The following is a 228,192-nucleotide window of genomic DNA, read 5'->3' on the forward strand; positions in this document are numbered from 1 at the left end:
GGCTCGTGCAGTTCGCTCTGGAAGAGCCAGCCCGCCAGCTTCTCGCCGACTTCGAGGAGGCCGTCGGCAGTTTTGAGGGGGTGGAGGAGTTGCCCGGCCTCGTCGGGGTCGAGGGCGTCGTCGAGGCTGGCGGTCCAGCCGCAGTCGAGGGCGACGATGCCGTCTCCGTGCCAGGCGACCTGGAGTTCGTACTCCCTGCTCGCGTTGTGCACGGTGATCGACTCGGGCCGATCACCGCCGTAACCGAGGGCCTTGAGGACAGCGGTGTGCCAGGTGGTGATGTGCTGGGCCCACTCGCCCGTGGGGTCGTCGTAGGTACTGCCGAGTTCTTCCTGCTGGGCGCGGGAGGTCAGGAAGGGGCGCACAGTGGCCAGGTACTCACCGCGGAGGCGGGGGAGGAGTTCGCGCGGGGTGGGCTGTGGGTCGTGGGCGTCGGTCTCGCGGCTGGTCCACAGGGTTAACAGGCCCTCGTCGGCCGCCTTGTTCTTCTTGAGGGTGTTCTCCAGCTCCTCGCTGAAGTAGTGCGCGGATAGGTATTCGCCGCGGTTGGCGAAGGAGTCGTAGGTGTAGCTCATCGTGCGGACTCCTCGGCGTGCGCGGTGGACACGGTGCTGGTGTGGAGGGGGTCGAGGACGCCGAGGACTCGCAGCATCGGGTCGCCGTCGGTCCGCAGACGGCGTACGAGGTCGCGGCGGCGCGCGGCGGTGTCGTACACCTGCTGGATGCGGCGCTGCTGGTTGCCGACGGCGATCAGGGCGCCCTGCTCCCAGACCTGCACCCGGTCCTCGTACGGGGCCAGGTACGAGTCGACCTGTTTGTCGTAGTCGGCGCGGCGCTCGCACAGATGGGTCTCGGCCGCGTCGACGGCCGAGGGGACGAGCGCCTGGAGGAGGCCGGGGTCGACCGGCTGGGCGCGGCCAGCCATGGCGGGGCCCACACCGCAGGCGGCGAGGAACGCGGAGTCCATGCGCCACACGCGAGGAACGGCCGCTGCGAGGCCGGTGACGGCCATCCACTCCACGACCGTCGGTTTGCCCGCCGCGTTGGAGTAGACGCCCTGAAGGAGGTAGACCGGGCCGGTGAGGGCCTCCGGCAGGGCTGCGTCGATCCGTTTGGCCTTGGCGGTGTCGGGCTGGTGGGCGAGGACGAACGCCTCGTCGTACCGGAGCTTGGCGAGGACCTTGTCCGTCACCCAGTCGAGGACCGGGTGGATGTCGGAGACGTACGAGACATTGGGCCACTGCGAGGTGGGCTGGTCGGTCTTGCCCTGCTTGGCGTTGCGGGCGGCTTCCAGGCGGTCGGCGGCGTACTGCTTGTCGAAGGTGATGCGCAGCGTGCCGTCGTACTTGGGTGTCGTGAGGATCTTCTCCTGCTCCAGGTACGACTTCGGCAGCTCGCGGAAGCGGTACTGCAGGTCGTCGGGCGGAGTGAACTCGATGCGGCCGTTGGCCGTCTCCGGCTTCCAGTCGAGGGCCTCGCGGTCGGCCTGGGGGTAGATGAGGTCCACCGCGGCGTGGAAGTACGCCTTGGTGCCGGCGAAGACGTGGGGCACGTCGGCCTCGGGTACCGCGGCCGTGCCGAGCGTGGCAGGGGCGGCCGTAGGGTCGGCGAGCCGGGCGTTGGCGCCGGCGAGGAGTCCCGCGAGGACCCCGCCGGACTCCTGCTGGGACTGCTTGATGGAACGCTCGACCGTGCTGCCCTTGATGAGGTCGCGGGTGAGGCGGTCCTCTTCCTTCTTGTCGTTGTAGAGGCCGGTGACGGCCTCGGCGCTGCCCTCGCCGGTCTCGATCTCGTGCGCCTGGGCCTCGCGGCGCAGCAGACGGGTGCCGACGAGCCGGTCGTCGAGCGTGAGCATCTCGCCGCTCTCCTCGTCACGCCGCCAGGGCACGTCGGCGGTGAGGGTGAGGGCACGGAACTCGGGGCTGACCGCCTGCCCGTAGCGGTCGATACGTCCGTTGCGCTGCTCGATGCGGATGAGGGACCAGGGCAGGTCGTAGTGGACGAGGTCGTGGCACTGGTGGTGCAGGTTGACGCCCTCGGAGGCGATGTCACCGGTGAACAGCAGCCGCACCGGCTCCTCGCGCCGGCCGAAGCGGTCGACGATCTCCTGCTGTTGCTGCTCGTTGGTGGTGTCGCCGTGCATGACCTCGACAGCGCCGTCGTACGCCTTCCAGGGGCGTGTTGCGTCGGGCTTGGCCTGGTTCTTCTTCTTGAAACCGAGCCGGGCCGGGACTTCCCGGGCCAGCCAGTCCAAGGTGTGGACCCGCTCGGAGAAGATCACGACGCGGCGCTCGGAGTGCGGGCCGACGCGAAGCTTGTCCTTCAGCGTGCGGACGAGCGCGTCGAGCTTGGCGGAGTCCTCGTCGGTGAGGTCGGCGACCAGTGACTCCAGCTCGGCGAGGGCTCTGCCCTCGGCCGCCAGGGCGGCGCGGCGCTCGGGGGAGTCCGCCTTCTTGCCGTCCTTGCCCTTCACCATGCCGCTCTTGGGGTTGTCCAGGTAGGTGCGGCGGGCGGCGAGGGATTTCCGCAGGGCGACGTGGGAGGAGAGGAAGGCCTTCAGGAAGTTGTAGCCGACCAGCGGATCGGCACAGACCGACGAACGGTTCGGGTCTCCCGGGGTCCACTCGCTCGCGAGTTTCTCCAGGACGGCGATTTCCTTCCGCGTCGCCGGAGCCGGCACCGGCAGGGAGCAGCCGCGCTCGGCCCAGGGCTTGCCCTTGAGGCCGTCGCGCACCTCGCGGTCGGTCTTGGTACGCCTGATGTAGAGGTGATCGAGGTCGGCGACCTTGTAGTTCTTGGGGTCGGCGATCGCCGCCGGATCGAGCATCCGGATCAGCTCGGCGAAGGATTCGGCGTCACCGTTGTGCGGAGTCGCGGACGCCAGGATCAGCGCATCGGTCTGCTCGGCGAGGCGGCGGGCCAGGCGGTTGTTGCGGGTGCCCTTGTTGACGAGGTTGTGCGACTCGTCGATGACCACCGCGTCCCAGGTGATGTTCTCCAGATGGTGGGAGTACGTCGCAGACTTGAGGGTGTCGACGGAGACGATGACACGCTTGAAGTGGGCGAACGGGTTCCGGCCGGACGGGATCTCCTGCTGGATGCGCTGGATGCCGGTGGAGTCCAGGCGCACCAGCGGCAGGGCGAAGCGGGTCCACAGCTCGCGCTGGAACTGCTCCAGCACATGCGCGGGCGTGACCACGAGGATGCGCTCGCCGCGCCCGCGCCGTATCAACTCCGAGAGCGTGACGCCGATCTCCAGCGTCTTGCCCAGACCGACCACGTCGGCGATCAGCAGCCGGGGCTGCGGGTTGCGCATGGACAGCGCCAGCTCGGCGGGGCGTAGCTGATGCTTCTGCCGGTCCATGAGGAAGGAGTCGGCGAGCGCGATGCCGTGCTCGGTCTGCGGCAGCGCGGTCTTGCGGATGACGGCCTCCAGGTAGAGGCGGGCCTTGGCGTGCTTGGAGGTGTCGTCGGGCACGAGCCGGGTCTTGCGCGGATCGAGTACGTCGATCTGGTCGAGACCGGAGTAGAACACCGCGTCTGTACCGCGGACGAACGAGGAAACCCCGCTGACCTCGACCATGAGTCCGTCACGAGACTCCGCGACGGACTTCACGAGCCACTGCTCGTCGCGGATGCGTACCTGGGCGCCGGGGGCGAAGGCCGGCCGCGCACCGGCTGGGGACGCAGCCCGTGTTGTGTCGGCATCGCGCGACTCAGGAACCTCGGGCTGTATCGCCGCGGTCACGTGGTGCTCCTCCGTGGAATGTGTACTCGTGATGTGTGGTGTGCTGGTACCCGCCCTTGTCCGCCCCGGACTGACACCGCCGGCGAAGAGAGGGAAGAGGAGGTCAGCGCTTCGACCAGGTGAGCGCCGGTCCCATCGCGTAGCGCTTGCGCAACTCGTCGGCGACCCGCCGCGAAGCGGGAGGACGGCCCCTTTGCGGTGCGGGTTCAGCCGGGCTTCCGGTTCCGGGCAGAGGCTCCGGCACGAGCACGGGTGGGGGCGAATTCTCCACGTCGCTCTCGATACCGCTCTCGGCCGGGCAGTTCGGATCGGATTCACCGTCGGGCGGCGGGACGGGGATGCCCCCCGCCGGGGACGCCGACTCTTCGCGCAGCAGCCTTTCGAGCGAGTCGAGTCGGTCCAGCATCGGTGTGTCAGGCTGGGGCAGCACCATCGTGGGATGGTCCTTCGGCGTCGTCTCCTGGATCAGAGCGCACCGTGCCCGGGCCGGACTAGTGCCCAGCAGACGCATCAGATCGGCACACTGCCGGGTCACCTCCTCCAGGGAGGGGCGGTCCTCCGCCTTGTGCGCCAGCATGGCCGTCACGATGGGGGTCAGTTCAGCGGGCAGCCCGGACAGATCGGGGCCGATCTCGGCGTTGACGACCTGCGCGGCGACCGCCTCCCACCGGGCGCCGTCGTACGGGTAGTGTCCGGTCGCCGCGTACAGAAGCACGGTGCCCAGGCCGTACACGTCAGCCGCCTTTGTCACATCCACCTCACCCAGGGCCTGTTCAGGTGGCATGCAGCGCACGGTGCCGATGACCACACCGGCCTGTGTGAGCGATGCATTGGACGCCCCGACGAAGGCACCGAGGCCGAAGTCGATGATCACCGGACCGAAGTCGCCGAGGACGACGTTCTGTGACTTCAGGTCGCGGTGGACCAGGCCCGCGGCGTGCACGGCGGCGAGCCCCTCGGCCAGCAGCGCGCCGAGGCTCGCCACCAGTGGTGTGGACAGCGGGCCCTGGCTCTTCACGACGTCGGCGAGCGGGCGGCCGGGGACGTAGTCCATGGCCAGCCAGGGCTGCTCGGCGAACGGATCCGCGTCGATGAAACGGGCCACACGGCCCGTGCCCGAGATCGTGCGCGCGATCGTCGCCTCGCGTTCGAAACGGGCGCGCGTGTGCGGATCCGTGCGGTCGGGCCGGATCACCTTCACGGCGACCGGTTCACCCGCGACGGAGTAGGCGAGGTACACCTCCCCCATCCCGCCCGCACCAAGCTGCCGCTCGACGAGATACGGACCGATACGTAACGGCAGAGCCGCGCCGTTCACCGCACACCCCCATGACTCGCGCAACGACTGCGCGATCGGTAAATCCTACTTACCGATCGGCACGCAATGGGAGGGGGTGATCACATTGCGTCAGACCAACTCGACGAACCCCGCCCAAGCGTCAAGCGACACCGTAAGAACGGGCCCGGTGACGTCCTTGGAGTCCCAGACGAGCACGGCGGTCGTAGTGGTCGCGACATCTGCGCACTGACCGCCCTCGGCACCGCTGTAGCTGCTCTTGAACAGGCGAGGCCGGGCGTGACTGTCGAGGACTCGGCGTTAGCCGCTGTCGGGCGTCTCTCCTGGTCGAGACGAGGACCAAGAGAAACGCCCGTGCGCTCAGGCAGCGTCCCGGCGCTCCCAGCGGTCCCGGAACCACGCCAAAGTCCCGGCGAGCAGCTCGCGGTTGCGGTCCTTCTCCAGCAGGGAGAGGCGGAAGCTCGGGTGCAGCTCCAGTCTGCCCTCCGGGATGTCGACGCCCTCCAGTTCGTTGAGGCGCGTGAGGAGTTCGAGGCGTAGGCCGCGGTCGGTGAAGGGTTCCCGCGCGGCGAGGTACTGGAACACCACCTGTGCTGTGCCACCCCGCCCGCCGCCCGGATAGAGCGTCAGTGGCCAGATGCCCCGGCCCGGCGCGCCCGCCTCCCCGAGCATGAGGAAGGCACTTGTCGTGACCTGGCCCGCTCCGTGTCCGATCCAGCCGCCGAGTTCCTCCCAGCTGGCCAAGAGTGCGCGTACCGCCTCGACCGTCTCGGGGGAGTCGTCCGCTGTGAGTTGGCGGAAGAACCGGTTGGCGCGTGTCTCCTCGTCCTGGTTGCTCGGCACGCTCTGTGAGGTGTCAGCACCCTCGGTCCGGTCGTCGTCCTCGGCGACGAGCAGGGCGAGGTCGTCGGCGGTGAGGCGCTGGGCCGGATCGGCGGCCCCGGTCACCGTGAACGCGACGCCGGCGGCGGACAGAAGGGAACGGACGTCGCCTTCCTCGTCCTCGGAGGTCCAGTTGAAACCCGCGGAGACCTTGCCTTCGGAGGTGAGCACCCGGTATAGGTTGGCCACCTCCGGTGTGCTTGCCAGGTGGTTGCCCACCGCCTGGGCGCCGGAGCCGAGGAACGCGGCGAGATCGCCGTAGGACGTCCAAGTGCCGTGGGGGAGTGCCGCGAGCACCTGGTGGGCCAGGTGCCAGTCCCGGCTGCGCTCCGCGCGTCCGACTCCGCGCAGAGGGGCTGGCCACAACGCGGCCGCACGGCCGGCGAGTTCGTCGGCACGGGCGAGGATCTCCTTCGCGCCCCAGCGTTCGGTTCCGGCGATGCGGCGGTTCATCTCCAGGTGGCTGCCCTGCAGCAGGCCCTGCTTGCGCTCGAAGGGGTGTTTCGACAGTTCCGAGTTGACCGCGGTGAGCGTCAGGTTCCCGAGGGTGTGCTGCAACCGGGAGTGCAAGTCCTTTGCGTTCTCCCCGTCGGTCACGTCCTCGCCCAGCATGCGCAGCCACTCGTCGCCGGGCGACTGCGGCATGACGTGCTCGATGGTGAGCTGCGCGGCGGCGAAGTCCACCGGCTCGGGATGCTCGTAGCTCTCCTCCAGCCGCTGCAGCACCATCTTGCGCTGCGGTGGGCGCCCGAACTGATAGAAAGGCGCCTTCTGGATCTTCTCGCGCAGTTCGTTGTCGTCGGGCCAGAACCGGTTGTCGGCGGAGAGCAGTTGGTGCAACCCGTCGGCGACGGGCATGTCGAGCGGTAGCTGCCCTGGGACGGCCTGGAAGATCCTGTTGAGATTGTTCGGCGGCACTCGACAGATCATCCGGCGCACCAGGAAGCTCTCGACGTACGACATCGCACGGGCCGTGTCCGAGGAGTCGAGCTCCCCGCGCTCGCGCCGGTCGAGCAGCAGCATCAGCGCGGGGTAGGTGGCCTGGGCCTGCCAGGTGTCCAGGCGGTGCAGATGGGCGCGGACCGCTGCGTCCGGCTCCTCCTCGGGGTGGAGCAGGCGGCGGAAGAGAGCGGCACGGCGGTGCAACTCCCTGATGTACGCGTCGATTTCCTCCTCGCTCGCCCCGCCGCGCTCGAAGCGCTGCTGCTGGGCCGCGTACAGGTCCTGGCGGCGCACCCGGTCGTCGCCGTCGAGGACCAGCTGAAGCCACATGAGCTGTTCCAGCTCTTCGTTGCTCAGGCTGTCCTGCAGCGGCAGCCAGTAGGACTCGTAGACATGCTCACCGCGGGTGTGCAGCTTCATGAACAGGTAGTTGCGCAGCAGGTCCGCCTGACTGAGCTTGAGCCCGGTGTTGTTGAGCGACTCGAAGATGCGGTGCACGTTGTCGCCGCGCTCGGCGGTCACCGCCACCAGCGTCAGCCGGGAGGTGATGGCCTGCTCGATGCGGAACACGTCCTGCGGGGCGGCAGGATCGGCTGCCTCGACCAGCTTGCGGCGGAAGTAGGTGTAGGCCGCGGCGACACCGCCACCGGCGGCCTGTTCCGTGAGCGGGCCCCGGACGTGAGCGGCGAACTGTGGCCGGTCCGCCTGAGTGGGCAGCAGCCGGAAGTGGTCGCTGCCGGTCTTCCACTTGTTGATCAGATATTGCTCGTCGATGCGCTCGGCCTCGTCCGGCTCGGCGTCCCTGATGTGATCGCGGATTGCGGCCAGAGCGAGCGAGAGCGTGGTCAGCCTCTGCTGGCCGTCGACGACGAGCCAGCGGGGGAACGTCGCATCGTTCTGCGGCGACGGCGCCAGCACGACGGACCCCAGAAAGTGGGTGTTCGCCTTCTCCCCGCGCTCGATCAGCTCGGCCTGCTCCAGGACATCGCTCCACAACTGTCTGAGCTGCTTCTCTGTCCAGGAGTACGTCCGTTGATAGAGCGGCACCTGGTACTGCTGGGCCCTCCCCTGAACGAGATCGGCGAACAGCGTCTCCTTCGCCTGCATCGTTGCCCCCCCTTGGCAGTTGAAGCGATCGTGGCACGTGGGAACGACCATAGGGCCTCCCGCTGACGGCCCCAGCGCTCGTCCACGTGCGCGCACCACAGCGCGTAGCGCCGTGCTAATACCGGAAGACAGGCGTGAGGCGCTCTGGCTGCTTGCCGAGGGGCCTTGCCCTCGATGACAGCTACCGGGACCTGGCCCCCATCTGCCAGAAAACGACAGTCGGTCTGGGCACGGGGGAAGACATGGGCCGGGGACGACCTGGCCGCAGCCGTCATCCGCACCTGGAACGTATCGTGCTTGTCACCGGCCCCGACGAATTAGCCGACATCCTGGCCAAGCCCTTCGCCGCCTAGGGAATCCTCCTCCCCCCCCAGCGGCGCATTGCCTACCGGCCCAGATACGCCGGGCCCGCCCAGGTCGCCGGCGAACTCGGTACCGGCAAGACGGTTGTCGCCTTGCACCGAGTCAAGCATCTGCTGGAGCGGGTGCCCGACACGCAGGTACCTCTCACTACCTGCCCCGGAGTCCTGGCCGGCTCCTTGCAGAGCAGCCTTGTCTTGCTGCTCGACCACGACCGGACCTGCTTGCCCGCGTCGAACGTCAACCACCGTTGGCCGCCACACTCATCAATACCCCGACTGCTAACGTGAGTTGACCGGGATAGAGGGACGCCTGACTAGCCTGCAACTGCTGGGGGTGCCCAGGAAGTTTGCAGGCTGCGGTGAATGTGTCCCCGGCGTAAAGTCCGATATGTCTGCCATGTGGGCTCTGACCTGGACTCATGGTCTGGCCGGGGCCCTTCTTGTGTGATTGCACCCCCTCTGTCTCCCACCCCACGCCCCAGTGGCTTGCACCCCGAGAGTCGGCCCCGCTCTTGGTGCGCAATGAGCAAGCGCACCGGCAGTTGAGTGATTGACGTAAGTCCGGGCGACTCTGTAATCTCAAGGTGAGTTTGCTTTGAAAACAAACTGTTCTGGAGGGTCTCCATGCCAGTTCCTCAGCACATCGACAGCCAGGCCGCCGGGCGGCAGTTGCTCGTCGGGCATCGGGAACTGCGCGCGCAGCTCTCGGCGTTGCGGGCCGCGCTCGATGAGGAGGGCGGGCTTGAGGCGGCCGGGAGCGGGACCGGGATCGTCGACGGGGCTTCCCTCGTGCAGCAGTTACGAGCCCGCTGCCTCGAGTACTGCCTTGGGCTGCATCATCACCACACCATGGAGGACGGCGCCTTTCCCGTCTTTGAGCAGCGTTATCCCGAGATCGCCCCCGTCATTGAGCGGTTGAGGGAAGAGCATCGGCAGGTGGCCGCTGGGCTCGACCGGCTCACCAAGCTCCTGGACAGCGACGACGGGCAGGACCTGACCTGGCTGCGGGCGGAGTTGGAGCGGACCGTGGCCGGCATCGAGGAGCATTTCGTCTACGAGGAGACGTATCTGCTTCCCGCCCTGGGGGTGACCCCGCCCGGCTCCACTTCCTAGGACGGCGCCGCGCCCGACCCACCTCGTAGGACAGTGTTGGACCCGGTCCATCTCCTCGGACGGCGCCGCACCACGGTCCGGTACCGTCCCCACCTCGTACGACGCCCCCGCCCCACCGTCCGGTACCGTGGCGGATCTGGAGGTCGAAGCGATGTCAGAGGAGCCGGAGCCGGACGCGGGTAGCCGTCTCAGCGCCGAGGAGGCGGTTCGGGCGATGTTGGTCACCCTGCCTCGGCTGGTCTCCCGTGCCAAGCGCGCCCCCGTGCCCGAGCAGTTGCGCTCGTTGCGGCTGGCGCCCCGGCATCTCTCCCTGCTGTCTTGCCTCATTTTCGACGGGCCCACGTCCGTCAAGGACCTCGCCGCTCGGCTGGAGGTCGCGCCGACCACGGTCAGTCTGATGGTCAGTGACCTGCAGCGCGAGGGCGTCGTGGAGCGTCGTTCCGATCCCGACGACCGTCGACGCAGCATCGTCTCGCTCACCGAGGACCCCGGCACCCGCGAGGCCATCGACGCCTGGCTGGCCAGCGGGGCCAGGGCCTGGCGCAAGGTCTTCGACGACCTCAGTCCGCAGGAGCGCGCGACATTTGTGCATGCCATCCAGCGCTACGAGGAAGCCGTCGCCGAAGCACCCTGAACGCCCTGGATGTTCTGAGCGCCCTGAAATCCCTGAACGGGGTCGGCCGCCATCGGAAACCTCGCCTTCCGCAGGCGGAACAGTGCCGCCGTGTACGGCCCCACCCCCCGCAGTGCCACCCGCGCCAGGTCCTCCGGAGTGTCCACGTCCCGCCTGATGCCGCAGTCGCTCGGGATGTCGATGGGGAATGCGCCGAGTGAGGCGTGTCGGTGTGCGGAGTCGGGGCCGAAGGCGGGAGCCAGGCCGGAGGTGGTGAGGGCGGTCAGGACCGTGGTTCCCTCGCCGGTGTGGTCGGGGACGAAGGCACGCTGGTGGTGACGGGCCTCCCGCAGGACGTGCTCCAGTTCGCGCGGACGCAGGCCCGGCAGGTCGGCGGTGAGTACTGCCACCGGCCCCTCGGGGCCCACCGAGCGGCACTTGGCGGCCCCCAGGCGTATGGCGTCGTTGAGGTCGGGATCGGGTGCGTCCGGGCAGACCAGAGCGCCCAGCGTGCGGGCCTGCGAGGCGGCCAGTGGATCGGCCGTCACCACCACGACCGTACGGACGCCTTCGGTGTTCCGTACGGCCCAGAGTGTGTCCAGGAAGAAGGCGTGGGCCAGTTCTTGGCGCCACGGTCCCAGCCCCGCCGCGAGCCGGCTCTTGGCCCTGCTGAACGACTTGACCGGGAGCACCACCGACCACACGTGCTCAGCCCTGCGTCCGGGCGCGCACCACGAGGTCGTCCCGCTCGATGACCCGGGACCGGCTGCGCAGCACACCGGACACCCGGACCAGGGTGTCCCGGACGAAGCAGGTCGGCTCCACCAGGACGGCACCCTGCGCGGAAGTGACCGTGACCGTCGCGTAGTAGCTGGTGGACACCGTGCCGTCGTCGGCCTCCTCGACCGTCATCATGTCGAACCAGTGCCGGGGCTGTGCGCCGTCGAACCTGCCCGCCGCCGCCCGCGCGCCCGCCTCGATCGCCTCGGGGCCGGTCAGTACGGTGCCGCCCGCGAGACGGAACTCCGCCTCCGCGACGAACGTGGCGGCGAAACCGCCGAAGTCGTCCCCGTCCATGCGGTGCATCTGCCGGGCGTAGAACTGTGTCACCTCCACGTACAGCTCGGGGGAGGGGAACTTGGGAGCGTTCGTCGTCGTCGCGTCAGTGGTCGTCGTCTCGTCAGTCGTCATGGTGGCGATGCTGAGGGCGCCTACTGGAGCCGGGATCGAGCGGCGGCGGAGCCGACGGCGTCCCTCCCGCCGTCCCTCCTTGCGCCCCGCCTGCCGTCGAGCCGGTCTCCAGCACCTGTCGAGTGCGACCGCACAGAGTTGCGGCATGGCTGAATTCACCATCACCGAGTTCCAGAGCGTCGTGAACGACTGCTTCGACGGAGCCACCAGTGAGGAGATCAAGGATTCCACGCTGCACACCGAGTTCACCGACCTCGGTTTCGACTCGCTCACCGTGTACGAGATCGTGACCCGCATCCAGGACGACTTCAAGGTCAGCGTGCCCGACGAACAGCTCGACGAACTCACCACCCCCGCCGCCCTCATCCAGTACGTCCAAGGTCAGCTCACCGCTGTGTGATCCCGCTGTTCCCCCAGCCGGTGCAACGCCTCGGCGAAGACCCTCGCGTCGGCCGGGCCACCGGCGTCCCGGCCGACGGCCAGCAGGGGGACCACCTCGCTGGCGCCGTCCCGCACCGCGGGGTGGTGCCGGGCGGGGGCGCTCAGGCTCCGGTCCGCGGAGCCGTCGAGCAGCAGCAGCCCCGGCCGCCTCCCCAAGGTGTCCAGCAGTTCCCGCAGGGCCGGCCAGTACCGCACCGGGGCGGCCAACTGCCCGCCCCAGAAGTGCGGATCCCGTGCTTGCGCCGCGGTCAACGCGACCCCGGTGCGGGTCGACACCACGGTGCCGGCGGCCGCCGCCCTGGGAGCACGCGGTCCGAAACCCGCCAGCGCCTCACCGAAGCGCAGCGCGGCCCCTTCCATGGCAGGGCTGTGGAATGCGTGCCCCGAGCGCAGCGTGCGCACCAGGATCCCGCGGTCCCGCAGCCGTTGCTCGACGGCGGCCAGCGCCTCCCGGGGGCCCGCAAGCACCGTCTGCCGCGGCCCGTTGACGGCGGCGACCGCCACCCCACCGCCGAAACCGCCGGGTTCTGCGGCGGTGACGGCCAACCCGTCGCCGGAAGCGCCGGGTTCTGCGGCGGTGACGGCCAACCCGTCGCCGAAACCGCCGGGTTCCGCGGCGGCGACCGCCAACCCCTCACCGGAACCGCCGAGTTCCGCGGCGACGACCACCCCGCCGGCGGAACCCTCAAGCTCTCCATAGCCCCCGAGCTCTCCGGGGCTCCCAAGCTCGCCGTAACCCCCGAGCTCTCCGGTCAGCTCCTCCACCGGCATCGCCACCGCGAGCATCCCGCCGTGCCCCGCACCCGTACCCGTACCCGTATCCGTCCCCTCCAGCGCCCGGGAGCGCGCCGCGGCCAGCGCGCCGATGTCCGCCGGGTCGAAGACGCCCACCAGGCAGGCCGCCGCCAGCTCGCCCACGCTGTGGCCGAGCAGCAGCGCGGGAGGTTCCGCCGCCGTGCCCACCGCACGTCCCAGGGCGTGGCCCACAGCGAGCAGCAGCGGCTGCGCCACCGCCGACTCGTCCAGTTCCGGGTTGGGCGCGGGGCGCAGCCACGCCGACCGCAGCCGTTCCCCCGTCGTGCCGAGCCGGCCGAAGAACTCGTCCATGGGCGCGGTGAACTCCTCCCGCGCGCCGTACAGTCCGGCGGCCATGCGTTCCCGCTGCGCACCCTGTCCGGGCAGCAGCAGCACACTTCGACGGCGCTCCACGGGACCTCCCTCACCTCGGCCCCCGGCACCTCCGGCGGGCGGGCCGAGCCTGTCCGACCCGTCTCGACCTGGAGTGGACCACCGCTGGACCGGCGAGACGGGGCCGCCAGTCGAATTCGAGCCGTGGTCAAGGGGTTGCGCCGACAGTCGAAGACAGCCGAACGAGGGGCAGGACAGTGAACCGAAGTGTCGCAATCACCGGGATAGGCGTTGTCGCGCCGGGTGGGGTGGGCAAGAAGGCGTTCTGGGATCTCCTGGTCTCGGGCCGTACCGCCACCCGCACCATCTCCTTCTTCGACCCCTCCCGCTTCCGCTCCCAGGTCGCCGCCGAAGTCGACTTCGATCCGCAGCGGTCCGGGCTCAGCCCGCGGGAGGCGAGGCGGCTGGACCGGGCCGCACAGTTCGCCGTCGTCAGCGCCAAGGAGTGCATGGCGGACAGCGGCCTCGAATTCGTGGAACTCGATCCGCACCGCACCGGGGTGAGCGTCGGCAGCGCGGTCGGCGGCACCACCGGACTGGAACGCGAGTACCTCGTCCTCAGCGACAGCGGCCGGCTGTGGGAGGTGGACAGCGACTATGTCTCGCCCCACCTCTTCGACGCCTTCGTGCCCAGTTCCCTGGCGGCCGAGGTGGCCTGGACCGTGGGCGCCGAAGGGCCCGCCACGGTCGTCTCCACCGGCTGCACCTCCGGTCTTGACTCCGTGGGCTACGCGCGTGACCTCATCGCCGAGGGCACCGTCGACGTCATGATCGCCGGGGCGGCCGACACCCCGATCTCGCCGATCGCCGTCTCCTGCTTCGACGCGATCAAGGCCACCACGCCCCGCAACGACGACCCCGAGCACGCCTCCCGGCCCTTCGACCGCACCCGCAACGGCTTCGTACTCGCCGAGGGCGCCGCGATGTTCGTCCTGGAGGAGCTGGAGCACGCCCGGGCCCGGGGCGCGCATGTCTACGGGGTGATCGGCGGCTATGCCACCCGCTGCAACGCGTACCACATGACGGGTCTGCGGCCGGACGGCCACGAGATGGCCGAGGCCATCCGGCACTCACTGGACCAGGCGCGGCTCAACCCCGATCTCGTCGACTACGTCAACGCGCACGGTTCGGGCACCAAGCAGAACGACCGGCACGAGACGGCCGCCTTCAAGGAGACCCTCGGGCAGCACGCCTACGAGGTGCCGATCAGCTCCATCAAGTCCATGGTCGGGCACTCACTGGGCGCCATCGGTTCCATCGAGATCGCCGCCTGCGCGCTGGCCATGGAGAACGGCGCCGTTCCCCCCACGGCCAACCTTCACGAGCCCGATCCCGAATGCGACCTGGACTACGTACCGAACGAGGCCCGGGAGCACGGCGTGGACGCCGTCCTCAGCGTGGGCAGCGGCTTCGGCGGCTTCCAGTCCGCCATGGTCATCACCCGAGAGGAAACCACGCGATGACACTGGCCACTCCCGAAGCCCAGGAGACCCCTGAGCGCACCGGGCGGCCGACCGCCGTCATCACCGGCATCGGCGTCGCCGCCCCCAACGGCCTGGGCACCGAGCAGTGGTGGCAGTCCACACTGAGCGGCACGAGCGGCATCGGGCCGGTCGTCGACTACGACGCCTCCCGCTACCCGTCCCGGCTGGTCGGACGGATCGCGGGGTTCGAGGCTGCCGAGCACATCCCGGGACGGCTGCTGCCGCAGACCGACCGGGTGACCCGGCTGGCCCTCGTCGCGGGAGCCGAGGCACTGGCCGACGCCGACGCCAACCCCGCCGAACTGGCGGAACAGGACGGATACGGCGAGTACGGCTGCGGCGTGGTCACCTCCAACGCCACCGGTGGATTCGAGTTCACCCACCGGGAGATCCGCAAGCTGTGGACCCAGGGCCCGCAGCAGGTCAGCGTCTACGAGTCCTTCGCCTGGTTCTACGCGGTCAACACCGGCCAGCTCTCCATCCGCCACAAACTGCGCGGACCCAGTGGCGTCCTCGTCTCCGAACAGGCGGGCGGCCTCGATGCCATCGGCCAGTCCCGCCGTACGCTCGGGCAGGGCGTCAAGCTCTCGCTGACCGGCGGCATGGACTCCTCCCTCGACCCCTGGGGGCTGGTCTCCCACCTCGCGAGCGGCCGGCTCTCCCGCTCCGACGACCCCGCCACCGCCTACCTGCCCTTCGACACCCGCGCCGCCGGTCAAGTGCCGGGCGAGGGGGGCGCGATGCTCGTACTCGAGGAGGAGACGGCGGCTCGCGCGCGCGGCGCCCGGGTGTACGGCGAGATCGCCGGGTACGCGGCCACCTTCTCGCCCCGGCCGGGCTCCGGACGGCCTCCCGGTCTCGAACGCGCCGCACGGCTCGCCCTCGCCGACGGCGGGCTGGGCGTCGAGGACGTGGACGTGGTCTTCGCCGACGCCGCGGGACTGCCCACCGCCGACGACGAAGAGGCCGCGGCACTGCGCGCACTCTTCGGCCCCTACGGTGTGCCGGTCACCGCCCCCAAGACCCTCACCGGCCGGCTGTTCGGCGGCGGGGCCCCGCTCGACGTGGCCGCTGCCCTGCTCGCCCTGCGCGACGGTGTCATCCCGCCCACCACGGGCATCGACCGCCCCGTTCCCGAGCACCGGCTCGACCTGGTGCGCGCCACACCCCGCCAGGCGCCGCTGCGCACCGCACTGGTGCTGGCGCGGGGCCACGGCGGCTTCAACGCCGCGGTCGTGGTCCGTTCACCCGAGACCGCCTGACCTCACCCCACCTGGAACCTCACCCCCACCCCCATCCGATTCCGTATGCGAGGAGTTCATCTCATGACCATCACCCTCGACGACCTGGTCCTCGTGCTCACCGAGTGCGCCGGCGCCGACGACGACGTCACGCTCAACGGCCAGAACCTGGACCTGCCCTTCACCGACCTCGGCTACGACTCGCTGGCGCTGCTGGAGACGGCGGCCCTGATGAAGCACCGGTTCGGGGTCGAGCTCACCGACGAGGAGGTCACCGGGATAGAGACGCCCCGGGAGTTCCTCGACCGGGTCAACCACGCTGCGGCCCAGGCCGCCTGAGAGAACGGGCCCGACACCATGGAGCAGGAACAGGCCCCCCGGGGCACTGCCGTCGTCACCGGAGCGACCCGGGGCATCGGACGGTCCGTCGCGGCCTCCCTGGGCGCGCTCGGACACCCCGTCTACCTCTGCGCCCGGGACGAGGAAGCCCTCACCCAGACCGTCAAGGAGCTCCAGGAGAGCGGTGTGACGGCCGACGGAACCGTGTGCGACGTGACCTCGGCGGACAGTGTGCAGCGGTTCGTCCAGGCCGCCGTCGACCGGTTCGGTCCCGTGGAGGTCCTGGTGAACAACGCCGGGCGCAGCGGCGGCGGCGTCACCGCGGAGATCCCCGACGAGCTCTGGTTCGACGTCATCAACACCAACCTCAACAGCGTCTTCCTGGTCACCAAGCAGGTGCTGACCACCGGCCGGATGCGTGAGCTGAAGCGCGCCAGGATCGTCAGCATCGCCTCCACGGGCGGCAAGCAGGGCGTCGTGTTCGGGGCTCCCTACTCGGCCTCCAAGCACGGCGTGGTCGGGTTCACCAAGGCCCTCGGTCTTGAGCTGGCCAAGAGCGGAATCACCGTCAACGCGGTCTGCCCCGGCTATGTGGAGACGCCCATGGCGGGCAACGTGCGCCAGCACTACGCCCGTATCTGGAACACCACCGAGGACGAGGTCCTGGAGCGGTTCAACGCCAAGATCCCCCTCGGCCGCTACACCGACCCCGACGAGGTCGCCGCCATGGTGGCGTATCTGGTCTCGGACGCGGCGGCGGCCGTCACCGCGCAGGCGATCAACGTCTGCGGCGGTCTCGGAAACTACTGAGCCGCCCCGCACATCACTGAGATCTCGCACATCACTGAGATTGAGGAGAACGACCGCGTGGACACGGAGACGCACGAGAGGACCGCGGACAGCCCCACCCGCAGCGCCGAGCACGTGACCGAGCTGGCCGCGTCGGCCCGCCGCGCCTACGCGCTCATCGAGGACGTCGGCCGCTGGCCGCTGCTCTTCGCGCCCTGCATCTGGTCCCAGGAACTGGAACGCACCGGCGACATCCAGCGCATCAGGCTCTGGGCGGTGGTCGGCAACGGGGTGCGCAGCTGGACCTCGCGGCGGGTGCTCGACCCGGCGGGCAACCGGATCGACTTCGCACAGGAGACCCCGGCCGCGCCGCTCACGGAGATGTCGGGCCACTGGCGGTTCCAGGACGCCTCGCCGGGCAGCCCCGGGCGGCTGGAATTGGGGCACCGGTGGACGACCGAAGGCGATCCGGGCGCGGCCGACCGCATCGCCGCCGCGCTGGACTCCAACAGCACCGTCGAGATCGGGGCGCTCCGGTCCTGGGCGGAACGCCCCGAGGAGCCGGACGAGTTGATCCTGACCTTCAGCGACGACGAGCTCATAGCCGCGCCGGCCGCGGAGGTCTACGACTTCCTGTACCGCGCCGATCTGTGGCCGGAGCGGCTGCCGCACGTGGCCGGGCTCGACCTGGAGACAGTCCCGGCGGAGGCCGCCACCGCGGGCGCGGAGGTGCAGACGATGGACATGGAGACCTCCGCCGCGGACGGCAGCAAGCACACCACCCAGTCGGTGCGGCTGTGCTTCGAGGGCGAGCGGATCGTCTACAAGCAGACCACCCCGCCGCGCGGACTGCTGGCCCACTCCGGGGAGTGGCTCTTCAGCAGCGGTCCCGAGGGCACCCTGGTCACCGCCCGGCACACGGTGGCCCTTGATCCTGCCGCGGTGGAGAGCGTCTTCGGACCGGGCACCACCATCGCCGAGGCACTCGTCAAGGCCCGGGACATCATCGGCGCCAACAGCCGGGGCACCCTTCGGACGGCCCGGAGCCATCTCGGTCAGGGGGCCGCCGAGTGAGTGGTCGTACTGTGACCGGGGCCCGGACCGCCACCCCGGGAAGGCTGGAAGAGCTGGCGGACGGTGTGTTCGCGTACATCCAGCCCGACGGCGGCTGGTGCGTCAGCAACGCGGGCATCCTGCTGGAACCGGGGCGGGGCGGTGGACCCGTCCTGGTCGACACGGCCGCCACCCAGGGGCGGGCCCGCGCCATGCGGACCGCCCTCGCCGGGCTCACGCCCGAGTCCCCGCGGTTGATCGTCAACACCCACTTCCACGGCGACCACACCTTCGGCAACGCCGTACTGGCGGGCCCGGGCACCGTCGTCGTCGCGCACGAGCGCACCCGTACGGAGATGGCGGCAGCCGGACTCGGTCTGACCGCGCTGTGGCCCGACGTCGAGTGGGGCGGCATCGAGTTGATGCTGCCCGACCTGACGTACCGCCAGGGGCTCACCCTCCACCAGGGGGAGCGCCGGATCGAGCTGATCCATCCGGGCCCCGCGCACACCACCAACGACACGCTGGTGTGGCTGCCCGAGGAGCGCGTGCTGTTCGCCGGCGACGTGGTGCTTCCCGGCTGTACGCCGTTCGTGCTGATGGGATCCGTCGCGGGTTCCCTCGCCACCCTGGAACTCCTGCGGAAGCTGGACCCGCGGACCGTCGTCGGCGGCCACGGCCCCGTCAGCGGCCCCGAGGCGCTGACACAGACCGAGGAGTACTTCCACTGGCTGACGGAGCTTGCCGCCAAGGGCAGGGCGGCGGGGCTCACCCCCCTCCAGCTCGCCCGCGAGACGGGGCCCGGTCCGTACGGCGACCTGCGCGATCCCGAGCGGTTGGTGGCCAACCTGCACCGGGCCTACTCGGAACTGGCCGGCGAAGAACTCGGCAGCGCCCTCGACGTCGTGTCGGTCTTCGGCGAGATGGTCGAGTACAACGGCGGTGTACTTCCCCTCTCACACGCCTGAGAGCCGTCTTCTCTCCCACGTCTGAGAGCCGTCCTGGCAGCACAACTCGGCGCGGCGGTGGTGGAGTTCACCACCGCCGCGCCGGCGTGCCCCACATCCCGCCTGAACTGCCGTGACAGAGCCGGCCGGCCCCGTCTCCCGGGGCCGGCCGGCTCTGTCCGTGCTCCGTGGCCGCTACCGCGCGGCTGCCGGACCGCCGGTCTCCGTGGTCCACAGGCGTCCCTCGGCGTAGGCGAGCGCCGCCGATTCGAACTGGAGGGCCACGTGGGTGGCCGAGGTGTTGACGTCCCGCCAGTAACGCTGCAGCGGGGCGCTCTCCCCGTAGCCCGTGGTGCCGCCGTTCGCCGCGAGCCGGTTGACCGCGGAGGCCAGCATCCGCACCGACAGGGCGGTGTCGCGCAGATTGCGCCGGGTCTGCTCGGGAGTCACCTCAGCGCCCAGGTCGGCGACTTGCGCGCACCGCTCCAGCAGCAGTCGCGCGGCGTCCGTCTCCCCGGCCGAGTGGGCCAGCACACCGGCGAGCGCCTCGCGGCTGGGGCCCGGCGCCTGGGGCCGCAGGACCGCGCTGCGCGCCTTGACCACCGCGTACGCCGACCACTGGGCGAGCGCGCCCTCGGCGGCTCCCAGCAGCGGCCCGGCGAACGAGAGACCGTTGGCAGCTTCCAGCGGCACGGTGTGACAGGGCGCCGTGGACGCCGTGGGGCGGCCCGTCAGCAGGTCGGCGCGGGCGAAGGAGCGCCGCTCGGGAACGAACACACCGGAGGCGACCACCGTGTGGCTGCCGGTGGCCCGCATACCGACGCTCTCCCAGCTCTCCACGACCTCCACCTCGTCCCGGGGAACCGCGAAGACCCGGGGCCCGGCCCCGTCGGGCAGCGTGGCGCACAGCAGCAGCCAGTCCGCGTACGCCACGGCGCTGATGTAGGGCCAGCGCCCGGACACCGTCCAGCCGCCGGCCGCGGGGGCGGCCTGTCCGAAGGGGGAGAGGGAGCCGACGACGAGCGCGTCGGGCCCCTGCGCCCACACCTCCCGGTAGCCCTCGGCGGGCAGATACGCCGCCATCCGGCCCAGGTTGGCGGCCAGCGAGGCGCACCAGGCGGTGGCGGGACAGGCGGCGCCGACCCGCGCCACCGCCTCGGTGAGTTCCGCGAAGGTGCCCTCGGCGCCGCCGCACTCCCGGGGTACGAAGTGCCGGGCGAAGCCGGCCTCGACCAGCAGTTTGACCACGTCGGGGTCGAGCTTGCGGGCCTCCTCGGCCCCTCGCGCGGATTCGGCGGCCTGTTGGGCCAGTTCCTCGGTGTCCAGCATCCTTGCGCCTCCCATGGACCGCGTCGTGCGGGGAAGCAGCCGTGGGCATGGACGTCGCGCTCTAGGGCGTGTTGCGAAAGTCCCGCCTGCCTGGCGACGCCTGGCACGCACTCTCGCCGCACCGGGCGGAAGGCCAAGTACGTCCAGTACGAGGCCTTCCGCCCGGCACGCCGAGAGCACGCACCAGACGCCGCCAGGCCCGTCCTCCGGACGGACGGCGGGACTTTCGCAACACGCCCTAGGCGGCCATGCCGTCAGCGGCGTGCGTTCGCGCACCCGTCGTCCGCCACGGTCCCGGCCTCCGCTGGAAGGCGGCTGGAGGTCGGCTCGACAGCGGCCGTCGTCACCGCTCCCGGCTCCAGCGTGCTGCGCAGGAGCTGGTCGAAGCCGGCCTTGATGCGCTCCGGCGAGAAGCCCCTGACCCGGCTCTGGTGGTCGATCAGGCTGGGCGCGAAGGGGGCCAGCAGCGCGTCCGCCAGAAAGTCCGCGTCGGCGTCCGGGCGCAGCTCGGCGATCAGCCGGCCGGCATGCGCGTGCTGGAAGTCGTAGGAGGCACTGAGGTAGCGCGCGGGCGGCGAACTGGACTCGGCGAGCAGCAGCAGTTCCCGCTGCCCGACGGAGAGGTCGACGAGCGCGTGCAGGAAGGCACGCAGCCGGTCGGCGGCGTCGGCCTGCGGCCCCAAGGGGGGCGGGCCCTCCACCACCCGGGCGCGGAACAGCTGATGCTGTTCCTCCAGGAGGGCGAAGACCAGTCCGGCGCGGTCGCCGAAGCGGCGGTAGACCGTGCCCACGCCCACGTCCGCCACCCGGGCCACCTCGTCGAGGGAGAGCCGCTCCGCTGCTCCGGCGGCCACCAGACGGGCGGCCGCGGCCAGGATCTTCTGTCGGTTGCGCACCGCGTCGGCGCGTTCGGATGGGGCTGCGGCCATGGCCGTGAGCATAGTTCGCCCTTCTCCAGTGGCGTACGAGGTCGTTGCTTGCGATACGGAAGTCTCTCCGCTTAGGCTCGGCGCGCGTATCGATATGGAGAAACCTCCGTTTGTCTCGCCGAGAGGAAGTCCCCGTGGCTGCTGACCAGTTCGACCCCGCGCCCACCACCCCCGCCGAAGGAGACCCGGGCAGTTACAACCTCCCGGTCATGCAGGAGTTCCGGCAGAACGGCGGCAAGGTCGGCGGCCCCTTCGAGGGCGGTTCGCTCATCCTGCTCACCACCAAGGGGGCGAAGTCCGGCGTGGTGCGTACGGTGCCCACGCTCTTCTTCGCCCAGGCCGACGGCAGCCTGCTGATATTCGGCAGCAACGGCGGCGCGGACACCCACCCCGCCTGGTTCCACAACATCAAGGTGAATCCCCGGGTGACCGTCGAGACCGGTGAGGAGACCTACTCGGCCGTCGCGACCGAGGTGCCGGCCGGGAGCGAGGAGCGCGACCGCCTCTTCGCCGAGGCCGCCGCCGAGGTGCAGGCCTTCGCCGCCTACCAGGCCCAGACCGAGCGGAAGATCCCCCTGGTCATACTGAGCCGGAAGGACTGAGCCGTGCGCTACACGCTTCTCGGCAGGACCGGGGTCCGGATCTCCCGGCTGGCGCTGGGCACCATGACCTTCGGCGACGACTGGAAACTCCCCGAGGCGACGCGCGCGCGGATCTTCGACCAGTACGCCGAGGCCGGCGGCAACTTCATCGACACGGCCGACGAGTACGGCGACGGATCGGCGGAGACGACGCTCGGCAAGCTGCTCGCCGGGCGCCGTGACCAGTTCGTCCTCAGCACCAAGTACACGATGCAGACGCGGCCGGGTGACCTGAACTCCGCGGGCAACCACCGGAAGAACCTGGTGCGTTCCCTGGAGGCGAGCCTGCGCCGGCTCGGCACCGACCACCTGGACATGCTGTGGGTGCACGCCCGCGACACCCTCACCCCGGTGCCCGAGGTGATGCGGGCGCTGGACGACCAGGTGCGCGCGGGCAAGGTGCTCTACGTCGGTGTGTCGGACTGGCCCGCGTGGGAGGTGGCCCAGGCCAACACCCTGGCCGAACTGCGTGACTGGTCGCCCTTCGCGGGACTGCAGATCAGGTACAACCTGCTGGAGCGCACCGTCGAGCGTGAACTCCTCCCGATGGCCCACGCCTTCGACCTGCCGGTGTTCGCCTGGGGCCCGCTGGCCGACGGGCGGCTCACCGGCAAGTACCTGCGGTCCGAGGAGGGCCGGCTGGACCACGTGGCCTGGGGGCAGGGCGGCACAGGACCCGGCGACGACGTAGTGGAGGAGACCGTACGGGTCGCCGAGGCCGCCGGAGTCAGCCCCGCCCAGGTGGCGCTGGCCTGGCTGCTGTCCCGGCCCGGAAACGTGGTGCCGATCCTCGGCGCCACGAAGCCCGAGCAGCTCGCCGACAACCTGGGCGCCGTCGAAGCCGTGCTGGAGGACGACTGGCTGGCGGGCCTGGAACGGGTCAGCCGTGTGGAGCCGGGCTTCCCGCACGACTTCCTGCGCTTCCCGGCCATGCGGGACGCCATCTACGGCGACCGCTGGCAGCAGGTCGACGACCTGCGGACGACCGCGCGACGGGTACCGGCCGACGACCGGTACGGGGCGGCCTGAGCGCTCTACCGGAAGTGCGGTGCCTGAACCAACAGTGCGGCGGAGAGAACAGTGCGGCGGAGCGGCCAACCGGCCCGCTCCGCCGCACTGTTGTGTCACCGCACAGGCCCCGGGAGGGCTACGCGTCCTTCACGTTCACGGTCTCCGACAGATTCACCTTGGCGACGATCTGCTCCACCTTCACCCGGACCACGACGCCGTTGGGGATGGTGAACCGCTCGGAGAACTCCTCCTCGCGCCGCTTGCCGTGGTACCGGCCACCGATCCGGGCGGTCCAGGCGCGCAGTTCGTCGATGTCCTCGCTGAGCGTCGCCCGCCCGCGCACCAGCACGAACGAGAACGGCGGACGCTCGTCGTCCCACAGCATCGCGATCCTGCCGTCCCGCTGCAGGGAGCGGCCCTTCACGCTGTCCTTCTGGCACGTGTAGATGATGTCGTCGCCGTCCATGATGACTCCCACCGGGACGACATGGGGACTGCCGTCCTTGCGGACCACCGAGGCCTTCGCGGTCCTGGGCGGATCGGCCATGATGAACTCCCGCCACCAACCCTCGGGCGCGTCCACGTAGTTGGGCATCAGTGCGTCTCCTTCTCCTGCTGTTCCGCCGTCTCGTCGGACGCCGTGCTGTCGGACTCTGTGCTGTCGAACCCTGAGTTGTCGGACGCCGTGCTGCCGGATCCCGTGCTGTCGCCCGCGATGCGGTCGCCCGCGATGCCGTCGGGCCTCGCGCGCCGCCAGGTGAGCACGCGTTCCGGCGCGCGACCCCCCACCGGTGTCACGGCCGTGCCGCGCAGCGACAGCGTTTCGCCGTCGAGCGTGACGCGGCGTATCTGTTCGGTGCCCGCCATCCGCGGATGGGCGCTGACCTGGACCCGGTGCGTCATCCGGTCCCCGGCCAGCCGCCACTGCCCCGAATAGCCCATGTAGGTCTCCAGGGCCGGGGCCTCACCGGTCTTCATCATGCTCACCGCGACATGACCGTCCGCGGTGTAGATCAGCAGCCCGGCCGGCGCCTCGCCCAACGGCCCCGCCACCGTGCCCCCGTCCTCGCCCACCTCCGTGTACGAGGCCAGCCGCCACACTCCGACGACCTCCTCAGGCGTCACCGCGAGCGCCTGCTGGTCACGCGGTAGGAGCCGAGCCGCACGGCCGCGCCCTGTCCGAAGAGCCGCCCGGCGTCGGTGCTGTCCTCGTCTGCGAAGGTCTGCTCCTGCGGCGCACCGACCGAGGGCCGGTAGTACGTGGTGTGCTTGCGCGCGGAGAGCCGTACGAGGCCCTTGTCGGTGGGCCAGGACGCGTCCAGCAGGGTCAGCAGGCCCAGCCCGGCGTTGAGCTGCCGCGGCTTGACCAGTGTCTCCTCGCCGCCCTCGTCCAGGGTCGCGGTGGACCGGTCGAGCCGGTGCCCGATGCGGTCCACCCGGAAGTGCTCCTCGCCGTCGATCAGCCAGCGCACCACCCCGGCCGCGCGGTCGTAGGCGATGCCGAAGTCGTGGCTGTCGCCGGGCCGCCGCGCCACCAGCGGCACGGTGTGCGCGAACGAGGCGTAGTCGCCCAACTGGCCGCGCAGGAAGGTGGGGCGCCCGTACCAGGCGTAGATCCGCTTGTTGGTGACCACGAAGTCGAAGGAGACGGAGGTCTCCGGGTCGGTGGTCAGCATCATCGCGGAGGACAACCGCAGATCGTCCTCCGGATCCCGCACCGCGTCCCCGAAGGGGTGGCCCGCGGTGCCGTAGGTCCGGCCGGAGAGCCGCGTCTCGAAGAGGAGCTCGTAGCCCTCGTGGGCGTCGAAACCAGGGTGGCCGCTGGAAGCGGTGTGACTGGTGTACGCGATGAACTTGGCATGGTCCCCGGAGCCGGGCATGCCGACCGGGTTCTCGGCGGGGATGGTCTGCGTGAACGCCGGCTCCCCGGTCACGGGGTGACTGCCGCGTGCCCGCACGGACAGTTCACCCCGGCGGGTGGTGACGATGCCGTCGTCGGCACGGTAGGGGCCGCCCGCCACGTGGAACCACCGGGCGCCCTCGCCCTCGGTGCGGAACCCCTCGGCGAAGTCGTCCCAGACCATCCGGTAACCACGGTTGCCCGGTTTGGCGGTGGAGGTCCCCGGCGTCGTCATGACGGTGCCCAGTGCCGCGGCGGCGAGCAGCAGGCCGTGCCGGGAGACGAACGTTCTGCGCGGCATCGGAACCGCTCCTTTCCTCGGGGTGTCCAGGGGTGCGTCTGTGCTTGTGCCTGTACGCGGGGTGCGGGGCGTGCGGGGCGCGTTCACCGGTGTCCGTCCAGTACGGCGGTGACCGCCGCGGGGAAGGAGTCCACGACCGTGTCCGCTCCCGCCCGCATCAGTTCGTCGGGGCCGGACACGCCGTACGAGACACCGATCACCGTCATGCCGGCGGCGCGCCCCATCTCGGCGTCGGGCACCCCGTCACCGATCACCACGCAGTGCTCCGGCGCGATCCCGAGCCCCTTGGCGACATGCAGGGCCATGTCGGGGTGCGGCTTGCCGCGCTCGACACTGTCGTCGCCCGCGATGACCGTCAGCCGGGTGTCCAGACCGGTGAGTTCGGCGATGGCGCGCGCGGCCTTCTCGACCTTCGAGGTCGCCATGGCCAGCCGGAAACCGGCGGCGGACAGCCGGTCCAACCCGTCGAGGACCCCGGGATACAGCAGCCGCGGGCCGGCCGCCCGCACATGCGCGCCGAACCGCCGCCCGTACTCCTCGGTCGCCTCGGCCACCCGCGGGTCCTCCACGGGAACGCCCAGCAGCCCGGCGAGAGAGGCGGGCAGCGGCCGACCGACCGTGGAGAGGATCGCCCCTCGGGACACCGCCGTGCCCATCGCCGCCAGGACCTCGGCGGTGATGGTGGCGATGGCGGCGGGGGTGTCCGCGAGCGTGCCGTCGAGGTCGAGGATCACCCCACGGTCCACCGCGGCGGTGGCGCCGGTCACCGCTCCGCCTGTACGGCGCTCAGGGCGGCGGAGAACTCTCCCGCGACCCGGGCGGTGCTGAGCAGCAGGGAGCGGCCGGCCTTGGGCAGCATGCCGCCGGAGGCCCTGGCGAGCGCCTTCATCAGGTACGGGCTGACCGCGTTGCCGACGATGCCCTCCTGGTCGCACTGGGCGAGGGCCTCGGTGATGGCGGCCTCGACGACCGCCTCGTCCACCGCGTCCTGCTCGTCGATGGGAGTGGTGAGCAGCACCGTGCCGGGTCCGTTGACCTGCCAGTGCGCCTCGGCGGCGCGCGCGGCGGTGTGCAGATCGTCCATGCGGGTCACGGGCACGTCGGCCTCGCGCACCACGAAGGCCGCGAGCCTGTCGGTGCGGTACCCGTACACGGGGACACCGGCCGTCTCCAGGTACTCGGCGGTCAGCCGGTGATCCAGGATGCTCTTCGCGCCGCCGGAGACCACGGTCATCTTCGTCCGGCGGAACTGGAGCAGGTCGGGGGAGATGTCGAGGGTGTCCTCGCCCCTGCGGTGCACACCGCCGATGCCCGCCGTGGTGAAGACCTGGATGCCGGCCCGCTCGGCGATCACGATGGTGCCGGCCACCGTCGTCGCCCCGAGGCCGCCGCCGGCCAGCGCGCCGCCGATGTCCCGCGCGCTGATCTTCGGAATGCCCTTGGTGGAGGCGAAGCGTTCGATGAGGGAGTCGGTCAGACCGACGACGAGCTTCCCGCCGGCGATCCCGATGGTGGCGGGTACGGCCCCGGCGCCCCGTACCGCCTTCTCGATCAGTGAGGCGGTCTCGGACGAGGGGTCGGTGGTGATGAGCGAGGACTCCAGCGCCACCACCGGACGCCGTTCCGCGAGCGCGGCGGCGATCTCGTCGCTGACCTCTAGCAGCTGGTCGGGCTGTCGTTCCATGTCCGGGGTGTCCTTCCTGAGGTGCGGGAACTGACTCGCCAGGCCACCCTCCCCGCCCCCGCTGGAGCCCCGGTCGAGGAGCTGTCGAAGCTCCGGCCGCAGCGGTCCTCAAGAGAAACTCCGGTGCCTTCCGGCACGGTCGCGGAACCGGAAACCGCTGAAACAGGGGGTAGTTGTGGCAAGGGGAACGATGAGACACAAGGTTGCGTACGCCGTGGTGGCCGCGGCGGCCGTGGTGGCGCTCCTGCCCGCCACCGCGCAGTCCGCGCCGACGGAATCGCAGGCACGGCCGGGCGGCGGGACCGTCCTGTTCCAGGACACCTACGGCAACGGCTTCACCACCGGCGAGAACGGCAACTGGCTGCTCCAGGGCGATGCGGAGTGGCCGACCGGGGACGCCGTCGTCACCACGCCGGGCGGCGTGCTCAACGTGGTGCCCACCGGCGTCAACCCGAAGACGGGCGACCCGGCCTACGCGCGCAGCACGGGACCGGACGGCGGCGCGGACTCGGACGACCACATCAAGTGGATCGCCTTCCCCAACCGGTTCACCGCCGAGAACGTCCCGGGCTTCGAGGTGCCGGACACCGGCTCCATCAGCTGCGTGCACAAGGTGGCGGGCCGGACCTTCGGCACCGAGAACCCGTTCGGGAGCACCGTCAAGGACCCGGCCTCCGACATCAGGCTCGCCTCGATCGCGCTGATCACCGCCGACTTCGAGTCCCGGGCGATCGCCGACTTCTCGGTCACGAACGACACCGTCTACGCCATCTACGAGCGCCTGCCGAGCGACACGGAGGACTACGCCTCGTACGGCTACGCGATCCCGCTGGCCAGGACGGAGCCGGGGGCGATGCACGAACTGGAGGTCCGGCTGGACCAGAGCGGCAAGCGAGTGACCTGGTTCGTGGACGGCCGGCAGAAGCTCCAGACCGACAAGATCGGCACGCGCGCCTTCGACCGCAAGTACATGACGCTCGACCACGGCGGCAAGGAGGAGCGGGTCGAGCTCGACCAGATGACCTGCGGCATGGGGCTGGGCAGTCTGCTGGACGGGGCCAAGCCGGGCGCGGCCGACGGCGGGGCGCTGGTGCGGCTCAAGCACAAGGACGGCTTCTACTTCGATCCGCGGCGCGGCGAGCCGGTGGAGCAGAAGTTCCTCGACCCCGACAGCAAGGTCGAGAACCGGCTCTTCGGCCAGGGCTCCGAGATCAGGGCGGACTGGACGAAGGTGATCCGCAGGCCCTGACCCGGGGAGCGGATCACCTGACACGACGAGCGGGGCCGTCAGTACTGCGACGGCCCCGCTCGTCGTGCGCGCGACCGGTTCTCACCGGCGCGCAGGGTTCAACACCCTGCTTCGAACCGCGCGTTACCGCAGTTCGAGGGCGAGATCGCGCTCCACATAGGTGCTTCGCGGTTTGTCCAGGCCTCCGCCCAGGACCTGCTGGTGCAGCCGCTGTATCCGGTCGGACGGCTCGACGCCCAGTTCGCCGACGAGCGCCGAGCGCAGTTGCTGATAGACGTCCAGGGCTCGCCAGGTATGTCCGGAACGGCACAGGGCGATCATCAGCTGCGCATGGAAGCTCTCGTGCATCGGATGCTGGGCGACCAGCATCCGCAGCTCACCGAGGAGTTCGGCGTGCCTGCCGAGCCGCAGATCGGCCTCGATCCGCAGTTCGAGCGCCCGCGCCCTGGCCTCCTCGATGCCGAGGATCTCGGTGTCCAGGACATGCCCCGTCGGTACGTCGATGAGGGCCGAGCCGTGCCACAGGCTCAGAGCCCGGCCGAGCACGTCGGCGGCCAGGCCGGCCTCGCCCCTCTCCAGTGCGGCGCTCCCCTCAGCCGTGAGCCGTTGGAACGTTCCGACATCGCTGCTGTGCACCGGTTCGGACAACAGGTATCCGCCGAACCGCGTGGACAGTACGTCCTTCGCCGTCGGTCGTCGGACGTCCGGCCGGGCTGCGCTGATCCTGCGGCGGAGTTGAAGGATGTAGGTCTGCAAGGTGGTCTGTGCGCTCCGGGGTATTCGGTCACCCCAGATCTCCTCCATGAGAACCGGTACGGGAACGATCCGTCCGGCTCGCAGTGCGAGGAGTGCCAGAATCTGCCGAGGCTTGCCCGCGCTAGGCACGATCGATGTGCCGTCCAGACGGATGTCGAGCGGTCCCAAAACTTCGATTTCCATATCCAGGCCCCCTGTCGGAAAATTCCAATTGGGAGCCTCGCAGAGGACTTCGGATCGACATAGTGAATCCGCCATGGCTGTGCCTATGAATTCCTCATACCCGGCGGGGGTGATCGGCACGGGGAGAAAAGGTGGGGCGAGAACAAGCCAATATTGTGCGACGCCGTGCAGGGCGACACACCCAGGGGATGTGAATTCTGGCACACCCCCGGTGGGGCGGGCAACCTTATGTAACGCGCATTTATCGACCTGTTGGCCGGAATGTAAAAGCCCCGGCCCGGGAGACGGGTGCGGGGCTTTCTGCGGCGCTCGGTGCGGTTCAGGGCCGGCGCGGGCGCCGTGCGCGGTTCAGGACCGGCGGCAGTCCACATGGCTGATCTGTTTCCACGGCTGGCCCTCGAAGCGGATGAAGGCGTCGTCGGTGAACCGGTCCTGGTTGACCACCCGGAACTCGTCCTTGCTGTCCGCGTGTCCGCCGGGCGTGATGTACGGACCCTGGAAGCGCAGCATGCCGCGCTTCCAGCCGGCGGAGGACGCGGTTCCGGTGTTGCCCCAGGTGTCCCAGTAGAAGGAGGTGTACTGGTTGTCGATCGTGTTCAGGCCGAACACCCAACGCCCCTCGAAGGCGGGGCTCTTGAGGTGCATCTCGTAGAACTTGCCCTCCAGGGTCTTCTTGGTGTCCCAGTTGAGGGTGACCGTGGTGGGCTCTTCGAGGGTGAGGTCGGTGTACGCGCAGGTGTAGTCGCCGAGCAGGAAGTCGAGTTCCGTCATGGAGACCGCCTTCGCCGACCCTCTGGCGTCCTGCTGGGCCCCGGCGGGCGCCGAGCCGATCAGCGGGAGCACGAGCACGCCGACGAGTGTCGCGAGGCCGCCCCGGGCGAGGCGCCGCGAAGATGTGGAGAGCATGGGCACGTTCCTTTCCTGAAGGTCCCGAGGTCCCGAAGGCCCTCGGGGTTTCGGAGGTCCTGTGCCGCACACTGTGGTCCGTGATGATCGAGGATCGGTCGAGGGAATCCGGGGCGGACATGCCGGTGCCCCCGCCGCGATCGATCGCGGCGGGGGCACCCCTGACGAGGGCGGGGGTCCCTCTCAGGGGGCGACGCGCGCCTTCGTCCCGGCCTCTGGGGGCAGGGCCGTGCCGGCGGCGGCCGTCGCGTGGTGGTGGTCGGAGTCGGTATCGTCCGCGTCGACGTCGCTCACGTCGACCCGTCCCGGCGGCAGTACGAGGGCGAGCAGTCCGGCCAGTGTGTAGAGGCCGACGACTGTCAGTAGGCCGACGACCGCCGAGTCGGTGGGCGAGTGCCGGTCCTCCAGCAGCGTGAAGTAGACGGTGCCCACGATCGCGACACCGGTGGCCACGCCGATCTGGATGGACGTGTTGATCAGCGAGGACGCGGCGCCCGAGGAGGACTTGGGCATCTGGGCCAGCACGATGGTGAGCAGCGTCCCCGCGACCATGGCGAGGCCGATACCGGAGACGATCATGCCGGGTGCCAGGTGCCACCACTCCAGCGAGCCCGACCAGTGGTCGACGGTCCAGGTGATGACCCCCATGCCCACGGCCATGACCGCGCAGCCGAGGAGCACCACCCGGCGTCCGAGCGGCATCAGTTGAGGGGCCACGGCCGAGCCGATGCCCACACCCACGGTGAACGTCACCAGCGCCACCGCGGTGCGGATGGGGGAGTACCCCTCGCCCGTCTGGAGGTGGACCGTGAGGACCAGTTGGTAGGCCATTCCGCAGAAGAACAGGATGGCGACGAGCAGGCCGCCGAGCGAGCTGCGGTGGTGCAGCAGCGCCGGGTCGATGATCGGTGACTCGCCGCGGGCGATCACTTGGTGCTCGTAGCGGATGAACAGCCACAGGATCACCGGGCAGGCGATCATCAGGGCGAAGGTCCACCAGGGCCAGTCCAGTTCGCGTCCCTGTACGAGCGGGAAGAGCAGGCTGATCAGGCCCACGGTCGCGATCAGGGTGCCGCGGATGTCGAAGCTCTCCCGGGTCTCCACGCGCGACTCGCGGGTGAGGATGGCGGCGGCGACCAGCGCGGCCAGTCCGACGGGAACGTTGACGTAGAAGACCGGCCGCCATCCCAGGCCGAAGAGGTCGGCCTCCAGCAGGACGCCGCCCAGCAGGGGGCCGCCGATGCCGCCGACGGCCAGCGACATGCCGTACAGGGACATCGCCTTCGGGCGCTCGGACTTGGGGAAGTCCACCTGGAGCATCGCCAGGACCTGCGGCACCATCAGCGCGGCCGCGGCGCCCTGGAGGATCCGGGAGGCGATGAGCATCTCCGGGTTGGCCGCCGCGCCCGCCAGCGCCGAGGTGACGACGAAGGCGCCGAGACCGATGAGGTAGATCCGCCGGCGTCCGAGCTGGTCGCCGAGGCGGGCACCGGTGATCATGGCGGCGGCGAAGGCCAGTGTGTACCCCGCCACCGACCATTCCAGCTGGGCGGAGGAGGCGTCCAGGTCCTCCTGGACGGCGGGCAGGGCCACGTTGAGAACGGTGTTGTCCACCATGTCCATGAACACCGCGAACAGGGTGACGGCCAGCGTCGCCCAGCGCTTCGGGCTGTACTGCGCCGGGGGCGCCGTATCAGCTTGTTCTTCCACCGTCATGGGACGGCCCTTCCGGTAGGCTCGGGAGCAGTAAGGGAAGCAAGACAAATCTGTTTTGCTTTCAAAGCAAAGCTATTGCGGGGGCTGTGTCATGTCAAGCGATGGTCGGCAGGGGGCAGGGCTGAGCGTCGACAACGGGGTCCGGACGCTCCTGCTCCTCATGCCGCGTGTCGTCGCACGAACCAAGCGCACGCCGGTGCCTCAGCAGTTGGAGGAGTACAACCTCGCTCCGCGCCATCTGTCCCTGCTGGCCTACCTGTTCTTCGACGGGCCGCTCGCTGTCAGCGAGCTGGCCACCCGGCTGGAGTTGGTCCCGGCCACGGTCAGCCTGCTCGTCGGGGAGCTGAACCGGTACGGGGTGGTGGACCGCAAGGAGGACGAGGCCGACCGTCGCCGCAAGATCGTCAGCATCGCCGAGCCGTACCGGGAAGCGGTGCGCAGCTGGCTGGAGAACGGCGTGAACGCCTGGCGGGCAGCACTCGAACCACTGAGCCCGGCCGAACGGCAGACCTTCATCGACACCCTGCGCGTGTACGAGCGTGAGCTCATGGGCGCGCAGGAGCGACAGGCGGTCGCTGCCACCGCAGACTGATCGACGTCCGCAGGCGCGCGCCGTGGCGTGCCTCTCGCGGAAACGGCCCGCCGAAGGGCGGGCCGGCCACATCCGTGATGTGACGGTTGTTCGCACGCCCTCGTGAACGACTGCGGGGGTCGGTCCATGTATGCGCAGGGGGAAAGCTACGTGGTCTACGCAAAGAATCGACTCCACGACTACGACTACGACAACCACTACGAATCCGATGACCGTGAATCGGGAATCGGTGTGGAATTAGGCGCGACCGGGCTGAGACTGGCCCTGTTCATCACTGGCGCGGTCCAGTTGGGCTATGCGCTGATGGCAATCCTGAATCTGCTGAAATGGCACCACGAGTCCTTGAGTCTCGTGGGCGCCGTGCTGATACTGATCGCATTCTTCGGGCTGCAGCTATTTCACTGCAATCCCTATGCCGTTCATCTCAGGGCCAGAGTCGGACCCTGGACGCTGGTGCTGCAGGCCGCGCTGGCCTATACGCCGTTCCCCATGTTCGGCGTGCTGTGGGGCGGCTTCGGCGGATTTCTCTCGGGGGCCGTGCTGGTCGTGCTCCGGGGCTCGCCGCTCGCCTGGGTCCTCTTCGTCCTCAACGCCTCCGCCGTGCTCGCGCTCGCCCTCTCCACGTTCGCCCTCGCCGCGTCGGCCTATCTGACGCTCGCCACCGTCGTCATCGGGCTGATGGTCTACGGGCTGACCCGGCTGAGCGACATCGTCGTCGACCAGTACCGGCTGCGTCATCGGACGGCCTGGGCCGCGGTCTCCGGGGAGCGGCTCCGCTTCGCCCGCGACCTGCACGACCTGCTCGGCTACAGCCTCTCCGCCATCACGCTGAAAAGTGAACTGACGCTGCGGAAGGTGGGAGTCGACGACGAGCGCGCCCGCAAGGAACTGGTCGAGACGCTGAACATCGCACGGCAGGCGCTGGCCGACGTCCGGGCCGTCGCCCGTGGCTCCCGGAACATGTCCGTCACGGCGGAGCTGCGCTCGGTGTCCGGAGTGCTCAACGCGGCGGACGTGGAGACCACCATCGAGGGCGAGCCCGGCGACATCGACCCGGGCGCCGGCTCGATACTGGCCATAGTGCTCAGGGAGGCCGTCACCAACCTGCTGCGCCACAGCGCGGCCAGACACTGCCGCATCGAGTTCGGCGAGGCCGACGGACAGCTGTGGCTGGCGATCTCCAACGACGGTGTCGAGGCCGGGGCGTCACGCACCGAGGCCGGCCGCCGCAGCGGTGGCCTCGACAATCTCGCCGACCGGCTGAGTGCCGTCGGCGGCGGGCTGACCGTCACCACCGAGTGGGGCTGGTTCCATCTGCGCGCCGCACTCCCGGCCGGGCCCGCCGGACCTCCGGCCCGTACCGGGCGACAGCCCACACATCACCATGCGTGCTGACATGCGAGGTGGTCAGATGACACCGTTGTCCCTTGCGATCCGGACCGCGTCGACCCGGTTACGGGCACCCAGCTTGTGGACGATCGTCGTGAGGTAGTTGCGCACCGTGCCGACACTCAGGTGCAGTTCCTTCGCGATGACTCGTACGTCCTCGCCCGCGGCGGCCAGGCGCAGTACGTCCACCTCGCGTGGCGTCAGCTGCTGCGCCGGGCCGTCCCAGGCCATCAGGGCGAGTTGCGGATCTATGACCCGCTGACCCGCCGCCACCTTGCGTATCGCCTGGGCCAGTTCGCTCGGCAGCGCGTCCTTGAGCACGTATCCGTCCACCTGGGCGGCGAGTGCACGGCGGAGCGCCGCCGGATTGCCGAGGCTCGTGATGATGAGGACCCGGCAGGAGGGGAGACAGGAACGGAGCTTCGCGGCGGCCGTCAGCCCGTCGGTACCGGGCAGATCGACATCGATGACGGCGACGTCGGGCCGGTGTTCCAGCGCGGTGGGAAGAATGTCGTTCCCATTGCCCACCTCCGCCACGACGCTGAGGTCCTGTTCCAGTCCCAGCAACGCCACCAGTGCCCCGCGAAGCATGGGCACGTCCTCGGCGATGATCAGCCGTATCACGAGCCGTTTCCCCCTAGTTTATTGTTCAGCTTTCACTCGCTCGTCAGCGGCTCGAAGCGGTGGTAATGGGCTGGCAATCGCTTTCTTCTCCGCCTGCGGCCCCGTTGCTCCGGATCGCCCTCCGAAGGGCCCGGCGCCGCTGGAGGATCTCGGCCCACGGGCCGGTGATCATGTGTGCAGCCTGCGGTTTCCTGCGCGAAGGGACGACGCCGTCGTCCGGTTCGGCATACGGTGCGACGGCGAGAGTGTCCAGTTCGGTGTGCACGTAATCCCCCGGGGTCGAACGAGTTTCAACACCGCCGATTCCAGCCGCTCTTTACCTTTTCAGGCGTCCGGAAAGCAAATCGATCAACCGGTCATCGGCCATCCAGTCTCCGCCATCGTAGTGTGAAATCTCTTGCGAATGGCGGATTCCTCCTGCGTTCTCAATGCGTGGGTCATGGTGAAAAGGGCCACGCTGCGGACAGTTGCGCAGAAGTCGTCCGCCCGCCGCGGCTCACCGCCGTCATCCGCGCCCTGAGTCGATCTCAAGGGCTTCTCCACCGTCCCCGTCGACGCTGGGCGCGAAGAACGTATCCGTTCACGGATGCCGCAGCCGATACGGAGGAGAGGGCGATGACACGGACCGTCCTGACAGCCGGGACCCGCCACAGCGCGCTTCTCGGGATCGGCGGCTACCGGCCGCGCCGGGTGGTCGGCAACGCCGAGATCTGCCGGCTCATCGATTCGACCGAGGAGTGGATCGAGACCCGCAGCGGCATCGTCGAACGCCGTTTCGCGGACCACGACGAGACCCTGCCGATGATGGCCGCCACGGCGGCGGAGAAGGCCCTGGCACAGGCCGGAACCACGCCCGCCGAACTCGATCTCGTGCTGGTGGCCAGCATGTCCAACCTGGTGCAGACCCCGCCGCTCGCCGTGCGCGTGGCACACGAGTTGGGCGCGGGCGCCGCCGCGGGCGTCGATCTGTCCGCCGCCTGCGCCGGCTTCTGCCACGCGCTGGCCATGGCCTCCGACGCGGTCCGCGCGGGCAGCGCCCGCCGGGTGCTGGTCGTCGGCGCCGAACGCATGACGGACATCGTGGAACCCACCGACCGCACCATCTCCTTCCTCTTCGCGGACGGCGCGGGTGCGGTCGTCGTCGGCGACTCCGACACACCGGGGATCGGCCCGGTCGTACGGCGTGCGGACGGCGCCCACAGCGAGGCGCTGAGGATGACCGCCCCCTGGGCCACGGCCGAAGGGGCCGCCCCCGAACGGCCATGGATGCGCATGGACGGCCGCCGGGTCTTCCGCTGGGCCATGGACGAGGTGGCCCCCGCCCTGGCCCGGACGGTCGGCGAGGCCGGGCTGACGCCGGCCGAGCTCGGCGCCTTCGTCCCCCACCAGGCCAATCTCCGCATGATCGAGCTGATGTCGGAGCGGCTCGGACTCACCGGCGCCACCGCCGTCTCCCGCGACGTGGTGCGCTCCGGGAACACCTCCGCGGCGTCCATACCGCTCGCCCTGGAGGCGCTGCTCGCCTCCCAGGAGGCCTCCACCGGGGACACCGCGCTCCTCGTGGGCTTCGGAGCCGGCCTCAACTTCGCCTCCCAGGTGGTGGTTCTGCCGTGAACCGCACCGATCGGCGGGCCGTCGCCGACGTCGAGCCCACTCAGGTCCGTGAGGGGTTCAGGGCTGCCATGGCCCAGCTCGCCGGCGGAGTCGTCGTCGTCACCACCGAGGACGCCGACGGCCGCCCGTACGGATTCACCGCCACCTCGTTCTGCTCCGTATCCATGGATCCGGCACTGGTCCTGGTCTGCCTCGCCGAGACCTCCAGCTCCTACGAGGCCTTCATGGACTGCCGGGGTTTCGCGGTCAGTCTGCTGAGCCAGGAGCAGAGGACCCTCGCCACCCGTTTCGCCACCACGGGCGCCGACAAGTTCCACGCCGAGGACACCGTGACCACCCCGCGCCTGCTCCCTGCCGTGGAGGGTGCGCTCGCCGTCCTGGACTGCGACGTACACGCCCGCCACCCCGCGGGCGATCACACCATCCTGGTGGGCGCCGTACGCCATGTCCTCCCCGGCCGGGGCGAACCGCTGGTCTACCACGACCGGGCCTTCCAGCAGCTGCGCCACCCCGAACACCCCCGCCTGCCGCGTCCCTGACCGGTCATCGGCCGGGCCCGCTCAAGCCGGCCGCACCAGCCCCATGTCGTAGGCGAAGATCACCGCCTGGACCCGGTCCCGGGCCCCGATCTTCGCGAGGATATGGCTGACGTGGGATTTGACCGTGGACTCGGCCAGCGAGAAGCGGGCGGCGATCTCGGCGTTGGACCAGCCCGTGGCGATGGCCGTCAGAACCTCGCGTTCACGGACCGTGAGGGCGGTCAACTGGCGTTCCTGGGCGGGGGTGTGGCCGGGGAGGTGGGCGGAGAAGGCGTCGATCAGTTTGCGGGTCAGGCCGGGGGCGATGACCGCGTCGCCGGAGGCCACGGCCCGGATGCCCGCCGTCAGTTCGTCGGGGAGAGCGTCCTTGAGGAGGAAGCCGCTGGCTCCCGCGCGCAGGGCCGCGTAGGCGTATTCGTCGAGGTCGAAGGTGGTGAGGACCAGGACGCGCGAGCGGCCGCCCGACTCCACGATGCGGCGGGTGGCCTCGATGCCGTCCATGCCCGGCATGCGGACGTCCATCAGGACGACGTCGGGGCGTAGTTCGGCCGTCATACGGACAGCCTCGGCGCCGTGGGTGGCCTCGCCGACCACCGTCAGGTCGGGGTGCTGCTCCAGGAGCATGCTGAAGCCGAGGCGTTGCAGGGCCTGGTCGTCGACGATGAGGACAGTCGTCATGCGGGACGCTTCTCCGTGGGTGCCGTGTGTGCCGTGGTGGTGGTCAGGAAGTGGGCCTTCACCGTCCAGCCGCCGTGGGTGTTGGGGCCCGCGGTGACGCTTCCCCCGTACAGGGCGGCCCGTTCGCGCATGCCCACCAGGCCGCGGCCCTCGTCCTGCGGGTCGGGGGAGTGCGGGGTGCGGGCGGGGCCGGCGTCCTCGACCGTGGCGTGTACGGACGTGCCGTCCGTCGTGAGGGTGACGTGGACCGTCGTGTCGGGCGCCGCGTGTTTGAGGGTGTTCGTCAGGGACTCCTGGACCACGCGGTAGACGGCCAGTTGGAGGCCGGGGGCGAGACCGGTGAGGGCGCCCTGCGTGTGCAGGGTGACGGTGGGGCCGGCGCCGCGGACGCGTTCGATGAGGTGGTCGAGGTCGGCGAGGCCCGGTTGAGGGGCGAGAGGCGGGCCGTGGTGCGGGTGTCCCGTGCCGGGCGTCGGGGTGTCCTCCGTGGTGTCGCGTTCCTCGCCGATGACGGCCAGGAGGCGGCGCAGTTCGGCCAGGGCGCCGCGGCCGCTGTCGGCGATGATGCGCAGGGTCTCGGCGCCCCGCTTCGGTTTCGCCTCGGTGAGCCCGGCGGCGCCGCCCGCGAGGCCGACGATCACGGCGAGGGTGTGGCCGAGGATGTCGTGCATCTCCCGGGCGACACGGGCGCGTTCGGCCGCGGCGGCGAGGCGGGCCCGCTGGTCGCGCTCCACCTCCAGGCGGACGGCGCGTTCGTGCAGGGCCCGGATGTACGCGTTCATGACCCGGCCGACCAGGCCCGCAGCGGCGACCGCCATCACGAGGGCCGACTGCACGATCGCCAGCACCGGCGTCTGCAGGAACTGCTCGTTCGGCTGTTCGGCGCCGCGGACGACGACCGCCACGGTCGTCTGAGCGACGGCGATCGCCAGACAGACCGTCAGCTGGGCGGGTCTGACGCTGCGGCCCACATTGAGCAGTGCCACGATCCGTGCGCTCTCCGCGCCCGTGTCGGCGTCCAGGCTGAGGGCCACCGCGGAGACGGCGGAGGTGAGGGCGAAGACCAGGACGGGGCGCTGCTGCCGCCACAGCAGTGGGACACAGAACGCGACGATCAGCACCAGCACCGTCGGTACGGCGGCTCCGATGCCGTTCGCCGCGTTCCGCAGGGCCGGGAGACCGAGACCGGCGCAGAGCAGCGGCACCACCCAGCGCCTGAACCCCGGGTGGTCCAGGTCCGCCTGCCTCGTCCGGATGAGCCACTTCATGACCGCGACGTCCGAGCCCCGGTTCGTCCCGTCCAGCAGGGTCTCCGGCGCGATGGAAGGAGCCGATGGCCCGGGCCCGGGAGCGGTTGGTGCGGTCACGTCCTGACGGCCTCTCGTTGTGCGGGGGCCGCCCGCCGGTCCCCGGGGGAGTGGGACCGGCGGGCAGTGCCGGTGGGCAGGGCCGGTGCGGGCCGTACGCCCTGCTGGGATCGTACGGCCGACGGGCTCGGCCCCGGCCGGTGCGGACAGTTGAGTCGGGGCAGGTGGCGAGAGCCGGGCCGCGGCCGGTGGCGACCGGCTCGGCTCTCGCCGACTCGCCTACGCGGGCGGTTCGGCCCTGGCCCTTGCGTGCGGGCCGGTTCAGCCCTTGCCGGTGTGGACCGGCTCGGGGATCTCCTCGCCCTCGCCCCTGCCCCCGGTCCTCTCGGTGTCCTTCTCCAGCAGGTGCCGCAGCTTCTCGCCCTCCACGTCCACGTTGGGCAGTATCCGGTCCAGCCGGCCGGGCAGTGCCCAGGCGCGGCGGCCGAGCAGGGCCATGACCGCGGGGACGATGGTCATCCGTACGACGAAGGCGTCGAAGAACACGGCGGCGGCGAGGCCCAGGCCGATCGACTTGATCAGCGCGGTGTCACTGAAGAGGAACCCGGCGAACACGGAGATCATGATGACCGCGGCGGCCGTGACGACACGGGCCCCGTGCCGGAAGCCGGCGATCACCGCTTCCCGCGGCTCGGCCCCGTGGACGTACTCCTCCCGCATCCGGGTGACGAGGAAGACCTGGTAGTCCATGGCGAGTCCGAACACCACGCCGACCATGAAGATCGGCAGCACGCTCACGATCGGGCCGGTCTGGTCGACGCCGAAGACGTCCGCGAGCCAGCCCCACTGGAAGACGGCGACGACGACACCGAGCGTGGCGAGGACGCTGAGCAGGAAGCCGGCGGCGGCCTTGAGCGGGACGAGGATCGAGCGGAACACCAGCATCAGCAGGATCAGCGCGAGGCCGACGACCACGCACAGATACGGGATCAGGGCGTCGTTGAGCTTGCCGGAGATGTCGATGTTGAGGGCGGTGGTGCCGGTGACCATCAGCTCGGCGCCGGTGTCGTCGTGCAGGGCGGCGCCCCGGTCGCGGATGTCGGACACGAGGCCGACCGTGTCCTCGCTGGTGGGGGAGGAGCCGGGGACGGCACGGATCAGGGCCACGTCACCGGTCTCGTTGAACGACGCGGGGCTGACGGAGGCGACGTCGGGCAGGTCGCCGAGCAGGGTCACCGCGTCCTGGGCGGCGGCCTTCGGGTCGTCGCTGCCGCGGGCGTCGACGACCACGGTCAGCGGCCCGTTGTAGCCGGGCCCGAAGCCGTCGGTGATGGTGTCGTAGGCGCTGCGCTGGGTGCTGCCGGGGGTGGCCGTCGCGTCGCTGGGCATGCCGAGTTGCAGCGACAGGGCCGGGACGGCGAGCAGGAGCAGACCGGCCACCGAGACTCCGAGGACCTTCACCGGGTTGCGCAGGACGAACCGCGACCAGCGCACGCCCATCGGTTCGCGCTCGCCCTGCTCGATCGCCCGCATACGGCGCGTCTTGAGCTTTCCGGTCGAGATCCGCGTACCGGCGAAACCGAGCATCGCGGGCAGCAGGGTGAGTGCGATGACCACGGCGACGACGACCGCGAACGCGGCGCCGAGACCGATGTCGGAGAGGATCTTGATGCCGATGACGCTGAGTCCGGCCAGCGCGATGACCACCGTCAGTCCGGCGAACACCACCGCCGATCCCGCGGTGCCCAGAGCGCGCCCCGCGGCCTCCTCGGGCTCGTGGCCCTCCGACAGCTCGCCGCGGTAGCGCGACACGATGAACAGGGCGTAGTCGATGGCCACCGCGAGGCCCAGCATCAGCGCCAGCGTGCTGGTGCTGGAGCTCAGGTCGATGAACGAGCCCGCCACGGTGATCCCGCAGATCGCCGCGAGGACGCCGAAGAGCGCGGTCAGCAGGGGCAGTCCGGCCGCGACCAGCGAGCCGAAGGTGATGACCATGACCAGGGCGGCGATCACGATGCCGATCAGCTCGGCCGCGCTCTGGTGGGACTCCTCGGTGACGGCCGTTCCGCCCATGCTGACCGCGAGACCGGCCCGTTCACCCTGTTCGGCGACGTGCTCCAGGTCGGCCCGGGCGGCGTCGGTGATGTCGGCCTGGGCGACCTTGTACGTCACCTGGGCGTAGGCGACGGAGCCGTCCTTGCTGACGGTGCCGCCGGTGTAGGGGTCGGCGACGCTCGCCACCTGGGACGCCGACTTGAGGTCGGCGACCAGCGACTCGACCTCGGCCTTGTGCGCCGCGGACGTCAGCTTCTGTCCGTCGGGTGCCTCGAACACCACGCGTGCCGTGGCCCCGTCGGCCGAGGCCTGCGGGAACTCCTTCTCCAGGAGGTCCAGCGCCTTCTGGGACTGGGTGCCGGGGATGGCGAAGGTGTCCGACGTACTGGAGGACACACCGGCCGCGCCTATGCCGACGGCGGCCAGGACCGCGATCCACAGCATCAGGACGAGCCGTCGTCGCCTGAACGAGAACCGGCCGAGCCGGTAGAGGAAGGTGGCCACGGAATTACTCCCAGCAGAGTCGTCGTCGAGACGGAGAAGAGGGCCTGCGCGACCCGTGTCTCACGCTAGGAAGGGAATCCCGCACACCTGCGGCACCGGAGATGCGATAACGGCGGGGCGGAGTAGTACCGCGGTACTACTCCGCCCTCATCCCGGGGAACACGCGCCTCGGAGCACGCCTAGCCGGCCGCCGGGGATCCCGGCCGTTCGGTCTCCCAGCCGGCCGCCGCCGCGATGCCGATGAGCAGCGGCCAGAGGGCGGCGCCCATCTCCTCGGGGGTGCCGGGGCAGTCGTGGCGCAGCCAGTCGACGACGCTGCCGAGCACGGCTCCCGCCACGAACGCGGCCGCGGGATCGTGCGGGGTGGACCCGGCGGCCACCGGGTCGTCGGCGAGGGGGGAGGGGCGTACGGCCCCGTCGGCGGGGACGGACGCCTCGTACGGGCCGGTGTCCTGGGCCGGGCTCCGGCTGATGTGGGCGGTCACCGTCATGCGCTGGAGCAGGTGGTTGATGACCCGCGCGCTGCCGTCGTCGCCGAGCAGGGCCCGGTAGAGGGGGGCGTGTTCCGCCACGTGCGCGAAGAGGTCCGGCAGGGGGTTGTCCGGGGGGCCGCCGTCGGGGGTGGCCGGCGGGACCGCCGCGGGGCTGGCCGCCACCAGCTCGTCGAAGACCGTCGTGCACGCGGCGGCGGCCAGGTCGTGCACGTCCGTGTAGTGCTCGTAGAACGTCGACCGGTTGACCCCCGCGCGCTTGGTGATGTCCGAGACCGAGATCTGGCTGAGGTCCCGCTCGGCGATGAGTTCGCGCAGGGCGGTCTCCAGGGCGGAGCGGGAACGGCGGGTGCGGGGATCCATGGGACGTGCGGGCATGGTGCGAGCGTATCCTTTCCGCCACTTGTCGGTTAACCAACATATGATGGATAGTGGCGGGGGTCCACCGAACGGAGCCGTCATGTCCTTTCTCGCCCGGCCGGCGACGGCCTCCCTGGCCGCCAGGGCGATGCAGCGTCTCACCGCCCTGGCGGACCGGCGTATCGCGTCCTCCCTGTTCGGCCGCTATCCGGAGTACCCGAGGAACACGCGTGAGCTGACGGTCCCGACCTCGGCCGGCCCGGCTCGCGCGGTCGTGTACCTGCCCGACGCCACCACCACGGACACCGACGCCGCCCCCGGCTCGACCCCGGACTTGGCCCCGCCCGTGCACGTCAACTTCCACGGCGGCGGCTACGTCCTGCCGCCGATCGAACTCGACGACCCCCTGTGCCGTTTCCTCGCCGCGGAAGCGGGCGTCGCGGTGGTCAACGTGGACTACGCCGTCGCTCCCCAGCACCCGTTTCCCGCCCCGCCCCATCAGGCGTACGAGATCGTCCGATGGGTCGCAGGGCACGGTGCGGAGCACGGCTGGGACGGCGACCGGCTCACCGTGGGCGGCCAGAGCGCGGGCGGCGGACTCGCGGCGGCGGTGGCCCGCCAGGCCCTGGAGGCCGGGCTCGACGGGGCCCCGACCATCGCGCTCCAAGTCCTCCACTATCCGCCCCTCGACCTCGCGACCCACGCCCGCGACAAGCGCGCCGCCATCGCCAAGCCGGTGCTCCGGCCCTGGATGGCGGACGTCTTCGACTCCGCGTACGTGCCGGACCCGCGGCGGCGCACCGACCGCCTGGTCTCGCCCGCCCATCCCTCGGACACCGCGGACCTCACGGGCATCGCCCCGGCCTTCGTCGTCACCGCGGAGTACGACCTGCTGCGCGCGGAGGGCGTCCGGTACGCCGAGCGGCTGCGCGGGGCCGGTGCGCTGCTCGACCACTACGACGTCCCCGGAGCCGACCACGGTTACGACCAGAAGGACGCCGAAACGGCCAGGAGCGTGTACGCCCTGATCGCCGCGCACGTACGCCGGGCCACGACCCCCGGGCCCGGGAACACCCCGAGGGAGAACCAGCCATGAGCACCAGCACAGGACTGTCGGGCAAGTCGGTCGTCGTCACCGGCGCCGGGTCCGGCATCGGCCGCGCCGCCGCCCTGCGCTTCGCGGCGGAGGGCGCCCGTGTCGTCCTCGCCGACCTCAACGCCGAAGGTGCCAAGGAGGCCGCCGAGGAGATCGTCGCGGCGGGCGGCACCGCGGTCACCGTGGTCGGGGACCTCGGCGAGCAGCGGACCGTCGACCAGGTCGTCGCCACCGCCGTGGACACCTTCGGCGGCATCGACGTACTCGTCAACAACGCGGGAATCATGGACAGGATGTCCGCCGCGGGGGAGACGGACGACGACGAGTGGGAGCGCGTCCTGCGGATCAACCTCACCGCGCCGTTCCTGCTCACCCGCGCCGCGCTGCCCCACCTCCTCGCGAACGGCAAGGGCGCGATCGTGTTCACCGCCTCCGAGGCGTCCCTGCGCGGCAGCGCCGCCGGCGCCGCGTACACCGCCTCGAAGCACGGCGTCGCCGGTCTGACCAAGTCGCTCGCCGTGATGTACCGGGACAAGGGCGTACGGACCAATGCCATCGCGCCGGGCGGCACGGTGACGGGCATCCAGGTCCAGGCGGACAAGGATGCCCTCGGTCCGTCCGTGATCATGGGCCACATGGGCAATGTCGGCCGTACGGCGAGCGCCGACGAGCAGGCGGCGGCCATCGTCTTCCTCGCCTCGGACGCCGCCAGCAACATCAACGGCGTGATCCTGCCGGTCGACAACGGCTGGGCCGCCGTCTGAGGGTCAGCCGAGGGGGTTGTCCCCGTTCCGCAGGGTCGTCAGGACGGGCTCGTACATTCGGGACTTGATGGTGCCGAGGGTCGGGCCGGCCTTGGCCACCTGGGCCCGGGCGATTTCCACGGCGGTCGAGCGTACGGCGTCCTCGGGCACCGCGCGGTCGACGAGGGCGGCGGCGAGGGCGTCGCCGCCCCCGTAGCGGCGGGCCGTGGTCATGGCCTCGTGTGCGGTCTGCGGGGTCAGCCGGGACTGGATCAGCGCGGACATGCCCGGTGTGAAGGGGATGTTGATGTCGGCCTCGGGCAGACACCAGAAACCGCGGTCGGCGCGCATCACACGGAAGTCGTGGGCCAGCGAGAACATCGCACCGGCCGCGAAGGTGTGCCCCTGGAGGGCGGCCACCGTGATCACGGGCAGGGACAGCATCCGCGCGAACAGCTCCTGGACGCCGGCGACGTACTCCTGTTGCTGGTCGGCGTGCGCGAACAGCCAGTCCAGGTCGAGGCCGCTGGAGTAGAACTTGCCGGTCGCGGCGGTCACCAGGGCGCGCGGCCCCTCCGCCTTCTCCACCTCGTCCAGGGCGGAGTCGACCGAGGCGATCCAGTCGGGGTGGAAGCGGTTCTCGCCGTCCCCGAGGTCGAGTACGAAGACGTCGTCCTGGCGGTCGAGCATGGGCATGATGACTCCCTCGTGAGGTTACCTATCGGTAACTTATGCCCGTGAGGGTGAACGCGCAACGGTCCGAGGGGAACGTGCAACGGTCCGCGCGTCACGCAGTGGCCGGTTTCGGTCTCCCGCTGTGGGAGCGCTTCCACGACAGTCATGACCATGCCATGCGGCCGGCCCCGTCGCATGGTGTCGCTCCACCACGCCATCACTCCATCGCGACCTCCCCACGAGCCGCGATCCGGAAGGGACGGACATGTCCGCCACTGGCAGCAGCAACACCGTGAGGAGACCGTCGCGTTCGGGGCTCGCAGTGCTCTTCGGGGCGCTCGTCTCCCTGCTCGCGACCCTGCTTCTCGGCGCCCCGGGGGCCTCGGCCCGCCCGGAGCCGACCACGTCCGGGGCGACGACCCGCGCGGCCGCGCCCGCCGCGGTACCGGCCGCCGCCCCCGACGCGGTGCCCGCCGCCGCGCTCACCGAGGTCACCGGCTTCGGCGCCAACCCCAGCAACCTGCAGATGTACCTGTACGTGCCGGACAGCGTCACCGCGAACCCCGCGGTCGTGGTGGCCGTCCACTACTGCACGGGTTCCGGCCCGGCGATGTACTCCGGAACCGAGTACGCCTCGCTCGCCGACCGCTACGGGTTCATCGTCGTCTACCCGTCGGTCACCCGCGCCAGCAAGTGCTTCGACGTCTCCTCGCCGCAGGCGCTGAGGCGGGGCGGCGGCAGCGACCCCGTCGGCATCAAGTCGATGGTCGACTGGGTGACCCGCACCTACTCCGCGGACACCGGCCGGATCTTCGCCACCGGCATCTCCTCCGGCGCGATGATGACGAACGTCCTGCTGGGCGACTACCCCGACGTGTTCGCGGCGGGCGCCGCGTTCTCGGGCGTACCGTTCGGCTGTTTCGCCACCACCGACGGATCCGAGTGGAACAGCGCGTGCTCCGGCGGAACCGTGATCCGCACCCCGCAGGAGTGGGGCAACCTGGTCCGCGCCGCCTACCCGGGCTACACCGGTCCCCGGCCGCGCATGCAGCTGTGGCACGGCACCGAGGACGACGTCCTGCGCTACCCCAACTTCGGGGAGGAGATCAAGCAGTGGACCGATGTGCTGGGTGCCGGCCAGACCCCGGCCGCCACGGACTCGCCCCAGTCCGGCTGGACCCGCACCCGGTACGGCTCCACCGGTGACCGGGCTCCCGTCGAGGCCATCAGCCTCCAGGGTGTCGGCCACAACCTGTACGCGTACGGCATGGCGGCCCGGGTGCTCACGTTCTTCGGTCTGGACAGCTCGGGCCCCGGGCCCGGGCCCCAGCCGGGCGCCTGCAAGGTGACCGTCACGACCAACGCGTGGAGTACGGGACTGACCGGCTCCGTGACGATCACCAACACCGGCACCGCCCCTATCGAGGGCTGGAAGCTGGCCTTCACCCTGCCCTCCGGGCAGACCATCACCAACGGCTGGGGCGCCACGTACGCCCCGGCGAGCGGGGCGGTGACCGCCGCCAACGCCACGTACAACGGCACGATCGCGCCGAACGCGAGCGTCGGCATCGGCTATCAGGCGAATCACGGCGGCAACAGCGGGGCTCCGACCGCGTTCACTCTCAACGGGACGGCGTGCTCCGTGAGTTGACGGACAGAGCGTCAGCAGCCAGTTGTTCGTGACGTTCCGTCACATCCTGGCGGTCGGAGGTGTGTCCTCGGCCGCCAGGAACCCCGTCCGCCGCTCCGGAGGAGTTCACCGTGCCCGCGAAACCGTCCACGCCGAGAAGAGTCCCGTTCGCCCGTCTGGTCACCCGTCTGCTCACCCCCTTCGTCCTCGTCCTCGCCCTCGTCGTGACCTCGTCCGCAGTGGTCGCGCTGGTCGCCCCGGTCGAGGAGACCCGGGCCACGGAAGGGGACGCCGGCCGCCCGGCGGTGTCGTCCGCCGCCCGGTACTGGGTCAACACCTGGACCGCGATGCCGCAGCTCACCGAGCCGGGCAATATGCCGCCCCCGCCGTTCACCGAGGACCGTGCCGTCCTGACCGACACGACCCTGCGGCAGACCGTTCGCGTCTCGACCGGGGGCGAGCGTGTGCGGCTGCGCTTCTCCAACGCCTTCGGCGACACCGCGCTGCCGCTGACGGCGGTGACCGTGGCGCTCCCGCGCGACGGACGGGCCGGGGTCGCCGCGATCGAGCCCGGCACCCTGCGGCGGGTGACGTTCGGCGGGCGTGGGTTCGCGACCGTGCCCTCCGGAGCCCAAGTCGTCTCGGACGCACTGGACTTCGACCTCCGGTCGGGCTCCAACCTGACCGTCACCGCCTACCTCGCCGAGGGCCAGCCCTCCCTCGCGCTCACCTCGCACCCGGGATCACGCACCACCTCGTACCTCCAGAAGGCCGACCGCACAAGGGACTTGGACCTGCCGGAGGCGACTCCCGTCAACCACTGGTATCTGCTCAGCGACGTCGAGGTGCTCTCAGGACATGGCACGGCGGCGGTCGCCGTCCTGGGCGACTCCCTCACGGACGGCCGCGGTTCCACCACCAACGGGAACAACCGCTGGCCGGACCGGTTCCTGGACCGGCTGCACGCCCGGCCCGCGACCTCGGACGTCGCGGTGCTCAACCAGGCCGCCGGCGGCAACCGCGTCCTCAACGACGGCCTCGGCCCCAACGTCCTCGCCCGCCTCGACCGTGACGTCCTGTCCCGCAGCGGTGTCTCCTGGCTGGTCGTCTTCGAGGGGGTCAACGACATCGGCACCGCCGCGGCCACGCAGGCCGCCCAGCGCAGCGTCACCGCCGAACTGACCGCCGCGTACGAGCAGATCGTGGTCCGCGCGCACGCTCAGGGCATCCGGGTGTACGGCGTCACGCTGACGCCGTTCGGCGGCAACGCCATGTACGACGACCCCGACGGGCACCGTGAGTCGGCCCGGCAGGCGGTCAACTCCTGGATCCGTACGAGCGGGACGTTCGACGCGGTCATCGACTTCGACCGTGCCGTCCGTGACCCGCGGGACCCGCGCCGGCTGCTGTCCACCCTGCACGACGGGGACTGGCTGCACCTCAACCCGGAGGGCTATCGGGCGCTGGCCGCGGCCGTCCCCCTGCGGCTCTTCCAGCAGGTTCCCGCGAGGCCCGATATCGGTTGACGGTTCAAGTGGAATGACCTACGGTCCAGCTTGAAGGTTCAAGTTAATGATGAGGCAAGTCAAGGTGCGTCAGGCTGGCCCCGTACGGAACGCGGCTCGAACCGGGCCGCCAATTCATCACCGTCCCACCGGAGTTGAGAAATGACCGAACGTGCCGACCGGATCATCGGTGCCCTGCGCAGCGGACACGACTACCTCACCACCGTCGTGCACGGCGGCCTTGCCGCCGCCGACCTCGACCGGCCCTCCGGGGCGTCGGAGTGGACCGTCGCCCAGGTGCTCAGCCACCTCGGCAGCGGTGCGGAGATAGGCCTGGCCGTCCTGGAGGGCTCGCTGAGCGGCGCCGGGCCCAAGGACATGGACTTCAACAAGTCCGTGTGGGCGCGCTGGGACGCGATGTCCCCGGCCGAGCAGGCCGCGGGGTTCGTCACCTCCAACGAGGCGCTGGTGCGCGCCTATGAGGACCTCGACGCGCAGACGCGCCAGGACCTGCGGATCGACCTCGGATTCCTGCCCGCACCCGTGGACGTGGCCACCGCCGCGGGCATGCGGCTCAGCGAGTTCGCCAACCACTCGTGGGACGTGGAGGTCGCCTTCGACCGGACCGTGGGCCTGGCGCGGGCGGCGACCGAGCCGCTCCTCGACCAGGTCGGCATGCTCATAGGCTTCCTCGGCAAGGCCGACGCCCTCGACGGCCGGCACGTCCGCGTCGCCGTCCGCACCACGTCCCCCGAGCGCTCGTTCGGGCTCGACCTGGGCGACGCGGTCGCGCTCACCGACGAACCGGCCGAGCCCGACGCCGTGCTCAGCGCGCCTGCCGAGTGGTGGCTGCGGCTCGTCACGGGCCGCCACGCGCCCGCGAACACGCCCAACGGTGTGGCCGTCACCGGGGACGGCCTGACCCTGGACGACCTCCGCCGGGTGTTCCCCGGCTTCTGACGGTACCGACCGTACGTATGCCGTGAGATGAAGGGCTGTGGCCGAAGGGGTGTTCCCCGTGGCCGCGGCCCTTCGTGGGTCCTTGGTCCTTCGGCGGTCCGCCACTCCTGCTGCTCCGGCTGCTTCCGCCAATCCGGCTGCCCCCGCTACTCCGGCTTCTCGGCGCCGTGCCCCTCGGCCGCCGGGAACGGGTGCGCAGGCAGCAGATCGTGCAGTTGCGCGTACCGCTGGGCGCAGGCCGTCCGGGCGATGGCCTCGGAGACGGCGTCGGCCAGGGGGCGCGAGGCCTCGCTCAGCAGACGGCGGGCCTTGTCCGTGAGTGTCACCTCGATGCCGCGCCGGTCGCCGCAGGCCGAGTTCTTGCTGATCAGCCCCGCGTGCTGCAGACAGGCGACCTGATAGGTCAGCCGCGTCTTCGGGCGCCCCAGCAGCTCCGCGATCCGCGTCATCCGCAGGCTGGAGCCGGGCTGGTCGGCCAGCAGGCACAGCACCAGGAACTCGTCGTGCGAGATCCCCATGGCGTCCTTGACCCGCGAACGCAGCGACTGCTCGATCGCCCCGGCCGCGGCCAGCAGACGCATCCAGGCCCGCAGCTCGGCCGGGAGCAGCCCGGCGTCGTCCGCCGACAGCCCGTCTCCGCCCGACAGCCCGTCTCCGCCCGACAGCCCGTCTCCGCCCGTCGGCTCGTGTTCGGGCTGGTCGGCGAGGGCGGAGGAGTCGGCCATAGTCACCAAGTCTACCCGTTGTTCAATTTTGGATAATCGGCTAGCGTGGGGTCATCCAAATTTGGATTACTGAGTCGATCGTTCGAAACCGTCAGGAGAAGTCCCATGACCGTCGCCGTAGAAACCGGCCTGTGGCAGCTCGACCCCGCCCGCACCACCGTCGCGATCAAGCACAGGACGATGTGGGGCATGGTCAACGTGAAGGGCGTCTTCGCCGGGGTCACCGGCGAGGGCGAGGTCCAGCCCGACGGCAGCGCCCGCGGCACGATCACCCTGGACGCGGCCTCCCTGGACACCAAGAACCGCAAGCGCGACGAGCACCTGCACGGCAGCGACTTCTTCGACGCCGACCGGCACCCCTCCCTCGTCTTCGCCGTCCGCAACGCGACGGTCCGCCAGGACGACACCGTCGAGATATCCGGTCAGCTGACCGCCCGTGGCATCAGCCGCCCCCAGACCGTCACCGCCCGCGTCACCGGCGCGACCGCCTCCGCGGTCACGCTCACCGCGGAGTTCACCGTGGACCGCGAGCAGTTCGGCATGGGCTGGAACCAGCTGGGCATGATCCGCGGCCTGACCACCGTGACGGCGACGCTCGCCTTCACGCGTACGTCCGCGTAGGCGAATTCGCGTACGTCGGCGTAGGCGGCGCGAGCAGGGCTTGCGAGGGCTGGGTCAGGGCCTGGACGGGGCTTGCGGGGCGGGCCGATCACTTGAACCGTCACGTTAAAGTGGCGGCCATGGAGACCCCGCAGGAGCCTCGCCGGCTGACCGACGGCGAGAAGGAGGCCTGGCACGCGCTGGCCGGCGTGCTGGTCAGGCTGCCGGGCGCGCTCGACGCGCAACTGCAGCGCGACGCCGGGGTCAGCCACGTCGAGTACCAGGTGATGGCGATGCTCTCCGAGGCCCCGGAGCGCACGATGCGGATGAGCGAGGTCGCCGGCTACACGGGCACCTCGCTGTCCCGCCTCTCCCATCTGGTCAAGCGGCTGGAGAAGAGCGACTGGGTGCGCCGTACGCCCGATCCCGCCGACGGCCGCTACACCCTCGCCACTCTCACGGACACGGGCCGGGAGAAGGTCGTCGCGACGGCACCCGGGCACGCGGAGGCCGTGAGCCGCTACGTCTTCGAGCCCCTGACCCTGGCCCAGCAGCGGCAGTTGCGCGACATCGGCCGCCGTATCTGGGGGACCGTCGCACCGGACGACCACTGCCTGCCGCCGAGCTGACGCCCGCGAGGCCGCGCTACGCGACGGCGGTCCCTTCGAGCTCGACCAGCTGACCCGGGATCGCCAGCCGTGTCACCCCGAGCATCGTGGTCGTCGGCGCCACCCGGGCGGCGCCCAACCGCGCCGCCAGCACGCCGTAGTGCTGGAACAGCAGGTCGACGTCGGTCGTGTAGACGTTGAGCCGGACGAGGTTCGCGAGAGACATGCCTGCCTCGCCGAGTACGGCCTCCAGGTTGCCGATGCTCAGCGCCAACTGCGCCGCCATGTCGCCCTCGTGCTGGGGTTTGCCGTCCTCGCTCATCGCGGTCTGGCCCGAGATGTACAGGGTCCGGGTGTGCCCGGAGACGACCTCGCCCTGGTTGAACCCCATCTCCACCGACCACGTCACCGGGTTGATCGCCGTTCGTTCCACCGTCACATCGGCTGCCACGTCAGCTCCATTCGATTCATGGGGAGTACGTCATGGGAGTACGTCATGGGAGTACGTAAGGCCCTTGGCTCGGTGGCCGCAGGCTTCGATGTCGTGCTTCGGATGTCGTGCTTGCGACGTCGTGTTGACGAGCCTCGCAACAAATCACGACACCCTCAGTCATGTATTCGATAGTGTTCTCGTATGCGCGCCGACCGGCTGGTCTCCCTGGTGTTGCTGCTGCGTCAGCGCGGTCGGCTGACCGCGGACACGCTGGCCCGCGAGCTGGAGGTGTCCACCCGTACCGTGCTGCGTGACATCGAGGCACTGTCCGCGGCCGGCGTCCCGGTCTACGCGGAACGCGGCAGGCACGGCGGGTTCGCGCTGCTGCCCGGTTTCCGGACCGAGCTCACCGGGCTGAACCACGACGAGGCCCTCGCCCTGCTGACCGCCGGATCGGGGCGCGGCGAGCAGGCGTTCGGCCTCGGCTCGGCGCTCGCCTCGGCCATTCGGAAGGTGGTCGACGCGCTGCCGGAAAGCCACCGGGTCACCGCGAGCGACGCGGCCCGGCGATTTCTCGTGGATCCGGAGACCGACCTGCTCGCACGCCGGCTGGTCACCGAGGAGGTACCGGGCGCCACCATGATCGAGGTCCGGCGCGCGGTGCTCGCCGGACACAAGCTGCGTATCCACTACGCGGCCACGGGCCGGCCGCCTCAGTGGCGCACGGTGGACCCGATCGGCCTGGTCACCGCACGCGACCGGGCCTACCTGCTGGCCACGAGATCCGGCGAGGACCGCACGTACCGGCTGTCGCGGGTGTTGGCCGCCGAGGAACTCCCCGAACCGGCACAGCGACCGAACCGGGTCGACCTGGACCGGATCTGGCGGGAGCGTTCCGCGCGGTTTCTCTCCGGCAGCGACCACATCACCGTGCTGGTACGGGTGAACCCGGAGCGGCGGGAGGAACTGCTGGACACCGCGCTGGCCGTCCGCGCGGAGGAACCCGACGCGGACGGCCGGCTGCGGCTGGAGGTGACCTTCCAGGACTCACGGCACGCCGAATGGGCGCTGTGGCAGCTGGGCATGGACGCGGAGGCCCTGGCCCCGCAGTCGTTGCGCACCACCCTGTGCGACCGGGCCGCCGCGATTGCCGCCCTCTACGGAGACTCGTCGTCCTGAGACCGGCGCTCCCCAACGACCGCACGGCGTACGGCGTTTCCCGCGCCTCCCGCGATTCCTGCGTCTCCCGTGTGGAGCGTCACGGGTTCAGCGAGCGGTCCGTCACGCGCGCCAGGTGCGCGGCGAACACCTCGCGAGTCTCCGGCGTCAGCGTCCGCAGGGCCACCGCGGCCGTGATGATCACGTCGCACAGCTCGGACTGGACGTCGTCCCAGGTGTGGGAGACGCCCTTGCGCGGGTTCTGCCCGGTGGCGCCGATCACCGCCTCGGCGACCTCGCCGACCTCCTCCGACAGTTTCAACATCCGCAGGAGCAGGGCCTCTTGGGGCGGTCGGGCCGGCTGGGAGCTCGCCAGCCGGTCCTGGATACGGTCGATGGACTCCCAGAGATCCTCGTCGCTCATGACGAGCAGATTGTCATGAGTCGGGGTGCGCCGGGGCGGGTGCCCATGACGGTCCACGTGCTCAGTGGTCTCGAATGGTCCTAGGCGCTGTACGACATGCTGTCCTCGCCGAACAACTCCCCCTGCTCGCCCTCCTTCTCGCTCCGCAGCCGCTTGTTGCGGAGCCCCACCACGGCCAGCGTCGCGGCCGCCGTGCCCGCGAGGGCGACCGGCACCATCCAGCCGCGGTCGACCGCGTGGCCGAGCGCGTGGTCGAGGGAGAGCCGGCCGGGGCCCGTGACGGCGAGGCCCGCCGCCGCGAGACCCAGGGACGCGGCGTGCTCGTAGCCGCCGCTCTGGTTGAAGAAGCCGTTCGGGGCCTGCACCGCCGACGCGCCCGCCATCGCCCCGGCCGCGGCGGCGCCGGCCGCCGGGGTCGCGAGGCCCAGCGCGAGGAGCGTGCCGCCGCCCGCCTCCGCCAGGCCCGCCGCGGTCGCGCTCGCCCTGCCGGGCGCGTACCCCACGGACTCCATGAACTGGCCGGTCCCGGAGAGCCCGCCCCCGCCGAACCAGCCGAAGAGCTTCTGTGTCCCGTGCGCCGCGAGCACCCCGCCGGTGCCGAGGCGGAGCAGCAGCAGTCCCAGGTCGCGTCGGTCGAAAGAGGTCACGGTTCTCGTCACTCCTCGGATGTCCCGGCTGGCGTCCCGACCGGCGTCCCAGTCGGCCGTTCTCACGCGAACGGCCCCTTTTGTCTCGTACGCCGCCTGCCCACCGTCGCACCGAACAGTCGCCCGGGTCCCGGCCCGCGCCGCCGTTCGGGTGGCGGGGGCGGCCGGGCGGTGTGAGTCTGACGTCCATGACGATTCAGGTAGCCAAGCTGAGCAACCCGGCCGTCCGGGACTTCGTCAGCGCCGTGAACGCCCATGACCGGGACGCCTTCCGGGCCGTCCTCACGCCCGACGCGACGATGTCCGACGACGGCTCGGACCGCGACCTCGACGAATGGACCGAGCGGGAGATCTTCGACTCCCACGGCCATATGGAGGTCGACAACGAGTCGGACGGCGGCCTCGCCCTCCTCGCCCGTTACAGCAACGACGCCTGGGGCGAGATGAGGACGCGGTGGAGCTTCACCGTCGACGGAGGCGGCAGGATCTCCCGCTTCGAGACCGGCCAGGCGTAACGACCGCCGCGGTTCGCCGTCGCGGTCCTGCCTCCGACCGCGATTCCTGCCCCGCCGTCCTGCCCTCGCGTGTGCTCCAACTCCTGGCGTCCACGGGCATGGAGAGCAGCGGGCGATCCGCCGCGCCCTCGACCGCGGCGTCACCTTCTTCGACACGGCGGCCCGGGCTTCGACGACGCTCTCGTCCCGAATGGTGGGCAGCCGTTCCGTGGCCCGGGTCGCAATCCCGCGGTCCCACGCGGAATCCCCCCACCCGAGCCGCCGGAACGGCTGCCGCCTCCCCCCAGAGGTGTGGCACGGAAGCCCTGTGCTCCAAGTGTGAAGTTCTGGTGGAGGAGTGTCGAGCATAGGCCCGTAACCGGCCGAGATACCGCGGAGGTATCCCCTCCGTTTGTGCAGATTGACTCACGGGATGGGACTGAGGGGCTGGTCCTGCGCCCCGCAAGGGGCGCGGGGAACTGCGCGACCAGCCACACGCGACCCGCACCATCCGTCCAGCCGGCGGCAGGCTATCCCCGCCCCACAAACGGCATCGCGGTAGCGAGAACCGTCGCGAACTGTACATTCGCCTCAAGCGGCAACGCCGCCATGTGCCGCACCGTGCGAGCCACGTCCGCCACATCCATCACCGGCTCGGGTGCCACCTCCCCGTTCGCCTGCAGCGCCCCCGTCTGCATCCGCTCGGTCATGTCCGTCGCCGCGTTGCCGATGTCGATCTGCCCGCAGGCGATCCGGTAAGGCCGCCCGTCCAGCGACAGCGACTTCGTGAGGCCGGTCAGCGCGTGCTTGGTCGCCGTGTACGCGGCCGACCGCGGGCGCGGCGTGTGCGCCGAGATCGAGCCGTTGTTGATGATCCGGCCGCCCTGCGGATCCTGCTCCTTCATCTGCCGGTACGCCGCCTGCGCGCACAGGAACGCCCCGTCGAGGTTGGTGCCGACCACGTGCCGCCAGGCCTCGTACGGCAGTTCCTCGAACGGCACTCCGCCGGGACCGAAGGTGCCCGCGTTGTTGAAGAGGAAGTCGAGCCGCCCGAAGCGGTCCCGTACGGCGGTGAAGAGCGCGGCCACCTCGTCGGGCCGCGAGACATCGGTGCGTACGCACAAGGACGTGACGTCCTCCGCGGCCGGCTGTCCCGCGCGTGCCGTCTCCGCGAGCGCCGCCGTCTCCTCCAGGCGCTCCGCGCGGCGGCCCGCGAGCGCCACCGACCAGCCGGTGCGAAGCAGTTCAACGGCCACGGCCCGGCCGATCCCCGAGCCGGCTCCCGTCACGATCGCGATCTTCGTTCCCATGGCGTTCATGGCCCAGCAGCGTACGTGAGGACAGGCGATCTTCCGCCACACGAATCTCATCTGTCCGACATCTGACTGGTGTGTACGTGACAGTCCGACGTCGAATCTGATCACTCCAATACCTAGTACAACAACAGTCAGGGGAGGGCCAGATGACACTCGCAGGCCACCAGCAACAGTCGCAGCACGCCCCCGAACTCCGCGCCGCAGCCCGTCACCTCGGACGCCGCCGTTTCCTCACGGTCACCGGCGCGGCCGCCGCGCTCGCCTTCGCCACCAACCTGCCGACCGCGGGCGTGGCGGGTGCCGCGGAACTCGACGCGGCGAAGATCACCGAGAACCCCTTCACGCTAGGTGTCGCCTCCGGTGACCCGCAGGCCGCCTCCGTGCTGCTGTGGACCCGGCTCGCGCCCGCCCCCTTCCAGGCCGACTCCGGTCTCCCGTCGCAACGCGTCACCGTCCGCTGGGAGTTGGCGCGCGACGAACGATTCCGACACATCGTCAGACGTGGTGCGGCCGTCGCCCACCCCGAGTTCCACCACTCCGTACACGTCGAGGTCGGCCACCTCGACTCCGACCGGGTCTTCTACTACCGCTTCCGCGTGGGCAGTTGGGTCAGCGAGACCGGCCGTACGCGCACCGCGCCCTCGTCCCGCTCGAGCGTCTCCGAACTGACGCTGGCCGTGGTCTCCTGCCAGGCGTACCACGACGGGTACTTCACCCCGTTCGGCCATCTCGCCGAGGACGACGTCGACGTGGTCTTCCACGTCGGCGACTACCTGTACGAGTACGCGGTCAACTCCGTGGGCGGCGTCCGCAATTACACCGACCGCGTGCTGCCCGACATATTCAACCGGGAGACGATCACGCTGGAGGACTACCGGCTGCGGTACGCCCTCTACAAGACCGACCCCGACCTGCGGGCCGTGCACGCCGCGCACCCCTTCGTCGTCACCTGGGACGACCACGAGACCGAGAACAACTACGCGGACGACATCCCCGAGAACGACGTGCCGCCGGAGGAGTTCCTGCTGCGCCGCGCCGCCGCGTACCGCTCGTACTGGGAGAACCTGCCGCTGCGCCACCCGCAGCGGCCCGAGGGCGCCGACATGCGGCTCTACCGCCGTCTGAACTGGGGCAGGCTCGCGCAGTTCGACATCCTCGACACCCGGCAGTACCGCACCGACCAGGCGAACGGCGACGGCTGGAAGACGCCCACCCCCGAGTCGGAGGCCGAGTCGCAGACCCTGCCGGGGCTCGCCCAGGAGCGGTGGCTCATTGACGGCTGGAAGCGGTCGAACGCGCTGTGGAACGTCGTTCCGCAGCAGGTCGTCTTCGCCCGCCGCAACCACGCCACCGCTGGCAACACCACCCTCAGCATGGACGCCTGGGACGGCTACCCCGCCTCCCGTCGGCGTCTCCTCGCGGGTGCCGAGGCGGCCGGTGTGGAGAACCTGATGGTGCTCACCGGTGACGTCCATGTGTCGTACGCCTTCGACATCAAGCGGGACTTCGCCGACCCGGGGTCGCGGACTCTGGGTACGGAGGTTGTCGCCACGTCGGTCAGCAGTGGGCAGAACGGGGCCGCCCGGCCCGCCAACTGGGCGGGTTATCTTGCCGCCAACCCGCACATGAAGCACTACAACGGGCATCGGGGGTATTCGACGGTTCGCCTCGGGCGGGAGTCGGCCCGGGTGGACTTCAAGACGGTGGCTGCCGTGACCACGCCTGGGGCTGCGATCACGACCGCCGCGTCGTTTGTTACCGAGGTGGGGGATCAGGGGCTGAAGCCGGCGTAGCGCCTTCGGCGGGAGGGGGGAACTGCGCGGGTTGTTCGTCGGCTGCGGGCTATCCGTGGCTGGTCGCGCAGTTCCCCGCGCCCCTGAAAGACTGCGCAGTTCCCCGCGCCCCTAAAGGGGCGCCACCTCGCCCGGATACGTGACGCCGACGCGGTCCCTTGCCGCGTCGAGCGTTCGCATTACTGCCAAGGTGCCGTCGAGGGGGACCAGAGGGGACTCGGTTTCGCCGGTCCGGAGGCAGCGCATGACCTCGATGGCCTCGTGTTTGAGGCTGGCCTGGGTTCCGTCTGCCGCGCTCGCGGTGAACTCCTGCGGGTCGCGGCCGTCGCGGTGCAGTACGAAGCGGTCGGCGTGGAAGAAGCCGGACGGGATGTCGATACGGCCCTCGGAACCGGTGACCGAGGCGGAGGTCGACGTGCCGCCGACGAGAGAGCAGTGCAACGAAGCGAGAGCACCGCTCTCCCAAGAGAGCAGCATCCCCGTCTGGAGATCGACGCTCTCGTCGGAGAGCACCGCTCTCGCCATCACCTCCGAGGGCTCACCGAGCAGCAGGTGCGCGAACGACACCGGATAGACACCCAGGTCGAGCAGCGCGCCACCGCCCTGCGCCGGATCGCGCAGCCGGTGGGTGGGAGGGAAGGGCCCCGACAGACCGAAGTCCGCCTGCACCGTGCGGACCTCGCCGATCGCCCCCTCGTCGACCAGCGCCTTCAGTTTCCGGATCAGCGGGTTGCAGTACATCCACATGGCCTCCATCAGGAAGCTCCCGCGCTCCTTCGCGAGGCCGACCAGCTCCTCCGCCTCGCGCGCGTTCAGCGTGAACGCCTTCTCGCACAGCACGTTCCGGCCCGCCTCGAGACAGAGCCCGGCCGCCGCCCGGTGCGCCGAGTGCGGAGTCGCGACGTACACGACATCCACGTCCTCGTCCGCCGCGAGGCTCTCCCAGTCGCCGTACGCCCGGGGGATCCCGAACCGCTCCGCGAACGCCTTCGCGGACTCCTCGGTGCGCGACGCCACCGCGACCACCTCGGCGTCCGGCAGATCGATCAGATCCGCCGTGAACGCCCCGGCGATCCCACCGGTCGCCAGCACGCCCCACCGCACACGTTCTCCCGCCATCCCAACCCCTCGCTCCGTGAGCACGATCACCCGATGGCCGACGACCCGAACCCGAACGTGGTCGACGACCCGAACATCACCGACGACTCGAACGCGATGGTCTCGACCACCTGTACGAGCTGAGAGCATAGGTGGCGTATTCCACAAACAGGGAGGGGCGCATGTCCGAGCGTGGCCGCACCACGCGGGACCAGGACGGCCCGGAGGGGCACATACCGAGCGCGGCCGTCACCGAGACGGTCACCGACGCGGTCACCGAGGAGACGGCGACCGCCGCTGCGGCGGCACCGGTACCGCCGCCGGAGGCCCGCCGTTCCGTGGGACTCCTGGTCACGCTCGTCCTCGGCGGCCTCACCGCCGTACCGCCGCTGTCCATCGACATGTACCTCCCGGCGCTCCCGGAGGTCACCGACGCGCTCCACGCGTCCGCGGCCACCGTGCAGCTGACCCTCACCGCGTGCCTCGCCGGCATGGCCCTCGGGCAGCTGGTCGTCGGCCCGATGAGCGACAAGTGGGGGCGCAGACGGCCGCTCATCGCCGGACTGCTCGTCTACGTCGTCGCCACCGCCGTGTGCGCGTTCGCCCCCACCATCGAACTCCTCGTCGCCTTCCGGCTGCTCCAGGGCCTCGCGGGCGCCGCCGGAATCGTGATCGCACGCGCCGTCGTACGCGACCTCTACGACGGCGTCGACATGGCCCGGTTCTTCTCCACGCTCATGCTGATCTCCGGGGTCGCGCCGATCATCGCGCCGCTCATCGGCGGACAGGTGCTGCGGATCACCGACTGGCGGGGCGTCTTCTACATCCTGACCGCCGTCGGGATCGTGCTGACCGTCGTCGTCTGGCGGACGCTGCCCGAGACCCTCGCGCCCGAGCACCGCCACAGCGGCGGCACCGTCGAGGCGCTGCGCACCATGCGCGGCCTGCTCGCCGACCGCGTCTTCACCGGCTACATGCTCACGGGCGGCTTCGCCTTCGCGGCGCTCTTCGCGTACATATCCGCGTCGCCGTTCGTGATCCAGGAGATCTACGGCGCCTCCCCGCAGACCTACAGCATCCTCTTCGGCGTCAACTCCATCGGCCTCGTGGCCGTCGGCCAGATCAACGGCAAGCTCCTCGTCGGCCGGGTCAGTCTCGACAAGGTCCTCGCGGTCGGCCTCGGGATCATCACCACCGCCTCGGCGGCGCTGCTGCTGATGTCGAGCGGGGTCTTCGGCGAGGTGGGCCTCGTCCCGATCGCCGTCGGCCTCTTCGTCCTGATGTCCGCGATGACCCTGTGCATGCCCAACACCAACGCGCTCGCCCTCATGCGCACCCGGCACGCCGCGGGCTCCGCGTCCGCGCTGCTCGGCACCTCCTCCTTCCTCGTCGGCGCGCTCGCCACACCCCTCGTGGGCATCGCCGGGGAACACACCGCGGTCCCGATGGCCGTCGTCCAGTTGGCGTGTTCACTGGTCGCCGTCGGCTGCTTCGTGGGACTGTGCCGTCCCTGGCGGAGACAGGCGGACGTGAAGGGTGGGGGTTCCCCCGCTCGAGCGCAGCCGAGAGTGGGGGAGGAGAGCTGAGCGCACCGAGACTGCGCCTCGGCACACCGGAACGTGCCGGGCTCGACCCCGACGAACTCGACCGTCTCGTACGAGAGTTCCGGCGGCTCACCGACGGGGACCGGCCCTGGGCCCCGGGCGCCGTACTGGTCGCCGGACGCGGGCCCGTGATCGCCGTCGAGGAGGCGGCGGGCTGGGCTGTGCGGTACTCCGCGTACGACGAGGTCACCGACACGGGCGTCGAGCTGCCCCGCGAGGCCCGCGTCCCGATGACCGCGGACACCGTCTTCGACCTGGCCTCCCTCACCAAGCTCTTCACGAGCGTGGCCGCCGTGCAGCAGCTGGAGCGCGGCACGCTCGGCATCGACGCGCGCGTCGGGGCGTATCTGCCGGACTTCACCGCGGCCGCCGAGTACGGCATCACCGTGCGGCACCTGCTCACCCACACCTCCGGACTGCGGCCCGAACTCCCGCTGTACGACTGCCGGGACGACAGGGCCCGGCTCGCCCTGCTGCGCGCCGAGGAGCCACTGACCGCGCCCGGTGGCCCGTACGCCTACTCGGACCTCAACATGCTGCTGCTCCAGCACGTCCTCGAACGGATCACCCGGCGCCGGCTGAACGTCCTCGTCCGGGACGGCATCACCCGGCCGCTCGGAATGACGGCCACCGGGTTCGGACCCCGCCCGGACGCGGCCGCCACCGAGGACCAGCGGCGACCGTGGGCCAAGGCGGACCGGGGCATGCTGCGGGGCGAGGTCCACGACGAGAACGCCTGGGCGCTGGGCGGAATCGCGGGCCACGCGGGCCTCTTCTCGACGGCGGGCGACCTGGCGGTCTTCTGCCGCACGCTGCTGGCGGGCGGCTCGTACGGCACCGCCCGCATCCTCGGTCCCGACTACGTCGAACTCCTCCTCTCCCCGCCCGGCCTCGGCTTCGCCCTCGACCAGCCCTGGTTCATGGGCGGGCTGGCCGGCCACGGCGCCGCGGGCCACACGGGCTTCACGGGTACGTCGCTGGTCCTGGACCCGTCGACGGACACGTTCCTGGTGCTCCTGGCGAACACGGTCCACCCGCGCCGCCGGCCCCCGGACAGCGGCCCCCGAGCGGCAGCGGCGACACGACTGGCACGGGCGGTCCGAGGTGCGTGAGCGGCGCGCCGGTTTGTGAGCGGTGCTCTCGATTGCGGGCGCTGTTCCGGTTTGTGAGCGGCGCTTCCGGCTGCCGGTGCCGAGCATGATGTGAGCGGTGCTCTCGTCTGAGAGCACCGCTCACCCGTCCCACGTCCGCACCCCTCGTAGAATTCCCCCGTGACCGCCCCCGTTTCCCCAGCCGAGACCCTGCGTGTGGCCCTGGCGGGGCTGCTCGACGGGCTGCCGACGAAGGCGGCCGCGCAGGCCGTCGAGCGGCTGATCGTGAACTACCGGGGGACCACCCCGACCGACGCCCCGATCCTGCGCGACCGCGCGGACGTGGCCGCGTACGCCGCGTACCGGATGCCCGCGACCTTCGAGGCCGTACGCGCCGCGCTGGACGCCTTCGCGGACGTCGTGCCCGAGTGGACGCCGGGCGGCCATGTGGACGTGGGCGGCGGGACGGGCGCGGCGACCTGGGCCGTCAACGCCACCTGGCCCGAGGAGCGGCCGGTGACCGTGCTCGACTGGGCCGAACCCGCGCTCGCCCTCGGCCGTGAACTCGCCTCGCGGAACCCGCTGTTGAAGTCCGCCGAGTGGCACCGCTCTCGTATCGGAGCGGCGCTCACCATCGAGAGCACTGATCTCGTCACGGTGTCGTACGTCCTCGGCGAGCTCACCGAGCAGGCCCGCACCGAAGTCGTGGACGCCGCAGCCACCGCCGCCCAGGCCGTCGTGATCATCGAACCCGGCACACCGGACGGCTACACCCGCGTCATCGAGGCCCGCGACCGTCTCGTCGGCGCCGGCTTCCACATCGCCGCGCCCTGTCCGCACAGCGCGGCCTGCCCGATCGTCCCCGGCAAGGACTGGTGCCACTTCTCGGCCCGGGTCAGCCGTTCCTCGCTGCACCGGCAGGTCAAGGGCGGCTCACTGGCGTACGAGGACGAGAAGTTCAGCTATGTCGCCGCCACCCGCTTCCCGGTGACCCCGGCCGCCTCCCGGGTCGTACGGCGGCCGCAGATCCGCAAGGGACAGGTGCTCCTCGACCTGTGCGAGACCGAGGAGCAACTGCGCCGCTCAACCGTGACCAAGCGCCACGGCCTCCTCTACAAGGCGGCCCGCGACGCGGACTGGGGCGACGCCTGGCCGCCCCCGTCCTCCGCCCCGGATGAGGGCGAGAGCTCAGACACGTAGCTCCTGCGTGCAGCACTTCACGCTGCCGCCGCCCTTGAGGAGTTCGCTGAGGTCCATGCCGATGGGTTCGTACCCCCGTTCCCTGAGCGGGTCGAAGAGGCCGGTCGCGGACTGCGGAAGCAGCACGTGCAGACCGTCGGAGACGGCGTTCAGACCGAGCGCCGCCGCGTCGTCGTCGCCCGCGAGGAGCGCGTCCGGGAAGAGCCGGCGCAGCACCTCGCGGCTGCCGGGGGAGAAGGCCGGCGGGTGGTACATGACCTGGTCCGTCGCGTCGTCGAGTACGGCGAGGGCCGTGTCCAGGTGGTAGTAGCGGGGGTCGACCAGGTCGAGCCCGATCACCGGCCGCCCGAAGAACTCCTGCGCCTCGCCGTGCGACAGCGGGCTGGCCCGGAAGCCGCGTCCGGCGAGAACGTACGAGGCGGTGACGGCGAAGTCGCCCTCGCCCTCGTTGATGTGGACCGGTTCGTGGACCCGGTCGAAGCCGCTCGCGCGGAACCAGTCCAGGTGGGCCTCGGCCTCCGCCTCCCGCTCGCGGAAGGCGAACCGCGCGCCCAGGACCCGGCCGTCGACCACCGTCGCGCCGTTCGCCGCGAACACCATGTCCGGCAGGCCGCGGCGGGGGGTGAGTTCCTCGACGGTGTGGCCGAGGGCGCGGTAGCGGTCGCGGAGGTCTTCCCACTGGGCGACGGCGAGGGGGACGTCGACCGGCTTGGCGGGGTCCATCCACGGGTTGATGGAGTAGGTGACCTCGAAGTGTGCGGGTGGGCACATCAGGTAGCGCCGGGGTGTGGCGCGGCGGGGAGGCTGCAAGGAGGGCTCCTTACGGGTACCGCGGGGGCAGTTGGAGCCCATGGTGCGCCGCGAGCGGGCGTCCCGGCGGGAGCCGAACGGGTTGTTTCTCGCCCCTGGGGGCTGCGCCCCCAGACCCCCGTATCGCGCTGCCGCGCTCGTCCTCAAACGCCGGACGGGCTGGGAGGTATCTGCGGGTTCGTTGTGGCTGGTCGCGCAGTTCCCCGCGCCCCTGGGTATCTCAGCCCCTCCGGCGTTTGAGGAGCGGGGGTTCGGGGGCCGGCCCCCGAGTAGGGACGGGAATGGGTAGGGGCGGCGGGGGCGAGAATTGTCGTTCGGCGAGACGGAGCGTCTTGTCGGGCTGGTAAATTGGGGCGTATGGCTCACACGTCCGACCAGCCCCCGCAGAAGCCCGCCCCCGACTCAAGCCGCCGCAGCGAGAAGTCACGGCGGGCGATCTACGACGCCGCCCTCGCGCTCGTGACCGAGGTCGGCTACCCCAAGACCACCATCGAGGGCATCGCCGCCCGCGCGGGCGTCGGCAAGCAGACGATCTACCGCTGGTGGTCGTCGAAGGCGGACGTCCTGCTGGAGGCGTTCATCGACCTGAGCGCCCAGGCGGCGGAGGCCGCCGCCCGGCCGGAGGTCATCGGAGAGGGGGCGGAGTACGAGATCCCCGACACCGGCGACCTGGAAGCCGACCTCAAGCTGGTGCTGAGGTCCACGGTCGACGAACTGCTCGACCCCACCTTCGAGGCCCCGTCACGAGCCCTGGCGGCAGAGGGCGTAGTCAACGAACAGGTCGGCCGGGAGTTCGTCGGCAAGCTCCTCGAACCCCAGCTCCAGCTGTATGTGAAGCGCCTGCGCGCCGCCCAGGAGCAGGGCGCCGTACGCGCCGACATCGACCCGCGCATCGCCCTGGAACTCTTCGTCTCGCCGCTCGCCCAGCGCTGGCTCCAGTACACGGGCCCCATCACGTACGAGTACACGGACAAGCTCGTCGAGTACGCCCTCTACGGCCTCGCGCCACGCGGCCCCGCCGCCCGCTGACCTCCCGCCCGGCGGCCCTCCGCCCGCGCCAGCCGTCCCGGCGCGTCCGTGATGATCCCGTCGCAGCCGAGCGCGAGGGCGCGGTCGCGCTCGGCAGGGGTCACCACGGTGTGCGCCCACACACGGGGAATGCCGGACCTGACCGCCCGTACGAGATCGCGGTCGCGGGCCCTGTGGTCCACGTCCAGGACGTCCACGAACGACCGCCACCGCTCGGGCCGGTCCGTACGCATCTGCCGTGCCGACCGCCACAACTGCGAGACCAGGCCCATGCGGTGGGCCCGCCACGCCAGCGCCGGGTGGTTGGAGTTGACCAGCACGGAGCGGGTCAGACCGCGTGACCTGATCATCGCGGCGAGGGCAGGCAGGCTCCGCGGGTCCTTGGCCTCCAGCATCAGCACCACCCGTCCGCCGAAACGGTCCAGCACCTCGGCGAGCGTCGGCGGCCGCTCGGAACGCCAGCTCCCCGGCAGCTCGTCCTCGGGGCGGAGCCGGACCCCCTCCCAGTCCCGCCGGTCGAGCGCGTCCACCGGGCCGCCCGTATAGGTCGTGCGGTTCAGGGTCGCGTCGTGCATGACCACCACGGTCCCGTCGCGCAGCATCCGGGTGTCCAGGTCGAGCACCTGGGCCGTACCGCGCTCGTACGCGGCCATGAGGCCCGACATGCTGTTCTCCGGCACCTCCCGGGCGCCGCCGCGGTGCGCGGTGTGGACGATGCGGGGGAGCGCGGACACCGTCAGCGGGCCGGCGCCCCATTCCAGCGGGGTGATCGCACCGCCCTGTCCCACGAGGGCCAGCGACGTGAGACCCGCGATACCCGTCAGCGCAGTCCGTGTGACCATGCCGACACCGTAGGCGGGCAAATCGTCTCAAAGTATGCAATGACACTCGATGGATGACCCGGTCGGGCATCGTCCCGCCTACCCCGGATGTGGGCTCCGGCCCCCCGTGACGCAGGATGGTGGGACCATAGGGCATGCTGTCCGCACAACAGCCAGGGCGAGGGGATCGATGAGCGCAGAGATGGGCCGCCGCTCGGGCGGGCAGGGCAGGATCTCCCAGTGGCTGCGTGGCCGACGGCCTCGTACGGACTCCGGGGACGACTCCTCGAGTCGTGAGGAACTGCTGCTTGCCGCCGCCGGAGCCGGGCTGCCGCTCGCGCCCGCCGCCCATCCCTCCGCCTACCGATGTTCCTGTGACCGTGTCGGGTGTCCCACCCCCGCGCGGCACCCCGTGTCGTTCGCCTGGCAGACACAGTCCACGACCGACCGGGCGCAGATCGAGCGGTGGGCCCGGCATCAACCGCTGGCCAACTTCATCACCGCGACCGGCATGGTGCACGACGTGCTGGACGTTCCGCTGGAGGCGGGGCAGGAGGCGCTGGAGCGGTTGCTCGCGCTCGGGGTCGAGGTCGGGCCCGTCGCGGTGTCCGGGGGTGACCGGATGCTCTTCTTCACCGCCACGCGTGGTACGCCCGAGGACGAGGACGAGTGGTGGCCGTGCGAGCTGGACTGTCATCCGGAGACGATGGATGAGCATCCGGGGTTGCGGTGGCACTGCCGTGGGTCCTATGTGCTGGTGCCTCCGGCTCGGTTGCCGGGGGAGTTGAGTGTGGAGTGGGTGCGGGGGCCGGAGCACGGGCTGCCGGATCCTTTGTCGTTGCTCGAGGTGCTTACCGATGAGTGTGCTCGGTATGCGGGGGTTGAGCGGGATCATGTTGCGGCGTGGCCCCTTCGGGGCTGACGCCCCGTACCCCTCGTCTCGCATTTTCTTTGTCCGCGGGCCAGTGGGGGCTGGTCGCGCAGTTCCCCGCGCCCCTGAAGGCCTAAAGACTGCGCAGTTCCCCGCGCCCCTGAAAGCCAAAGGATTGCGCAGTTCCCCGCGCCCCTGAAGGGGCGCCCCCCCTACTCCCCCTTCGCCGCCGTCAGGCCCTGGATTCTGCCCAGGAATTCCACCTGTTGGTTCGCCGCGTCCTTGGCGGGGTCCAGGACTGCCTGGTTGGAGATGGATTCGAGGGTGAGGGACTGCTTTGGTTCGCCGGTCATGAGGGCCTTGACGTCGGCGTTGGTGACGTTGATGGGGACACCCTGGGCCGCTGTCTGCTTCTGGTAGTGGCGGGTGGTGAAGAAGACGAGGGCGCCGCCCGTGGTGGTGCGCAGGGCCACCGGGGCGTAGTCGCCGGAGGCCAGGGGCTCGTCGATGTACTGCTGGGCGAGGCCGGGGCGGCTCGCGCTCTTCGTGCGGTCGGAGCGCCACTTCGTGGTGTGGGTGCCCGCGGCGAAGGTGTCCCCGCCGTCCTTGAGGTAGGTCGCGTAGTCCTGGGGCAGGTCCCCGGGCGCGACCGCCAGGTCCGCCGCGGTCGCCGTGACCGGTTCCGCCCAGCCGTCCTGGTCCTTCTTGAAGTCCGGCACCTCTACGGCGGCGACGATCGTCAGATACGACACCTGCCACACGTCGTCGGCGTCGCCCCGAGTGAACACCAGCAGCCAACGGTCCTCGCCGCGGCCCTTGTTGGCCTTCGAGTCGGTGACGAACCAGCGCGGCCAGCCCGCCTTCTTCGGGATCGTGAACTCGGTGTCGCTCAGCTGCAGCGGCACGTAGTCGGGGTTGCCGCCCGGCTGGTTCTTGCCGCCGGCCTTCAACTTCGCGCCGTCGATGTCCCCGAGAGCACCGGTGACCCGGTCCGCGTCCAGGGACGGGTCGTTGGCGCCGTTGGCCTCGTTGTAGGCGGCCGTGAAGTCCTTCAGTGCACGCGCGGCCTCGGTCTTCGTGGCCCCGGGGAGGATCTCCCGTTCCCCGTGCACCACCACGCACCCGCTCGCCGTCACCGACAGCACGGTCACCGATGCCGCCGTCAGCGCGCTCCGGCCGAGCCTGCGTGGCCTATGAGGGCCGTGATCCCTGCGCATGGGTACCGTCACCGTCACATTCCCCTTTCCCGGAGGGGAACCCTACCGGGGCCTGTCGGCGCGTGGGTGGGGGGATCACGTAGTGCTGCGGCACCGTGATCCAGTATGCGAAGTACTCCGGGGATTTGTCGGGTGCGCGTTCGTCGTGGCCGGTCGCGCCCGCGCGGCGGAGCCGCACATGTCACAGCCCCGTGCCCCTACGGGGCGCGGACCGGCGCGGGTGTCTTCGGTCGTGCCTCGCCGGACCGGGAAGGGGCCAGGAAGAAGGCGAGGGTCGGTACCAAGTACAGGGACCACACGACGACTTGGAGGACCGTCGGATCGGGCTGGAAGTTGAAGACGCCCTTGAGGAGCGTGCCGTACCAGCTGTCCGGCGGGATGGTCTCGCTGATGTCGAAGGCCTTGTTCGTCAGACCCGGCAGGAAGTCGGCCTCCTGGAGGTCGTGGAAGCCGTACGCGAGAACGCCCGCGGCCACCACGACCAGCATGGCGCCGGTCCAGGTGAAGAACTTGGCGAGGTTGATGCGCAGGGCGCCCCGGTAGAAGAGGTAACCGAGCACGACCGCGGTCGCGATGCCCAGCAGCACGCCGATCAGCGGGCCCTCGGTGCCGTCGCTGGAGGCGCGTACGGACGTCCAGACGAACAGGGACGTCTCCAGGCCCTCGCGACCCACGGCCAGGAACGCGGTCGCGACCAGCGCGCCTGTGCCCATCTGCAGGGCCGCGTCCAGCCTGCCGTGCAGATCGGCCTTCAGATGGCGGGCCGTACGCCGCATCCAGAAGACCATCCACGTGACCAGGCCGACCGCGACGATCGACAGCGAGCCGCCGAGCGCCTCCTGCGCCTCGAACGTCAGCTCCTGGGAGCCGAATTCGAGCGCGCAACCGAAGCCGAGGGCGAGACCCACCGCGACGGCGATGCCGATCCAGATCGGCTTCAGGGCGTCCCGCCGCTCCGTCTTCACCAGATACGCGATGAGGATGCAGACGACGAGGCTGGCCTCCAGGCCCTCGCGCAGGCCGATCAGATAGTTCGCGAACACGGCCTACGCCTCCTTGGAGTTCGTGGAGCTCTGGGAAACCTTCGAGTCCTTCGAGAACAGCGCCCGGCCCCACCAGTCGTCCTTGTCGCGGACGCCCGGCGGGACCGCGAAGACCGCCGAACCCACGTGCTGGATGTACTCGTTGAGCGCGTCGGCCGCCAGGCTCCGCTGCACCGGGATGAAGCCCTTGCGCACGTCCCGCTGGTACGCGAGGAAGAACAGCCCCGCGTCCAGGCGGCCGAGGCCGTCGGTGCCGTCGGTGAAGGAGTAGCCGCGGCGCAGGAGCGTGGCCCCGGCGTTGGTGTCGGGGTGCGCGAGCCGTACGTGCGCGTCGGGCTTCATCGCCTTCAGGAACGGCTTGTCCCGCTCCTTGGCCTTCCCGACCGGAGCGCCCTCGCCCTTGTCACGGCCGAAGATGTCCTCCTGCTCCTGGAGGGAAGTACGGTCCCAGGTCTCGATGTTCATGCGGATGCGCCGGGCCACGAGATACGAGCCGCCGACCATCCATGCCGGGCCGTCCTTCTCCTCGACCCACACGAACTTCTTCAGCCGGTCCGTCTCCGTGCCCGCGATGTTGCGGGTGCCGTCCTTGAACCCCATGAGGTTACGAGGGGTCTGGGCCTCCGGAGTCGTCGACGACGTCTTGCCGAAGCCCAGTTGGGACCAGCGGATGACGACCTTGCCGAAGCCGATCCTGGCGAGGTTGCGGATCGCGTGCACCGCGACCTGCGGATCGTCCGCGCACGCCTGTACGCACAGGTCGCCGCCACTGCGGTTCCCGTCGAGGTTGTCGCCCGCGAACTTCGGCAGCTCGACCAGGGCTTCGGGCCGCCGGTCCGCGAGGTCGAACCTGTCGAACAGGGACGGGCCGAAGCCGATCGTCAGGGTCAGCCGCGACGGTTTGAGGCCCAGCGCCTCCCCGGTGTCGTCCGGCGGCGCTTCCGCCAGACCGCCGTACGCGCCCTCGCCGACCGCGTGCCCGGCGGTCATCCGCCGCGCGGCCTCGGTCCAGTCCTTCAGCAGTTGGACGAACGCGGCCCGGTCCGTCGTCTTCACGTCGAACGCGGCGAAGTGCAGCCGGTCCTGCACCGGGGTGGCGATGCCCGCCTGGTTCGTGCCGTGGAAGGCGATCGCGGCGCCCGACGCGGCGGCGGTCGGTTCCGCGTCGTCGCCGTTGCGGGCCATCGCCACCGCACCGCCGGCCGCGGCGGCCCCGAGCGCGAGCCCGGCACCGCCCCAGCCGATCAGTGAACGCCGCGACGGAGCACGGGAGTCGGCGCCCCGCGTCCCGCCGGTCTCCGCACCTTCCCCTGCACTCGTCGTATCGGTCGTGTTCGTCGTGTTCGTGGTGTCCGTCATGGCGCCAGGCCCCTCTTACGTCACGTCCTACTTCACGACGGCGGCGGCGAGCTTGGACAGCGGCTCCGCGAGCGCGTTCACCGCGTCGGAGAGCTCCTTGCGGTCGGCCTTGCCAACCTTGTCGTACGACGTGAAGACGTAGGAGGTCTTGTCCTCGCGGTACTTGTCGAGCAGCGTGTTCAGCGCCGCGAACTGCGTGTCGAGCTCCTTGGTCAGCGCCGCGTCGTTCTCCGAGGCGACCGGCTTCAGCAGCTCGTACGACTTCTCCGCACCCTCGACGTTGGCCTTGAAGTCGACGAGGTCGGTGTGCGAGTAGCGCTCCTCCTCGCCGGTGACCTTGCCGGTGGCGACCTCGTCGAGGAGCTCCTTGGCGCCGTTGGCCATCGAGGTCGGGGTGATCTCGGCCTTGCCGACCCGCTTCTGCCAGTCGGTGAGGTCGGTGATCAGCTGGTCGGCGAGCTCGGAGTCGCGGTCGGTGAGCTTCTTGTCCTGCCAGAGCGAGCGCTCCAGGCGGTGCCAGCCGGTCCAGTCCTTCTCCAGGTCCTGGCCCTCCTCCAGACCGTCCTCGCGCAGGTCGACCTTCGGGTCGATGTCACCGAAGGACTCGGCGACCGGCTCGGTCCGCTCCCAGCCGATGCGCGAGTCGGCGTACGCCTTCTTCGCGGCCTCGATGTCGCCGTCCTTGACCGCCTGTGCGAAGACCTTCGCCTTGGGCAGGGTCTCGTCGGCCTGCTCCTGCGCGTACTCGCGGTAGGAGGCGACCGCCGCGTCCAGACGCGGGTCACGCTTGGCGACCTTGCCGGAGCCGGTGGCCGTGACGTCCTGACGGATGCCCTTGCCCTTCATGCCCGGCTTGCAGGCGATCCGGTAGTCGCCCTCCTTCACCTCGGCGGTGACCTTCTGCTTGGTGCCGGGGCCGATGTTCTCGCGCTCGGTGACGATCCGGTCGTCCGGGAAGAGGAGATAGACCTCGGTGACCTTGGAGCCCTTGTTCTCGACGTCTATCTGGATGTGCCCGGCGGGGAACTTGGTCTTCGACACCTCGCACTTGGAGTCCGTGGCGGTCACCTTGACGACGCGGTCGTCGCCGCCCGAGGCATCGCTCTTCTCGGTGCAGCCCGTGACAGCGGCCAGCGCCGCCGCGGTCGCGGCGGCGGTGACGACGGAGAGTCGGACGGCTCGCATACAGGCTCCAAGAGGGTCACAGGGGAGGCACAGATTCTCGGTGAGGCTGCCCTAACTTATCTGAGGCTTACCTGACCGAAAGCTGCCCGTCCAGTGATTCAGCTCTCATTGGTGTTGTATGGCCACGGCCTGATCACGGCGGCTCAATACACCCCCCACGAAACGGTCAAAGACCGGTCAAGAACCCCTCACCGGGGCCACCAGGACCTCGCCGGTGCGTGGATGCGGGAACACCTCGACCGGCTGTTGGTAGACGTCCGAAAGTAGTCGGTCGGTGAAGATCTCGGCCGGCCGTCCGTCGGCCACCGCACGCCCGGCGCGCAGGATCACGACCCGGTGCGCGTAGGCCGCCGCGAGCCCCAGATCGTGCAACACCACGACCACCGCGTCCCCGGCGTGCGCCCTTGCGCGGCAGACCCGGAGCACCAGTTCCTGGTGGCGCAGGTCCAGGGCGGCGGTCGGTTCGTCGAGCAGCAGCAGCCGGGTGCGCTGGGCGAGCACCCGCGCGAGCGCCACCCGGGCCCGCTCACCGCCGCTGAGCGCCGAGAAGGGCCGCCCCGCGAAGTCCGTGACCTCGGTCGCCGCCATGGCCGCGGCCACCGCAGCGTCGTCTGTTTCCTCTGCGTACTCCTCGGCCTGTCCGGCCCAGGGCGCCCGGCCCATCCGTACGACCTCCTCGACCGTGAACGGGAAGGAGAGCGCGGCGGACTGGGGGAGCACCGCCCGGCGCAGGGCCAGTTCCTGCGCCGACCAGTCGGACGCCGGGCGACCGTCGACGCGTACGACTCCCGCGGCGGCCGGGAGGTCGGCGGCGAGCGCGCCCAACAGGGTGGACTTTCCCGCCCCGTTGGGCCCGACCAGGGCCAGCACCTCGCCCGCGCGGGCCATGACGTCCACGCCGGACAGCACCTCGCGGCCACCGAGCCGGACGTGCAGGGCCTCGGCCTCGGCGAGTACGTCGCCTGGGTGCACGGGGCCGGGAGGCGCGGGCCTCGTGCCGATCAGTCCGAGCAGCTTCACGCCCAGCCTCCTTGCCTGCGACGGGTCCTGCGCAGCAGCCAGAAGAAGAACGGGCTGCCGAAGAGCGCGGTGAGCACCCCGAGCGGCAGCTCGGCGGGCTCCACGACGGTACGGGCCGCGAGGTCGCCCGCGAGCAGGACCACCGCACCGCCGAGCGCGCTGCCGGGGATGAGGAAACGGTGGCCGGGACCGGCCGCCATGCGCAGCAGATGCGGGATGACGAGCCCGACGAAGCCGATGACACCGGAGACGCTCACGGCCGCGGCCGTCAGCAGCGCGACGACCAGGATCAGCACGACCCGCAGCCGCTCGACGTCCACGCCCAGATGCCGGGCCGGTCGCTCGCCGAGGGACAGCAGGTCCAACTTCCGTGCGTAGAAGGGCGCCACGGCCAGCCCGAGCGCCGCGCACGGCAGCACCGCGAGCACCTTCGGCCAGGTGGCCTGGGAGAGCGAGCCGAGCTGCCAGAAGGTGATCTGGTTCACCGCCGCGGTGTCCGCGAGGAAGACGAACAGACCGATCAGCGCGCCCGCGAAGGCGTTCACCGCGATACCGGTGAGGATCAGCGTCACGACCTCCGTACGGCCGCCCGAGCGGGACATCGAGTACACCAGCAGGGCCGTGCCGAGACCCGCCACGAAGGCGAAGGCCGGCAGGGTCCAGTTGCCGAGGAAGTTCAGGCCGAGCGAGATCGCGGCGACCGCGCCGACCGCCGCGCCCAACGAGACGCCGATGACGCTCGGTTCGGCGAGCGGATTGCCGAACACGCCCTGCATCAGCGCGCCCGCGCAGCCCAGCGAGGCGCCGACGAGCAGTGCGAGCACGATCCGCGGGAAGCGCACGTTCCAGAGCACCGACTCGGGGACCCGGTCGAGTTCGCCGCCGCCGAGTCCGGCGCGGTGCGCGATGGACGACAGGACGTCACCGGGGGATATGTCGTACGCGCCGAGCCCTGCGGAGGCAAGGGTGAGAAGGCCGAGGAGGACGGCCAGTCCGACGGTGAGCAGCCAAGGGGCGCCGCGACGGGGCCCGGCGGATCGTTCACGGGCGGGCGACGACGCCTCCGGAGCCGCGTCCGCCGTCCCTGAATCGGGGGCGGCGCCCTTGTCGGTCACGGTCACTTCGCGTCCCCGTACAGCTGGTCGACCAGGGACTTCATTACCTCGTCCGTGCGGGGCCCGTAGTTGAGCAGGACGCCGTCCTCGATCGAGACGACCCGGCGCTCCATTCCGGCGGGGGTCTGCGCGACACCGGGAATCTTGACGAGACCGTCGATGCCGCCGACGGATTCGAGGCCCTTGGACATGACGAGGATCGCGTCGGGGGCGGCCTTCGCGAGGGCTTCCGTGGTGATGGTGGTGAAGTCCTTCTCCAGACCCGACTCGGCGCCGCCGTCCACCGCTCCCGCCGCTTCGAGCAGCGAGGTGGCCCCGGAGTCCTTGCCGCCGATCAGATAGACGGAGGCGCTGCCCCGGAGATAGAGGAAGGCGACGCGTGGCCTGTCGGTCTCCTTCGGAATGTCCTTGCGCACGGCGGCGATCCGCTCCTCGGAGCGCTTCGCGAGCTCCTTGCCCGCGGCCGGTACGCCGAGGGCGCGGGCCACCGTGTTGATCCGCGGACCCACGTCCTCCAGGCCCTTCGCAGGGTCGACGACGAGCACGGGGATTCCCGCGTCACGGATCTGGTCCATCGCCTCGTCGGGCCCTGTGGTGGTCTCGGCGAGCACGAGATCGGGCTTGAGGGACAGGACGCTCTCCGCGGAGACGTCGTGGTTGCGGGTGACCACCGGCAGCTTCTCCGCCTGCGCGAAGGTGGCGGTGATGTCACGGGCGACGACCCGGTCCCCGAGCCCCAGCGTGAACACGATCTCGCTGAGACTCCCGGACAGCGGAACAATCCGCTCGCCGTCCCTGACAGTGACCTTCCTGCCGTCGGACGAGCGCACGGTGACCGGGAGTTGAGGGGTCGGAGTGTCCGCCAGCGGCTCGACCCGGTCGGCGGCGACCTCGGCCTTGGCGGCCGGCTCCCTCTCGGCCGAGCCGCCGTCGTCGGAGGCACAGCCAGCGGTCGCCGTGAGTGCGAGCACCGCCAGCAGTGCACCTGCCACTCGTGTACGCATGCGTCGCACGGTCGCGTAGTTCCCTTCGGTCGGATCGGTCTGCGGTTCATCGGTGGGGCAGGGTGCCCCGTCCCACCAGGGGCGCGGGGAACTGCGCGACCAGCCCCCACGGTCCGCAGCCGAAGAAAGACCCGCAGCCCCCTCTTCTGTCTCATCCGACGCTTCCCGCATCGGAAAACTTAGCTTAGGTTAGCCTTACCTTTCTCGCCAGAACCGCCCCGGATCCGGCCAGATCCCGCCCGTCCCGGAGGACCTCCATGCCCTCGCGCCCGCCCCTGCGCACCTACGTGACCCTGCTCTGCGCAGCAGTACTCGTGGCACTGCTCCCGGCCGGTCAAGCCCAGGCGGCCGCCCGCACCGTGCAGGGCGGCCGCCTGGACTGGGGCATCAAATCCTCCTTCCAGAGCTACGTCACCGGCCCGATAGCGAACGGCAGTTTCTCCCTCACGGGCGGCGCCGCCACGGTCGGCGGCAGCCAGTTCCGCTTCCACTCGGCGACCGGCACGTACGACGGCGACTCGGGCGCCTTCAACGCCGGCTTCTCCGGCGGTGTCCACTTCCTCGGGCACAAGAAGGACGACGGCACGTATCAGCTCGACCTCACGATCAGCCGCCCGACCGTCCGGCTCGCCGGCAACGGCGGCACCCTCTACGTCGACGTCATCAGCAAGGCGAAGGGCACCGGGGCGGTCACGACGTCCTCGCAGGTGCCCTTCGCCTCCCTCTCCCTGGGCGGCATCGACATGAAGGGCGGCGGCAACGCGGTCCAGTTGAACAACCTGCCCGCCACCCTGACCGCCCAGGGCGCCAAGTCCTTCGCCGGTTACTACACGGCCGGCACCGCCCTCGACCCGGTCAGCCTCTCGGCCGACGTCAAGGCCGCGGCGGCCACCGAGCCGTCGCGCACGCCGTCCCCCTCGCCGTCCAAGTCCAAGGCGAAGAAGGAGACTTCAGGCCGGATCGAGAACGGCGCCGTCGACTGGGGCGTGCGCCGGACCTTCCGCGAGTACGTCACCGGGTCCATCGCCAAGGGCGAGTGGAAGCTCACCGACGGAGCCGAGGACGGCGGCGCGCTCTTCCGCTTCCCCGAGGGCTCGGGCACCTACGACGAGAAGAAGCAGACCCTCGACGCGACCTTCACCGGAGCCGTCCGCTTCACCGGCGAACAGGGCCTCGACCTGAAGCTCGGCGCGCTCCGGGCCAAGGTCACGGACGACGGAAAGGGCACGCTCTACGCCGACGTCACCAGCGCGGGCGGTACGGGCAGTGCGGCCAAGGCGAACGGTACGGAGAAGAAGGTCCCCCTGGTCACCTTCACAGCCGAGGACTTCAAGCCCAAGGACGGCCTCGCCCGGCTGACCGAGGCGCCCACGAAGCTCACCGCCGACGGCGCCGAGGCCTTCGGCGGGATGTACAAGGCGGGCACGGAGATGGACCCGGTCTCCCTCGCCGTCGCCCTGACCGACAGCGCCGAACTGCCCGCCCTGCCCGATCTGGGCAGCGCGGAGTCGGCCACCCCCGAAGCCGCGGCCGCCGAGCAGAAGACGGCCGAACCCAAGTCCGAGGCCACCGCGAGCGATTCGGACGTCCCCGTCCTGCCCATCGGCCTCGCGGCGGCTTCCCTGATCGCGGTGGCCGCGGCTTTCGTGATCATCCGCAGGCGTCGTGCACAGCCCGCCGCCGACGCACCCGAAGCGAACTGAACTTCCCAGCCCAGTCCGCCGGTTGAGCGGACTCCCACACACTGAACCGAGGAGACCCACGACCATGGCCGCCAACCGTCGCCGCCCCATAGCCCTCGCCGCAGCCTGCGCGACCGCCGTCACGCTCGGCGCCACCGCGCTCGCCGCGACGTCCGCGTCCGCCGCCGAAGTACCGCTCAAGGGCTACGAGTTGACCTGGGGCATCAAGCAGTCGTACCGCACGTACGTGACCGGGATGGCGGCCGGCAGCTTCACGCCCGAGGGCGGCGCCACGCAGGCCAAGGACAACGGCGCGTTCACCTTCGTCAACGGCACCGGGACCTACGACTCCGAGGCCCACACCGTGGCGCTCGGCTTCCAGGGCGGTCTGAAGATCGCTTCCAAGCTGCACGGCTTCGAACTCGCCCTGTCCGACGTGAAGTTCGACAGCAAGGCGGCGAGAGTCACCGCGGACGTGACGAAGAGCGGCACGACCCAGCAGGACGTGCCGCTCGCCGAGGTCACCGTCACCCGCACGATGACGGACATGGCGACCAAGCTGACCAAGGAGGCGGGTGACGTCTTCGGCAGCGCCGGCTACACCGGCGCGGCCGGCGACCCCCTGACGGTGGTGGAGAAGAAGACCGAGTCGCCGTCCCCGACGCCCTCGGGCTCGACGACCCCCTCGCCCACCCCTTCCACGACACCGTCCACCACGCCCTCGGGTACCCCGTCCACCACCCCGTCGCAGACCACGAGCCCGACGTCCTCGTCCACCGAGGCCGCCACCAAGGGCGACATCACGGACGGCACCCTCGGCTGGGGCGTCAAGCAGTCCTTCCGTACGTATGTGGTGGACGGTGTGGCGAAGGGCAGGATCACCGTCTCCGGCGGTGCCTCGCAGGCATCCGGCAACGGGATCTTCACCTTCCCCGACGCCACCGGCACCTACGACACGGACGAGGACACCCTCAAGGCCTCCTTCAAGGGCTCGGTCAACTTCAAGGGCCATGAGACGAACGGCACTTACGGCCTCGACCTCACCCTCAGCGACCTCAAGGCGGAGGTCGACGGCGGCTCCGGCAAGCTGACCGCCGACGTCGACAGCCTCGGCAAGAAGTCCGCCGACGTGACCCTCGCCGAGCTCAAGCCCAAGTCGGCCGACCTGACGGCCAAGAACGACGTCATCACCCTCGACGACGTCACCACCACCCTCACCAAGGCCGGCGCGGAGGCCTTCGGAGGCTTCTACCAGGCCGGCGCCGAACTCGACCCGGTAGACCTCTCCGTGGCCCTGTCCGAGGACGCCGAACTCCCGGACCCGGACCCGACGTCGTCCAACGGCGGGACGGGCGGCACGACCGGCGGAACCACCGGTGGCACCACCGGCGGCGCGGGCACGACCGGCTCCACCACGGGCGGTGTGACGGGCGGCCTCGCCTCCACCGGCTCCGACGTCCCGGTCGGCGCCCTGGGCGCGGCGGCCGCGGCGACGGTCGCGGCGGGCGCGGGCGTGGTGTTCGCGGTACGCCGCCGCCGCGCGACGGGCGCCACCCAGGCCTGACCCGAACCGACCGCATCCGGCCGCCGTCCCCGTCGACAGGGGCCGGCGGCCGGATGCGTACGTACGACTCCCGTGGTGCTTGAATGCCCGCGTGACTGATTACGACGTGCTGCGGGTCTTCTGCGGACCGCGCGGTGAGTACGGCAACGAACTCGGGGTCGTGCGGGACGGTTCCGTACTGCCGGAGCAGGACGAACGGCAGGCGTTCGCGGCCAAACTCGGGTTCAGCGAGACGGTGTTCGTGGACGACCCCGAGCGCGGGGTCATCGACATCTACACACCCAGTGTGCGGCTGCCCTTCGCCGGATACCCCTGCGTCGGCGCGGCCTGGCTGCTCGACGTACCCGAACTCGTCACGCCCGCGGGCGTGGTGGGCACCCGCCTCGACGGCGAGTTCAGCTGGATCGAGGCCCGCCCGGAGTGGCCGGAGCCGCGCACACTCCGCCGGTACGACACGGCGGCCGAGGTCGACGCGCTGGAGGTGCCCCCACCAGGGGACTGGCTGTACGCCTGGGCCTGGGAGGACGAGGCGGCCGGCCGCATCCGTGCCCGGGGCTTCCCCGGCCGAGGCGACGGCATAAACGAGGACGAGGCCACAGGCTCCGCGGCCCTCCAACTGACAGCCCAACTGGGCCGAGCCCTGAACATCGTCCAGGGCACCGGCTCCCAACTCCTCACAGCCCCCCAGCCGGAGGGCTGGGTGGAACTGGGCGGCAGAGTCTTCCTGGAGCACTGAGAAGAGAGGCCGCGCCCCTGGCTTTTTGCCTTTAGGGGCGCGGGGAACTGCGCGACAAGCCCCCACCGGCCCGCACCCAACGATCAACGCACCCAGCGGAGCGCTCACGCGCTGATGCGGAACTCTTCCCCCAAAGCAACAAAGACCGCGATATTGAGCGCGAACGCCCTCTTGCACTCGGCAATGATCCGCTGCTTCTCCAGATCATCCACCGCCACACCATCGAGCAGCTCGCGATACTCCCGCTTGAACGCGGCAGGGTTCCCGATGTCCTCGAACACATAGAACCGCACCCCGTCCCCCTTGCGCGCGAAGCCCCACGTCTGCTCGGCCTTGCTCCGCAGGACCTGGCCACCGGAGAGGTCGCCGAGGTAACGGGTGTAGTGATGCGCCACGTACCCACCGGGCCACGTGCGCGCGCACTCGGTGATCCGTGCCGTGTACTCCTCGGTCGCGGGCAGCGCGGTGACACCCTCGCGCCAGTCCGGGCCCCGCAGATGCGCGAGGTCCCGCTCCAGCGCGGCCACCCGCACCAGCTCGGGGCGCATGAACGGCCCGGCCACGGGATCGCCGGCGAGCTCGCGCCCGCCTTCCTCCAGCGCCCGGTAGACGAACCACAGCTGCTCGGTGTAGCGCGTGTACGCGTCCACGCCCAGCCTGCCGCCCAGCAACTCGCTCATGAACGTCGAGTCGTGCGCCTGCCCGTGCTGCTCGTGAGACGCGGTACGGATGAGCGTCGAGAACGGTGTGCTCGACGAGTTCATGAAGACCTCCGGGGCCGAAGGGGGACGAGAGCCGGGCCCATCTTGTATGGTTAGGCTTACCTAAGTCAACAGGTTTCCCGACGTCCTGTCGGTAAAACCGTACCCCGGATCCCCACCCGATCCACATAAAAAAGCCGCCCCTCTGTACGAGCGGGCGGCTTGGTGTGGAACTCGGTAGGGAAAAGGGCGGTTACGGCAGGGTCAGCACCTCGGCCCCGCTGTCCGTGACGACCAGCGTGTGCTCGAACTGAGCGGTCCGCCTCCGGTCCTTCGTCACGACGGTCCACCCGTCGTCCCACATGTCGTACTCGTGCGTCCCCAGCGTCAGCATCGGCTCGATCGTGAACGTCATCCCCGGCTGGATCAGGGTCGTCGCGTGCGGGCTGTCGTAGTGCGGGATGATCAGCCCCGAGTGGAACGACGAGTTGATGCCGTGCCCGGTGAAGTCCCGCACGACCCCGTACCCGAACCGCTTCGCGTACGACTCGATGACCCGGCCGATGATGTTGATCTGCCGGCCGGGCTTGACGGCCTTGATGGCACGGTCGAGGGACTCACGGGTCCGCTCGACGAGCAGCCGCGACTCCTCGTCCACGTCACCGACGAGGTACGTGGCGTTGTTGTCGCCGTGCACACCGCCGATGTACGCCGTCACGTCGAGGTTGATGATGTCGCCGTCCCGCAGGACCGTGGAGTCCGGGATGCCGTGACAGATGACCTCGTTCACGGAGGTGCACAGGGACTTCGGGAAGCCGCGGTAGCCGAGCGTGGACGGGTACGCGCCGTGGTCGCACATGTAGTCGTGGGCGACCCGGTCCAGCTCGTCCGTGGTGACGCCGGGCGCGATGAGCTTCGCGGCCTCGGCCATCGCCCGGGCGGCGATCCGCCCCGCGACACGCATCGCCTCGACCGTCTCCGGGGTCTGGACCTCCCCTCCGGTGTACGGCGTGGGCGCGGGCTTGCCCACGTACTCGGGACGCCTGATGTTTCCCGGCACGGGACGGGTGGGAGAAAGCTCCCCTGGTACGAGCAGCGACTGGCCAGACATGCCAGCGAGTCTAACCAGCGGGTGGTGGGGGACGATGTCCCTGGCGAAAGGAGCCTCAGCCATGGCCCTGTTCAAGAAGCGGACCGTCGGGAAGCCGGGCGAGTGGTACTACTGCCTGGAGCACAAGAAGGTCGAAGAGGGGCCCGACTGCCCGGGCAAGGACCGGTTCGGCCCGTACGCGTCTCGCGGCGAGGCCGAGCACGCGATGGAGATCGCCCGAGAGCGCAACCTCGAATGGGAGAACGACCCCCGCTGGCACGACTCCGCCGCGCGGGGCACGGACGACGACTGACGGCTCCGCCGGAGGGGTCGTCATGAACCTGCGGGTCCGTCGTGGCTGATCGCGCAGTTCCCCGCGCCCCCAAAGGCAAAAGCAGGGGCGCGGCCCCGCTTTCAGGGGCGCGGGGAACTGCGCGACAAGCCCCCACCGGCCCGCAGCCTACGAACCGGCCGAAACCTTCCCCCGCGCCTCCTTCATCCGCACCGCGTGCTCGTTCGTCCGGACGTCGTACGTCATCAGCTTCGGCAGGCACAACGCGAGCGCCCCCACCGCGGCCACGCACAGCAGACCCCCGGCCCACACGGACCCCCGCACACCGATCCACGCGGCCATGCCGCCGGCCCGTACCTGTCCCAGCTGGGGCCCGACCGAGTACGAGAGCAGCTCGATGCCCGCCAGCCGCCCCCGCAGCTCGTCCGGGATCGTCTGGTTCCACATCGCCGCGCGGAAAATCCCGCTGACCATGTCGAAACACCCGCCGAGCGTCAGGCACAGCAGGACCAGCCACACATCGTGAACGGCCCCCGCGGCCACCATCGCGAGCCCCCAGAACACGGCCGCCAGCACCACCATCCGCCCGTGCCTGTGCACCCGGGAGGCCCACCCGCTCGTCAGGCTCACCAGCAGCGCCCCGGCGGGCAGGGCCGCGTACATCAGGCCCAGCGACCACTCCGCGTCCAGCTCGTCCGCGAGGAAGGGCAGCACGGCCAGCGGGAACGCGAAGAACATGGCGGCCAGGTCGATGGCGTACGTACCCAGCAGCTCCTTGCGGCTCCACGCGTACTGCGCGCCCTCCAGGATCGACCGCAGTGACGGCTTCGCGGCCTCGTGGGAGGCAGGCGACGAGGCGAGGCCCACGGCGAGCGCGACCGACACCACGAAGGTCGCCAGGTCCGCTGCATAGGCCCAGCCGAGCCCGGCGTAGGCCACGACGAGCCCCGCGACCGCAGGGCCCGCGACCCCGCCGACCGTCCACCGCAACGAGTTGAGCGCGGCGGCCGCGGGCAGGTGCTCGTGCCGCACGATGCGCGGCGTGAGCGCGTCCAGGGCGGGCCGCTGGACGGCGACGAGCGAGGAGGAGAGCGCGGCGACGGCGTACAACGGCCACACCAGGGGATCCGGCAGCAGCGCGTTGACCAGCAGCACGGCACTCAGCAGTCCCTGCCCCACCTCCGTCCAGAGGATCAGCTTCCGTTTGTCCAGGGCGTCGGCGAGCGCTCCGCCGTACAGCCCGAACACGATCAGCGGGACGAGTTCCACCGCGCCGATCGCGCCGACGGCCACCACGGAACCGGTCAGATCCTTCATCTGCACCGGCAGCGCGACGAAGGTCAGGAAGCTGCCGAAGTTGGTGACGAGCCCGGCCACCCACAGCCGCCGGAAGTCGGCGGAGGTCCGCCACGGCGCCAGATCGGGCAGCAGCGCGCGCAGGCGCGAGGGCGCCGGGCCGGGGGCGGATTCGGGGGTGTCGCAATCGGGTTCCGTCACGAGGTGCCATGGTCCGGCGCGGCCCCGACGGGGACAACCGATTTTCCACCGCGGAGGACCTTCGGGCCGCCGACGAGCAGCTCACCGGCAGGGTGGCACCGACGAGCAGCTCACCGGCACGGCGGCACCGGCGAGCAGGTGACCTTTACAGCGGCACCGGCGCGTACGTCACCACCGTGCCGGCGGCGGAGACGTCAACTGGTCCGCCAGCCGTGACAGCCGGTCCCGCAGGCGCCGCCTGCCCCGCGGGGACGGCAGAGAGTTCTCCCCGGCCGCCGCGCTCACCAGGTGCTGCACGGTGTCCAGGTCGAGGTCCGGCTCCGACGGCACGGCGAGCGCCTCGTGTGCCATCGCGTGCAGTTCACGGTCGCCGCAGTCCAGCGCGAGGACCGTCGCACCGGCCCGGCGGGCGTCGTGGACCCGTTCCAGGAGCGGGGCGCCGGGCGCGTCCGGCGCCACGACGAGGAGCGTCTCGCCCCGCCGGGCCGCCTCGATCCGGCCGAGTCCGACGGCCAGCTGGGCCGGATCCCCGGGCCGCGCCCCGTGCCGTACGAGCGTCGGCGTCAGCTCCGGGGTGCCCGACCAGGCGGCCTCGTCCACGAGGTGCGCGGCCAGGTGCCAGGGTTCGTACTCCGCCGTCCCCACCAGCAGCAGTCCGCCCCCGTGCGGCAGCACGGAGGACCGCAGCGCTCCCGCGAACCGCCGCGTGGCACCCGGCCACTCGGTTCCGGCGAGCACTTCGCGCAACAGGGCGACCCGTACGGCATCCATGCGCACGCATCCTGCCGCAACCGGCCACTCGTCAGGTGGAGTTCACCATGAATTCGCCCGGGGTGGGCAGAGTGTCCGTCCGAGTCGGTAAGGGAGGGTTCCATGGCCAGTACTGAGACATCCGTGCCGTTCCGGGCGGGACAGGAGGGCTACGCGAGCTTCCGCATCCCGGCCGTGGTCGCCACCGGCGGGGGCACCCTGCTGGCCTTCTGCGAGGGCCGGGTCGGCTCCCGCGACGACTTCGGGAACATCGACATCGTGCTGAAGCGCTCCACGGACGGCGGCCTCACCTGGGGCCCGCTCCAGGTCGCCGCCAAGAACGGCGACGCGCTCTCCGGGAACCCGGCCCCCGTCGTCCTCGACACCGGCCGCGTCCTGCTCGTCCACCTCCGCAACGCCGCCCTCGCCACCGAGGACGCCATCCGCCGAGGCAAGGTGAGCGCCGCCGACGGACGCCGCGTCTGGGTCCAGCACAGCGACGACGAGGGTCTCACCTGGTCGAGCCCGAAGGAGATCACCAAGCAGACGAAGAAGGACACCTGGCGGTGGTACGCCACCACCCCGGGCCACGCCGTCCGGTTGAGCACCGGCCGGGTCGTCGTCCCCGCCAACCACTCCCTCCCGCCGGCCGGCAAGGACACCGGCACCGAGGGCAAGTACAACGGCGGGCACTGTCTACTGAGCGACGACGGCGGCGAGACCTGGCGCATCGGGTACGTCGACGACAACACCGACAACTACATCAACGTGAACGAGACCACCGCCACCGAACTCCCCGACGGACGCGTCTACTTCAACACCCGCACCGACTCCACCGCCCCCGGCACCCGCGCCGACGCCTACTCGCGGGACGGCGGCCAGAGCCTGGTCAAGCCCTTCCGGCCGCAGGCAGGCCTCACCGGACCGGTTGTCGAGGGCAGCGTGCTCCAGCTCCGCGATCCGGACGTCCTGCTTTACTCCGGGCCCGCCGACCCCGGGTTCCGCGCCCTCATGACGATCCGCGCCAGCACCGACGACGGCGTCACCTGGCGGCCCGCGCACACCGTGGACGGGCTGCCCGCCGGGTACTCCGATCTCGTCCGCGTCGACGACGACACCGTCGGACTCCTCTACGAGACGGGCGACTTCGGCGCGTACGAGACCATCGTGTTCCGCAGGGTGCCAGTGACGGGGCTCACCTGACCGCCGCGGACGCGAATCGCGCACGTAAAGTCGGCCCATGACCTCTACTGACAGTGCACAGAAGGCGCCCGCGAAGGACCCCTGGGACCTTCCCGACGTGTCCGGGCTCGTCGTCGGCGTACTCGGCGGCACCGGTCCGCAGGGCAAGGGCCTCGCCTACCGGCTGGCGCGGGCCGGCCAGAAGGTGATCATCGGTTCACGGGCCGCTGAGCGCGCGCAGGCCGCCGCCGACGAGCTCGGCCACGGCGTCGAGGGCGCCGACAACGCCGAGACCGCCCGCCGCAGCGACATCGTGATCGTCGCCGTGCCGTGGGACGGACACGGCAAGACGCTGGAGTCGCTGCGCGAGGAGCTGGCCGGCAAGCTCGTCGTCGACTGCGTCAACCCGCTCGGATTCGACAAGAAGGGCGCGTATGCGCTGAAGCCCGAGGAGGGCAGCGCGGCCGAGCAGGCCGCCGCCCTGCTGCCGGACTCGCGGGTCACGGCCGCCTTCCACCATCTCTCCGCGGTCCTCCTCCAGGACCCGGAGATCGAGGAGATCGACACCGACGTCATGGTCCTCGGCGAGGAGCGCGCGGACGTCGAGATCGTCCAGGCGCTGGCCGGCCGCATCCCCGGCATGCGCGGGGTCTTCTCCGGACGGCTGCGCAACGCCCACCAGGTCGAGGCGCTGGTGGCGAACCTGATCTCGGTGAACCGCCGGTACAAGGCCCACGCGGGTCTGCGGGTGACCGACGTGTAGTTCGGGCGGCGCGTTCCGGACGGAGCGCGTGCGGACGGGCTCCGGACGTGGGGGACACTGGACGCAGCAGTGTCCCCCCGACCGGACCGTGTCCCTTCGACGGGACCTGCCCTTCGACGGGACCGGCAGCAACGACAGGAACCGACAGGAGCCGCACCCCATGTCCCGACTCGCCCTCTACGCCCTCGTCGTCTGCCTGCTGGCCACCGCCGCGGCCGTCGTCTCCTTCGTCCAGGGCAGCTGGCTGGGGATCGTGTGGGTGCTGCTCGCGGGGCTCTCGTCCAACATGACCTGGTACTACCTGCGCCGGGACAGGGCGCGCCGCCAGTCGCCGACCGTCACGGGCTGACCGAGCAGTACTGGTTGGTGTCCGTCCAGAAGCGGTAGAGGTTCTGCCCGCAGTACGTCTGGAACTCGTCGATGTTCAGGCTGCGCAGCAGCGCGTCGATCACGTCGAAGAACACACCGTTCACCGCCGGGATCCACAGGATGGCGATCACGAGGAGCAGCCCGAAGGGCGCGAGGGGCTCCACCTGGCGGCGGATGTTGTGCGACAGCCAGGGCTCGATCATGCCGTAGCCGTCCAGGCCCGGCACCGGCAGGAAGTTCAGGAGCGCGGCCGTGACCTGGAGCAGCGCGAGGAAGGCGAGGGCGAACTGGAAGTCGGCCGGTACGCCGTCCAGCGCGTCCAGCCAGAACGGGGCCGTGCAGACCACCGCGAACAGCACGTTCGTCAGCGGGCCCGCCGCCGAGATCAGACTGTGCTTCCAGCGGCCCTGGATCCGGTTCCGCTCGATCCAGACCGCGCCGCCCGGCAGACCGATACCGCCCATCATCACGAAGATGACGGGCAGCACGATGCTCAGCAGCGCGTGGGTGTATTTGAGAGGGTTGAGGGTCAAATACCCTTTCGCGCCGATCGAGATGTCGCCGCTGTGCAGGGCCGTGCGCGCGTGTGCGTACTCGTGCAGGCAGAGAGAGACGATCCACGCCGCCGTCACGAACAGGAAGACGGCCACGCCCGGCTGCTCGGCGAAGCCCGTCCAGGTGGCCCATCCCGTCACCGCGGTGACGGCCACGATCCCGAGGAAGACGGGGCTGATCCGCCGGTCGCTGTGGCGGGTGGTGGCGGTGGTCATGGGGTCGGGCTCCCTGGGGTTCGCTCAGCGGGCTTCATGCTGAGGGGCGTGCCCGACCGTACCGGGCGTATGCCGAAAACGTCTCGCGATCGCCTGTGAGTTCCGGAGAGGGTGGACCCATGAGGTCGTGGCAGGTGTTCCACGCGGGCAGGCGGGCGCAGTGCGAACCCGTACCCGGGGAGCGGTCGCCGCGTCTGTCCGATACCTGGGCCAAGTGGTCCGGACTGCCACAAACCCGTACATCGGAGGGCGCCGCGGAGACCGGTGTCCTCCTCACGATCTACATCCCGGGCGCCACTCCGCAGGAACCCCGCGACCCGTGCTGAGACCACCGGAGACAATGGACCCCGTGCGCTACCGCATTCTCGGCACCACCCAGGCACTCCGCGGGGACGGCACCCCCGTCCCGGTCGGCGGGGCGCGGCTGCGTGCCCTGCTGACCGTGCTCGCCCTGCGGCCGGGACGGACCGTGCCCGCGGCCGTACTGGTCGACGAGGTGTGGGGCGCCGATCCGCCCGCCGACGCCACCGGCGCGCTGCAGGCCCTGGTGGGCCGGCTGCGCAGGGCGCTCGGCGCGGACGCGATCGCCTCCGCCGAGGGCGGCTACCGGCTGTGCGCGGCGGCCGACGACATCGACCTGCACCGCTTCGAGCGGCTCGCCGGGGAGGGCGTCCGCGCGCTCGCCGACGGCGACCCCGGCAAGGCGGCCGTCGTCCTCGACGACGCCCTCGCGCTCTGGCGCGGCCCCGCCCTCGCCGACCTCCCGGACCGCACCGCCGAGTCCTCCCGCTGGGAGACCCGCCGCCTCGACGCCCACCGTGCCCGCCTCACCGCGGCCCTCGCCCTCGGCCAGGCCGAGCAGTACCTCCCCGACCTCACCGCCCTCAGCGACGAACACCCCCTGGACGAGCCCCTCCAGGTCCTGCGCCTGCGCGCCCTGCGCGACGCGGGCCGCACCGCGGAGGCACTGGCGGGCTACGAATCCGTACGACAGCTCCTCGCCGACCGGCTCGGCACCGACCCGGGACCCGAACTGCGTTCGCTGCACGGGGAGTTGCTGCGGGGGGAAGCGAGTGAGAACGGACACCGGCCGACGTCGTACGAGCAGCCGCCCGAGCCGGATGCCCTGTCCGGCACCCGCGACCGCGGCCTCGGCAACCTCCGCGCGCGGCTCACCTCCTTCGTCGGTCGGCACACCGACCTGGAGACCATCCGCGGCGACCTCGGATCCGCCCGCCTCGTCACACTGCTCGGGCCCGGCGGGGCCGGCAAGACCCGGCTGTCCCAGGAGGCCGCCGAGAGCATCGCCGCGTCCGTGCCCGACGGGGTGTGGCTGGCCGAACTCGCGCCCGTCGACGCCCCGGAGGCCGTACCCGAGGCCGTGCTCACCGCGGTCGGAGCGCGGGAGACCGTGCTGCGCGGCGCCGGTGCCGAGGAGATGCGGGCCGTCACCGACCGGCACGACGACCCGCTCGTCCGGCTCACCGAGCACTGCGCCAACCGCCGCATGCTGATCGTCCTCGACAACTGCGAACACGTCGTGGACGCCGCGGCCCGCCTCGTCGAACAGCTCCTGGAACGCTGCCCCGGACTGACCGTACTGGCCACGAGCCGCGAACCCCTCGGCGTACCGGGGGAGTTGCTGCGGCCGGTGGAACCGCTGCCCGAGCCCTACGCGCTGAAACTGCTCGCCGACCGGGGCGCCGCAGCGCGGCCCGGCTTCCGTGTCGAGGACGACCCGGAGGCGGCCGCCGAGATCTGCCGGCGGCTCGACGGACTGCCGCTGGCCATCGAACTGGCCGCCGCCCGGCTGCGGATGCTCACCCCGCGGCAGATCGCCGACCGCCTCGACAACCGCTTCCGCCTCCTCACCTCCGGCAGCCGTACGGTCCTGCCGCGCCAGCAGACACTCCGTGCCGTCGTCGACTGGTCCTGGGACCTCCTCGACGAGGGCGAACGGGACGTGCTGCGGCGGCTGTCCGTCTTCGCCGGCGGCTGCGACCTCGCCGCCGCCGAGGCCGTCTGCGGACCCGCCGCCCTGGAACTGCTCGGCTCGCTCGTCGACAAGTCCCTTGTCGTCGCGGCCCCTTCCCCGCTGGGCGGGGCCGACGGCGAGATGCGCTACCGGCTCCTGGAGACCGTCGCCGAGTACGCCGGGCAGCGGCTCGACGAGTCCGGCGAGCGCCCCGCCGCCGAGCGCGCCCACCTCACGTACTACCGCGAACTCGCCCGCACCACCGACCCGGAGCTGCGCGGCCCCGGCCAGCGCGCGGCCATCGAACTGCTCCAGATCGAGGGCGAGAACACGCGCGCCGCACTTCAGCACGCCGTCGCCGCCCGCGACGAACAGGAGGCGCTCTGCCTCGTCCTGTCCCTCGCCTGGTACTGGCAGATCCGCGACCTGCGCACGGCGGCACGCAACTGGTCCCGCGAGATCATGGCGCTCGGCCCCGACCCGTTCGCACCGCCCGCCGAGCCCGCCGTCCCGCTCTACGAACCGTGCACCGCGACTCCGCCACCGATGCGTCCGGAGGTCCTCGCCGAGGCCCGGCGCGGTGTCCACCTCCTCCATCTCGCGTGTATGGACCTGGAGTTGCAGACCTGGCAGACCCCGGAGGCCGAGGCCAAGCTGCTGGCCATCACCCAGGCCTACCGTCCCGGGCTCCCACAGGTCTGCCGCAACCCCGGCTATCTCTGGTTCTACGCCGTGATGCTGACCGGCGACATGGACCGGCTGCGCGAGGTCATCGACGCGAGCGTCGCCACCTGCCGGGAGCTCGGCTACCAGTGGGAACTGGCCGGGGCCCTGCACATGCGCGCCAACATCCTGGCCAACCGCGCCGACTGGGCCGGTGACGCGACCCGTGACGCGGACGAGTCGCTGGAGATCTTCGTCCGCATCGGGGACGGCTGGGGCGCCGCCGAGGCGCTCTCCGCACGGGGTGAGGCCCGTGAACGCAAGGGCGAGTACCAACTCGCCGCGACGGACTACAGAGCGGCCATCACCCACGCCGAACGCCTCGGTGCCCGCGCCCAGACGGCCATACTCACCACCCGCCTCGGCAGCGTGCTCATCGACTCGGGGGAGGCCGAGCGGGGCGAGCGGCTGCTCCGCGACGTCCTGGAACAGGGCTACGGAGCGCGCAACGAGGCGATGCCCGCGGCCCGGCTCTTCCTCGCGATGTGGCTCGGCCGCAGCGGCCGGCTCGCCGAGGCCCGCGCCCAGATGGACCGGATGCGCGAGGAGTTCGCCGCCGTCCACTTCGTGGTCTTCGACGCGTACGTGCTCGGGGTGGAGGCCTGGCTGGACGCCGTGGACGGGCTGTACGAGAGGGCGGTGACGGGGGCGCGGGGTGCCCTGCAGCGGGGGCAGGACCCGCTGAGCCTCATGATCTCGCCGAACATGATGTCGGCGCATCTGGCCACCGCAGCCCTCGCGCTGTCCGGCGCCGACGGCGGACAACGGGTCAGGGACGCCGCCCGCTGCCTCGGCGCCGCCGACGGGCTGCTGCCCAACGGCCACTTCCGGTCCGCGATCGAACGCCATGTGCGGGAGCGCGCCGAGAAGGTCGTGCGCGCCGCCCTCGACGACGAGACGTACGAGACCGCGTACGCGGAGGGCGGCGGCCTCTCCGTCGAAGAGGCCGCCGCCCTGGTCTGACGACGCGGATCGTGGACGTGCCGTGGTCCGCACGAACGTGAACGTCAGCTCTTGGTACGGAACTTGTGGATCGCGACCGGCGCCATCACGGCGGTGATCGCCACCGACCAGCCGAGGGTCACCCACAGATCGTGCGCGACCGGGCCGCCCACCATCAGTCCGCGGGCCGCGTCGGCGAGCGTGGACAGCGGGTTGTAGTCGGTGAACGCCTGCAGCCAGCCGGGCATGGACGCCGTCGGGGCGAAGATCGACGAGCCGAACTGCAGCGGGAACAGCACGAGGAATCCCATCGCCTGCACGGACTGTGCGTTCTTCAGGATCACGCCCAGGGTGAGGAACACCCACATGATCGACGAGGCGAACACCGCGGCCAGGCCGACGGCCGCGAACAGACCGGGCCAGCTGTTGATGTCGAACCCGACCAGTACGGCGACGATCATCAGCACGGTCGTCGCGAACAGCATGCGCACGAGTTCCACGGAGACCTTCGCGAACAGCACCGAGCCGCGCCCGATCGGCAGGGACCGGAAGCGGTCCATGACACCGGAGTTGAAGTCCTGGCTGAAGCCGGTGCCGACGCCCTGGGACAGCGTCATGCTCATCATCGCGATCATGCCGGGGATCACGTACTGCACGTACCCGTCCTGGCCGCCGCCCAGGGCCTGCCCGATCGAGCCGCCGAAGACGTACACGAACAGCAGGGTGAAGACGACCGGCATCAGCAGCGCGTCGAACATCGACTCGGGGTCCTGCCGGATCCACAGCAGGTTGCGGCGGACGAGGGCGCCGGTGTGGCGCAGATGACCGCGCAGCGGGATCCGGCCGTCCGCCTTGACGTCGGCGGCGGAAAGGTCGGCGGTGGAAAGAGTGGTGGCGCTCATACGGCGACCTCCTCGAGGTCGGGGGCGGGCGTCGCGTCCTGCGGGGCACTGGCGCGGTGACCGGTGAGGGACAGGAACACCTCGTCCAGGCTGGGCAGTTCGGTGGTGACGGAGGAGAGCGTGATGCCGCGCGCGATGACCGCGCCGACCACGGCGGTCAGCTGCTCGTCGCTGAGGATCGGGACCAGGACGGCACCGCGTTCGGTGTCCACGGTGCTGGCGGCGAGGCCGGTCAGGCCCAGCTCGTCGAGCGCGGCGGCCAGCGGCCGCAGCTGCAGCGGATCGACCGGGCGGACCCGCAGGGTACGGCCGCCGACCTTCGCCTTCAGCTCCTCGATGGCGCCGCCCGCGATGACCTTGCCGTGGTCCACGACGGTCAGCTCGGAGGCGAGCTGCTCGGCCTCCTCCATGTACTGGGTGGTGAGCAGCACGGTGACACCGTCGCCGACCATGCGCTTGATCTCGGTCCACACCTCGTTGCGGGTGCGCGGGTCGAGACCGGTGGTGGGCTCGTCGAGGAAGAGCACGGAGGGCTGCCCGATCATCGACGCGGCCAGGTCCAGGCGCCGCCGCATGCCTCCGGAGTACGTGCTCGCCGGCCGCTTGGCCGCGTCGGTGAGCGAGAAGCGCTCAAGCAGTTCGTCGGCGCGGGCGCGGGCGTCCTTGCGCGGCAGGTCGAGGAGACGGCCGATCATGTAGAGGTTCTCCCAGCCCGGGAGCTTCTCGTCGACGGAGGCGTACTGACCGGTGAGACCGATCACACGGCGCAGCTGCCGCGGCTGCCGTATGACGTCGTAGCCGGCGACGCTCGCCGCGCCGGAGTCGGGGGAGAGGAGGGTGGACAGGATGCGTACGAGGGTGGTCTTGCCGGCGCCGTTCGGTCCGAGCACACCCATCACGGTGCCCTCGCGGACGTCCAGGTCCACGCCGTCCAGTGCCTTGGTCTCGCCGTAGTGCTTGACCAGCCCCCGTACGGAGACGGCGGCGTTTCCGCCGCTGGGGTTCTTGTCGATTCGCGTCATGCCGCAAAGGTGTCAGCCGCCACCGACAAACCACCGACATCCCACCGACAGCCGCTCGGTCCGATGTCGGGTGCGGGTCGGTGGGGGTTGCTCGCGCAGTTCCCCGCGCCCCTTAAAGGCCGCAGTCGAACAACGTGCCCCCCCCGCGGAGCAAAAAGGCAGCCCGCCGACGGGGGAAGATCGGCGGGCTGCCTGGTGCCGCAGTGGACTAGTGGACGGAGTGCTCCTCCTGAGGGAACGTTCCGCCGACGACGTCGTCGGCGAAGGCCTTCGCCGCGTCGCCCATGACCTCACGCAGATTGGCGTACTGCTTCACGAACCGAGGCATCTTGCCCCCGGTCAGCCCGAGCATGTCCGTCCAGACGAGAACCTGCGCGTCGGTGTCCGGCCCCGCCCCGATCCCCACGGTGGGGATGTGCAGCGTCCGGGTCACCTCGGCGGCCAGCTCCGCGGGAACCAGTTCGAGGACGACCGCGAACGCACCCGCGTCCTGGATCGCCTTGGCGTCCCGCAGCAACTGCTGGGCGGCCTCCTCGCCGCGCCCCTGGACGCGGTACCCCATGGAGTTCACGGACTGGGGGGTGAGACCGATGTGCGCCATCACCGGGATACCGGACTCCACGAGCAGCTCGATCTGCCGGTGGGACCGCTCACCGCCCTCCAGCTTCACCGCCCCGACCCCGGCCTCCTTCACCAGCCGGGTCGCCGAGCGCAGCGCCTGCACCGGACCCTCCTGGTAGGACCCGAAGGGCAGGTCGCCGACGATCAGGGCGCGCGAGGTGCCCCGTACGACGGCCGCCGAGAGCATGGTCATCTCGTCGAGGGTGACGGGCACGGTCGACTCGTACCCGAGGTGGCAGTTGCCCGCCGAGTCGCCGACGAGCATGACCGGGATGCCGGCCTCGTCGAAGACGGACGCGGTCATCGCGTCGTACGCCGTGAGCATCGGCCACTTCTCGCCGCGCTCCTTGGCGGTGGTGATGTCGCGGACGGTGATGCGGCGTGTGCCCTTGCCTCCGTACAGCGCCCTACTGCTGCTGTCGGTGGTCGCCCGGGCAGCCGAAAGCTGCGTCATTGCAACGGCTCCTTCTGTCATCTCGAAGCGCCCTCACGGCGTCTCCGGATCCCCTCCATGGTGGCACCTCGTGCCAGGGAACGGCTAGAGGGGGCACCTCGCTCCCCCCGGCGGGGGCACCCCGCTCCCCATGGCCCCGTAAGGTCTCGGTAAAGGGTTTCAAATACGAGACGGTCTCGTATCGAATGTCTTCTAGGCTTTTCGGTATGACAACTCCCGCCGTCCCAGCCCCCCGCATACCGGAAGCCGTGCACCGGCGCCGCTGGGCGATCCTCGGCGTCCTGATGCTGAGCCTGCTGATCGTCGTCCTGGACAACTCGATCCTGAACGTCGCGATCAAGACCATCTCGACGCCCGCCCCGACCGGTCTGGGGGCAACCCAGAGCGAGCTGGAATGGGCCATCAACGCCTACACCCTCGTCTTCGCGGGCCTGCTCTTCTCCGCGGGCCTCCTCGGTGACCGGCTCGGACGCAAGAAGGTCCTGCTCGGCGGGCTCTTCGTCTTCGGTGTCGGCTCGGCGCTCGCGGCCTCCTCCGGGACGCCGGTCGAGCTCATCTCGTTCCGCGCGGTGATGGGCCTCGGCGCCGCCTTTGTGATGCCTGCCACCCTCGCGGTCCTCATGAACGTCTTCGAGCGCGACGAGCAGCCGAAGGCCATCGGTATCTGGGCGGGCGGCGTCGGCCTCGCCATCGCCATCGGCCCCATCACCGGAGGCGTACTCCTCGACCACTTCTGGTGGGGATCCGTCTTCCTGATCAACGTGCCGATCGTGATCCTCGCGCTGGGCCTGATGGTGTGGCTCGTCCCCGACTCCCGCGACCCGAAGCCGGGCCGGATCGACCCGGTGGGTGTGGTGCTGTCCGTCATCGGACTCGTCCTGCTCGTCTACGGCATCATCAAGGGCGGCCAGCTCGCCGACTTCACGGACCCCACGGTCCTCGCGACCATCGGCGCCGGACTCGCCGTACTCGTCGGCTTCGTGGTGTTCGAGAAGCGCAGCAGCCACCCGTCGATCGACGTCACGTACTTCAAGGACAAGGTCTTCTCGGCGGCGATCAGCGCCATCGCGCTCGTGTTCTTCGCGCTGATGGGCGTCACCTTCTTCGCCGTCTTCTACACCCAGAGCGTGCGCGGCTACTCGCCCCTGCAGACCGGCCTGCTGATGCTGCCGCTGGCCGTCGCGCAGCTCGTCTTCGCGCCGCGCGCCCGGCTGGTCGTGGACCGCTTCGGCAACAAGGCCACCACCACCGGCGGCATGCTCCTCATCGCCGCCATGCTGGCCGCGTTCGCCGTGCTGGAGGCGGACACGCCGATCTGGATCCTCGAGGTCATCTTCTTCCTCATGGGCACCGGCATGGCGCACATCATGACGCCCACCAGCGTCGTGATCATGCAGGCCCTGCCCCGCGAGAAGGCGGGCTCCGCCTCCGCGCTCAGCAACACGTTCCGGCAGGTCGGCGGCGCCCTCGGCATCGCCGTACTCGGCTCGGTCCTGTCCGCCGCGTACCGCTCGGGCATCGAGGACAAGCTGCCCGCCGCGGCCCGGCACAGCGCGGGCGAGTCCATCGAGGCGACGCTCGGCTTCGCCGCGAAGCTCGGCCCCAAGGGGGAGGCCCTCGTCGGCCCGGCCAACGACGCCTTCCTGCACGCGATGCATGTCACGGCCCTGTGCGGCGCGGGTGTCGCCCTCGTCGGCGCCGTGGTCGTGGGCCTGTTCCTGCCCGGCCGCACACCGGCCCCGGAGGAGAAGGAGGCCGAACTGGTGGGCGCGGACAACTGAGCCGACCTACCCGATTGGGCCGACCGAGCCGACTGCGTCGACCGAGCTGTACGGCAAGGATCCGGTCGCCCGGGGCGGTGAGTGATCGAACTCCCCGCGCACCGGGGAGAATCAGCGGGGCCGCCTGCCCGAGCACGGGCGGCGCAACAGCGGGACGGACAGAGCGGAGCGAGGACGTGGGCGGCGCGGAGCAGGAGGCGGGGGCGGCCGGCGGGAGCGGACCCGCCAGAGGGCGCCCGCGCAGCGAGGCCGTCGAGCACGCGATCGTCGAGGGCGTCATGAAGCTGCTGGAGGACGGCGTCCCGCTCGCGGACATCTCCATCGAGCGGGTCGCCCGTATCGCCGGTGTGGGAAAGGCCACCATCTACCGGCGCTGGAGCGGGCGCGAGGAACTCTTCTGCGACGTGCTGCGCACCGCCGAACCGCCCGACCCCGAACTGCCCGGCGTCTCCATGCGCGAGGACCTCGTCATCCTGCTCGAATCACTGCGGCAGCGGGGTCTGGCCAACCGCTCGTCGGCGATCATGCACAACGTCCACGCGCAGATGAAGAGCAGCCCCAAGCTGTGGAAGGTCTACCACTCGGCCGTCATCGAACCGCGCCGGCGCATGACGTTCGACGTGCTGCGCCGCGGTCAACTGAACGGCGAACTCCGTGCGGACGTCGACGTGGAGCTGGCCAACGACCTCTTCGTGGGGCCCATGCTCGTACGCGCCGTCCTGCGACCGGACGCCGGACTGGAGGAGGGGCTGCCCGAGCGGATCGTCGACACGGTGCTGGCGGGGCTGGGGGTCGCGCGACGCTGAGTGCTGCTCGGCGACGGGTTTCGGTGCGGCTGACGGAGCGGGTTCCGATGTGGGTTCCAACCCCAGTGAGAATATGCGCGTTTCGTCACAGAGCGCGCCTGTCGGGCGCGCAACCGGAACTGCTCACGTCGACTCTTTCGTCCTCGTGCCCGTACGGCCGTCATGGCACGGCGAGAACAAACGCGATCATCCCCTAGGGTCTTATCCGCAGGGATGGTGTGCACGGCACTTGGTGAGGCGACGGTATGGCGCAGGCGTACAAGACGGAGACGGGCAGCGGTGACCAGGGGTCCGACCGCAGAGAACCCCGGCTTCGGCGCCTGCTCTCCACCCTCCGCAACGACCGGGGCATCTGGCGCCGGGGCATCGTCCTCGCCGCGTTCGCCCTCGTACTCGCCCTGGTCATGGGGCTGCACGCGCGGATCCCGAACACCATCGGCAACCTCGGCAGTCTCACGGAGACGTTCCTGCCCTGGCTGGCCGTCCTCATCCCGGTGCTGTTCGTCCTCGCGCTGGTCCGCAGGTCCGCGACCGCGCTGATCGCCGTACTGCTGCCGGCGGTCGTCTGGCTCAACCTCTTCGGCGGACTGCTCGCCGACCGGACCGGCAGTGGCGGAAATCTCACGGTCGCCACGCACAACGTCAACGCCGAGAATCCGGACCCGGCCGGTACGGCCCGTGACGTGGCCGCGTCCGGCGCCGACGTGGTCGCCCTGGAGGAGCTGACGGCCTCGGCGGTGCCGGTGTACGAGCAGGCGCTGGACTCGACGTACAAGTACCACTCCGTGCAGGGCACGGTCGGCCTGTGGAGCAAGTACTCGCTGAGCGAGTCCCGGCCGGTCGACATCAAGCTCGGCTGGACGCGGGCGATGCGGGCCACCGTCACCGCGCCGGAGGGGAAGCTCGCGGTGTACGTGGCCCATCTCCCCTCCGTGCGGGTCAAGATGGAGGCCGGGTTCACCGCGCGCCAGCGCGACAAGAGCGCCGACGCGCTCGGTGAGGCCATCGCCGACGAGAAGCTTCCGCAGGTCGCTCTGCTCGGTGACCTCAACGGCACGATGAACGACCGCGCGCTGAACGGCGTCACCTCGCAGATGCGCTCCACGCAGGGCGCGGCGGGCAGTGGGTTCGGGTTCAGCTGGCCCGCGTCGTTCCCGATGGCCCGGATCGACCAGATCATGGTCAAGGGCGTCGAGCCGGTCACCTCCTGGACGCTCCCGGAGACGGGCAGTGACCATCTTCCGATCGCTGCCCGCGTGAAGCTTTCGGCAACCGGCTCGTAACCCCTGGGAATACTGGGCCTGGGACGCTTTGTTCCGTAGGTGAACATAAGCTGTACGGAACTCCGCTCACCCTTTGAAAGGCCCCCTCATGCCCCTGGCCCTGCTCGCCCTAGCCGTGGGCGCCTTCGGCATCGGCACCACCGAGTTCGTGATGATGGGGCTGCTGCCCGATGTCGCGGACGACCTGGGTATCTCGATCCCCACCGCGGGACACCTGGTCTCGGCGTACGCGATCGGTGTCGTCGTCGGCGCCCCGCTGCTCGCCGCGGTGACCGCCCGAATGTCCCGCCGCAAGGTCCTGATCGGCCTCATGGTGCTGTTCGTCGTGGGCAACACGCTCTCGGCCTTCGCGCCCGACCATCACTCCCTGCTTGCCGCCCGGTTCCTCAGTGGTCTGCCGCACGGCGCGTTCTTCGGTGTCGGGGCCGTTGTCGCCACCGGGATGGTCGCCCCTGAGCGCAAGGCTCGTGCGGTCTCTCTGATGTTCCTCGGTCTGACCGTCGCGAACATCGCGGGTGTGCCTGCCGCGACGCTCGTGGGGCAGAACTTTGGCTGGCGTGCCACGTTCCTGGGTGTCAGTGTGATCGGCCTTGTGGCCATTGCGTCCTTGGCGCTGGTGTTGCCGCGTGACGAGTCTCATGCCCCTGCGGTTGGGCTGCGGGGGGAGTTGGCCGCGCTCAAGTCGTTGCCGGTGTGGCTGGCTCTTGGTACGACCGTTGCGGGCTTCGGTGCGCTTTTCTCGGCGTACAGCTACATCACGCCGATGCTTACGGACTCCGCCGGGTATGCCGACTCCAGTGTGACTCTGCTGCTTGCGCTGTTCGGGGTGGGCGCGACCATCGGGAACCTGGTGGGTGGTCGGCTGGCTGATCGGTCCATGCGGGGGACGTTGTTCGGTGGGCTGGTCGCCCTCGTGGCGGTGCTGGCGCTCTTTCCGGTCCTCATGGGCGCGGCGTGGAGTGCGGCCCTGGCTGTGGTCCTGCTCGGAGTTGCTGCGTTCGTCACCAGTTCACCGCTTCTGCTGATGGTCATGGAGAAGGCGTCGTCGGCGCCGTCGTTGGCCTCGTCCGCGAATCAGGCCGCGTTCAACCTTGCCAATGCGGGTGGTGCGTGGATCGGCGGGCTCACGTTGGCGGCGGGCTTCGGTACGACGTCGCCTGCGCTGGCGGGTGCGGCTCTGGCGGTGCTGGGTCTGGGTGTGGCGGTGGTCGCGTATGTGGTGGACCGGCGCCGGGGCACGGTCAGTGTTGGACGTGTCGTCGCTGGGGGCGTTCCGCGGCATGTGGAGACGCCCGCCCATCGGTGACCTCCGGTGGTTGTCTGCGGGTGCGTGGGGGCTGGTCGCGCCGTTCCTCGCGCCCCTTGGGTTCGTGGTGGGGCGGGGACGCGCCGGGACATCCGAGCTTGCTCTGTTGGAAGTCGGGTGGGCCCGGAAACGCGGCGCTCGCACGTCCCGACACGTCCCCTCACGTCTCGGGTCGGGTGCCGGTCCGACGCCCGACGTCCCTGAAAGCGGGGCAGCACCCCCGGGATTTGTCTTTCTTGCTTGGGGGGCGGTAGCCCCTGCTCTTAAGGGGCGCGGGGAACGGCGCGCCCAGCCCCCGCCGGGCCTGCAGCCGACATACGACGCTGAGCCCCGCTCACCTCAGGGGCGCGGGGAACTGCGCGATCGGCCCCCGCCGGGCCTGCAGCCGACATACGACATTGAGCCCCGCTCACCTCAGGGGCGCGGGGAACTGCGCGATCGGCCCCCGCCGACCTACAGCCGACATACGACACTGAGCCCCGCTCACCTCAGGGGCGCGGGGAACTGCGCGATCGGCCCCCACTCGCCCGCAGTCGACGGACATGCGAAACAAGCTCCCCGCCCCGATCATGGGCACCAATGATCAAGCTCCGCCCGACCACAGCCGTCCTCCTGGCCCTCGGCGCGCTCACCTACACCGCCTGGGCACTTGAGGTCGTCCTGGCGACAGACCTCGCCCCCGCCCACACCTACGTGAGCGAACTGGCCGCCCGGAACCAGCCCCACGGCACCCTGTTCCGCACGACGGACCTGCTCGCCGGCACCCTGGCAGGGGCCGCAGGCCTGCTGGAGCTGTTACGGCTGCCCTCCCCAGGGCGGTGGACAAGAGCAGGCTGGGCCGCGCTCGTCCTCTTCGGCGCCGCCACAGCCGTGGACTCCCGCCTGCCACTGAGCTGCGCGCCCACGGCTGATCCGGTGTGCGCCGCACAGGAGCGCGCGGGCCTGCTCCCGGCGGCCCATTCCGCGCACTCCGTGAGCAGTACGGTCGCCCTGTGCGGCATCCTCGTCGCCATGCTGGCCCTCACCCTCACCGCCCGCCGGTACACGCCCCGGGCGCCCCTCGCCCGCTCAGGCCCCGCCCTGGTGACGCTCGAACTGGCCGCCACTGCCTGGACGCTGGCCGCCATCGCCGCGCTGGAGGCGGGCCACGACGGCTGGGGCCTGGGCGTCGCCCAGCGCCTTCAGGTGGGCGTCATCGCTGTGTGGCTGACCTTCCTCGCCGTCTCGCTGCCGCGCCCCACGACACCCGGCGTACGGCTTCGGATCCCGGACGTATACGACAGCCACCGCACCCCGTCCGGTCCTGGAGACGCCCGCCCATGACCTTCGTACGCGTCTTTGGAGTGCCTCACCACATCCGTGTCGACGGCACCGGGCCCGTGTGCCTTCTCAGCGCCGGGCTGGGGATGGCGTGGTTCGACTGGGATCCCGTGGTTCCGCTGCTCGCCCCGTACCGTACGGTCGTCCGCTTTGATCGGCCGGGGCTCGGGCTCAGCGGCCACGCGCGCGCGTGGCCCACGCTCACCGGTGAGGCGGAGCGCATCGCGCGCGTGCTCGACGCGGCCGGGACCGGTGTGCCCGCGACCGTGGTGGGGCACTCGCTCGCCGGGTTCCACTGCGAGGCGTTCGCCCGGCTGTTTCCGGAGCGGACGGCCGGGCTCGTGCTCGTCGACTCCAGCGTCGAGGAGGCGCCCCGGGGCAGGAGGGTCCCCGAGTTCTCGGACGCGTGCACGCGGGTGGGCGGCACGTTGCTGGCCGCCGCGGGTGTTCCGCGCCTCTTGGGGCCCTTCCTGCGGCGCACCGCGGTTCGCGTCGGGCGGCACAGTGGTGGTGATCCGGCCCCGGGCGACCTCGTTCGCCGCGCCTACTCCACCAGCCGTTTTCTGCATGCCGTCGTCGCCGAGAACGCTCGCTATCGGGATCAGGCCGTCGAACTGGCCTCCCTGCGGGGACGGGTTCCGCTCGACGCGCCCGTCACGGTGCTTGCCGCGTACGAAGGTGGTTCGCGGGGGTGGCTCGATCGGCAGCGAGTTCTTGCCGAGCGGCTCGGCGGTACGTTGCGTGTGTCCGCGCCCGCCGGTCATCTCGTGATGCTCGACCGGCCCCAGGACGTCGCGGACGCGATTCTGGAGACATGAGCGCGCCCGTCCCTCGCCGAGAAGACGGCTGGCGAGGGACGGGCTTTCAACATGTGGGAAAAGCGTCAGTGGTGGTATGACGTCACATAGCCGGGGGCCGGTGAACCCACCCCGGTGACGTCGTCGTAGCCGCGCACTGCCTTCAGCGAGCTGTCCTTGCCCAGGCTGCGGACGGAGGTCAGCAGGCCCTCCGACGCGTCGAACGAGTTGACGAAGTCGACGCGCGCCACCGCGAGGTCTCGGCCCGTCGGGCGGTCCGTGACGTCGTGGTAGAGCTTCGAGCCGTACCGGTCGTAGATCGCCGGGTTGGCGAAACCGATCGGGTGGCCGCCGCGCTGCTGCTGGGCGAGCGCCTGGATGCCCGCGATGACCGGCGAGGCGAGCGAGGTGCCGCCGATGCGGTACTCGTCGTACTTCTGCGTTCCGTCCGGGAAGGTCTGCGTCTGGCCGACCAGGAACCCGGTGTTGGGGTCGGCGATCGCGGAGATGTCCGGCACCGTTCGCATCGCCTGGTTGCCGTGAGCCTTCGAGAGGGTGGATGGGACCACGCCTCGCTGGTAGAACGGCTGCTTCACCGTTGCGCTGGTGCCGCCGCCCGCGCCGGAGGTGTACGCGCCGGGGAAGTCCGTCCAGCTCTTGCCGTCGTCCGACAGTGTGGCCCTGAACGTGCCCCAGCCGGTCTCCCACTTGTACGTGTCGCCCTTGCCGACGGCCAGCGAGGTGCCGCCGACCGCCGTCACCCACGCCGAGTTGGCCGGGGTGTCGACCTGCTTCGTACCGGTGTGCGCGACCTCGTCGCCGTTGTCGCCGGACGAGAAGTAGAAGCCGATGCCCTCGATCGCGCCCAGCTGGAAGACCTGGTCGTAGGCGGCCGCGAGGTCCGGCGTCTGGTTGGCCTCGATGTCGCCCCACGAGTTGGAGACGATGTCGGCCAGATGCCCGTCGACGATCTTGCCCAGGGAGTCGAGCAGATCGTCGTCGTAGCAGGACTCGGCGCCCACATAGATGATGTCGGATGCCGGCGCTACGGCGTGCACGGCCTCGACGTCCAGGGTCTCCTCGCCGTACCAGCCCGCCGCGCCGCACTCCTCGGTCCGCGTGTACTGGGTCGGCAGCACCTGGCTCAACTGCCCGCCGCCGTACGCCGCGTCGCCGTGCTTCGCCGCGTACGTGGCCGCGTCCGCCGCGATGGTCGGCGAGGCGTACGCGTCCGTGATCGCCACGGTCACGCCCTTGCCGGTCGCCCGGCCCGCCCCGTAGGCCGCCCGCAACTGCTTGCCCGTGTAGCCCTTCACGGCGTACGGGATCTTCGTGCCGTACGCCTTCGGGAGCGTCGTCGCGGTCTTCGAGCCGTAGTACGAGGAGAACGGCCCGGCGTTGTGGAACACGGCGTCCGGCGGCGGCAGCGTGTCGGAGTGGTTCGCCTTGTGCGGGGCGTTGTCCAGGCCGGTGACCGTGAGGACCGCGCCGTTCAGGCCCGCGGGCGCCGAGGCGGTCTTGGCGGGTGCCCGGTATGTCTTCTTGCCCTTGGCGTAGTTGTGCAGCTGGGTGCCGAACGCCTTCTCCGCGTCGGCCACTTCACCCGTCACCGAGAGGTAGTGCCGGGTGGTGTCCGTGACGGTCAGTCCCGCCGACTTCAACCAGGCGGTCACCTCGGCCACTTGGGCCTTGGTCGCGCCGAAGCGGGCCTCGGCCTGCCGCGCGCTCAGGTACTTCCCGTACGAGGGCGACGACGGGTCGGATACGGCCTTGGCGTAGGCGCTCAGGCCCGCCGCGTCCCGGCCGGCGAGGTAGACCCGGGCCGAGACCCGGGAGGCGTCCGCCGTGGCTCCCTTGTCCGCCTGGGCGGTGGCCCACAGCGGTTTGGTGCCCTGGAGCGTGTCACGGCCGTCCGGGTCGGTCGACGCATGGGCGGCGGGTATGCCGAGTGCCAGCGCGCCGGCGAGCAGAGGCAGTGTCGCCGCCATGCTCACACCGGCACGCACCGCGGCTCGGTTGGATCTCATGGAGAACCCCCTAATGGATCTCTGGATGGGGGTCACTCTTGCGATGAACCGTTCATGCCAGGGGAATGGCGGGGACATGGCTGGGCCAAGAAGCGCCCAAGGAACCGTATGTGCAAAGGATTTGGGGCGCGATGCCCGACATAAAGCGGGTCGCGCCCCCGGTGCCCCTGGAGCCACGGGTGCGGCTTGCGGGGAATTGCCCCGCTCGGCCCGGCGGCTTCGCGCCGGGGTCAGGCGAGCGGCTTCGCGCCGCGCTTCTTCAGCAGGTCGGTGATGAGTCGCATCTCCGACTCCTGGGCCTGGACCATTCCCTGCGCGAGCCGTCGCTCGACGCCGACCTTGCACCGCTCCACACAGCCCTTGGCCATGTGCACCCCGCCCATGTGGTGGGCGTACATGAGTTGCAGATAGCGGATCTCGGCGGCCTTGCCGTCGAGCTTGCCCAGCGACTCCATCTGGGCGGTCGTCGCCATGCCCGGCATCAGCGAGCCGTCCCCGGCGGACGGCATGCCGCTCATGTCCATCCATGACATGGGTTCGTCGGCCGACACCTTGGGCAGCTCCCACAGGTCCAGCCAGCCGAGCATCATGCCGCGCTGGTTGGCCTGCGTCTGCGCGATGTCGTACGCGAGACGGCGTACCTCTTCGTCCTTGGTGCGGTCGCGGACGATGTACGACATCTCGACGGCCTGCTGGTGGTGCACCGCCATGTCACGCGCGAAGCCGGCGTCCGCGGAGTCGGCCGCCGGGGCCTTCATGCCGGAGTCGTCGCCGTCGGCGACCGCGTACGTGATCGCCCCGGCCGCCACGACGACGGCCGCGGCGACCCCGGAGATCCAGCCGGCGAACTTCATCTTCCTCACTGCGACAGGCCGTTGGTGCAGGCGGCGCCCGGCTCGGGCGTCTGCTTGCCCTGGACGTACGTCTCGAAGAACTTGGCGGCGGCCGGGTCGCTCGCACTCGTCACCGTACGCTGGTGGCCCCACGCGGAGAGCATGATCGGGTCCTTCTGGTCCTCGACCGGGCTCATCAGCGTGTACGGGGTCTTCTTGACCTTCTCCGAGAGCGCCTTCACGTCCGCGTCCGACGCCTTGCTGTTGTACGTCACCCAGACCGCGCCGTGCTCAAGCGAGTGCACGGCGTTCACGTTCTTGATCGCCTTGGTGTAGACGTCGCCGTTGCAGTTCATCCACACCTGGTTGTGGTCACCGCCGACCGGGGGCTCCATCGGGTACTTCACGTCCTTGGTGACGTGGTTCTGCGTGAGCTTGGTGCTCCACGTCTTCACCCCGTCCTTGCCCGTGACGAACTTCCCCGACGTCGACTTCGAGTCGCCCGACGCGCTGTCCTTGTCGTCGGACTGCGAGTTGATCAGGTACGCGCCGCCGGCGACGAGACCGGCGACGACGATCACGCTCGCGGTGATCGTGAGGATCCGGCTGCGGCGCTCACGTGCCTGCTCGGCACGCCGCATCTCCTCTATCCGCGCCTTGCGCGACTTGGACTCTGTCTTCTTGGCGGAACCCATGGGGTGGTCCTTCTGGGGAAAAGGGACAGTCGAGTGGTCCGCTGATCGTAGTGGGGGAGAAGTGGATGTATGCGGGGAGGCCGCAGGAATGGCCAAATGCCCGGGGCTCCCGGCGATAATTTGAACCTGGTATGCGCATTATCTACGCTGCCGGTATGCGGCTGCTGCGATCCACCGACCTGGCTCTGCGCGTCCTGATGCGGCTCGCCGTCGCCGACGGCGCGACGCCCACGACCCGCGAGGTCGCGGACGGCATGGAGGTGCCGTACACGCACGCCGCGAAGGTGGTCGCCGAGCTGCAGCACCTCGGCCTCCTCGACGCCCGCCGGGGCCGGGGCGGCGGCCTCACGCTCACCGAGAAGGGGCGTACGGCCTCGGTCGGCGCGGTCGTACGGACCTTCGAGGGCGAGGGCGACGTCGTCGACTGCGAGGGCTCCACCCCCTGCCCGCTGAACTCCGGATGCCGCCTGCGCGGCGCCCTGCGCCGGGCCCAGGAGGCCTTCTACGCCTCCCTCGACCCGCTGACCGTCACGGACATGGTCGCCTCGCCGACCGGGCCGCTGCTGCTGGACATCTCCCGCGCTCACTGACCCTGTGTGCTCTGCGCGAGCCACAGGTCGGGCCCGAACACCTCGTAGTGGATGTCGGCGGGCGCGACCCCCTTCTCGATCAGTCGGCCGCGTACCGCCCGCATGAAGGGCAGCGGACCGCACAGGTACGCGCGCGTGCCCGACGGGACCACCACTCCGGAGAGGTCGGCCAGACCCGTGCGGTCGGCCGGGTGGCCGGGCTCCGGGTGCTCGTACCAGAAGTGGGCCGACGCGTCCGGCAGCTTCGCGGTGTACGCCTCGTGCTCGGCGCGCAGGGCGTGCTCGGCGGGGGACCGGTCGGCGTGCACGACGGTCACCTGGCCGCGGTGCCCGGTGACCGCGAGCTGCTCCAGCATGGCGATCACCGGGGTCACACCGATTCCGGCGGAGGCGAGGAGCACGGGCGTGTCCGCGTCGCCGTCGTCGTGGTGCAGGACGAGATCGCCGTACGGAGCCGACAGTTCGACCGTGCTGCCGGCGTGCACGCGCGCGTGGAGGTGGTTCGAGACCTCGCCGTCGGGCGTCGTACCGCCGTGGATCCGCTTCACCCCGATCCGGCGTACGGACGAGCCGGGGACCCCGACCAGGCTGTACTGCCGTATCTGACGGGCCCCGTCGGGCAGCTCCACGCGTACGGAGACGTACTGGCCGGGCCGGAAGTCCGGCGCGGGGGAGCCGTCGGCCGGACGCAGCAGGAAGGTGGCGACGTCCGCGGTCTCCTCGACGCGCTCGGCCACCTCCCACGTGCGCCAGCCGCCGCCTCCGCCGGTGGCCGCGCTCTCCTCGTACAGCCGCTTCTCGATGGCGATGAGCGCGTTCGCCATCAGCCAGTAGACGTCGGTCCAGGCGGCCGCAACCTCGGGGGTGACCGCCTCGCCCAGCACGTCGGCGATGGCGGCGAAGAGGTGCTCGTGGACGACGGGGTACTGCTCGGGGGCGATGCCCAGGGAGACGTGCTTGTGCGCGATGCGGCTCAGCATCGTGTCGGGCCGCTCGTCCGGCCGCTCGACGAGCTGCGCGGCGAAGGCGGCGAAGGCGCCCGCCAGGGCCTGGCGCTGGGTGCCGGAGGCCTGGTTGCCGCGGTTGAAGAGGTCGCGCAGCAGCTCCGGGTGGGCCGCGAACAGTCCTTCGTAGAAGCGGTCGCTGATCTCTCCCAGGGCCGCGCCGACGGCGGGGAGGGTGGCGCGGACTGTGGCGGCGGACTGCTCGGACAGCATCTTGGCTCCTCGGGCTCGACTGCCCCGCACGGTAGTTAAATTGGTATCTGAAATGCAAGTTAAGAGGCAGGGGGTGAAGGGCGGGGGGTGAAGGGCGAGGAGAGACGGCGGTGGTCGGCCATTACATGTGCGGCACTCAACAGGCAAGATGGGCGTCAGAGCAGTACACCTGCCGTACGTGAGGCGTTCAGGCGGAGGTCGGCCGGGCGATCGAGGTCCGCAACGCGCATGAAATGCTGTTGTGGTGTGATGCGCAGGTGCCCGACCGCCTCCCTGGGACGGGAGCAGGCGGCCTGACCAGCAAGATTGGGTGGAAGCGGAAGATGGACAAGCAGCAGGAGTTCGTGCTCCGTACGTTGGAAGAGCGCGACATCCGTTTCGTACGCCTGTGGTTCACGGACGTGCTGGGCTTCCTCAAATCCGTGGCCGTGGCCCCGGCCGAGCTGGAGCAGGCCTTCGACGAGGGCATCGGCTTCGACGGGTCGGCCATCGAGGGCTTCGCCCGCGTCTACGAGTCCGACATGATCGCCAAGCCGGACCCCTCGACCTTCCAGGTCCTTCCGTGGCGTGCGGAGGCCCCGGGCACGGCCCGGATGTTCTGCGACATCCTCATGCCGGACGGCTCGCCGTCCTTCGCGGACCCGAGGTATGTGCTGAAGCGGGCCCTGGCCAAGGCCTCCGACCTGGGCTTCACCTTCTACACCCACCCGGAGATCGAGTTCTTCCTGCTGAAGGACAAGCCGGTCGACGGCACGCGCCCGACCCCGGCCGACAACTCCGGCTACTTCGACCACACCCCGCAGAACGTCGGCATGGACTTCCGCCGCCAGGCGATCACCATGCTGGAGTCGATGGGCATCTCGGTCGAGTTCTCCCACCACGAGGGCGCCCCCGGCCAGCAGGAGATCGACCTCCGCTACGCCGACGCGCTGTCGACGGCGGACAACATCATGACGTTCCGCCTGGTCATGAAGCAGGTGGCGCTGGAGCAGGGCGTGAACGCGACCTTCATGCCCAAGCCGTTCTCGGAGCACCCGGGCAGCGGCATGCACACGCACCTCTCGCTCTTCGAGGGCGACCGCAACGCCTTCTACGAGTCGGGCTCCGAGTACCAGCTCTCCAAGGTCGGCCGCTCCTTCATCGCGGGCCTGCTGAAGCACGCTGCGGAGATCGCGGCGGTGACGAACCAGTGGGTCAACTCCTACAAGCGCATCTGGGGCGGCTCCGAGCGCACCGCGGGCGCCGGCGGCGAGGCCCCCTCGTACATCTGCTGGGGCCACAACAACCGCTCGGCCCTGGTCCGCGTCCCGATGTACAAGCCCGGCAAGACGGGCTCCGCGCGGGTGGAGGTCCGCTCCCTCGACTCGGGCGCGAACCCGTACCTGGCGTACGCGATGCTCCTCGCCGCCGGTCTCAAGGGCATCGAGGAGAGCTACGAGCTCCCGCCGGGCGCCGAGGACGACGTCTGGGCGCTCTCCGACGCCGAGCGCCGCGCGATGGGCATCGAGCCGCTTCCCCAGAACCTCGGCGAGGCCCTCTCCCTCATGGAGCGCAGCGACCTCGTCGCCGAAACCCTCGGCGAACACGTCTTCGACTTCTTCCTCCGCAACAAGCGGGCGGAGTGGCACGAGTACCGCTCCGAAGTGACTGCTTTCGAGCTGCGGAAGAACCTGCCGGTGCTTTAGGGGCGGGTCGGAGGGCCTCCGACCCGCGTCGCTCCGCGACGACTGAGGCCGCGACAACTGAGGGAACGGCACATGGGGCCGACGGTCACCGACCGTCGGCCCCATGGTGTTTCACGACACCGCCACGTCATCGTCGTGGTCCTGGCCCGTCACCGCCGAGCGGATCTTCCCGCAGGGCTTTCAGCGAGAGGGTGACCTGTCCTGAGCGCGTCTCGGTCAGGATCACCTCGGCGGCGATCCGCAGGCCCGCTTCGACGCACTCCGAGGGATGGGTGATCCGGGACCACGACCGCGGAGACGGTGCCGGTGACGATCTGTCCCCGTTCGATCGAGAGGAGAAAGGACCGCAAGGCCGGGTTCTCGCACGCTCGCGCGGAGAGGCAGAGCCGGTCCCGGCCCGACGATCTCCCACCGTCGGGTCAGCCCATGAGCGGAACCGTCACGGTGTCTGTTCGGCCAGGTCCGTCATCAGTTTGTGGAGGGGCTTTGTGGCGCGCTCGCGGAATTCCTGGATGGCCCAGCCGTTGCCGTCCGGGTCTGTGAAGTGCATGAACGTGCCGCCGTCCTGGGGGGCGTACTGGACGGGCTCGCTGATCTCCAGGCCCCGGGCGGTCAACTCCTCGTAGGCCGCCTTGGCGTCCGCCACGACCAGCTGCAGACCGTGGTACGTGCCCGGCTGCGGCGTTCCCGTCGGGATGGGCACCCCGTCGGCGAGCACGATCGAACAGCCGGAACCGGGGGGCGTCAGCTGGACCACGCGGGCGCCCGGCATCACCTCGGTGTCGATGTCGACGTGGAATCCGACCTTGTCCTGGTAGAAAGCCTTCGCCCGGTCGATGTCGGTGACGGGAAGTGTGATCACTTCAAGGGCCATGTCCATGGAGCGACTCCTTTGCCGTATGCATTGTCTTAGGCGTTCGTCGTAAGTGTTGTCGTAGGCGTTGTGCCGTCAGGTCGTGCGTCACGCGCGTGCGTCGAACCGCCAGCGGGTCTGGCTGAACGGCTCTCCCTTACCGAAGCCGAAAACGGTCCCGGGCGCCACCGAGAAGACGAGGGCCTTCCCGGCGCCGTGGTGGAAGTGCCCGTCGCCGACCTCGAAGTGCCAGAAACTGCCGTACTTGCCCTCCCACGCCTCGGCCAGCGCGCGCAGCCTGTCGTCGTCGGACACCCGGACCGCCTCGCCCTCCACCACGAGGTCGTAACCCTTGTTCCAGGTGTTGGTGCCTGTGGTCAGTACGACGCGAGGGTTCAGCGCGAGGTTGCGCGCCTTGCGCTCCTCCGGCCCGGTGCAGAAGTGCAGCGCGCCCTCCGACCACACCGTGGGCAGCGGCGTGACGTGGGGCCGCCCGTCGGGGCGTACGGTCGAGATCCAGAACAGCTCGGCCTCGGCCAGCAGCGCCTCGGCCTCCGACCAGGGGCGTGCGGTGGCGGTCTCGTCGCTGTAGCGCGTGTCCAGCTCGGCCCGTGCTTCCATGAGCTCTCCTCCTGCGACTTGGCGGATGTCTGGATGATTCCTCACCAGGACAGACCCCGCCCGGCGACGGAACTCATCGGTCCGGCGGACACCGAGAGGGCCGGCGATCACTGAGAGAACCGACAGTCATCGAGAGGGCCGACGGTCACCGAGAGGGCCCCGGCGGTCGGTCACAGGACCTCCGCCTCCGGGAACAGCCGGGCCACGGCGGCCGTCCGGCTCGACACGCCCAGCTTGCCGAAGGCGTTCTCCAGGTGCTTGCGCACGGTGCTCGGGGAGACGACGAGCTGCTCGGCGATCTGTGGGGTGGCCAGGCCGCGGGCCACGCAGCGCAGGACGTCCAGCTCGCGCCGGGTCAGCCGCACACGCGGTCCGCGCCTGAGGGCGGCCTCCTGGTAGAGCGTGTACAGGTGGGGTGCCATCAGCCGCAGCGTGGTCATCTCGTGCTCGGTGAAGGGCTTCGGGTCCTCGCGCAGGAGCTGGAAGACCCGGGTGCGGTTGGGCGCGGTGGGCAGGGCGACCGCCGCGATGCACTTGAACGGGCTCAGACACTCGGTGTAGATCGGCAGGTTCATCAGCTCGCGCACCGACATGAAGTCCGTCATCTGGTGCGCCTCGGGACTGCTGTGCGGGCCCGCGACCCATGCGCACTGCAGATGCTGGTGCCGCCAGCGCCAGTACCCGTCCAGCGAGCCGTCGTCCCCGCCCATGTTGCCCCAGTTGTCGTACGGGGTCTCCTGCTCGTTGACGTGGATCCGCGTCGGGATGTCCAGCTCCGAGAAGCAGGCGCAGTCGCAGGGGACGAGGCGTTGCAGCCCGAGCAGCAGTGACCGCGGAGGTACCGCGTCCGAGAGGTCGTGGCGGGCCTCGTCGAGGATGTCCGCCATCCGTCGCAGGTGGGCCTCGGCCGTCGTGCCGGTCGCTGTCATGACGGCCTCCCGGGGCCGGTTCTCACCTGTCGCGAATGTACGCCCCTTGCGTGCCGCTGCGGGCCGGAGATTCGCCAAATGACGAATGGGCCACGGCCGTTGGCGGGCGCAGTCTCGAAGACGACGGCCACCTCGGCCGTCGAAAGGGACAGAGGCATCGGAAGAGACAGAAGCAACAGCAGCTACAGAAGAGGCAAGGGGCATCCCATGCATGCTCACCAGCGCACCCGTGACACTCGTACGCATCCGCACTCGCACCCGCACGAGCAACGCCAACTCCACTCGCACTCGTACCCGCGCCACCCCGTGGTCCTCGTCGGCGGAGTCACCGCCCTCGTCGCCGCACTGCTCGTCACCGGGTGCGACAGCGCGACCGACGCCACCACCGGGCCGGCGGCGGACGACCCGGCGTTCTCGACCGTGCGGTTCGAGCTCGGTTCCCGCGGGGGAATCCAGGTCTCCGGGGCGTCCCGGGACACCGTCGCACCGGCAGGCGCCCACCCGGCGTCCGCGGGCCGGTCGCACGCGTTCGACCGGCCCGACGGCAGACTCCTGGTCGTGCTGAGGCACTGGCCCGAACCGGTCGTGGAGCGGGCCTCGCGCGGCCGGGCGTCGCGGTTGCCGCCGCTCGACGAAGCCGCGGTCGAGACCGCGTTCCTGGTCGACACCGCGAACTGGGTGCGGGCCGACCTCGACGGACACCCGCTGCGGTGGCTCCGCCGGGACACCATCCGGGTCGACACGACGAACGTCGCCATCGGGGACACCACCCGCCTCACGCTGTCGGCGCCGCACGGGGGTCGGTACGGGCAGCCCACACCGCCGGCGGGCAACCGTTCGTGCGAGGGCCCGGACGACCGGGCCACGCGCGACGCGGTGCTCCCGGAGGTCGAGGCGGGCGCACCCGTCGCCGACGTACTGGCACGGCTGCGGGAACAGTGCCTCGACGTGCAGTACGCGTCGCTGCCGGGCAGCGCCCGCCCCGGCACCGTGGAACGGGTCCTGGTCCCGTTCGCCGGCCGGCCGGACACGCACGTGGCCGCGCCGCCCGGCGGCAGCATCGCGCTTCCGGGCCGTGCGGCGGGCAGCACGGTGCTCGTGGACCCGCGCCGACCGGCCACGATGGTCGTGGCGCGCTGAAACCGCTGTCCCGCGCTCGGGCGCTTCCCTCAGGCTCTCCGGTTAGGCTCAGGGCCGTACGACCTTGATCCGTGGGCGGAACCGGAGGCCGGGGATGATGACGCCGGGGCGCAGGAGCAGTACCTTCACGCGGCTGCTGCGGCACGGTTTCACCGATCCGTCCGCCGCCGAGCGGCTCATGGAGAGCGCGGAACTCGCGCCGATACGGAACGACCCGGTGCTGCTCGACGCGCTCGGCGCCACCGCCGACCCCGACCTGGCGCTGCTCGGGCTCGTACGGCTCGTCGAGGCGCAGGACGGCCACACGGCCCAGCGGGAGCTGCTCGACACGCTGATCGCGGCCAAGCCGTTGCGCGACCGGCTGCTCGGGGTGCTCGGCGCGTCCGCCGCGCTCGGCGACCACCTCGCGAGGCATCCGCTCGACTGGCAGGTCCTCGTGATGTACGAGCCGCAGGACCTGCACCCGGGCACCGCGGAGTTCGAACGCGGGCTCGCCGAGGCCACCGACCCCGTGACGCTGCGCGTCGCCTACCGGCGGTGCCTGCTGTCCATCGCGGCGCGTGACGTGTGCGGGACGACCGATGTCGCGCAGACCGCCGCCGAGCTCGCCGATCTCGCGACCGCCACTCTGCGGGCCGCGCTCACCATCGCGCGGACGGCCGCCCCCGAGGACGCCGCGATGTGCCGGCTCGCGGTGATCGCCATGGGCAAGTGCGGGGGACACGAGCTCAATTACGTCTCCGACGTCGATGTCATCTTCGTCGGGGAGGCCGTCGACGGGGCCGACGAGGGCAAGGCACTGCGGGCCGCCACTCGGCTTGCCTCGCATCTGATGCGGATCTGTTCCGAGACCACGGTGGAGGGGACGATCTGGCCCGTCGACGCCAATCTTCGGCCCGAGGGGCGCAATGGGCCGCTTGTTCGGACCCTCAGCAGCCATCTCGCCTATTACCAGCGGTGGGCCAAGACCTGGGAGTTCCAGGCCCTGTTGAAAGCCCGGCCCGTTGCCGGGGACGTCGAACTGGGGGAGTCGTACGTCGCCACGCTCGCGCCGCTCGTCTGGCAGGCCGCCGAGCGGGACAACTTCGTCCCCGACGTGCAGAAGATGCGGCGGCGGGTCGTCGAGAACATCCCCGTCGCCGAGATCGAGCGCGAGCTGAAGCTCGGTCCCGGCGGTCTGCGGGACGTGGAATTCGCCGTGCAGCTGCTGCAGTTGGTGCACGGGCGGGCCGACACGTCGTTGCGCAGCGGGACCACGCTGGACGCCCTGAAGGCGCTGGCCGCGGGCGGGTACGTGGGGCGCGTCGACGCAGTGCTGCTCGACGACGCCTACCGGTTCCTGCGTTCAATGGAGCACCGCATACAGCTCTTCCGGCTGCGGCGTACGCACCTCGTGCCCGAGGACGACGCCGATCTGCGGCGTATCGGGCGGTCGTTGGGGCTGCGCACCGACCCCATCGGCGAGCTGAACCGGGAGTGGAAGCGGCATGCCTCCGTGGTGCGGCGGCTGCACGAGAAGCTCTTCTACCGGCCGTTGCTCGACGCCGTCGCCCAACTCGCGCCCGGCGAGAGCCGGTTGAGTACGAACGCGGCGCGGGAGCGGCTGGTGGCGCTGGGGTATGCCGATCCTGCCGCCGCGTTGCGGCATCTGGAGGCGCTCGCCTCCGGGGTCTCCCGCAAGGCCGCCATCCAACGGACCCTGCTGCCCGTGCTGTTGGGGTGGTTCGCCGACTCCGCCGACCCCGACGCCGGGTTGTTCAACTTCCGCAAGGTGTCCGACGCGCTGGGCAAGACCCCTTGGTATCTGCGCCTGTTGAGGGACGAAGGGGCCGCCGCCGAGAATCTCGCCCGGGTGCTGTCCGCCGGACGGCTGGCGCCCGACCTGCTGATGCGGGCGCCCGAGGCCGTGGCGCTGCTCGGGGACGGGGACGGCGGCGGGCTCGAACCCCGCAGCCGGGCCCATCTGGAGCAGGAGATCCTCGCGGCCGTCGGGCGCGCCAGCGGGGGCGAGGCCGCGGTCACCGCCGCGCGTGGCGTGCGGCGGCGGGAGCTGTTCCGTACGGCCGCCATCGACATCGTGAACTCCTACGGGACCGAGGAGACGCCGGCCAAGGCCGACCAGGGTGCGTTGGTGGATCTGGTCGGCGGGGCCGTCTCGGATCTGACGGCGGCGACGCTCGCGGGCACGTTGCGGGCCGTGGTGCGGGACGGGTGGGGGGATGACCTGCCCACCCGGTTCGCGGTCATCGGGATGGGGCGCTTCGGGGGGCACGAGCTCGGATACGGGTCCGATGCGGATGTGCTGTTCGTGCATGAGCCCCGGGAAGGGGTTGATGAGCAGGAGGCCTCCCGGGCCGCCAATTCCGTTGTCTCCGAGATGCGGCGGTTGTTGGAGGTTTCCAGTGCCGATCCGCCGTTGTTGATCGACGCGGATCTGCGGCCCGAGGGGAAGTCCGGGCCGCTGGTGCGGACGTTGAAGTCGTACGAGGCGTACTACCGGCGGTGGTCTCTCGTGTGGGAGGCCCATGCGTTGCTGCGGGCCGAAGTCGTCGCCGGGGACGAGGAGTTGGGGCGGCGGTTCATCGAGCTGGTTGATCCGTTGAGGTATCCGGCGGAGGGGCTCGGCGAGGATGCCGTGCGGGAGATCCGGCGGTTGAAGGCCCGGATGGAGTCCGAGCGGATGCCTCGCGGGGCGGATCCGACGTTGCACACCAAGCTGGGGCGGGGTGGGCTGTCTGATGTGGAGTGGACTGTTCAGCTGCTTCAGCTGCGGCACGGGTGGGAGGAGCCGGGGTTGCGCACCACTCGTACGCGGGAGGCTCTTGCGGCGGCCTGTGCGGCGGAGTTGATCTCCGGTGAGGACGCTTCGACTCTGGACGAGGCTTGGGTTCTTGCCACTCGGGTGCGTAACGCCGTGATGCTGGTTCGGGGGCGGGCCGGGGACACGTTCCCTTCTGACGGGCGTGAACTTGCTGCCGTGGGGCGGTACTTGGGGTATGGGCCGGGGCATGTGGGGGACATGCTCGATGACTATCGGCGTACTACTCGGCGGGCTCGGGCTGTTGTGGAGGAGCTGTTCTATGGGGCGGCTGAGCGGTAGCCGGGTGGCTGAGCGGTAGGGGTTGTTCTGTGGGTGCGGGTAGTGGGGGCTTGTCGCGCAGTTCCCCGCGCCCCTGAGGGGGTTTGGGCCGTCGCGGATTCCGCGGGTTGTGGTTGGGCGCCGGTTCGCTTCAGGACGGGGACGCGGCGGGGTGTCCGTCCTCGGTCTGGCGCGATTGGGGTGCCTTGGAAGGGGAGCCCGGCGCGGACGCGCCATCCGCTGCGGGCGGACACTCCGCCACGTCCCCTTCCGACGTCTTGCGGGTGCGGGTCATTGCCACGCCGGTCAGGACTATTGCCATGCCTGCCCAGATGCGCGGGCCGGTGGACTCGCTGAGGACCAGGGCGCCCAGTGCTACGGAGACGACCGGGAGCAGGTAGCCGACCGTTGCCGCGCTGGTGGGGCCCTCGTCCGCGATGAGGCGGTAGTTGAGGTAGAAGGTGACGCCTGTGCCGAGGATGCCCAGGGCGGTGATCGCCAGGAGGCCCGTGGCGTCGGTGTGCAGGGGGCCGGCTGCGGGGACGGAGAGGGTCGTCCAGGCTGTGGCGGCCAGGAGCTGGGCCGCCGACATGGCTATCGGGGCGCCCCGGTCGGTGAGTTTGCGGGCCATGTACGCGAAGGCGACGGCGTAGCTCGCCGCGGCGGCCAGGAGGGACAGGGCGCCCCAGGTCAGCAGGCCCGCCGAGCGCTGCCAGGGGGCGAAGATCAGGAGTGTGCCCGCGAAGCCCAGGAACAGGCCGGTCAGGCGGACGCGGCCCAGTCCGCGGTCGGTGCCCAGGAGGATGCCGAGCAGCAACGACCACAGGGGAGTTGTCGCGTTCAGTACGCCCGCGATGCCCGAGTCGACCGTCTGCTCGCCGATGCTGAAGAGGGCGAAGGGGATCGCGTTGCAGAAGAGGGCCGCGACGGCGAGGTGGGTCCAGGTCGTGCGGTCGCGGGGGAGGCGCTGGCCTGCCGAGCGGGCCAGGAGGAGCAGTACCGCCGTGCCCAGGGCGCAGCGGGTGATCGTGATCTGGGCGGGGGACAGGCCGTGGTTCAGGGCCAGTTTGACCCACAGGAAGCCGGAGCCCCAGAGGAGGGCCAGGGCGGCCATGCGGAGGGTCGATGTGAGCGGCATGCGTCCACGGTGAGGGAGATATGGTGTAAGGACAAGTGAAGGATCTTGCATGCACTGTTAAGCTCTGCTGCATGCTTGATGTGCGACGTATGCAGATGCTGCGGGCCGTGGTGACGAGTGGGTCCGTGACGGCGGCCGCCGCGCGGCTCGGCTATACGCCGTCCGCCGTCAGTCAGCAGATCGCCGTCCTGGAGAAGGAGGCTCGTACGCCCCTGCTCGAACGGGTCGGGCGCGGGGTGCGTCCCACTGAGGCCGGGCTGATGCTCACCGAGTACGCGGACGTCATCGGGCGGCAGGTGGCCGAGGCGGAGGCCGCGCTCGTCGACCTGCTGGAGGGGCGTACAGGGCGGCTCGCCGTGCGGTACTTCGCCACGGCCGGGGCCGCGCTGGTGGCTCCCGCAGTGGCGAAGGTGCGGGCCGAACACCCCGGTGTGCAGGTCGAGTTGAAGCTCGTCGATGTCGAGGACTCGCTGCCGGACGTGAAGGAGGGGCGGGCGGATCTGGCGCTCGTGGTCCGGCCCTCGGAGGAGGCGGCCGGGCCCGACGGTGTGCGGCTCGTGCGGCTGCTCGACGATCCCTACCTCGCCGTGCTGCCCGAGGGGCATCCGCTCGCCGGGCGGCGGACCGTGGCGCTGGCCGACCTCGCCGAGGAGCCGTGGGTGGGGAGCGAGTGGCCCGGGCCGTGTCTTGACGCGCAGCTTGTGGCCTGCGAGGCCGCCGGGTTCCGGCCGCGGTTCGTGGTGGACAGCGGGGACTACGCGACCGCGCAGGGGTTCGTCGCGGCGGGGTTGGGCGTCAGTCTTGTGCCTCGGCTGGGGCTGGGGAGTCGGCATCCCGGTGTTGTGGTGCGGGAGGTTCGGGGGCCGGAGCCGGTTCGGTCGATTTTTGCTGCCGTGCGGGAGGGGGCGACGTGGTCGCCGGCTCTGCGGAGTTTCTTGGGTGCGTTGCGGGCCGCTGGTGGCGCGGCCTGACGATGGGGGTTGGCGGTCCGGTGGTGTCTTGGCCGCAGGCCGGTGGGGGCTGGTCGCGCAGTTCCCCGCGCCCCTGAGGGGCGCGGGCCTACGCCTTCGTCGGTAGCAACGACCGCCTCGGTGGCTTTGCCGGGACCAGTTGGGGCAGGGCGTACGGCAGGGATCCGTACCAGAGCCTTGCCACTGTGTAGCCGAAGGCCAGGCAGATCATGCCGCCCACCGCGTCCAGCCAGAAGTGGTTGGCCGTGGCGACGATGACCACCAGGGTCGCCGTGGGGTAGAGCAGGCCGAGGACGCGGACCCACGGGACCGACGCCAGGGCGAAGATCGTGAGGCCGCACCAGAGGGACCAGCCGATGTGCATGGACGGCATCGCGGCGTACTGGTTCGACATGTTCTTCAGGTCGCCGGAAGCCATGGAGCCCCAGGTCTGGTGGACCACGACCGTGTCGATGAAGTCGCTGCCGTTCATCAGACGGGGCGGGGCCAGCGGATACAGGTAGTAGCCGACCAGGGCCACACCGGTGGTGGCGAAGAGGACCATGCGTGTTGCCGCGTAACGGCCGGGGTGGCTGCGGTAGAGCCACACCAGGACACCCAGCGTCACCACGAAGTGCAGCGTCGCGTAGTAGTAGTTCATGCCGACGATCAGCCAAGTCACCGAGTTCACGCCGTGGTTGACGGACTCCTCCACGGCGATGCCGAGGTGGTGCTCGACCTTCCAGATCCAGTCGGCGTTCTCCAGCGCCTTCGCCCGCTGCTCGGGGACCGCGTTGCGGATCAGTGAGTACGTCCAGTAACTCACCGCGATCAGCAGGATCTCGAACCAGAGCCGGGGGCGGCGAGGCGTACGCAAGCGGCGCAGGAAACCTTGCCCCGCGCGGCTGTTCGCCTCGTCCGCGACGGGCTGGTGTGCGGCCTGCTCCTGGCCTTCCAGTGTCGTCACGGTGCTCTCACCCATAGAGACAGAGTCTGCCAGATAAGCCCTTCCCCACCGATCATCCCTCGGGTGGGTCCTGCCCGCACGTTCTACACCCGGAGTAGGTGGGGCACTACTGCTTACGCACGATTTCGGTCCCCAGGAGCCGAAGCCGTGGAACCCCGCACCACCAGTTCCGGCATGAACACGAACTCGCTGTGGGGCGCCGGTGTCCCGCCGATCTCCTCGAGCAACGTACGTACCGCGGCCTGGCCCATGGCCGGGACCGGCTTGCGGACCGTGGTGAGGGGCGGGTCCGTGAACGCGATCAGAGGGGAGTCGTCGAAACCCACGACGGAGATGTCCTTGGGCACTTCGAGGCCGCGCTGCCGGGCGGCCCGTATGGCGCCGAGCGCCATCATGTCGCTCGCGCAGACGATGGCCGTGCAGCCGCGGTCGATGAGTGCCGTGGTGGCCGCCTGGCCGCCCTCCAGTGTGTACAGCGAGTGCTGGACCAGTCGCTCTTCGATGTCGGCCGAGGTGAGGCCCAGCAGGTCCTGCATCGTGCGGACGAAGCCCTCGATCTTCCGCTGGACCGGCACGAACCGCTTCGGGCCGAGCGCGAGACCGATGTTGGTGTGACCGAGCGAGACGAGGTGGGTGACCGCCAGCGCCATCGCCGCCCGGTCGTCCGGCGAGATGAAGGGTGCCTGCACTTTTGGCGAGAAACCGTCGACGAGGACGAACGGCACACCCTGGCCGCGCAGCTGCTCGTAGCGCTGCATGTCCGCGGAGGTGTCCGCGTGCAGTCCGGAGACGAAGATGATGCCGGCGACGCCCCGGTCGACCAGCATCTCGGTCAGCTCGTCCTCGGTGGAGCCGCCCGGAGTCTGCGTCGCGAGGACCGGCGTGTAGCCCTGCCGGGTCAGCGCCTGGCCGATGACCTGGGCCAGGGCCGGGAATATCGGGTTCTCCAACTCCGGGGTTATCAGCCCGACGAGCCCCTCGCTGCGCTGCCGCAGCCGTACGGGCCGCTCGTAGCCCAGCACGTCGAGCGCGGCGAGAACGGACTGGCGGGTGGTTGCGGCGACGCCCGGCTTCCCGTTCAGGACGCGGCTGACGGTCGCTTCGCTCACCCCCGCCTGGGCTGCGATGTCGGCAAGCCGTGTGGTCACAGGACTGGACTGTACCGGCCGGGTGTCGCCCTGCCCACCGAACGAACGACGGGTGCGGGCACTTGATCGGCCCGCTCGGGGCTGCTGCGTCATCGCGTTCCCTCGTGATTCTGGTCGGCACTTCGGTCGGCATTCCGGGCTGTGTCCGTCGCGCACCCGCTGTGTGCGCCTGCGGGAAGGGTGGTTCCTGCAAGGCGCCGCCGGGGCGATGATCCCCGTGACCGACGGGTATGGCAAGAGCTTGCAGAGTCTTGCACAACGGCCCCGTTCCCGGTGAATGCCCGTGAACAAGGCCTCGGGACGGTCGAGAAGAGGTCACGCCCGGGTAACTGTCTGTCGGTCTTGCACTTTTTTGCTGCAAGGTCTTTCGCGGCGCTTACATCGCTGTTACGTTCACGTCGCCCGGCGGCGGCAACGGTGCGGTCGGAGAGTCGGCAGGGACGGCGGACGGGGCCGTTCCCTCAAGCACACGGGCTTTCACCCTCAAGGAGAACTCATGCGGCGTGGCATAGCGGCCACCGCACTGGTGGCGTCCCTCGCCCTCGCGGCGACGGCCTGCGGCGGCGACAGCGACGACAGTGGCAAGGCGGACGGCCCGGTCACCATCACGTGGTGGGACACGTCCAACGCCACCAACGAGGCACCGGTCTACAAGGCCCTCGCGAAGGAATTCGAGAAGGCCAACCCGGGCATCAAGGTCAAGTACGTCAACGTGCCGTTCGACCAGGCGCAGAACAAGTTCGACACCGCCGCCGGTTCCAAGGGCGCCCCGGACATCCTGCGCTCCGAGGTCGGCTGGACCCCCGCGTTCGCCAAGAAGGGCTTCTTCCTGCCGCTCGACGGCACCGAGGCCCTCGCGGACCAGGGCAAGTTCCAGCCCAGCCTGATCGAGCAGGCCAAGTACGACGGCAAGACCTACGGTGTGCCGCTGGTCACCGACACCCTCGCGCTGGTCTACAACAAGGCCATCTTCGAGAAGGCCGGCATCGACGGGGCGCCCAAGACCTGGGCCGACCTCAAGACCGACGCCGGCACCATCAAGAAGAAGACGGGCGTCGACGGCTACTGGGGCTCCACCCAGGCGTACTACGCGCAGTCGTTCCTCTACGGCGAGGGCACCGACACGGTCGACGCCGACGCCAAGAAGATCACCGTCGCCTCGCCCGAGGCCGAGAAGGCCTACAAGACCTGGCAGGGCCTCTTCGACGGCAACGGCCTGCACAAGGCCGACACCACCGCCGACGCGTACGCCCACATCCAGGACGCGTTCGTCAACGGCAAGGTCGCCGCGATCGTCCAGGGCCCCTGGGAGATCACGAACTTCTACAAGGGCTCGGCCTTCAAGGACAAGGGCAACCTCGGCATCGCCACCGTCCCGGCCGGCTCCAGCGGCAAGGCGGGCGCCCCGACCGGCGGCCACAACCTCTCCGTGTACGCGGGCTCGGACAAGGCCCACCAGGAGGCCTCGCTCAAGTTCGTGAAGTTCATGACCTCGGCGAAGTCCCAGGAGACGATCGCCCTCAAGAACTCCACGCTGCCGACGCGCGACGACGCCTACACCACCGAGGTCAAGTCCGACCCGGGCATCGCCGGCTACCAGGGTGTGCTCTCCGCCGCCCAGCCGCGCCCGGCGCTCCCCGAGTACAGCTCGCTGTGGGGTCCGCTCGACACCGAACTGCCCAAGATCGCCGGTGGCAAGGAGTCGCTGGACAAGGGCCTGGGCAACGCGGAGACCGCGATCGCCAAGCTGGTGCCCGACTTCAGCAAGTGACCCGTGTGGCCGTCGGATCCGCCGGGCCCCTGCGTGACAGGGGTCAGGGGGGACGGATCCGGCGGCCACCGGCCGTGTCTCCAGAACGTGCGCCCAACCCCTGATTTTCCAGAAGGTGTCGAACCATGACAGTCGTCATCGACCGCGCGACCGGCAAGCGCCGCGGTGAGCGGGCTCCGCGCCCCGGCCGGCTCCAGCGCATGAAGCACTCGTACCAGCGGTACTGGTACGCGTACGCGATGATCGCCCCGGTCGTCGTCGTGCTCGGCGTGCTGGTGCTCTATCCGCTGGCGCGGGGCATCTATCTGACGTTCACCGACGCCACGAGCCTCAACTCGGCGCGCACGATCGGCGTCAACCACATCGACGCCACCTACAAGTTCATCGGCCTGGACAACTACGCCGACATTCTGTGGGGCCCCACCGCGTACGACCGCTTCTGGTCGCACTTCATCTGGACGATCGTGTGGACGGCCCTGTGCGTGCTGCTCCACTACGTCATCGGCCTCGGCCTCGCGCTGCTGCTCAACCAGAAGCTGCGCGGCCGGACCTTCTACCGGCTCATCCTGGTCCTGCCGTGGGCCGTGCCGACCTTCGTCACCGTCTTCGGCTGGCGCTTCATGCTCGCCGACGGCGGCATCATCAACTCCATGCTCGACGCCGTGCATCTGCGCTCACCGCTGTGGCTGGAGGACACCTTCTGGCAGCGGTTCGCCGCGATCATGGTCAACACCTGGTGCGGTGTGCCGTTCATGATGGTCTCGCTGCTCGGCGGACTGCAGTCCATCGACGGCGTCCTGTACGAGGCCGCCGAGATGGACGGGGCCAACGCCTGGCAGCGCTTCCGGCACGTCACCCTGCCAGGACTGCGGTCGGTCAGCTCCACCGTCGTCCTGCTCGGCGTCATCTGGACGTTCAACCAGTTCGCCATCATCTTCCTGCTCTTCGGCGACACCGCGCCGGACGCGCAGATCCTCGTCACCTGGGCCTACTACCTGGGCTTCGGCCAGCAGCCGCGCGACTACGCGCAGTCCGCCGCGTACGGCGTGCTGCTGCTCTCCATCCTGATCGTCTTCACCTCCGTCTACCGCCGCTGGCTGGCCCGCAATGAGCAGCAGCTCGCGATCTGAGGCAGGAGTCCCCATGAGCACCACGACAGTCACGTCCCCCGCCCCGGCGGACCGGGACCCCGCGGACACCGCACCGGCGGGCAAGGGGCCGCGGCGCGGCGAGCGCAGCCTCGCCGGCTCCCTCACCTCGCACGGCATCCTCGTCGTCGCGAGCCTGATCGCGCTGTTCCCGATCGCCTGGCTCGTCTATCTGTCCCTCGGCCCGGACAAGGACGACTATCTGCACCCCGGGGACATCCTCGGCAAGATGACGTTCGACAACTACTCGTTCGTGCTGCAGCACACGCCGTTCTTCGACTGGATGTGGAGCACGCTCCTCGTGTCGCTCGGCACGACCGTCATCGGCGTCCTGGTCGCGGCCACGACGGGTTACGCGGTCTCCCGCATGCGCTTCCCCGGCTACAAGAAGTTCATGTGGGTCCTGCTCGTCACCCAGATGTTCCCGGTCGCCGTGCTGATGGTCCCGATGTACGAGATCCTTTCGGAACTCCAGCTCATCGACAACTACTTGGGCCTGATCCTCGTCTACTGCTCGACGGCCGTGCCGTACTGCGCCTGGCTGCTCAAGGGATACTTCGACACCATCCCCTTCGAGATCGACGAGGCCGGGCGCGTCGACGGGCTCTCGCCCTTCGGTACGTTCGCGCGGCTGATCCTGCCGCTCGCCAAGCCGGGTCTCGCCGTCGCCGCCTTCTACAGCTTCATCACCGCGTTCGGCGAGGTCGCCTTCGCCTCGACGTTCATGCTGTCCGACACGAAGTACACGTTCGCGGTCGGTCTGCAGAGCTTCGTCAGCGAGCACGACGCTCAGCGCAACCTCATGGCTGCCACGGCGGTGTTGGTGGCGATTCCCGTCTCCGCGTTCTTCTACCTTGTGCAGAAGAACCTGGTGACCGGGCTGACCGCCGGCGGTACGAAGGGTTAGCCGTTCGCGGCGAGCCATGAGGTCGTCGGTCGTCCGGCGGCACGTCGTGGCCGATCGCGCAGTTCCCCGCGCCCCTGAAGGGGCGTGGGTGGCGGTCGCGGTGTCCTCCCCCAGCCTCCGGCCGGGGGGAACCCCAGACCCCGCTGACACCGCGGCCGCCTCGTCAGTAGTCCCACATCAGCAGTCCCACAAACGAAGAAGACACGCGCCGCTACGGCGACCCATGACCGAACTCCTCCCCCACTCTCGGCTGCGCTCGAGCGGGGGGACCCCCATCGCCTCAAGGATGTTATGAGCCAGCACTCCGCCGACCCGGCCCCGACCTCCGCTCTCGCCACTGTCGCCGACCGTCGCGACTGGTGGCGCGACGCGGTGATCTACCAGGTCTATCCGCGCAGCTTCGCCGACAGCAACGGCGACGGCATGGGCGACCTGGAGGGCGTACGTTCCCGACTCCCGTATCTGCGCGACCTCGGCGTGGACGCCGTGTGGCTCAGCCCCTTCTACGCCTCGCCGCAGGCCGACGCCGGCTACGACGTGGCGGACTACCGGGCCGTGGACCCCATGTTCGGCAACCTGCTCGACGCCGACGCGCTGATCCGTGACGCCCATGACCTCGCTCTGCGGGTCATCGTCGACCTCGTGCCCAACCACTCCTCGGACCAGCACGAGTGGTTCAAGCGGGCCCTCGCGGAGGGGCCGGGTTCACCGCTGCGGGAGCGCTATCACTTCCGTGCGGGCAAGGGCGCGGACGGTGAACTGCCGCCCAACGACTGGGAGTCCATCTTCGGCGGCCCCGCCTGGACGCGGGTGACCGAGCCGGACGGTACCCCGGGCGAGTGGTATCTCCACCTCTTCGCGCCCGAGCAGCCCGACTTCAACTGGGACCACCCGGCCGTCGGCGACGAGTTCCGCTCGATCCTGCGGTTCTGGCTCGACATGGGCGTCGACGGCTTCCGGATCGACGTGGCCCACGGGCTGGTCAAGGCGGACGGACTGCCGGACCTGGGATCCCACGACCAGGTGAAGCTGCTGGGCAACGATGTCATGCCGTTCTTCGACCAGGACGGCGTCCACGAGGTCTACCGGGCCTGGCGGATCGTCCTCGACGAGTACGCGGGCGAGCGCATCTTCGTGGCCGAGGCGTGGACGCCGACCATCGAGCGCACCGCCAACTACGTGCGCCCCGACGAGCTGCACCAGGCCTTCAACTTCCAGTACCTGAGCACCCATTGGGACGCCGAGGAGCTGCGCTCCTGCGTCGACCGCACCCTCGACGCGATGCGGCCCGTGGGCGCGCCCGCCACCTGGGTGCTGTCCAACCACGACGTGACCCGGCACGCGACCCGGTTCGCCAACCCGGCCGGGCTCGGCACCCAGATCCGTACCGCCGGAGACCGCGAACTGGGGCTGCGCCGGGCGCGTGCGGCCACGCTGCTGATGCTCGCGCTGCCCGGATCCGCGTACCTGTACCAGGGCGAGGAGCTGGGTCTGCCGGACGTCGTCGACCTGCCGGACGAGGTGCGCCAGGACCCGGCGTACTTCCGGGGCGCGGGCCAGGACGGCTTCCGTGACGGGTGCCGGGTGCCCATCCCGTGGACCCGGGACGGCTCGTCGTACGGCTTCGGCAGCGGGGGCAGCTGGCTGCCCCAGCCGTCCGGCTGGGGCGAGTTGAGCGTGGAGGCGCAGAGCGGGGTCGCGGGCTCGACCCTTGAGCTGTACCGGTCCGCGCTCGCCGTACGGAGCGAGCAGGCCGACCTGGGCGCGGGCGACCGTGTCGAGTGGCTGAAGGCTCCCGAGGGTGTACTCGCCTTCCGCCGCGGGGCGTTCGTCTGCACCACCAACACCGGCGGGGAGGCGGCGACCGTCCCGGCGTACGGGCGGGTGCTGCTCGCGAGCGGCGAGGTCACCGTGACGGACGACGGCGAGGCGAAGCTGCCGGCCGACACCACAGTGTGGTGGATCGCTGACTGACCGTTCATCAACTCGGGGGTTCTGCAAGAACTTTCCGGAATTTTCAGAAGCCCGCCTTCCGCTTCGGGAGGCGGGCTTCTACTATCTGGCGCACCGCACGGCCGTTGAATCTTGCAGCAAGAACCGTCAACGGCCCGCCCTTCAACGGAGAAGGACCCCCACATGGCCAAGAGAGCTCTGTCCGGCGCGCTCGCCCTCGCCGCCGCCGCGCTCGTCGTCCCCGCGAGCACCGCGGGCAACGCGTATGCCTCCCCGCCCGGCACCAAGGACGTCACCGCCGTCCTCTTCGAGTGGAACTTCGCCTCGGTCGCCAAGGAGTGCACCAACCGTCTGGGCCCCGCCGGTTACGGATACGTCCAGGTCTCGCCGCCCGCCGAGCACATACAGGGCTCGCAGTGGTGGACCTCGTACCAGCCCGTCAGCTACAAGATCGCGGGACGGCTCGGCGACCGTACCGCCTTCCAGAACATGGTCAATACCTGCCACGCGGCCGGTGTGAAGGTCGTCGCCGACACCGTGATCAACCACATGTCGGCGGGCAGCGGCACCGGTACGGGCGGCTCGTCCTACACGAAGTACGACTACCCGGGCCTGTACTCCTCGCCCGACTTCGACAACTGCACCTCGCAGATCAGCAACTACCAGGACCGCGGCAACGTCCAGAACTGCGAACTGGTCGGGCTCGCCGACCTGGACACCGGCGAGGAGTACGTCCGCGGGGCCATCGCGAAGTACATGAACGACCTGCTCTCGCTGGGAGTCGACGGCTTCCGCATCGACGCGGCCAAGCACATCCCGGCCGCCGACCTCGCCAACATCAAGGGCAGGCTGAGCAACTCGTCCGTGTACTGGAAGCAGGAGGCCATCTACGGAGCCGGCGAGGCCGTCCAGCCCACCGAGTACACCGGCACCGGTGACGTCCAGGAGTTCCGGTACGCGTTCGACCTCAAGCGGGTCTTCAACAACGAGAACCTCGCCTACCTGAAGAACTACGGCGAGGGCTGGGGCTATATGAGCAGCGGGGTTTCGGGTGTCTTCGTCGACAACCACGACACCGAGCGCAACGGCTCCACGCTCAGCTACAAGGACAACGCCAACTACACCCTGGCCAACGTCTTCATGCTGGCCCACCCGTACGGCGCGCCCGACATCAACTCCGGCTACGAGTTCTCCTCGACGGACGCCGGCCCGCCCAACGGCGGTACGGTCAACGCCTGTTGGCAGGACGGCTGGAAGTGCCAGCACGCCTGGCCGGAGATCCAGTCGATGGTCGCCTTCCGCAACACCACCCGGGGCGAGTCCGTCACCAACTGGTGGGACAACGGCAACGACGCCATCGCCTTCGGCCGCGGCGGCAAGGGCTTCGTGGCCATCAACCACGAGTCCTCCTCGCTGACCCGCACCTACCAGACCTCGCTCGCGGCGGGCACGTACTGCAACGTCCAGGCCAACACGACGGTGACGGTGAACAGTTCGGGCCAGCTCACCGCGACGCTCGGCGCGAACACCGCGCTTGCGGTGTATTCGGGCAAGTCCAGCTGCTGACAGCAGCCGTTCGCGCAGTTCCCCGCGTCCCTCTTGGGGGCGCGGGGAACTGTGCGGTCTTTGTCTTTGGCCGGTGTCGCCCCGGACAGCAGTTGAAAGTTCTTTCTACCCTTTGCAGGACTCTTGCTGAAAGGGTTTCGGCGGCGATACGTTCACGCGGATCCGTAATCGCAAGGAGTCAGGCCTGTGATACCAAGATGGCCGGTGCCCAGCGGGCACCGATCCGCACGGCGCGGACGGGCCGCGGCCGTCGCCGCGACCGCTCTCGCGGCAGCGCTCGCCGCAGCGCTCGTCCAGCCCCTCGCCGCACGGGCGGCAGCCCCGCCCGCACCTCCGTCGGACGCGGCACTGGCCAAGGCGCCCGCCCGCAACGACCTCACCCGTGAGCAGTTCTACTTCGTACTGCCGGACCGTTTCGCCAACGGCGACACGTCGAACGACAAGGGCGGCCTCACCGGCTCCCGCCTCGAAACCGGCTACGACCCCACCGACAAGGGCTTCTACCAGGGCGGCGACCTCAAGGGCCTGACGAAGAAGCTCGACTACATCAAGGACCTCGGCACCACTGCCATCTGGATGGCGCCGATCTTCAAGAACCAGCCCGTGCAGGGCACCGGAAAGGACGCCTCCGCCGGCTATCACGGGTACTGGATCACCGACTTCACGCAGGTCGACCCGCACTTCGGCACGAACGCGGATCTCGAGAAGCTGATCGACAAGGCCCACGACAAGGGCATGAAGGTCTTCTTCGACGTCATCACCAACCACACGGCCGACGTCGTCGACTACAAGGAGAAGTCCTACTCGTACCTCTCCAAGGGCGCCTTCCCGTACCTGACGAAGGACGGCGAGCCCTTCGACGACGCCGACTACGCGGACGGGACAAGGGACTTCCCGTCCATCGGGACCGGCTCCTTCCCGCGCACGCCCGTCGTGCCCGCCGCGAAGAAGAACGTCAAGGTGCCGTCGTGGCTCAACGACACGTCGATGTACCACAACCGCGGCGACTCGACCTTCGCCGGCGAGAACTCCACGTACGGCGATTTCGGCGGCCTCGACGATCTGTGGACCGAGCGTCCCGAGGTCGTCAGCGGTATGGAGAAGATCTACCAGCGGTGGGTCAGGGACTACGACATCGACGGCTTCCGGATCGACACGGTGAAGCACGTCAACACGGAGTTCTGGACCCAGTGGGCCACCGCCCTCGACGCGTACGCGGCCGAGCGGGGGCGTGACGACTTCTTCATGTTCGGCGAGGTGTACTCGGCGGACACGTCGATCACCTCGCCGTACGTGACCGAGGGCCGTCTGGACTCCACGCTGGACTTCCCCTTCCAGGACGCGGCACGGGCGTACGCCTCCCAGGGCGGCAGCGCGAAGCGGCTCGCCTCCGTGTTCGGGGACGACTACAAGTACACGACCGACAAGGCCAATGCCTACGAGCAGGTCACCTTCCTCGGCAACCACGACATGGGCCGCATCGGCACCTTCCTCAAGCAGGACAACCCGAACGCGTCCGACGCCGAGCTGGTGAAGAAGGACGGGCTCGCCAACGAGCTGATGTTCCTGAGCCGCGGCAACCCGGTCGTCTACTACGGCGACGAGCAGGGCTTCACCGGCGCTGGCGGTGACAAGGACGCCCGCCAGACCATGTTCGCCTCGAAGACGGCCGACTACCTGGACGACGACGAGCTGGGCACCGACCGCACGCACGCCGAGGACGCGTACGACACAAGTGCACCGCTCTACAAGCAGATCAGTGCTCTCGCAAAGCTCCGCAAGGCCAACCCGGCCCTCGCGGACGGCGTACAGACGGAGCGGTACGCGGCCGACGGCGCCGGCGTCTACGCCTTCTCCCGCACGGACGCGAAGAGCGGCATCGAGTACGTCGTCGCCGTGAACAACGCCGACAAGGCGAAGGAGGTGACCTTCGCGACCGGTTCGGCGGGCATGACGTTCCGCGGGATCTACGGGACGGACGGCACGGGCGGTACGGGCGATGGGGGCGAGTCCCTCAAGAGCGGTTCCGACAAGAAGGTCACCGTCACCGTCCCGGCCGGTTCCTCCGTCGTGTTCAAGGCGGCGGGCAGGCTCGCACCGCCCGCCACCAAGCCGACTCTCACGCTGAAGGCTCCCGCCGAGGGAGCCACCGGAACCGTCGAGATCTCCGCGGACGTCGACGGCGGACAGCTCAACCGCGTCGTCTTCGCCGCCCAAGTCGGCGACGGCAAGTGGAGGACGCTCGGCTCCGCCGACCACGCCCCCTACAAGGTCACCCAGGTCGTCGGCAAGGACGTACCCGCTGGAACTGCCCTGCGCTACAAGGCGGTTGTGATCGACTCCGCCGGGCGGACGGCGAGTGCGACGGCCGCCTCCACCACCGGCACCCCGCCCGCCGAGGAGATCCCGAGCGCCTCCTCGCGCGAGTACGCGGTCGTCCACTACAAGCGCGAGGCCGGCGACTACACCGACTGGCGGCTGTACGCCTGGGGCGACATCGCCGACGGCGAGGCGACCACCTGGCCGGAGGGCCACGATTTCGTCGGCCGGGACACCTACGGGGCCTTCGCCTACGTGAAACTCAAGCCCGGCGCGTCGAACGTGAGCTACCTCGTCATCGACAAGGACGGCAACAAGGACGTCTCCGCCGACCGCACGATCGACGTCACCAAGACGGGTGAGATCTGGGTCGAGCAGGGCAAGGAGGCCGTACGGACCGAGCGGCCGGCCGCCGACTATCCGGCGCCGGACAAGACCAAGGCCGTACTGCACTACCAGCGCGCCGACGGGAACTACGACGGCTGGGGACTGCACACCTGGACCGGTGCCGCGGACCCCACGGACTGGTCGAAGCCCCTGGAACCGGTGAAGACTGACGCGTATGGCGCTGTCTTCGAGGTGCCGCTCACCGAGGGTGCCACCAGCCTCAGCTACATCATCCACAAGGGCGACGAGAAGGACCTGCCCACCGACCAGTCGCTCGACCTCACGGCGAACGGCCATGAGGTGTGGCTGTTGAGCGGCCAGGAGAAGTACCTTCTGCCGCAGCCCGCGGGCAGCGCCGCCGCGCTCGACCTGACCACCTCCAAGGCGGTCTGGATCGACCGGAACACGGTCGCCTGGAACGGCAACGAGGCCGCCGCGTCGACCCAGTTGCTCTCCTCGCGCGACGGATCCATCAAGGTGAAGGACGGCGCACTCGCGAGCGACGACGAGCGATGGCTGCGGCTCGACAAGGCCACGTTCACCGACGCCCAGAAGGCGAAGTTCCCGCATCTCAAGGACTACCAGGCCTGGTCCGTCGACCCGCGTGACCGCGACCGGGTGCGCGAGGCGCTGCGCGGTCAGCTCGTCGCCTCCCAACGCGCCGCGAACGGTGCCGTGTTGGCGGCGACGGGCGTACAGATCGCGGGCGTGCTCGACGACCTGTACGGCGACGCCACGAAGGCGGACCTCGGGCCGACGTTCGACAAGGGACGGCCGACACTCTCCGTGTGGGCGCCCACCGCACAGGACGTGAAGCTGGAGATCGGCGACAGGACCGTGCCGATGAAGCGAGACGAGAGCTCCGGCGTCTGGTCCGTCACCGGCCCCAAGTCCTGGCAGGACAAGGCCTATCGGTACGTCGTGAAGGTGTGGGCGCCCAGCGTCCGCGAGGTCGTCACCAACAAGGTCACCGACCCCTACTCGGTCGCCCTCACCGCGAACTCCGAGCGCAGTCTCGTCGTCGACCTGGGCGCCAAGTCCCTTGCCCCGAGCGGCTGGTCGGGCCTGCGCAAGCCCAAGGCCGTCCCGCTGAAGGACGCGCAGATCCAGGAGCTGCACATCCGGGACTTCTCCGTCGACGACAGGACGGTCCCGGCGAAGGACAAGGGCACCTACCTCGCCTTCACCGACAAGGACAGTGCGGGCTCCAGGCACCTCAAGAAGCTTGCGGAGTCCGGGACTTCGTACGTCCATCTTCTGCCCGCCTTCGACATCGCCACCATCCCGGAGAGGAAGACGGACCAGGCGACCGTCGACTGCGACCTCTCCTCCTACGCCGCCGACTCCGAGAAGCAGCAGGAGTGCGTGGCGAAGGCGGCCGCGAAGGACGCGTACAACTGGGGCTACGACCCGTACCACTACACGGTGCCGGAGGGGTCGTACGCCACCGATCCCGACGGGACGGACCGTACGGTCGAGTTCCGGAGGATGGTCAAGTCGCTGAACGAGGACGGTCTGCGGGTCGTCATGGACGTGGTCTACAACCACACCACCGCGAGCGGCCAGGCGGACACGAGCGTGCTCGACAAGGTGGTCCCCGGCTACTACCAGCGGCTTCTCGCCGACGGCAGTGTCGCCACCTCCACCTGCTGCGCCAACACGGCACCCGAGAACGCCATGATGGGCAAGCTGGTCGTCGACTCGATCGTCACCTGGGCCAAGGAGTACAAGGTCGACGGCTTCCGCTTCGATCTGATGGGCCACCACCCCAAGGCCAACATCCTGGCGGTCAGGAAGGCCCTCGACGCGCTCACCCTCGCCAAGGACGGCGTCGACGGCAAGAAGATCATCCTCTACGGCGAGGGCTGGAACTTCGGCGAGATCGCGGACGACGCCCGTTTCGTCCAGGCCACCCAGAAGAACATGGCCGGAACCGGCATCGCCACCTTCTCCGACCGGGCCCGTGACGCCGTGCGCGGCGGCGGTCCGTTCGACGAGGACCCGGGTGTCCAGGGCTTCGCGTCCGGCCTCTACACCGACCCCAACTCCTCGGACGGCAACGGCACTTCGGCCGAACAGAAGGCCCGCCTCCTGCACTACCAGGACCTGATCAAGGTCGGGCTTTCCGGCAACCTCGCCAAGTACACCTTCACCGACACCGGCGGCAAGGAGGTCAAGGGCTCCGAGGTCGACTACAACGGGGCGCCCGCCGGATACGCGGACGCGCCGGGCGACGCCCTCGCGTACGGGGACGCGCACGACAACGAGTCGCTGTTCGACGCGCTCGCGTTCAAGCTGCCCAAGGGCACCTCGGCCGCCGACCGGGCCCGGATGCAGGTCCTCGCCATGGCCACGGCCGCGCTCTCACAGGGCCCGGCACTGTCCCAGGCGGGCACCGACCTGCTGCGTTCCAAGTCGCTCGACCGCAACTCGTACGACAGCGGCGACTGGTTCAACGCGATCCACTGGGACTGCCGCGACGGCAACGGCTTCGGACGCGGGCTGCCGATGGCGGCCGACAACGAGTCCAAGTGGCCCTACGCCAAGCCCCTGTTGACGTCCACGGGCCTCAAGGTGGGCTGCCCGCAGATCGAGAGCGCCTCCGCCGCGTACCAGGACCTGCTGAGGATCCGTACGAGCGAGAGCGTCTTCGGGCTCGGCAGCGCCGAGCAGGTGCAGTCGAAGCTGTCCTTCCCGCTGTCCGGCAAGGACGAGACACCCGGGGTGATCACCATGGAACTCGGCGATCTGGTCGTGGTGTTCAACGCGACCCCCGAGCGCCAGGAGCAGCGGATCGCCTCCCTGGCCGGGAAGGCGTACGGACTGCACCCGGTGCAGCGGACGGGGGCGGACTCCACCGTCAAGTCCTCTTCGTACGATCCGGAATCGGGCAGTTTCGCCGTTCCGGGACGGAGCGTGGCCGTATTCACCCGGACCGCCTGACTAGGCATTAATTTGGTGGGGCGGAACCCGAACCCTGTTCCGCCCCACCACCGTGCCCCGGGGGCCGCGCAGATGGACGGCAACGCCAACAGGACGCGCACCACCGTGCTGATCGTCGACGACGTGCCGGCCAGTCGCTACGCGCTGGGGGCCGTCCTGCGCCGCGCCGGTCACCGGGTCGTCCCCGTGGCCTCCGCGAGCGAGGCGCTCGTCGAACTCGACGTACGGCTGCGCGCGGGATCCCTGCCCGACGTGGCCCTCATAGACGTCGGCCTGCCGGACATGAGCGGCTTCGAACTGTGCCGCCTGCTCAAGGCGCAGCCGCCCATGTCCACCCTGCCCGTCGTCCACTTCTCCGCCGCCGCCGTGGCACCCGCCGACCGGTGCGAGGGCCTGGAATCCGGCGGCGAGGCGTATCTGACGGTGCCCGCCGAACCCGAGGAGATCCGGGCCGTCGTACGGGCCGCCGTGCGCGCCGCCCGGACGCGCTCCGGCGCCGAGACGCTCGTACGCCGGCTGACCCTGCTGTCCGGGATCATCGTCACCGTCCAGGCCGCGCGCAACCTCACGGAACTCGCCGACGCGTCCGCCGAGGGCGCCGCCCGGCTCACCGGCGGTCCGGCCGTCGTCTTCGTCCTCGGCCCGGACGGCGAGTTGTACTACAGCACCTCCAAGGGCCGCAGCGCCTTCGCCGTGCCCGACAGCCACGCGCAGGAGGCCGTCGTCCGGCTGATCGGCCAGATCAGCAAGGGGCGCACCGGGGTGTTCCGTACCGTCGTGCCCGCGCACCTGTGGCCCATGGGCTTCTTCCGGCCCGGCGTTCGGGACGACGCCCGCCTGGTACTCACCCTGACGCAGGACGGCAGGGCACCCGTCTGCTTCGCCACGCCCCTGCGCATACCCCGGCCCGGCGAACCCGACGACGCGGAGCTGGTCGGCCGCCTCGCCCAGGCCACCGCGCTCGCCGCCGAACCCCTGCTGATGTACCAGGTCGAGCGCCATGTCGCCCTCACGCTCCAGCACAGCTTCCTGCCCCAGCCGCACCGGCTGCCCGACCTCGCCGGCGTCGACGTCGTGGTGCGCTATGTGCCCGCGTCCCGGCAGACCGAGATCGGCGGCGACTTCTATGCCGCGCTGCGCACCGACGACGGGGTGCTCACCGCGGTCGGGGACGTCGTCGGGCACTCGCTCGAGGCGGCCACCGTCATGGTCGAGATGCGTCACGCCCTGCGCGCCCACTGCGTCGAGGAGTCCGATCCGGCGGTGCTCGCAGACCGGCTCGACCGGATGCTGCAGCGCTATCACCCCGAGGTCACGGCCACCGTCTGCCTGGTCCACGTCGACCCGGCCACCGGGCGCACCCGGATAGCCAACGCGGGCCACATCCCGCCGCTGATCGTCCGCGACTCGGGCAACGCCGAGTACGCCAAGGCCGCCGGGCCGCTGCTCGGGCTCGGCCTCGGTCTGCCCAGGCAGCCGCCCGTGGAACTGTTCCTCGATCCCACGGACCGCCTCCTCATGGTCACCGACGGCCTCATCGAGACCCGAGGCGTCGATCTGGCGGTCTCCATGGAGGAGCTCCGCACGGCCGCGGCCGAGGCGCCGCCCGGGGTGTCCGCCCTGTGCGACACGCTTCTGGAGCGGTTCGGCGGGGCTCCGGACGACGACATCGCGATGCTTGCCCTGCGGCTAGGGTGAGGCTTTCGAACTGGAACAGGAGTGCCCGTGCCGCAGATCACCGTTGACTACTCGACGTCCCTCTCCGACGCGTTCGACCGGCAGGGGTTCGCTGTCGCGCTGCATGCCGTGGTGGTGGAGACGGCCGCCGCGAAGATCGAGGCGTGCAAGACGCGGTTCCGGCCCGCGGAGGATGTTGTCGTGGGGGCGGAGGTGAGCGGGCATGGGCTCGTCCATGTCACGCTCGCGTTGTTGGCCGGGCGGTCCGAGGAGACGAAGCTTCTGTTGACCGAGCGGGTGCTTGAGGTTTTGCGGGTGCATGTGAAGCCGGTTGACGGTGTGGCGTTGCATGCGTCCGCGGAGGTGCGGGACCTTGATGCGTCTTACCAGAAGTTCGTGGACTGACGTCCGGGCTTGTTCGTCGGGTGCGGGTGGGCGGGGGCTGGTCGCGCAGTTCCCCGCGCCCCTAAAAGACAAAAGACTGCGCCGTTCCCCGCGCCCCTGGTGGGGCGGGCCCCCTACGACGCCAGTGAGACCAAGCGGCCGATCAGATCCGTGAAAGGGCCCTCTGCCGGTTCTTCCGCGAGCATGTGGCGCAGCAGGTCGGCCATCTCGGGGTCGTAGGCGGCGCTTACGGCGGCGAGGGCCGCGAAGTCGTGGACGAGTTGGGCCTCCAGCTCGGCGCGGGGGATGCGGCGGCCGTCCAGCCAGATGAGGGCCGTCGACTCGGCCAGGGAGATCCAGGAGCGGACGACCAGTTCGAGCCGGGCGGGCGGCCGGTCGATCCGCAGATGCGCCAGGATCTGGAGGTACGCGGCCTGCCGTACGCCGTCGATGAGGGCGTTCGTGTTGGTGGAGCCGACCGCCGGTCCGCCGCGCATCAGGGCGGAGAACCCCGGCCCGTGCTGGTCGACGAAGTCGAAGTACCGCCGCATGACCCGCAGCAGCCGGGCACCCAGCGGGCCCTCCTGCGGTTCAATGAAACGTTCCGCCAGATCGTCCGAGGCCCGCTTCAACGCGGCTTCGTACAGGCTGAGTTTGCCGGGGAAGTAGTGGTAGACCAGCGGGCGCGAGATGCCCGCGGCGGCTGCTATCTCGTCGATGGAGACGTCGTCGGGCGAGCGTCGGCTGAACAGGTCGAGGGCGACGCCGATCAACTGCTGTCGCCGCTCCTCGACACCCATCCTGCGGCGTACCCCGGTTGTCATACGAACACCTTACCGATCGGATCCGGCCGCGAACGGGTCGGAGCCGCACGGGTGTTCACCCGCGTCAGCGCAGGCCGCCGATCGACCTCCCGTCGGCCAGGGTCCCCTTCAGGCCTGCCTGCGCGCCCTGTTCGGCCCGTACGGCAAGGAGGTTGCCCTGCGTGGATCCGTCGACCCCGCCCGTCGCCCGGATCGACTCGGTGTCCTTGCTCCCGGCGGCGAGGAGATACCAGTCACCCGTACCGGACTTCCACAGGACGCCCGCCAGGACGTGGGAGTCCTTCGCGCCGCAGGCGGCCACGTTCTCCGCCTTCGCCGCGACCGCGCCGTACGGCTGGCCCTGGGCGTGGAACTGGGCCAGCACCCGTGTCCCGCCGCCGCGCCAGGTGTCCGCGCGGGTGCACAGCCAGTTCGCGGTGCCGCTCGCGTCGGGCAGCGGCTGCCGGGCGTACTGCCAGGCGTTCACCGTGCGTACGCCCTGACCGCGGACGGCCGCCAGGGAGCAGGCGAGCGGGGACCAGGTCGCCGCCGACGCCTCGCGGGGCTGTCCGGGGCGGCCCGAGGTGAGACGGGCCGGGGTCAGCTCACCGAGGTCGGTCGTCAGCCGGGTGCCCGAACGGTCCGTGAGTTCCAGCGCGTTCCACGAGCGGCACTCGCCGGTCTGCTGGGCGGGGCTGGCGAACGGCTCGGTCACCCCGTCCGCCGACCGGCCGAGACGCGAGGCTCCGGAAGAGTCGGAAGCGCCGGCCGCCGACTTCAGCAGGTCGCGGACTGTCGCCGTACGCACCCACGGTGCCGTCAGATAGCGGACGTTGCCGTCGGCGCGGCCGAGGACCACCGCGTTCGCGTCGGCACCCGTGGCGCCGTCGACCCGGGCGAAGTCCAGGGCGGCGCCCTGCGTGCCGTCCTTCGGCTCGGCATAGCGCGCGATGCGCAGTCCGTCGTACAGCAGCACGACCCGGCTCTGGTCGACCTCGCCCGCGTACAGCAGCTGGGGCGGTCCCGGCGGGGCGCCCGACGGGGTGCCGGGGGTGGCCGAGACCTGCACGGACTCCCCGGGGCGTGCCCAGACGGCGAGCGCGCGGCGCAGCAGTGCCTTGTCCCCGGTCAGGGTGCCGCGCGCGGGCCACACGGAGAAGTCGGTGCGCGTGGACGTCTGCCAGGCGGCCGCCGGGACGAGCGTCAGCTTGCCGGGATCCAGGGCGGCCTGGGCGGAGGGGTTTCGCGCGTACGGGGGAGCGGCCGCGCCCTCGGGGCCCCAGCCGTCGCCCGGCAGCCCGAGCAGCGCCCCGCACACCGCGACGGCGGCGGCCGCGGCGAGCGCCGCCTTCATGTGCTGGCGGCGGCGCATCAGGTCCGGCGGCCGGGCCTGCAGGGAGCACGGGTCGAACTCGGGGGACGTCAGCAGCCCGTACTTCGCCTCGATGTCGTCGGCCTCGGCGAGTGCGTCGGCCGGGTCCTCCTCGCCCGCCGCGGCCAGCACCCCGAGCACGTCCGCGTCGGTGAGGCGCTCAAGACCGCGCAGGACGTAGGCGGCGCGGGCCGGTGCCGACAGGGCCGACAGCCGCTGGTCCAGGGCGAGTTCGTCGGCGCCGCCCGAGCGCGGGAAGAGCCGCAGGCCCCACACCTGGGGGAGCAGCGGCGGCAGTTGCGCCCGCTTCGGCCAGGCCCTGAACGTCAGCGGGCGGCCGGCTTCCAGCGCCGTACGCAGCACCCGGAGGCGTACGTACGCGTATCCGGGATCGGCGTCGCGGCCCTCGGCGGTCTTCTGGGCGGGGAGGACCGAGGCGTCGCCGGACGCCCGGCCCCGGGGCAGCGCGCGCTGGGTGAGCGCGTGCGCGGTGAGCACCCGGCGGTTGCGGCCGAGGCTCGGCGGCAGCACCAGATAGGCGAGCCGGACGAGCCGCGGATAGTGCTCGACGAGCGCGGCCTCGGCCTGCTCGACGTCGACGACCGGTCCGAGGCGGGGGTCCGGTGCGGGGCGCGGGGCGACATCCTGTGACTGCACGTTCAGCAAAACGAGCGAATCCGTGGTTGGTCACCTGGACTGCCCCGAGTCCGTGGGGAGTTACGCCTCCGGCTCCACGAGCAGACGCGCGTAGTTCGCCATGGACCGCTGGTAGCGCGGCAGATGAGCGGCCAGGGCGCCCAGGACGAGCGAGAGTCCCTCGCGCTCGCGGCCCAGGCTCGCCAGGCACAGCGCGAGTGTGGCGCGTACGGCGTCGTCCAACTCGTCGGAGGGCGCGACGAGTTCCGGCGTCAGCAGCTTGACGCCCTCCTCCGGCTGCCCGATGTTCCGCAGCGAGCTGGAGAGCTGGATCTTCGCGCGCCGGCCGCGGTAGCCGTCGAGCCCGCCCGCCAGTGCCTCCCGGTACAGCGGCACGGCCCGGTCCGAGTGGCCCGTCGAGTCCCAGGCGCAGGCCCGCTCGAACGGGCCGACCGGACTGTCGGCGGGAAGCTCGGCGACCAGTGCTTCGATCACCGCGCGGAAGTCGGCCGCCTCCGCCTCGGCGTAGTCGTCGAAGGTGGCCCAGGCGGCCGTCACTCGCTTGTCCCAGTCGGCATCGATTGTGGTCACCCGCCCACCCTCGCACAGCTGTCCCTGTCAACGACATCGGCTTTACGCGCTCATCGACACCCCTGTGCCCCGGCCATGTCCGACAGCGGAGGACCATCGATGTGGCGCGCGTCACTGTGATGTGTCCGGTGATGCCGTAAACACGGAGGCGATTGAGCGCCGGGCGTGCGGGAGCCGTATCCGAAGGCAGAGCCCTCCACCGGGGCTCTCAACGGCGTGGGCCGGAACCGACCCGGAGGTACGTACGAATGCGTTTGACGAGGAAGAGGCTCGCGGTCGGTACGGCCGGGGCGGTGACGGCACTGCTGGCGGTGACCGGCTGCGGCGGCTCCGAGGACGGCGGGAAGAAGGTCCCCGAGACCGCGAGCGGGAGCCTGGAGCAGATCGCGAGCGAGGCGGGCTGCAAGCCGGACATGCAGACGGACGCGGACACGATCCGGCAGGCCATCTGCAAGAGCAAGGGCGGCAAGTACATCCTCGCGACCTTCGCCACCGACCGCGGTCAGCGCGAGTGGCTGAACGGGGCGAAGGACTACGGCGGCTACTACCTCGTCGGCCGCAAGTGGGTCGCCGTCGGCGAGCAGAAGACGGTCACGGCACTGCGCGGCCAGCTCGGCGGGACCATGGAGGAAGGGTCCGAGCACATGAATCCCGGTGGCAGTCACAACAGCGGCGGTCACAGCAGCTGACCGCGCCGGTCGCATTCGGTCGAAGGCATTCGAGGGCATTCGAGGGCAAGCGAAAGCCGGCGGTGGGAAATCCCACCGCCGGCTTTCTCCTGCTTACTGCCTCTTGCTCACTGCCTCTGTGTTACTGGCAGTCCTGACCACTGTTGATGCAGTCGACCACCTGGTTCATCGTGTTCCCGTCGAAGAAGTTGATGAAGTCGTTGTGGTCGGTGATCGGCTTGTGCAGCTGGTCCGGGAAGGAGTCCACCGCGAAGGCGTTCTGTACCTGACCGTTCTGGATCTGCGGCGCGTCCACGTCGTAGACCAGACGGACCTGCAGCTGGGGGATGGCCTGGAAACCGTTGCCACAGGTGCCGTCCGCCTGGACGAAGGACACGTGCGTGCGGTGGTTGGCCGAGTCGATGTTCTGACCGTCCCAGCAGCTCTGGAAGTTGGTCGTCCGCACCACGGAGCTGCCCTCGGGGCAGATCGGGTACTTGTCCGTCAGCTGACGGTCCTCGAAGCCGGTGCAGCTCCAGTTGGTGTTGGCGTTGGCGAGACCGTTCACGAAGGACTTGGCGTCACCGGTGATGATGCGAAGGGCCGTGGGCATCGCGACCACATCGCCCTTCTGGTTGCCCACGAACTTCAGCTGGGCCTCGGCCGGCTGGAGGATCGTGCCGACGTTGCCGTCCTGACCGCCACCGGGGGCGTTCGCGTCGATGTCGTCCTGACCGTCCTGCACACGCAGCACCGGCCAGAAGTACGACGACTTGTCACCCTGGTTCTGGCAGCTGGTGTCCGCCGCGGCCAGGTCCTGGTCGCTCGCGAAAGCGTCGTTGTCCTGGTTGCCGACGTAGTCGTGCTGGTGCTGGGCACCGTTGCTGACACCGGGAGCGACGATCACGTTGTCCGAGTTGCGGTTCTCGTTCTCGTTCGTGCCACAGTTCGTGGTGAACGTGCCCGTCGAACCGGAGTCCCCGTTGGCGGGAAGCCCGTTCGGACCGACGCCCTTCGCGCCACCGGTCGGCTGGACCTGGGTGATGTCCTGGAAGTCGTCGGCCGCCGGACCGTTGCCGTCCTGGCCACCGTTGCCCTGGTCCTGACCCTGGTCCTGGCCATTGTCCTGACCCTGGTCCTGACCGTTGCCCTGGTCCTGACCCTGATCCTGACCGTTGTCCTGGCCCTGGCCCTGGTCCTGACCGTCGCCGCCCTGGCCCTCACCGGCGGCGGGCTGGTCGGCCGGCACGCCTTCACACCCGGCGAGCTGGTCCTGCTGCTGCGGAGCCTTGCCGCCCGCGCGCCGGATGTTGTTGCCGATCCGGTCGATCGTGGCGGTCCGCTTGGACTTCAGCGGACTGAGGATGGCGTTGTTGACGTAGCTGGAGTCCCCCGCCTGGGCCTGGCGTGTGTCGGCGAGGCGCTTGTAGGCCTCGGTGACCTGCTGGTCGAGCTTCGCCAGCTCCTTGTCGACACCGGCGCGAGCGCCCCTCGGCACGTCGGTCAGCTGCTGGCCGACGTCCGGACATTTGATCGTCGCCACTCCGGCGGCCGTCGTCTGCGCGTTCTGAGTCGAGTTCTTGCCCTCGCCCGCAGAAGCGTAGATGTTGGCCGCCAGCAGACCGCCGCCACCCAGCGCGAGAGCCGCCGATGCGGCTATCGCCCGGTTGGCGAGCGTGGAGCGGCGTTTACGGTTTGTGCGTCCCATGGAACTCCTCTGGCTTCCTTGCGGGGGCATTGAGGCGCCCGACAGGAGGTGAAGCGGCTCCGTTCAATACGGAGGGGGTTCCTGAGGTGTTCAGTGGTCCAAGAAATTGGTGAGAGTTCGGTGACGCAATCCCGGCGCAAGGGGCCCAGAAGCCCCTGAAACAACGGCAGTTGCACGGGATTTATTGAATATCATTCAGCGAAAGCGGAACCTCGGACCCGCCTCCTGACGGATCTCCGGACGACCGCCGCCGATCTTTCCCGGTCCGCGTTCGGGACCCTTTCAGCGGTCCTGGTCCAAATAGGCGAGAACAGCCAGGACGCGACGGTTGTCGTCGTCCGAGACCTCGAGCCCCAGCTTCGCGAAGATGTTGGACGTGTGCTTGGCGATCGCCCGCTCCGTGACCACCAGTTGGCCCGCGATCGCCGCATTCGACCTGCCCTGTGCCATCAGTTCCAAAACCTCCAGCTCGCGTGGAGTCACCCGGCCCAGCGGCCGGTCGTCCGCCTGCCGCCGCGTCAGCAGCTGCTGGATGACCTGCGGATCCATCGCCGTACCGCCCGCCGCGACCCGGCGTACGGCGTCGATGAACTGCTCGGCGTCGAACACCCGGTCCTTGAGCAGATAGCCGACCCCGCCGGCCCCGTCGGCGAGCAGCTCGCGCGCGTACAACTGCTCCACGTGCTGCGAGAGGACCAGCACCGGCAGTCCCGGTCTCGCCCGACGGGCCGCCAGCGCGCACTGCAGCCCCTCGTCCGTGTGCGAGGGCGGCAGCCGTACGTCGACCACGGCGATGTCCGGGTTCAACTCGGCCAGCGCCCGCGTGAGTTCGGGCCCGGTCTCGACGGCCGCGGCGATCTCGAAGTCGAACGCCTCCAGCAGCCGGACCAGTCCGTCGCGCAGCAGGAACAGGTCTTCGGCTAGGACAACTCGCAAGGGATCTCCATGGTCACCATGGTGGGGCCGCCCGCAGGGCTGCTGACGGCCAGGACGCCGTCGAATGTACCCAGTCGCCGCTCGACCCCGGAGAGCCCCGACCCCGCGCCGACCGTGGCGCCCCCGCTGCCGTCGTCGGTGACGGCGATCCGCAGCATCCCGCCGGGCTCCGGGGAGTGGTGGATGTCGACCCAGATCCGGTCGGCCCCCGAGTGCTTGACGGCGTTGGTGAGGACCTCGCTGACGGCGAAGTACGCGGCAGCCTCCACCGGTTCGCCCGCCCGGCCCGGCAACTCCACTTCCACCTCCGTACTGATGGGCAGCCGCAGCGCCAACGCCCGTACGGCGTCGCCGAGTCCGCGCTCCGCGAGCACGGGTGGGTGGATGCCTCGTACGAGGTCACGCAGTTCGGTGAGCGCCTCGGCGGAGGACTTGCGGGCGTTCGCGAGCAGCTGTTTGGCCTTGGCCGGGTCCTTCTCGATCAGGGCCTCGACCGTGCCGAGATCCATGCCCATCGCGACCAGCCTGGCCTGCGCCCCGTCGTGCAGGTCCCGTTCGATACGGCGCAGTTCGGCCGCCGAGGTGTCCACGGCGTCGCGCCGGGTCTCCGTGAGCACACGGACGCGCTCGGCGAGCTCGCCCTGGCCGGACGCGAGGACGGACCGGGTCAGCAGGAAGTGGACCCGCAGCAGCAGGGGAGCGGTGTAGACGCCGGTGACGAGCAGGGCGGCTCCCAGCGCGGCCGCGGCGAGGGCGCTGAGCTGCCCGCTGATCGGCACGAACCCGTACCACCAGCCGACGCGGGTGCCGTCCGTGAAGACCTGCCACAGCCCGGCGCCGAGCGCGAACCCCTCGAAGGGGTAGGTGAGCAGCGCGGCGGGCAGCAGCGCGGTGACGAAACCCGCGATCATGTCGACCGGCAGCCACATCAGGTCCCGCCACGTCGCCGGATCGCCGAGCAGCCCGAAGCACCGCGTCCAGGGGTTCGCGTCCTTCGGCAGCGGCCGGTACGCGGGCGGGATCCGCACCCCGCACCACTGGGCCGCCACCAGCCGCCGCCAGTTCGCGAAGCCGCGTACGCCCGCCAGCACCCACGGTGTCGTGACGATGCCGATGCCCAGCGGCACGAAGGCGATCGACACGACGGACAGGACGAAGAGGGTGATGGACCCGACCGGCACCACGACGGCCAGCACCAGGGCCCGCACCCCGGTGAGCGCGGCGGTACGCACCCTGCCGCCGCCTGTGTTGTTGTCCCCGTTCGTGTTCATGCCCTCAGTCTCGCCGAGTCCGCCGCCGTGGTCACGGGGTCGAGCCACCCGGCGGGGGTGGTGCCAACGCCACCCCCGCGGCACTCAGTCGCCCAGGACCTTCACCTCCACCGAGGGGTCGAGCCCGACCACCGGCCGGTCGGGGCGCCGGGGAGCCGTACCGCCGATGCTCTGCAGCCAGCTCCAGGTGTCGGCCACCGTCTCGGCGACCGGCCGGCACCGCAGCCCGTCCCGTACCGCCCTGGACACATCCGCCCGGTGCATCGCGTCGTACGACTCCGAGCCGGGCGGCACCCACACCGGCAGCTGGATCCACGGCTCGATCCCGGCCGCGAGAATCACCTCGGGGTCGGTCCACCGGAGCTCGGCCGGACTTCCCGCGGCTGCGCCTCCCGCGACCCGGACGCACGCGTCGAGCAGCGCCCCCATGGTCGCGTGCCCCGACGGGCTGATGACGTTGTACGCCCCGTCCGCCCCCGCCTCCACCGCGCCGAGGGTCCACTCGGCCAGATCGCGGACGTCGACGTACTGGAGGGGCAGTTCACGGGGACCGGGCGCGAGGACGGGCCCGCCGCGCGCCATCCGGTCCAGCCACCACGGCAGCCGCCCGATGTTCTCGTACGGGCCGAGGATCAGACCGGCCCGTACGAGAAGCGCCCGCTCCTCGCCGAAGGCCTCCAGCACGGCCAGTTCGCCGCCCCGCTTGTCGCGTGCGTAGTCGGTGTGTTCGGCGTCCGGGGAGGCGCCCTCCACCGGTGGGCTGCCCTCGTCGTATCCGGCAGCGGGCGGCCAGGCGTACACGGAACAGCTCGACACGTACACGTACCGCCGGGCGCGGTTCGCCAGCAGCCGCGCCGAGTCCCGGACGATCCGCGGGGCCGCGGACCAGGTGTCGACGACGACGTCCCACTCCTCCTCGGTCCCGGCCAGGGCCGCGAGCCCGTCGGGCGCGGTGCGGTCGCCGTGCAGGGAGCGCACCCCCGCCGGAGGTTCGTGGCGTCCCCGGTGGAAGACGGTCACGTCCCAGCCGCGGGCGAGCGCCGCCTCCACGACGGCCCGGCCCACGAACTCCGTACCGCCCAGCATCAGAAGTCTCATACGGGTGACTCTGCCCGGCGGCCCCGCACGACGGAACGCGAATCTGCCGACAGAAGAACCGTTCCGCCGACGGACGAATCCGTAAGAGGTGCCGGTCCCGGGATCAGCTCGCGGTCGGCGGCGTGTACTTGTACCCCACGCGCCGCACCGTCTGGATCGCCTCGCGGTGCTCCGACCCCAGCTTGCGGCGCAGCCGGGCGATGTGGACGTCCACGGTCCGGCCGTCCCCCACGTGTCCGTAGCCCCACACGGTGGTGACCAGCTGGTCGCGGGTGTGCACCCGGTGCGGATGCGCCACCAGATGAGAGAGCAGCTCGAACTCCAGATACGTGAGATCGAGCGGCCGCCCGCCGACCTCGGCCGTGCGCTGCACGGTGTCGACGCGTACGAGGGAGTCGTCGCCCTCGCTCTCCGGCTCCGCCCGGTCCGCGTCCGGCACGGCGACCGGCAGGAGGGACGGCTGGTCGGCCGGTACGAGGACCAGGTACCCGATCATCGGCGGCCGGCCCGGCAGCGTGGGCAGGGTGTGCGGGGGAGCGGGCAGCCAGGTGGCGCCCGGCGGGAGGAGGTCCGTGACGTCGACCACCTCGTCCCGGTCGACGGCACGCAGTCGATGACGCGCCGAGCCCGTGGACGGGACCGGGGCGGGCGCCGTGGAGGGGGCGGTGGCAACGGACGAGAAGGAACGGGTGTTCGCCATGAGAGGTCAGCTCTTTCGCGCGAGAGGTCGTCGGAGGACGTACGTCGTGCGCGCTGGCCGAAGGCCGGGATGTACGGCTTTAGAGGGCCCGCGCGTTCACCGCGCGACAACACACCCGGTCGAAGTCATGATGCTGCCGGGAAGGCCAGAAGGGCTCAAGGTCACGACGACCCGTCGCACTGAACTCCTGGAAGCCGGTCATGCCCTCATTGAAGCAGACACGCACCCCCAGCAGCAGCCTCCTCTCACAGGCCGGACATTTACTTGCCACGTCTTGAGGCAGCCAACCTTTCAGCTGCCTGGGGCCGCTCACCAAGGGGCGCGGGGAACTGCGCGACAAGCCCCCCACCGCCCCGCACCCGCCCACACACCCGACACCGCCCCTGACCGAACGCGGAAGGGGCGCCCCACCACAAAGGTGGGCGCCCCTTCGGAAGAACAGGAAACTCAGACCTGCCCGGCCTTCTCGAGCGCGGAGCAGCACGTGTCGACGATCAACCGCGTGACCAGGTAGGGGTCGACGTTGGCGTTGGGCCGCCGGTCCTCGATGTACCCCTTGCCGTCCTTCTCCACCTGCCACGGAATCCGCACCGAGGCACCACGGTTGGACACCCCGTAGGAGTACTCGTTCCACGGAGCGGTCTCGTGCAGACCGGTCAGCCGGTCGTCGATCCCGGCACCGTAGTTCTTGACGTGGTCGAGCGGCTTTGAGCCCTCGCCCAGCGACTCGCACGCGGTGATGATCGCGTCGTAACCCTCGCGCATCGCCTTGGTGGAGAAGTTGGTGTGCGCACCCGCGCCGTTCCAGTCGCCCTTCACCGGCTTCGGGTCCAGCGTCGCGGAGACGTCGAAGTCCTCGGCGGTGCGGTAGAGCAGCCAGCGGGCCACCCACAGCTGGTCGGCGACCTCCAGCGGTGAGACCGGGCCGACCTGGAACTCCCACTGGCCGGGCATGACCTCGGCGTTGATGCCGGAGATGGCGAGACCCGCCTTCAGACAGTTGTCCAGGTGGGCCTCGACGATGTCACGGCCGAAGATCTCGTCCGAGCCGACACCGCAGTAGTAGCCACCCTGCGCGGCCGGGAAGCCGCCCTCGGGGAAGCCGAGCGGGCGCGCGCCCTTGAAGAACGTGTACTCCTGCTCGATGCCGAAGATCGGCTCCTGCGCGGCGAACTTCTCCGCGACCTCGGTGAGCGCGGCACGGGTGTTGGACTCGTGCGGCGTCATGTCGATGTTGAGGACCTCGCACATGACGAGCACGTCGTCGCCGCCGCGGATCGGGTCCGGGAAGACGGCGACCGGCTTGAGCACGCGGTCGGAGGCATGACCCTCGGCCTGGTTCGTGGAGGACCCGTCGAAGCCCCAGATCGGCAGCTCGGCACCCTTGGCGTCGTCGGCCAGTATCTTCGTCTTCGAACGGAGCTTGGCCGTCGGCTCGGTGCCGTCGATCCAGATGTACTCAGCCTTGAAGGTCACGGGCCACATCCTTCGGGGTGGGTCTCTCAGCGCGATGCGGGTGCTGCGGCGCTGCGGCACCGGGGCGCCGCGGGGGATGCCGGGAAGCCTGTCAACAGGCGATTTCCCGATCATTGCTCGAATGTGAACCCCGTGTTACCTGGTGCCTCTGTGCTGCGGCTCACTCGCTGAGAGCGTTCGCGCGCCGCGTACCAGCCTCCCGAACAGCGGATTCCGCACGACGCCCGCCCCACCCGGGACCCTCGTATGCGATGGGTTTCGTCACGCCTCGGGGTTCGCGTCGGGTGCTGCGCCCGACGCGGCCTCCCGCACCCCCGCCAGGAACCCCCGGATCGCGGCCAGTTCGCGCTCGTCGTACCCACGTAGCAGTTCCACGGACCGGTCGATCAGCGGGCCGAAGAAGGCCTGGCCCAGTTCGACCGCGCGCTTCTCCACCTCGACGAGCACCCGGCGCCGGTCGCGCCCGTCCCGTACCCGCCGCGCGTGCCCCAGCCGTTCGAGCCGGTCGACGACGGCGGTGGTGCCCGCCGAGTTGAGTCCGAGCAGCCCGCCGAGCCGTCCGGCCGTCATCTCGGTCCCGTCCCTGCGGGCGTCCATGAGGCAGATCAGCGCCCTGACGTCCGTGGCGTGCATGCCGTTGTCGTGCGCGAACCGGGCGCTGTGCAGGCCGAGTTCGACGGTGGCCGCGCGCAGGAGATGGACGATCTCCATCTCGGGCCCCTGGTCCTTCACTCCGCGTCCCCGTCTATCATCTCGATGAGTGAGTATCTCGTTCAGCGAGATAATAGAGGGAGGGGAAGGGGAGCATGAACTTCAGCGTGGCGTACGACAAGGTCGTGGCCAAGTGGCCCGCCGACCGGGAGGAGATCAGCGTCCGCACCGCCTTCGGCGAGACCGTGGTCAACGTCTGCGGTCCGCGCGACGGCACCCCGCTTCTCCTGTTACCGGGCGGAGGCGGTGCCACCTCGGCCTCCTGGTTCGCCAACGCGGCCGAACTCGCCCGTACGCACCGGGTCCACGCCGTCGACCTGATCGGCGAACCGGGCCGCAGCGTACGCGATGCCGAGAGTCCCCTGCGCACGGTCGAAGACATCACCGCGTGGCTCGACGAACTCGTCGGCGCGCTTCTGCACGACATGGGTGCCTCCCCGGCCGCCCGGATCCAGCTGGGCGGGCACTCGTACGGCGGCTGGATCGCCCTGCAGTACGCGCTGCACGTGCCGGAGCGGGTGAGCCGTCTGTTCCTCCTCGACCCGACGAACTGCTTCTCCGGGTTCAAGACGGCTTACCTGCTGCGCGCCGGGTCGATGATGCTGCGGCGCTCGCCCCGCCGGCTGCGCGCCTTCCTGGAGTGGGAGACCGGGGGCGTTCCGCTCGACCACGACTGGCTGCGTCTCCAGGAGGAGGCCGGCACGTTCCCGCTCGTGCGGCCCGTGACGGGCCCGGCTCCCGAACCGGAGGCCCTGCGCGCGCTCGATCTGCCGGTCCTGGTCCTGCTGGCCGAGAGGAGCAGGACCCATGACGCGCGACGGGTGGCGGCCCGCGCCGCCACCCTGTTGCCGCACGCGGAGGTGACCGTCCTGCCGGACGTGTCGCACCACGCGCTGCCCCACACGGACCCCGCCGAGCTGAACCGCAGACTGACCGGCTTCCTGGCAGCCTGAACCGTCACTGCGGCGAGGTCCCACCGATGGGAGTCGTCCCGTCGGTCCACCTTCTCGACGAGGGCTCAGCCCACCTTCTCGATGAGGGCCCTGCGGATCAGGAACTTGCCGGGCTCGCGGACCTGCTCGAACGCCGCGTTGTTCAGGAGCGCGCAGCTGCCGGAGACCGAAGTGACCTCCACGGTCGTGGACTTGTTGTTGTCCAGGTTCGTGACCTTCAGCTTCGTACCGGCCGGGAACTGGTTGCTGGACGCCGCGGGGGCGCCGGCCTCGCCGGACAGGGTGACGGTGGAGCCGTTGCAGACCTGCTGGCCACCGGCCGCGTTGTCACCGCCGGCGTCACCTGCAGCGGGCGCCGAAGCGCCCTGCGAGGGCTGCTCGGCGGGATCCGCCGGGTCCGCGGGGTCGGCCGCGGCGGGCGGGGCCGACTCGGCGGGCGTCCCCTGGGGCGCGCCGGCCTGCGAGGACTCGCCGACCTCACAACCGGAGGCCTCCTGCTGGACCTTGATCTGGGCGATCACCGCCTCCCGGTTGGCGATCCGCGCCTGGGACTGGGCGTCCGGGCTGGTGCGCTGCCCCTCGATGAACTTCTCGTTGTTGCCGAGCGCGGTGGCCAGTCCGTCGCAGACCACGGAGGACTGCGCGGCCGGAGCGTTGGTGCTCGCGTTCGAGGTGGCGGCGAAGGCGAAGGCCCCGCCGCCGGCCACGGCCGCGGCGCTCACCAGCAGCGCGATCTTCTTCTTCGGGCCGAGAGTTCTCCTGCGTGACATGAACGGCTCCTGTCCCCGGCCACCCCTGGCGGTGGCCGTTCCGCCGCTATGTACGAGATACCGAACGGAGTTACTCACTGGTTCACACGAGTCACCTGAGTAACGTAGATCACACGGCAGTTGAGGAACCCTCACCTTGACTTCGGCCCAACGCGTTCCGTACGGCCTCGTCCGTGCGGGCCACCACGGCGGTTCCGTCCTCCGCGGTGATGATCGGCCGCTGGATGAGCCGAGGGTGCTCCGCCAGCGCCGCGACCCACCGCTCCCGCGAGGCGGGGTCCCGGGCCCACTCCTTCATCCCCAGCTCCTTCGCCACGGCCTCCTGGGTCCGGGTGATGTCCCAGGGCTCAAGGCCGAGCCGCTCCAGGACCTCCCGGATCTCGGCCTCGCTCGGCACGTCCTCCAGATATCGCCGAACCGTGTACGCGGCCCCTTCCGCGTCCAGCAGGCTGATGGCGCTGCGGCACTTCGAACATGCCGGATTGATCCAGATCTCCATACCGCACAAGGTACGTGAAACGCCGCGCGGGACGCCCGTCACGGTATGGCCCAAAGGGCTTCTGGCCAGGGGTGATTGTCAGTAGCCGGGCGGGATCCGGTCCTGCGGTCCGTCAGATGCCTCCGCCGCGCCGTCCTCCAACTGTGCCGCGCCATCCTCCAGCGGCACCGCGCCGTCCTCCGGCTGCATGGGGCTGTCCTCCGGCTCCGCCGCGCCGTCCTCCGGCCGTGCCCGCTCGGCCACGGCCGGGTCGGTCGAGTCCGAGACCAGCTCCGCGACGCGCAGGGTGCACTCCCACTCCGACAGCCTGCCCTTGATCACCACCAGGTACGACTCCTGGTCGGCGAAGCGGTACACGCGGCGCCGCTTCTCCACGATGCCCTTGCTCGGCAGATACGTGTGGAGGGCGGCGCGGAGTGCCTTCAGCGCCTGCTCCTTCGTCTCCTGCCCGCTGCAGATGAACTCGGTCCTGTACACGTCGCTGCTGTACTGCGCGATCACGACCCAGTCGCCCATGCCCGCTCCCCCTCGGTGCCGCTGCCAGTCAGCCACAGCTCGGCCGCCGGGACAAGAACGACGCAGCGCGGGGAGATGGCTCTGTTCGAATTTGTGCCGCCTCACGCACATCTCGCAAACCAGGGGTGACACGGCGCCAATTGCCTTGCCCACCTGGGCATTTGCTGGACGTCCTGGGCTCGCTGATTGTCAGTGGTGGCCGGTAAACTATAAGTAGTGTTCGAGGGGGCCGCCGGAGAGGCCGGACGGTTCCCTGACCGCGACAGGAGGATGCCTGTGCCCGCTGCCGCACTCAGCCCGCTGCCCACCCAGTCCACATCCAAGAGGGCGGTCCTGCTCGACCTGCCGTACGAGCCCGTCGAGAAGCGTCCGCTGCCACCGGGCCGCCCGCGCGACTGGTACGTGACGCACAACCGCCGTCTGAAGGCGATGCGACTCGCGATCGCCCTCCTCGACTCGGGTGTGTACGTACCGAACCAGGCCCGCAACGAGAAGATCCGCAGCACGGCCCAACTCATCGGAATCCACCCGCCGTCGGACACCACGTGCCACATGGTCCGAGCCCTGATGAGGTACGCCCGCTGAGCTCACTCCCGGTGCGCCGCCCGTTTGTCGGGGCGGACGGCGCACCGGGTCGTGGCCCTGAGGCGTGCGCGACGAGTCGGCGGCGTGGCGGCTGCCGGCGTCAGGCCGACGCCAACTCCCGTTCCAGCGGCGTCCGGAAGCGCGGGGTCACCCGGGTGGGGCCCACCCAGGCGTGCAGCCGCGCGGCCTCCGCCTCGATCGCCTCCCGTGCCTCGCGGCCCACGCCCTCGGTGTCCAGCAGCCGCCAGGCGATCTCGCCGTCGGGCCGCTGGGCCCACCCGCCGACGATCCGCCCGTCCCACCACACGGTGGGCCCGATGTTCCCGCTGCGGTCGAAGAGCGCGGACCGCAGCTCCTGCGGGCAGTACCAGTCCCGCTCCTGCCATCCCATGGCCGTCGGATCCAGGCCCGGCAGCAGCGCGGCCCACGGCTCGGCCGCCCCGACCGGCTCCACCGCGTCGGCGAGGACGTGTCCGACGCCCTCGTCCACCGACACGGTCACCGTCCCCACCGCCTTGAGCGCGCTCCGTACGTCGGTGACCTTCCAGCCCGTCCACCACTTCAGGTCCGCCTCTGTGGCCGGCCCGCACGCGCGGAGCCACCGCCGCACGAGCTCCGCCTGAGCCTCGGCGACCGGCAGTTCGAGGGAGGGAGGGGCCACCGCCCACCGGAACTGCGTGGACGTCCATGAGCCCAGCGGCCGCCCCCGTACGACCCGGCCCTCGACCCCCAGCACCCTCAACAGCCGCGAGGAGACGGTGTGCACGCCCTCGTAGCTCTTCCCCGCCGCGTACGCGAACTGTTCCCTCAACCGGGGCTCGTCCTGGGCCAGTTCCACCGCGGTGGCCTCCCCGCGCCGGGCCAGCGCGGCCAGCGCGGACGCCTCCACCTCCGCGAGCCACCGCGCGTCCGGTGCCCCCGCCTTGGCCATGTCCTTGATCAGCGCGGCCCGAGCCCGCGCGGCGACGGCGAGCCCGGTGGACGCGTGCACGACCGGGACGAGCCCGGTGGGGAACACGAACACGGTGTGCCGCATGCCGTGCATCCGTACCAGCGTCCGGTCCTCGTACAGCGCGCGTTCCGTCTCCGGCACGGTCTTCGCCGCGTCCGCCAGACGCGCGCCCACGGCGAGGAAGACGCTCGCGGGATCCGTGCCGTGCAGCGCCACCAGCGATTCCGCGACCTCCTCCGGCGAGTCCGCCCGCGCGGCCCCGGCCAACCGCTGCCCGAAGGCCAGCCGGGCCCGCCGCTCCGCCACCTCGATGTACCGCAGCTGTCCGCTCACTCGATCCCCTGTGTCGCTCCGTAGCCGTGCCCTGCGCCGTCCGGTACCGGCCCCGCCCCTGGATTCTCGCCCCGAGCACCGATTTTGTTCGACTTCAGGAGTTCTGTGAGCGTTCGCCCCCAGAAGCTGGCGTTATTCGTTTCCGTCGGACAGGCATCACCCGGCATCCTGAGGGCTACTCTCAACGCACCGACGGACGGGCGCCCGCCCCCAGTGCCGCGTCGGACATCTCAAGGTCCCACCACCCACGCACAAGGAGACCCATCATGGGTACCTTGGTCATTTTGGCGATCCTCGCTCTGGTCGTCCTCGGTTTCAACAACCCGGTCTGGTGGCTCGCCGGAGCCGCCCTGCTCTATCTGCACTTCCGCTACGGCCGTACCGGCCAGGGGACGACGGGCTCCTCGTCGCCCCGCGGGGCCGGTTCGCCGGTCCGCGGCGACAACGACTACCGCGCCTACCGCCAGCGCCGCGACCAGCAGGCCAGGTGGGAGCGCCGCTACCGCCGCGAACGCCCCTGGATGACCCGCCAGAAGCGGAACTAGCCAGGAGCGGCCGGCTCAGGGACGCGCTAGCCCAGGCCCGGCGCTCCCCACAGCGGGAACCACCGGCCCAGGTCCTGCTCCACCCGCAGGTCGTTGCCGAGAGCCGCCCTGATCTGCAGCTCCAGCGCGTTGTCGCGCCGCCGGCCGTCACCGGGCAGCGGCGCGAACGGGTAGAAGGTCCCGCGCTTGTAGAGATAGACGAGCCCGAGCCGCCGCCCGTCGACGTGGTGGAACCCGACCACCGAGCACAGCAGTTGAGGGCCGAACCCGCTGCCCTCCAGCGTGCTGTTCACCGCGTGCAGATCACCGACGAGCGCGGGCAGATCGTCCGGCTCCCGCCGCGACACCAGCCAGGTGTACCCGTAGTCGTCCCGGCTCACCTCCACCGGCGGCTCCGAGTCCGCGTCGAGCAGCTCCCGCACGTCCTCCCGTACGTCGTCGAAGGCGGCCCCCTCGACGGACGCGAAGCACACCGAACCGTGCCCGGTCGGTGTGAACCCGGCCGCCGCCTCCAGTGTCACGGCGGCCGACGGCAGCCCGAATAGCTGGTCGAGATCGGGCGCGACGGGCCTGCTGCGGCCGAGGAGGATGTCGAGGAGCCCCATGCTCAGCCCGCCTTCCCGGGCGCCGGCGCCTCACCCAACTCGCCGGAGATACGGCCGAGTTGATCAAGCCGGTCCTCCAGGCTCGGGTGCGTCGACAGCAGGGAGGAGAAGAGCTGCCGGCCGCCCGGCGCGGCACCGAACGCGGGCGTGAAGTAGAAGGCGTTGAAGGCCTGCGCGGTCCGCAGATCACGCGTGGGGATCTTCGCGATGTCCCCGGTCAGCTTGGTCAGCGCGGAGGCCAGCGCCGAAGGACGCCCGGTGAGCATGGCCCCGGCCCGGTCGGCGGCCAGCTCGCGGTACCGGGACAGGGCCCGGATGAGCAGGAAGCTGAGCGCGTAGACGGCCGCGGACACCGCCATCACCGTCATCAGGACGACGACCGTGTTCTGGTCCTTGCGCCCCCGCCCGCCGAACACCTGCGAGTAGAGGGTGAAACGCACGACGAGCCCGGCGAGCACTCCCAGGAACGAGGCCACCGTGATCACCGCGACATCGCGGTGCGCCACATGCGACAGCTCATGGGCGAGTACGCCCTCCAGCTCGGCCGGGTCGAGCCGCCGCAGCAGCCCGGTCGTCACGCAGATCGCGGCGTGGTCGGCGTTGCGCCCGGTGGCGAAGGCGTTCGGCATCTCCATGTCGGAGACGGCGACCACGGGCTTCGGCATGTCGGCGGTCGCGCAGAGCCGGTCGATCACCCCGTGCAGCTGCGGATACTCCTCGCGCTCGACGACCCGCCCGTGCATCGCGTACAGCGCGATCCGGTCCGAGAACCAGTACTGCGCGCCGAGCAGCGCCGCGGCGATCACCACGACCAGCACCCAGGACTTCAGCAGCACGATCAGCACGGCCACGAAGGCCACGTACAGCAGCCCGAGGAGGAACAGCGTGATGCCCATCCTCGCGGTCAGTCCCCGGTCGGCCCGGAAGCGGCTCTGCATATCGATCACCTCGAAATCGGGCACTCGTCCCGATTCCAGTGTGCACCCGGGCATTTCCACGAATGGATCTGGATCAGTCCTCCACCAGGCAAAGAACGACAAAGCCCTGTCACTGCCCGAGGGGCGGTGACAGGGCTTCGTTCGTCAGCCGTGACGCGCTACGCGTACGTGTCGGTCACGGAGTCGATCACACGTCGTAGTAGAGCTCGAACTCGTGCGGGTGCGGACGCAGCTGCAGCGGAGCGATCTCGTTGGTGCGCTTGTAGTCGATCCACGTCTCGATCAGGTCGGGCGTGAAGACGTTGCCCGCGAGCAGGAACTCGTGGTCGGCCTCAAGCCGGTCCAGGACGGCCGGGAGGGAGGTCGGGACCTGGGCGACACCCGCGTGCTCCTCGGGGGCCAGCTCGTAGAGGTCCTTGTCGATCGGCTCGGCCGGCTCGATCTTGTTCTTGATGCCGTCGAGACCCGCGAGCAGCAGCGCCGAGAAGGCGAGGTACGGGTTGCCGGAGGAGTCGGGCGCGCGGAACTCGACGCGCTTGGCCTTCGGGTTCGAGCCCGTGATCGGGATACGCATGGCCGCGGAGCGGTTGCGCTGCGAGTAGACCAGGTTGATCGGGGCCTCGAAGCCCGGGACCAGGCGGTGGTACGAGTTCACCGTCGGGTTGGTGAAGGCCAGCAGCGACGGGGCGTGCTTGAGGATGCCGCCGATGTAGTAGCGGGCGGTGTCCGACAGGCCCGCGTAGCCGGCCTCGTCGTAGAACAGCGGGTCGCCGTTCGTCCACAGCGACTGGTGGACGTGCATGCCCGAGCCGTTGTCACCGAAGATCGGCTTCGGCATGAAGGTCGCGGTCTTGCCGTTGCGCCAGGCGACGTTCTTCACGATGTACTTGAAGAGCTGGAGGTCGTCGGCCGCGGCGAGCAGCGTGTTGAACTTGTAGTTGATCTCGGCCTGGCCGGCGGTGCCCACCTCGTGGTGCTGGCGCTCGACCTGGAGGCCGGACTTGGCCAGCTCCAGGGAGATCTCGGCACGGAGGTCGGCGAAGTGGTCGACCGGCGGGGTCGGGAAGTAACCGCCCTTGTAGCGGACCTTGTAGCCGCGGTTGTCCTCGATGGCGCCGGTGTTCCAGGCGCCCGCCTCGGAGTCGATGTGGTAGAAGGACTCGTTCGACTTGGTCTCGAAGCGCACGCTGTCGAAGACGTAGAACTCGGCCTCGGGGCCGAAGTACGCGGTGTCGGCGATGCCGGTCGACGCGAGGTACGCCTCGGCCTTCTTCGCCACGTTGCGCGGGTCACGGGAGTACTGCTCGCCCGTGATCGGGTCGTGGATGAAGAAGTTGATGTTGACCGTCTTGTCGCGGCGGAAGGGGTCGACGCGCGCGGTGGACAGGTCGGCGCGGAGCGCCATGTCGGACTCGTGGATGGCCTGGAAGCCGCGGATGGAGGAGCCGTCGAAGGCCAGTTCCTCGGTCGGGTCGAAGGCCTCTGCCGGCAGCGTGAAGTGCTGCATCACACCCGGCAGGTCGCAGAAGCGGACATCGACGAACTTGACGTCTTCGTCCTTGATGAACTTCTTGGCCTCGTCGGCGTTCTGGAACATCCAGCTCCTCCTACTCCCGCTCACTGTGGACCGGGGTGGTAGTTCGTTCGTGCGGCCAGTGCGGTGGCACACGCTGAGCCCGACCTTAGGGACGGGTGATTTCTCAAGCGTGACCCATTTGTTTCGCCCAAGTTAACCGGACCCGGCCCGGAACACCCCACCTGTACGCGTGCCAAAACGGGCGCAGTACCGTGGACGGGTGGACAACAGGCAAGCAATCGGATCGTGGCTCTCCGGACCCCGCGCGGCCGCGGAGGAAGCCGGTGCCGACTTCGGATACCGCGGCGAACAGCTGGGTCTGCCCGAGTCGGGCCCCGGCTCGATCGCCCGCCCCGGGAGGCGCCTTGGCGCCCTCGCCGTCGACTGGGGCCTGTGCCTCTTGATCGCATACGGCCTGATCACCGACGGCTACGGCCAGGCGACCGGCAACTGGGCGCTGGCCGTCTTCTTCGGCGTGAGCGTCCTGACCGTCGGCACGATCGGCTTCACCCCCGGCAAGCGCCTGTTCGGCCTCCGCGTCCTCGCGCTGGACACCGGCACGGTCAACCCGCTCCGCGCCCTCCTGCGCACGATCCTCCTGTGCGTCGCCCTCCCGGCGCTGATCTGGGACCGCGACGGCAGGGGCCTGCACGACCGCCTGGCCCGCACGGTCGAGGTCAGGATCTGACGGATCCCGGTCCGTACGACGATGGGGGCGCCCGGAGTGATCCGGGCGCCCCCATCGTCGTACGCGGAGTGCGTCTTCGTCGTACGGGAGTGTGTCAGCGCATTTTCGGGCCGCCGCGCGGCATGCGCATGCCCTTGGGCATCGGGCCCTTGGGGAGTGGCATGTTCGACATGAGGTCGCCGAGCGCGCGCAACCGGTCGTTGGTCGCCGTGACCTGAGGACCGGACAGCACGCGGGGCAGCTTCAGCATCGTCGTGCGGAGCTTCTTGAGCTCGACCTGGCCCTCGCCCGTGCCGACGAGGATGTCGTGCACCGGCACGTCCGCGACGATGCGGGCCATCTTCTTCTTCTCGGCGGCCAGCAGGCTCTTCACCCGGTTCGGGTTGCCCTCGGCGACCAGGACGATGCCGGCCTTGCCGACGGCCCGGTGGACCACGTCCTGGCTGCGGTTCATCGCCACCGCCGGGGTGGTCGTCCAGCCGCGCCCGACGTTGTCGAGCACCGCGGCGGCCGCACCCGGCTGGCCCTCCATCTGCCCGAACGCCGCACGCTCGGCCCGGCGTCCGAAGACGATCGCCGACGCGAGGAAGGCGAGCAGGAGGCCGAGAATGCCGAGATAGATCGGGTGCCCGATCAAGAAGCCGATCGCGAGGAAGACACCGAGGGTGCCGATTCCGACAGCCGCGAGCACAAGACCGATCATCTTGTCGGCCTTGCGGGTCATCTTGTAAGTCAGGGCGATCTGCTTGAGTCGCCCGGGGTTCGCAGCGTCCGCTGCGGATTCCTTCCTCGCCATGCCGTGAAGTCTACGTGGCGTGGGAAGCGCCGACGACGGCGGTGCCGGGTCGGCGGCTCAGTGACGGCCGCTGAGGCTCTTCTCCAGCACGAGCTGGGCCTCGACGCGGTCCTTGGCGCGGCGGCGGTCCTCCAGGACGGAGGTCCAGGCGTTGCGGCGGGCGGTGCGCTGGCCGCTGCTCAGGAGCAGTGACTCGACGGCACGGAGTGCATCGCCGAACGACGGAATCGGTGTGGCTCGTACGGGCGCGGTCTGCATGATGGAGGTCCCCCCTCGGGATGGCGGCTCTGGCCGGGGCTCTACGTGGCGTAAGACCAGGGTCACTGAATGGTGTTACCAGGGCGTGACCGACCGGTCAAACGCCAATGAAGCCTTGATGCGCGGGCCGAAAACACTGACGCGGCCCTGACGGTGCCCCCATCTGCGGGGACGGTCGGGACCGCGTCGTATTGGCCACTACCGGTGGGTAGTCGCTTGTGCTGGGATTCACACGCTTGCGTGGCACTGCGTGCCATCCCGCAGGTCGCGCGATGTCTCGCGCGACCCCGCCCCGCCTCGTCTCAGACGGCCTGCGAGGCGACGTACGAGCCCCGCTTCTCGATCGCCATCTGGTACAGGCGGCCCGCGCGGTACGAGGAGCGGACCAGCGGGCCCGACATGACTCCGGAGAAGCCGATCTGGTCGGCCTCCTCCTTCAGCTCGACGAACTCGTGCGGCTTCACCCAGCGCTCCACGGGGTGGTGGCGCACGGAGGGCCGCAGGTACTGCGTGATGGTGACGAGCTCGCAGCCGGCCTCGTGGAGCTGGCGCAGGGCCTCGCTGACCTCTTCACGGGTCTCGCCCATGCCGAGGATCAGGTTCGACTTCGTGACCAGACCGTAGTCGCGGGCGTCGGTGATGACCTTCAGCGAGCGCTCGTAGCGGAAGCCCGGGCGGATGCGCTTGAAGATGCGGGGCACCGTCTCGACGTTGTGCGCGAACACCTCGGGCCGGGAGGAGAAGACCTCGGCCAGCTGCTCGGGGACCGCGTTGAAGTCGGGGGCGAGGAGCTCGACCTTGGTGGGGCCGGTCTCGCGGTTCGCCGTCTGCGCGTGGATCTGGCGCACGGTCTCGGCGTACAGCCAGGCGCCGCCGTCCTCGAGGTCGTCGCGGGCGACGCCCGTGATGGTCGCGTAGTTGAGGTCCATGGTGACCACGGACTCGCCCACGCGGCGCGGCTCGTCCCGGTCCAGCGCCTCGGGCTTGCCCGTGTCGATCTGGCAGAAGTCGCAGCGCCTCGTGCACTGGTCGCCGCCGATGAGGAACGTGGCCTCGCGGTCTTCCCAGCACTCGTAGATGTTGGGGCAGCCTGCTTCCTGGCAGACCGTGTGCAGGCCCTCGCTCTTCACGAGGTTCTGCATCTTCGTGTACTCGGGGCCCATTTTCGCCCGGGTCTTGATCCACTCGGGCTTGCGCTCGATGGGGGTCTGGGCGTTCCGGACCTCCAGGCGCAGCATCTTGCGTCCGTCGGGTGCGACTGCGGACACATCGGCTCCCTGTAGCTTCGATTCTTCGGCGTACACCAGGGTACGCCCGTTCGCTTCTCGGCCCCCGGGGTGGGCAACCTTCGGGAGCGGGGGTGCATTCCCGGGGCTTTTCCTCGCCCCCGCCGCCCCTACCCATTCCCGTCCCCTGGGGCTCCGCCCCAGACCCCGTCCGTTGCGATTTCGGGTGCGGGTTCGTTGTGGCTGGTCGCGCAGTTCCCCGCGCCCCTTGAGTACCTCGGCCCTGAGGTATTTCAGCCTCTCCGGCGTTTGAGGAGCGGGGGTTCGGGGGCTGGCCCCCGAAAAGGGACGGGAATGGGTAGGGGCGGCGGGGGCGAAAAAAGCCCCTACACCACCGCCCGCTCCACCTCCCGCGGCCTCAGCTCCGCGTTCGCGAGGACGTCTCGCAGATGGCGCTCGGCCACCGGCAGGACCTCCGCGATGGTGACGTCGCGGCCCAACTCGTGGGCCAGCGACGTGACCCCCGCGTCACGGATGCCGCAGGGGATGATCTTGTCGAAGCTGGACGTGTCGGGGTTCACGTTCAGCGCGAAGCCATGCATCGTGACGCCCTTGGCGACCCGGATGCCCATGGCGCAGATCTTCCGGTCCTCGCGCCGCTGCCCCGCGTTGGACGGCGCGTACTCGGGCCCGTCGAGCCGGGGATCGAACTCCTCGTCCGCGAGCCGGGGGTCGAAGTCGAGGGAGAGCCCGCCGAGAGAGGGCCGCTCGGCCACCGGGTCGCCGAGGACCCAGACACCGGCCCGCCCCTCCACCCGGCTCGTCTCGACACCGAACTCCGCGCAGACCCGGATCATCGCGTCCTCGAGGCGGCGCAGGTGGGCGACGACGTCGACCGGACGGGGAAGCTTCTGGATCGGGTAGCCGACCAGCTGCCCCGGCCCGTGCCAGGTGATCTTGCCGCCGCGGTCCACGTCGACGACGGGCGTGCCGTCGAGGGGCCGCTCACTGTCCGCCGTGCGCCGCCCCGCCGTGTAGACCGGCGGGTGCTCAAGGAGCAGACAGGTGTCGGGGATCTCGTCCTGGAAGCGGGCCGTGTGCACACGGCGCTGCTCGTCCCAGGCCTCCTGGTACTCGACGGCGTCCGCACCGAAACCCATGCGGACGAACCGCAACTCACTCACGGCAAGCGCCTCCCTGCAAGAGTCGTAAGGCTCATAACAGCCTCACGCCACTGTACGTCCGGTCGAACCTCGTCAGCTCTGGGGGCAATCCTCACACGATCGGATGAATGCGCGTCGAAGTGTGCGATCGGGTGCTTACGGACCGCTACATTCGCGCCGTTCACGAGGCTTTCAAGGGCTGCTCAAGGCATGGCGGCCGACCTCGCCCGGGCCTGTTCCCGCAGGCCCCCAGCCCGGAAGGCAGGAGTTCGCACCGCAGATGACGGAACGACCCGCGCAGCGCACCCCCAACCGTCAGCTCGCCGCACTAATCGCAGAAGCGGGGTTCTCCAACGCGGGGCTAGCCCGCCGAGTGGACCAGCTCGGCCTCGAACACGGGCTCGATCTCAGATACGACAAGACATCCGTGACCCGCTGGCTGCGCGGGCAGCAGCCAAGAGGCACCACACCCGCGCTGATCGCCGAGGTCTTCACCCGCCGCCTCGGCCGCCGTCTCACCGCCCAGGACCTCGGCCTGGACGCGTGCGCCCCGGTGTACGCCGGGCTCGAATTCGCGGCCACCCCCGAGGAGGCCGTCGACATCGTCGGCGGACTGTGGCGCAAGGACTCCGGAAGCCACGCGGAGCTCCGCAAGATCGCGTTCACCCCGGCGGGGCTCGTCGTGCCCAGCCGGGACTGGCTGATCGGCCGGGCCGACGACCGGGTGGGCCGCGGCGACCCCGGTGCCGTACGGATCCCCGTACAGGGCCGCCCGGCCGTGCCCAGGCAGCGCGCGCAGACCGAGCGCGGCCCCGGGCAGCGGGTGACCGCGGGCGACATCGCGGCGCTGCGCTCGGTCGGGGAACTGTTCCGCACGCTCGACAACGCGTACGGCGGAGGGCACGCCCGGCAGGCCCTCGTGCGGTACCTGGAGCACGAGCTGGAGCCGATGCTGCGCGGCACCTACGGGGAGCAGACGGGGCGCCGCCTGTTCGCCGCCGCGTCCGATCTGACCCGGCTGGCGGGCTGGACCTCGTACGACATCGCCGCGCACGGACTGGCCCAGCGGTACTTCGTCCAGGCGCTGCGGCTGTCGCAGGCGGCGGGGGACCGGGCGTACGGGTCGTACGTGCTCGTGACGATGAGTCGACAAGCCGTCTATCTGGGGCACGGCCGGGAGGCGGTGCAGCTGGCCCGGGTCGCCCAGCAGGGTGTGGGCTCGTCGGCCCCGCCCGTCGTCCAGGCGCTGCTGTACGCGGTCGAGGCGCGGGGGCACGGTGTGCTCGGCGAGGTGCGGGCGGCCACGGCCTCGCTGGTACGGGCCGAGCGGGCCCTGGAGACCGCCCGGCCCGGCGACGAAGTGCCGTACTGGGCGCGGTTCTTCGACGAGGCGCAGCTCGCGGACGAGTTCGGGCACTGCCACCGTGATCTCCAGCAGTACCGGGCGGCCGCTCAGCACGCCGAGCGGTCCCTGCAGTTGAGGGCGCCCGGGTATGCGCGCAGCCGACTCTTCTGCCGGGTCGTCCTCGCCTCGGCGCGGCTCGGGCTCGGTGAACTGGACCAGGCGTGCCAGCTGGGGGCCGAGGCGGCGACGCAGGCGTCGGAGATGCGGTCGGTGCGGGCGGTGGAGTATGTGCGGGACTTCGAACGCCGGTTGGAGCCGTACAAGGACGCTGCGCCGGTCAGGGGGTACCGCGACAAGGTCGCGGCCCTCGGCTGACGGTTGCTCCGCGGGCAGGGCGGCGAGGGTGGTGTCGAGGCTGCGGGCCGGTGGGGGGCCGGTCGCGCAGTTCCCCGCGCCCCCGTCAGGGGCGCGGGGATGTGGATGGGGAGGAGGTCCTGCCCCGCGGCGGGACCTCCACCCCTTGGCTCTCGTACGCCTACGCGGCGGTCGAGGCCGTTAACGGGGTCGCCGTGGGGGCCGAGTTGACGCCGAGGTCCGTGAGGAGGGCCCTCGCGGCCCGGTGGCCCGAGTGCAAGGCGCCCTGGACCGTGCTGGTGTCGCGGTGGTCGCCGCAGACGTACAGGCCGGCAAGGAGGCGGACCGGGCGCCGGAGGTCGTGCGGGGGCGGCATCGCGGGGACCGCGTCGGGGGTGTGGTGGACCGCGAGCAGCTCCCAGCGGTGCGTGGCGGTGCCGTAGAGGGCGGCCAGCTGGGCGCGTACGGCCCGGTCCGTGTCCGCGGGCGGTGCGCCGAGGATCGTGGACGAGATCAGCGCGCGGCCCACGGGGGCACGGGTCGGGTCGACCTGGCTGATGACCGCGGTGTGGGCCACCGGGCCCCGGCGGTCCGCGTCCAGGAGCAGCGCGGGCTCCGCCAGGGGCACCTCGTCGGCCGTGTGGTGCACCACGGTGACCTGGTGGAACGGCGGCACCCGCAGACCCGGCAGCAGCTCGGCGGCGGCGTGGGCGTCGGTCGCCACCAGGATGGCCCGGCAACGGAGTTCGCCGTGGTCCGCCGTCGTCACGGAGGTGGTGGACACGGAGGTGACCCGCACCCCGGTGCGGACCGTCCCGGGCGGCAGGGCCGACGCCAGCAACTCGGGCAGCGTGTCTGCGCCGCCCTCCGGGACGCACAGCCGGCCCGAGGCGAAGGCGCGCAGCGCGAGGTCCGCGCACCGGCTGGACGTCGTCAGATCCGGGTCGCAGAGCAGCGCGGCAAGCAGCGGGCGCAGAAAACCCTCGACCGTACGGGCCGGCATGCCGCGGGCCGCGAGCGCGCGCCCCGCGGGCCGCTCGGGCCGGGCAAGCAGCCGTTCCACGGGGACGGTCGCGATCCGTCCCAGAGCCGCGGCGAGCCGGGCCTGGTCGAGGGCTCCGCCGAGCGGCGGGAAGGCCCGCGACACGGGCGGCACGGCGGCCGCCGGTATCTGCCTGACCCTGCGAGGGGGGCTCACCAGGGCGCGCGCCGCGTCGAGTGCGCCCCGTGCGCCCCCGGCGCCTGCGGGCTCGCCGGCCCGGTGGACGCGGCCGTCGGCGTGAACGAGCACGCCGGGGGCGAACGGCCGCAGGGCGAGCCTGTCGAGGCCCGGGGTGAGCCGTAGCTCGGGATAGGACGTGGAGAGGAGCTGGCCGATGCGGTCGAGACGGAAGCCGTCGACCTTCTCGGTCGTCATACGGCCACCCACGTAAGGGGCGGCCTCCAGGACCACGGTCGTTACACCTGCGCTGTTCAGCCGATGGGCGGCCGCGAGTCCGGCGACTCCGGCTCCCACGATGACGACGTCCGCCTGATACGCGGGCTCAAGCACGTGCCCCTCCCCGAGGTCGCGTGACTGCTGGGGACGTGATGCCCCCAACGGGCTCCAGGAATACCCGAGTTCGGCACGAGAGTAGGGCCGCCGCCGGTCAGTGGAACTCGCGCATGAACAGGGCACGGTCGCACACGGGTCGCATGGTTCGGCCCTGCCGGCCGGGGACTATGCCCGCGCCCCGTGCCCCGTAAGGGGCGCGGGGAACTGCGCGCCCAGCCCCCACCGACCCGCAGCCAAGTGACCGCAGCCCGGCGGAGCGCTACCGCACCGCCCGGATGGCTTCCTCGATCCCCGGAAACGCGAAAGTGAACCCCGACTCCAACAGCCGCGCAGGAACGACCCGTTGGCTCCCCAGAACCTCCTGCGCCATCTCCCCGAGCACAACCTTCAGCACAGGCGCGGGCACCGCGAAGACCGCGGGCCGACGCAGCACGCGCCCCATCGCGGCCGTGATCTCCCGGTTGGTGAGCGGCTCAGGAGCCGTCAGGTTGAACGGGCCGGACAGCGACTCGGAGTCGATCAGAAACCGCAGCGCGGCCACGTGGTCGTGCAGCGCGATGTAGCTCCAGTACTGCCGCCCGTCGCCCATCCGCCCGCCGAGCCCCGCCTTGAAGAGCGGGAAGAGCCGCCCCCAGGCGCCGCCCTTCGCGGCCACCACCAGGCCGGTGCGCGCGAAGACGGTCCGTACGCCCGCCTCCTCCGCGGGGGCCGCCGCCTCCTCCCACTCCACGCACAGCGAGGGCAGGAACCCGATCGCGGGAGGCGCGCTCTCGTCCACGGCCCGCTCGCCGGTGTCTCCGTAGATGCCCATCGCGCTGCCGTTCAGGAAGACCTGTGGCGGCCGGTCGAGGGAGGCGACGGCCTCCGCCAGCGCGGCCGTGCCGAGCAGCCGGCTGTCCCGGATCTTCCGCTTGTACGCGTCGGTCCACCGGCGGTCACCGATGCCGGCGCCCGCGAGGTTCACCACCGCGTCGCAGCCGACGAGCCCCGCCGCGTCGACGTACTGCCGTTCGGGGTCCCACTCGACCTCGTCCTTCGCCCGGGGCGTACGGCGCACCAGCCGCACCACCTCGTGCCCGTCGGCGGCCAGCGAGCGCACCAGGGCGCTGCCGATGAGGCCGGACGCGCCGGCCACGGCGATTCGGGAAGTCTCCATGGCCCCCATCCTCCGCCAACCACCCCCGGAGCAGTACGCCGAGGGTGTCCGGCACACCGGACGGCGTCGCGGGCGCCGGTCGTAAGGTGTCGCCATGCCCGAGCCGTCCATACGCACCGCCCGGCCCGACGACGAAGAGGCGCTGGGCCGTCTCGACCGCGCGATCTGGTCCCATCAGCACGCCGTCAGACCCCAGGAGCAGCCGCCGTACGACCCGTTCTTCAACGAGCGCTTCGGCCCCCGCGACCACCTGGTGGCGGAGCTGGAGGGGCGCGTCATCGGCTATGTGCGGCTCGGCTTCCCCACCCCGCTCGTCTCGAACGCGCACGTACGGCAGATCCAGGGCCTCGCCGTCGCCGAAGAGGCACGCGGTCACGGCGTGGGCCGGGCCCTGATCCGCGCGGTCGTCGCCGAGTCCCGCCGCCAGGGCGCCCTGCGGATCACCCTGCGAGTCCTCGGCCACAACACCCCGGCCCGCAAGCTGTACGAGTCGGAGGGCTTCGTCGTCGAGGGGGTCCAGCCCGGGGAGTTCTATCTGGACGGGGAGTACGTGGACGACGTACTCATGGGCCGCGGCCTCTGACCCCGAACGGACCGCGGTCTCCGGGTGGTCTCCCGGCGATCCCGAGCCCCGGCCGGTCCGTGTCCTGCCCCCCGGCCGGTCCGCGGATCAGACGTTCCGCGGCTCCGCCAACAACCGCATCCCGCCCGTCAGTTCCCGCAGGCAGCGCACCGCGAGTTCCGCGGGGGAGCCAGGGCCCTCGACGTCCGCGTCCGACTCGGCCCAGGTCTCCAGGGCGACCCGGATCGCGTCCGTGGCGGCCGCGGCGGCGAGGCGGATCTCCAGCGGGTCGGCGTCGTCGCCCGCCAGCCGGGCCACCAGGGGGATGAGCTTGTCCTCGGACTCCTGGTTCACGCGGTACCAGACCGCGCGCAGCGCCGGGTCCTCGGCGGACGCCCGCAGCAGGCCCCGCGTCCAGCGCAGCCCCTCCGCCTTGGCCTCGTGGGGGACGGTCAGCGACGCGGTGACGGCCGTTTCCAGCGCCCGGGGGAGCGGGGTGCCCGGCTCGGCCGCCGCCAGCCGCTCGCGCCAGTGGTCGCCGCCGATGGCGAGGAGGGGGCCGACGGCGTCCTGCTTGTTGCGGAAGTAGCGGTAGAAGGTCCGCAGCGCCACACCGGCGCGTACGGCGATCTCCTCGGCCGTGGTGCCGTCGGGGCCGCGCTCGGTGAAGAGCTCGGCGGCGGCGCGGGCGATGTCGAACTGGGTTGCCGCCTTGCGGCGCTCGGTCAGCGACGGGGTCCTGGTCGCTGCGGACGACTTGGTGCTCACGCGGGGAAGCGTACGCCCGGAGGAAGGCAGGGGCATGTTTCGCCTGGGTGGCAAAACGTGCCAACTGGCTGGTCGTCCACCTGCGCCCGACGCCGCGCTGCCGCCCGATGCCGCGCTGCCGCCCGATGCCGCGCTGCCGCCCGATGCCGCGCTGCCGCGCGACGCCGCGCCGACTGCCCGATGCCGCGTCAAGCCGCCCCGGGCCGCCCCTGGGCCGCGTCGAGCCGCCCTGTCCGCGTCGGCCCTTCCTGGCCCCCGTCGGGCGGCCCGGGCCTCAGGAGGTGACGAGGTCGCCCGTGTCCACCGCGGCCTCCGCCTTCGCCGCGCGCTGGGCGTCGCCCGCGACCTCGTCGGCGGTCAGTACGTAACCCGTCTCGTCGTCGCTCGTGGAGCGGGCGAAGACGACGCCGTAGACCTTGCCGGTGGTGGTCAGCAGGGGGCCGCCGGAGTTGCCGGGCCGGACCGTGGAGCGGATCGAGTAGATCTCGCGGGTGACCGGATCGGAGCCGTAGATGTTCTGGCCCCTGGCGTTGATCTTGTTGGCGACGGTGGCCGCCTGGAGGTCGAGGCCGCCGTCCTGCGGGTAGCCCGCGACCACGGCCGCGTCACCACGGGTCGCGCTGGTGTCGAAGGCCAGGACGGGCGCCTCCAGGCCCGGGACGTCGAGCACGGCCACGTCCTTCTGCGGGTCGAAGAGGACGACCCTCGCCTCGTACGCCTTGCCCGTGCCGCCCACGCGGACGGTCGGGTCGTCGATGCCCGCCACCACGTGCGCGTTGGTCATCACGCGCTCCCGCGCGTACACGAAACCGCTGCCCTCACGGCCCTGGGTGCCCACCGCGCCCTCGACCTTCACGGTGGAGCGCTGGGCGGCCCGGGTGGCGGCCGCGGTGACGCTGTCCCCCGAGGGCTTGGCGACGCTGGCCGCCGGCTCGTTCTCGAAGGGGTTGAAGACCTGCGGGAAACCCGCCTCCGTGAGCGCCGAGGTGGCGCGGGAGAACCAGGTCGGGGTGGTCTCCGGCATCGCGTCCTGCACCGCGCCGAGCAGCGCGGAGTCGCGGATCGACGAGGTGACCACGGGTGAGGCCGACGCGCCGAGGACGCTCGCGGCGACCCATGCCACCAGCAGCACGGCGACCGAGTTGGCCGCGGCGCCGCCCACTCCGTCGACCGCGCGCAAGGGGCCGCTGTCCAGTTCGCGCCGGAGCTTCAGGGCCAGCCGGCCCGCCAGCTCGTGGCCCGCGGCGGCGGGCACCAGCACCGTGAGCACCGCGGTGACCGTGGCCGCCGTGGTCCCCGCCTCCACCAGGTCCATCATCCAGGGAAGCACCCACACGCCGATCACGGCACCGCCCACGAAGCCGGCCAGGGACACACAGCCCGCGACGAGCCCGCGCCGGTAGCCGGACGCCGCATAACCGAGGATCACCAGCAACAGCAGGATGTCGAGCAGGTCCACGGAGCTCCCTTTCTCTTGGGTCTCCTAGTACGTGCCGGGAGGGCCCGGTGATCAGGTACGCGCGCGTGGAAACCGGCCATCCGGCACGCGTGCGTGGACCTGTAGAAACGTCTCGGACCGGGACGTTGGTTCCACCGGGTGGCACAGCACACATCGCGGACGGCCCGACTGTCCCGGAGAGTGGATCCCATGTGCGCCCGACGAACCACTCCGCCACACCGCGCCCGTGGCGCGCTGCGGGGGGTTGGCGCAAGGTGGCGAAGGGAACGACGGCGGACCGGGCCCGGCACCGACGGCGATACGGGGCCGCGTCCGGCGGCCCTGGCCCGCATACCCCGCCCCGCGCGCATCGCTCTCGCCTGTGTCCCCGGCCTGGTCGCCGTCACCGGTCTCGTGCTGTGTGCCGTGGGCGTCGACCGCACGCCCGGTGAGGCAAAGCGTCCCGTCGCGGCGCGGGCCGCCGTGGGGCACCAGGCCGCCCGGCCCCCGATCGTGCCGCGGGAACGCTGGCTGGCGGACGCCGCCTACACCCGGCCGCCGACCCGGTACGCAGGCCGTGTGACCGCCGTGTTCGTGCACCACACCGACTCACCGAACGGCTACGACTGCGCCGACGCACCCAAGATCATCCGATATCTGTACGCGGGACAGGCCGGGGTCCGGCACTGGGACGACATCGGCTACAACTTCCTCGTCGACCGCTGCGGCACGATCTACGAGGGCCGGGCGGGCGGCATCGACCGGGCCGTCGTCGGCGCGCACACGCAGGGCTTCAACGTGGGCACGATGGGCATCGCCGCGATAGGGACCTTCACGGCGGGAGTGCCGGTCCCGAAGGCCATGACCGACGCCATAGCGGCCGTCGCCGCCTGGAAACTCGGCCTCGTGGGCATCGACCCGCGCGCCCACGTACGGCTCGTCTCCACCAACAGCCTGAGCAAGTACCCGGCCGGCACCCGCGGGACCTTCACCGCCGTCTCCGGCCACACCGACGGCTACTGGACGGCCTGTCCGGGCGCCGCCCTGATGGCCAGGCTGCCCGAGATCAGGGAACACGCGGCCCACCTCCAGGGCAGGCGCTAGAGCCCGTCGCGGCAGGCGCCAGGGCCCTTCCCGCCCGGCTTTCACCCGTCCCGCGGCTCCCCGCAGCGCCTCACAGGTACGCCACAGCCGGTTCACGGATCACCCCGAGCCACGCCTTCTAGCGTCGAGGCACGCACTGACCGGAGGGTGGGGATCATGAGCAGTCGCAAGGAGCAGCAGACCCGGGGGACTTCGCTGTGGGCACGGGCCGCACGCGGCCCGTGGACCGTGGCCTGTGTGGTGGCCGCCGTCGTGGTGGGGCCGTCCGCCGCCACCGCGTCCGCACTGGACCGGGCCAACGCGGCGCCGCCGCTCAGCGCCCGGAAGGACGGCTCGCCCACGGCCGCAGTCTGGCCCGCCGCCGTGATCGCCCCCGCGCACCAGATCCGGACGGCCGGGCCGCGCGGCGCTTCCTGGTGAGACGGGTTCTCCCGGTGGGAGCGTCCGCCAATCGGTTGCCGGGGGCTGTCCGTCAGTCCGCGAACCGGTCCCACAGCTGGGGGAAACGCTCCGCCAGCTGTGCCTGGTTCTCCAGGTCCAGCGCGGTGCCCAGCGGCTCGGCCGGAGCGGCCGGAATACCGAGGTCCGGGGCGACCGTGCCGGTGAGCTGCTCGTACGCCTCGTCCGCCGCGTAGCCCAGCTCCTCACCGTCCCCGTCGACCTCGTCGTCGAAGTCCGTGAGCAGGTCGGCCAGCTTGTCCGGATCGTGCACGGCGGCCTCGTACACCTCCCGGCCCTGGCCGATCAGCCAGCAGCGGAAGAAGTCGAAGGCGTCGTCGCTCGCCCCGTCGAGCAGGATCCAGGCCGCGCCCCACAGGTCCCACATGTACGCGCGGTTGTAACGGGCCTCGAAGTGACGGGCGAAGTCCAGGACCATCTCGGGGTCCAACTGGACGAGCCGCTCCACGAGCAGGTCGGCCTGCTCCTCGGGGTCGCCCTCCGCGGCCTCGCGGGTCGCGTCCACCAGCTCCCAGAACTCCGTCTCGTCCATCACGGGACAAGCATCGGGCCTCGAACCGGCCCGCGCACCCGGGGACAGGCAGATCGTTATGCGCGCACATGCCCACGGAAAGTCCGACAGCAGATGTCGGCATTCGGCGCGATGCTCGGACCATGGAGACGACAGCACAGACCGCAGCGCAGGAGTCCGCACCACAACTCGTGGGAAAGGTCGCCCTGGTCGGGGGCGCCACACGCGGCGCCGGACGGGCCATGGCGGTGGAACTGGGCCGCGCCGGAGCCACGGTGTACGTGACGGGACGCACGACCCGAGAGCACGTCAGCGAGGTCGGCCGGACCACCGAGACCATCGAGGAGACGGCCGAACTGGTCGACGCGGCCGCGGGCACCACCGGACGGGGCATCGCCGTCCCGACGGACCACCTGGAACCAGAACAGGTACGCGCCCTCGTCGACCGCATCGACCGCGAACAGGGCCGCCTGGACATCCTCGTCAACGACATGTGGGGCGGAGACGTCCTCCTCGACTGGTCGGCGGAGAAACAGCCCGACATGTGGGACATGGATCTCGACAAGGGGCTGCGGATCATGCGTCTCGGCATCGAGTCGCACATCATCACCAGCCACACCGCCCTGCCGCTCCTCGTCCGCAACCCCGGCGGGCTGCTCGTCGAGGTCACCGACGGCACGGAGGAGTACAACCGCCGCTACCGCAAACCGTTCTTCTACGACCTCGCCAAGACGACCCCCATCCGCATGGCCCACGACCTCGGGGAGGAGCTCAAGGAGCACGGCTGTACGGCGGTCTGTCTCACCCCGGGCTGGCTGCGCTCGGAGGCGATGCTCGACACCGCCTTCAAGGTCACCGAGGAGAACTGGCGGGACGCCTGCGCGCACGTCCCGCACTTCGCGATCTCCGAGACGCCCACCTACGTCGGACGGGCCCTGGTCGCACTCGCCGCCGACCCCGACGCGTCCCGCTGGAACGGACAGTCGCTCTCCAGCGGCGGCCTGGCCCAGGAGTACGGCTTCACGGACGTCGACGGCTCGACGCCCGACGCGTGGCGCTACCTGATCGAGGTGGAGTCACAGGGCAAGCCGGCGGACGTGACGGGCTACCGGTAGCCGTCGGAGCCCACTTGCTCCTCACGCTCCTCAGTCCTGCGCGTCGTAGTACGCCGCCGTCCGGGCCGCCGCCTCGGCGAAGCGCCCGCGGAGTCCGGACGGCTCCAGGACCTCCACCTCGGGGCCGAGGGAGAGGAGCTGGGTGAACGCGACGTCGTACGACTCGACCGGCAGCGTCAGCGTCACCCGGCCCGTGTCGTCGGGAGGGCCGGCCGCCGCCAGGGCCTCCTGCGCGGAGAGCGGATCGACGGTTCGCCTCAGCCGCCGCGCGCCCGCCTCGGTGAGCCGCACCACGACCGACGCCCGCAGGAGCGAGCGCGCGAACTGGGCCGCCCGCTCCGCCCAGAAGCCCGGCAGGTCGAACCCCTCGTCGCGGCTGAAGCGCTCGTCGCCGGGCTCGACCGACGTGAACCGGTCGATGCGGTAGACGCGGAAGGATCCGGGATCGGGAACGCGGGCGCAGACGTACCAGACGCCCGCCTTGAGGATGAGCCCGTACGGCTCCAACTCGCGCTCCACGTCGGTCTCCTGGCGCCGGTAGCGCGCGATGATCCGACGGTCGTCCCACACCGCCTCCGCGACCTCGGGCAGCAGCTCGGGCGTCCTGGGCTCGGCGAACCAGGCGGGGGCGTCCAGGTGGAAACGCTGGGACGCGGTGCGGGACGCGTCCTTGAGGGAGGGGAGGAGGGCCGCGGACACCTTCAGCCGGGCGGCGGAGGCGGCGTCCTCCAGGCCCATCTCCCGGAGCGCGCCGGGCACGCCCGAGAGGAACAGGGCCTCGGCCTCGCTCCTGGCGAGCCCGGTGAGTCGCGTGCGGTACCCGCCGATCAGCCGGTACCCGCCGGCCCGGCCGCGGTCCGCGTACACCGGGACGCCCGCCTCCGACAGGGCCTGCGCGTCCCGGGTGATCGTCCGCTCCGACACCTCCAGCTCCCGAGCGAGCTCGGCGGCCGTCATCGACGGCCGGGACTGAAGCAGCAACACCATCTTGATCAGCCGGGCAGCACGCATGTCTTCATTTTGCCGGGTGGGCGAGTGCGGGCCCGGTGGGGGCCGATCGCGCAGTTCCCCGCGCCCCTGAAAGCGGGGCTGCGCCCCTGGCTTTCATCTTTTAGGGGCGCGGGGAACTGCGCGACCAGCCACAGCCCACCGGCAGCCGAATTACAACCCGTACCGCTCGCGCGCTTCCTTCACCGCCGCGGCCGGCACCTCACCGCGCCGCGCAAGCTGCGCCAACGCCGCCACGACGATCGACTGCGCGTCGACACCGAAGTGGCGACGGGCCGCCGCACGGGTGTCGGACAGACCGAACCCGTCCGCACCGAGCGAGGAGTAGTCCTGCTCGACCCACTGCGCGATCTGGTCGGGCACCTGCCGCATGTAGTCGGAGACCGCGAGGACGGGCCCCTCGGCACCCTGCAGCGCCTGACGGACGTACGGCACCCGGTCCTCGCCGCGCAGCAGCGCCGCGTCGGCCTCCAAGGCGTCCCGCCGCAGCTCCGTCCAGGACGTGGCGGACCAGACGTCCGCGGCCACGCCCCACTCCTCGGCGAGCAGCTTCTGCGCCTCCAGGACCCAGTGGATCGCCGTGCCGGAGCCCAGCAGCTGGATGCGCGAGGCGTTGGCGGCGTTGACCTGGACGCCGGCCGACTCCGCGGTGTTGAAGCGGTAGAGGCCCTTGACGATGCCCTCGTCGATACCGAGCCCCGACGGCTTCGCGGGCTGCGGGATCGGCTCGTTGTAGACGGTCAGGTAGTAGAAGACGTCCTGGTCCTCGCCGGGCGCAGCCTCGCCGTACATCCGGCGCAGACCGTCCTTGACGATCGTCGCGACCTCGTATGCGAACGCCGGGTCGTACGACAGGGCGGCCGGGTTGGTCGCCGCGATGACCGGCGAGTGGCCGTCCGCGTGCTGCAGGCCCTCGCCCGTCAGCGTCGTACGGCCCGCGGTGGCGCCGACGAGGAAGCCGCGGCCGAGCTGGTCGCCGAGCTGCCACATCTGGTCGGCCGTGCGCTGCCAGCCGAACATCGAGTAGAAGATGTAGAACGGGATCATCGTCTCGCCGTGCGTGGAGTACGCGGTGGACGCGGCGATGAAGTCGGCCATCGAACCGGCCTCGGTGATCCCCTCGTTGAGGATCTGGCCGTCCTTGGCCTCCTTGTAGTACATCAGCTGGTCACGGTCGACCGGCTCGTACGTCTGCCCCTTCGGCGAGTAGATGCCGAGGGACGGGAAGAGGCTCTCCATGCCGAAGGTGCGCGCCTCGTCGGGGACGATCGGCACCCAGCGCTTCCCGGACTGCTTGTCGCGGACCAGGTCCTTGACCAGGCGTACGAAGGCCATGGTCGTCGCCACGTTCTGCGAGCCGGAGCCCTTGTCGAAGGCCGCGAACGCCTTGTCGGCGGGGGCGGGCAGCGGGGCGGCCGCGTGCGTACGGCGGGCCGGGGCCGGGCCGCCGAGGGCCGCGCGGCGCTCCTGGAGGTAGCGGACCTCGGGGGAGTCGGCGCCCGGGTGGCCGTAGGGAACCACACCGTCGACGAAGTCACTGTCCTTGATGGGCAGTTCGAGCAGGTCACGCATCTGCTTGAACTCGTCCGTCGACAGCTTCTTCATCTGGTGGTTGGCGTTCTTCGACGCGAAGCCCTCGCCGAGCGTGAAGCCCTTGACCGTCTGGGCCAGGATGACCGTCGGAGCGCCCTTGTGCTCGACGGCCGCCTTGTAGGCCGCGTACACCTTGCGCGCCTCGTGACCACCGCGCGAGAGGTGGAAACACTCCAGGATCTTGTCGTCGCTCAGCAGCTTCGCCAGCTCGACGAGCGCCGGGTCGGAGCCGAAGAAGTCCTGGCGGATGTAGGCCGCGTCACGGGTCTGGTACGTCTGCACCTGCGCGTCCGGGACCTCACGGAGGCGGCGGACGAGGGCGCCGGTGGTGTCGAGCCGGAACAGCTCGTCCCAGGCGTTGCCCCACAGCGACTTGATGACGTTCCAGCCGGCGCCGCGGAACTGGGCCTCCAGCTCCTGCACGATCTTGAAGTTCGCGCGGACCGGGCCGTCGAGGCGCTGGAGGTTGCAGTTGATGACGAAGGTCAGGTTGTCCAGACCCTCGCGGGAGGCGAGTGCGAGTGCCGCCGTCGACTCCGGCTCGTCCATCTCGCCGTCACCGAGGAACGCCCAGACGTGCGACTGCGATACGTCCTTGATGCCGCGGTTGGTCAGATAGCGGTTGAAGCGCGCCTGGTAGATGGCCGACAGCGGGCCGAGGCCCATCGACACCGTCGGGAACTCCCAGAGCCAGGGCAGACGCCGCGGGTGCGGGTACGACGGGAGGCCGTTGCCGCCCGCCTCCTGGCGGAAGTTGTCGAGGTGCGTCTCGTTGAGGCGGCCGTCGAGGAAGGCGCGGGCGTAGATGCCGGGGGAGGCGTGACCCTGGATGTAGAGCTGGTCGCCCGACCCGTCGGCCTCCTTGCCCTTGAAGAAGTGGTTGAAGCCCGTCTCGTAGAGCCAGGCCGCGGAGGCGAAGGTGGCGATGTGGCCGCCGACGCCGTGTTTCGCGCCGCGGGTCACCATCGCGGCCGCGTTCCAGCGGTTCCACGCGGTGATCCTGCGCTCCATCGCCTCGTCGCCGTCCACAGCGGGCTCGGCGGCGGTCGGGATGGTGTTGACGTAGTCCGTCTCAAGCAGCTTGGGCAGCGCGATTCCGTTGCCCTCGGCACGCTCCAGCGTGCGCCGCATCAGGTACGCGGCACGGTGCGGTCCGGCCGCCTTGGTGACGGCGTCCAGGGAGGCCTGCCATTCGGCGGTCTCCTCCGGGTCACGGTCCGGGAGCTGGTCGAGCTCGCTCGGCTGGATTGCGGTGGGGTCGGTCATTGCGCCGCCTTCCGGATGCGGAGGGGGTTCCCTCGTCGGCAAGGGGTGTTTCTCGGGGATGCCCTTGGTCTTTGGCAGGACAGGGCGGCGGGCTCTGGTGGGAGCCCGCCGATGACTGTAACTCGCTGATCGATGATCGATCAAAGGGTTGAAGGGCAAAACCTCTTGATCACGAGAAAGTAGGCACGGGGTGTCTCGGTGCAGGGCACCGCGTGCCTTGTTTTCGCAGGTGAGGGTACTTCTGAGCGGGGTTGTGCTCCGGTGTTCCGGGCCCGCCGCGTGGCGGGCGTGGCTAGGAAGGCTCGCTGCCCGTCCTCGGCGCGCAGCCCAGCACATGTGCCTTCACCAGCTCCGCGATCAGCGGGTCCCGGCGGCGGAACGCCTCCACCAGGGCCTCGTGCTCCTCCGCGTACGACTGCTGGACCGTGCCCAGCCAGCGGATCGACAGGGCCGTGAAGACCTCGATGCCGAGGCCTTCCCAGGTGTGCAGCAGCACGGAGTTGCCCGCGGCGCGCACCAGCTCGCGGTGGAAGGCCACCGTGTGGCGGACCTGGCCGGTGCCGTCGGCCTTGCGGTCGGCCTCGTACAGGGCGGTGACGTGCGGTTCGAGTGCCGAGCAGTCGGCCGCGAGCCGCTCGGCGGCCAGCTCGGCCGCGATGGCCTCAAGACCGGCCCGCACGGGGTAGCTCTCCTCCAGGTCCGCCGCGGTGAGATTGCGAACGCGTACGCCCTTGTTGGGGGCCGACTCGATCAGGCGCAGCGACTCCAGCTCGCGCAGGGCCTCCCGCACGGGCGTCTGGCTGACCTCCAGCTCGGTGGCGATCCGGCGCTCCACGATGCGCTCGCCCGGCTTCCAGCGACCGCTCACGATCCCCTCCACGATGTGCTCGCGGATCTGTTCGCGGAGCGAGTGGACGACGGGCGCGGTCATTGAAGCTCCTTGGGTAGGGGCGCTCCGGCCCCGAGGGCGTTGACTTCTAGACAATAAGGCCGGGTTCGGCGTGGGGAGAGGTGGCGGGGGCGCTTTCGTGCAGGTGAGACGAGACTTACACGCGGTGGCTGTGTGCTGGGTTGCGCCGTGGGGCTCGTGGTTGTTCGCAGGCTGCGGGCCGTCCGTGGCTGATCGCGCGGTTCCCCGCGCCCCTGAAAAGCGGGGCTGCGCCCCCGGCTTTTCATCTTTCAGGGGCGCGGGGAACTGCGCGATCAGCCCCCACCGGTCTGCAGGATGGCCACGGTCTCAGCGGTCGGGAACGCAAAGGGCCCCCGCCCGGAGAACCGGGCGGGGGCACCTCGTCGTGCGATGCGGCGGCGGAGCCTACAGGCCGAGTTCGACCTCGAACTCGCCCGCCTCCAGGATCGCCTTGACCGCAGTCAGGTACCGCGCGGCGTCCGCGCCGTCGACCAGACGGTGGTCGTAGGACAGCGTCAGGTAGGTCATGTCGCGGACGCCGATGACCGTACCCTCCTCCGTCTCGATGACGGCCGGACGCTTCACCGTGGCACCGATGCCCAGGATCGCGACCTGGTTCGGCGGCACGATGATCGTGTCGAAGAGCGCGCCGCGCGAGCCGGTGTTCGAGATCGTGAAGGTCGCGCCGGACAGCTCGTCCGGGGTGATCTTGTTCGCCCGGACCTTGCCCGCAAGCTCGGCGGTGGCCTTGGCGATACCGGCGATGTTGAGGTCGCCCGCGTGCTTGATGACCGGGGTCATCAGGCCCTTCTCGGAATCCACCGCGATACCGACGTTCTCGGTGTCGAAGTAGGTGATCGTGCCCTCTTCGACGTTGATCCGGGCGTTGACGGCCGGGTGGGCCTTCAGCGCCTGGGCCGCCGCCTTCACGTAGAACGGCATCGGGGAGAGCTTGACGCCCTCGCGCGCGGCGAAGGAGTCCTTGGCCTGCGCGCGCAGCCTCATCAGCCGCGTGACGTCGACCTCGACGACCGAGGACAGCTGGGCCTGCTCGTGCAGGGCCTTCACCATGTTGTCGCCGATGACCTTGCGGATGCGGGGCATCTTCACGGTCTGGCCGCGGAGGGGAGAGGCCTCCAGGGCCGGCGCCTTCTTGGCGGTGCTCGGGGCTGCCGCGGCCGGAGCCGGAGCAGCCGCGGCGGCCTTCGCGGCCTCGGCGGCGGCGAGGACGTCCTGCTTGCGGATACGGCCGCCGACGCCGGTGCCCTTGACGGCGGCCAGGTCGACGCCGTTCTCGGCGGCGAGCTTGCGCACCAGCGGGGTCACGTACGCGCCGTCGTCACCGGAGGTCGCGGCCGGAGCCGGGGCCGGGGTGACGGGAGCGGCCGCGACCGGCGCCGGAGCAGCCGGGGCGGGCTTGGGAGCCGGAGCGGCGGGCTGGACCGGAGCCGGCGCGGCGGCGGCCGGAGCAGCGGGGGCCGGAGCCGGAGCAGGAGCCGCGGGAGCCGCCGGGGCCGGGGCAGCGGCGGCGGGCGCCGGAGCCGGGGCGGCCGGGGCCGGAGCGGCGGCCGGAGCCGCGCCCGGGGCGCCGATGACGGCGAGCTTCGCGCCGACCTCGGCGGTCTCGTCCTCGCCGACCACGATCTCCAGCAGGACGCCGGCGACCGGCGCGGGGATCTCGGTGTCGACCTTGTCCGTGGAGACCTCGAGCAGCGGCTCGTCCTCCGCGACCTCCTCGCCGACCTCCTTGAGCCACCGGGTGACGGTGCCCTCGGTGACCGACTCGCCCAGTGCGGGCAGCACGACGTCGGTACCGGAAGCGCCGCCGGCCGGGGCGGCGGGGGCGGGCGTGGGCTCGGCGGCGGGCGCCGGAGCGGCGGGGGCCTCGGCGACCGGCGCCGGGGCGGGCTCGGCCGCCGGGGCCGGAGCCTCGGCGGCAGCGGGAGCCGGGGCGGCGGCAGGCGCGCCGGAGCCGTCGTCGATGACGGCCAGCTCGGCGCCGACCTCGACCGTCTCGTCCTCGGCGACCTTGATGGAGGCGAGCACGCCGGCGGCAGGGGAGGGGATCTCGGTGTCGACCTTGTCGGTGGACACCTCGAGCAGCGGCTCGTCGGCCTCGACGCGCTCGCCCTCGGCCTTCAGCCAGCGGGTGACAGTGCCCTCGGTGACGCTCTCGCCGAGCGCCGGAAGGGTTACGGAAACCGCCATGGTTTCGGTTGCTCCTTACGAATTGCGGAAGTCTGTGTCGTCGCGTCGTGAGTTGACCGAGGGTCGGTCAGTCGTGCGAGTGCAGCGGCTTGCCCGCGAGAGCGAGGTGGGCCTCGCCCATCGCCTCGTTCTGGGTCGGGTGGGCGTGGATGAGCTGCGCGACCTCGGCCGGCAGCGCCTCCCAGTTGTAGATCAGCTGGGCCTCGCCCACCTGCTCGCCCATGCGGTCGCCGACCATGTGGACGCCGACCACGGCACCGTCCTTGACCTGGACGAGCTTGATCTCGCCCGCGGTCTTGAGGATCTTGCTCTTGCCGTTGCCCGCGAGGTTGTACTTCAGAGCGACGACCTTGTCCGCACCGTAGATCTCCTTGGCCTTGGCCTCGGTGATGCCGACGGAGGCGACCTCGGGGTGGCAGTACGTCACCCGCGGCACGCCGTCGTAGTCGATCGGAACGGTCTTCAGACCGGCGAGACGCTCCGCGACCAGGATGCCCTCGGCGAAGCCGACGTGCGCGAGCTGGAGCGTGGGGACCAGGTCACCGACGGCCGAGATGGTCGGCACGTTCGTGCGCATGTACTCGTCGACGAGGACGTAGCCGCGGTCCAGCGCGACGCCCTGCTCCTCGTAGCCGAGACCGGCGGAGACCGGCCCGCGGCCGATGGCGACCAGGAGGATCTCGGCCTCGAAGGTCTTGCCGTCGGCGAGGGTCACGCGGACGCCGTCCTGCGTGTACTCGGCCTTCTCGAAGAACGTGCCGAGGTTGAACTTGATGCCGCGCTTGCGGAAGGCGCGCTCAAGAAGCTTGGAGCTGTTCTCGTCCTCTACCGGGACGAGGTGCTTGAGACCCTCGATGACCGTGACGTCGGTGCCGAAGGACTTCCACGCGGAGGCGAACTCCACGCCGATGACACCGCCGCCCAGCACGATCGCGGACTGCGGGACGCGGTCCAGCTTCAGCGCGTGGTCCGAGGAGACGATGCGGTTGCCGTCGATCTCCAGGCCCGGCAGCGACTTCGGCACGGAGCCGGTCGCGAGGAGCACGTGACGGCCCTGGATGCGCTGTCCGTTGACGTCCACGGAAGTGGGGGACGACAGACGGCCCTCACCCTCGATGTACGTCACCTTGCGCGAGGCCACCAGGCCCTGCAGGCCCTTGTAGAGGCCGCTGATCACGTCGTCCTTGTACTTGTGGACGGCGTTGATGTCGATGCCCTGGAAAGTCGTCAGGACGCCGTACTGGTCCGCCTCGCGTGCCTGGTCGGCGATCTCGCCGGCATGCAGCAGGGCCTTGGTGGGAATGCAGCCGTTGTGCAGGCAGGTGCCGCCGAGCTTGTTCTTCTCGATCAGGGCGACGTCCAGGCCCAGCTGCGCTCCGCGCAGGGCCGCGGCGTAGCCGCCGCTACCACCGCCGAGGATCACTAGGTCGAAAACGGTGCTGGCGTCGTTCGCCACGTCACGTCCTCCATGCATGTGCGCCGTACGCCGGTCTGCGTCGACCGGGCGGCGGCTGGTGTCCGGCCGCTCTTTCTTCGGCCCTGTGGTGGGCCCTGTCCTGCCGAGAACCCATCTTCGCACCTGTCGGCGCCGAGCGGGACGCCGGGCCGGGCAGTGAGACGTCTGATCGATCACACGGCAGGCCCCGCGCCCCTTCAGGGGCGCCCCTGAAGGGGCGCGGGGAACTGCGCGACCAGCCACACCCGACCCGCACCCGCCGTACGGCGAGTGGAACCGAGCTATCGGGCGGGCGTCAGCCCAAATCCCCGGCAGCCGTCAGCTCGGCAAGCCGAACCAACGTACGCACAGCAGACCCCGTACCCCCCTTGGGCGTGTACCCGAACGGCCCCTGCTCATTGAAGGCAGGCCCGGCGATATCGAGGTGCGCCCAGGTGATGCCCTCACCCACGAACTCCTTCAGGAACAACCCGGCCACCAGGCCGCCGCCGTACCGCTCGCCCATGTTGGCGATGTCGGCCGTGGGGGAGTCCATCCCCTTCTTGAGGTGGTCCGGCAGCGGCATCGGCCACGCCGCCTCGCCGACCTCCTCGGCCGCCTCGTACACCGCGGTACGGAACGAGTCGTCGTTCGCCATGACACCGAACGTCCGGTTGCCCAGCGCCAGCATCATCGCGCCGGTCAGCGTCGCCACGTCGACGATCGCGTCCGGGGTCTCCTCGGAGGCCTTGGCGAGCGCGTCGGCGAGGACGAGCCGGCCCTCGGCGTCGGTGTTGAGGACCTCGACGGTCTTGCCGCTGTACATGCGCAGCACGTCACCGGGGCGGGTCGCGGAACCGGAGGGCATGTTCTCCGCCAGCGCGAGCCAGCCGGTCACGTTGACCTCCAGACCCAGCCGCGAGGCGGCGACGACCGCGGCGAACACGGCGGCGGCGCCGCTCATGTCGCACTTCATCGTCTCGTTGTGCCCGGCCGGCTTCAGCGAGATGCCGCCCGAGTCGTAGGTGATGCCCTTGCCGACGAAGGCGAGGTGCTTCTTCGCCTTGGAGGAGGTGTACGACAGCTTCACCAGGCGGGGCGCGGACGCGGAACCGACGCCGACGCCGAGGATGCCGCCGTAGCCGCCCTTCGCCAGGGCCTTCTCGTCGAGCACCTGCACCTTGATGCCGTGCTCCTTGGCCGCGGCCTGCGCGACGGCGGCGAAGGCCTCCGGGTTCAGGTCGTTCGGCGGGGTGTTGATGAGGTCGCGGGCGCGGTTCAGCTCCTCGGACACGGCGGTGGCGCGCTCGACGGCCGCCTTGAACGCCTTGTCGCGGGGCTTGCCGCCGAGCAGCGTGGCCTCGGCGAGCGGGGCCTTGCTGTTCTTCGCGTCCATCCCGCTGCCGTCGCTCTTGCCGTTCTCCTTGTAGACGTCGAAGGAGTACGCGCCGAGCAGCGCGCCCTCGCCGACGGCGCCCGCGTCGGCGGCGTCCTCGATCGGCAGGGCGAAGGCCGCCTTCTTCGAACCGGCGAGGGCACGTGCGGCGACACCGGCGGCCCGGCGCAGGGTCTCCCCGGAGAAGGAACCGTCCTTCTCCGGCAGAGCACCGAGACCGACCGCCAGCACGAGCGGAGCCTTGAAGCCGGACGGAGCCGGCAGCTTCGTCACCTCGCCCTCGCCGCCCGAGGCGCCGAGGGTCTCCAGAACGCCGGCGAGCCTGCCGTCGTACGCCTTGTCCACGGCCTCGGCGCCCGGTGCCACGACCAGGTCCCCGGACTTGGGCCCGGTGCCCTTGGCGACACCGACGACGATGGCGTCGACCCGCAGGCCGGGTGCCGCGGCGGTGCTGAGAGTGAGAGCAGTCACGGTGGTGAAATCTCGCTTCCATTGAGTTGCTGTGGCCGTCAGGGGTGAGGTCGGCCGGGGCGGTGGAGTCCCGGGCACGAGCCTACGCGCGGTGGCGCGTTTCGCTCATTCCAGCGGCCGTTCATCCGTGCGTGGTGGCCTGGCCACTTATCACCTCTCACTTCTGTGACCTGAGACACACTCCTGCTGTTTGCGATGAGTAACCCACTCGTCGCTTTGCATGATTTCCACGGATCCTCCTCGAATTGACCATCAGGGGATCTTGTTGGGGGAGGGGCGAACATGGCGCAGAGTGCGCGCAGATGGAGAAACGCGGCCGCTGTCATGGCGGCCGCCGGTCTGCTGAGCCTGGGGCTGGGAACCCCCGGGGCGTCGGCGGCGGAAGAGCCGCGCATCGATCTGAAGGTGCTCGTCGTCGACAACGGCGACAGCCCCGTGGAAGCCATCACGGAGGAGCTGAGGACCACCGGCATCCCGTACACGACCGTCGACCTGAACGACTCCGGCCGCCCGACCATCGACGAGGCGTTCCTGAGCGACACGGTGGACGGCACGCCGCGCGCCAGGTACCAGGGCGTCGTGCTGCCCAACGAGGCGCCGTTCGGAACCGGTTCGGCCGAGCAGACGGCCCTGGAGACGTACGAGAGGACCTTCGGCATCCCCCAGGTCGACGCCTACACCTGGGCGCACCCCGGGGTCGGCCTCGACTACACGGACGCGGGCGGCTGGGCCGGCACGCTCGACGGCCGCGAGGCGGCGGTCACCACGGCGGGCGGGGCGGGCCATTTCGGCTACCTCGACGGCCCCCTGGCATTCGAGGACAACTCGCCCTCCGTCCAGGAGAGTTACGGCTACGTGGCCCGGCCCCGCGCGGGCTTCACCAGCTACGTGGACATCGCCGTGCCCGGCGGGACCGGCCGTGGCAGCCTGGTCGGCGAGTACGCGCACGACGGACGTCGCGAACTCGTCGTGACCTTCGCGTACAACCACTACCAGCAGCAGTTCCGCGTCCTTGCCCGCGGCATTGTCGAATGGCTGACTCAGGGCGTACACCTCGGCCGGAGCAGGAACTACTTTTCTGTCCATGTCGATGACGTGTTCGCGCCCGACAGCCGCTGGGACACCGAACGCAACTGCACACCCGGCGACTTCGACTGCGTGGGCGGTGACGGTGAGGGAACCACACCGATCCGTATGACCGCGGCCGACGCGGTGCACGCCGCCCAGTGGCAGCGGGACAGCGGCTTCACCCTCGACATGGTCTACAACGCCGGCGCCGGTGAGGAGTGGAAGAGCGAGAACGGCAACGTCGACGCGCTGACCGACCAACTCCTCGCCGACAAGGGCGAGTACCGCTGGGTCAACCACACCTACACACACCCCTTCCTCGGCTGCGTCCAGGACACCAGCACCGTGCCGTGGAGCTGCGCGAAGAACGCCGACGGCTCGACCCGGTACGTGAGCCGCGCCGACATCTCGGCGGAGATCCGCGACAACAACCTGTGGGCGGCGAGCCACGGACTGCCCGTCGACAGCAGCGAGTTGGTCACCGGCGAGCACTCCGGTCTGAAGACCCTGCCGCAGCAGCCGGACGACAACCCGAACCTCGCCGGAGCCCTCGCGGACAACGGTGTCGACTGGACAGCCTCCGACAACTCCCGTGAACCGCAGCAGCGTTCGGTGGGCAGCACCCTGACCGTGCCCCGCCACCCGATGAACGTGTACTACAACGTCGGCACGTCCGAGGAGATGACCGACGAGTACAACTGGATCTACACCTCGAAGGCCGACGGCGGCAGCGGCGTCTGCGAGAACAACCCCACGTCGACCTGTCTCGACGACCCGCTCGACCCGGCGACCGGCTTCGAGTCGTACATCCTCCCGCAGGAGGCCCGCACCGCCCTCGGCCACGCCGTGGGCAACGACCCGCGCCCGCACTACGTGCACCAGTCCAACCTGGCCGAGGACCGGCTGCTCTACCCGGTCCTGGACAAGGTGCTCGCCGACTACCGCGCCCTCTACGCCGACAACGCCCCGCTGGAGAACCCTCGGCAGAGCGCCATCGGCACCGAACTGAAGCGCCGCGCCGCCTGGCAGGAGGCCGTCGCCGACGGTGACGTCACGGCGTACCGCGTCGGCACGACCGTCACCGTCACCGCCCCGTCCGGGACACAGATCCCGGTGACCGCGCCCGAAGGGACCCTCAAGCAACTCCTGCTCGGCACCACCGCGTTCGGGACGCCCTACGCGGGAGAGCGATCGGCCTGGACCACGCCGGACGCTCTGCAGACAGCCCTCACCCTCAGACTGCCCGCATAACGGAGACAAGCGCCGCAGCATGACGCGCGCCCCGGCCAAGACCGGCCGGGGCGCGCCACCGAGCCGTAAGAAATGTTCCAGGGGGGAACACGCATGATGAGCAAAGGCCGTCATGTCACCATGCTCACTGAGGGCACGTATCCACTGGTCCACGGCGGGGTCAGCACCTGGTGCGACCAGCTCGTGAAGGGGATGCCCGAAGTCGAGTTCAACGTCGTCTCGCTCTCCGGCAACGGCCGTGAACCCGTGACCTGGGAGCTGCCGAGCAACGTCTACCAGCACACGTCCGTACCGCTGTGGGGCACGCTGCAGGGATCCCGGCGCGCACCGCGTGGCCCCGCCCGCCGCCGCTTCATCGACACCTACGAGCGGTTCCTGCTGTCCTTCCTGGACCCCGAGGCGCACTGCGACTTCGGCGAGGCCTTCTACGAACTCGCCCGACTCGCCCGTGACGGAAAGCTTTCGGCGGCCCTGCGCACCGAGGCCGCGCTGCGCTCGCTGATGTGGATCTGGACCATGCCGCATCTCCGGATCGCCCAGGCCCGCCCCACCGTGCACGACGCGCTGACCGCCACCGACCTGCTGGAACACGCGCTGCGCCCGCTGGGCGTCCGGCTGCCCGAGAACTCCGTCTCGCACGCCACCGGCAGCGGTCTGGCCACACTTCCCGCCCTGGCCGCACGGCAGTTGGACGGCATCCCGTTCCTGCTCACCGAGCACGGCATCTATCTGCGCGAGCGCTACCTCGGCTACCGCAGCGACGCCCAGCGGTGGCCCGTCAAGGCCCTGATGCTCGGCTTCTACCGAGAGCTCAACACCCTCGGCTACAGGACGGCCGACCTCATCACCCCGTGCAACCAGTACAACCGCCGCTGGGAGGAGCGCGGCGGCGCCGACCCGGACAAGATCCGTACCGTCTACAACGGCGTCGACCCCGCCGCCTTCCCGCACGCCGGACCCGAGCCGGACGTACCCACGCTCACCTGGTGCGGCCGCGTCGACCCCATCAAGGACCTCGAAACGCTGCTGCGCGCGTACGCCATGGTGCGCGCCGAACTCCCCGAGACCAGGCTGCGGTTGTTCGGCCCGGTGCCGCCCGGCGGAGAGGCGTACAAGACCAGACTGGAGAAGCTCGCCGCCGAACTGGGCGCCACGGACGGGCTCACCTTCGAGGGCCGCATCAGCGAGGTGTGGCGGGCCTACGCGGCCGGGCACGTCGTGATGCTCTCCTCCATCTCGGAGGGTTTCCCCTTCTCGATCATCGAGGCCATGTCGTGCGGCCGGACCACGGTCTCCACCGACGTGGGCGGCGTCAGCGAGGCGGTCGGCGACACGGGGCTCGTGGTGCCGCCGCGCGAGCCCGAGAAGATGGCCGCCGCCGCGCTCGTACTGCTGCGGGACGACGAACGACGCCTGGAACTGGGACAGTTGGCCCGCCAGCGCGTCATCGAGCGCTTCACGCTCCGCCGCTCCGTGGACGCCTTCCGGACGATCTACCAGGAGCTCGCGGGCCTGCCCGAGGTGTACGAGCCCACGCTGGAGACCGTCGCCGACTGGACCCTCGAACTGCGCGACCCCTGGTACCAGGCCGTCGCGACGGACGGGACCGGCTGGTGAGCGGATCGATCAGGATGCCGCCCGGCTCGCGGCCCGACACCCTGCCCTATGTGCCGCGCCAACGCCGTCCCAGCTGGGCGGAGCCCGACCCGGTGGACGAACTCGCCAATCGCCTTGAGGAGTTCGTGGCCGCCGCCGTCCACCCGGACGAGATAGCCGCGCTCCTGGAGTCCGACGGAATGTCGGACGACCAGATACGCGAGAAGTACGGCTGCAAGGACTCCTTCTCACTCGCCGAGGAGCTGTACGAGCGGGTCGAACGCCGCCATCCCGAACCCGAGGGGCCGGCCCACGACCCCTGGGAGATCGGCCTGCTGGGCTGCCTGTTGAGAGGCGTCGTCTTCGCACTGCCCGGCCTCGGCTACGTCCTCGGGGCACCCCTCCTCGCGGGCCCGCAGGACGGCCTCGGCCTCCCCGCCGGTACGGTCCCGCTGCTGGCCGGCGCCCTGTGCGGCTGGACCTGGAACCAGGGGCTCGCCCACCGGGCTTACTCCTGGCTGGGGTTGGGCGACAAGGCGGCCTCCCGCCGCTCGCTCCTCGTCGGTGCCCCCATGGGCGCCCTGCTCGGCTCACTCGTCGCACTCGCCGTCGCCCCCGGCCACCTCGGCGCGGTCGCCTTCGCCGCCGGCCAGTCCTGCTACCTCGCGGCCGCCACCGTACTGCTCGTGATGGGCCGCGAACGGGCCCTGCTGGCCGCCCTGTTGCCCATGGCGGCCGGTGCCGTACTGGCAATGACCCAACCGGTCCCCGAGGCCGCGAGACTGGCCCTGCTGTTCGGCTCGCTCGGCATCGTCGGCGCGCTCGCCGCGATCGAAGTCGCCCCGGCCGTAAGGCAGTCGGGGGACGGGACACGGATCGGCTGGTCCGCCGGGTTCGCGGCCCTGCTGCCCTTCGGCGGCGCCCAGGAGACCAGACGGCCGCGCAGCGCCTCGCCCTGGCTCGCCGGCTCCCTGCCGTACGCCTTCTTCGGCCTCGGCAGCGGCGTCCTCGTCGTGTTCGTGGCGCTCGGCGACGTCCTGGCCGACGGGTCGTCGACCGCCGCGGTCGCCGCCCCGGCCGCCGTGGCGCTCACGCTGAGCATGGGGCCCGCCGAGTGGCTGCTCCACCGCTTCCGCAGCGGAAGCCTCGCCGGGCTGCGCTCCAGCAGCACCTCGCGCGAGTTCTGGCGGACCACCTCGGGCACCCTCGTCAAATGCCTCAGCGGCTATCTCGCCGCGCTGTTCCTGCTCAGCCTCGCCACGGCCGCGCTCTGGCCGCACGCGCCCGGCCTCGGCGGCGTACGGCTCACCGCCCTGATGCTCCTCGGCGTCGTCCTCTGGACCGGTCTGCTGCTCCAGTCGTTCGGGGCCGTCCTGAGCGCCGCCGTGGTCTGCTGCGCCGCGGGTCTCGCCCAGGCCGGGGCGCTCCTCGTGGACGGGGTGAGCCCGCACCTGGTCGGCCTCTTCGTGTACGGCGCCGCCGCCGCGGTGCTGGCGACATTGGTCTGTTGGCAACTGGGAAGGGCGACCGCCCACAGATGAGCACTCTCCTCGTCCCGTACTACGAGCACCCGTCCGTCCGCCCCGCCGAATGGGAAGCGATCGTCGAGGCCGCGCCCCGCCTCTACGGGGTCGTGCTGAACCCGGCCAGCGGGCCCGGCGAGCGCGCCGACCCGGCCTTCGCCGAGGTCGCCGAGCGGCTGCGGGCGGCGGACGTTCGGGTGCTCGGGTACGCCGACACCGACTACGGCCGCAGGCCGCGCGCGGAGGTCGTCCGGGACCTCTCGCGGTACCGCGACTGGTACGGCGCGGACGGCGCGTTCCTCGACCAAGTCGCCTCGGGGCTCGGCGACTTCGGCTACTACCAGCGGCTCGCCACGTCCGCGTGGGGGGCGGGCTGCACGACTCTCGCCCTCAACCACGGGGCGCCTCCGCATCCGGCGTACGCCCGTCTCGCCGACGTCCTCGTCACGTTCGAGGGCACATGGGAGACGTACCGGACGTTGCGCCCCGCTCCGTTCACGGGGGGCCGCACCCGCCAGTGCCACCTGGTCCACGGCGTTCCCCCGGGCGCCCTCGTGGGCGACCTGGCCCGCGCCCGGGGCGCCACGATCCACTGCGCGGTCCCGGGAGAGGGCGCCCACCCCTGGGGCACCCTGCCGCACGCCTTGCAGGCGGGCTGAGCAGCGACTTGAGCTCAGTTCGCCGCGCCCCTGGGTGGATGGGGGTTCCTGTGGTTCGCGACGTGCAGGTAGTCCGTGGCTGGTCGCGCAGTTCCCCGCGCCCCTGAAAGACAAAAGCTGGGGCGCAGCCCCGCTTTTAGGGGCGCGGGGAACTGCGCGACCAGCCCCCACCGGGCCCGCACTGTCACCACACAGCAAGAACCACCAGCGCCGAAGTAGCCGCGGTTTCGGCCAACCCTCCGAAGACATCCCCGGTGATCCCGCCGAACCGGCGAACACAGTGCCGCAGCAGAAGCTCGGCGCACCCGCACGCGACCAGCACGGCAACCCCGCCCAGAACGAGCCCGTACGTTCCGAACAACAGCCCCGCCACCCCCACGAGGACGGCCACCCCGACCCCCACCAGCACAGCCCCCCGCAGGGGCACCGTGCCGGCGACCACCGCCCCCAACCCCTCGGGCCGAGCCGCAGGCACACCCACCCGCGCGGCAAGGGTGAGCGCGAGCCGGGCCGCGACCGCCGACACGACGGTCGCGAAAGCCCCCCGCCCCCAAGAGCCGCCGTAGGCCTCCGCAAGCGCCGCCACCTGGGCGAACAGCACGAACACAAGGGTGATGACACCGAACGGCCCGATGTCCGACTGCTTCATGATGCGCAACGCGTCCGCGGCCGGCTTGCCGCTGCCCAGCCCGTCCGCGGTGTCGGCGAGCCCGTCGAGATGGAGCCCGCGCGTCAGCACGGCGGGAACGGCCGCCCCGGCCACCGCCGCGAGCAGCGGCCCCGCACCGAGGACCAGCAGGAACAGGCCGACCACCGCCGCGGCGAGACCCACGACCAGCCCGGCGACGGGCGCGCACAGCATCCCGGCCCGCGCGGCCTCACGGTCCCACCGAGTCACCTTCACGGGCAGCACGGTGAGCGTGCCGAAGGCGAAACGGAGGCCGTCGGACCAGGGGGTCCCGGGAGTTTCCGGCGGAGGCGTGGACACCGGCGCAGGTTACCCGGCGGCCCGGAAGCCGCCCACGGCAGCCGCGGATAAAGTGCGCACATGGGTCATTGGTGGACACGGAACATCACCGAACCGGGAAAACTGCCGCTGCTGCTGGCGCTCGCCTCCTTCGTACTGACCTTCTTGATCACCCGGATCGTCGTCCGGATGATCCGCGCGGGCAAGGGCCCCTTCGGCAACGTCGAGGCCGGCGGTGTCCACATCCACCACGTGGTCCCCGGAGTCGTCCTGACCGTGATCGGCGGCTTCGGCGCGGTGGGCAGCGGCCGGCACGGCTTCGGCTCGGCAGTGTTCGCCGTGGTGTTCGGCATCGGCGCGGGCCTCGTCCTCGACGAGTTCGCGCTGATCCTGCACCTCGACGACGTCTACTGGAGCGAGGAGGGCCGCAAGAGCGTCGAGGTCGTGGTGCTCACCGCGGCCCTGGTGGGCCTGATGCTCAGCGGCTTCCTGCCGTTCGGCGTCAACGACCTCACCGAGGACGAACTGCAGGACCGCGCTGGCGTCATCGTGAGCATCGGACTCAACTTCCTCATCTCGCTGCTGGCCCTGAGCAAGGGCAAGGCACGTATGGCGATCTTCGGAGTGATCGTCCCGCTCGTCGCCCTGGTGGGCGCCGTCCGCCTCGCCCGCCCCGGCTCCCCGTGGGCCAAGCGCTTCTACCGCAGACGGCACCGAGCCCGGGCCAAGGCCCAGCTGCGGGCCTACCACCACGACCGCCGCTGGGCGGGCCCCCGCCGCAAGCTTCAGGACTGGATCGGCGGCAAACCGGACCCGGAACCCGTCCGGTCCCTGCCCGGCGGCCGGTGACGCAGCTCGGAGATCCCGCACAGCACCAGCACGGCCGCGATCGCGGCCAGATGCTCCTTGCCCGCCAGGTTCTCCTTGAGCAGCACCTCCACCACCATGGCCACGACGACGACCCCCGCGGTGACGTACGCGCGATACCGCCAACAGAGAAAGACCGCGAGCCCGACCACGGCCGCCGACGGCCCGGTGTCCACGACCAGCGAGTCCGAGGCGGGCAGCCCCAGAAAGCCGTGCGGGCCGAGCGCGATGCCCACCCGCGCGTAGAGGGTGCCGGCCAGCGTGGCGACGTACGCGATGACGAGCGTGCGCCACCAGCCCAGACAGATCTCGGCGATCCCGAACACGAGCAGGATCTGCGCGAGCGCACCCCACACGGGCAGGTCCAGAGCCGGTACGAAGAGGGAGAGCGGGGTGCGCAGCAGGGCGAGCCAGAGCGGGTCCTCGGCGCGGACGGCACCGATGTTCTGGACGAACCGGTAGCCCCAAGGCTGGTTCTGCGCGTACTGCGTGAGCGCCGTCAGGCACACCGCGGCGACGGTCATGGGGATCGCCCGCAGGCGCCGCTCGACGAGGCCCGCGCGTACGGCCCCGTACAGCGGGCCCCATTCGGCGCGGGCCAGCCGGGCGACGGCGCTCATCGGCGGGCGGCCGCAGGCCCGTGCGTACTCGCCTGCCTCGTCTGCCTCATCTGTCTTGTCCGCCTCATCCGCGGATACTCATCTGTGCGACTCCAGGTGCTTGCGGTGCAGCCACTTCGGCAGTCCCGGCGCCTCCAGGAACCCCTCCGCGCGGGCCGCGGCGATGCCGATGCGCGGCAGGTCACCGCTCTTCTCGAAGAGCAGGAACCGTGGTTCCCAGATGGGCCGGTACTTGGCGTTGGCGCGGTACAGCGACTCGATCTGCCACCAGCGCGAGAAGAAGCTGAGGAGTGACCTCCACAGCCGCAGTACCGGGCCCGCGCCGAGACGCGCGCCACGTTCGAAGACGGAACGGAACATCGCGAAGTTGAGCGAGACCTGCGTGATCCCGATCTCGGGGGCCCGCTGGAGGAGCTGGATGACCATGAACTCCATCAGCCCGTTCTCGGAGTCCCGGTCCCGCCGCATGAGGTCGAGGGAGAGCCCGTGCGGCCCCCAGGGCACGAAGGAGAGCACCGCTCTCAGCTCGTCCGCGCCTTCGCCCGCGCGGCTGTTCGTGCATTCGAGCATCACGCACCGCCCGTCGCCCGGATCCCCGAGCCGCCCCAGCGCCATGCTGAAGCCCCGCTCGGTGGCCCCGTCCCGCCAGTCGTCGGCCCGCTTCAGCAGGTACGCCATCTCGTCGGCCGGGATGTCCTCGTGGCGCCGGATGCGGACCTGGTAGCCGGCGCGCTGGACGCGGTTGTAGGCCTGGCGGACGGTCCGCATGGCCCGCCCCTCCAGCGTGAACTCGGCCGTCTCGACGATCGCCTCGTCGCCGAGCTCCAGCGCGTCCAGGCCGTGGCGTGCGTAGATGGTCCCCGCCTCCTCGCTCGCGCCCATCACCGCCGGGATCCAGCCGTGGGCGCGCGCCTCGGCGAGCCAGGGGTCGATGGCGCCGGGCCACGCCTCGGGATCGCCGATCGGGTCGCCGGAGGCCAGCGAGACACCGCTCACGACGCGGTAGACGACGGCCGCCTTGCCGGTCGGCGACCACACCACGCTCTTCTCCCGCCGCAGCGCGAAGTAGCCGAGGGAGTCGCGGTCGCCGTTCCTGTCGAGCAGCGCCCGCAGCCGCTCCTCGTCGCCCTCGGTGAGCGGGTCGACTGCACGACGGGAACGGAAGGCCGCGTAGAAGACGGCCAGGACCAGCAGGGTGCTGAGCACGTTGATGGTGACGTTCACCCAGTTGGGAGAGGTGATCCCGGGGAAGCGGGACTCGTCGGCGGCGACCGAGATCAGCCGCAGGGTGCCGTAGCGCCAGCGGTCGGGGAAGGTCGAACGGTCGGCGTCGTGCGCGTCGTTCGTGACGGTCACCAGGAGCGCGGCGAGCAGCGAGCAGAGCAGCAGGCCGCCGACCGCGACGGCCGCCGCCAGCTTCGGGTTCGAGCGGTCGCCCTTTGCGTAGAACTCGCGTCGGCCGACGAAGAGGGACGCCACGAAAGCCGCCGTCAGGGCGAGGGAGATCCAGTTCTGCGGATACTCGCGGATCTCCGGGAAGACCATCGCGAAGGCGAACAGCAGCAGGAAGAGCCCGCTGAGTACGAGGTTGAGGATCCAGGCGGCCCGTTTGCGGCGGCGCATCGTGATCGCCAGGAACATCGTGAACGCACCCGACGCGAAGCCTGCCGTCAGGAGGTACGGGGTGAAGTAGTTCTCGGTGTTGTGGCGGCGCACGTCCTGGCCGAGGGAGACCCATACGGCGCTCAGGAAGTTGAGGAACGCGACGAGGCGGAGGTACCAGACGGCGAACGCGGCTGCTCGTCGCGAGGCGGGGGTGGTCGGGCGGGCGGTGTCGCCTGTGCGGGTGGGGGCCCGCTCTGGCTCCGGAGCCGGGGTTTGCTTGACGGCGATTCGGGCGCTTCCCATGAAACGGGATCATATGGGGCGTTGTTGCGCATGGGCGCCTACTGGGTGGGGTGGTTGCGTTGGGGGGCGGGTGCGGGTGGGTGGGGGTTGCCCGCGCAGTTCCCCGCGCCCCTCAAAGACAAAAGCTGGGGCGCAGCCCCGCTTTTAGGGGCGCGGGGAACTGCGCGATCAGCCCCCATTGCCCCGCACCCGACGACCTGACCCCGAGCCGCTACTCCTTCTCGGGACCCTCGGGGAGCTCCGCCGCCAAGGCGGCCGCGGCCTGCACCAGAGGCAGCGCGAGCAACGCCCCCGCCCCCTCCCCAACAGTCACCCCGTGATCGAGAAGCGGCTCAAGGGCCATCCGGTCGAACGCCTTCGCCTGGGCGGGCTCACCACTGGTCTGCCCGGCCAGCCACCAGTCCGGCGCGCGGAACGCAACCCGCTGCCCGACCAGCGCGCACGCGGCCGAGACGACTCCGTCAAGGATCACCGGCGTCTTCCGCGCCGCACTCTGCAACAGGAACCCGGTGATCGCGGCAAGATCCGCCCCGCCCACCGCCGCGAGCAACTGCAGCTGATCCCCCAGCACGGGCCGAGCGCGACGCAGAGCGTCGCGAACCGCCGCGCACTTGCGCATCCAGGCGAGGTCGTCGATGGCCCGCCCCCCACGCCCGGTGACGACCGACGCGTCGGTACCGCACAGCGCCGCGATGAGCACGGCCGCGGCGGTGGTCCCTCCGACACTCACATCCCCGAGCACGACGAGATCGGTCCCGGAGTCCGCCTCCTCGTCCGCGACGGCGACCCCCGCGAGGAACGCGGCCTCCGCCTCCTCCAGGGTCAGCGCGTCCTCCACGTCGATCCGCCCGGAGCCGCGCCGCACCCGGTGTCGTACGACCTCGTCGGGCAGGCTCTCCGGCTCGCAGTCGAGGGCCATGTCCACCACGCGCACGGGCACCCCGAGCCGCCGGGCCAGCACCGAGACGGGGCTCGAACCGTCGAGCACGGCGCGCACCAGCTCGTCCGCGCTCCCCGCGGGCCGCGCCGACACCCCGAGTCCGGCGACCCCGTGGTCACCCGCGAACAGCACCACACGCGGACGCTCGATCGCCCGCACCGGCACGGCCGACTGCGCGGCCGCCAGCCACTCACCGAGATCGTCGAGGCGTCCCAGGGCCCCGGGCGGCACGACCTGCCGCTCCCGGCGCGCCTCGGCGTCACGGCGCACACCGCCGTCGGGGCGCTCGATCAGATCGGTGAAGTCGTCGAGATTAAGCGAGCTCATTCGCCGAACAGTACCGGCAGTGATCGGGCCGGTCTCCTGACGGTCGGTCAGTGCGCTGCACAGGGTCGTTGCATCGAAGATCGCTATCCCATACGTTCCGGTTTGCAGTGGATTGTCATACCGGTTTGTATCGACCGGTAGTAGCTCATATCAGCCTCTACAGGGTCGTACAGCGTCGGACCGGCAGGAGCAGACAGACCATGCCCCCCACACCCCCCACCCCCGCGACACCGCCCGCGCCAACCACACCCCCCGCCCAGCAGACCGTCGCCCGGCGCCGCGCCGCGTATCTCAGCGAACTCGCCCAGGGCACCGACCACTTCCACGAGCCCCGCCGGCCCGACTGCCCCTGGTGCGGCTCCCGACGGCTGCGCACCCGCCTGCGCACCCCGGACCTGCTCCAGCACAAGCCCGGCACCTTCGTCGTCGACGAGTGCGAGGACTGCGCCCACGCCTTCCAGAACCCCCGCCTCACCGCAGAGGGCCTGGCCTTCTACTACCGGGACTTCTACGAGGGCCACGAGCACCACGACACCCACGAGGGCTTCGCCGAGCGGATCCTGCGCACCCGCGCCGGACGCAGACGCCACGAGGCAGCCGCCCGCGCGATGCTCCCGTACCCCGAACCCGAGAGCTGGCTGGACGTCGGCACCGGCCACGGCCACTTCCCGGCGGCGGCCAAGGAGTTGTACACCTACACGTCCTTCGACGGGCTCGACCCCACCTCGCGCGTCGAGCAGGCGCGGACGGCGGGCCGGGTCGAGGAGGCGCACCACGGCCGGCTGCCCGACCTGGTCGACCGGCTGCGCGCCCGCTACGACGTGGTCAGCATGTTCCACCACCTGGAGCACAGCCCCGACCCGCGCGAGGAACTGCGCGCCGCGCTCGCCGTACTGCGTCCCGGCGGGCATCTGCTCGTCGAAGTCCCGGACCCGGACTGCGCGTTCGGCGCGCTGCTCGGCAAGTGGTGGGTGTCCTACTGCCAGCCGCAGCACCTCCACCTCATGCCGCTGCGCAACCTGCTCGACGAACTCGACGAGCTCGGCTGCACGGTCGTCTCCACCGACCGCCGCGAACCGCACATCCCGTACGACCTGACGGGCGCCCTCGCCCTCGCGATCGGCAACCGGCTGCCGGGCGGCGACGAGCCCTGGCGCCCGAGCCCGCCGACCGACCTCCAACGCACCCTCCGTACGGCCCTGACGAGGGCCACCACCCCGCTGCTGGCCTCCGCCTTCGCCCTGGACCACGTCCTGGCCCCGCTCCTGCGCCGCACCCGCTTCTCGAACGCGTACCGCATCATCGCCCGCAAGACGACGGGCAGGCCCTCCCTCCGGCCCGCGCCGGACCTTCCCCCTAACCCTTCAGAGTGAGCGCCTGCCCCGCCACCACCAGCAGCACGTGCTCGCACTCGGCCGCGAACGCCGCGTTGAGGCGGCCGAGTTCGTCGCGGTAGCGGCGACCGGAGGGGGTGGCGGGGACGATGCCGGAGCCGACCTCGTTGGAGACGGCGACCACCGTGCGACGGGTCTCGCGGACGGCGGCCGTCAGCTCCTCCACCCGGGCCCGCAGCGCACGCTCACCGCCCCCGCCCCACTCGTCGTCGTCCCACGCGTTCACCGAGTCCATCGCGTCCGTCAGCCACAACGAAAGACAGTCCACGAGCAGCGGCGCCCCCTCGTCCTTCAACAGGGGTACGAGGTCACAGGTCTCGGCGGTACGCCAGGAGCCGGGCCGCCGCTCACGATGGGCGTGCACGCGGGCGGCCCACTCGCCGTCCCCGTTCCGAGTCCCGCCGGTCGCCACGTACAGCACGTCAGGAAAGGCCTCAAGCCTCCGCTCGGCCTCCACGGACTTCCCGGACCGGGCCCCGCCGAGCACCAGGGTCCGCCTGGGCACATCGGGCACGTCCTCGTACACCCCCACGGTCAGCGTCGTACCGTCCGGCACCGCCCGTGCCCCCGCCGCCGCGAGCCGCCGCCGCAGCTCCCGGCCGGGCGGCACGTCGTGGTCGAGGTGCACCGCGATCACATCAGTGGCCGGCCCGACGGCCCCCGCCACCCGCAGCCGCGCCAGCGCGTCCGGCCGCCCGACGACATCGGCGACCACCATGTCGTACGTACCGGCCGCCTCCTCAAGCCCCGCGGGCGCCGCGCCCGGCGGCAGATACAGCAGCCGCTGCCCGTCGGGCCCCGTCACCGCGTACCCGGTGCCCGGCGCGTCCATCGGCACCGCGCGCACCCGATGCCCCGTCAGCAGCGCCAGCTCCCGCCCGTCCGGCACCCGCCCCGGCTGCGGCAGCCCCGCCGGCACCTCCACCGCGGGCCCGTTGTGCGGATGCGACAGCAACACCTGCCGCACCCCGCCCAACGACCGCCCGGCCCGAGCCGCGGCAAAGGCCGCCCCGGGCGTCAGATCCAGCAACAACGCCCCGTCCACCAACAAAGCGGCAGCCGCCCGAGCATCCACACCCAGCGCCACCGAACAAGCGGCACAGGGACAGTCGGGCCGAGGCAGCCCCGAGGGCCCACCGGTACCAAGCAAAGTAACTTCCACGACTCAGATTTTCCCGCGTCAACATGGCTCGTGCCCGTCAGGGGGGTACACGGGAGCGCGCCCCTCAAGGAGCGCGGGGAACTGCGCGACAAGCCCCCACCAACCCGAAGACAGCACACAACACTTCTCGACCTGCACCTTTGAACACCGGACAACCACCGAACCGCCTAGGCTGCAGGGCGAGAGCCCGATCTTGCTGGGAACTTTGGGAGGCTGACATGGCGGCATGGACGTGGCGGTTCGAGAAGGCCGACGGGACGGAAGTCCAGCCCGCGGTCCAGCCCGAGGAGTTCACCACCCAGGGCGACGCGGAGTCCTGGCTCGGCGAACACTGGAAGGCGCTGGCCGAGGCGGGGGCGGACCAGGTCCGGCTCTCCGAGGACGCCACGGAGATCTACGGCCCGATGAGCCTGCACGCAGAGGCTTCCTAGGCCGCCGTAGCCCATACGCGTGAGGGCCGCGGCCGTACGAACGACCGCGGCCCCCACGCCGCCCGCCTCGGTCCCGGTCGACGTCCCATCGCCGGAACACCCGCCGAGCAGGACCGCGCAGCAGCCGGCGATCAAGGGAAGGCGCCAGGCAGGACCGCGGACACGGGGATGGGGGCGGGGGCGGAGACGGGCAGGCGACGCGTCATCCATGCCCCGGGTCTTGCCTCGGGGCGGTGGATCCGGCCTGCGATGCGGGGCCGAACGCCGGGCCGAACAGGGGTCTCAGCCCCGTACGCCGCACAGGTGAAGCAGGGCCGCCACCCGGCGGTACGGATCCGTCCGGCCGGCCCGCTCCTCGGCGGCCAGCAGCGTCTCCACGTCGTCCGGGACGGCCGCGTCGTCCGCGGCGGTGTCCGTGAAGACCCGCACGCCGTACCAGGCGTGCAGCGGCGCCCCGATCCCGGCCAGCGTGCCGGTGAGCGCGTCGAGCCGGTCGGCCCGTACGTCGAGCCCGAGGCGGTTCGTGTACGCGCTGGTGTCGAACGACGCCAGGGTGCCCGCCCAGTCGCCGGCCAGCCCCGGCCGCATGGCCAGCGCGTCGGCGTTCCGTACGAGCAGGGAGAGCAGTCCGCCGGGGGCCAGCATCCGGGCGAGCCCGGCGAGGAGGGGGTCGGGCTCCTCGACGTACATCAGCACGCCGTGGCACAGCACCACGTCGAAGCTGCCCGGCAGGAAGTGGACCCCGGTGTCCCGACCGTCGCTCTCGACGAGCCGCACCCGGCTGCGGATCCCCTCCGGCTCGGCGGCGAGGCTCTCACGCGCGACGGCGATCATCGTGGAGTCCTGCTCGACCCCCGTGACCTGATGCCCGGCCCGGGCCAGCCGCAGCGCCTGCGTGCCCTGGCCCATGCCCACGTCGAGCACGCGCAGCCGCTGCCCGACGGGAAACCGCCCGGCTATCTGCTCGTCGAGCTGCCGGGCGACCAGTTCCTGCCGTACGACATCACGCAGGCCGCCCAGCTTGCTCAGCCAGGCATCGGCCGCGCCCCCCGCGAAAGATGCCGCGCTCAGGGCCGCTCTCCGCGCTTGACCTGCGGCTTCGGCAGCCGGAGGCGACGCATCTGGAGGCTGCGCATCAGTGCGTAGGCGACCGCGCCGCGCTTGGGCTCGTCCGGGTAGCGCGCGTTCAGCTGCTTCTTCATACGGATCGCGATACCGATCGAGTCGACCACGATCATCACGATCACGAAGAGCCACAGCAGCAGCGCCACGTTCTGCAGCTGGGCGATCTGGACCATGCTCAGGACGAGGATGATCACCGCCAGCGGCAGGAAGAACTCGGCGATGCAGAACCGCGAGTCGATGAAGTCGCGCGCGAACTTGCGCACGGGGCCCTTGTCACGGGCGGGCAGATAGCGCTCGTCCCCACTGGCCAGCGCCTCGCGCTGCTTCGCCATCTGGGTACGGCGATCGTCACGCTGCCGCTTTGCGGCCTCCTTGCGCGTCGTCGGCGTATTGGCCACGCTTCGGCGCTGGGACTGGGCCTCACTGCGCTTGGGCGTGGGCCGACCCTTGGGGGCCTGCGGGTCACGGGGCTGAGTGGAGTCGGTCACCGGCGCCTTGTCGGCGTGGGCCTTCTCATCCTTGGCACGGCTACGGAACACAAAACCCAAGGGTAAGGGGTACGGAGGCATGGACGTCAGCCGAGTGGGGAACGATCCGGCAACACCGGTCGTCTGTAGGGGGACAGAGGGGCCCGAAAAGGGGTGGCTGCCCACGGTTCTCCCGGCCGACCCCGGGACGAACCCAGGGGGACACCTACTCCCTACGCCGGAGCAAGATCATTCACAGTCGTCCTTGGGGATGAGCGCATCCGTCCCCGAACAGTGCGGTAATGGATGCAGGGCCCGTACTGTGGGTTCTGTTGCAGTCGCTGGAGCTGGAGTCCGTCAGAAGGGGGCGCGCGAAGCCCATGAGCGGTGTCATGAAGCGTATGGGGATGATCTTCCGCGCGAAGGCGAACAAGGCCCTTGACCGGGCCGAGGACCCGCGCGAAACCCTCGACTACTCGTACCAGAAGCAGCTGGAGCTGCTGCAGAAGGTGCGCCGGGGAGTCGCCGATGTGGCGACCTCCCGAAAGCGCCTGGAGCTGCAGCTGAACCAGCTCCAGAACCAGTCCTCCAAGCTGGAGGACCAGGGTCGCAAGGCGCTCGCGCTGGGTCGTGAGGACCTGGCCCGTGAGGCGCTGTCGCGCCGTGCCGCGCTCCAGCAGCAGGTCACCGACCTGGAGACGCAGCACCAGACCCTCCAGGGCGAGGAGGAGAAGCTCACCCTCGCGGCGCAGCGGCTCCAGGCCAAGGTCGACGCCTTCCGGACCAAGAAGGAAACGATCAAGGCGACGTACACGGCCGCCCAGGCGCAGACCCGGATCGGCGAGGCCTTCTCGGGCATCTCCGAGGAGATGGGCGACGTCGGCATGGCCATCCAGCGGGCCGAGGACAAGACCGCGCAGCTCCAGGCGCGCGCCGGTGCCATCGACGAGCTGCTCGCCTCCGGCGCCCTCGACGACTCCTCCGGGCTCGCCAAGGACGACATCCAGACCGAGCTCGACCGGCTCTCCGGCGGCACGGACGTGGAGCTGGAGCTGCAGCGCATGAAGGCCGAGCTGGCCGGCGGTTCCTCCTCCCAGCAGGCGATCGAGGGCGGCAAGGACCAGACTCAGTCCCAGCAGCAGCCGCAGGACACTCCGCGCTTCGACAAGCAGTAGCCGCAGGCAGTAGTCCCACGCCGAGGAGGGCGTCATGATCGTACGGATCATGGGGGAGGGACAGGTGAGGCTGGACGACGGCCACCTCACCGAACTGAACAAGCTGGACGACGAGCTCCTCGCGGAGATGGAGTCCGGTGACGAGGAGGGCTTCCGGCGCACGCTGGGGGCGCTCCTCGACGCGGTCCGCCGCCTTGGCGCGCCACTCCCCGACGCCGCCCTCGAACCCTCCGAACTGATCCTCCCGTCCCCGGACGCGACACTCTCCGAGGTCCGGGAAATGCTGAACGACGACGGCTTGATCCCCGGCTGACTTTCCTCGCCCCCGCCGCCGCCGAACCCCCAAAAGACTGCGCAGTTCCCACCGAACCCGCACCCGAAATCGCTGCGGACGGGGTCTGGGGCGGAGCCCCAGAAGGATGGGAACGGGTAGGGGCGGCGGGGGCGAAAAACGTCGGGCCAGGCCCGATTACCGGTGGCACCAGTTCCGCCCCCTGCAAGGGCCCCGTACCGTAAACAATCGTGAGCACACTGGAGCGCGCCCGGAACCGCCTGCGGGCATACCCGCTGGTGGTGGACGGCGCCCTCGCGGCAGCAGTCCTCGCCTGCATGGTGGTCGGCTCGTTCGCGGAGCCGAACGGCAGACACGGAGGCCCCAACTGGGGCACCCGCACCCCGGACCTCCTCAGCCTCACCCTCATGCTGCTGGCCGCGACCGCCCTGGTCTTCCGCCGAGGCCACCCCCTGAGGGTCCTCGCCGCGACGAGCGCCCTGTCGGTCGTGGAATTCGTGACGGGCGACCCCAGGGCCCCCGTGGTGATGTCCGCGGTCGTCGCCCTCTACACGGTCGCGTCGGCGACCGACCGGCCCACCACCTGGCGCGTGGGCCTCCTCACCATGACGGTCCTGACCGGCATCGCCATGCTCGCCGGCCCCCTGCCCTGGTACGCGCAGGAGAACCTCGGCATCTTCGCCTGGACCGGCATGGCCGCAGCCGCGGGCGACGCGGTCCGCAGCCGCCGCGCCTTCGTACACGCCATAAGAGAGCGCGCCGAGCGTGCCGAACGCACCCGCGAGGAGGAGGCGAGACGCCGCGTCGCCGAGGAACGCCTGCGCATCGCCCGCGACCTGCACGACGTCGTCGCCCACCACATCGCCCTCGTCAACGTGCAGGCCGGAGTGGCCGCGCACGTCATGGACAAGCGCCCCGACCAGGCCAAGGAAGCCCTCGCCCACGTCCGCGAGGCCAGCCGCTCCGCGCTCAACGAACTCCGCGCCACGGTCGGCCTGCTGAGACAGTCCGGCGACCCCGAGGCCCCCACCGAACCTGCCCCGGGCCTGCACCGCCTCGAAGAGCTCGTCGGCACCTTCCGCAACGCGGGCCTGCCCGTGGAGGTGGCCCGCACCGACCACGGCACCACCCTCCCCGCCGCCGTCGACCTGGCCGCGTACCGCGTCATCCAGGAAGCCCTCACCAATGTGCAGAAGCACGCGGGCCCCGAGGCGAAGGCCGAGGTCAGCGTCGTACGCGTGGGACCGAACGTGGAGATCACCGTCCTCGACAACGGGCCGGGCGACGACGCGGAGGCCCGTCTTGAAGAGAACGGCGGCCACGGACTGCTCGGCATGCGCGAGCGGGTCACCGCGCTGAGCGGCGTCTGCACCGCCGGACCCCGATACGGAGGCGGCTTCCGGGTCCATGCGATCCTGCCGGTCAAGAGCCGCACCGGAAGCACCGCGTCCACCGCGGCGGCATCCGCACCCGCACCCGCACCCAGCCCGGCGGCCTCGACCACGGCACCCACGGGGGACCCCGCATGACCATCCGCGTCCTGCTCGCCGACGACCAGGCACTGCTGCGCAGCGCGTTCCGCGTGCTGGTCGACTCCGAGCCCGACATGGAGGTCGTGGGAGAGGCCTCGGACGGGGCGGAGGCCGTGCGGCTGGCACGCGAGGAGCGGGCCGACGTCGTGCTCATGGACATCCGCATGCCCGGCACCGACGGTCTCGCCGCGACACGGCTCATCAGCGCAGACCCGGGCCTCGCCCACGTACGGGTCGTGATGCTGACGACCTTCGAGGTCGACGAGTACGTGGTGCAGTCGCTGCGTGCCGGAGCCTCCGGGTTCCTCGGCAAGGGCTCCGAGCCGGACGAGCTGCTCAACGCGATCCGGATCGCGGCGGGCGGCGAGGCGCTGCTGTCGCCGGCCGCCACCAAGGGATTGATCGCGAAGTTCCTCGCCCAGGGCGACGGCGATGACGACGACCGGGACCCCGGCCGCGCCGAACGCCTCGAAGCGCTGACCGTCCGCGAGCGCGAGGTCCTCGTCCAGGTCGCCGGCGGGCACTCCAACGACGAGATCGCCGAGCGCCTCACGGTCAGCCCGCTCACGGTGAAGACGCACGTCAACCGGGCCATGGCCAAGCTGGGAGCCCGCGACCGGGCACAGCTGGTGGTCATCGCGTACGAGTCCGGACTGGTACGCCCAAGGGTGGAGTGAGCTCCACCCGCACGTACTGCGGGCGCGGTATGCGCCGCATAAGGAACGGGACCTGGGGGCGACGGTCGGGGCCCCGGCCATGGCTCAGAGTGATAGGCGGACGCTCACATGAGCCCATTCCGCCGCTCCAAAGACTCAAGCCACAGAAGAGAGACCCGTCACCCATGTCCTGGCTGTCCCGCTTCAGCCTCGCCCAACGTGCCCTCATCGGGCTGATGTCGATCATCGCGCTCGCCTTCGGCGCGATAGCGATCCCTCAGCTCAAGCAACAGCTGCTGCCCACCATCGAACTGCCCATGGTGTCGGTGATCGCGCCGTACCAGGGCGCGTCCCCCGACGTGGTCGAGAAGCAGGTCGTCGAGCCCATCGAGGACAACCTCGAAGCGGTCGACGGGATCTCCGGCGTCACCTCCACGGCCAGCGAGGGCAACGCCCTGATCATGGCCTCCTTCGACTACGGCAACGACTCCGCCCGGATCGTCGCCGACGTCCAGCAGGCCGTGAACCGCGCCCGTGTGCAACTCCCGGACGACGTGGACCCGCAGGTCGTCGCCGGTTCCACGGACGACATCCCGACCGTGGTCCTCGCGGTCACCTCCGACAAGGACCAGCAGGCCCTCTCCGACCAGCTCGACCGCACGGTCGTCCCCGCGCTGAAGGACATCGACGGCGTCGGCCAGGTCACCGTCGACGGCGTACAGGACCTTCAGGTCTCGGTCACGCCCGACGACGCGAAGCTGGCGAAGGCCGGGCTGACCACGGCCGCGCTCGGCCAGGCCCTCCAGGCGGGCGGCGCGACCCTCCCGGCCGGTTCCTTCGACGAGGACGGCAGCAACCGCACGGTCCAGGTCGGCGGCGGCTTCACCTCGCTCAAGCAGATCCAGGACCTGATGGTCACCGGCGAGGGCGGCAAGAAGCCCGTACGCCTCGGTGCCGTCGCCACCGTCGAGGAGGAGCCCGCCAGGGCGGACTCCATCACCCGTACCGACGGCAAGCCCAGCCTCGCCGTCTCCGTCACCATGGACCACGACGGCAGCGCGGTCGCGGTCTCCGACGCCGTTCAGGACAAGCTGCCCGGCCTGCGCAAGGATCTCGGTTCCGGCGCCACGCTGACCGTCGTCAGCGACCAGGGCCCGGCCGTCTCCAAGTCCATCAAGGGCCTGACCACCGAGGGCGCCCTCGGTCTGCTCTTCGCGGTCCTGGTCATCCTGGTCTTCCTGGCGTCGATCCGCTCGACGCTGGTCACCGCGGTCTCCATCCCGCTGTCGGTCGTCCTCGCGCTGATCGTGCTGTGGACCCGCAGCGAGTCGCTCAACATCCTGACGCTGGGCGCCCTGACCATCGCCATCGGCCGGGTCGTCGACGACTCGATCGTGGTCCTGGAGAACATCAAGCGGCACCTCGGCTACGGCGAGGAGCGCCAGGAGGCGATCCTCAAGGCCGTACGCGAGGTCGCGGGCGCGGTCACCTCCTCGACGCTCACCACGGTCGCGGTGTTCCTGCCCATCGGTCTGACCGGCGGCATGGTCGGCGAGCTCTTCGGCTCGTTCTCCCTCACCGTCACGGCGGCCCTGCTGGCCTCGCTGCTCGTCTCGCTGACGGTCGTACCGGTGCTCTCGTACTGGTTCCTGCGCGCCCCCAAGGACGTGCGCGGCATCGACCCGGAGGAGGCGCGCCGCAAGGCCGAGGAGAAGGAGGCGCGCAGCCGCCTCCAGCGCCTCTACGTGCCCGTGCTGCGCTTCGCGACCCGCCGCCGCCTCACCAGCGTGGCGATCGCGGTGGTCGTCCTCGTCGGTACGTTCGGCATGACGCCCCTGCTGAAGACGAACTTCTTCGACCAGGGCGAGCAGGAAGTCATCACGGTCAAGCAGGAGTTGAAGCCCGGCACCAGCCTGGCGGCGACCGACGCAGAGGCCAAGAAGGTCGAGAAGATGCTCGACGGCGTCAAGGGCGTCGAGGACTACCAGGTCACGGTCGGCTCCTCCGGCTTCATGGCCGCGTTCGGCGGGGGCACGGACACCAACCAGGCCTCCTACACCGTCAAGGTCGCCGACTCGGCCTCCTTCGACGACGTCCAGGACGGTATCGAGGAGGGGCTCGGCAAGCTCTCCGGGATCGGTACGACGACGGTCGCGGCCGGTGACGGCTTCGGCAGCCAGGACCTGAGCGTCGTGGTGAAGTCGGCCGACGCCGCCGTACTGCGCGAGGCCGCCGAGGAGGTCCGCGACGCGGTCGCCGGGCTCGACGACGTCACCGACGTGACGAGCGACCTCGCCCAGTCCGTGCCGCGGATCTCGGTCAGGGCCAACGACAAGGCCGCCGCGGCCGGGTTCAACGACACGACCCTCGGTGCGGCCGTCGCCCAGGCGGTGCGCGGCACCACCAGCGGCAAGGCGATCCTGGACGACACCGAGCGCGACGTCGTCATCAAGTCGGCGAAGCCGGCCGAGACGCTGTCCGAGCTGAGGAGCCTCAGCCTCGGGTCCGTGAAGCTCGGTGACATCGCGACGGTGAAGCTGGTCGACGGGCCGGTCTCGATGACCCGTATCGACGGTCAGCGCGCCGCCACCATCTCGGCGAAGCCGACCGGTGACAACACGGGAGCGGTCAGCGCCGACCTCACGGCCAAGCTCGACAAGCTGAAGCTGCCGGCCGGTGCCACGGCCGCCATCGGCGGTGTGTCCGAGGACCAGGACGACGCGTTCGCGTCCCTCGGCCTCGCGATGCTCGCGGCGATCGCGATCGTCTTCATGCTGCTGGTCGCGACCTTCCGGTCGCTGATCCAGCCGCTGATCCTGCTCGTCTCGATCCCGTTCGCGGCGACGGGTGCGATCGGTCTGCTGGTCATCACCGGTACGCCGATGGGTGTGCCGTCGATGATCGGCATGCTGATGCTCATCGGCATCGTCGTGACCAACGCGATCGTGCTGATCGACCTGATCAACCAGTACCGCAAGCAGGGCTACGGGGTTGTCGAGGCCGTGGTGGAAGGCGGTAGGCACCGCCTGCGCCCGATCCTCATGACGGCCCTGGCGACGATCTTCGCCCTGCTCCCGATGGCCCTGGGCATCACCGGCGAGGGCGGCTTCATCGCCCAGCCGCTGGCGGTGGTGGTGATCGGCGGTCTGATCACCTCGACGCTGCTGACCCTGCTGCTCGTGCCGACGCTCTACGCGATGGTCGAACTCCGCAAGGAGCGCCGCGCGAAGAAGAAGGCCACGAAGCGGGAGGCTGCCGCCGAGCGGGAGGCAGTGGGGGTATAGGTCACCGATTGCGCAGTTCCCCGCGCCCCTTTTCAGGGGCGCGGGGAACTGCGCAGTCTTTTAGGGGCGCGGGGAACTGCGCGACCAGCCACAGCGGCCCCGCAGACGAAGCCCAGCCCGTCCGGCGGAGCCCTACGGCAGCGCCAGCATCCGCTCAAGCGCCAGCTTCGCGAACTGCTCGGTCTCCCGGTCCACCTCGATGCGGTTGACGAGATTGCCCTCGGCCAGGGACTCCAGGGTCCAGACCAGGTGGGGCAGGTCGATGCGGTTCATGGTCGAGCAGAAGCAGACCGTCTTGTCGAGGAAGACGACCTCCTTGTCCTCGCTCGCGAAACGGTTCGCCAGCCGCCGTACGAGGTTCAGCTCCGTGCCGATCGCCCACTTGGAACCGGCCGGAGCCGCCTCCAGGGCCTTGATGATGTACTCCGTGGAGCCGACGTAGTCCGCGGCCTCCACGACCTCGTGCTTGCACTCGGGGTGCACCAGCACGTTCACACCGGGGATCCGGGCCCGCACGTCGTTGACCGAGTCGACGGAGAAACGGCCGTGCACCGAGCAGTGGCCCCGCCACAGGATCATCTTGGCGTCACGGAGCTGCTCGGCCGTGAGCCCGCCGTTCGGCTTGTGCGGGTTGTAGAGGACGCAGTCCTCCAGGGACATGCCCATGTCGCGGACGGCGGTGTTGCGACCCAGGTGCTGGTCGGGCAGGAACAGCACCTTCTCGCCCTGTTCGAAGGCCCACTCCAGGGCCCGCTCGGCGTTCGACGAGGTGCAGATCGTGCCGCCGTGCTTGCCGGTGAACGCCTTGATGTCCGCGGAGGAGTTCATGTACGAGACGGGCACGACCTGCTCGGCTATCCCGGCGTCGGTCAGCACGTCCCAGCACTCGGCGACCTGCTCGGCGGTGGCCATGTCGGCCATCGAGCAGCCGGCGGCCAGGTCGGGCAGGACGACCTTCTGGTCGTCGGAGGTCAGGATGTCCGCCGACTCGGCCATGAAGTGCACACCGCAGAACACGATGTACTCGGCCTCGGGGCGCGCGGCGGCGTCCTTGGCCAGCTTGAAGGAGTCACCCGTGACATCCGCGAACTGGATGACCTCGTCGCGCTGATAGTGGTGGCCGAGGACGAAGACCTTGCTCCCGAGCTTCTCCTTGGCCGCGCGGGCGCGCTCGACCAGGTCCGGGTCGGACGGCGAGGGCAGGTCACCGGGACATTCGACGCCGCGCTCGCTCCTGGGGTCGGCCTCACGGCCGAGGAGCAGCAGGGCGAGGGGCGTCGGCTGTACGTCGAGCTCCTGGGTCTGGGCGGTGGTCACGACACGCACCCTTTCTGTTCTGCGGCCCGCTTGGATCGACCGGCTGGAACGATCAAGCAGAACAAGCCTTTTCGTCGAAATGACGTTATCTATCATAACCGCTTCATGTCACTTTGACGATGCCCATAGCGTCCATGTGACGTGAATCCCGTGGGGTGGTAGGTGGGGTGGTCACGGCGTGATCGGTGAGGTCGGCGCGGTGGTTGTCCACAGGCTGTTTTCCGCTTCCAGGCGGGTGTGCGAGCATGAAGAGAGAAGGCAAGACACACGCTCGGCCCGGAATGAATCCGCGGCCCCGCCGGTTGCAACCGTCGGCAAGCAGTCTCCGTACAACCCGGGAGAGAAGCAGATGTCCGTATCGGACGAGACCACCACCGTGAGCGACGGCATCCTCCTGTCGGACGCCGCCGCGGCCAAGGTCAAGGGCCTGCTGGAGCAGGAAGGCCGCGACGACCTGGCGCTGCGTGTCGCCGTTCAGCCCGGCGGCTGCTCCGGCCTGCGGTACCAGCTCTTCTTCGACGAGCGCTCCCTCGACGGCGATGTCGTCAAGGAGTTCGGCAGCGTGAAGGTCGTCACCGACCGCATGAGCGCTCCGTACCTGGGCGGCGCCTCCATCGACTTCGTGGACACCATCGAGAAGCAGGGCTTCACGATCGACAACCCGAACGCGACGGGTTCCTGCGCCTGCGGCGACTCGTTCAGCTGAGCCCGCTGCTTGCGTTTGACGGATGACGGCCGGGTCCGTCGTCCCGAACGACACCGAAAGGCGGCGCCCCCTCCAACAGGGCGCCGCCTTTCGCGTACCGGTGGCCGGGTGTCCCCGGCTGCCTACCTCGGCCCGGTCGGGTTCGGCAGGTCCTTCTCCAGCGGTACGGCCTTGCCGCCCGTGTCGACGACCTTCCGTTCCCCGAGCGATTCCTTGAGCTCGACCTTCTCGTGGAAGGTCTTGGCGATCAGGATGCAGACCTGGTCCGTCTCCAGCGTCTCGGTCACCCGCACCGTCACCCTGCCGCCGGACTCCTGCGCCGAGGCCTTGTAGTCACTGCACACCCCGCCCGTGAAGCGCACGGTCAGTTCCCTGCCGTCCGCGCTGTAGCCCTCGACACGGACATTCCGGGTCTCGGTCTTCGGCGCCTTCGTCGTCCCGCCGCCCGGCTCGCTCGTCCGTGGGCTCGGAGCCACCGTCGGGTCGTCGCTCGGGGTGCCGCCCGGAGGCTCCGGAGAGGTCAGATACCGCGGGTCGACCGCGGGATGCGTGATCGTGAAGCCGGCGCCCGCCCCCGAGGGCCGTACCTCGAAGAGCCAGGACGGCACCAGCGCCTGCCGCCCGTCCACGAAGTGCGTGGCCAGACCGAACACGGCGTCCTCGACGACGACCGTCTCGGGCTTCGGCGCCACCGTCGACGTCTCGCAGGGCTTCTCGTCCTTGTCCTTCAGCGGTACGGGACTCGCGCATCCGCCGATCCCCACGCGCCCGCCGCCCGTCCCGGACCCGTTCAGCAGGTCGAGCGTCTTCCGAGCACTGATGACGGGGTACGTGTCGCTCTTGACCGGGGTCTTCAACTGGCCGCTGCCGCCCACGACCTGGCCGTCCGGGCCGATCTGGAGACCGGTCGACCAGCCGTACGTCGGCAGCCCGCCCACCTCCGGGTCCGCGTTCACCACGCGTACGGCGTCCATGAGCTGGCTCGCGTCGAGCTTGGCGTCGTCCTGGCCGACCGCCTTGAGAACGGGCGCGGCGGCCTTCTTCGCGGCGTCCACGCTCACCGGTTCGGTCCCGGCACCCTCGGCGTCGGTCTCGGTGCCCTTGGCCGTCCCGCTCGCGCACACCGTGGTGCTCTTGCAGTTGTCGGTGCCGGGCACGAAGCGGTTGAACGTCCAGGTGCCGGGTGCCTTCTTGTTCACCCGCAGACCCGGACCGGAACCGTCCTTCGTGGCGCCGACCAGCCAGGCGTCGCCCTCCGCCTTCGGTGTGCCCTCCACACCCAGCGCCTTGGCCAGCTTCGCCACCTCGGCCGCGGTGACCTCGCCCTTCGCACGGTGGACGGCCGCGGAGGAGGGGCCGTCGGGGAGTTCGCCCTCGGCGCGGTAGGTCGCGCCGTTCGGGTCGGGCTCGCCGGGCGCGATGCCGTTCGTGCCGTCCGTGCCCTTCGCGCCGCCCTCGGTGTAGCCGTCCAGGGCGAGCGGCGGCGGATTGCCGTCGTCCCTCGGCGTACCGGAGCTGTCCTTGCTTCCACCGCCGCCGGACGCGGTCGTGGCGAAGTACGCCCCGCCGCCCCCGGCGAGCAGCACGGCGGCCGCGACCGAGGCGACGACCACCGGCGAATGCCGCCTGCGCGGCTTTTCCTCGTCGGCGGCCTCGGCCGCGTCGTTGTCGGGTCGCTCGCTGTCCACCGCATCGCTCCTTCTGCCGCGCCGCTGTCCCATGAGACCCGCCCCTGACCGGGTCAGGACACAGCAGGGTCGTATCCTGCCTCCCCTTTACGGGGGACAGCGATGGGACGCGACGGGGGAGCGCGCGGTTCCCTAATTGGCGCCGCTCACTTTTCAGGGGTGCGGCGCCTTACTTCGTCTTCGGGGCGGGCGGTGCCCCACGTCTTTTAGGGGCGCGGGGAACTGCGCGACCAGCCACAGTCGGCCCGCAGCTTCCATCCGGCCCTCTCCGCGGAGCGACTAGTCGCCGTAGTCCGACATCGCGTCCAGCATCCGGGCGGAAGCCGACGGCACCGTCACGCCGTGGATGAGTGACGGGGACACCGGCAGCGCGGTGATCCTGGCGGGAGCCGACCAGTGCGGGACCATACGGGCGCAGTCGCCCCGCAGCTCGGCCAGACCGCCTTCGGGATCGAGCGGAGCGTCGCCATGGATCTTGAGGTTCGTCATAGCGGAACCGTAAGCACCGCCTGCCCTACGAAAAAAGCCCTACTATTGGGTAGTTTTGCCTGCTTCGAAGCCGCGGCCCGAACCCGATAGCGTTAGATGTCAATCTCCCTCCTCGCAGGAGCGTGTCCTAGCCGTGCGTATCGCAGTCTCGGGCTCCATCGCCACTGACCACCTCATGACCTTCCCCGGCCGCTTCGCCGACCAGCTGGTCGCGGATCAGCTGCACACGGTCTCCCTCTCCTTCCTGGTCGACAATCTCGACGTACGCCGGGGCGGCGTGGGTGCGAACATCGCCTTCGGCATGGGCCAGCTCGGCACCTCGCCGATCCTGGTCGGGGCGGCGGGCTCCGACTTCGACGAGTACCGCGCCTGGCTGGACCGGCACGGCGTCGACACCGCGTCCGTACGGATCTCCGAGGTGCTGCACACCGCGCGCTTCGTCTGCACCACGGACGCCGACCACAACCAGATCGGCTCCTTCTACACCGGCGCCATGAGCGAGGCCCGCCTCATCGAGCTCAAGGCGGTCGCCGACCGTGTGGGCGGACTCGACCTGGTCCTGATCGGCGCGGACGACCCCGAGGGCATGCTCCGGCACACCGAGGAGTGCCGGACCCGTTCGATCCCCTTCGCCGCCGACTTCTCCCAGCAGATCGCGCGCATGAACGGCGACGAGATCCGGCTGCTGCTCGACGGTGCGACGTACCTCTTCTCGAACGAGTACGAGAAGGGGCTCATCGAGTCCAAGACCGGCTGGAGCGACGCGGAGATCCTTTCGAGGGTCGGCCACCGGGTGACCACCCTCGGCGCGCGCGGTGTGCGGATCGAGGGGGTCGGGGCGGACACGATCGAGGTCGGTGTGCCCGAGGAGACGGCGAAGGTCGACCCGACCGGGGTCGGGGACGCCTTCCGGGCCGGGTTCCTGTCGGGGCTGGCCTGGGGCGTCTCGCACGAGCGGGCCGCGCAGGTGGGCTGCATGCTCGCGACGCTCGTCATCGAGACCAAGGGGACGCAGGAGTACCAGTTGAAGCGGTCGCACTTCCTGGACCGGTTCACGAAGGCGTACGGGCATGACGCGGCGGCGGAGGTTCAAGGGCACCTGGCTTAGTGCCGGTGCCCTTTTCGTGGGGCGCGTCCGTTTGTTCGTGGGTGCGGGTGCGTGGGGGCTGGTCGCGCAGTTCCCCGCGCCCCTGAAAGACGCCGGTGCGCGGGAGCCGCAAATGGATACGGCCCCGCGCACCTGAGGCGACTACGGCGCTTTCCGGCGGACCATGTATGCCGTTCCGCCCTCTGTCGGTTCTTCTCCTACGTACTCCTGGTTTCGCATTTCGCACCAGGCCGGGATGTCCAGGCGGGCCGCCTCGTCGTCGGAGAGGACGCGGACCGTGCCGCCGACGGGGACGTCGGTGATCACCTTGGCGAGTTCGATCACCGGGATCGGGCAGCGCTTGCCGAGGGCGTTCACGACGAGGGAGTCGTCCTGGACGGTCACGACGGGGGCGCTCGCCGGGGCGCCCAGCTTCTCGCGGACCGCCGCGACCGTGCGGGGCAGGACGTCCAGGAAGCGGTCCACGTCCTGTGCCGGGGTGCCGAGGGGGAGGGACACCCGGACGTTGCCCTCGCTCAGTACGCCCATCGCTTTGAGGACATGGCTCGGCGTGAGCGTGCTGCTCGTGCAGGACGACCCGGACGAGACCGAGAAACCCTCGCGGTCCAGCTCGTGCAGCAGAGTCTCTCCGTCGACATAGAGACAGGAGAAGGTGAGGAGATGGGGGAGCCGGCGCACCGGGTCGCCCACCACCTCCACATCCGGGACCAGTTCCGGCACCCGCGCACGGATCCGGTCCGTCAGCTCCCGCAGCCGGGCCGACTCGGTGGCCGCCTCCGCGCGTACGGCCCGCAGTGAGGCCGCGGCGGCGACGATTCCGGGAATGTTCTCGAAGCCGGGGGCGCGCCCCGACTCCCGTTCGTCGGCCGGGCCTTGAGGGGCGTAACGCACCCCCTTGCGCACGACCAGCAGCCCGACGCCCGAGGGGCCGCCCCACTTGTGGGCGCTGCCCGTCAGCAACGACCAGCCGCCCTCGACCTGCCCCCAGGCCAGCGACTGCGCCGCGTCCACCAGAAGGGGGACGCCCGCCGCGCGGCACGCCTCGGCGACGGCGGCCACCGGCTGCTCCGTACCCACCTCGTGGTTGGCGGACTGGAGACAGGCGAGCGCGGTGTCGGGGCGCAGGGCCTCGGCGTACGCGTCGGGGGAGACCATGCCCGTGCGCAGAACGGGCACTTCGGACACTGTGCCGCCCTGGTTCCGGTGCATCTCGGCCGAATGGAGCACCGAAGAATGTTCGACCGCGGACACGATCAGGTGGCGTCCGACGCGGTGGCGTCCCGCGAGCGTGCCGGCGATCGCGGTGTGGACCGCCCGTGTGCCGGAGGTGGTGAACACCAGCTCGTCCGGGCGGCAGCCGATCGCCTCCGCGGCGGCCTCGCGGGCGGCGTCCAGGAGGAGCCGTGCTCGCCGTCCCTCCCGGTAGAGACGGGCGGGGTCGGCCCAGCCCTCGTCCAGGGAGGCCTGCAGGGCCTGGCGGGCCACGGGGTGGAGGGGGGCGGAGGATGCGGCGTCGAAGTAGGACACGACCTCACGCTATGCGGTGTGGTGGGGGACGGGGGCGTCGGGCTTGTTCGGCGGGTGCGGGTGGGTGGGGGCTGGCCGCGCAGTTCCCCGCGCCCCTAAAGGATGAAAGCCAGGGGCGCAGCCCCGCTTTCAGGGGTGCGGGGAACTGCGCGACCAGTCACATGCGGCCCGCACCCGACGACAAACCGGATCCCCCGAGTCCAAGGGCGCCCCGCGACGGGCCGTCACATACGGCCCGGAGCCCCGCATTCCACCCCTTCGGGGTGAGCCGCGGCGCGTTGGGGACCCTCCCCGCGCGACCCCAAAAAGCGTCCAGTAGGGTTTGGTCCGCATAAACATCCAAACCCCTGCCCGACGCAGGGCGGCGACCGACCAGCGAGAAGGCCGCAGCCAACAGCGCGGGCGAGACTCTCGGGAAGGCGCTACGTGAGTCCCTACGGCTCCGACCGCTCGCCGCGGCGCCCGATGCGGCGGAAGCTGCTGCAGGCACTGACTGCGGGCCTGGTCCTGGCGACCGCCACCGGTTGCACATACAAGGACTTCCCCCGCCTTGGTATGCCCACCCCGACCACGGAAGAGGCTCCGCGGATCCTCTCCCTGTGGCAGGGCTCGTGGGCTGCAGCGCTCGTCACGGGCGTGTTGGTCTGGGGCCTGATCCTGTGGAGTGCGTTCTTCCACCGGCGCAGCCGCACCAAGGTCGAAGTTCCTCCGCAGACCCGGTACAACATGCCCATCGAGGCGCTGTACACGGTGGTCCCGCTCATCATCGTCTCGGTGCTCTTCTATTTCACGGCCCGCGACGAGACGAAGCTCCTCAGCCTCGACAAGAAGCCCGACGTGACGGTCAACGTCGTCGGCTTCCAGTGGAGCTGGGGCTTCAACTACATCGAGAACGTCGACGGCTCGACCGGGGACGCGAAGACCGACAAGAACCTCGACGCGATTCCGAACAGGTTCAAGGAGCAGTTCCCGGAGAACGCCGGGGGCGTCTACGACGTCGGTACGCCCGGCACGGAGAACCCGCAGACGGGCAACCCCGGTCCGACCCTCTGGCTTCCGAAGGGCAAGACGGTCCGCTTCGTCCTCACTTCGCGTGACGTCATCCACTCCTTCTGGGTGGTGCCGTTCCTCATGAAGCAGGACGTCATCCCGGGCCACACCAACTCCTTCCAGGTGACCCCCAACAAGGAGGGCACCTTCCTGGGCAAGTGCGCCGAGCTCTGCGGCGTCGACCACTCCCGGATGCTCTTCAACGTGAAGGTCGTCTCTCCCGAGCGCTACGAGGCCCACCTCAAGGAGCTCGCCGAGAAGGGTCAGACCGGTTACGTCCCGGCCGGTATCGAGCAGACGGACCACGAGAAGAACCGGGAGACGAACAACCTGTGAGCATCCTCAACGAACCTCAGGGTGCCGCCGCGGCCGAAGACTCGTACGAGAACGAGCTACCGGTACGGCGCAAGCAGCCCGGCAATGTCGTGGTCAAGTGGCTCACCACCACCGACCACAAGACGATCGGTACGTTGTACCTGGTCACGTCGTTCGCGTTCTTCTGCATCGGCGGCGTGATGGCGCTGTTCATGCGCGCCGAACTGGCCCGTCCCGGCACGCAGATCATGTCGAACGAGCAGTTCAACCAGGCGTTCACGATGCACGGCACGATCATGCTGCTGATGTTCGCGACACCGCTGTTCGCCGGCTTCACCAACTGGATCATGCCGCTGCAGATCGGCGCACCCGACGTCGCCTTCCCGCGGCTGAACATGTTCGCCTACTGGCTGTACCTGTTCGGCTCGCTGATCGCGGTCGGCGGTTTCCTCACCCCGCAGGGCGCGGCCGACTTCGGCTGGTTCGCCTACAGCCCGCTCTCGGACGCGGTCCGCTCGCCGGGCATCGGCGCCGACATGTGGATCATGGGCCTGGCGTTCTCCGGCTTCGGCACCATCCTGGGCGCGGTCAACTTCATCACCACCATCATCTGCATGCGCGCCCCGGGCATGACCATGTTCCGCATGCCGATCTTCGTGTGGAACGTGCTGCTCACCGCGGTCCTCGTGCTGCTCGCCTTCCCCGTCCTCGCGGCCGCGCTGTTCGCGCTGGAGGCGGATCGGAAATTCGGCGCACACATCTTCGATGCCGCCAACGGCGGGGCGCTGCTATGGCAGCACCTGTTCTGGTTCTTCGGGCATCCAGAGGTGTACATCATCGCGCTGCCGTTCTTCGGCATCATCAGCGAGGTCATCCCGGTCTTCTCCCGCAAGCCGATGTTCGGCTACATGGGCCTGATCGGCGCGACCATCGCGATCGCCGGCCTGTCGGTGACGGTGTGGGCGCACCACATGTACGTCACCGGCGGCGTACTGCTGCCGTTCTTCTCCTTCATGACGTTCCTCATCGCCGTGCCGACGGGTGTGAAGTTCTTCAACTGGATCGGCACCATGTGGAAGGGGTCGTTGAGTTTCGAGACCCCGATGCTGTGGGCGACGGGCTTCCTGATCACCTTCACCTTCGGTGGTCTGACCGGTGTCATCCTGGCCTCGCCGCCGATGGACTTCCACGTCTCGGACTCCTACTTCGTGGTGGCGCACTTCCACTACGTGGTGTTCGGCACGGTGGTGTTCGCGATGTTCTCCGGCTTCCACTTCTGGTGGCCGAAGTTCACCGGCAAGATGCTCGACGAACGCCTCGGCAAGATCACCTTCTGGACGCTGTTCATCGGCTTCCACGGCACCTTCCTCGTCCAGCACTGGCTGGGTGCCGAGGGCATGCCCCGTCGTTACGCGGACTATCTCGCGGCCGACGGCTTCACCGCCCTGAACACGATCTCGACGATCAGCTCGTTCGTGCTCGGTCTGTCGATCCTGCCGTTCTTCTACAACGTGTGGAAGACCGCCAAGTACGGCAAGAAGGTCGAGGTCGACGACCCGTGGGGTTACGGCCGTTCGCTGGAGTGGGCCACGTCCTGCCCGCCGCCGCGGCACAACTTCCTCACGCTGCCGCGGATCCGTTCCGAATCCCCGGCCTTCGACCTGCACCACCCGGAGATCGCCGCTCTCGACCAGCTCGAGAACGCCGGTCACGGTGAGAAGGCCCTCGCTGGTGGCAAGGAGGCCGGCAAGTGAAGGTCCAAGGCAAGATGTTCCTCTGGCTGGCCGTCTTCGTGCTGGCCATGGCGATCGTCTACGGCGTGTGGTCCAAGGAGCCCGCCGGCACCACGGCGCTCTTCCTGGGCTTCGGCCTGTGCGTCATGATCGGCTACTACCTGGCCTTCACGGCCCGGCGTGTCGACGTGGGCGCCCAGGACAACAAGGAGGCCGACGTCGCCGACGACGCCGGTGAGGTCGGTTTCTTCAGCCCGCACAGCTGGCAGCCGCTCTCCCTCGGCATCGGTGGCGCGCTCGCCTTCATGGGCGTGATCTTCGGCTGGTGGCTGCTCTACTTCTCGGCCCCGATCATCATGATCGGCCTGTGGGGCTGGGTCTTCGAGTACTACCGCGGAGAAAGCCAGAACCAGTAGCACGCGCAGAACACGGGAAGCCCGGACACTCCGTCAGGAGGTCCGGGCTTCCCTCTTTTGCCACACCCTTCGTCCCCCGCACGGCCCACTCGCCGCGCCGGGTCCGGCCCCGCTTCCTAGCGTGAGGTCATGAGCCACACACCGCGAAACCGCACAGCCGTCAGCACGGCACTCATAGTCGCTCTCGGCGCCGGGGTCACGGCCTGCGGCTCCGACGGCCACCCGCTCTCGGCCAAGCCGTACGACGCCGCGGAGGACATCTCCTTCAACACCCCCGTCGACGACGGCAAGAAGGCCGACCCGGACAAGCCCCTGGAGATCACCGCCGAGGACTCCGACGGCCGCATCACCGACGTGACCGCCACGGACGCCACAGGACGGTATGTGGCGGGCGAACTCTCCGCCGACGGGACCCGCTGGCACAGCACCTCCCCGCTGGCCGCCGGCGTCCACTACAGGGTCCGCGTGAGCACCGAGGACGAGGACGGCGCCCCCGGCCGCAAGGTGGTCGACTTCGACACCGGAACCCCCACCACGAAGAAGCGGCTGGACGTGAAGTTCGGGCCCGACAAGGGCACGTACGGCGTCGGTCAGCCCGTCACCGCCGAGCTCAGCCTCCCGGTCAAGGACAAGGCCGCCCGCGCCGTCGTGGAGCGTTCACTGAAGGTCGACTCCCGGCCCGCGGTGGAGGGCGCCTGGCACTGGGTGGACGACAGGAAACTGCACTACCGGCCCAAGGAGTACTGGCCCATCCAGGCCACCATCACCGCCCACAGCAACCTGGCCGGGATCAAGGTCGCCGAGCGCCTCTGGGGCGGCAAAGCCGAGCCCCTGACCCTGACCACGGGCGACCGCGTGGAGGCCGTCACGGACGCCTCGGCGCACTCCATGACGGTCTACAGGAACGGCGAGGCGATCAAGTCGATCCCCGTCACCACCGGCAAGCCGGGCTATGACACCCGCAACGGCGTCAAGGTCGTACTGGGCAAGGAAGGTACCGTTCGCATGACCAGCGCCAGCATCGGCGCCTCGGACTTCTACGACCTGATCGTCCACAACTCGGTCAGGCTCACCAACAGCGGCGAGTACGTTCACGCCGCCCCCTGGTCCACGGGCTCCCAGGGCTACGCCAACGTCAGCCACGGCTGCACCGGCATGAGCACCGCCAACGCCCAGTGGTTCTACGAGAACATCCGCGCCGGAGACATCGTCCAGGTCGTCAACTCGTCCGGCGACACGATGGCCCCGTTCGGCAACGGCTTCGGCGACTGGAACCTCACCTGGAAGAAATGGCGCACAGGCAGCGCCCTGATCGCCGACACCCCGGAGGGCCCGGGCCCGGAGGCCCGCCTGAGGCTACGCCCGGAGTCCGTGTAAGCCCTGTCAGGGGCGCGGGGAACTGCGCGACCAGCTACAACGGACCCGCAGTCGCCACACCACACCCCCCGCGGGGTGCTCAGGCGCTCAAGGCCCGCCTGCTGCGAAGCAACCCCGCCAGCGCAGAGGCGAACTCCACCGGCTCCACCGGCAGGGTCACCGCGGCGTCGGCCCGGCTCCACGTGGCCAGCCACGCGTCCTGAGGCCGCCCGATCAGCAACAACACCGGCGGACAGTTGAAGATCTCGTCCTTGATCTGCCGGCAGATCCCCATCCCGCCCGCGGGAACGGCCTCGCCGTCGAGCACGCACACATCGATGCCACCGCGGTCCAGCTCCTTGATGACGGCGGCAGGCGTCGCGCACTCGATGAACTCGACCTGAGGAACGTCCGCCGCCGGCCTCCGGCCGGTGGCGAGCCGCACCTGCTCACGGGTGTTGGAGTCGTCGCTGTAGACCAGCACCGTTGCGGTCGGCTGCATTCTTCCTCCGGGACGTCAGCGTCGTAGAGACAGATACGGACATGGTCCGATGCGCGGATGCTACTCCCTTGAACACATGGTCAACAGCGGTTCGGACAGGGCTTCGATGGGCCATATGGGCTGGACACACCCCACAGACACTCCGAACGGCACCCCCGGGAGTGAGGGCGAGATAAGCGACCGACATAATGTCGGTCGTGGCGACAGCAACGACAGTAGAAACCGGGCACGCGCACCCGTCGGTCAATCGGCCGAACCTCACCAGCGTCGGAACGATCATCTGGCTGAGTTCCGAGCTGATGTTCTTCGCGGCCCTCTTCGCGATGTACTTCACCCTGCGATCGGTGACCGGGCCGGATCACTGGAAGGAGATGGCGGAACATCTCAACTTCCCGTTCTCGGCGACGAACACCACGATCCTGGTGCTCTCCTCCCTCACCTGCCAGCTCGGCGTCTTCGCCGCCGAGCGCGGGGACGTGAAGAAGCTCCGGATGTGGTTCATCGTCACCTTCATCATGGGTGCGATCTTCATCGGCGGTCAGGTCCTCGAGTACACCGAACTGGTCAAGGACGCGGGCCTCTCGCTCTCCTCCGACCCGTACGGCTCGGTGTTCTACCTGACCACCGGCTTCCACGGCCTGCACGTGACGGGTGGTCTCATCGCCTTCCTGCTGGTCCTCGGGCGCACCTACGCCGCCCGCAGGTTCACGCATGAGCAGGCGACCGCCGCCATCGTCGTGTCCTACTACTGGCACTTCGTCGATGTCGTCTGGATCGGCCTCTTCGCCACGATCTACATGATCAAGTAGCCGGGCCCGTTCCCGAGCACATTCCAGAAGCATCGACGCAGAAGATCCTGACACCGGGGTAATCCGTGAAAAAGCTCTCCGCACGACGACGCCATCCGCTGGCGGCGCTCGTCGTCCTACTCCTCGCGCTGGCATGCACCGGGGGGCTGTATACCGCGTTCGCGCCCGCGGACGAGGCGCAGGCCGGTACAACCGCCCAGTCCCTAGCAATCGACGAGGGCAAGAAGCTCTACGCCGTCGGCTGCGCCAGCTGCCACGGCACCGGCGGTCAGGGCACCACTGACGGTCCGAGTCTCGTCGGTGTGGGCGCCGCGGCCGTCGACTTCCAGGTCGGCACCGGCCGCATGCCGGCCCAGCAGCCCGGCGCGCAGATTCCGAAGAAGAAGGTCATCTACTCGCAGGCCGAGATCGACCAGCTCGCGGCGTTCATCGCCTCGCTGGGTGCGGGTCCGACGGTGCCCACCGAGGCCCAGTACAACCCCGAGGGCGCCGACATCGCCAAGGGCGGTGAGCTCTTCCGTACGAACTGCGCCCAGTGCCACAACTTCACCGGCAAGGGCGGCGCGCTGACGAACGGCAAGTACGCCCCGACGCTGGAGGATGTCGACCCGAAGCACATCTACGAGGCCATGCAGACAGGCCCGCAGAACATGCCGTCCTTCCCCGACACCACGCTGACGGAGAAGAACAAGCAGGACATCATCGCGTACCTCGACGCGGTCAACAGCGACGACTCGGAGAGCCCCGGTGGTCTGGAGCTGGGCGGCCTCGGGCCGGTCAGTGAAGGACTCTTCGGCTGGGTCTTCGGTCTCGGCGGACTGATCGCCGTCGCCGTGTGGGTCGCCGCCCGGACCGCAAAGGCCAAGAAGTCATGAGTAGCCAAGAGACCCCAGAAGAGAACCTGCCCGCCGAGCGGGCCGACGACGAGCACGCGCACGGCGCCGTGAGTGTCGCGGACGAGAAGCACCCGTTCGCGGATCCCGGTCTGCCGCCGCACGAGCACCGGATCCAGGACATCGACGAGCGGGCCGCCAAGCGCTCCGAGCGCACGGTCGCCCTCCTGTTCACGCTGTCGATGCTGGCCACGGTCGGCTTCATCGCGGCGTTCGTGACGATCCCCGCCGACAAGATCGTCTACATCTTCCCGCTCGGTCACATCAGCGGACTGAACTTCGCCCTGGGCATGACGCTCGGTCTGGCGCTGTTCTGCATCGGCGCGGGCGCGGTCCACTGGGCCCGCACCCTGATGTCCGACGAGGAGATGACCGACGAGCGCCACGCCATCGCGGCGGAGCCCGAGGTCAAGGCCAAGGTGCTGGCCGACTTCAAGCAGGGTGCCAAGGAGTCCGCGCTCGGTCGCCGCAAGCTGATCCGCAACACGATGTTCGGCGCGCTGACCCTGTTCCCGCTGTCCGGCATCGTCCTGCTGCGCGACCTCGGTCCGCTGCCGGAGGACAAGCTGCGGCACACGATGTGGCGCAAGGGACTGCAGCTCGTCAACATGAACACGAACGAGCCGCTGCGTCCCTCCGACGTCGCCGTGGGCTCGCTCACCTTCGCCAAGCCCGAGGGCCTGGAGGAGCACGACCACGAGTTCCAGACCGAGATCGCCAAGGCGGCCCTGATGATCGTCCGGCTGCAGCCGGACAACATCAAGGACAAGCGTGAGCTCGAGTGGTCCCACGAGGGCATCGTGGCGTACTCGAAGATCTGCACCCATGTCGGTTGCCCGATCTCCCTGTACGAGCAGCAGACGCACCACGTTCTGTGCCCGTGCCACCAGTCCACCTTCGACCTCGCCGACGGTGCCCGAGTTATCTTCGGCCCGGCCGGTCACGCCCTGCCGCAGCTGCGCATCGGCGTGAACGACGAGGGTTACCTCGAGGCGCTCGGCGACTTCGATGAGCCCGTCGGTCCTGCATTCTGGGAGCGCGGATGAGCACTACGACCACCACCGACTCGCGCTCGCGCGAGAAGGCGCCGGCCGGCGAGAAGATCGCCGACTGGGCCGACGGCCGGCTGGGGATCTACTCCCTGGCCAAGGCCAACATGCGCAAGATCTTCCCGGACCACTGGTCCTTCATGCTGGGCGAGATCTGCCTCTACAGCTTCATCATCATCATCCTCACGGGTGTGTATCTGACGCTGTTCTTCCACCCCTCGATGAACGAGATCGAGTACCACGGAAGCTACGTCCCGCTGCAGGGGCAGCTGATGTCGGAGGCCTTCGCCTCCACGCTGGACATCAGCTTCGACGTCCGCGGCGGTCTGCTCATCCGGCAGATCCACCACTGGGCGGCCATCGTCTTCCTGGCCGGCATGTTCGTGCACATGATGCGCGTGTTCTTCACCGGCGCGTTCCGCAAGCCGCGTGAGATCAACTGGATGTTCGGCTTCCTGCTGTTCGTCCTCGGCATGTTCACCGGGTTCACCGGCTACTCGCTCCCGGACGACCTGCTCTCCGGTACGGGTGTCCGCTTTACCCAGGGCGCGATCCTGGCCACGCCGATCGTCGGAACGTACATCTCGTTCTTCCTGTTCGGCGGGGAGTTCCCGGGCGGCGAATTCGTCTCGCGGTTCTACTCGATCCACATCCTGCTGCTGCCCGGCATCATGCTCGGGCTCGTGGTCGGCCACCTGATCCTGGTCTTCTACCACAAGCACACGCAGTTCGCGGGTCCCGGAAAGACCAACAAGAACGTCGTCGGCATGCCGCTGCTGCCGGTTTACATGGCCAAGGCCGGAGGCTTCTTCTTCCTGGTCTTCGGCTTCATCGCGATGCTGGCCGCGGTCGCGTCCATCAACCCGATCTGGGTGCTGGGACCGTACCGGCCCGACCAGGTGTCCACGGGCGCCCAGCCGGACTGGTACATGGGCTTCGCCGAGGGTCTGATCCGCGCGATGCCCGGCTGGGAGATCAACCTCTGGGGTCACACACTCGTCCTGGGTGTGTTCATCCCGCTGGTGCTCTTCGGTCTCTTCCTCGGCATCCTCGCGCTCTATCCGTTCATCGAGTCCTGGATCACCGGGGACAAGAGCGAGCACCACATCCTGGACCGGCCGCGCAACGCGCCGACCCGTACGGCCTTCGGTGTGGCCTGGGTGACCGCGTACATGATCATGCTGATCGGCGGTGGCAACGACATCGTCGCGACCCACTTCCATCTGTCGATCAACTCGGTCACCTGGTTCGTCCGGATCGGGTTCTTCGTCGGACCGGTCCTCGCGTTCGTCGTCACCAAGCGGATCTGTCTCGGCCTCCAGCGCCGCGACAAGGACAAGGTGCTGCACGGCCGCGAGTCGGGCATCATCAAGCGCCTGCCGCACGGTGAGTTCATCGAGGTCCACGAGCCCCTCAGCCAGGAGGCTCTGCACACCCTCACGGCGCACGAGCAGTACGAGCCGGCCGCGATCGGCCCGGCGGTCGACGAGAACGGTGTCGAGCGCAAGGTGAAGGGCCCGCAGAAGCTGCGGGCGAAGCTCAGCAACGCGTACTTCGGGGAGGACAACCAGATCCCGAAGCCCACCGCTGAGGAGTACAAGGAGATCACGAGCGGCCACGGCCACCACTGATCTTCTACCTGTTCGCCACGGCAGGAGCCCCGTCCATTGCCCGGACGGGGCTCTTTGCCGTCCCCGGGGCTGGATAGGGTGGACCCGGTCCCGTACGAGCTACGGGCCACGGGAAAAATCCCACATCCCACAGGCGTCCCCATCGTGGGACGGACGACCCAGGAGCGGCATATGAGCGCTGTGACCCCCGCAGGAGGCGACACCGCGGCGGTCCGTTCCTGGCCCGCCCTGCTGAACGGCCTGCTGGACGGACACGACCTGAGCGCTGCCGACACCGCCTGGGCGATGGATCTGATCATGCGGGGCGAGGCGACCGACGCACAGATCGCCGGCTTCGTGGTGGCGCTGCGGGCCAAGGGCGAGACCGTCGAGGAGATCGTCGGGTTCGTCCGGGCGATGTACGAGCACGCGAACGTGATCGAGGTGCCGGGGGAGACCGTCGACATCGTCGGTACGGGCGGCGACGGGGCGAAGACCGTCAACATCTCCACCATGTCGGCGATCGTCATCGCCGGTACGGGCGCCAAGGTCGTCAAGCACGGCAACCGGGCGGCCTCCTCGGCCTCCGGGGCGTCCGACGTGCTGGAGAAGCTCGGGGTCAATCTGGAGCTGCCGACACACCGGGTGGCCCAGGTCGCCGAGACGGCCGGGATCACCTTCTGCTTCGCGGCGAAGTTCCACCCCGCGATGCGCTACGCGGGTGCCGCGCGTGGGCAGTTGGGGATCCGTACGGTCTTCAACGCGCTCGGTCCGCTGACCAATCCGGCGAAGGTGAAGGCGCAGGCCGTCGGGTGTGCCGATCCCCGGATGGCGCCGATCATGGCCGGTGTGTTCGCCGAGCGCGGCAACTCCTCGCTCGTCTTCCGCGGCGACGACGGCCTGGACGAGCTGACGACGACCGCCACGTCCCGGGTGTGGGTCGTACGGGACGGAAAGGTGCGCGAGGAGTCGTTCGATCCGCGTGACGTGGGGATCGAGCTGGTGCCCGTGGAGGCGTTGCGGGGGGCCGACGCCTCGTACAACGCGGATGTGGCCCGGCGGCTGCTGAACGGGGAGACCGGGCCCGTACGGGACGCCGTGCTGCTGAACTCGGCCGCGGCGCTGGTGGCACTGACGCCGGGGGACGGGCCGCTCGCGGACCAGCTCCGGGCGGGGATGGTGAAGGCCGCGGCCGCGATCGACTCCGGGGCGGCGAAGGCGACGCTGGAGCGATGGGTGGCGGCGACGAACGCGTAGCCGCCGGCCGCGTGTGTTTGTCGGGTGCGGGCCGGCGGGGGCTGGTCGCGCAGTTCCCCGCGCCCCTAAAAGATCGCGCAGTTCCCCGCGCCCCTTTTAGGGGCGCCTCCCCGTCGTCCCGGTATCCGGACGGCCGGGTTGCGTCCGGGTGATCGTGTGGCAAGATGCAGGCAGGTCATGAGCGACAGTCATCAGGCCCCGGCCGACTGTCCGGCAACCCTCCGTCCGTGGCGGGGTGCCCCGGGTGAAGACCAGGCCGTAGGCAGTGAGGTCTACGGCAAGCGCGGACCCCTCGCATCACCAGGGGTCCTGGTCGTCCGAGGGAGCCTTCTGTGAGCAAGCGAATGCGATAGGGCGTAGAGCCCCGCCTCCGCACACCCCTTTTCACCTTCACCCACGCTTGAGCTCCATCAGCTCGCGTGGTGTTCCCGCCTGCCTCACAGGAGTTCGCCATGTCTGTTTCCACCACTGCCCCCACCGCTGCCGCTGCCACCGACCAGGCCGTCTGCTGCGACACCTCCGCGTCGCTGCCCGTGCTGGGACGGGACGTCACCGTCCCGCTCGTCACCGGCGGTGAGGTCACCTACGCCGCGCTCGACTACGCCGCCAGCGCCCCTGCCCTGCAGCGGGTGTGGGACGACGTGGCCGCGTACGCCCCGTACTACGGGAGCGTGCACCGCGGGGCCGGGTACCTCTCCCAGCTGTCCACCGACCTGTTCGAGAACGCCCGCAGGACCGTCGAGGAGTTCCTCGACTGCCGTGACGGCGACCAGGTCGTCTTCACCCGGTCCACCACCGACTCGCTCAACCTCCTCGCCGCCGCCCTGCCCGCCGACTGCCAGGTCTTCGTCTTCGAGACCGAGCACCACGCGTCGCTGCTCCCGTGGCGGGACGCCCGCGTCACCTACCTCAACGCCCCGCGCACCCCGGGCGAGGCCGTCGCCACGCTGGAGCGGGCGCTCGCCGAGCGGGACCCCCACGGGCCGGCGCTGGTGTGTGTCACGGGCGCGTCGAACGTCACCGGCGAGCTGTGGCCCGTACGGGAACTGGCCGCCGCCGCGCACACGCACGGCGCCCGGATCGTGCTGGACGCCGCCCAGCTCGCGCCCCACCACCCCGTGTCCGTACGGGAGTTGGACGTCGACTGGGTCGCCTTCTCCGGGCACAAGCTGTACGCGCCCTTCGGCTCGGGTGTCCTCGCCGGACGCGCCGACTGGCTGACCGAGGCCGAGCCGTACCTCGCGGGCGGGGGCGCCTCGAGGAAGGTCTCGCGGCGGGTGGACGGCGGCGTAGACGTCGAGTGGCACGAGAGCGCCGCACGGCACGAGGCCGGGTCGCCCAACGTCATCGGCGCCTACTCCATCGCCTCCGCCTGCAAGGCCCTCACCGAGGCCGGCTTCGACACGCTGGTCGCCCGGGAGCAGCAGCTCATCGACACCGTCCGGGCCGGTCTCGCCGAGGTGCCCGAGGTGCGTGTCCTCTCGCTCTTCGGCGACGACGCGCCCCGTGTCGGTGTCATCTCCTTCGTCGTCGAGGGCTGGAACAGCTCGCACTTCGCCGCCGCGCTGTCCGCCGAGTACGGCATCGGGGTCCGCGACGGCCTCTTCTGCGCCCACCCCCTCGTCCGCACCCTCCTCGGCAGCGACCCGCAGACCCAGGGCGAGTGCGGTGCCCCCGAGGCGGCGCCCGGCGAGAAGTCCCTCAACGCGATCCGCGTGAGCTTCGGCGCGGGCACGCCCGACGAGCACGTCGAGCGGTTCGTTCGTGCCGTCAAGGAACTCGTGAGCGACGGCGCGAAGTGGAACTACCGCACGGTGGAAGGGCGTTGCGTCCCGGCGGTGTGACCGCCGGTTCGACCGGCGGGTGGCTCCCCGAGCGTCCGCCGTTCCCGCCGGGGCTGCGCTCACACCCCCGCCCCTCGTGGCAGCCCCGCCCCCAGCAGGATCATCCGCAGGGCGCGCTCCGTCGCGTCGGTGAGGAGTTCGGAGGCTCGTAGGAGGGCCTCGGCCAGGGCCATCGGGGCGGGCAGGATGCCGGTGAAGGCGTCCACGCCCGGGACCGTGTGGGCGCCCTCGCCGAGGGTGCCCGCCAGGGCCAGGACCGGGCGTCCGTTCAGCTTGGCGCGGCGGGCCACCTCGGCCGGGACCTTGCCGCGCGGTGTCTGGTGGTCCAGGGCGCCCTCCGCGGTGAGGACCAGGTCGGCGCGGGCGAGGCGGGCGTCCAGGTCGAGATGGTCGAGGAGCACCTCGAAGCGGGGGAGGAGACGGGCGCCGAGAGCGGCGAGCCCCGCGCCCAGGCCGCCGGAGGCACCCGTACCCGGGCCGCCGTACAGGTCGCAGGTGACCGGGAGGTCCCGGGTGAGGACGTACGCCCAGTTCTCCAGGCCCGCGGACAGCTCCTCGACCTGCGCGGGGGTCGCGCCCTTCTGCGGACCGAAGACCCGCGCGACGCCGCGCTCACCGCAGAGCACGTTGTACGGGTTGCAGGCGACCAGCAGTTCCGTGTGGGCCAGGCGGGGGTCGAGGCCCTTCGGGTCGATGTGGTGCAGGCGGGTCAACTCCCGGCCGCCGTAGGGGAGTTCGAAGCCGTCCTCGTCGAGCAGGCGGGCGCCGAGCGCCTGCAGGGCTCCGGCGCCCCCGTCCGACGTGCCCGAATCGCCGCAGCCGACGAGGATGCGGCGTACGCCCGTGTCCAGGGCGGCGCGGATCAGCTCGCCGACGCCGTACGTGGTGGTGGCGCCCGGGTCACGCAGGCCGTGCGGGACGAGGGAGAGTCCGGCCACCGCCGCCATCTCCACGACGGCCGTGTCGGCGGAGCCGAGGCCGGATCCGGCACCGGATCCGAGCAGCGCGAAGTGGGTGCCCACGGGTTCGCCGAGCGGGCCGGTGGCGGGCAGGGCGACCAGCCGGCCCCCGGTCGCCGAGGCGAGGGCCCGGGCCGTCCCCTCGCCGCCGTCCACCAGCGGGATCAGGTCGACCTCGGCGTCCGGTACGACACGGCGTACGCCCGCCGCGATGGCGTCGGCGGCGGCCTGGGCGGACAGGGACTCCTTGAAGCCACTGGGGGCGACGGCGAAACGGGTCAGCATGAGAGGGGCTCCTTGAGGGCTTTGCGGCCAGGACGGCTTGACGGCTTCAGGGCTTCAGGACCGGTACGCCGAGCAGCGGCCACACGGTGAGGGCGAAGAGCAGGACGAGCGCGGCCGTCAGCGGGGCCAGGACCGCGGACAGGCGCAGCAGGTCGCGCGGGGTGTACGTCGGTGTGCCGGGTATCTCGGCGAAGAGCGTGACCGGCTTGGCCGAGGCCGGGAGCGTGTGGCAGAAGCCCGCGGCGGCGGTGGACGCCAGCGCTGCCGCGACCGGGTTGACCCCCGCGCCCACCGCCGCCGCGACCACCAGCGGTACGAAGACGGAGGACCGGGCCGAACGGGACTGCAGGACCAGGTGCGCGGCCGTGCTCACCGCGACGACGAGCGCGAGGAACAGCCATGGGGCCATGTCCCCCGGCAGCCCGGACACCAGCCATCCCGCCGCCCCCGAGTCCGCGAGCGCGACGCCCATCGCCATCGTCGCGGCCATGAAGAGGAGCAGCGACCAGGGAACGGTCTTCAGGGCGTCCTTCAGGCCCACGGTTCCGAGCGCGGGCGAGGCCGCGACGACCGCGCCGATCAGGGCGACGACCGCGGGGGACACCTGGTGGAGGGGCTCGCTGCACCACAGCGCGACCACCGTGGCGAGCAGCAGCGCGCAGCGCGACTCGGCGGGCGACCAGGGGCCGGTGACGGGCTGCTCGCTGTGCTGCTGGATGTCATCGGCCGTGATCCGTACGGGAGTTCGGCGGTCCGCGCGCCGCGTCGTCGTCAACAGCACGGTCTCCGCGGCGAGATGGGAGGACGCCACGGCCAACGGCAGCCCGAGCAGCAGCCACTGCGTGAAGTCGATACGGTCCCCGGTCGTCTCCCACAGCACCGACACCGTGATCAGATGCGCACCCGCACCGATCAGGGTCGCCACCGCCGACAGCAGGATCACGGTCGGAAAGAGCAGCGCCAGCATCACGACCAGTCGCTTCCGGTCGGCCAGCACCTTGGCGAGCGCGAGGAACACGGGCAGCGCGAGCGCGGCCCGGCCGGAGGTGGCGGGCACCGCGAAGGCCGTCACGACCAGCGCGGCCGTCGTCAGATGCACCAACTGCCTCACGCTGCGCGCCCCGCCCACCAGGAAGGCCGCCGCCCGCCCCGCGAGCCCCGTCCGGGCCACCGCGGCAGCCAGCACGAACGCGCAGATCAGCAGCCAGACCGTCGAGTCCCCGAGCGTGCCGAAGAGCGTCTCGCTGCTGATCACCCCGGTCACCGTGAGAGCCAGTCCCGCGCCCAGGGCGATGTACGTGTCGTCGATGGGCGTACCGATCCACGCACAGGTCGCCAGCGCGAACACGGCCAGCGTCAGCCGCGCGTCACCACCGAGCCCGGGAAAGTTGCCGGGCACGATCAGCAGGGCACAGAGGCTCAGGGCCACACAGAGGACGGCGGCTTGCCGGAGATTCAGACTCACGACATCCAGAGTTCAACTACCCCGTGAGCCCCCAATGAGCCCCACATGAGGGAACCTTCACGCACAGGGCCCCGTCAGGGGCGCGGGGAACTGCGCGATCAGCCACGTCCGGCCCGCGGCCGAACAACGACCGACCAGACGGAGACCACTCACACGGGTAGCCGATACCCCATCCCCCGCACAGTCTCCACCCGCTCGACCCCAAGCTTCTTCCGAAGCGAACGCACGTACACATCAACGATGTTGGATCCCGGATCGAAGTCGTACCCCCACACATGCGACAGGATCTGCTCACGTGACAGCACCTGCCCGGGATGCCGCAGGAACAGCTCCAGCAACACGAACTCACGGGCCGTCAGGTCAACAACCCGCTCACCCGCACGAGCCCGCCGCGTACGCAGATCGAGCGTGAGGTCACCCCCGCGCAGCACGGTGACCTCGGGGACCCCCGCCGCCGTACGCAGCCGCAGCCGCACCCGCGCGAGGAGTTCCTCGAAACGGAACGGCTTGGTCATCCAGTCGTCGGCGCCGCCCTCCAGACCCGCCACCGTGTCGCGTACGGAGTCCCGGGCGGTCAGCACGATCACGGGGACCGTCACCCGGGCCTCGCGCAGTTCGCGCAGCACGGTGAACCCGTCCCGGCCGGGCAGTCCGATGTCCAGGATCACCAGGTCGAAGCCGCCGGTCAGCGCGTACTCGTAGGCGGAGTCGCCGTCCGCGACGACGGTCGTGGTGAAGCCGCCCGCGCGCAGGCCCTTCTCGACGAAGGAGGCGATGCGCTCCTCGTCCTCGACGATCAGGATGCGCTTCATGTCGAACAGGCCTTTCCAGAAGGGGTGGTACAGGCGGTGCGGGCGTTCATGCGCGGTCCGTCTCGAGGAGCGGCTCCGGCACCGAGTCGAGCACGACGACGAAGGTGGCCCCGCCGCCCGGGGTCTGCCGCAGCCGGACCTTCCCGCCCCGGTGCCCCTCCGCGATGGCCCGCACGATCGACAGGCCGAGCCCCGCGCCGCTGCCCCGGGTGCCGCGCCGGGAGGTGCCGCGCCGGAACCGCTCGAAGATCACCTCGGCGTCCTGCGGCTGCACACCGGGGCCCGAGTCGGCGACGTACAACTCGATGCGGCCGCCGGCGACACGCGAACCGATGACGCGTGAGCCGATCCGGATCGACTGGCCGGGAACGGTGTGCTGCACGGCGTTCTGGGCCAGCTGGACCATTGCCTGGGTGATGCGCTGCGGGTCCAACTGGGCTTCTCCGTCGGCGACTTCGGCCAGTTCCCAGTGACGGTCGCCGAGGGTGCGGGCCTTGACGAAGACATCGGCGGTGAGTTCGGCGAGCTGCACGGGCTCGGGCGTGACGAAGTCCGGGCGCTCGGCCTTGGCGAGCAGCAGCAGGTCCTCGACGATGCGGCTCATCCGGTCCAGCTCGTCGGTGACCAGCCGGACGGTCTCCTCGCGCTCGGCCGGGTCGTCGCCCATCAGCTCCAGATGGCCGCGCACGATGGTGATCGGGGTGCGCAGCTCGTGGCCCGCGTCGTCGACGAACTCGCGCTGGGCCGCGAAGGCGCGCTCCAGGCGGTCGAGCATCGCGTTGAAGGTCTCGGCGAGCGCGGCGATGTCGTCGTGGCCGCGGACCGGGATACGCCGGGTGAGGTCCTGCTCGGTGAGCTGCGCGGCGGCGGTACGCACCAGACGTACCGGCTTGAGGATCCGTCCGGCCACCACCCAGCCGATCCCCGTCGTCATCAGGAGCGCGACCCCGGAGATGGCGAGCAGGATGCGGAACACCTCGTCCACGCGGTCGTGCTCGCGCCCCGGATGGAAGGCGACCACGAAGGCGGCCTCCGGTTCACCGCCGGAGCGGGCGATGGCGACCTTGGCCCACCTGACGTCCCCTGCGGCGCGGTGCAGCGTGCCGGTGGACCCGGCGGACCCGAAGATCTGCCGGCGGCCTGCCTCGTCCTGGTGCAGGGGCAGTCCCGCGGGGATCTCACGGTCCTGGACGAGCTTCGCAGGGGCCGCGTCCGGACCTCCCGCGAGCAGCCCCATCAGCTCCTCGTCCGGATCGGCGTACTGGCGCTCCAGGAAGACCTTGAGCAGCCGCCCCGGCTCGGTGAACCGCTCCCCGGTCGAGGGGTCCACCCCCCGCTCCTCGAAGTTCGCGAACTCGCCCGCCTCCTGGGCGAGCAGACCGCTGACGCGGGAGTCGACGTCCCGCAGGAGGATCGAACGGGTGGTCGTGGCCACGGCGGCGAGCGCGACGGCCATCACGAGCAGCAGCCAGAGCAGGATGCGGACCCGGGCCGAGATCCGCCGACGCGCGGGAACGGGATCGAGACCGGAATCGGACATGGGTGCGGGTACGGGCTCAGCCGTCGTCCCCGGGTCCGTCGTCATCGTCATCGTCGTCACTCACCGGAGGCCGCGAAACGACCTCGTCACTCGGCGTCGGAGTCGGCGTGGGAGAGGCGGTCGACGCGGGCGTCGCGGACGGCGACCCGCTCTCCAACTCCACCTTGGGCGGCACCTTGGGAGACTCCGGACTGTCGGTCAGGGCGTAACTCGTGGCGGCGATCCCCAGAGGAATCACCACCACAGCGGCGAGAGCCGCCATCCGATGAGAGAAAACCATGCCCCCGATGCTCCGGCCCTCACCGGTGCCCCCGATGAGCGCCGGATGAAGAACTCTTCATCCGGGCCGGGCCCCGCAAGGGGCGCGGGGAACTGCGCGACCGGCCACACGCGACCCGCAGCCGACATCCGACCCCCAGGACCCGAACTAGTTGTCGAGCCCAATCGCGAACGCGGCCTCAAGATCATGCTGAGAGTACGTACGGAACGCCACATGCGTATCCGTCCCCTCCACCCCCGGAATCTTGCTGATCATCCCGGGAATCACATCCGCCAGATCGTCATGCGCCTTCACCCGGACCATGGCGATCAAGTCGTACGTGCCGGTCACGGAGAACACCTCACTGACGGAGTCCAGCGCGGCGATCGACTCCGCGATCTCGGGGATCCGGTCCACGCTGGTCTTGATGAGCACGATCGCGGTGATCACGGCTGGTTTTCTCCCTCGGTGGCCGTCGCTGGAGTTTTCACTCTAGCCGCACGTCCATAGCGCACCCACGTGTAGAGGAACCCCGCCGAGAACCCCAGCAAATGCGCCAGATACGCCACCGCCGGCCCCTGGGTCGCGCGGCTCGCGGCCATCCACTGGAGGGACACCCAGAAGGGCAGGACCACCCACGCCGGAAACCGCAGCGGCAGGAAGAAGAGGAACGGAAAGAGACTGGTCACCCGGGCTTTGGGGAACAGGTAGAGGAACGCACCGAGGACCGCGGAGATCGCCCCTGACGCGCCGACCAACGTCTGCGCGGAGTCGGAGTGGGCGGCCGCGTAGCCGAACAGGGCGAGGTAGCCACAGCCCAGATAGAAGAGGGCGAACGCGAAGTGGCCCATCCTCTCCTCGGCCATCGCCCCGAAGACATAGAGGAAGAGCATGTTCCCCAGCAGATGCAGCCAGCTGCCGTGCACGAAGAGGGCGGTGGCCGGAGTGAGAGCGGCCCTGGGCGTCCCCTCGAACAGTTCGACGGGCACCACCCCCCAGCGCTCGAAATAGGCCCGTTGCGCGGAAAGGAGCTCGTCACCGGTGCCGTACGCGGGACTGAGGCCCGAGCCCGGACCGATCACGAAGACCAGGCAGCACAGGGCGATCAGTCCGTAGGTCACCGGAGCGGACTGACCCCGGACCGCCCTGACTGCCCTGTCGACGGGCCTACCCCAGTTGCCGATCATGAACAGAGCATGACGTAACGGGACCGAACCGCACAGAGCGCCTCGCCGCTCCCGGTGGACGGGCGTCGAGTACCCGCCAGGCCTTAGGGTTACGAGCCACACGCTCCAGGGAACCTGGTGCGGCACAGGACTCAGGAAAGAGAGCGACTGCAACGATGACGGTTCCCCTGCCGACTGCCGAGACCCGGTGGCGCTGCACGCTCTGCGGCAACCTCACGCGATTCGACGTGACGCGTTCGTCGAAGGTCGTCGAGTACGTGCATCTGGACCTGGCCGGGGAACCGAAGATCGAGGAGCGCGAGGTGGTCAGTGAGACCATCGAGTCGGTGCGCTGTCGCTGGTGCAACGCGGTGGATCAGGTGGAACTGGTGGACAGGCCGGGCGCCGGCTCCTGACAGGAGCGGGCCCCGCACGGACGATGGGGTGAAGGATGGTGGAGACCACCACGGGCGGGGAGCCGGACGACGGCGCCGCCGAGGTGCTCGACCGTCCGCTGCCCGACGGCGTGCGTCGCAGGGTCGTACAGATCGTCTCGGACGGTTTCGGCGGACTGACCGTGGCCGAACTGCCCGTACAGCTGCGGCAGTACGCCCGGTTCGCCCCCAATCGTCGTGCCAAGTTCGCGGGCAACGCGATGGCGGCGGCCCTGGAGACGGACCCGCTTTTCAGACAGCGCATCGCCGAGAAGCTCAGAGAGGCCCAGTCGGAGCTGACCGGCGCCCTCGACTCCGGCTCGCCGCCCCCGGCCGCGGACCCGCTGGACGTGGCGGCCGCGGCCTATGTGCTGCGCCCCCCGGGCTGGGTGAAGCTGGTGACCGCCGCGGGCGAGGAGGCCCTGCGGGCGGACGCCGAGCGCGCCGACGAGGAGACCCGGGCCGAGCTCGACCGGCTGCGCGAGGAACTCGCCGAGGCGCGCGCCCAGACCCGCACCGAGACCGAGCGGCTGCGGACGGAGCTGGAGTCGGCGAAGAAGGAAGCCGAATCGCTTCACCGCAAGCTGCGCGGGGCCCTCAGTGACGTCAAGCGCGGCGAGGCGGCCGTGCGCAAGCTGCGAGGCGAGATGGAGGCCGTCCGTGGCGAGGGGCAGGCTCATGTGTCCGCCGCCGAGAGCGAGAGCCGGCGGCTCAAGGCGCGGCTGAGCGAGGTCGAGGCCACCCTGGAGGCCACTCGTCGCGCGGCCCGTGAGGGACGCAGCGTCGAGGACATGCGCGTACGGCTGCTGCTCGACACCGTGCTCGACGCGGCGCAGGGGCTGCGGCGCGAACTCGCCCTGCCGCCGGTGTCGGTGCGGCCCGCGGAGACCGTGGACGCGGTCGAACCGGGACGGATGACACCAAAAGACATCGCGGCCCGTGCGCTGTCCGAAAACGATCCCGCGATCCTCGACCAGCTGCTCGCGCTGCCGCAGGCGCATCTGGTCGTCGACGGCTACAACGTCACCAAGACCGGCTATCCGCAGATGCCCCTGGAGAAGCAGCGGCTGCGGCTCCTCGGACAGCTCTCGCAGCTCGCCGCGCAGACCGGCGCCGAGGTCACCTGTGTCTTCGACGGGGCCGAGCTGGCCGCACCGGTGTTGCTCGCGCCGCCGCGCGGGGTGCGGGTGCTCTTCTCCAAACCGGGCGTCACCGCCGACGAGTTGATCCGTCAGCTGGTGCGCGCCGAGCCGCCCGGGCGGCCCGTCATCGTGGTCTCGACCGACCGCGAGGTGGCCGACGGCGTGGCGAAGGCCGGGGCGCGCCCGGTGGCCTCCGCGGTGCTCCTGAAGCGTTTCTCGCGCGGCTGAGCACGCGGGCCCCAAAGGTCCGGGCAAGCGGGTTCCGCGCGTCCGGCCGAGCGGGTTTCAAGCGACTCCGCAAGGGAATTTCGTGCTGCCGCCCTTCTGATGGTGTACGTCACCTACGTAACAGGCACCCCAAGTGCAACACATGTGCATCTTGCCCGAATTGGCGAAACCTTCACGCAACGTAGCGTCAAACGGGCATTACTGCATGTGAGTTGAGTGCAAAGAATGCGGTCGGTGACCGAGATTTTTCCGAGGAGGATTTGAACTGATCACAAGAACATCACTAGGGTCGGGCGTCGAACCTCTACTCGGGTGATCACTCATTGGGAGTGACGGTGGAGGGGCACCGCCAACCGGTGTTCTCGGTGGGCGGCTGAGGTAATGAAGGAGCTCGCCTCCGTGGCGTCCCACCGTCGACCGAAGCAGCCGAGCCGCACCCGTGTGACCGTGCTCACCACCGCCGCCGCTGCAGCCGTGGCCCTCAGCTCGCAGGCGGCCAACGCCGCGCCCAGCGAGAAGCCGAACAAGGACGAGGTCAAGGCCAAGGTCGACGCGCTCTACGAGGACTCGGCGCGGGCCACGGACAGGGCCAACGGGGCCGAGGAGAAGGTGAAGAAGCTCGAAAAGGAGATCGACACCATCCAGGACCAGGTCGCGCGAGGCCAGGACGAGCTCAACACCATGCGCGACAGCCTCGGTCTGATGGCCAGCTCCCAGTACCGCACGGGCGCGATCGATCCCTCCGTCCAGCTCTTCCTCTCCTCCGACCCGGACGACTACCTCGACAAGGCGTCCACGATCGACCAGCTGAGCGCTCAGCAGGTCGAGGCGCTGAAGAAGGTCCAGGAGAAGCAGCGCACCCTCGCCCAGCAGCGCGATGAAGCCGCCGGCAAGCTCAAGGACCTCTCCGAGACCCGCAAGACGCTGGCTCAGAAGAA

Annotated in this window: 203 protein-coding genes, 1 pseudogene and 1 riboswitch (2 of these 205 running past the window's edge); of the genes and pseudogenes, 96 read left to right on the forward strand and 108 right to left on the reverse strand. The window is 70.4% G+C overall.

Annotation, left to right across the window (positions count from 1 at the left end; all coding sequences use genetic code 11):
• The 5 genes and pseudogenes from JEQ17_RS32755 to JEQ17_RS32775 form a co-directional block, all read right to left on the reverse strand.
• Positions 1-575: the 5' end (the start) of a hypothetical protein gene (locus JEQ17_RS32755; RefSeq protein ID WP_200398614.1), read on the reverse strand. It extends 4,915 nt beyond the left edge of the window; 575 of the gene's 5,490 nt are visible here — the first part of the coding sequence; the start codon lies at positions 573-575; its stop codon lies beyond the left edge, outside the window.
• Positions 572-3,748: a DEAD/DEAH box helicase gene (locus JEQ17_RS32760; protein ID WP_200398615.1), complete on the reverse strand. Its 3,177-nt coding sequence runs from the start codon at positions 3,746-3,748 to the stop codon at positions 572-574. Before JEQ17_RS32760 ends, JEQ17_RS32755 begins: the two co-directional genes overlap by 4 nt.
• A gap of 103 nt (positions 3,749-3,851) precedes the next feature.
• Positions 3,852-5,066 carry a serine/threonine-protein kinase gene (locus tag JEQ17_RS32765; protein ID WP_200398616.1) on the reverse strand — a complete coding sequence of 405 codons (1,215 nt, stop codon included), beginning with the start codon at positions 5,064-5,066 and terminating at the stop codon, positions 3,852-3,854.
• Between the two features lie 90 nt (positions 5,067-5,156).
• Positions 5,157-5,309 (reverse strand): annotated as a pseudogene (locus JEQ17_RS32770) (DUF397 domain-containing protein); the annotation flags it as partial.
• Positions 5,310-5,405: 96 nt separating this feature from the next.
• Positions 5,406-7,976, reverse strand: coding sequence for a GmrSD restriction endonuclease domain-containing protein (locus tag JEQ17_RS32775; protein WP_200398617.1), 2,571 nt, complete (start codon positions 7,974-7,976; stop codon positions 5,406-5,408).
• A 986-nt stretch (positions 7,977-8,962) separates the two neighbouring features.
• Here JEQ17_RS32775 and JEQ17_RS32780 point away from each other — a divergent pair.
• Entirely contained in the window at positions 8,963-9,451 is a 489-nt protein-coding gene (locus JEQ17_RS32780) for a hemerythrin domain-containing protein (protein ID WP_200398618.1), read from the forward strand.
• A 151-nt stretch (positions 9,452-9,602) separates the two neighbouring features.
• The gene (locus tag JEQ17_RS32785; RefSeq protein ID WP_200398619.1) at positions 9,603-10,085 is read left to right on the forward strand and encodes a MarR family winged helix-turn-helix transcriptional regulator; all 483 of its coding nucleotides are present in this window, start codon (positions 9,603-9,605) and stop codon (positions 10,083-10,085) included.
• On the opposite strand, the gene cofC is transcribed toward JEQ17_RS32785, so the two are convergent.
• Complete coding sequence (cofC, locus tag JEQ17_RS32790) at positions 10,055-10,759, reverse strand: 2-phospho-L-lactate guanylyltransferase (protein WP_234048465.1); 705 nt, start codon at positions 10,757-10,759, stop codon at positions 10,055-10,057. The genes JEQ17_RS32785 and cofC overlap by 31 nt on opposite strands.
• Positions 10,760-10,772: 13 nt before the next feature.
• Complete coding sequence (locus tag JEQ17_RS32795) at positions 10,773-11,255, reverse strand: nuclear transport factor 2 family protein (RefSeq protein WP_200398621.1); 483 nt, start codon at positions 11,253-11,255, stop codon at positions 10,773-10,775.
• 145 nt (positions 11,256-11,400) lie between these two features.
• Here JEQ17_RS32795 and JEQ17_RS32800 point away from each other — a divergent pair, with 145 nt between their 5' ends.
• Positions 11,401-11,655 (forward strand): acyl carrier protein, encoded by a 255-nt coding sequence (locus JEQ17_RS32800; protein WP_200398622.1) that lies wholly within the window; start codon positions 11,401-11,403, stop codon positions 11,653-11,655.
• Here the strand turns inward: JEQ17_RS32800 and JEQ17_RS32805 are convergent.
• Positions 11,637-12,905, reverse strand: a complete 1,269-nt coding sequence (locus JEQ17_RS32805; RefSeq protein ID WP_200398623.1) for an acyltransferase domain-containing protein — start codon at positions 12,903-12,905, stop codon at positions 11,637-11,639. The genes JEQ17_RS32800 and JEQ17_RS32805 overlap by 19 nt on opposite strands.
• 176 nt (positions 12,906-13,081) lie before the next feature.
• Between JEQ17_RS32805 and JEQ17_RS32810 the strand changes: the two genes are divergently transcribed.
• The 6 genes from JEQ17_RS32810 (at position 13,082) to JEQ17_RS32835 (ending at position 18,758) form a co-directional block, all read left to right on the forward strand.
• Positions 13,082-14,347, forward strand: coding sequence for a beta-ketoacyl-[acyl-carrier-protein] synthase family protein (locus JEQ17_RS32810; RefSeq protein WP_200398624.1), 1,266 nt, complete (start codon positions 13,082-13,084; stop codon positions 14,345-14,347).
• The gene (locus JEQ17_RS32815; protein WP_200398625.1) at positions 14,344-15,630 is read left to right on the forward strand and encodes a ketosynthase chain-length factor; all 1,287 of its coding nucleotides are present in this window, start codon (positions 14,344-14,346) and stop codon (positions 15,628-15,630) included. The genes JEQ17_RS32810 and JEQ17_RS32815 overlap by 4 nt, the downstream gene beginning before the upstream one ends.
• A 63-nt stretch (positions 15,631-15,693) precedes the next feature.
• A complete protein-coding gene (locus JEQ17_RS32820) occupies positions 15,694-15,948 on the forward strand; it encodes a phosphopantetheine-binding protein (RefSeq protein ID WP_200398626.1) in 255 nt (84 codons plus the stop codon).
• 18 nt (positions 15,949-15,966) lie between these two features.
• Positions 15,967-16,758 carry an SDR family NAD(P)-dependent oxidoreductase gene (locus JEQ17_RS32825; protein WP_200398627.1) on the forward strand — a complete coding sequence of 264 codons (792 nt, stop codon included), beginning with the start codon at positions 15,967-15,969 and terminating at the stop codon, positions 16,756-16,758.
• Positions 16,759-16,815: 57 nt separating this feature from the next.
• Positions 16,816-17,811, forward strand: coding sequence for an aromatase/cyclase (locus JEQ17_RS32830; protein WP_200398628.1), 996 nt, complete (start codon positions 16,816-16,818; stop codon positions 17,809-17,811).
• Positions 17,808-18,758, forward strand: a complete 951-nt coding sequence (locus JEQ17_RS32835) for an MBL fold metallo-hydrolase (RefSeq protein WP_234048466.1) — start codon at positions 17,808-17,810, stop codon at positions 18,756-18,758. Before JEQ17_RS32830 ends, JEQ17_RS32835 begins: the two co-directional genes overlap by 4 nt.
• Before the next feature lie 174 nt (positions 18,759-18,932).
• On the opposite strand, the gene JEQ17_RS32840 is transcribed toward JEQ17_RS32835, so the two are convergent.
• Positions 18,933-20,066 carry an acyl-CoA dehydrogenase family protein gene (locus tag JEQ17_RS32840; RefSeq protein WP_200398629.1) on the reverse strand — a complete coding sequence of 378 codons (1,134 nt, stop codon included), beginning with the start codon at positions 20,064-20,066 and terminating at the stop codon, positions 18,933-18,935.
• 254 nt (positions 20,067-20,320) lie between these two features.
• Positions 20,321-20,995 (reverse strand): TetR/AcrR family transcriptional regulator, encoded by a 675-nt coding sequence (locus JEQ17_RS32845; RefSeq protein ID WP_234048467.1) that lies wholly within the window; start codon positions 20,993-20,995, stop codon positions 20,321-20,323.
• A gap of 134 nt (positions 20,996-21,129) precedes the next feature.
• Between JEQ17_RS32845 and JEQ17_RS32850 the strand changes: the two genes are divergently transcribed.
• Together JEQ17_RS32850 and JEQ17_RS32855 are read left to right on the forward strand one after the other, a co-directional pair.
• The gene (locus JEQ17_RS32850; RefSeq protein WP_234048468.1) at positions 21,130-21,597 is read left to right on the forward strand and encodes a nitroreductase/quinone reductase family protein; all 468 of its coding nucleotides are present in this window, start codon (positions 21,130-21,132) and stop codon (positions 21,595-21,597) included.
• A gap of 3 nt (positions 21,598-21,600) precedes the next feature.
• A complete protein-coding gene (locus tag JEQ17_RS32855; RefSeq protein ID WP_200398631.1) occupies positions 21,601-22,665 on the forward strand; it encodes an aldo/keto reductase in 1,065 nt (354 codons plus the stop codon).
• 118 nt (positions 22,666-22,783) lie between these two features.
• On the opposite strand, the gene JEQ17_RS32860 is transcribed toward JEQ17_RS32855, so the two are convergent.
• From JEQ17_RS32860 to JEQ17_RS32880, 5 genes are all read right to left on the reverse strand, one after another.
• Positions 22,784-23,242 (reverse strand): PPOX class F420-dependent oxidoreductase, encoded by a 459-nt coding sequence (locus tag JEQ17_RS32860; RefSeq protein WP_200398632.1) that lies wholly within the window; start codon positions 23,240-23,242, stop codon positions 22,784-22,786.
• Positions 23,242-23,772 (reverse strand): lipocalin-like domain-containing protein, encoded by a 531-nt coding sequence (locus tag JEQ17_RS32865; protein ID WP_200398633.1) that lies wholly within the window; start codon positions 23,770-23,772, stop codon positions 23,242-23,244. The genes JEQ17_RS32860 and JEQ17_RS32865 overlap by 1 nt, the downstream gene beginning before the upstream one ends.
• Positions 23,769-24,848: a DUF6081 family protein gene (locus JEQ17_RS32870; protein ID WP_200398634.1), complete on the reverse strand. Its 1,080-nt coding sequence runs from the start codon at positions 24,846-24,848 to the stop codon at positions 23,769-23,771. The genes JEQ17_RS32865 and JEQ17_RS32870 overlap by 4 nt, the downstream gene beginning before the upstream one ends.
• An 83-nt stretch (positions 24,849-24,931) precedes the next feature.
• Positions 24,932-25,615 (reverse strand): HAD family hydrolase, encoded by a 684-nt coding sequence (locus JEQ17_RS32875; RefSeq protein ID WP_200398635.1) that lies wholly within the window; start codon positions 25,613-25,615, stop codon positions 24,932-24,934.
• A complete protein-coding gene (locus JEQ17_RS32880; protein WP_200398636.1) occupies positions 25,612-26,532 on the reverse strand; it encodes a pseudouridine-5'-phosphate glycosidase in 921 nt (306 codons plus the stop codon). The genes JEQ17_RS32875 and JEQ17_RS32880 overlap by 4 nt, the downstream gene beginning before the upstream one ends.
• Before the next feature lie 190 nt (positions 26,533-26,722).
• Between JEQ17_RS32880 and JEQ17_RS32885 the strand changes: the two genes are divergently transcribed.
• On the forward strand, positions 26,723-27,781 hold the full coding sequence (locus tag JEQ17_RS32885; protein ID WP_234048469.1) for a DUF6081 family protein: 1,059 nt from the start codon (positions 26,723-26,725) through the stop codon (positions 27,779-27,781).
• A 123-nt stretch (positions 27,782-27,904) separates the two neighbouring features.
• Here the strand turns inward: JEQ17_RS32885 and JEQ17_RS32890 are convergent, their stop codons facing one another.
• The 3 genes from JEQ17_RS32890 to JEQ17_RS32900 all read right to left on the reverse strand — a co-directional run bounded on the left by JEQ17_RS32890 (position 27,905) and on the right by JEQ17_RS32900 (position 31,342).
• Complete coding sequence (locus tag JEQ17_RS32890) at positions 27,905-28,720, reverse strand: AfsR/SARP family transcriptional regulator (RefSeq protein ID WP_200398638.1); 816 nt, start codon at positions 28,718-28,720, stop codon at positions 27,905-27,907.
• A gap of 348 nt (positions 28,721-29,068) precedes the next feature.
• A complete protein-coding gene (locus tag JEQ17_RS32895; protein ID WP_200398639.1) occupies positions 29,069-29,626 on the reverse strand; it encodes a hypothetical protein in 558 nt (185 codons plus the stop codon).
• 183 nt (positions 29,627-29,809) lie between these two features.
• Positions 29,810-31,342 carry an MFS transporter gene (locus tag JEQ17_RS32900; protein ID WP_200398640.1) on the reverse strand — a complete coding sequence of 511 codons (1,533 nt, stop codon included), beginning with the start codon at positions 31,340-31,342 and terminating at the stop codon, positions 29,810-29,812.
• 91 nt (positions 31,343-31,433) lie between these two features.
• On the opposite strand from JEQ17_RS32900, the gene JEQ17_RS32905 reads away from it, so the two are divergent.
• Both JEQ17_RS32905 and JEQ17_RS32910 read left to right on the forward strand, forming a co-directional pair.
• Positions 31,434-31,934, forward strand: coding sequence for a MarR family winged helix-turn-helix transcriptional regulator (locus JEQ17_RS32905; protein WP_200398641.1), 501 nt, complete (start codon positions 31,434-31,436; stop codon positions 31,932-31,934).
• Positions 31,935-32,084: 150 nt separating this feature from the next.
• Positions 32,085-33,329 carry a sensor histidine kinase gene (locus tag JEQ17_RS32910; protein WP_200398642.1) on the forward strand — a complete coding sequence of 415 codons (1,245 nt, stop codon included), beginning with the start codon at positions 32,085-32,087 and terminating at the stop codon, positions 33,327-33,329.
• Between the two features lie 12 nt (positions 33,330-33,341).
• Here JEQ17_RS32910 and JEQ17_RS32915 read toward each other — a convergent pair whose 3' ends face one another.
• The gene (locus JEQ17_RS32915) at positions 33,342-33,947 is read right to left on the reverse strand and encodes a response regulator transcription factor (protein ID WP_200398643.1); all 606 of its coding nucleotides are present in this window, start codon (positions 33,945-33,947) and stop codon (positions 33,342-33,344) included.
• Positions 33,948-34,562: 615 nt separating this feature from the next.
• Here JEQ17_RS32915 and JEQ17_RS32920 point away from each other — a divergent pair.
• Both JEQ17_RS32920 and JEQ17_RS32925 read left to right on the forward strand, forming a co-directional pair.
• Entirely contained in the window at positions 34,563-35,561 is a 999-nt protein-coding gene (locus JEQ17_RS32920) for a beta-ketoacyl-ACP synthase 3 (RefSeq protein ID WP_200398644.1), read from the forward strand.
• Positions 35,558-36,100: a flavin reductase family protein gene (locus tag JEQ17_RS32925; protein WP_234048470.1), complete on the forward strand. Its 543-nt coding sequence runs from the start codon at positions 35,558-35,560 to the stop codon at positions 36,098-36,100. Before JEQ17_RS32920 ends, JEQ17_RS32925 begins: the two co-directional genes overlap by 4 nt.
• Before the next feature lie 21 nt (positions 36,101-36,121).
• On the opposite strand, the gene JEQ17_RS32930 is transcribed toward JEQ17_RS32925, so the two are convergent.
• The 4 genes from JEQ17_RS32930 to JEQ17_RS32945 all read right to left on the reverse strand — a co-directional run bounded on the left by JEQ17_RS32930 (position 36,122) and on the right by JEQ17_RS32945 (position 41,513).
• Positions 36,122-36,778, reverse strand: a complete 657-nt coding sequence (locus JEQ17_RS32930) for a response regulator (RefSeq protein WP_200398645.1) — start codon at positions 36,776-36,778, stop codon at positions 36,122-36,124.
• The gene (locus JEQ17_RS32935) at positions 36,775-38,145 is read right to left on the reverse strand and encodes a sensor histidine kinase (RefSeq protein WP_200398646.1); all 1,371 of its coding nucleotides are present in this window, start codon (positions 38,143-38,145) and stop codon (positions 36,775-36,777) included. The genes JEQ17_RS32930 and JEQ17_RS32935 overlap by 4 nt, the downstream gene beginning before the upstream one ends.
• A 261-nt stretch (positions 38,146-38,406) precedes the next feature.
• Positions 38,407-40,644, reverse strand: a complete 2,238-nt coding sequence (locus tag JEQ17_RS32940; RefSeq protein WP_200398647.1) for an MMPL family transporter — start codon at positions 40,642-40,644, stop codon at positions 38,407-38,409.
• Positions 40,645-40,823: 179 nt separating this feature from the next.
• Complete coding sequence (locus JEQ17_RS32945) at positions 40,824-41,513, reverse strand: TetR/AcrR family transcriptional regulator (protein WP_200398648.1); 690 nt, start codon at positions 41,511-41,513, stop codon at positions 40,824-40,826.
• A gap of 82 nt (positions 41,514-41,595) precedes the next feature.
• Here JEQ17_RS32945 and JEQ17_RS32950 point away from each other — a divergent pair, with 82 nt between their 5' ends.
• Both JEQ17_RS32950 and JEQ17_RS32955 read left to right on the forward strand, forming a co-directional pair.
• Positions 41,596-42,591, forward strand: coding sequence for an alpha/beta hydrolase (locus JEQ17_RS32950; protein ID WP_200398649.1), 996 nt, complete (start codon positions 41,596-41,598; stop codon positions 42,589-42,591).
• On the forward strand, positions 42,588-43,355 hold the full coding sequence (locus JEQ17_RS32955) for an SDR family NAD(P)-dependent oxidoreductase (protein WP_200398650.1): 768 nt from the start codon (positions 42,588-42,590) through the stop codon (positions 43,353-43,355). The genes JEQ17_RS32950 and JEQ17_RS32955 overlap by 4 nt, the downstream gene beginning before the upstream one ends.
• Positions 43,356-43,358: 3 nt before the next feature.
• Here the strand turns inward: JEQ17_RS32955 and JEQ17_RS32960 are convergent, their stop codons facing one another.
• The gene (locus JEQ17_RS32960; protein ID WP_200398651.1) at positions 43,359-44,030 is read right to left on the reverse strand and encodes an enoyl-CoA hydratase-related protein; all 672 of its coding nucleotides are present in this window, start codon (positions 44,028-44,030) and stop codon (positions 43,359-43,361) included.
• A gap of 244 nt (positions 44,031-44,274) precedes the next feature.
• On the opposite strand from JEQ17_RS32960, the gene JEQ17_RS32965 reads away from it, so the two are divergent.
• From JEQ17_RS32965 to JEQ17_RS32975, 3 genes are all read left to right on the forward strand, one after another.
• Complete coding sequence (locus JEQ17_RS32965) at positions 44,275-45,660, forward strand: extracellular catalytic domain type 1 short-chain-length polyhydroxyalkanoate depolymerase (RefSeq protein WP_200398652.1); 1,386 nt, start codon at positions 44,275-44,277, stop codon at positions 45,658-45,660.
• Positions 45,661-45,827: 167 nt separating this feature from the next.
• Positions 45,828-47,165: an SGNH/GDSL hydrolase family protein gene (locus tag JEQ17_RS32970; protein WP_200401852.1), complete on the forward strand. Its 1,338-nt coding sequence runs from the start codon at positions 45,828-45,830 to the stop codon at positions 47,163-47,165.
• A gap of 141 nt (positions 47,166-47,306) precedes the next feature.
• Positions 47,307-48,104, forward strand: coding sequence for a maleylpyruvate isomerase family mycothiol-dependent enzyme (locus JEQ17_RS32975; protein ID WP_200398653.1), 798 nt, complete (start codon positions 47,307-47,309; stop codon positions 48,102-48,104).
• Positions 48,105-48,250: 146 nt separating this feature from the next.
• Here JEQ17_RS32975 and JEQ17_RS32980 read toward each other — a convergent pair whose 3' ends face one another.
• Complete coding sequence (locus JEQ17_RS32980) at positions 48,251-48,829, reverse strand: MarR family winged helix-turn-helix transcriptional regulator (protein WP_200398654.1); 579 nt, start codon at positions 48,827-48,829, stop codon at positions 48,251-48,253.
• Between the two features lie 105 nt (positions 48,830-48,934).
• Here JEQ17_RS32980 and JEQ17_RS32985 point away from each other — a divergent pair, with 105 nt between their 5' ends.
• Both JEQ17_RS32985 and JEQ17_RS32990 read left to right on the forward strand, forming a co-directional pair.
• Positions 48,935-49,450 (forward strand): YceI family protein, encoded by a 516-nt coding sequence (locus tag JEQ17_RS32985; RefSeq protein ID WP_200398655.1) that lies wholly within the window; start codon positions 48,935-48,937, stop codon positions 49,448-49,450.
• A gap of 119 nt (positions 49,451-49,569) precedes the next feature.
• On the forward strand, positions 49,570-50,058 hold the full coding sequence (locus JEQ17_RS32990) for a MarR family winged helix-turn-helix transcriptional regulator (RefSeq protein WP_200398656.1): 489 nt from the start codon (positions 49,570-49,572) through the stop codon (positions 50,056-50,058).
• Between the two features lie 16 nt (positions 50,059-50,074).
• On the opposite strand, the gene JEQ17_RS32995 is transcribed toward JEQ17_RS32990, so the two are convergent.
• On the reverse strand, positions 50,075-50,470 hold the full coding sequence (locus JEQ17_RS32995) for a RidA family protein (protein WP_200401853.1): 396 nt from the start codon (positions 50,468-50,470) through the stop codon (positions 50,075-50,077).
• 201 nt (positions 50,471-50,671) lie between these two features.
• Between JEQ17_RS32995 and JEQ17_RS33000 the strand changes: the two genes are divergently transcribed.
• The gene (locus JEQ17_RS33000; RefSeq protein WP_200398657.1) at positions 50,672-51,649 is read left to right on the forward strand and encodes a helix-turn-helix transcriptional regulator; all 978 of its coding nucleotides are present in this window, start codon (positions 50,672-50,674) and stop codon (positions 51,647-51,649) included.
• A 79-nt stretch (positions 51,650-51,728) separates the two neighbouring features.
• On the opposite strand, the gene JEQ17_RS33005 is transcribed toward JEQ17_RS33000, so the two are convergent.
• On the reverse strand, positions 51,729-52,052 hold the full coding sequence (locus JEQ17_RS33005; protein ID WP_200398658.1) for a MazG-like family protein: 324 nt from the start codon (positions 52,050-52,052) through the stop codon (positions 51,729-51,731).
• Between the two features lie 80 nt (positions 52,053-52,132).
• A complete protein-coding gene (locus tag JEQ17_RS33010) occupies positions 52,133-52,699 on the reverse strand; it encodes a DoxX family membrane protein (RefSeq protein ID WP_200398659.1) in 567 nt (188 codons plus the stop codon).
• 188 nt (positions 52,700-52,887) lie between these two features.
• Here JEQ17_RS33010 and JEQ17_RS33015 point away from each other — a divergent pair, with 188 nt between their 5' ends.
• Entirely contained in the window at positions 52,888-53,214 is a 327-nt protein-coding gene (locus JEQ17_RS33015) for a Cif family virulence factor (protein ID WP_055615677.1), read from the forward strand.
• A gap of 509 nt (positions 53,215-53,723) precedes the next feature.
• On the opposite strand, the gene JEQ17_RS33020 is transcribed toward JEQ17_RS33015, so the two are convergent.
• Positions 53,724-54,512 (reverse strand): SDR family oxidoreductase, encoded by a 789-nt coding sequence (locus tag JEQ17_RS33020; RefSeq protein WP_200398660.1) that lies wholly within the window; start codon positions 54,510-54,512, stop codon positions 53,724-53,726.
• 143 nt (positions 54,513-54,655) lie between these two features.
• Between JEQ17_RS33020 and JEQ17_RS33025 the strand changes: the two genes are divergently transcribed.
• On the forward strand, positions 54,656-56,302 hold the full coding sequence (locus JEQ17_RS33025; protein ID WP_200398661.1) for an alkaline phosphatase D family protein: 1,647 nt from the start codon (positions 54,656-54,658) through the stop codon (positions 56,300-56,302).
• 111 nt (positions 56,303-56,413) lie between these two features.
• Here the strand turns inward: JEQ17_RS33025 and JEQ17_RS33030 are convergent, their stop codons facing one another.
• Complete coding sequence (locus JEQ17_RS33030; protein WP_200398662.1) at positions 56,414-57,421, reverse strand: Gfo/Idh/MocA family protein; 1,008 nt, start codon at positions 57,419-57,421, stop codon at positions 56,414-56,416.
• Positions 57,422-57,582: 161 nt separating this feature from the next.
• On the opposite strand from JEQ17_RS33030, the gene JEQ17_RS33035 reads away from it, so the two are divergent.
• The 3 genes from JEQ17_RS33035 to JEQ17_RS33045 all read left to right on the forward strand — a co-directional run bounded on the left by JEQ17_RS33035 (position 57,583) and on the right by JEQ17_RS33045 (position 61,295).
• Positions 57,583-58,986: a multidrug effflux MFS transporter gene (locus JEQ17_RS33035; RefSeq protein WP_200398663.1), complete on the forward strand. Its 1,404-nt coding sequence runs from the start codon at positions 57,583-57,585 to the stop codon at positions 58,984-58,986.
• Positions 58,911-60,116: a serine hydrolase domain-containing protein gene (locus tag JEQ17_RS33040; RefSeq protein WP_200401854.1), complete on the forward strand. Its 1,206-nt coding sequence runs from the start codon at positions 58,911-58,913 to the stop codon at positions 60,114-60,116. Before JEQ17_RS33035 ends, JEQ17_RS33040 begins: the two co-directional genes overlap by 76 nt.
• Positions 60,117-60,275: 159 nt before the next feature.
• Positions 60,276-61,295 (forward strand): small ribosomal subunit Rsm22 family protein, encoded by a 1,020-nt coding sequence (locus JEQ17_RS33045; protein WP_200398664.1) that lies wholly within the window; start codon positions 60,276-60,278, stop codon positions 61,293-61,295.
• Here JEQ17_RS33045 and ddaH read toward each other — a convergent pair.
• Complete coding sequence (ddaH, locus tag JEQ17_RS33050) at positions 61,284-62,066, reverse strand: dimethylargininase (protein WP_234048806.1); 783 nt, start codon at positions 62,064-62,066, stop codon at positions 61,284-61,286. The two genes, JEQ17_RS33045 and ddaH, sit on opposite strands and share 12 nt — an antisense overlap.
• 396 nt (positions 62,067-62,462) lie before the next feature.
• On the opposite strand from ddaH, the gene JEQ17_RS33055 reads away from it, so the two are divergent.
• Positions 62,463-63,134 (forward strand): TetR/AcrR family transcriptional regulator, encoded by a 672-nt coding sequence (locus JEQ17_RS33055; protein WP_200398666.1) that lies wholly within the window; start codon positions 62,463-62,465, stop codon positions 63,132-63,134.
• On the opposite strand, the gene JEQ17_RS33060 is transcribed toward JEQ17_RS33055, so the two are convergent.
• Positions 63,098-63,976, reverse strand: coding sequence for a glycerophosphodiester phosphodiesterase (locus JEQ17_RS33060; RefSeq protein WP_200398667.1), 879 nt, complete (start codon positions 63,974-63,976; stop codon positions 63,098-63,100). The two genes, JEQ17_RS33055 and JEQ17_RS33060, sit on opposite strands and share 37 nt — an antisense overlap.
• A gap of 169 nt (positions 63,977-64,145) precedes the next feature.
• On the opposite strand from JEQ17_RS33060, the gene JEQ17_RS33065 reads away from it, so the two are divergent.
• Positions 64,146-64,877, forward strand: a complete 732-nt coding sequence (locus JEQ17_RS33065; RefSeq protein ID WP_200398668.1) for a bifunctional DNA primase/polymerase — start codon at positions 64,146-64,148, stop codon at positions 64,875-64,877.
• 161 nt (positions 64,878-65,038) lie between these two features.
• Here JEQ17_RS33065 and JEQ17_RS33070 read toward each other — a convergent pair whose 3' ends face one another.
• The 7 genes from JEQ17_RS33070 to JEQ17_RS33100 form a co-directional block, all read right to left on the reverse strand.
• Positions 65,039-66,043 (reverse strand): hypothetical protein, encoded by a 1,005-nt coding sequence (locus JEQ17_RS33070; RefSeq protein WP_200398669.1) that lies wholly within the window; start codon positions 66,041-66,043, stop codon positions 65,039-65,041.
• A gap of 197 nt (positions 66,044-66,240) precedes the next feature.
• Complete coding sequence (gene efeU / locus JEQ17_RS33075; RefSeq protein ID WP_200398670.1) at positions 66,241-67,086, reverse strand: iron uptake transporter permease EfeU; 846 nt, start codon at positions 67,084-67,086, stop codon at positions 66,241-66,243.
• Positions 67,087-67,089: 3 nt separating this feature from the next.
• Positions 67,090-68,445, reverse strand: coding sequence for an iron uptake transporter deferrochelatase/peroxidase subunit (gene efeB, locus JEQ17_RS33080; RefSeq protein ID WP_200398671.1), 1,356 nt, complete (start codon positions 68,443-68,445; stop codon positions 67,090-67,092).
• 27 nt (positions 68,446-68,472) lie between these two features.
• Complete coding sequence (gene efeO, locus JEQ17_RS33085; RefSeq protein ID WP_200398672.1) at positions 68,473-69,630, reverse strand: iron uptake system protein EfeO; 1,158 nt, start codon at positions 69,628-69,630, stop codon at positions 68,473-68,475.
• A 177-nt stretch (positions 69,631-69,807) separates the two neighbouring features.
• Positions 69,808-70,656: a heme ABC transporter ATP-binding protein gene (locus JEQ17_RS33090; protein ID WP_383389676.1), complete on the reverse strand. Its 849-nt coding sequence runs from the start codon at positions 70,654-70,656 to the stop codon at positions 69,808-69,810.
• Positions 70,647-71,771, reverse strand: a complete 1,125-nt coding sequence (locus JEQ17_RS33095; RefSeq protein ID WP_200398674.1) for a FecCD family ABC transporter permease — start codon at positions 71,769-71,771, stop codon at positions 70,647-70,649. The genes JEQ17_RS33090 and JEQ17_RS33095 overlap by 10 nt, the downstream gene beginning before the upstream one ends.
• Positions 71,768-72,769 carry a heme/hemin ABC transporter substrate-binding protein gene (locus JEQ17_RS33100; protein ID WP_200398675.1) on the reverse strand — a complete coding sequence of 334 codons (1,002 nt, stop codon included), beginning with the start codon at positions 72,767-72,769 and terminating at the stop codon, positions 71,768-71,770. Before JEQ17_RS33100 ends, JEQ17_RS33095 begins: the two co-directional genes overlap by 4 nt.
• A gap of 257 nt (positions 72,770-73,026) precedes the next feature.
• Here JEQ17_RS33100 and JEQ17_RS33105 point away from each other — a divergent pair, with 257 nt between their 5' ends.
• The 3 genes from JEQ17_RS33105 to JEQ17_RS33115 all read left to right on the forward strand — a co-directional run bounded on the left by JEQ17_RS33105 (position 73,027) and on the right by JEQ17_RS33115 (position 76,751).
• On the forward strand, positions 73,027-74,472 hold the full coding sequence (locus tag JEQ17_RS33105; protein ID WP_200398676.1) for an HtaA domain-containing protein: 1,446 nt from the start codon (positions 73,027-73,029) through the stop codon (positions 74,470-74,472).
• Between the two features lie 64 nt (positions 74,473-74,536).
• On the forward strand, positions 74,537-76,015 hold the full coding sequence (locus JEQ17_RS33110) for an HtaA domain-containing protein (RefSeq protein ID WP_200398677.1): 1,479 nt from the start codon (positions 74,537-74,539) through the stop codon (positions 76,013-76,015).
• Positions 76,016-76,106: 91 nt separating this feature from the next.
• The gene (locus JEQ17_RS33115; protein ID WP_200398678.1) at positions 76,107-76,751 is read left to right on the forward strand and encodes a PhzF family phenazine biosynthesis protein; all 645 of its coding nucleotides are present in this window, start codon (positions 76,107-76,109) and stop codon (positions 76,749-76,751) included.
• A 104-nt stretch (positions 76,752-76,855) separates the two neighbouring features.
• Here the strand turns inward: JEQ17_RS33115 and JEQ17_RS33120 are convergent, their stop codons facing one another.
• Positions 76,856-77,515, reverse strand: a complete 660-nt coding sequence (locus JEQ17_RS33120) for a biliverdin-producing heme oxygenase (protein WP_200398679.1) — start codon at positions 77,513-77,515, stop codon at positions 76,856-76,858.
• A 190-nt stretch (positions 77,516-77,705) separates the two neighbouring features.
• Positions 77,706-78,563, reverse strand: a complete 858-nt coding sequence (map, locus tag JEQ17_RS33125; RefSeq protein ID WP_055612264.1) for a type I methionyl aminopeptidase — start codon at positions 78,561-78,563, stop codon at positions 77,706-77,708.
• A gap of 61 nt (positions 78,564-78,624) precedes the next feature.
• On the opposite strand from map, the gene JEQ17_RS33130 reads away from it, so the two are divergent.
• Positions 78,625-78,855 (forward strand): hypothetical protein, encoded by a 231-nt coding sequence (locus JEQ17_RS33130; protein ID WP_200398680.1) that lies wholly within the window; start codon positions 78,625-78,627, stop codon positions 78,853-78,855.
• Positions 78,856-79,002: 147 nt separating this feature from the next.
• Here the strand turns inward: JEQ17_RS33130 and JEQ17_RS33135 are convergent, their stop codons facing one another.
• Positions 79,003-80,331, reverse strand: coding sequence for an MFS transporter (locus tag JEQ17_RS33135; RefSeq protein WP_200398681.1), 1,329 nt, complete (start codon positions 80,329-80,331; stop codon positions 79,003-79,005).
• A 168-nt stretch (positions 80,332-80,499) separates the two neighbouring features.
• The gene (locus JEQ17_RS33140) at positions 80,500-81,102 is read right to left on the reverse strand and encodes a hypothetical protein (protein WP_200398682.1); all 603 of its coding nucleotides are present in this window, start codon (positions 81,100-81,102) and stop codon (positions 80,500-80,502) included.
• A gap of 102 nt (positions 81,103-81,204) precedes the next feature.
• Here JEQ17_RS33140 and JEQ17_RS33145 point away from each other — a divergent pair, with 102 nt between their 5' ends.
• From JEQ17_RS33145 to JEQ17_RS33155, 3 genes are all read left to right on the forward strand, one after another.
• Entirely contained in the window at positions 81,205-82,284 is a 1,080-nt protein-coding gene (locus JEQ17_RS33145) for a sialidase family protein (protein WP_200398683.1), read from the forward strand.
• 37 nt (positions 82,285-82,321) lie between these two features.
• On the forward strand, positions 82,322-83,026 hold the full coding sequence (gene npdG, locus JEQ17_RS33150; RefSeq protein WP_055612268.1) for an NADPH-dependent F420 reductase: 705 nt from the start codon (positions 82,322-82,324) through the stop codon (positions 83,024-83,026).
• A gap of 160 nt (positions 83,027-83,186) precedes the next feature.
• Complete coding sequence (locus JEQ17_RS33155; protein ID WP_200398684.1) at positions 83,187-83,375, forward strand: hypothetical protein; 189 nt, start codon at positions 83,187-83,189, stop codon at positions 83,373-83,375.
• On the opposite strand, the gene JEQ17_RS33160 is transcribed toward JEQ17_RS33155, so the two are convergent.
• Positions 83,365-84,165, reverse strand: coding sequence for a site-2 protease family protein (locus JEQ17_RS33160; protein ID WP_200398685.1), 801 nt, complete (start codon positions 84,163-84,165; stop codon positions 83,365-83,367). The genes JEQ17_RS33155 and JEQ17_RS33160 overlap by 11 nt on opposite strands.
• Before the next feature lie 119 nt (positions 84,166-84,284).
• Between JEQ17_RS33160 and JEQ17_RS33165 the strand changes: the two genes are divergently transcribed.
• Both JEQ17_RS33165 and JEQ17_RS33170 read left to right on the forward strand, forming a co-directional pair.
• Entirely contained in the window at positions 84,285-84,491 is a 207-nt protein-coding gene (locus tag JEQ17_RS33165; RefSeq protein ID WP_200398686.1) for a hypothetical protein, read from the forward strand.
• A 14-nt stretch (positions 84,492-84,505) separates the two neighbouring features.
• On the forward strand, positions 84,506-87,826 hold the full coding sequence (locus tag JEQ17_RS33170) for a BTAD domain-containing putative transcriptional regulator (RefSeq protein WP_200401855.1): 3,321 nt from the start codon (positions 84,506-84,508) through the stop codon (positions 87,824-87,826).
• A gap of 44 nt (positions 87,827-87,870) precedes the next feature.
• On the opposite strand, the gene JEQ17_RS33175 is transcribed toward JEQ17_RS33170, so the two are convergent.
• The 3 genes from JEQ17_RS33175 to panB all read right to left on the reverse strand — a co-directional run bounded on the left by JEQ17_RS33175 (position 87,871) and on the right by panB (position 90,804).
• Entirely contained in the window at positions 87,871-88,707 is an 837-nt protein-coding gene (locus tag JEQ17_RS33175) for an ABC transporter permease (RefSeq protein ID WP_200398687.1), read from the reverse strand.
• The gene (locus tag JEQ17_RS33180) at positions 88,704-89,729 is read right to left on the reverse strand and encodes an ATP-binding cassette domain-containing protein (protein WP_200398688.1); all 1,026 of its coding nucleotides are present in this window, start codon (positions 89,727-89,729) and stop codon (positions 88,704-88,706) included. Before JEQ17_RS33180 ends, JEQ17_RS33175 begins: the two co-directional genes overlap by 4 nt.
• A gap of 208 nt (positions 89,730-89,937) precedes the next feature.
• On the reverse strand, positions 89,938-90,804 hold the full coding sequence (panB, locus tag JEQ17_RS33185) for a 3-methyl-2-oxobutanoate hydroxymethyltransferase (protein ID WP_200398689.1): 867 nt from the start codon (positions 90,802-90,804) through the stop codon (positions 89,938-89,940).
• 206 nt (positions 90,805-91,010) lie between these two features.
• On the opposite strand from panB, the gene JEQ17_RS33190 reads away from it, so the two are divergent.
• From JEQ17_RS33190 to JEQ17_RS33215, 6 genes are all read left to right on the forward strand, one after another.
• The gene (locus JEQ17_RS33190; RefSeq protein WP_200398690.1) at positions 91,011-92,585 is read left to right on the forward strand and encodes an MFS transporter; all 1,575 of its coding nucleotides are present in this window, start codon (positions 91,011-91,013) and stop codon (positions 92,583-92,585) included.
• A gap of 176 nt (positions 92,586-92,761) precedes the next feature.
• A complete protein-coding gene (locus tag JEQ17_RS33195; RefSeq protein ID WP_234048471.1) occupies positions 92,762-93,391 on the forward strand; it encodes a TetR/AcrR family transcriptional regulator in 630 nt (209 codons plus the stop codon).
• 245 nt (positions 93,392-93,636) lie between these two features.
• Complete coding sequence (locus JEQ17_RS33200) at positions 93,637-94,674, forward strand: endonuclease/exonuclease/phosphatase family protein (RefSeq protein ID WP_200398691.1); 1,038 nt, start codon at positions 93,637-93,639, stop codon at positions 94,672-94,674.
• Positions 94,675-94,762: 88 nt separating this feature from the next.
• The gene (locus tag JEQ17_RS33205; protein WP_200398692.1) at positions 94,763-95,980 is read left to right on the forward strand and encodes an MFS transporter; all 1,218 of its coding nucleotides are present in this window, start codon (positions 94,763-94,765) and stop codon (positions 95,978-95,980) included.
• Between the two features lie 579 nt (positions 95,981-96,559).
• The gene (locus tag JEQ17_RS33210; RefSeq protein WP_200398693.1) at positions 96,560-97,303 is read left to right on the forward strand and encodes a DUF998 domain-containing protein; all 744 of its coding nucleotides are present in this window, start codon (positions 96,560-96,562) and stop codon (positions 97,301-97,303) included.
• A complete protein-coding gene (locus tag JEQ17_RS33215) occupies positions 97,300-98,118 on the forward strand; it encodes an alpha/beta fold hydrolase (RefSeq protein WP_200398694.1) in 819 nt (272 codons plus the stop codon). Before JEQ17_RS33210 ends, JEQ17_RS33215 begins: the two co-directional genes overlap by 4 nt.
• Before the next feature lie 65 nt (positions 98,119-98,183).
• On the opposite strand, the gene JEQ17_RS33220 is transcribed toward JEQ17_RS33215, so the two are convergent.
• From JEQ17_RS33220 to JEQ17_RS33230, 3 genes are all read right to left on the reverse strand, one after another.
• Complete coding sequence (locus JEQ17_RS33220) at positions 98,184-100,124, reverse strand: S53 family peptidase (protein WP_200398695.1); 1,941 nt, start codon at positions 100,122-100,124, stop codon at positions 98,184-98,186.
• A gap of 230 nt (positions 100,125-100,354) precedes the next feature.
• A complete protein-coding gene (locus tag JEQ17_RS33225; protein ID WP_200398696.1) occupies positions 100,355-100,978 on the reverse strand; it encodes a DUF305 domain-containing protein in 624 nt (207 codons plus the stop codon).
• A gap of 5 nt (positions 100,979-100,983) precedes the next feature.
• Positions 100,984-101,652: a DUF3105 domain-containing protein gene (locus tag JEQ17_RS33230; RefSeq protein WP_200398697.1), complete on the reverse strand. Its 669-nt coding sequence runs from the start codon at positions 101,650-101,652 to the stop codon at positions 100,984-100,986.
• A 155-nt stretch (positions 101,653-101,807) separates the two neighbouring features.
• On the opposite strand from JEQ17_RS33230, the gene JEQ17_RS33235 reads away from it, so the two are divergent.
• The gene (locus tag JEQ17_RS33235) at positions 101,808-102,242 is read left to right on the forward strand and encodes an RrF2 family transcriptional regulator (RefSeq protein WP_200398698.1); all 435 of its coding nucleotides are present in this window, start codon (positions 101,808-101,810) and stop codon (positions 102,240-102,242) included.
• Here JEQ17_RS33235 and JEQ17_RS33240 read toward each other — a convergent pair.
• The gene (locus JEQ17_RS33240) at positions 102,236-103,459 is read right to left on the reverse strand and encodes a globin domain-containing protein (protein WP_200398699.1); all 1,224 of its coding nucleotides are present in this window, start codon (positions 103,457-103,459) and stop codon (positions 102,236-102,238) included. The genes JEQ17_RS33235 and JEQ17_RS33240 overlap by 7 nt on opposite strands.
• 323 nt (positions 103,460-103,782) lie before the next feature.
• Between JEQ17_RS33240 and glnA (JEQ17_RS33245) the strand changes: the two genes are divergently transcribed.
• Positions 103,783-105,144, forward strand: coding sequence for a type I glutamate--ammonia ligase (glnA, locus tag JEQ17_RS33245; protein WP_200398700.1), 1,362 nt, complete (start codon positions 103,783-103,785; stop codon positions 105,142-105,144).
• Positions 105,145-105,583: 439 nt separating this feature from the next.
• Here glnA (JEQ17_RS33245) and JEQ17_RS33250 read toward each other — a convergent pair whose 3' ends face one another.
• From JEQ17_RS33250 to JEQ17_RS33260, 3 genes are all read right to left on the reverse strand, one after another.
• Positions 105,584-106,024, reverse strand: coding sequence for a VOC family protein (locus tag JEQ17_RS33250; protein ID WP_200398701.1), 441 nt, complete (start codon positions 106,022-106,024; stop codon positions 105,584-105,586).
• An 81-nt stretch (positions 106,025-106,105) separates the two neighbouring features.
• Positions 106,106-106,618, reverse strand: coding sequence for a pyridoxamine 5'-phosphate oxidase family protein (locus JEQ17_RS33255; protein WP_200398702.1), 513 nt, complete (start codon positions 106,616-106,618; stop codon positions 106,106-106,108).
• Between the two features lie 170 nt (positions 106,619-106,788).
• Complete coding sequence (locus JEQ17_RS33260) at positions 106,789-107,547, reverse strand: helix-turn-helix transcriptional regulator (protein ID WP_200398703.1); 759 nt, start codon at positions 107,545-107,547, stop codon at positions 106,789-106,791.
• Positions 107,548-107,754: 207 nt separating this feature from the next.
• Here JEQ17_RS33260 and JEQ17_RS33265 point away from each other — a divergent pair, with 207 nt between their 5' ends.
• Together JEQ17_RS33265 and JEQ17_RS33270 are read left to right on the forward strand one after the other, a co-directional pair.
• Positions 107,755-108,687: a hypothetical protein gene (locus JEQ17_RS33265; RefSeq protein WP_234048472.1), complete on the forward strand. Its 933-nt coding sequence runs from the start codon at positions 107,755-107,757 to the stop codon at positions 108,685-108,687.
• A gap of 94 nt (positions 108,688-108,781) precedes the next feature.
• Positions 108,782-111,787: a bifunctional [glutamine synthetase] adenylyltransferase/[glutamine synthetase]-adenylyl-L-tyrosine phosphorylase gene (locus JEQ17_RS33270; RefSeq protein ID WP_200398704.1), complete on the forward strand. Its 3,006-nt coding sequence runs from the start codon at positions 108,782-108,784 to the stop codon at positions 111,785-111,787.
• A gap of 130 nt (positions 111,788-111,917) precedes the next feature.
• Here JEQ17_RS33270 and JEQ17_RS33275 read toward each other — a convergent pair whose 3' ends face one another.
• Positions 111,918-112,904 (reverse strand): DMT family transporter, encoded by a 987-nt coding sequence (locus tag JEQ17_RS33275; protein WP_200398705.1) that lies wholly within the window; start codon positions 112,902-112,904, stop codon positions 111,918-111,920.
• Between the two features lie 71 nt (positions 112,905-112,975).
• On the opposite strand from JEQ17_RS33275, the gene JEQ17_RS33280 reads away from it, so the two are divergent.
• Complete coding sequence (locus tag JEQ17_RS33280) at positions 112,976-113,875, forward strand: LysR family transcriptional regulator (protein WP_234048473.1); 900 nt, start codon at positions 112,976-112,978, stop codon at positions 113,873-113,875.
• Positions 113,876-113,963: 88 nt separating this feature from the next.
• Here the strand turns inward: JEQ17_RS33280 and JEQ17_RS33285 are convergent, their stop codons facing one another.
• Complete coding sequence (locus JEQ17_RS33285) at positions 113,964-114,836, reverse strand: phosphatase PAP2 family protein (RefSeq protein WP_200398706.1); 873 nt, start codon at positions 114,834-114,836, stop codon at positions 113,964-113,966.
• Between the two features lie 98 nt (positions 114,837-114,934).
• Positions 114,935-115,969 carry a LacI family DNA-binding transcriptional regulator gene (locus JEQ17_RS33290; RefSeq protein WP_267924801.1) on the reverse strand — a complete coding sequence of 345 codons (1,035 nt, stop codon included), beginning with the start codon at positions 115,967-115,969 and terminating at the stop codon, positions 114,935-114,937.
• A gap of 496 nt (positions 115,970-116,465) precedes the next feature.
• Here JEQ17_RS33290 and JEQ17_RS33295 point away from each other — a divergent pair, with 496 nt between their 5' ends.
• The 8 genes from JEQ17_RS33295 (at position 116,466) to JEQ17_RS33330 (ending at position 131,045) form a co-directional block, all read left to right on the forward strand.
• Positions 116,466-117,740, forward strand: coding sequence for an extracellular solute-binding protein (locus tag JEQ17_RS33295; protein WP_200398708.1), 1,275 nt, complete (start codon positions 116,466-116,468; stop codon positions 117,738-117,740).
• Positions 117,741-117,865: 125 nt separating this feature from the next.
• Positions 117,866-118,870 (forward strand): carbohydrate ABC transporter permease, encoded by a 1,005-nt coding sequence (locus tag JEQ17_RS33300; protein ID WP_200398709.1) that lies wholly within the window; start codon positions 117,866-117,868, stop codon positions 118,868-118,870.
• A 13-nt stretch (positions 118,871-118,883) separates the two neighbouring features.
• Positions 118,884-119,795: a sugar ABC transporter permease gene (locus JEQ17_RS33305; RefSeq protein ID WP_200398710.1), complete on the forward strand. Its 912-nt coding sequence runs from the start codon at positions 118,884-118,886 to the stop codon at positions 119,793-119,795.
• Positions 119,796-120,086: 291 nt separating this feature from the next.
• Positions 120,087-121,769, forward strand: a complete 1,683-nt coding sequence (locus JEQ17_RS33310; protein ID WP_200398711.1) for a glycoside hydrolase family 13 protein — start codon at positions 120,087-120,089, stop codon at positions 121,767-121,769.
• 162 nt (positions 121,770-121,931) lie between these two features.
• A complete protein-coding gene (locus tag JEQ17_RS33315; RefSeq protein ID WP_200398712.1) occupies positions 121,932-123,314 on the forward strand; it encodes an alpha-amylase in 1,383 nt (460 codons plus the stop codon).
• 186 nt (positions 123,315-123,500) lie between these two features.
• Positions 123,501-128,963, forward strand: a complete 5,463-nt coding sequence (gene pulA, locus JEQ17_RS33320; RefSeq protein WP_200398713.1) for a pullulanase-type alpha-1,6-glucosidase — start codon at positions 123,501-123,503, stop codon at positions 128,961-128,963.
• 72 nt (positions 128,964-129,035) lie between these two features.
• Positions 129,036-130,661, forward strand: a complete 1,626-nt coding sequence (locus JEQ17_RS33325) for a fused response regulator/phosphatase (RefSeq protein WP_200398714.1) — start codon at positions 129,036-129,038, stop codon at positions 130,659-130,661.
• Between the two features lie 27 nt (positions 130,662-130,688).
• Positions 130,689-131,045, forward strand: coding sequence for a 5-carboxymethyl-2-hydroxymuconate Delta-isomerase (locus tag JEQ17_RS33330; protein ID WP_200398715.1), 357 nt, complete (start codon positions 130,689-130,691; stop codon positions 131,043-131,045).
• A gap of 113 nt (positions 131,046-131,158) precedes the next feature.
• Here the strand turns inward: JEQ17_RS33330 and JEQ17_RS33335 are convergent, their stop codons facing one another.
• From JEQ17_RS33335 to JEQ17_RS33345, 3 genes are all read right to left on the reverse strand, one after another.
• Positions 131,159-131,848, reverse strand: a complete 690-nt coding sequence (locus JEQ17_RS33335) for a TetR/AcrR family transcriptional regulator (protein ID WP_200398716.1) — start codon at positions 131,846-131,848, stop codon at positions 131,159-131,161.
• Between the two features lie 64 nt (positions 131,849-131,912).
• A complete protein-coding gene (locus JEQ17_RS33340) occupies positions 131,913-133,856 on the reverse strand; it encodes a hypothetical protein (protein ID WP_200398717.1) in 1,944 nt (647 codons plus the stop codon).
• A gap of 60 nt (positions 133,857-133,916) precedes the next feature.
• The gene (locus tag JEQ17_RS33345) at positions 133,917-134,417 is read right to left on the reverse strand and encodes a tetratricopeptide repeat protein (RefSeq protein ID WP_200401859.1); all 501 of its coding nucleotides are present in this window, start codon (positions 134,415-134,417) and stop codon (positions 133,917-133,919) included.
• Between the two features lie 257 nt (positions 134,418-134,674).
• Here JEQ17_RS33345 and JEQ17_RS33350 point away from each other — a divergent pair, with 257 nt between their 5' ends.
• Positions 134,675-135,115, forward strand: coding sequence for a hypothetical protein (locus JEQ17_RS33350; RefSeq protein ID WP_200398718.1), 441 nt, complete (start codon positions 134,675-134,677; stop codon positions 135,113-135,115).
• Between the two features lie 121 nt (positions 135,116-135,236).
• On the opposite strand, the gene JEQ17_RS33355 is transcribed toward JEQ17_RS33350, so the two are convergent.
• The 7 genes from JEQ17_RS33355 to JEQ17_RS33385 form a co-directional block, all read right to left on the reverse strand.
• Positions 135,237-136,802: a DUF1996 domain-containing protein gene (locus JEQ17_RS33355; RefSeq protein WP_200398719.1), complete on the reverse strand. Its 1,566-nt coding sequence runs from the start codon at positions 136,800-136,802 to the stop codon at positions 135,237-135,239.
• A gap of 282 nt (positions 136,803-137,084) precedes the next feature.
• Positions 137,085-137,738, reverse strand: a complete 654-nt coding sequence (locus JEQ17_RS33360) for a response regulator transcription factor (RefSeq protein ID WP_200398720.1) — start codon at positions 137,736-137,738, stop codon at positions 137,085-137,087.
• Positions 137,723-139,009 (reverse strand): sensor histidine kinase, encoded by a 1,287-nt coding sequence (locus JEQ17_RS33365; RefSeq protein ID WP_200398721.1) that lies wholly within the window; start codon positions 139,007-139,009, stop codon positions 137,723-137,725. The genes JEQ17_RS33360 and JEQ17_RS33365 overlap by 16 nt, the downstream gene beginning before the upstream one ends.
• A gap of 84 nt (positions 139,010-139,093) precedes the next feature.
• Positions 139,094-140,107 (reverse strand): NAD-dependent epimerase/dehydratase family protein, encoded by a 1,014-nt coding sequence (locus tag JEQ17_RS33370; protein ID WP_200398722.1) that lies wholly within the window; start codon positions 140,105-140,107, stop codon positions 139,094-139,096.
• Positions 140,108-140,210: 103 nt separating this feature from the next.
• On the reverse strand, positions 140,211-140,807 hold the full coding sequence (locus JEQ17_RS33375) for a winged helix-turn-helix domain-containing protein (RefSeq protein ID WP_200398723.1): 597 nt from the start codon (positions 140,805-140,807) through the stop codon (positions 140,211-140,213).
• 447 nt (positions 140,808-141,254) lie between these two features.
• Complete coding sequence (glnII, locus tag JEQ17_RS33380; RefSeq protein WP_200398724.1) at positions 141,255-142,283, reverse strand: glutamine synthetase; 1,029 nt, start codon at positions 142,281-142,283, stop codon at positions 141,255-141,257.
• Between the two features lie 261 nt (positions 142,284-142,544).
• Positions 142,545-142,994: a MarR family transcriptional regulator gene (locus tag JEQ17_RS33385; protein ID WP_200401860.1), complete on the reverse strand. Its 450-nt coding sequence runs from the start codon at positions 142,992-142,994 to the stop codon at positions 142,545-142,547.
• A gap of 95 nt (positions 142,995-143,089) precedes the next feature.
• Here JEQ17_RS33385 and JEQ17_RS33390 point away from each other — a divergent pair, with 95 nt between their 5' ends.
• The gene (locus JEQ17_RS33390) at positions 143,090-143,947 is read left to right on the forward strand and encodes an alpha/beta fold hydrolase (RefSeq protein ID WP_200398725.1); all 858 of its coding nucleotides are present in this window, start codon (positions 143,090-143,092) and stop codon (positions 143,945-143,947) included.
• Between the two features lie 65 nt (positions 143,948-144,012).
• On the opposite strand, the gene JEQ17_RS33395 is transcribed toward JEQ17_RS33390, so the two are convergent.
• The 3 genes from JEQ17_RS33395 to JEQ17_RS33405 all read right to left on the reverse strand — a co-directional run bounded on the left by JEQ17_RS33395 (position 144,013) and on the right by JEQ17_RS33405 (position 145,732).
• Positions 144,013-144,717, reverse strand: coding sequence for an RlpA-like double-psi beta-barrel domain-containing protein (locus JEQ17_RS33395; RefSeq protein WP_200398726.1), 705 nt, complete (start codon positions 144,715-144,717; stop codon positions 144,013-144,015).
• A 109-nt stretch (positions 144,718-144,826) separates the two neighbouring features.
• The gene (locus JEQ17_RS33400) at positions 144,827-145,216 is read right to left on the reverse strand and encodes an arsenate reductase family protein (protein WP_200398727.1); all 390 of its coding nucleotides are present in this window, start codon (positions 145,214-145,216) and stop codon (positions 144,827-144,829) included.
• A 78-nt stretch (positions 145,217-145,294) separates the two neighbouring features.
• The gene (locus JEQ17_RS33405) at positions 145,295-145,732 is read right to left on the reverse strand and encodes a hypothetical protein (RefSeq protein WP_200398728.1); all 438 of its coding nucleotides are present in this window, start codon (positions 145,730-145,732) and stop codon (positions 145,295-145,297) included.
• 276 nt (positions 145,733-146,008) lie between these two features.
• Between JEQ17_RS33405 and JEQ17_RS33410 the strand changes: the two genes are divergently transcribed.
• Positions 146,009-146,317, forward strand: a complete 309-nt coding sequence (locus tag JEQ17_RS33410; RefSeq protein WP_143631201.1) for a hypothetical protein — start codon at positions 146,009-146,011, stop codon at positions 146,315-146,317.
• Positions 146,318-146,417: 100 nt separating this feature from the next.
• Here JEQ17_RS33410 and JEQ17_RS33415 read toward each other — a convergent pair whose 3' ends face one another.
• Positions 146,418-147,602: a winged helix DNA-binding domain-containing protein gene (locus JEQ17_RS33415; protein ID WP_200398729.1), complete on the reverse strand. Its 1,185-nt coding sequence runs from the start codon at positions 147,600-147,602 to the stop codon at positions 146,418-146,420.
• A gap of 266 nt (positions 147,603-147,868) precedes the next feature.
• Here JEQ17_RS33415 and JEQ17_RS33420 point away from each other — a divergent pair, with 266 nt between their 5' ends.
• Positions 147,869-148,147: a hypothetical protein gene (locus JEQ17_RS33420; protein WP_200398730.1), complete on the forward strand. Its 279-nt coding sequence runs from the start codon at positions 147,869-147,871 to the stop codon at positions 148,145-148,147.
• A gap of 26 nt (positions 148,148-148,173) precedes the next feature.
• On the opposite strand, the gene pspAB is transcribed toward JEQ17_RS33420, so the two are convergent.
• From pspAB to glnA (JEQ17_RS33435), 3 genes are all read right to left on the reverse strand, one after another.
• Complete coding sequence (pspAB, locus tag JEQ17_RS33425) at positions 148,174-148,752, reverse strand: PspA-associated protein PspAB (protein ID WP_200398731.1); 579 nt, start codon at positions 148,750-148,752, stop codon at positions 148,174-148,176.
• Between the two features lie 2 nt (positions 148,753-148,754).
• The gene (gene htpX, locus JEQ17_RS33430; RefSeq protein ID WP_200398732.1) at positions 148,755-149,690 is read right to left on the reverse strand and encodes a zinc metalloprotease HtpX; all 936 of its coding nucleotides are present in this window, start codon (positions 149,688-149,690) and stop codon (positions 148,755-148,757) included.
• A 187-nt stretch (positions 149,691-149,877) separates the two neighbouring features.
• On the reverse strand, positions 149,878-151,287 hold the full coding sequence (glnA, locus tag JEQ17_RS33435; protein WP_200398733.1) for a type I glutamate--ammonia ligase: 1,410 nt from the start codon (positions 151,285-151,287) through the stop codon (positions 149,878-149,880).
• Positions 151,288-151,486: 199 nt separating this feature from the next.
• Here glnA (JEQ17_RS33435) and JEQ17_RS33440 point away from each other — a divergent pair, with 199 nt between their 5' ends.
• Positions 151,487-151,954, forward strand: a complete 468-nt coding sequence (locus JEQ17_RS33440; RefSeq protein ID WP_200398734.1) for an RDD family protein — start codon at positions 151,487-151,489, stop codon at positions 151,952-151,954.
• A 94-nt stretch (positions 151,955-152,048) separates the two neighbouring features.
• Here JEQ17_RS33440 and JEQ17_RS33445 read toward each other — a convergent pair whose 3' ends face one another.
• The 4 genes from JEQ17_RS33445 to lipB all read right to left on the reverse strand — a co-directional run bounded on the left by JEQ17_RS33445 (position 152,049) and on the right by lipB (position 155,418).
• A complete protein-coding gene (locus JEQ17_RS33445; RefSeq protein ID WP_055611121.1) occupies positions 152,049-152,750 on the reverse strand; it encodes a DUF4191 domain-containing protein in 702 nt (233 codons plus the stop codon).
• A gap of 57 nt (positions 152,751-152,807) precedes the next feature.
• The gene (locus JEQ17_RS33450; protein WP_143631185.1) at positions 152,808-153,008 is read right to left on the reverse strand and encodes an SCO2195 family GlnR-regulated protein; all 201 of its coding nucleotides are present in this window, start codon (positions 153,006-153,008) and stop codon (positions 152,808-152,810) included.
• Between the two features lie 302 nt (positions 153,009-153,310).
• On the reverse strand, positions 153,311-154,276 hold the full coding sequence (gene lipA / locus JEQ17_RS33455) for a lipoyl synthase (RefSeq protein WP_200398735.1): 966 nt from the start codon (positions 154,274-154,276) through the stop codon (positions 153,311-153,313).
• A gap of 344 nt (positions 154,277-154,620) precedes the next feature.
• Entirely contained in the window at positions 154,621-155,418 is a 798-nt protein-coding gene (lipB, locus tag JEQ17_RS33460; protein WP_200398736.1) for a lipoyl(octanoyl) transferase LipB, read from the reverse strand.
• A 259-nt stretch (positions 155,419-155,677) separates the two neighbouring features.
• Here lipB and JEQ17_RS33465 point away from each other — a divergent pair, with 259 nt between their 5' ends.
• Positions 155,678-157,117 (forward strand): tetratricopeptide repeat protein, encoded by a 1,440-nt coding sequence (locus JEQ17_RS33465; RefSeq protein ID WP_055616296.1) that lies wholly within the window; start codon positions 155,678-155,680, stop codon positions 157,115-157,117.
• A gap of 160 nt (positions 157,118-157,277) precedes the next feature.
• Here JEQ17_RS33465 and JEQ17_RS33470 read toward each other — a convergent pair whose 3' ends face one another.
• Both JEQ17_RS33470 and JEQ17_RS33475 read right to left on the reverse strand, forming a co-directional pair.
• Entirely contained in the window at positions 157,278-158,648 is a 1,371-nt protein-coding gene (locus JEQ17_RS33470; protein ID WP_200398737.1) for an NAD(P)/FAD-dependent oxidoreductase, read from the reverse strand.
• 262 nt (positions 158,649-158,910) lie between these two features.
• Positions 158,911-159,807, reverse strand: a complete 897-nt coding sequence (locus tag JEQ17_RS33475) for a TIGR01777 family oxidoreductase (RefSeq protein ID WP_200398738.1) — start codon at positions 159,805-159,807, stop codon at positions 158,911-158,913.
• A 94-nt stretch (positions 159,808-159,901) separates the two neighbouring features.
• On the opposite strand from JEQ17_RS33475, the gene JEQ17_RS33480 reads away from it, so the two are divergent.
• The gene (locus JEQ17_RS33480) at positions 159,902-160,390 is read left to right on the forward strand and encodes a GNAT family N-acetyltransferase (RefSeq protein WP_200398739.1); all 489 of its coding nucleotides are present in this window, start codon (positions 159,902-159,904) and stop codon (positions 160,388-160,390) included.
• Between the two features lie 87 nt (positions 160,391-160,477).
• On the opposite strand, the gene JEQ17_RS33485 is transcribed toward JEQ17_RS33480, so the two are convergent.
• Together JEQ17_RS33485 and JEQ17_RS33490 are read right to left on the reverse strand one after the other, a co-directional pair.
• The gene (locus JEQ17_RS33485) at positions 160,478-161,137 is read right to left on the reverse strand and encodes a TetR family transcriptional regulator (RefSeq protein ID WP_234048474.1); all 660 of its coding nucleotides are present in this window, start codon (positions 161,135-161,137) and stop codon (positions 160,478-160,480) included.
• Positions 161,138-161,411: 274 nt separating this feature from the next.
• Positions 161,412-162,596: a MarP family serine protease gene (locus JEQ17_RS33490; RefSeq protein ID WP_200398741.1), complete on the reverse strand. Its 1,185-nt coding sequence runs from the start codon at positions 162,594-162,596 to the stop codon at positions 161,412-161,414.
• A gap of 189 nt (positions 162,597-162,785) precedes the next feature.
• Between JEQ17_RS33490 and JEQ17_RS33495 the strand changes: the two genes are divergently transcribed.
• On the forward strand, positions 162,786-163,679 hold the full coding sequence (locus tag JEQ17_RS33495; protein WP_200398742.1) for a peptidoglycan recognition protein family protein: 894 nt from the start codon (positions 162,786-162,788) through the stop codon (positions 163,677-163,679).
• Positions 163,680-163,835: 156 nt separating this feature from the next.
• The gene (locus JEQ17_RS33500; RefSeq protein WP_200402122.1) at positions 163,836-164,099 is read left to right on the forward strand and encodes a hypothetical protein; all 264 of its coding nucleotides are present in this window, start codon (positions 163,836-163,838) and stop codon (positions 164,097-164,099) included.
• 52 nt (positions 164,100-164,151) lie between these two features.
• Here the strand turns inward: JEQ17_RS33500 and JEQ17_RS33505 are convergent, their stop codons facing one another.
• Positions 164,152-164,670: a DUF4240 domain-containing protein gene (locus tag JEQ17_RS33505; protein WP_200401861.1), complete on the reverse strand. Its 519-nt coding sequence runs from the start codon at positions 164,668-164,670 to the stop codon at positions 164,152-164,154.
• Between the two features lie 122 nt (positions 164,671-164,792).
• Between JEQ17_RS33505 and JEQ17_RS33510 the strand changes: the two genes are divergently transcribed.
• A complete protein-coding gene (locus tag JEQ17_RS33510; RefSeq protein WP_234048475.1) occupies positions 164,793-165,764 on the forward strand; it encodes an SDR family oxidoreductase in 972 nt (323 codons plus the stop codon).
• A gap of 30 nt (positions 165,765-165,794) precedes the next feature.
• On the opposite strand, the gene JEQ17_RS33515 is transcribed toward JEQ17_RS33510, so the two are convergent.
• From JEQ17_RS33515 to JEQ17_RS33540, 6 genes are all read right to left on the reverse strand, one after another.
• Positions 165,795-166,775 carry a helix-turn-helix transcriptional regulator gene (locus tag JEQ17_RS33515; protein WP_200398744.1) on the reverse strand — a complete coding sequence of 327 codons (981 nt, stop codon included), beginning with the start codon at positions 166,773-166,775 and terminating at the stop codon, positions 165,795-165,797.
• Between the two features lie 150 nt (positions 166,776-166,925).
• Positions 166,926-169,631, reverse strand: coding sequence for a pyruvate dehydrogenase (acetyl-transferring), homodimeric type (aceE, locus tag JEQ17_RS33520; protein ID WP_200398745.1), 2,706 nt, complete (start codon positions 169,629-169,631; stop codon positions 166,926-166,928).
• A gap of 292 nt (positions 169,632-169,923) precedes the next feature.
• Positions 169,924-170,562 (reverse strand): GntR family transcriptional regulator, encoded by a 639-nt coding sequence (locus JEQ17_RS33525; protein ID WP_190036651.1) that lies wholly within the window; start codon positions 170,560-170,562, stop codon positions 169,924-169,926.
• A gap of 384 nt (positions 170,563-170,946) precedes the next feature.
• Positions 170,947-172,749, reverse strand: a complete 1,803-nt coding sequence (gene sucB / locus JEQ17_RS33530) for a 2-oxoglutarate dehydrogenase, E2 component, dihydrolipoamide succinyltransferase (protein WP_200398746.1) — start codon at positions 172,747-172,749, stop codon at positions 170,947-170,949.
• A gap of 67 nt (positions 172,750-172,816) precedes the next feature.
• The gene (gene lpdA, locus JEQ17_RS33535) at positions 172,817-174,205 is read right to left on the reverse strand and encodes a dihydrolipoyl dehydrogenase (RefSeq protein WP_055618698.1); all 1,389 of its coding nucleotides are present in this window, start codon (positions 174,203-174,205) and stop codon (positions 172,817-172,819) included.
• 295 nt (positions 174,206-174,500) lie between these two features.
• Positions 174,501-176,051 carry a leucyl aminopeptidase gene (locus JEQ17_RS33540; protein WP_200398747.1) on the reverse strand — a complete coding sequence of 517 codons (1,551 nt, stop codon included), beginning with the start codon at positions 176,049-176,051 and terminating at the stop codon, positions 174,501-174,503.
• Between the two features lie 282 nt (positions 176,052-176,333).
• Between JEQ17_RS33540 and JEQ17_RS33545 the strand changes: the two genes are divergently transcribed.
• From JEQ17_RS33545 to JEQ17_RS33560, 4 genes are all read left to right on the forward strand, one after another.
• Positions 176,334-178,370, forward strand: coding sequence for a hypothetical protein (locus tag JEQ17_RS33545; RefSeq protein ID WP_200398748.1), 2,037 nt, complete (start codon positions 176,334-176,336; stop codon positions 178,368-178,370).
• A gap of 93 nt (positions 178,371-178,463) precedes the next feature.
• A complete protein-coding gene (pelF, locus tag JEQ17_RS33550; RefSeq protein WP_200398749.1) occupies positions 178,464-179,987 on the forward strand; it encodes a GT4 family glycosyltransferase PelF in 1,524 nt (507 codons plus the stop codon).
• Positions 179,984-181,507, forward strand: a complete 1,524-nt coding sequence (locus tag JEQ17_RS33555) for a hypothetical protein (RefSeq protein WP_200398750.1) — start codon at positions 179,984-179,986, stop codon at positions 181,505-181,507. Before pelF ends, JEQ17_RS33555 begins: the two co-directional genes overlap by 4 nt.
• Positions 181,504-182,148 (forward strand): spherulation-specific family 4 protein, encoded by a 645-nt coding sequence (locus tag JEQ17_RS33560; RefSeq protein WP_200398751.1) that lies wholly within the window; start codon positions 181,504-181,506, stop codon positions 182,146-182,148. The genes JEQ17_RS33555 and JEQ17_RS33560 overlap by 4 nt, the downstream gene beginning before the upstream one ends.
• A 184-nt stretch (positions 182,149-182,332) precedes the next feature.
• On the opposite strand, the gene JEQ17_RS33565 is transcribed toward JEQ17_RS33560, so the two are convergent.
• Entirely contained in the window at positions 182,333-183,136 is an 804-nt protein-coding gene (locus tag JEQ17_RS33565) for an adenosylcobinamide-GDP ribazoletransferase (RefSeq protein WP_200398752.1), read from the reverse strand.
• 60 nt (positions 183,137-183,196) lie between these two features.
• On the opposite strand from JEQ17_RS33565, the gene JEQ17_RS33570 reads away from it, so the two are divergent.
• Positions 183,197-183,964 carry a hypothetical protein gene (locus JEQ17_RS33570; RefSeq protein ID WP_200398753.1) on the forward strand — a complete coding sequence of 256 codons (768 nt, stop codon included), beginning with the start codon at positions 183,197-183,199 and terminating at the stop codon, positions 183,962-183,964.
• On the opposite strand, the gene JEQ17_RS33575 is transcribed toward JEQ17_RS33570, so the two are convergent.
• From JEQ17_RS33575 to cobT, 3 genes are all read right to left on the reverse strand, one after another.
• Complete coding sequence (locus JEQ17_RS33575) at positions 183,901-184,602, reverse strand: hypothetical protein (protein WP_200398754.1); 702 nt, start codon at positions 184,600-184,602, stop codon at positions 183,901-183,903. The genes JEQ17_RS33570 and JEQ17_RS33575 overlap by 64 nt on opposite strands.
• A gap of 78 nt (positions 184,603-184,680) precedes the next feature.
• On the reverse strand, positions 184,681-186,510 hold the full coding sequence (locus JEQ17_RS33580; protein WP_200398755.1) for a phosphatidylglycerol lysyltransferase domain-containing protein: 1,830 nt from the start codon (positions 186,508-186,510) through the stop codon (positions 184,681-184,683).
• A gap of 211 nt (positions 186,511-186,721) precedes the next feature.
• On the reverse strand, positions 186,722-187,777 hold the full coding sequence (gene cobT / locus JEQ17_RS33585; RefSeq protein WP_200398756.1) for a nicotinate-nucleotide--dimethylbenzimidazole phosphoribosyltransferase: 1,056 nt from the start codon (positions 187,775-187,777) through the stop codon (positions 186,722-186,724).
• A gap of 200 nt (positions 187,778-187,977) precedes the next feature.
• Between cobT and JEQ17_RS33590 the strand changes: the two genes are divergently transcribed.
• A complete protein-coding gene (locus tag JEQ17_RS33590) occupies positions 187,978-189,150 on the forward strand; it encodes a class I SAM-dependent methyltransferase (RefSeq protein ID WP_200398757.1) in 1,173 nt (390 codons plus the stop codon).
• Here JEQ17_RS33590 and JEQ17_RS33595 read toward each other — a convergent pair.
• The gene (locus JEQ17_RS33595; RefSeq protein WP_200398758.1) at positions 189,134-190,333 is read right to left on the reverse strand and encodes a bifunctional adenosylcobinamide kinase/adenosylcobinamide-phosphate guanylyltransferase; all 1,200 of its coding nucleotides are present in this window, start codon (positions 190,331-190,333) and stop codon (positions 189,134-189,136) included. The two genes, JEQ17_RS33590 and JEQ17_RS33595, sit on opposite strands and share 17 nt — an antisense overlap.
• Before the next feature lie 218 nt (positions 190,334-190,551).
• Between JEQ17_RS33595 and JEQ17_RS33600 the strand changes: the two genes are divergently transcribed.
• Positions 190,552-190,764 carry a hypothetical protein gene (locus tag JEQ17_RS33600; RefSeq protein ID WP_055618417.1) on the forward strand — a complete coding sequence of 71 codons (213 nt, stop codon included), beginning with the start codon at positions 190,552-190,554 and terminating at the stop codon, positions 190,762-190,764.
• Between the two features lie 282 nt (positions 190,765-191,046).
• Here the strand turns inward: JEQ17_RS33600 and JEQ17_RS33605 are convergent, their stop codons facing one another.
• Together JEQ17_RS33605 and JEQ17_RS33610 are read right to left on the reverse strand one after the other, a co-directional pair.
• Positions 191,047-191,751 carry a class I SAM-dependent methyltransferase gene (locus JEQ17_RS33605; RefSeq protein WP_143632796.1) on the reverse strand — a complete coding sequence of 235 codons (705 nt, stop codon included), beginning with the start codon at positions 191,749-191,751 and terminating at the stop codon, positions 191,047-191,049.
• Between the two features lie 80 nt (positions 191,752-191,831).
• On the reverse strand, positions 191,832-192,458 hold the full coding sequence (locus tag JEQ17_RS33610) for a DUF3043 domain-containing protein (RefSeq protein WP_143631134.1): 627 nt from the start codon (positions 192,456-192,458) through the stop codon (positions 191,832-191,834).
• Between the two features lie 278 nt (positions 192,459-192,736).
• Here JEQ17_RS33610 and JEQ17_RS33615 point away from each other — a divergent pair, with 278 nt between their 5' ends.
• The 5 genes from JEQ17_RS33615 to JEQ17_RS33635 all read left to right on the forward strand — a co-directional run bounded on the left by JEQ17_RS33615 (position 192,737) and on the right by JEQ17_RS33635 (position 199,295).
• On the forward strand, positions 192,737-193,531 hold the full coding sequence (locus JEQ17_RS33615) for a PspA/IM30 family protein (RefSeq protein WP_055618414.1): 795 nt from the start codon (positions 192,737-192,739) through the stop codon (positions 193,529-193,531).
• A gap of 34 nt (positions 193,532-193,565) precedes the next feature.
• Entirely contained in the window at positions 193,566-193,844 is a 279-nt protein-coding gene (gene pspAA, locus JEQ17_RS33620; protein ID WP_143631130.1) for a PspA-associated protein PspAA, read from the forward strand.
• 209 nt (positions 193,845-194,053) lie between these two features.
• Positions 194,054-195,352, forward strand: a complete 1,299-nt coding sequence (locus JEQ17_RS33625) for a sensor histidine kinase (RefSeq protein WP_200398759.1) — start codon at positions 194,054-194,056, stop codon at positions 195,350-195,352.
• A complete protein-coding gene (locus JEQ17_RS33630; RefSeq protein ID WP_200398760.1) occupies positions 195,349-196,032 on the forward strand; it encodes a response regulator transcription factor in 684 nt (227 codons plus the stop codon). Before JEQ17_RS33625 ends, JEQ17_RS33630 begins: the two co-directional genes overlap by 4 nt.
• A gap of 164 nt (positions 196,033-196,196) precedes the next feature.
• Positions 196,197-199,295 carry an efflux RND transporter permease subunit gene (locus JEQ17_RS33635; RefSeq protein ID WP_200398761.1) on the forward strand — a complete coding sequence of 1,033 codons (3,099 nt, stop codon included), beginning with the start codon at positions 196,197-196,199 and terminating at the stop codon, positions 199,293-199,295.
• A gap of 132 nt (positions 199,296-199,427) precedes the next feature.
• On the opposite strand, the gene nadA is transcribed toward JEQ17_RS33635, so the two are convergent.
• Entirely contained in the window at positions 199,428-200,612 is a 1,185-nt protein-coding gene (gene nadA / locus JEQ17_RS33640; RefSeq protein WP_200398762.1) for a quinolinate synthase NadA, read from the reverse strand.
• 349 nt (positions 200,613-200,961) lie between these two features.
• Between nadA and JEQ17_RS33645 the strand changes: the two genes are divergently transcribed.
• Positions 200,962-201,318, forward strand: a complete 357-nt coding sequence (locus JEQ17_RS33645; protein WP_200398763.1) for a HesB/IscA family protein — start codon at positions 200,962-200,964, stop codon at positions 201,316-201,318.
• Between the two features lie 122 nt (positions 201,319-201,440).
• Here the strand turns inward: JEQ17_RS33645 and JEQ17_RS33650 are convergent, their stop codons facing one another.
• Complete coding sequence (locus JEQ17_RS33650) at positions 201,441-203,006, reverse strand: hypothetical protein (RefSeq protein ID WP_200398764.1); 1,566 nt, start codon at positions 203,004-203,006, stop codon at positions 201,441-201,443.
• A gap of 279 nt (positions 203,007-203,285) precedes the next feature.
• Positions 203,286-203,495 carry a hypothetical protein gene (locus tag JEQ17_RS33655; RefSeq protein ID WP_200398765.1) on the reverse strand — a complete coding sequence of 70 codons (210 nt, stop codon included), beginning with the start codon at positions 203,493-203,495 and terminating at the stop codon, positions 203,286-203,288.
• 133 nt (positions 203,496-203,628) lie between these two features.
• Here JEQ17_RS33655 and JEQ17_RS33660 point away from each other — a divergent pair, with 133 nt between their 5' ends.
• Positions 203,629-204,603: a carbohydrate kinase family protein gene (locus JEQ17_RS33660; RefSeq protein WP_143631121.1), complete on the forward strand. Its 975-nt coding sequence runs from the start codon at positions 203,629-203,631 to the stop codon at positions 204,601-204,603.
• 141 nt (positions 204,604-204,744) lie between these two features.
• Here the strand turns inward: JEQ17_RS33660 and JEQ17_RS33665 are convergent, their stop codons facing one another.
• A complete protein-coding gene (locus tag JEQ17_RS33665) occupies positions 204,745-206,130 on the reverse strand; it encodes a cysteine desulfurase/sulfurtransferase TusA family protein (protein WP_200398766.1) in 1,386 nt (461 codons plus the stop codon).
• A gap of 426 nt (positions 206,131-206,556) precedes the next feature.
• On the opposite strand from JEQ17_RS33665, the gene ctaC reads away from it, so the two are divergent.
• From ctaC to JEQ17_RS33685, 4 genes are all read left to right on the forward strand, one after another.
• Positions 206,557-207,516 (forward strand): aa3-type cytochrome oxidase subunit II, encoded by a 960-nt coding sequence (gene ctaC, locus JEQ17_RS33670; RefSeq protein WP_200398767.1) that lies wholly within the window; start codon positions 206,557-206,559, stop codon positions 207,514-207,516.
• Positions 207,513-209,249 carry an aa3-type cytochrome oxidase subunit I gene (gene ctaD / locus JEQ17_RS33675; RefSeq protein ID WP_200398768.1) on the forward strand — a complete coding sequence of 579 codons (1,737 nt, stop codon included), beginning with the start codon at positions 207,513-207,515 and terminating at the stop codon, positions 209,247-209,249. Before ctaC ends, ctaD begins: the two co-directional genes overlap by 4 nt.
• The gene (locus tag JEQ17_RS33680; RefSeq protein WP_200398769.1) at positions 209,246-209,644 is read left to right on the forward strand and encodes a cytochrome c oxidase subunit 4; all 399 of its coding nucleotides are present in this window, start codon (positions 209,246-209,248) and stop codon (positions 209,642-209,644) included. The genes ctaD and JEQ17_RS33680 overlap by 4 nt, the downstream gene beginning before the upstream one ends.
• A gap of 129 nt (positions 209,645-209,773) precedes the next feature.
• The gene (locus JEQ17_RS33685; RefSeq protein ID WP_200398770.1) at positions 209,774-211,021 is read left to right on the forward strand and encodes a L,D-transpeptidase; all 1,248 of its coding nucleotides are present in this window, start codon (positions 209,774-209,776) and stop codon (positions 211,019-211,021) included.
• 79 nt (positions 211,022-211,100) lie between these two features.
• On the opposite strand, the gene JEQ17_RS33690 is transcribed toward JEQ17_RS33685, so the two are convergent.
• On the reverse strand, positions 211,101-211,502 hold the full coding sequence (locus JEQ17_RS33690; RefSeq protein ID WP_200398771.1) for a hypothetical protein: 402 nt from the start codon (positions 211,500-211,502) through the stop codon (positions 211,101-211,103).
• A gap of 188 nt (positions 211,503-211,690) precedes the next feature.
• Here JEQ17_RS33690 and ctaE point away from each other — a divergent pair, with 188 nt between their 5' ends.
• The 6 genes from ctaE to JEQ17_RS33720 all read left to right on the forward strand — a co-directional run bounded on the left by ctaE (position 211,691) and on the right by JEQ17_RS33720 (position 218,964).
• The gene (ctaE, locus tag JEQ17_RS33695) at positions 211,691-212,311 is read left to right on the forward strand and encodes an aa3-type cytochrome oxidase subunit III (RefSeq protein WP_143637955.1); all 621 of its coding nucleotides are present in this window, start codon (positions 211,691-211,693) and stop codon (positions 212,309-212,311) included.
• A gap of 65 nt (positions 212,312-212,376) precedes the next feature.
• Positions 212,377-213,186 (forward strand): cytochrome bc1 complex diheme cytochrome c subunit, encoded by an 810-nt coding sequence (gene qcrC, locus JEQ17_RS33700; protein ID WP_200398772.1) that lies wholly within the window; start codon positions 212,377-212,379, stop codon positions 213,184-213,186.
• Positions 213,183-214,250 carry a cytochrome bc1 complex Rieske iron-sulfur subunit gene (qcrA, locus tag JEQ17_RS33705; protein ID WP_200398773.1) on the forward strand — a complete coding sequence of 356 codons (1,068 nt, stop codon included), beginning with the start codon at positions 213,183-213,185 and terminating at the stop codon, positions 214,248-214,250. Before qcrC ends, qcrA begins: the two co-directional genes overlap by 4 nt.
• Positions 214,247-215,884, forward strand: a complete 1,638-nt coding sequence (qcrB, locus tag JEQ17_RS33710) for a cytochrome bc1 complex cytochrome b subunit (protein WP_200398774.1) — start codon at positions 214,247-214,249, stop codon at positions 215,882-215,884. Before qcrA ends, qcrB begins: the two co-directional genes overlap by 4 nt.
• Before the next feature lie 171 nt (positions 215,885-216,055).
• Entirely contained in the window at positions 216,056-217,120 is a 1,065-nt protein-coding gene (gene trpD / locus JEQ17_RS33715; RefSeq protein WP_200398775.1) for an anthranilate phosphoribosyltransferase, read from the forward strand.
• 173 nt (positions 217,121-217,293) lie between these two features.
• Positions 217,294-217,410: riboswitch (SAM riboswitch) on the forward strand.
• Between the two features lie 162 nt (positions 217,411-217,572).
• A complete protein-coding gene (locus JEQ17_RS33720) occupies positions 217,573-218,964 on the forward strand; it encodes an aminotransferase class V-fold PLP-dependent enzyme (protein ID WP_234048476.1) in 1,392 nt (463 codons plus the stop codon).
• 59 nt (positions 218,965-219,023) lie between these two features.
• On the opposite strand, the gene JEQ17_RS33725 is transcribed toward JEQ17_RS33720, so the two are convergent.
• From JEQ17_RS33725 to JEQ17_RS33755, 7 genes are all read right to left on the reverse strand, one after another.
• Positions 219,024-220,208 carry a glycerate kinase family protein gene (locus JEQ17_RS33725; protein ID WP_200398776.1) on the reverse strand — a complete coding sequence of 395 codons (1,185 nt, stop codon included), beginning with the start codon at positions 220,206-220,208 and terminating at the stop codon, positions 219,024-219,026.
• Between the two features lie 46 nt (positions 220,209-220,254).
• Positions 220,255-221,673: an SLC13 family permease gene (locus JEQ17_RS33730; protein ID WP_200398777.1), complete on the reverse strand. Its 1,419-nt coding sequence runs from the start codon at positions 221,671-221,673 to the stop codon at positions 220,255-220,257.
• 149 nt (positions 221,674-221,822) lie between these two features.
• Positions 221,823-222,485: a response regulator transcription factor gene (locus tag JEQ17_RS33735; RefSeq protein ID WP_200398778.1), complete on the reverse strand. Its 663-nt coding sequence runs from the start codon at positions 222,483-222,485 to the stop codon at positions 221,823-221,825.
• Positions 222,486-222,531: 46 nt separating this feature from the next.
• The gene (locus tag JEQ17_RS33740; protein ID WP_234048807.1) at positions 222,532-224,025 is read right to left on the reverse strand and encodes a sensor histidine kinase; all 1,494 of its coding nucleotides are present in this window, start codon (positions 224,023-224,025) and stop codon (positions 222,532-222,534) included.
• A 16-nt stretch (positions 224,026-224,041) separates the two neighbouring features.
• Positions 224,042-224,305: a small secreted hydrophilic protein gene (locus JEQ17_RS33745; protein WP_200398779.1), complete on the reverse strand. Its 264-nt coding sequence runs from the start codon at positions 224,303-224,305 to the stop codon at positions 224,042-224,044.
• Between the two features lie 147 nt (positions 224,306-224,452).
• Positions 224,453-224,734, reverse strand: a complete 282-nt coding sequence (locus tag JEQ17_RS33750) for an Lrp/AsnC family transcriptional regulator (RefSeq protein ID WP_055615922.1) — start codon at positions 224,732-224,734, stop codon at positions 224,453-224,455.
• Entirely contained in the window at positions 224,731-225,471 is a 741-nt protein-coding gene (locus JEQ17_RS33755; protein WP_200398780.1) for a rhomboid family intramembrane serine protease, read from the reverse strand. Before JEQ17_RS33755 ends, JEQ17_RS33750 begins: the two co-directional genes overlap by 4 nt.
• A 155-nt stretch (positions 225,472-225,626) precedes the next feature.
• Between JEQ17_RS33755 and JEQ17_RS33760 the strand changes: the two genes are divergently transcribed.
• The 3 genes from JEQ17_RS33760 to JEQ17_RS33770 all read left to right on the forward strand — a co-directional run.
• The gene (locus JEQ17_RS33760) at positions 225,627-225,866 is read left to right on the forward strand and encodes a hypothetical protein (RefSeq protein WP_055615920.1); all 240 of its coding nucleotides are present in this window, start codon (positions 225,627-225,629) and stop codon (positions 225,864-225,866) included.
• Between the two features lie 35 nt (positions 225,867-225,901).
• Positions 225,902-227,254, forward strand: coding sequence for an NYN domain-containing protein (locus JEQ17_RS33765; protein WP_200398781.1), 1,353 nt, complete (start codon positions 225,902-225,904; stop codon positions 227,252-227,254).
• Between the two features lie 399 nt (positions 227,255-227,653).
• Positions 227,654-228,192, forward strand: the 5' portion of a protein-coding gene (locus JEQ17_RS33770; RefSeq protein WP_200398782.1) for a C40 family peptidase. Its footprint extends 493 nt past the window's final position; the window shows 539 of its 1,032 coding nt (coding positions 1-539); its start codon is at positions 227,654-227,656; the stop codon falls past the right edge of the window.

The organism is Streptomyces liliifuscus (genome assembly GCF_016598615.1).
Taxonomy (GTDB): domain Bacteria; phylum Actinomycetota; class Actinomycetes; order Streptomycetales; family Streptomycetaceae; genus Streptomyces; species Streptomyces liliifuscus.

Bases quoted from the DNA above. Each gene is read 5' to 3' on its own strand.
- JEQ17_RS32775 (WP_200398617.1), bottom strand. From the start codon at position 7,976: ATGCAGGCGAAGGAGACGCTGTTCGCCGATCTCGTTCAGGGGAGGGCC.
- JEQ17_RS32780 (WP_200398618.1), top strand. From the start codon at position 8,963: ATGCCAGTTCCTCAGCACATCGACAGCCAGGCCGCCGGGCGGCAGTTG.
- JEQ17_RS32785 (WP_200398619.1), top strand. From the start codon at position 9,603: ATGTCAGAGGAGCCGGAGCCGGACGCGGGTAGCCGTCTCAGCGCCGAG.
- JEQ17_RS32795 (WP_200398621.1), bottom strand. From the start codon at position 11,255: ATGACGACTGACGAGACGACGACCACTGACGCGACGACGACGAACGCT.
- JEQ17_RS32800 (WP_200398622.1), top strand. From the start codon at position 11,401: ATGGCTGAATTCACCATCACCGAGTTCCAGAGCGTCGTGAACGACTGC.
- JEQ17_RS32815 (WP_200398625.1), top strand. From the start codon at position 14,344: ATGACACTGGCCACTCCCGAAGCCCAGGAGACCCCTGAGCGCACCGGG.
- JEQ17_RS32820 (WP_200398626.1), top strand. From the start codon at position 15,694: ATGACCATCACCCTCGACGACCTGGTCCTCGTGCTCACCGAGTGCGCC.
- JEQ17_RS32825 (WP_200398627.1), top strand. From the start codon at position 15,967: ATGGAGCAGGAACAGGCCCCCCGGGGCACTGCCGTCGTCACCGGAGCG.
- JEQ17_RS32840 (WP_200398629.1), bottom strand. From the start codon at position 20,066: ATGCTGGACACCGAGGAACTGGCCCAACAGGCCGCCGAATCCGCGCGA.
- JEQ17_RS32845 (WP_234048467.1), bottom strand. From the start codon at position 20,995: ATGGCCGCAGCCCCATCCGAACGCGCCGACGCGGTGCGCAACCGACAG.
- JEQ17_RS32860 (WP_200398632.1), bottom strand. From the start codon at position 23,242: ATGCCCAACTACGTGGACGCGCCCGAGGGTTGGTGGCGGGAGTTCATC.
- JEQ17_RS32870 (WP_200398634.1), bottom strand. From the start codon at position 24,848: ATGCCGCGCAGAACGTTCGTCTCCCGGCACGGCCTGCTGCTCGCCGCC.
- JEQ17_RS32880 (WP_200398636.1), bottom strand. From the start codon at position 26,532: ATGGAACGACAGCCCGACCAGCTGCTAGAGGTCAGCGACGAGATCGCC.
- JEQ17_RS32885 (WP_234048469.1), top strand. From the start codon at position 26,723: ATGAGACACAAGGTTGCGTACGCCGTGGTGGCCGCGGCGGCCGTGGTG.
- JEQ17_RS32890 (WP_200398638.1), bottom strand. From the start codon at position 28,720: ATGGAAATCGAAGTTTTGGGACCGCTCGACATCCGTCTGGACGGCACA.
- JEQ17_RS32895 (WP_200398639.1), bottom strand. From the start codon at position 29,626: ATGCTCTCCACATCTTCGCGGCGCCTCGCCCGGGGCGGCCTCGCGACA.
- JEQ17_RS32900 (WP_200398640.1), bottom strand. From the start codon at position 31,342: ATGACGGTGGAAGAACAAGCTGATACGGCGCCCCCGGCGCAGTACAGC.
- JEQ17_RS32905 (WP_200398641.1), top strand. From the start codon at position 31,434: ATGTCAAGCGATGGTCGGCAGGGGGCAGGGCTGAGCGTCGACAACGGG.
- JEQ17_RS32920 (WP_200398644.1), top strand. From the start codon at position 34,563: ATGACACGGACCGTCCTGACAGCCGGGACCCGCCACAGCGCGCTTCTC.
- JEQ17_RS32930 (WP_200398645.1), bottom strand. From the start codon at position 36,778: ATGACGACTGTCCTCATCGTCGACGACCAGGCCCTGCAACGCCTCGGC.
- JEQ17_RS32945 (WP_200398648.1), bottom strand. From the start codon at position 41,513: ATGCCCGCACGTCCCATGGATCCCCGCACCCGCCGTTCCCGCTCCGCC.
- JEQ17_RS32950 (WP_200398649.1), top strand. From the start codon at position 41,596: ATGTCCTTTCTCGCCCGGCCGGCGACGGCCTCCCTGGCCGCCAGGGCG.
- JEQ17_RS32955 (WP_200398650.1), top strand. From the start codon at position 42,588: ATGAGCACCAGCACAGGACTGTCGGGCAAGTCGGTCGTCGTCACCGGC.
- JEQ17_RS32960 (WP_200398651.1), bottom strand. From the start codon at position 44,030: ATGCCCATGCTCGACCGCCAGGACGACGTCTTCGTACTCGACCTCGGG.
- JEQ17_RS32965 (WP_200398652.1), top strand. From the start codon at position 44,275: ATGTCCGCCACTGGCAGCAGCAACACCGTGAGGAGACCGTCGCGTTCG.
- JEQ17_RS32975 (WP_200398653.1), top strand. From the start codon at position 47,307: ATGACCGAACGTGCCGACCGGATCATCGGTGCCCTGCGCAGCGGACAC.
- JEQ17_RS32980 (WP_200398654.1), bottom strand. From the start codon at position 48,829: ATGGCCGACTCCTCCGCCCTCGCCGACCAGCCCGAACACGAGCCGACG.
- JEQ17_RS32985 (WP_200398655.1), top strand. From the start codon at position 48,935: ATGACCGTCGCCGTAGAAACCGGCCTGTGGCAGCTCGACCCCGCCCGC.
- JEQ17_RS32990 (WP_200398656.1), top strand. From the start codon at position 49,570: ATGGAGACCCCGCAGGAGCCTCGCCGGCTGACCGACGGCGAGAAGGAG.
- JEQ17_RS33000 (WP_200398657.1), top strand. From the start codon at position 50,672: ATGCGCGCCGACCGGCTGGTCTCCCTGGTGTTGCTGCTGCGTCAGCGC.
- JEQ17_RS33005 (WP_200398658.1), bottom strand. From the start codon at position 52,052: ATGAGCGACGAGGATCTCTGGGAGTCCATCGACCGTATCCAGGACCGG.
- JEQ17_RS33015 (WP_055615677.1), top strand. From the start codon at position 52,888: ATGACGATTCAGGTAGCCAAGCTGAGCAACCCGGCCGTCCGGGACTTC.
- JEQ17_RS33020 (WP_200398660.1), bottom strand. From the start codon at position 54,512: ATGAACGCCATGGGAACGAAGATCGCGATCGTGACGGGAGCCGGCTCG.
- JEQ17_RS33025 (WP_200398661.1), top strand. From the start codon at position 54,656: ATGACACTCGCAGGCCACCAGCAACAGTCGCAGCACGCCCCCGAACTC.
- JEQ17_RS33030 (WP_200398662.1), bottom strand. From the start codon at position 57,421: ATGGCGGGAGAACGTGTGCGGTGGGGCGTGCTGGCGACCGGTGGGATC.
- JEQ17_RS33035 (WP_200398663.1), top strand. From the start codon at position 57,583: ATGTCCGAGCGTGGCCGCACCACGCGGGACCAGGACGGCCCGGAGGGG.
- ddaH (WP_234048806.1), bottom strand. From the start codon at position 62,066: ATGTGCCCACCCGCACACTTCGAGGTCACCTACTCCATCAACCCGTGG.
- JEQ17_RS33055 (WP_200398666.1), top strand. From the start codon at position 62,463: ATGGCTCACACGTCCGACCAGCCCCCGCAGAAGCCCGCCCCCGACTCA.
- JEQ17_RS33060 (WP_200398667.1), bottom strand. From the start codon at position 63,976: ATGGTCACACGGACTGCGCTGACGGGTATCGCGGGTCTCACGTCGCTG.
- JEQ17_RS33065 (WP_200398668.1), top strand. From the start codon at position 64,146: ATGAGCGCAGAGATGGGCCGCCGCTCGGGCGGGCAGGGCAGGATCTCC.
- JEQ17_RS33070 (WP_200398669.1), bottom strand. From the start codon at position 66,043: ATGCGCAGGGATCACGGCCCTCATAGGCCACGCAGGCTCGGCCGGAGC.
- efeB (WP_200398671.1), bottom strand. From the start codon at position 68,445: ATGACGGACACCACGAACACGACGAACACGACCGATACGACGAGTGCA.
- efeO (WP_200398672.1), bottom strand. From the start codon at position 69,630: ATGCGAGCCGTCCGACTCTCCGTCGTCACCGCCGCCGCGACCGCGGCG.
- JEQ17_RS33100 (WP_200398675.1), bottom strand. From the start codon at position 72,769: ATGCGTACACGAGTGGCAGGTGCACTGCTGGCGGTGCTCGCACTCACG.
- JEQ17_RS33105 (WP_200398676.1), top strand. From the start codon at position 73,027: ATGCCCTCGCGCCCGCCCCTGCGCACCTACGTGACCCTGCTCTGCGCA.
- JEQ17_RS33110 (WP_200398677.1), top strand. From the start codon at position 74,537: ATGGCCGCCAACCGTCGCCGCCCCATAGCCCTCGCCGCAGCCTGCGCG.
- JEQ17_RS33120 (WP_200398679.1), bottom strand. From the start codon at position 77,515: ATGAACTCGTCGAGCACACCGTTCTCGACGCTCATCCGTACCGCGTCT.
- map (WP_055612264.1), bottom strand. From the start codon at position 78,563: ATGTCTGGCCAGTCGCTGCTCGTACCAGGGGAGCTTTCTCCCACCCGT.
- JEQ17_RS33130 (WP_200398680.1), top strand. From the start codon at position 78,625: ATGGCCCTGTTCAAGAAGCGGACCGTCGGGAAGCCGGGCGAGTGGTAC.
- JEQ17_RS33140 (WP_200398682.1), bottom strand. From the start codon at position 81,102: ATGGATGCCGTACGGGTCGCCCTGTTGCGCGAAGTGCTCGCCGGAACC.
- JEQ17_RS33145 (WP_200398683.1), top strand. From the start codon at position 81,205: ATGGCCAGTACTGAGACATCCGTGCCGTTCCGGGCGGGACAGGAGGGC.
- npdG (WP_055612268.1), top strand. From the start codon at position 82,322: ATGACCTCTACTGACAGTGCACAGAAGGCGCCCGCGAAGGACCCCTGG.
- JEQ17_RS33155 (WP_200398684.1), top strand. From the start codon at position 83,187: ATGTCCCGACTCGCCCTCTACGCCCTCGTCGTCTGCCTGCTGGCCACC.
- JEQ17_RS33160 (WP_200398685.1), bottom strand. From the start codon at position 84,165: ATGACCACCGCCACCACCCGCCACAGCGACCGGCGGATCAGCCCCGTC.
- JEQ17_RS33165 (WP_200398686.1), top strand. From the start codon at position 84,285: ATGAGGTCGTGGCAGGTGTTCCACGCGGGCAGGCGGGCGCAGTGCGAA.
- JEQ17_RS33170 (WP_200401855.1), top strand. From the start codon at position 84,506: ATGGACCCCGTGCGCTACCGCATTCTCGGCACCACCCAGGCACTCCGC.
- JEQ17_RS33175 (WP_200398687.1), bottom strand. From the start codon at position 88,707: ATGAGCGCCACCACTCTTTCCACCGCCGACCTTTCCGCCGCCGACGTC.
- JEQ17_RS33180 (WP_200398688.1), bottom strand. From the start codon at position 89,729: ATGACGCGAATCGACAAGAACCCCAGCGGCGGAAACGCCGCCGTCTCC.
- panB (WP_200398689.1), bottom strand. From the start codon at position 90,804: ATGACGCAGCTTTCGGCTGCCCGGGCGACCACCGACAGCAGCAGTAGG.
- JEQ17_RS33190 (WP_200398690.1), top strand. From the start codon at position 91,011: ATGACAACTCCCGCCGTCCCAGCCCCCCGCATACCGGAAGCCGTGCAC.
- JEQ17_RS33200 (WP_200398691.1), top strand. From the start codon at position 93,637: ATGGCGCAGGCGTACAAGACGGAGACGGGCAGCGGTGACCAGGGGTCC.
- JEQ17_RS33205 (WP_200398692.1), top strand. From the start codon at position 94,763: ATGCCCCTGGCCCTGCTCGCCCTAGCCGTGGGCGCCTTCGGCATCGGC.
- JEQ17_RS33210 (WP_200398693.1), top strand. From the start codon at position 96,560: ATGATCAAGCTCCGCCCGACCACAGCCGTCCTCCTGGCCCTCGGCGCG.
- JEQ17_RS33215 (WP_200398694.1), top strand. From the start codon at position 97,300: ATGACCTTCGTACGCGTCTTTGGAGTGCCTCACCACATCCGTGTCGAC.
- JEQ17_RS33220 (WP_200398695.1), bottom strand. From the start codon at position 100,124: ATGAGATCCAACCGAGCCGCGGTGCGTGCCGGTGTGAGCATGGCGGCG.
- JEQ17_RS33225 (WP_200398696.1), bottom strand. From the start codon at position 100,978: ATGAAGTTCGCCGGCTGGATCTCCGGGGTCGCCGCGGCCGTCGTCGTG.
- JEQ17_RS33230 (WP_200398697.1), bottom strand. From the start codon at position 101,652: ATGGGTTCCGCCAAGAAGACAGAGTCCAAGTCGCGCAAGGCGCGGATA.
- JEQ17_RS33235 (WP_200398698.1), top strand. From the start codon at position 101,808: ATGCGGCTGCTGCGATCCACCGACCTGGCTCTGCGCGTCCTGATGCGG.
- JEQ17_RS33240 (WP_200398699.1), bottom strand. From the start codon at position 103,459: ATGCTGTCCGAGCAGTCCGCCGCCACAGTCCGCGCCACCCTCCCCGCC.
- glnA (WP_200398700.1), top strand. From the start codon at position 103,783: ATGGACAAGCAGCAGGAGTTCGTGCTCCGTACGTTGGAAGAGCGCGAC.
- JEQ17_RS33250 (WP_200398701.1), bottom strand. From the start codon at position 106,024: ATGGACATGGCCCTTGAAGTGATCACACTTCCCGTCACCGACATCGAC.
- JEQ17_RS33255 (WP_200398702.1), bottom strand. From the start codon at position 106,618: ATGGAAGCACGGGCCGAGCTGGACACGCGCTACAGCGACGAGACCGCC.
- JEQ17_RS33260 (WP_200398703.1), bottom strand. From the start codon at position 107,547: ATGACAGCGACCGGCACGACGGCCGAGGCCCACCTGCGACGGATGGCG.
- JEQ17_RS33265 (WP_234048472.1), top strand. From the start codon at position 107,755: ATGCATGCTCACCAGCGCACCCGTGACACTCGTACGCATCCGCACTCG.
- JEQ17_RS33270 (WP_200398704.1), top strand. From the start codon at position 108,782: ATGATGACGCCGGGGCGCAGGAGCAGTACCTTCACGCGGCTGCTGCGG.
- JEQ17_RS33275 (WP_200398705.1), bottom strand. From the start codon at position 112,904: ATGCCGCTCACATCGACCCTCCGCATGGCCGCCCTGGCCCTCCTCTGG.
- JEQ17_RS33280 (WP_234048473.1), top strand. From the start codon at position 112,976: ATGCTTGATGTGCGACGTATGCAGATGCTGCGGGCCGTGGTGACGAGT.
- JEQ17_RS33285 (WP_200398706.1), bottom strand. From the start codon at position 114,836: ATGGGTGAGAGCACCGTGACGACACTGGAAGGCCAGGAGCAGGCCGCA.
- JEQ17_RS33295 (WP_200398708.1), top strand. From the start codon at position 116,466: ATGCGGCGTGGCATAGCGGCCACCGCACTGGTGGCGTCCCTCGCCCTC.
- JEQ17_RS33300 (WP_200398709.1), top strand. From the start codon at position 117,866: ATGACAGTCGTCATCGACCGCGCGACCGGCAAGCGCCGCGGTGAGCGG.
- JEQ17_RS33305 (WP_200398710.1), top strand. From the start codon at position 118,884: ATGAGCACCACGACAGTCACGTCCCCCGCCCCGGCGGACCGGGACCCC.
- JEQ17_RS33310 (WP_200398711.1), top strand. From the start codon at position 120,087: ATGAGCCAGCACTCCGCCGACCCGGCCCCGACCTCCGCTCTCGCCACT.
- JEQ17_RS33315 (WP_200398712.1), top strand. From the start codon at position 121,932: ATGGCCAAGAGAGCTCTGTCCGGCGCGCTCGCCCTCGCCGCCGCCGCG.
- JEQ17_RS33325 (WP_200398714.1), top strand. From the start codon at position 129,036: ATGGACGGCAACGCCAACAGGACGCGCACCACCGTGCTGATCGTCGAC.
- JEQ17_RS33335 (WP_200398716.1), bottom strand. From the start codon at position 131,848: ATGACAACCGGGGTACGCCGCAGGATGGGTGTCGAGGAGCGGCGACAG.
- JEQ17_RS33350 (WP_200398718.1), top strand. From the start codon at position 134,675: ATGCGTTTGACGAGGAAGAGGCTCGCGGTCGGTACGGCCGGGGCGGTG.
- JEQ17_RS33355 (WP_200398719.1), bottom strand. From the start codon at position 136,802: ATGGGACGCACAAACCGTAAACGCCGCTCCACGCTCGCCAACCGGGCG.
- JEQ17_RS33365 (WP_200398721.1), bottom strand. From the start codon at position 139,009: ATGAACACGAACGGGGACAACAACACAGGCGGCGGCAGGGTGCGTACC.
- JEQ17_RS33370 (WP_200398722.1), bottom strand. From the start codon at position 140,107: ATGAGACTTCTGATGCTGGGCGGTACGGAGTTCGTGGGCCGGGCCGTC.
- JEQ17_RS33375 (WP_200398723.1), bottom strand. From the start codon at position 140,807: ATGGCGAACACCCGTTCCTTCTCGTCCGTTGCCACCGCCCCCTCCACG.
- JEQ17_RS33385 (WP_200401860.1), bottom strand. From the start codon at position 142,994: ATGGAGATCGTCCATCTCCTGCGCGCGGCCACCGTCGAACTCGGCCTG.
- JEQ17_RS33390 (WP_200398725.1), top strand. From the start codon at position 143,090: ATGAACTTCAGCGTGGCGTACGACAAGGTCGTGGCCAAGTGGCCCGCC.
- JEQ17_RS33395 (WP_200398726.1), bottom strand. From the start codon at position 144,717: ATGTCACGCAGGAGAACTCTCGGCCCGAAGAAGAAGATCGCGCTGCTG.
- JEQ17_RS33400 (WP_200398727.1), bottom strand. From the start codon at position 145,216: ATGGAGATCTGGATCAATCCGGCATGTTCGAAGTGCCGCAGCGCCATC.
- JEQ17_RS33405 (WP_200398728.1), bottom strand. From the start codon at position 145,732: ATGGGCGACTGGGTCGTGATCGCGCAGTACAGCAGCGACGTGTACAGG.
- JEQ17_RS33420 (WP_200398730.1), top strand. From the start codon at position 147,869: ATGGGTACCTTGGTCATTTTGGCGATCCTCGCTCTGGTCGTCCTCGGT.
- pspAB (WP_200398731.1), bottom strand. From the start codon at position 148,752: ATGGGGCTCCTCGACATCCTCCTCGGCCGCAGCAGGCCCGTCGCGCCC.
- htpX (WP_200398732.1), bottom strand. From the start codon at position 149,690: ATGCAGAGCCGCTTCCGGGCCGACCGGGGACTGACCGCGAGGATGGGC.
- glnA (WP_200398733.1), bottom strand. From the start codon at position 151,287: ATGTTCCAGAACGCCGACGAGGCCAAGAAGTTCATCAAGGACGAAGAC.
- JEQ17_RS33445 (WP_055611121.1), bottom strand. From the start codon at position 152,750: ATGGCGAGGAAGGAATCCGCAGCGGACGCTGCGAACCCCGGGCGACTC.
- JEQ17_RS33450 (WP_143631185.1), bottom strand. From the start codon at position 153,008: ATGCAGACCGCGCCCGTACGAGCCACACCGATTCCGTCGTTCGGCGAT.
- JEQ17_RS33465 (WP_055616296.1), top strand. From the start codon at position 155,678: ATGACGGAACGACCCGCGCAGCGCACCCCCAACCGTCAGCTCGCCGCA.
- JEQ17_RS33475 (WP_200398738.1), bottom strand. From the start codon at position 159,807: ATGGAGACTTCCCGAATCGCCGTGGCCGGCGCGTCCGGCCTCATCGGC.
- JEQ17_RS33480 (WP_200398739.1), top strand. From the start codon at position 159,902: ATGCCCGAGCCGTCCATACGCACCGCCCGGCCCGACGACGAAGAGGCG.
- JEQ17_RS33495 (WP_200398742.1), top strand. From the start codon at position 162,786: ATGTGCGCCCGACGAACCACTCCGCCACACCGCGCCCGTGGCGCGCTG.
- JEQ17_RS33500 (WP_200402122.1), top strand. From the start codon at position 163,836: ATGAGCAGTCGCAAGGAGCAGCAGACCCGGGGGACTTCGCTGTGGGCA.
- JEQ17_RS33505 (WP_200401861.1), bottom strand. From the start codon at position 164,670: ATGGACGAGACGGAGTTCTGGGAGCTGGTGGACGCGACCCGCGAGGCC.
- JEQ17_RS33510 (WP_234048475.1), top strand. From the start codon at position 164,793: ATGGAGACGACAGCACAGACCGCAGCGCAGGAGTCCGCACCACAACTC.
- JEQ17_RS33515 (WP_200398744.1), bottom strand. From the start codon at position 166,775: ATGCGTGCTGCCCGGCTGATCAAGATGGTGTTGCTGCTTCAGTCCCGG.
- aceE (WP_200398745.1), bottom strand. From the start codon at position 169,631: ATGACCGACCCCACCGCAATCCAGCCGAGCGAGCTCGACCAGCTCCCG.
- JEQ17_RS33525 (WP_190036651.1), bottom strand. From the start codon at position 170,562: ATGACCGCGCCCGTCGTCCACTCGCTCCGCGAACAGATCCGCGAGCAC.
- sucB (WP_200398746.1), bottom strand. From the start codon at position 172,749: ATGGCGGTTTCCGTAACCCTTCCGGCGCTCGGCGAGAGCGTCACCGAG.
- JEQ17_RS33545 (WP_200398748.1), top strand. From the start codon at position 176,334: ATGGCGCAGAGTGCGCGCAGATGGAGAAACGCGGCCGCTGTCATGGCG.
- pelF (WP_200398749.1), top strand. From the start codon at position 178,464: ATGATGAGCAAAGGCCGTCATGTCACCATGCTCACTGAGGGCACGTAT.
- JEQ17_RS33560 (WP_200398751.1), top strand. From the start codon at position 181,504: ATGAGCACTCTCCTCGTCCCGTACTACGAGCACCCGTCCGTCCGCCCC.
- JEQ17_RS33570 (WP_200398753.1), top strand. From the start codon at position 183,197: ATGGGTCATTGGTGGACACGGAACATCACCGAACCGGGAAAACTGCCG.
- JEQ17_RS33575 (WP_200398754.1), bottom strand. From the start codon at position 184,602: ATGAGCGCCGTCGCCCGGCTGGCCCGCGCCGAATGGGGCCCGCTGTAC.
- JEQ17_RS33580 (WP_200398755.1), bottom strand. From the start codon at position 186,510: ATGGGAAGCGCCCGAATCGCCGTCAAGCAAACCCCGGCTCCGGAGCCA.
- cobT (WP_200398756.1), bottom strand. From the start codon at position 187,777: ATGAGCTCGCTTAATCTCGACGACTTCACCGATCTGATCGAGCGCCCC.
- JEQ17_RS33590 (WP_200398757.1), top strand. From the start codon at position 187,978: ATGCCCCCCACACCCCCCACCCCCGCGACACCGCCCGCGCCAACCACA.
- JEQ17_RS33600 (WP_055618417.1), top strand. From the start codon at position 190,552: ATGGCGGCATGGACGTGGCGGTTCGAGAAGGCCGACGGGACGGAAGTC.
- JEQ17_RS33610 (WP_143631134.1), bottom strand. From the start codon at position 192,458: ATGCCTCCGTACCCCTTACCCTTGGGTTTTGTGTTCCGTAGCCGTGCC.
- JEQ17_RS33615 (WP_055618414.1), top strand. From the start codon at position 192,737: ATGAGCGGTGTCATGAAGCGTATGGGGATGATCTTCCGCGCGAAGGCG.
- pspAA (WP_143631130.1), top strand. From the start codon at position 193,566: ATGATCGTACGGATCATGGGGGAGGGACAGGTGAGGCTGGACGACGGC.
- JEQ17_RS33630 (WP_200398760.1), top strand. From the start codon at position 195,349: ATGACCATCCGCGTCCTGCTCGCCGACGACCAGGCACTGCTGCGCAGC.
- JEQ17_RS33635 (WP_200398761.1), top strand. From the start codon at position 196,197: ATGTCCTGGCTGTCCCGCTTCAGCCTCGCCCAACGTGCCCTCATCGGG.
- JEQ17_RS33645 (WP_200398763.1), top strand. From the start codon at position 200,962: ATGTCCGTATCGGACGAGACCACCACCGTGAGCGACGGCATCCTCCTG.
- JEQ17_RS33655 (WP_200398765.1), bottom strand. From the start codon at position 203,495: ATGACGAACCTCAAGATCCATGGCGACGCTCCGCTCGATCCCGAAGGC.
- JEQ17_RS33685 (WP_200398770.1), top strand. From the start codon at position 209,774: ATGAGCCACACACCGCGAAACCGCACAGCCGTCAGCACGGCACTCATA.
- JEQ17_RS33690 (WP_200398771.1), bottom strand. From the start codon at position 211,502: ATGCAGCCGACCGCAACGGTGCTGGTCTACAGCGACGACTCCAACACC.
- ctaE (WP_143637955.1), top strand. From the start codon at position 211,691: ATGTCGGTCGTGGCGACAGCAACGACAGTAGAAACCGGGCACGCGCAC.
- qcrA (WP_200398773.1), top strand. From the start codon at position 213,183: ATGAGTAGCCAAGAGACCCCAGAAGAGAACCTGCCCGCCGAGCGGGCC.
- qcrB (WP_200398774.1), top strand. From the start codon at position 214,247: ATGAGCACTACGACCACCACCGACTCGCGCTCGCGCGAGAAGGCGCCG.
- trpD (WP_200398775.1), top strand. From the start codon at position 216,056: ATGAGCGCTGTGACCCCCGCAGGAGGCGACACCGCGGCGGTCCGTTCC.
- JEQ17_RS33720 (WP_234048476.1), top strand. From the start codon at position 217,573: ATGTCTGTTTCCACCACTGCCCCCACCGCTGCCGCTGCCACCGACCAG.
- JEQ17_RS33725 (WP_200398776.1), bottom strand. From the start codon at position 220,208: ATGCTGACCCGTTTCGCCGTCGCCCCCAGTGGCTTCAAGGAGTCCCTG.
- JEQ17_RS33735 (WP_200398778.1), bottom strand. From the start codon at position 222,485: ATGAAGCGCATCCTGATCGTCGAGGACGAGGAGCGCATCGCCTCCTTC.
- JEQ17_RS33740 (WP_234048807.1), bottom strand. From the start codon at position 224,025: ATGTCCGATTCCGGTCTCGATCCCGTTCCCGCGCGTCGGCGGATCTCG.
- JEQ17_RS33745 (WP_200398779.1), bottom strand. From the start codon at position 224,305: ATGGTTTTCTCTCATCGGATGGCGGCTCTCGCCGCTGTGGTGGTGATT.
- JEQ17_RS33755 (WP_200398780.1), bottom strand. From the start codon at position 225,471: ATGATCGGCAACTGGGGTAGGCCCGTCGACAGGGCAGTCAGGGCGGTC.
- JEQ17_RS33760 (WP_055615920.1), top strand. From the start codon at position 225,627: ATGACGGTTCCCCTGCCGACTGCCGAGACCCGGTGGCGCTGCACGCTC.
- JEQ17_RS33765 (WP_200398781.1), top strand. From the start codon at position 225,902: ATGGTGGAGACCACCACGGGCGGGGAGCCGGACGACGGCGCCGCCGAG.